The following is a 179,753-nucleotide window of genomic DNA, read 5'->3' as shown; positions in this document are numbered from 1 at the left end:
TATAAGAGACAGGGGGTGGGGCTCAGCGGGGCGGCAGCGAGTCGCGGCCGGGGGATGCCGGCGTCCACCGCGTCATGCCGAGCGGGGCGATCTCGCTCGTCCGCTCCGGCAGGTCGCCGGGGAGCAGGTACGGACGCCGGATGACCTCGTCGAGCACCACCACGCTCACGACCGTTCTGACCTCGGGCAACTGGGCGATGACCCCGGTGGAGAACTCGTGCACACCGCTCACGTCGACCGCGCGGATCAGCAGCATCGCGTCGTGTTCTCCCGTGGTGATCGCGCACCACTCGACGTCCGGCATCTCGAGCACCCGATCGCGGAACGACGCCCAGGCCTGGGGCAGCACCGTGACGAACACGAGCGCTCCGATCGAGAGCCCTGCCTTGGCCTGATCGACCCTGGCGCTGAACCCCGTGATGACGCCGTCGTGCACGAGCGACTCGACGCGCGTGTAGGCATTGGCCCTGGAGATGCCGACCTTGTCGGCGAGGGCGGCGATCGAGACACGACCGTTATCGCGGAGCACTTCGAGGATTCTGTATGCCGTCTCGTCCAAAGGGGTGGCACTTCGTCCAGAATGCTTCGTGTCAGCGGCATCCTTGCTGGACATATTGCTCCTCACATTCGATGATCTGGACAGACCCTCACGCTGATCTGCATCCTTGCTGGACACATCGTCGCATATGATGCGAATCTGATCACCGGTCGTCCACTTCGGACTGACCACTCCCGAATGTACTCCTCGCCTCTGGAGGCTCTCATGTCGTCACGTCGCAGCACGTCAGTCATCGCGATCGGAGCGGTCGCGCTCCTCGCGCTCGCCGGTTGCTCCGGAGGAAACTCCGCCAACAACAGCAACCAGTCGTCGGGCTCGGACTCGCTCGTCATCGACACCGCGTTCTCGATCGAGACGACCGACCCGGGTCACACGTACGACCCGACCGGCAACATGATCGCGAAGGCGCTCTACGAGACCCTCGTCGACTTCAAGGGCTCCGACGTCTCCACCCCGGTCCCCGGCCTCGCGTCGTGGGAGCAGAACGAGGAGGCGACCGAGTTCACCTTCACGCTCGAGGGCGACCGCGTCTTCTCCGACGGCACACCGATCGAGGCGAAGGACGTCGTCTTCACCCTGCAGCGCATCCAGGGCATGGAGGACGCCAAGCCGAACTTCCTGCTCGGCGGCCTCACGATCACCGAGGTCGACGACAAGACGATCACCTTCACGTCCGAGACCCCGCTGCTGCAGCTGCCCGCGATCCTCGCGAACCCGGCACTCGGCATCGTCAACTCCGACGTCGTGATCGAGAACGGCGGCACGACCGACGGCACGGACAGCGCCCAGAAGTTCCTCGACGGCGCGTCCGCCGGCTCCGGTCCCTTCGTGCTCGACACGCTCGACCTCAGCTCGCAGGTCGTCCTGACCCGCAACGACGAGTACAACGGCGACGAGGAGTCGGCGTACAAGCGCGTCGTCGTGCGCAACGTCTCGGAGAGCGCGACCCAGCTCGCCAACCTCAAGGGCGGCGACTCGATGGTCGCGATGGACCTGAACGGCGACCAGGTCGCCGGCCTCGGCGACGGCCTCGAGGTCGAGTCGGTCCCCTCCGGCCAGACCATCTTCCTGCTGCTGAACCAGTCGGAAGCCGTCGCCGGTGACCTCGCGAACGTGAAGATCGCCGAAGCCATCCGCTACTCGCTCGACTACGACTCGCTGCTCGAGCTCGCAGGTGCCGGCGCCGAGCAGGCGACCGGCGTCATCCCGCCCGGATTCGAGGGCGCGCTGGACACCGGTGTGGAGCAGGACGTCGACAAGGCCAAGGCCGCGCTCGCCGAGGCCGGCTACACGGGTCAGACCCTGAAGCTGCAGTTCCCGAACGACTACCCGGTCGGCGGCGTGGAGTTCACCCCGCTCGCCGAGCGCATCCAGGCGCAGCTCGAGGATGCCGGCATCACGGTCGAACTCGCCCCTGCACCGTTCGCCACCGAGCTCGACGCCTACGTCAACGGCACCGAGGGCTTCGGCCTCTGGTTCTGGGGTCCGGACTACGCCGACTCCGCGAACTTCCTGCCGTTCGGCCCCGGCCTGAAGGTCGGCCTCCGTGCCGGCTGGGCGGCTGAGGCCAACCCGTCGATCGCCGCGATCGCAGCGGATGCCGCAGCAGCGACGGATTCCGCCGCACGCACCGACGCCTTCACGGCGTTCGCCGAGGCCATGCAGACCGAGGGTCCCTTCGTTCCGCTGATCGTCCCCGGCCGCAACATCGCGACGGCGGATGCTGTCACCGGCGCCGTGTACAACTCGGTGTGGGAGATGGACATCGCCGAGATCGCTCCGGCCGGCTGAACGGACATCCCATGACGACAGTGGCCGTGCAGAGGCAGGCGCAACGGCGCCGATCGCCTCTCGTCGGATACCTGCTGCGGCGGGCCGGGACCTCTCTGCTCCTGTTGGTGGGCGTGACGATCGTCACGTTCCTGCTCACCAACCTGGTGCCGGGGGACCCGGTCTCGGCCGCGCTCGGTGAGGGCGCATCCCAGAACCCGGCGACGCGTGAGGCGTTCATCCGGGAGCACGGGCTGGACCAGCCGCTGTTCGTGCAGTACTTCATCTATATGGGGAACCTGCTCCGCGGGGACCTCGGCACGTCGCTGGTGACCGGACGCCCGGTCACCAGCGACCTCGCCACCGCGGTGCCGGCGACGATCGAGATCGCGATCGGTGCGATCATCCTCAGCCTCGTCGTCAGCATCGTGCTCGGCACGCTCGCCGCGTACCGTCGCGGGCTGGTCACCGACCAGGTCATCCGCGTCGTGACGTTGGTCGGACTCAGCGTGCCGACCTTCTGGCTCGCGCTGGTCAGCTTCTACGTCTTCTTCCTCGAGCTGCGCATCGCGCCGGGTTCCGGACGCATCTCGCCGTCGATCACGCCGCCCCCGCGCGTGACCGGCCTGTACACGGTCGACTATCTCCTGAACGGCGATGCGGTCGGCTACTTCGACGCCCTCGCCCACCTCGCCCTCCCGGTGATGGTGCTGTCGCTCGTCACGATCGGCCTGCTCACCCGGTTCATCCGCACCTCGGTGCTCGAAGTGCTGGGCAGCGACTACGTGCGCGCCGCCAGGGCCAAGGGCCTGCCGGCGATGCGCGTGATCCTCGACTACGTGCTGCGCGGCGCCTCGCTGCCGATCCTCACGGTCGTCGGTGTCGCCTTCGGGGCGCTGCTCTCCGGCACCGTGCTCGTCGAGTCGGTGTTCGCATGGCCGGGGCTCGGCACCTACGCCTACAACTCCGCCGCGAACCTCGACCTGCCCGGCATCATGGGCGTCGGTCTCGTGGTCGGCATGATCTACCTCCTCATCAACTTCGTCGTCGATCTGCTCTACGGCGTCCTCGACCCGAGAGTGAGGATCGCATGAGCCGCATCGACGCCGTCTCCGGCCGCGGCCGCTTCCGCTTCCGCTGGCCCCGCGCCTGGCGCACCCCGCTCGGCATCATCGGCACCGTGATCGCGGGCGCCTGGATCATCGTGGCCTTCACGGCGCAGTGGTGGGTGCCGTTCGGCCCGAACGCCCAGGTGCTGCCGCGACTGCAGCCGCCGGGGATCGACACACTGCTCGGCACCGACGGCAACGGGCGCGACATCTTCTCCCGCCTGATGACCGGTGCCACCGTGAGCCTGCCGCTCGCCCTGATGCTGGTGATCGCCGCCATGATCATCGGCACCGCGATCGGCGCGCTCGCCGGCTACTTCGGCGGTTGGGTCGATGAGACGCTGATGCGCATCACCGACCTCTTCATGGCGTTCCCGACGGTCATCCTCGCGATGGTGGTCGCAGCATCCCTCGGCCCCTCGCTGTTCAACGCCGTGATCGCGGCGATCGTCGTGTCGTGGCCGCAGTACTCACGTGTGACCCGCAGCATCGTGCTCGGACTGCGCGGTCAGAACTACGTGATCGCCGGACGCCTGCTCGGCCACTCGCCGCTGCGCACCCTGTTCATCGACATCCTCCCGAACATCGCGGGTCCGGTGCTCGTGCTCGCGACGCTCGACATCGGTGCCGCGATCCTGCTGCTCTCCGGACTCTCCTTCCTCGGGCTCGGTGCACAGCCGCCGACCGCCGAGTGGGGATCCATGATCTCGGGTGCCATGCAGAACTTCGACGCCTGGTGGCTCGGCGTCTTCCCCGGACTCGCGATCCTGACCGTGGTGCTCGCGTTCAACTTCCTCGGTGACGCGATGCGCGACGTGCTCGACCCGACCGCCGAGATCGCCCACGAGAAGCAGGCCGACAAGACGGCAGCAGCGACGGGGGTGCCCGCATGACCGCGCAGCGCAGTGCGACGCCAGGCGCCCCGGCGCTCAGCATCCGCGATCTCACGATCGACATCGGGCGCCCGCTCGTGCAGGGCGTCTCGATCGACCTCGAGGCCGGGCGCATCCACGGCCTCGCCGGAGAGTCCGGGTCGGGCAAGACGCTCACCTCGCTCGCCGTGCTCGGGCTGCTTCCGCGGCAGGCCCGCACCGGCGGATCGATCAGCCTCGGCGGCGAGGAGCTCGTCGGCCTGAACCGCCGCGCGCTCAACCGCGTGCGCGGCAAGCGCATCGCGATGGTGTTCCAGGACCCGTCGGCGTCGCTGCACCCGCAGCTGCCGGTCGGGCGCCAGCTCACGGATCACATGCGCGTGCACCTCGGGCTCAAGGGCGCCGCAGCGCGCGCGAGGGCCGTCGAACTGCTCGAGACCGTGCAGGTGCCGAACCCCGAAGAGGCGCTCAAGCGGTACCCGCACCAGTTCTCCGGCGGGCAGCGTCAGCGCATCGCGATCGCATGCGCCCTCGCGTGCGACCCCGAAGTGCTGCTGGCGGACGAGCCGACCACCGCACTCGACGTCACGGTGCAGGCCGGCATCCTGCAGCTGCTCCGCGATCTCGCGATCGAACGGAATCTCGCAGTACTGCTGGTCACCCACGACCTCGGCGTCATGAGCGCGATCGCCGATCAGGTCGCCGTCATGAAGGACGGCCGGATCGTCGAGCTCGCCGATCGCGAGACCCTGTTCAGCGACCCGCAGCACGAATACACGCGAACGCTGCTCGCGGCCCTGCCCGGTTCGCGGATCGAAGGAGCATCGGATGGAGAGGCCGCTCATGAGTGAGGTCGCCGTCCTCGACGCGCAGGACATCGTCGTTCGGTACCCGGGCAACCCGCCGGTCGTCGCAGTGAACGGGGTGTCGCTCAGCGTCGCCCCCGGTGAGACCGTCGCACTGGTCGGCGAATCCGGCAGCGGCAAGTCGAGCCTGGCGCGTGCTGTGGTCGGCATCGAGAAGATCGCCGGCGGCACGGTGCTGTTCCGGGATGCTCCGGTGTCTCCGCTCGGCATCCGGCGCCGGTCGATCGCGCTCACCGGCATCCAGATGGTGTTCCAGGATCCGTCGACCTCGCTCAACCCCCGCCGCCGGGTGGGCGACCAGATCGCCGACGGCATCGCCACCGCGAAAGCTCGCGGTGCCGCCGGCTCCACCGTCGAGGAGTGGCTCGAGCGGGTCGGCCTGCCGACGAACGTGCGCACCCGGTTCCCGCACCAGTTCTCGGGCGGGCAGAAGCAGCGCATCGCGATCGCCAGGGCGCTCGCAGCGCGGCCGTCGCTGCTGGTCGCCGACGAGCCGATCTCGGCGCTCGACGCCTCGACCCAGACGAGCGTCGCCGGCCTCATGCGCGACCTGGTCGCGGAAGCCGGTGCGGGGATGCTGTTCATCTCGCACGACCTCGCGGTGGTCCGTCGCATCGCCGACCGCACCTTCGTGATGTTCGGCGGCCGGGTGCTCGAGTCGGGGCAGACCGACCGCGTGTGGGCCGATCCGCAGCATCCGTACACCCGTGCGCTGCTCGCGGCGATCCCCGAGCCCGACGGCGCAGGCCGTATCCCGCTCGCGCCGACGACCGAGGAGCGCATCGTCTGGTCGGAGATCCCGCCCGTCCTGAACTGACCGGGCGAGCGGCGCACGGCGGCGCGAGGTCGCTGCCGCGTCGACGGGTGGTGGGGTCGAGACCAGGCAGCGCTGTGGCTATCATGTCTCGGTGTCGGACCAGGAAGATCTGAGAACTGTTCCAACGGCGCCCCTGCAGGGGGTGCGCGTGCTCGATGTCTCCACGCTGTTCGCCGGCCCGCTCGCCGCCACGTTCCTGGGGGATTTCGGCGCTGACGTCATCAAAGTCGAGCATCCGACCCGGCCGGACGCCTCGCGCGGTCACGGGCCGGAGAAGAACGGTGTCAACCTCTGGTGGAAGACGCTCGGGCGCAACAAGCGCACCGTGACGGTCGACCTGAGCGACCCGGACGGCGCGGAGGTGCTGCTGCGCCTCGTCGCCGACGCGGATGTCATGATCGAGAACTTCCGCCCTGGCACCCTCGAACGCTGGGGACTCTCGCCCGAGCGCCTGCATGCCGCGAATCCGCGTCTCGTGCTGGCCAGGGTGACGGCATTCGGCCAGTTCGGACCGTATTCGGCGCGCCCAGGCTTCGGCAGCCTCGCCGAGGCGATGAGCGGGTTCGCTGCACTGACCGGTGACCCGGACGGCCCTCCCACGCTTCCGCCGTTCGGCCTCGCTGATGGGGTCGCGGCCCTCGCGACCGCGTACGCCGTGATGGCTGCGCTGCGCAGCGCGGAGCGCGACGGCCGAGGGCAGATCGTCGACATGGCGATCATCGAGCCGATCCTGATGCTGCTGGGAGGCCAGATCACGGCATGGGACCAGCTCGGGGTGGTCCAGCCCCGCACCGGAAACCGGTCGGTCAACAACGCTCCCCGCAACGTGTACCGCTCACGCGACGGCGTGTGGCTGGCGGTGTCGACGAGCTCGCAGTCGATCGCCGAACGCGTGATGACGGTGGTCGGGCGTGCGGAGCTGATCGACGAACCCTGGTTCCGCTCCGGCCATGAGCGGGCGTTGCACGCCGATGAGCTCGATGACGCGGTGCAGTCGTGGATCGGTGCGCATGACGCGGAGGAGGTCGTCTCGGTGTTCGAGTCGGCTTCTGCTGCGATCGCTCCGGTCTACGACGTGCGCGGGGTGGTGGAGGACCCGCAGTACCGGGCGCTGGGAACGGTCGTGCGTGTGGATGACGACGAGCTCGGCGACGTGGCGATGCAGAACGTGCTGTTCCGGCTCTCGCGGACGCCGGGGGAGATCCGGTGGGCAGGGCGCCGACATGGCGCCGACACCGACGAGGTCCTGCGCGAACACGGCTTCTCGGATGCCGACATCACCGACCTGCACGCGAGGGGGGCGGTGTGATGACCGCCCCGTACCGCACCGGACTCTACGTGCCGGGGGACCGCCCCGACCGGTTCCGCTCTGCCGAGGAGAGCGGCGCCGATCTCGTGGTCTTCGACCTCGAAGATGCCGTGGCCCCGCAGCACAAGGCCACCGCGCGGGATGCCGTCGTCGACCGGCTGCGCGATGGACGGAGGGGAACCGCCGCCGTGCAGGTGCGGGTGAACGCCGGCGACGATGCCGACCTGCGGGCTGTCGCCGGGCTCGCTCCTGACATCGGCATCCGACTTCCGAAGGTCGAGAGCGTCGCCGAGCTCGACCGCGTCGCCGCCATCGCTCCCGACCGCCCGGTCATCGCGCTGCTCGAATCGGCTCGCGGAGTCGTGAATGCCGTGACGATCGCCGAGCACCCGGCCGTCGTCGCCCTCGCGCTCGGCGAGAGCGATCTGCGCAGTGAACTCGGCGGCGGCGAGCCAGTGATCACGCATGCCAGACTCTCGATGCTGTTCGCCGCTCGCGCCGCCGGGCTGCCGACACCGATGGCATCGGTGTACCCGGGGATCCGGGACCTGGAGGGTCTGGCCGACGACACCCGCCGCGCGTCCGAGCTGGGACTGTTCGGACGGATGGCGGCGCATCCGATCCAGCTGCCCGTGATCGCCGGGGTCTTCGCCTTCACCGGTCGCGAGGTCGCCTGGGCACGGGAGGTCGTCGCCGTGCTGGGGGGCGGGGGAGTGGCCACGCTCTCCTCAGGCGAGATGGTCGACCAAGCGATGCGCGGCCGTGCGGAGTGGATCCTGCGCGCCGCCGAATCGGGGTCTTGACACCCAGGGGGTGTGCGTCTAGATTCCCTGGAGCCCGATCATCGTCTATTTGGAAACGTTTCCAAATCCGACGATGGAAACGTTTCCGCTCACCGAGGAGAATCATGGGAACGAAGCCGACTCTGCACGAGGTCGCCGCCGCTGCCGGCGTCTCGCTGGCGTCCGCATCGCGCGCACTCACCGGCCGCTCCGCCAGCCCTGAGATGGTTCGCAAGGTGCGCACTGCCGCGAAGCGCATCGGCTATCTGCCGGACGCGACGGCACGGTCGCTGCGCCTCGGCGGGCACCCGCAGGTCGTGTTCGCCGTCGATGACATCGGCAACCCGAACTACGTCCAGATGCTCCGTGCGATCGAGGAGGAGCTCGGCGAGACGACGCGCATCAGCGTCTCAGCGACCGGCCGTCGCCCCGATCAGACCGTCGAGCTCGTGCGCATGCTCAGCATGGGAGCCGGCGACGGGCTGATCATCTCGCCGCTCCGAGTCACGCCGGCCCTCCGACAGGCTCTCGCCGACACGGTCGTGCCCGTCGTGGTCATCGGCACGCTGCACTCCGAGCTCAGCATCGACAGCGTCTTCGTCGATTCGGCGGTGGCCGTCGGCATGGTCGTCGATCACCTCGTCGAGATCGGCCGCACGCGCATCGGCGTGATCAACGGTCCGGGCAACACGAACCCGGGCGCGGCTCGGCGAGCCGGCTTCGCCGCCGCCGTCGAGCGGCATGGCCTCTCCCGCTCCGACGGTCTGCAGGTCACCGCGACCGACTTCACCGTCGGCGCAGGAGTCGAGGCCGCTGAGCGCCTGCTCGCCGCCCGCGAGGAGAGCAGCGAACGCCTCGACGCGATCGTCTGCGCGAACGACCTGATCGCGATCGGCGCCATCAACGCGATCCGGCGGCAGGGTCTCCGTGTTCCGGAGGACATCGCCGTGACCGGCATCGACGACACCGACCTGGCGGCGCTGTACAGCCCACCTCTGACCTCCGTCTCCCTTCAGTCCGAGCGGCGGGGCCGGATAGCCGCACGCATGCTCAGGGAACGCTTCGCCGATCCGTCGCGACCCACGCGACGCGAGACGGTGGAGGCCACGCTGGTCGTGCGTGCGTCGACGATCGGGGAACCCTCGTGAGCACCACCGCAACCACGAGCACCGGCGCGAAGCGCGTCGCACCCAAGACGGGCGGACTCGCCAGATCGCGGCGCAACGAGGCGATCGGTCTCGTCATCCCGACGCTGATCCCGATCCTCGCGCTCAGCGTCGTCCCCCTCTTCATCGGTGTCGCCACCGCGTTCACCGACTCCCGCCTCGCCAGGAACCACGAGACGCAGTTCATCGGCTTCGAGAACTTCATCAAGCTCGGATCCGACACGCAGTTCTGGCAGTCGTTCGGCATCGGCATGATCTGGGCCGTCGTCGTGACTGCGCTCCAGCTGATCGGCGGACTCTGCCTGGCCTTGCTGCTCAACACGGATCTGCGCTTCCGAGGGATCACCCGCGTGCTCGCGCTGATCCCCTGGGCGATGCCGCCGGTGGTCGTCGCCGTGATGTGGCAGATGATCTACTCGCCGACGAACGGCCCGTTGAACTGGCTGATCGAGTCCCTCGGCGGCCCTGAGAACATCAACTGGCTGGGCGACTTCGGTCTCGCCCTCCCCGCGGTCATCCTCGTCGGTGTCTGGGTCGGGATGCCGCAGAACACCGTCGTGCTGCTCGCCGGACTCCAGCAGGTGCCGGGCGAGCTGCTCGAGGCGGCGGCGGTCGACGGGGCGAGCGCGTGGCGTCGGTTCATCAGCGTCACCCTGCCGGCCCTGCGTCCGGTGATCTTCTCGATCGCGAGCCTGAGCTTCATCTGGAACTTCAACTCCTTCGGCATCGTCTACGTCATGACCGAGGGCGGTCCGGGTGGTCGCACGATGCTGCCGATGCTGTTCACCTACCTCGAGGCCTTCAAATCCCGCAACACCGGCGGTGCCGCCGCGATGGGAGACGTCATCGTGATCTTCCTCGTCGCGATCCTGGTGATCGCCCTGTGGCGTCAGCTGCGTCCGGAGAGGAGCGCGCGATGATTCAGAGCACGCAGACCCGCACCATGCTCACACAGCACACGACGAAGCGGCAGCGCGCCAGGATGCACCGGCGCACGACGAAGCCGCTCGTGCGGGCGCTCCAGTACGTGGCGCTCGCAGGATTCCTGGTCTTCCTCGGGTTCCCCCTGCTGTGGCTGATCTCGACCGCGTTCAAGTCGTCCGCCGAGATCAACTCGCTCGCCGTGAACCTGTTCCCGCTGCAGCCGACCATCGACAACTTCGCCGCTGCGCTCGAACGGCAGGGCCTCGTGCGAGCGGCAGGCAACAGCCTGCTCGTGGCGGTCGCGACGACGGTCATCGTGACGCTCCTGTCGATCCCCGGGGCCTATGTGATGGCCAGGTACCAGGGCAAGCTCCGCTCGATCGGTGTGGGCTACATCCTGGTGAGCCAGATCTTCCCGGTGATCCTCATCGTGATCCCCCTGTTCTTCATCCTCCGCTCGGTCGGCCTGGTCGACTCGCTGCTCGGCCTCGTCGCGGTGTACTCGGTCTACACGCTGCCCTTCTCGCTGTGGATGCTGCAGGGCTATGTCGCGGCGATCCCCTACGACATCGAAGAGGCAGCGGCGATCGACGGCGCCAACAAGGCGCGCACCCTGCAGCGGGTCGTCTTCCCGCTGCTGATGCCGGGTCTCGTCGCGACCGCGATGTTCAGCTTCGTCTCGGCGTACAACGAGTTCTTCTTCGCCCTGGTGCTGCTCCAGTCCCCGGAGAACTACACGCTGCCCATCGCGCTCAGCACGTTCGTCGGCGGCGAGGGCAAGGTCGCGGTCGGGCCGTTGGCGGCCGGCGCGCTGCTGTCGAGCATCCCGAGCATCGTCTTCTTCACTCTGCTGCAGAAGCGCCTGGCCACCGGCCTGCTCTCCGGCGCTGTCAAGGGTTGAGCTCGCAGACCTTCCGCAATTCCCATCAATAGAAAGAGGTATGAAGTGAAGAAGCTTCATCGCGCGTCCATCGCGCTCGCCGCAGCCGCGGTGACGGCGCTGACCCTCGCCTCCTGCTCCTCGGGTGGCGACGCACCGGATGACACCGGCAACGGCGAGCCGGTGTCGATCACCTTCCAGTCGTTCTCCGATCAGCCGGCTGCGATCCAGGCCACCAAGGAGATCGTCGACGCCTGGAACGCGGACAACCCCGACATCCAGGTCGAGATCGTGCAGGCACCGACCGACAGCCTCGACGACAAGCTCACGACGCAGTTCGCTGGCGAGGTGGCCCCCGACATCATCCACTACGAGGTGCTCGGCATCGTGCCCTTCGCCCGTGACGGCTACGTCGCCGACCTGACCGATCTGCTCAGCAAGGACACGATCGACGACATCGACCCCGGTGTGCTGGATTCCGTCACCGTCGATGGACAGATCATCGGCGCTCCCACCGAACTGCAGACGTACGTCGTGTTCGCGAACAAGACGCTGCTCGAGGCCGCGGGCATCGAGATCCCGACCGGCGACTCGATGACGTGGGACGAGCTCGCCGAGATCGCCAAGGCGACCACGGCTGGTGACGTGCACGGCATCACCTGGGGACTGAAGAGTCCGACCGCCGCCTTCATGAGCCTGGGGATGGGCTTCGGCTCGGAGTACTTCACCGGTGAGGGCGACGACATGAAGGTCGAGGTCAAGGATGCCGATCTCGAGGTGCCGAACCGCGTGCGCGACATGATCGAGGAGGGCTCGGTCGACCCGATCGGCGTCACTCAGTCGGGCTCCGACGTGCTGGCCACGTTCTACGCCGGGAAGGCGGCCATGACCGTGCAGGGCTCATACCAGGTGGCCAACATCGCCACCGATGCGCCCGCCGACATGGACTGGATCGTGCTGCCGCCGCTCGCGGGCGACGACGGCGCGGTGCAGGCTGCCAACCCGCAGACGTTGTCGATCAACATCGACTCGCCGCACACCGAGCAGGCCGGGAAGTTCCTCGACTACTTCATGCAGACCGACAACCTCGTGAAGATGAACATCGCCGATGGCCTCATCCCGACGACGGTGTCTGCGCGCAAGGCGCTCGCCGCGGAGACCGCGGAACAGAACGGCTGGCCCGAGATCGTGAAGTCCGCCGAGGGCCTCGACGGCCCCGCGTTCCTGCAGGCGAACGGATTCGTCCGTTGGAAGGACACGGTCGCGACGCCCGCCTTCCAGAAGTTCCTGGGCGGCGAGATCGACGACACGGGACTGTCGTCAGAGCTCGACGACGGCTGGGCACAGGTCAACGGTTGACGACGGTGGGGCGGATGCCGTGGCATCCGCCCCACCTCAGAGGAGAGGAATGGCATGAGCTGGATTCGGGAACGCACGGCGGCCGTACTCGCGGGGTCGGCCATCGGCGACGCCCTCGGCGGGGCGGCCGAGGGGTTCAGTCCGGAGAAGATCAAGGAGCGGTACGGGGGTCCCATCACCGGGATCGTGCCGCCGTATCACCTGGACTGGCAGACCGCTCGCCCGGTCAGCCCGTACCACAAGGGCGATGGGCACATCACCGACGACACCCTCATGACGCAGGCGCTGATCCGGGTGTACGCCGAGCGGCGCGATCACATCGACGCCTTCGCGGTCGCCGAGCTGCTCGTGCCGCTGCTGCAGACCGAAGTCCGCTGGATCCCCGAGCTCGAGCGGGAGTCGATCCTGCTGCAGCGCATCTTCCTCGCCGAGAAGTGGCTCGTGACGCGCCTGCAATACGGTCACATCGACCCGCGCGAAGCCGGCGTCGGCAACGTCGTCAACTGCGGCGCCGCGATGTACATGGCGCCGGTCGGCATCGTCAACGCCGGGAACCCGGAGGCGGCGTACGCCGAGGCGATCGATGTCGCAGGCGCGCATCAGTCGAGCTACGGACGAGAGGCGGCCGGCGTCTTCGCGGCGGCGGTCGCGGCATCCGTCGCCATCGATGCCACCGTCGACTCGGTGATCGACGCCGCCCTCAGGGTGGCCCACGACGGCACCGCTGCGGCGATCCGTGCCGTGGTCGACGCCGCCCGCGGGCTGCCGGCGGATGCGGACGCCGATGCGATCGGTACCGCGTTGCGCGATGCGATCCGCCCGTTCGACACGGTGGGCGACGCGTATCGCGAGCCCCTCATGGATGCCAGAGTGCCCTCGCGCACCAAGTCGATCGAGGAACTGCCTGTGGCCCTCGGTTTCTTCGTCGCGCATGACGGCGCCTTCCTGCCCACCGTGCTCGGTGCCGTCAACTACGGCCGGGACTCCGACTCGATCGCGTCGATGGCGGGCAGCCTGGCCGCCGGGGTCGGAGGTCAGGCGGTGATCCCCGCGGACATCCTCGACACGATCGCCACGGCGAGCCGCGTCGACTTCGACGAGTACGCGACGCTGCTGTCGGACATCGCGGCAGACATCATGCAGAAGGATGCCGCCCGCGCCGAAGCCGACCTCCGCCGTGTCTCCGCCCTGCAGGGGGCGTGATGCGGCTGACCTGGGCGCAGCCGGAAGACCTGTTGCCGCACGAGCTCGTGCAGGCTCGCGCAGAGGGGAAGGACGTCGACGCGATCGCCGAACGCTGGCGGGCTGCGGGCGGGTGGCTCGAGCCGGTGCGCGGAGGAGCGACGGCGGATGCCGCATCCGACGAGCTGCGGACGCTGGCCCGCGTGTTGCTGGTCGAACTCGACGAGATCAGGGCCCCGGAGCCTGAGCCGGCCGAATGGGATGCGGTGCGCGCGCAGCTGACCGGTATTCCCGCGCCGCTCGCGGTGCCGGATGACGCAGTGCTCCTCGACCGCATCCATGGAGCCTGGGCAGGAAGGTCCGCCGGATGCCTGTGGGGCAAGCCGGTCGAGAAGATCCCGCGCGCAGGAATCGAGGAGATCCTGCGGGCGACGGGCCGCTGGCCGCTCACCGAGTACTTCACCGCGGTCGGGCTTCCTGACGACGTCGCGCGACGGTGGCCGTGGAACCGGCGCTCCGCGGTCAACTCCCTGGTCGAGAACATCGACGGGATGCCGGAGGACGACGATCTCAACTATCCGCTGCTGAACCTGCGGGTCCTCGAGTCCGCCGACCGGACCTTCACGACCGACGACATCGCGCAGGGATGGCTGGCCGATCTGCCTGCAGGGCGCACCTTCACGGCGGAGCGCATCGCGTACCGCAACCTCCTGGACGGCTACCGACCGGATGAGGCCGCCCACGTGCGCAACCCGTTCCGGGAGTGGATCGGCGCCCTGATCCGCACCGACGTGTACGGGTGGATCAACCCGGGCGATCTCGCCGAGGCTGCCCGCATGGCCTGGACGGACGCACGTCTCAGTCACACCCGCAACGGGCTCTGGGGTGCCATGTGGGCTGCGGCGCTCACCTCGGCATCGCTCGTCGCGGCATCCGTCGACGAGGTGCTCGCCCTCGCCTCGACCGTCGTGCCCACCGACAGCGACCTGGCCGCGGCGATCGCGCATGGTGCTGAGCTCGGGCGCAGTGATCTCGACGACGCCTCGGCGATCGACGCGCTGCACACCGCGTACGGCCACCTGCACTGGGTGCACACGATCAACAACGCGGCGCTCATCGCCTTCGCGCTCGCCCGCAGCGGCGGGGAGTTCGCACGGGGGGTGCCGCTCGCCGTCATCACCGGGTGGGACACCGACTCGGCAGGCGCCACCGTCGGATCGGTCCTCGGCGGCCTCACCGGCGTCGACCGCCTGCCGGCGCGCTTCATCGATCCGCTGCAGAACCGCATCGCGACGAGCCTGCCAGGGCTCGACGGGGTCGAGATCGACGATCTCGCCCGTCGCACCCTCGCACTGCTCCCGACGCGCTGACCATTCACCAGAGACAAGGACGTTCATGACTTCTCCCACGCCGACCCTGCAGGAGCGGGCCCGGGGTTCGCTCGCCGGCCTCGCCATCGGCGACGCGATCGGCCGACCGGTCGAAGGCTTCTCCGCCGCCGAGATCCAGGCCGCCCACGGACGCGTGACCGGGTACCTCGACCCGGAACCCGCCGGGAGCGACGACACCGAGTATGCGCTCCTGACCGCCAAGACCGTGCAGCGTGTCGGCATCGGGGCGACGGCGGAGGACTTCGCGCAGACGTGGATCGAGGACGTGCTGCCGCAGGCCGACGACTTCAAGGGCGGCGGGTTCAGCGAGATGGCCGCGATCGACAACCTGCGCCGCGGCATCCGCCCGCCCCTCAGCGGCGACACCATGCACGGCTGGAGCGACGGCCTCGCGATGCGGGTCAGTCCGCTGGGCATCGTCGCCGACGGCGACGTCGAGGTGGCCCGACGTCTTGCCGAGGCGGACGGGGCTGTGAGCCACACGACCGAGGGCATCTGGGCGGGCGTGGTCGTGGCGGTCGCGGTGACCACCGCCCTCACCGGGGCCGACGCGGCGACCTGCTACGACGCCGGACTCGCCGCGATCCCCGCCGACAGCTGGACCGCCCGCAACCTGCGCGACGCCAGAGACCTCGTCCACTCCGGACTCGGCGACGACGCACTCGCGCTCGCACTGCACGACAGGCTGGCTGTCGTCGACTACTTCTGGGCCGACCTCGCACCCGAGGCGGTCGGACTCGCGATGGCGTCGGTGCTGCACGCCGAGGGGCGCGCGGCCGAGAGCATCCTGTTCGCCGTCAACATGGGCCGGGACGCCGACACCACTGCCGCGATCGCCGGGTGCATCGGCGGCGCGATCTCCGGGATCGGCGACCTGCCCGACGAATGGGTGGCGGGACTTCGGCCGGTGGCCGGCTCCTGCATCCGTTCGATGGCCGGCATCCACCCGCTGGACGCCGCCGACACCCTGACCCGCATCGTCGAGGAGGCGCGCGCATGACCACCCCCCTGATCGACCTGCTCACCCGAGGCATCGTGGCCGGCGAAGCCGCGTCGTCGATGAACGCCGACTTCCGCGTCCACGCCCTGCCGCCGAAACGGGTGAACCGCGTGCGCATCCTCGCGAAGCTCGGCGATGAGGACCGCACCACCACGATCCCGCGTCCGTTCACGCATGCGGCGCCGCCCTCCGTGCTGCACCCGGGAGCCGGAGAGAACATCGAATGGTTCGCGTTCTCCGCCCGACAGCACGAGCGCGGCCTCGGGCTGACCGAATGGCGCGAGCTCGCCGCGCTCGAGGCCGACCCGGCCGCCGGCGTCCGCGCCCGCATCGGCACCAAGCTCGCGCTGCAGAATCTGCGCGGCGGCGCGGAGCCGCCGCAGTCGGGCCACGACAACGCCCACTACTTCGACGACATCGCCACGGTGCGTGCGATCGCGGCGGTCGCGGTGCGGGGAGCCGATGACGCCGTCGACGCAGCCGAGGCGGATGCCGCGATCACGCACTCCCTCGACGGCGTCTGGTGCGCCAGGGCATCGGCGGCCCTCTTCGTCGCCCTCGTCGACGGCGCATCGGCAGCGGAAGCGGTGCAGCTCGCGGTCGAGCAGCTGCCCGAGAACACCTGGAGTCGCCGCATGGCGGAGTCGTCGCTGCGTGTGGCTGCCGAGGCGACGGGGCCGATGGATCGCGCTCGACGGTTGAGCACGCAGGTCGGCGACTGGGTCTACAGCTACCCGATCGCGGCGCCGGAGACCTTCGGATTCCTGCTCGCACACGTGGCGGCCGCCCGAGATGCCGACGACCTGCTGCTCGGGGCGCTCGCGCAGCCGCGGAACGCCGCGTCGCTGCCGTCACTGGCAGGGGCGGCAGCAGCCGTGCTGTTCGGAGACGACTGGATGCCCGAGGGGCTCGAGGCCGACAGCATCCGGCTCACGGGGCTCGGCATCCCGTCGCTGGCTGGGCTCACCGTTCGCGAGGCGACCGGAACTCCGCTAGACTGACAAGGTTGTCTGCCCTGAGCCCCTGCGCTCATCACAGGGAGACACATTCACACACCCTCCTGTTTCCGCGAGATACGCGGGAACCGTTCTAGTCCGAAGGAGGTGGGTAAGTGACGCACCAGTACGAACTCATGGTCATTCTGACCCCCGAGATCGACGAGCGCCAGGTCGCACCTACGCTCGACAAGTTCCTGAAGGTCATCACCAACGATGGTGGCTCGATTGACAAGGTCGACATCTGGGGTAAGCGCCGTCTGGCCTACGAGATCCAGAAGAAGAACGAGGGCATCTACGCCGTCGTCAACTTCACCGCTACCAGCGAGGCCACGCAGGAGCTCGACCGTCAGCTGAAGCTGAACGAGCAGATCATGCGCACCAAGGTCCTCCGCTCGGAAGAGGCTCAGGCGATGGCCGCATTCGAAGCCAAGCGCTCCGAAGAGAAGGCTGCCCGCAAGGCCGCCAAGGCTGCGAAGGCCTAAGCGCCATGGCCGGCGAAACCGTCATCACCGTTGTGGGAAACCTCACGGCCGACCCCGAGCTGCGGTACACGCAGAACGGGCTGCCGGTGGCGAACTTCACCATCGCATCGACGCCTCGGAACTTCGACCGTGCCGCGAACGAGTGGAAGGACGGCGATGCGCTGTTCCTCCGCGCGTCCGTCTGGCGCGAGTTCGCCGAGCACGTGGCCGGTTCGCTGACGAAGGGCATGCGCGTCATGGCGCAGGGCCGTCTGCGTCAGCGCTCCTACCAGGACCGCGAGGGCAACCAGCGCACCGCGATCGAGCTGGAGGTCGACGAGATCGGCCCCTCGCTCCGGTACGCGACCGCGCAGGTCACCCGTGCGGCGTCGACCGGCGGTGCCGGTGGTGCTGGCGGTGCCGGTGGTGGACAGTCCCGTCCCGCGCAGCAGGTGTCGGAGGAGCCGTGGTCAACGCCCGGCTCGTCGACCAGCGCGGATGCCTGGAGCACTCCGGGCAGCTTCGGCGACGACACCCCCTTCTAAACTCATCTCTCGCGGTCTGAGCCAGGGCACCTTCGGTCCCTGAGCTTGTCGAAGGGCCGCTCATCATTAAGGAAACACAATGGCTGGAAAGTCGAGCGGCGACCGCCGCAAGCCGCGGAAGGGTGGCAAGCCCACCGCTCCCGCGAAGTCCATCCGGGTTGGCCTCATCGATTACAAGGATGTCGCCACCCTCCGCAAGTTCGTCTCGGAGCGTGGCAAGATCCGCGCCCGTCGTATCACCGGTGTCTCGGTGCAGGAGCAGCGTCTGATCGCCACGGCGATCAAGAACGCACGCGAAATGGCGCTCCTGCCCTACGCTGGCGCCGGCCGGTAAGGGGTATCGAGATGGCAAAGCTGATTCTCACGAACGAGGTCGCCGGGCTGGGTAGTGCCGGTGACGTGGTCGAGGTCAAGAACGGGTACGCCCGCAACTTCCTCATCCCCCAGGGTTTCGCCACGGCGTGGACCCGCGGTGGCGAAAAGCAGGTCGCTTCGATCCAGGCCGCGCGTCAGGCACGCGCGATCCACGACCGTGACGACGCTGTCGCACTGAAGGACGCGATCGAGGGCACCAAGGTTCGTCTTGCCGTCAAGGCAGGCGCCGCTGGTCGTCTCTTCGGTTCGGTCAAGACCGATCACGTCGCGGATGCAGTCGCAGCCGCGGGCCTCGGCTCGATCGACAAGCGCAAGGTGCACATCACGTCGCCGATCAAGTCGACCGGTGACCACGAGGCCACCGTTCGTCTGCACGACGACGTGACCGCAGTCATCACGCTGCAGGTCGTCGCCGCCAAGTAATTCGCGACACCTCCGAACGCCCTCTGTCCTCCGGGACAGGGGGCGTTCTGCGTGTTCGGGCGCGATCCGGCCGGCGACGTGCAGGAGATTTCGCCACGTGCAGGATGATTCCGGCCGGGTTGGCCCTGCACGTCGCCGTTACTCCTGCATGTGGCGCGACGGATGCCCCGTGGTGCACCACCACAGGGCATCCGGTCGGGATTATGGCTATGCCGTCACGCGACGGCGCAGCAGGCCGGCTCCGATCATGAGCAGCAGTGCAGCTGCCGCGATCAGGGGGAACGCCGACGCTCCACCCGTCATCGCCAGCCCCTGCTGTGCTGCTCCTGCGACTGCCGCGCCGCTCGACGCGACGCTCGAGACCGACTGGGTGCCGGTGCTCGGAGCCGTGCCGGGGTCGGTTCCCGGGTTCGTGCCGGGCTCGGTTCCCGGGTTCGTGCCCGGGTCGGTTCCCGGGTCCGTACCGGGGTTCGTTCCCGGGGTCGTCACCGTGCTGTCGCCCACGACCGAGACGGCGTTTCCGCCGAGCGTGATCGGGAGCGTGATCGGTGCGACGACCTGGGTGCCGCCGAGGATGCCGTCGTCACCCGAAGTTCCTGCCTGGGGAGCAGGTCCGGATGCCGGTGCGGTTCCCGTGGTCCCGTTTCCGGTGACACTGCTGTCGCCGAGGAGCGAGATCCCGTTGCCGCCCACGGTGACCGGTGCGGTCACGGGTGCGACGACCTGGGTGCCGCCGAGGATCCCGTCGTCACCGCTGGTTCCTGCCTGGGGTGCAGGAGCGGATGCCGTCGGCGCAGTTCCCGTGTTTCCGGTGACACTGCTGTCGCCGAGGAGCGAGATCCCGTTGCCGCCGACCGTGACCGGTGCGGTCACGGGTGCGACGACCTGGGTGCCGCCGAGGATGCCGTCGTCACCCGAGGTTCCTGCCTGGGGAGCAGGTCCGGATGCCGTCGGTGCCGTACCCGTGTTTCCGGTGACACTGCTGTCGCCGAGAAGCGAGATCCCGTTGCCGGAGACCGTCACCGGTGCGGTCACCGGGGCGGTCACCTGGGTGCCGCTTCCGATCCCGTCGTCACCGCTGGTTCCTGCCTGGGGAGCAGGAGCGGATGCCGTCGGCGCAGTTCCCGTGTTTCCGGTGACACTGCTGTCGCCGAGGAGCGAGATCCCGTTGCCGGAGACCGTCACCGGTGCGGTCACGGGTGCGACGACCTGGGTGCCGCTTCCGATCCCGTCGTCACCGCTGGTTCCTGCCTGGGGTGCAGGAGCGGATGCCGTCGGTGCCGTACCCGTGTTTCCGGTGACACTGCTGTCGCCGAGAAGCGAGATCCCGTTGCCGGAGACGGTGACGGGCACGTCGACCGCCGCCAGCGCCTGCGTGCCCGAGAGCAGCCCGTCGACGCCGTTGGTGGTCACCGTCGGCGCGGCCGGGGCCGGCGCGGGGGCCGGTGCTGGGGCTGGGGCGCCGCTCGACGTGTCGCCGAGCAGGCTGACCGCGTTGTCCGTCACCGTGATCGGCACGCTGACGGTCACCACGGCTTGCGAGCCGGAGGCGGTGCCATCCGATCCGCCGGTTTCCGCGGCAGGTGCCGGTGCCGGTGCCGGTGCGGGGGCAGGGGCCGGTGCAGCTGCGGGTGCGGCCGATGCGTCGCCGAGCAGCGAGATCGCGTTGCCCACGATCGAGACCGGCGCGGTGACCTCGGCCACCGTCTGGGTGCCTGAGAGCAGTCCGTCGTCTCCTGATGTCTCGGCTGCGTTCGCAGCCGTCGCGCCGAGCAGGGTGACCCCGCCGGCGATGAGCGTGCCCCAGAGGGCCCGCTTGATGAAGGTACGCATGATTTCTTCTCCTGACTGAATGGGTTGTCTGCATGGGGTGCGCACGCCTGTGGAAGGCGCACAGCACTGCATCTGTCGTCCACGGAGGACGACCGGACAACCCGTCAGTCGGGGGAGACGTCGGTGTCGGCGACCGCCGACGACGGCACGTCGTCATCGGTCGCGCCGACGGTGCGCCCCCACGAGGGGAGCGACGGAGCAACGACTTCACCGAGGCGGGAGTATGCGGCTCCTGAGCCTCCGCCGGAGTTGGCGGATGACGTCGGGGAGACCGGGACCGCTGGCGGCGTATCGGACGGCGCCTCGGAGTTCGCCGGATCACCGTCGGCCGCGCGCAGGGCAGAGTTCTCCTCGCCGATCCACGCAGCTGCGTGCGCGTCGGAACGCATGGCAGCGCGGGATTCGCTGTGCGTGGCGACGGCGGTCCCGGTGGAACCGGACGATGTAGGGGCCGTCGAGACGGGTGCGACTGCCGGTGGCGTCGTCACGTCGCCCGGCGTGCCGGGATCGATCGCGTCGACGATCGGAGTGACGGTCTCGTCGGTGACGGTACCCACGACGGCGACGGTGTCGTCGACGACGCCGACGACGGTGCCGACCAGGTCGATCACGCCGAGATCGCCGAGCAGGTCGCCCACCACGGGCACACCGGCCACGGCATCCACCAGCGGCGCCGTGGTCTGCGCGACCGGAGCGTCGGTGAGCGCCTCAGCGACCGGCGTCGTCACCGCATCGACGGTCTGACCCACGGTCTGCACGACCGGTGCGGTGATGGGGCCGACCACCGGTGCCTGCGTCACGGCCTCGACGACCGGTGTGGTGACCGCGGGGGCGATCGGCTGAGCCGGGGCGACGACGGTCTGGATGACCGGAGTCACCACCTGAGTCACGACGGGAGCGAGTGGTTCGGTCACGGTCGAGACCGTGGTGCCGACCAGCGATGTGAGCGGGTCGAGCAGACCGTCATCCGACTCGTCCGCGTGCGCGGAGCCGCCGCCGGTGACGACCGTGAGAGCGGCCCAGGCCATCACACCCAGGGCACCCCAGAGGACGACGGCAGGAACGCCGCGTCGGGTTGCCCGAACGTCCACGTCCACCTCCCCCTCCGAAGGCCAACGATCATCGATCCAGAGTGAATCGATGGCGGCGACAATACTCGCGAGGCCCCCGTCTGTCTAGGGGGTGTTTGCGCGGGATTCCCGTGTGACAGCAGGGGACGCGCCCGGCAAAATCTGAGCTTGACTTTCCCCAAGTTCTACACATCTCCACGCCGCGCGTAGCAACCTTCAATGCAGGATTGAAGCTGTTTCCCATCCACAGGCTGGGGAAAGAGGAAATCCCAGGTCCAAGCCAGAAAGAAACTTTGTTCCCCAAGTCATCCACGGGGTTATCCACACCCGTTCTGCACAGACACTCCCAGTTTCTCCGCACACTCTCCACAGGGTTATCCACAGGCCGTGTTGCATGTGGAAAGCCGCCCTCGTACCGTGGTCGAGCGACCCGATGTCGGGGGCATCTGGTTCGCTGTGTTCGGGACAGACGGGTGCCTGACGCCGACACCGCACCGCCCGCCCGGCGGAGCACCACAGTTTCGGAGTCGCATCGAAGGGAGCAGCGTGTCGATCGCAGACATCTCAGACGAGCGCCTCGGCGGAAAGCGCGGTCCGGAGCGCACGCCGCCTCACGACCTTCTCGCCGAACAGAGCGCCCTCGGTGGCATGCTGCTGTCGAAGGACGCCGTCGCCGATGTGATCGAGACGCTCAAGGGCGCCGACTTCTACATCCCGAAGCACGAGCTCATCTTCGAGGCCGTCCTCTCGCTCTACTCGCACGGTGAGCCGACCGATGTCGTCGCCGTCACCGACGAACTCATCAAGACCGGCGAGCTCGGCAGGGCCGGCGGCGCCGACTACCTGCACACGCTCACCTCGATCGTGCCGACCGCCGCGAACGCGGGCTACTACGCGGGCATCGTCTCAGAGCGCGCGATCCTCCGACGCCTCGTCGACGCCGGGACCCGCATCGTGCAGCTCGGCTACGCGGGTGAGGGCGATGCGACCGACATCGTCAACAACGCTCAGGCCGAGATCTACTCGATCACCGGATCCGAGACCGCTGAGGACTACGTTCCCCTGCAGATCGCGGTCGACGCCGCGCTCGAGGAGATCGAGGCAGCGAGCGGTCGCGACGGTTCCATGACCGGTGTTCCGACCGGGTTCAAGGAGCTCGATGAGCTCACGAACGGCCTGCATGGCGGGCAGATGATCGTCGTCGCAGCGCGACCTGCGATGGGAAAGTCGACGCTCGCTCTCGACTTCGCACGCTCGGCATCCATCGGTCACAACATCCCCTCGGTCTTCTTCTCGCTCGAGATGGGTAAGAGCGAGATCGCGATGCGTCTGCTCAGCGCCGAAGGGCAGATCCCGCTGCAGAACATGCGAAAGGGAAACCTCGACCCTCGTGACTGGACGACGGTCGCCGCAACTCGTGGGCGCATCAACGATGCACCGCTCTACATCGACGACAGCCCCAACATGACGCTCGTCGAGATCCGCGCGAAGTGCCGCCGGCTCAAGCAGCGCGAGGGCCTCCGCATGGTGATCATCGACTACCTGCAGCTGATGACGTCGGGCAAGCGCGTCGAATCGCGTCAGCAGGAGGTCTCGGAGTTCTCGCGAAGCCTGAAGCTCATCGCGAAGGAGCTGCAGGTTCCGGTCATCGCGCTGTCGCAACTGAACCGTGGTCCTGAGCAGCGCACCGACAAGAAGCCTGCGATCAGCGACCTGCGTGAGTCCGGATCGATCGAGCAGGATGCCGACATGGTCATCCTGCTGCACCGCGACTCGGTCTACGACAAAGATGTGCGTCCGGGTGAGGCCGACCTGATCGTCGCCAAGCACCGTAACGGCCCGACCGCGACCATCACCGTCGCGTTCCAGGGTCACTACTCGCGCTTCATGGACATGGCCCCGGGTGGCGACTTCAACTGACCTCTGGGTTCCGCTGAACTTGGCGGAACACTGTGGGACAGTGATCCCATGAACCGGAAACTCGTCGCCACGGTCCTTGTCTGGCTGGAAGCCATCGTTCTCATCGGCGTTGGAATCGGCCTCCTGGTGGCTCGAACGGTTTCCATCCAAGAGCCGGTGGAAGGATCCTCCGATACATTCACCGTCACCGCGGTTCCGGTGGCGGGGATCGGCGTCGTTCTGCTCAGCGTCGGCCTCCTGATCCTCGCCGCGCTGCTCATCATCGAGGCCAATCGTCCGTCTCACCCCACCGAACTCGCGGAGCGCCCGTCTGCGGACGCGGATCGACCCTGAGCGCCTGCCCAGGGTCGATCCGCCGGCAGAGTTCATGCCGGCTCATGGAATCCACCACGCGAGCCGCCGACGCGCCAGGTGTCTCTGGCGATGACTTGGCAAGCATCGGCATCTCGATCGCGCGGTCACAAAGATCCTGGCGTGCGTCTGGATCGCGGAAGCTCTGCTGAGCGTTGCGCTCGTGTTCGACGGCGGTCGAGCCCATGGCCCGCGTGATGAATGTTTGCGGTTCCGCGTCACGTATCGCGCTCTCGTCGGTCTTGACAGGTGGCTCGGCACGAGGAGCACGAGGAGCACGCGGCGAAAGGAACTCCCATGAACTCTGAAACGAAGCTCGACCCCGAACCCTCCGATGGGCTGCCCCGTCGCGCGGTGATCCGAGGTGCAGCCTGGACTGTTCCTGTGATCGCGGTCGCCGTCACCATACCGCTCGTCGCAGCATCCTCTTCGGGGCAGGACGGCTGAACGACACCGGCACCATCGCGCCCGCAGAGCGAGTGACAGACCGATTTTTCCCCACGTCGCTCGTCTGTAACAGAGCACGCTCCGTCGATCGACGCCGCGCTACACGCTGTCGAAGTCGACGAGCGCGCCGCCCACCGTCGTGAGCAGGCGAGGGGTGATCGGTTGGCCGTGCTCGGCAGGGGCGCTGACGCTCTGCCGATACGAGGCCTCGGCGATGTCACGCAACGCCGAGATGCCTTCCTCATCAGCGGACCCGCACACATGAAGCGCCGTCCGGTTGCCCACAGCCATCACCGGTGTTCCCCGGAGCGCATCCTTGTTGAGCCAGGTGTCCGTGACGAGCGCGAATGACGCGGCCATGTCGGGATTCGCAGGGAACGTGAGGCGGTATCGCCCATCGCTGCCGTCGATCCTCAAGCCGGAGCACGCCTGGCGGAGCCTCGCCCATGCTCCGCTCCTGGCCAGAGGCGGCGTCAGACGCATCCGGGCGAGCGCGCTCTCCGTCAGGGTCGAGAATCGATCTCCTTCATCGAGGACCAACGTCGTCGCAACACCCGGCGCAACCTGTTCGATGATGGGCAGGTCGGCTGCCGTCTGCCCGGCGAGGCGCAGCGTGGCGATGATGGCGTCGAGGTCTTCGGTGCTCCGCAGGAGGACTTCGATCGGGGGCAATGGTGACATCGCCCCGGTGGCTCGATCCAGAAGTGAGAACTGCAGACCATCGCCTCCATCGCTGGCGATGAGTTCGCTGAAGGGTGCGAGCGACGCGACCGGGGCCGCTGACGATTCGGGCGATCTGCGACGGAAAAGGCCCATACTGGCGACTCGCTTTCAGGCGTCCGGTCGCGGGGGAGCGTCGTGCTCGTACCCGCCGGTGGCGATGAGCTTCGGGCCCCCGTCGCCGACGGCACCAAAGACTGAATACTCGTTCAATCATAATCTCGCCGAGCGGAGTATGTGCAGCCCTCGGGGAACCGCGCCTCCCGGGCGGCCGCGCTGTATCGTGAGCACACCGACAGCCGACTCGAGTGGAGGGTGTGATGACCGACCTGAATCCGACACCGAACAAGAAGCTCATCATCGCGGGCATCGAAGGCTTCGGAAGTGTCATCGCGGGCGCCGTGGCGATCGTCGTCGGCCTCCTGATGAACGCCGTGCCGTTGATCTGGATCGGCGTCGGCCTCATCGTCGCCGGCGGTATCCTCGCGCTGGTCACCGCGAGACGACGTCGCCGCGACGCTCCAGACTCACGCTGAGCTCGTTGTTGTCGTCTTCGAGGTCCATCGACGATGCCGAGGTTCACGCCGTCGGTCCGAGCCGGAGCGAGTACTTGCATCGAGTCGAACGCTCGGTGTATAACATCTGCATCAACTGATCCACATCTTTCCGGGTCGCGGTGGCCGGCACCACCACGACAGCTGGCGACGACGGGTATGGAGGTGAGACGCCGTGAGTGGACTGGATCTGGCAGAAGACGCGAACGTGGCGTTCGCGGACATCATCTGCAGCGATCCTGAGTGGGTCCAGACCGTGTTCGAGCAGATCGTGGCTGAGGCGATGCCCGCCGCGATGACCGACACCATGCCGGGCGCTCGCGAAGCTGGCCGGCAGTTCGTCCACCGGATGCTGCATGCGCAGGATTCCCGCGGTGTGGCGCAGAAGCGACTCGAGCGGGTGCGGTCTCCTCCGCAGCGACCGGGCCGAATCCGGCCCTCGTCGACCATCATCATCACCAGCACGACGGCACGCATCGCCGTCGATCCTTGAAAGGAGCCTCGTTCACCATGTCGATGTCGTTTGATCCCTTCAGCCAGTTGGATCGGATCGCTCAGAGCGTCTTCGATACCAGCAGGCAGCCACGTCTGATGCCAGTCGACCTGTTCCGAGAGGGCGACCGCTACGTCCTCAACGCCGACCTGCCGGGAGTCGATCCCGGTTCGGTCGACGTCGACGTCGACGGTCACCTCCTCACGATCCGCGCCGAGCGGACCGAGTCGAACCGTGACAACTCGCGGTGGCTGGCGCAGGAGCGCCCGTTCGGGTCGTATGTGCGCCGGTTCACCATCGGTGACGACGTGGACGCGCAGGGCATCAGTGCCACCTACGACAACGGCGTGCTCAGCGTGATGATCCCGATCGCCGAACGCGCCAAGCCGCGCAAGGTGCAGATCGAATCACTCGGCTCGAACACCGCCAAGGCCGTCACCGTCTGAGCCGATCGGCTCACTCGCATCCGGCGACATCCGCTGTGGGGCGGTCGCATCCTCCGCGACCGCCCCACAGCACTGTCAGCGGGGCTCGCTCGCGGCCACGGCCTGGCCGGCGGATGGTGTCCAGCGGAAATGCTCGACGAATCGGGAGAGCCGCGGGCTGCGAGTCAGGAGCCACAGGAGTCCGTATCCGAGGGCGCCGCCGATGACGTTGCTGAGGAAGTCGTTGATGTCTGCGATGTGCCCACCGTCGAACATCCCCTGAGCGGCGAGCTGGGATGCTTCGATTCCGAGGCTCGCGGCCGCGGCGATCGCGATGACCTTCGCCCACGTCGGCCGGCTCAGCAGCAGGGGGATGAGCATGCCCAGCGGCAGGAACACCGCCATGTTCATCAGCGCGTCGCTGACCTCGTAGTCGGCGAACGGGATCAGCGCGATGTGCGGGGTCCAGGGGACGCCGGTGTCGGGCTTGTCGAGGAAGATCGGGAACACCGTGTTCGCGATGACTCCGGCCGCGTAGACCGACAGGGCGGCCGCGACGGCGGCACGGGGTGCGGTGAACCGTCGCGTGGCGCGGAGCCGCCAGAGCAGGACCGTGAAGAGCGCGAGTCCGAGGGGGACCACCACCGGCAGCGCGGGAACCTCACTGAAGCTCACGCTCGTGGCCAGGTTCATCGCGTGCTCACGCATCGTTCTCCTTCAGGCGTTCCGGCACAGGTGTCGACGACCGGAGGTCATGCCCTAGCGTGGTGATGTGGCCACTCCATCCTCGCAGATGACCGTCGCCGTCGTGGGGCCCGGTGCCATCGGCACGGTCGTGGCGGCAGCCCTGCGCGAGCGTGGCCTCGCCCCCAGCCTGCATGGCCGAACCGCCCGCGAGCACCTCGAGCTGATCGTCGATGACGAGCGCATCCAGGTGCCCGGCCCCGTGCGCACCGACCCGCAGCAGGCGCAGGGCCCTGTCGACCTCGTGTTCCTCGCCGTGAAGGCGACGCAGATCGCCGATGCCGCGCCATGGCTCGCCGCGCTGTGCGGCGCCGAGACCGTCGTGTGCGTGCTGCAGAACGGCGTGGAACAGGTCGCGAGCATCGAGCCACTCGCGCAGGGCGCCGACGTGCTTCCGGCCGTCGTGTGGTTCCCCGCCCAACGGCAGGAGGACGGCGCGGTATGGCTGCGTGGTCAGGCGAGGCTGACGGTGCCGGACGGGGATGCAGGGCGCCGGGTGGCCGACGCGCTCCGTGACACACTCTGCTCGGTCGAGCTCTCGGATGCGTTCGCGAGCCTGGCGTGGCGCAAGCTGCTGCAGAACGCGGTGGCCGGGCTCATGGCGCTCACGGGTCGGCGGTCCGGCATGTTCCGACGCCCCGACATCGCCGAGCTCTCCCTCGCGTATCTGCGAGAGTGCCTCGCCGTTGCTCGCGCGGAGGGTGCGGTCCTCGACGACGCAGTGCCCGACGAGATCCTGGCCGCGTTCCAGACGTACCCCGAAGATCTCGGCACCTCGATCCTCGCCGACCGCGACGCCGGGCGCCCGCTGGAGTGGGACATCCGCAACGGCGTCATCTCCCGGCTCGCCCGAACGCACGGCATACCGACCCCGATCAGCGACGCGGTGGCGGCACTGCTCGCGGCGACGAGCGACGGCCCGGGCTGAGGTCCTGCTCGGCGCAGCAGACTGCGCCGGGGTCATCCATCCCCGAGCCGGAAGACGGGCACGAAGTCCGGATCGGTGATCGCCGGCCGCGCGAGGCTGAACGCGGAGATGTCGTGCTCCGTGCGGCCGGCGGTCAACAGGTCGGCAAGGATTCGGCCGACCAGGCTCGCGAACTTCCCGGCGTGGCCGGCTCCGTTGAACACGGCGACGTGAGGATGCCCGGGGAGGGTGTCGAGCACGAAGTCCCGGTCCACAGGCATGTCGTAGACACAGGTCTTGCTCATCAGCAGCGGACCGTCTGCGGCGGGGAGATACCGACGAAGGAAGTCGCGGAGCAGGTGGGGTTCAGTGTCGTCCGGGACGAACGAGCGCTCTGACGGCGAGATGAAGTGGCCGCGCATGTCACGCGCGAGCTTGACGGCAGCCTCACCGTAGACGGGGAATCCGTAGTGCACCTCGTCGCTGTGGTGGATCCAGATCGGGAACCTGTCCGGCGTGAACTCGGAGAGGTTCTTCGACGAGAAGTATCCGACCTGCTCCTGGCTCAGTGTGAGCGTGAACGACAGACCCAGGTCGGGCATGAGATCGCCGAGCCAGGAGCCTGCGGCGACGACGAGGTGTCCGCCGTCGAACGATTCCTCCCCTGTCGTCACGGATACGCCATGCGCGTCGACGCGTACCCCCGTCACGACCGCGCCGGAGCGGAACTCGACCCCGGCGGCCTTGGCCAGCGACACGTGGGCGGATACCGATCGGCGGATGTCGAGGATGCCGCCGTCCGCCTGATGGATCCCGATGGTGTCCTCAGAGACGTTCCACTGGGGGTATTGCGTGCGGATGTCGTCGATCGTCAGCTCGTCGTACCGGATGCCCGCGGCATCCATCGCCCGTCGATACTGGTCGATCTCCGCCGCACCCGAGCTGCCGGCTTCCGCGAGGTCGATCCCGCCGGTCTTCGTGTAGACCTGCAGGCCGGAGCGCTCCTCGACCTCAGCCCAGGCCGCGAACATCGCGTCGGTGAGTGCCGTGTAGTCGTCGCGATGATAGGCGCGACGGATGATCCGGGAGTGATCGCCGGAGGAGCCGAAGGCGTGACCCGGCTCGAACTGTTCGAGCACGAGCACGCGTTCGGCGCCGGCCCGCGCGAGCCAATAGGCGGCCGCAGAGCCGATGGCTCCGGCACCGATGACGATATGGGAGTATCCGCGGGTCATGCTGTTCCGTCCTTTCGTCGATCCAGACGACGCGCTACTGCGCAGCGCCGATTCCGCCTGGCGCGGTCGCGAAGGATGCGATGAAGTCCTCGGCGGCGGCATCGACCTCGTCGGAGGGGGTCAGCAACCGCTGCAGCAGCAGGCCTCGCACGCAGGCGATCGCGATGAGGCTCTGCCGCGCGGCGTCCGCCTCCTGCAGTCCGTCGCGACGGGCTGACACTTCGAGCAGCCGGGTGAGGTCGCCGAGGTCGGCGACGAAGTCGTCGAACGCCCGACGTTCGTACACGGCCAGGCCGATCAGGTGGAAGAAGGCGCGGGTCCGCTCCTCATGCGCCGGCGCGGAGTAGTACCCCCAGATGGCGCGAAGCATGTCGACGAAGCCGAGCGCGTCGCCGGTCGCGGCGATGACGAGGTTGTCGCGTCGGCGCGCCTCGGACAGCACGGCGCTCAGCAGGCCGGGCCGCGAGCCGAAATGGTACGTGAGGAGGGTGTGGTGCACGCCGAGCCGTTCCGCCACCTGGCGCATCGAGAGGTTGGGGCTCGGGCCGTCCTCGCCGAACTCGTCGAACAGTGCCTGCAGGAGCCGTTCCCGTCCTGCGCCGATCGGTGCTCGCATGTTGCCTCCGTTGACATGTTCACCACTGTTGAGTACATTAGCGTACAACCAACTCACCACTGTTGAGGAAGAATTGTTCTCGGAAGAGGCGCAATGAACGAGATCTGGTTCGCCGGCGGCATCGTCGCGGATGGGTCCGGTGCCGCGCCTTCTCCTGCAGATGTGTGCGTGCGCGACGGCGTCATCATCCGCATCGGGACAGCGCCCGCCGACGCGACGACGATCGACCTCGACGGCATGCTGTTGACGCCGGGGCTGATCGACGCCCACGTCCACCTCGGACTCTCGAGCCCGATCCGCGCGCAGTTCGGCTTCCAGCTCTCCGCCGCCGAGATCGCGGCCGACATCTTCACCACGGCGAGCCGCACGCTCGACGCTGGTTTCACCACGGTGCGCGACACCGGCGGGATCGACGGGGGCGTCGTCGACGTGATCGCGAAGGGCAAGGTGCGGGGTCCGCGGGTGCTGTCGTGCGGTCCGGTGCAGTGTCAGACCGGCGGCCACGGATACTACGGCGCCGCGTGGGAGCCGACGGAGCTGTGGGAGACGCATCACATTCCCGGCCTCGCCGCGCTGTCGCTCATGGCTGGCAACGCCGATGAGCTGCGACGCAATGTCCGCGAGTCGTTCCGTCGCGGCGCGACCTTCCTGAAACTCTGCGTGACAGGCGGGGTCGTCGGCGGCCATGACAGCCTCGACGACACCCAGTTCACGTCGGCGGAGATCGCGGTCGCGGTCGAGGAGGCCGCAGCCCGCGGCACCTACGTCACCGTGCACGCGCACAACAACGCCGGCATCCGCAACGCTGTGGAAGCGGGGGTGCGCTGCGTGGAGCACGGCACCGACATCGACGAGCCGACCGCGACACTGATGCGGGAGCACGACGTGGCGCTCGTCCCGACCTTCGCGGTGATCGAACAGATCATGGACCCCGAGGCGCTGGATGTGGATCCATCGACACGCGACCGCCTCGCCGACACGCGACGCCGCATGGTCGAGGCGCTCCGGATCTCGCGTGCAGCGCGCGTGCGGATCGGGCTCGGGTCGGACCTCCTCGGTGCAGGGCAGCATCGCCGAGGCGAGGAGCTTCGACTGCGCGCCGAGCTGGAGTCGCCGATGCAGGCACTCGTCTCGGCGACCAGCGTCAACGCCGACATCCTCGGCATCGGCGACGACGTCGGGATGCTGCGCGTGGGGATGGCGGCCGACATGGTCGCCTGGGCGCGCAATCCGCTCGACGACGCCCGCGTCTTCGCGGATCCAGACATGGCCGCCTTCGTCGTGAAGGGCGGCCGCATCATGAAGGGAGACACCCGATGAGCGAGATGTTGAACGGCTGCCTGGCCGACACGGAGTACCTCGAGGTCACGGCACGGTCGGGGCATCGCTACGGGGTCTGGGTGACGACACCCCCGGGGTACGCCGAGTCCTCGGAGCCGCTGCCCCTGATCTACGTGGTGGACGGCAACTGGGCCGTCGGGCTCACCGCGCCGCTCATCGTCACCCAGGCCGATCCCTACCTCTCCGTCGCCCCGTACATCCAGGTCAGCGTCGGCTATGCCGGCGACGAGGCCGCGCAGTGGGCGCAGCTGCGCAACCGCGACCTCGTGCCGCCGGGGGAGCCCATCAGCGGACAGATGCTGACGACGCTCACGGCAGCCCGCGACTCCGGAGCGATGACCCAGGAGCACATGGACGCCTACCTCGCTCGACTGGCCGACACCCACGCAGACGTCTTCCTCTCGTTCCTGACCGAGGAGCTGCATCCGCTCCTGCAGTCGAAGGTGCGGGTCAGTGACGCAGGGCATGGCCTCTTCGGGTACTCCTATGGCGGCCTCTTCGCGCTGTATGCGTGGCTGCAGGAGGTGTCGCCGTTCGCGTCGTTCGGCGCCGGCAGCCCGGGCGTCGCGGCGCCGGACAGCCAGGTGTTCCCGCTGGTCGCCGCATTGCCGGAGCGCGCGCCCGACACCGCCAGACGGCTGCACGTGACGCTGAACGAAGCCGAGGTGTTCGGGGCGATTCCGATCTACCGCGAGATCGGTCGCAACCTGCTCTCGGTACTGGAAGAGCTGCATGCCAAGGGTCGGGGGGATGACATCTCGAGGGCGATGCTGCACGAGACCCACGTCACGGGGTTGCAGGCATCCTTCCTGAGCTATCTGAAGACCTGTCACACGCGTGGGTGAGGCCGCACTGCTCGCCGAGCTCGCGGCGCTCCTCCCCGACGACCGGTTGACGACGGACCCCGATGTGCTGACGGGGTACGCGCACGATGACGCCGAGTGGGCGGAGTGGTCGCTGCCGGCCTGCCTCGTGCGACCGCGCACCGCCGAAGAAGTGCAGCTCGTGGTGCAGGCATGCCTGCGCCACGACACGGCCGTCGTCGCCAGGGGAGCGGGCACCGGGCTCTCCGGTGGCGCCAACGCCCTTGCCGGCTGCGTCGTCATCTCGCTGGAGCGGATGGACGCCGTGCTCGAGGTCGACGAGCTCGAGCGTCTCGCCGTGGTGCAGCCCGGCGTCGTGAACGACGATCTCCGGTCGCACGTCGCCGCGCACGGTCTCTGGTATCCGCCCGACCCGGCGAGCTCGCCCTGGTCCACGATCGGCGGCAACGTGGCGACGAATGCCGGCGGGATCTGCTGCGTCAAGTACGGCGTCACCAAGGACTACGTGCTCGGGATGCAGATCGTGACCGGCATGGGCGACCTGGTCCGGCTGGGACGCCGAACCGCGAAGGGCGTCGCCGGCTACGACCTCGCGGGTCTGCTCGTCGGATCAGAGGGCACCCTCGGCATCGTCACAGAGGTCACGGTGCGGCTGCGACCGATGCGCCCACCGGAGCAGACGATCGCCGGCTTCTTCGACTCGCTCACCGACGCGGGGAATGCGGTGCGCGAGGTCGCAGCCGCCGGTCTCACACCGTCGGCACTCGAGCTGATCGATCGGAACTGCCTGCGGGCCGTCGACGAGTGGAAGAAGATGGGACTCTCCGCCGATGCCGCCGTGGTTCTGTTGGGACGCGTCGACACCCCCGGTGCCGCGGGGGAGGAGGAGGCGGCGGCACTGCTGTCCGCGTTCCAGCGCGGCGGTGCCACTTGGGCCGACCGCAGCACCGACGAGGCCGAGGGGGAGGCGCTCTTCGCCGCTCGCCGCCTGGCGTATCCGGCGCTCGAGCGCCTCGGCCCTGTGCTGACCGAGGACGTGTGCGTCCCGAAGGCGGCTGTGCCGGAGATGCTCAGCCGCATCGAGCGCATCGGGCTGGCGAACGACGTGCTCATCGCCAACATCGCGCATGCCGGTGACGGCAACCTCCATCCGCTCCTCGTCGTCCCGGCGGGAGACGACGAGGCTCGCGCTCGCGCGGAGAAGGCGTTCAGGGAGATCATCGACGATGCGCTCGCCCTCGGCGGCACCGTCACCGGCGAGCACGGCGTCGGCCTCCTCAAACGCGATGGACTCGTCTCCGAGCTCGCTCCGGCTGTCCTCGACATGCACCGGGCCGTCAAGGCGGCCCTCGACCCGGCCGGGATCCTGAATCCGGGCAAGGTCGTCGGATGATCCGGCCGCTCTAGGCTTGAACCCGTCGGCCTCGGTTTGACCGCTGCGGTGCCGCGCGGCGATCATGAGGTTCACGCGCCGACGGCGGCGCACGGGTGAGGAGCGGAATATGCAGCGTGGGTCGAACCTCCCTGCTGTGGGCGTCTACAACCAGGCGCTGGTCTTCGACCTCATCCGCCGGTCGGAGGAAGGACTCAGCCGCAGCGAGCTCGCCGAACGCACGGGGTTGTCGACGCAGACGCTCAGCAATGTCACTCGGCGGCTGGCCAACGAGGGGCTGATCGAGGAGACCGGCAAGGTCATCTCCGGTCCGGGAAAGCCCCGGACGCTGCTGGCCCTGCGATCGGATTCGCGCTACGCGGTCGGTGTGCATCTCGACCCGGCGGTCGACACCATCGTGGTCGTGGATGCCGCCGGCACCGTCGTCGCCAGGACCGAGCAGACCCCCGGTGGCGCTGATGCCGCGCCGGATGAACTCGTGGGCCGTCTCGGCGACAGCGTCCGATCGCTCATCGTCGAGGCGCGCCTCCCTGCCGAGCGGGTGCTCGGGATCGGTGTGGCGGCGCCGGGGCCGTTCGACCGTGAGGCGGGTCGCCTGCTGAATCCGCCGCTGCTCCCTGCCTGGCACAACGTGCCGGTGCGCACGGAGCTGGAGCGAGTCAGCGGGTTGCCGACGCTGCTCGAGAAGGATGTCGTGGCGACCGTCGTCGGGGAGCAGTGGTTCGACGCCGGGCAGGAGCTCGCCGATGCGATGTTCCTCTACTACGGTGCAGGGCTCGGCCTCGGGCTCTCCGTCTCCGGGGCACCGGTCCACGGCAGAACGGGCAACGCCGGCAACATCGCGCACATCGTCGTCGACGCGGAGGGTCCGGTCTGCACGTGCGGGTCGCGCGGCTGCATCGGAGTGATCATGGAGCCGCGGATGCTCCTGGCGCAGGCGGAGCGGGAAACCCCGCCGAGCGGCACCGGAGATGCGCGGATGCAGCTCGAGCTGCTGTCGTCCTTGGCCGCCGCCGGAGACAGGGGAGTGCTCGACGCCCTGGAGCGCGCGGGCAGGCACCTCGCGACGGCGATCGTCGAGGTGAACAACCTCCTCGATCTCGGCATCGTCGTCTTGGGCGGCCCTGCGTGGTCGAGGCTCGGTGACCGGCTCCTCCCGGTGCTGGACCACTGGGTGCGCACCACAGCCGTCAGCACGTCCACCGAGCCCGTGCAGCTGCGCCCGTCGCAGATCGGAGCGGACTCCGCCGCCGTGGGCGCCGCGTGCCTCGTGCTCGACGACGCGCTCACCGCACGGGCGTCGCGGCTCATGATCAGCCACTGACCCTCCACAGCGATGCGTCGAGGCCGCTCGAGGGCATAGCGTTCCGTGACGGAACTGTTACGCGGCCCTCTCGACCTATTTATCCCATTTGATAGGATTATCCGTCTGAGGGCCTCAACAGCGAGGTCCGCATGCAAAGGAGCAAAGCAGATGCGAACGAAGCCCCTCGCCGCCATCGGCGCGATCTTGGTCGGCGCGGTCGTCCTCTCGGGATGCAGCGCGTCCGGGGACGCGGAGACGTCCGACACCGGAGACCGCACCATCACCGTCGCGTATCAGAAGACGTCCGCGTTCCACCAGCTCGACGATCTCTTCCAGAAGGTCAAACCCGAGTTCGAGGCCGCGAACCCCGGCGTCACCGTGAAGCTCCAGCCGATCGAATCAGAGGACGAGTACTTCACCAAGCTCGCCCTGATGAACGGCTCGCCCGACACGGCGCCCGACGTGATCTACGAGGACACCTTCCAGCTGCGCTCCGACGCCGCCGCCGGCTACCTGCTCCCGATCGACGACTACCTGGCCGACTGGGACGACTGGGGCCAGTTCTACGACGCGGCCAAAGAAGCCGGGCTCGGCGGAGACGGCAGCACCTACGGCATCTCGATGGGCACAGACACCCGCGCGATCTACTACAACAAGGAGATCTTCGCCGCAGCCGGACTCCCCACCGACTGGCAGCCCACGTCGTGGCAGGACATCCTGGATGCCGCCGAAGCCGTGAAGGCGTACGACGCGGACGTGATCCCGCTGAACATCTACGGCAGCAAGAGCGCCGGCGAGCAGACGTCGATGCAGGGCCTCGAGATGCTGCTCTACGGCACCGAATCCACCCTGTACGACGCCGACTCCGACAAGTGGGCGGTGGACTCGAAGGGCCTCACCGACGCGTTCGGCTTCTACGACACCCTCTACAAGAACGACCTGGCGACGCCGCTCGATCTCGCACTCGACTCCACCATCGGCAGCCGCGTCTCCACGGAGCTGCTCCCCGAGGGAAAGCTGGCCATGGCGGTCGACGGGTCGTGGCTCCCCGGCGGCTGGATCAGCGGCGACGGCGCGTGGGACGGCTGGGAGGACACGATCGGTCTCGCCAAGATGCCGACGCAGGACGGCGGCGACCCCGGCTTCACCTCGATGTCCGGCGGCTGGACCCTCGCGGTCGGTGCGCAGACGAAGCACCCGCAGACGTCGTTCGACTTCATCGCGATGGCGCTGAACCAGGAGAACTCGCTCAAGTACGACACCGAGAACAGCCAGATCGCCGTGCGCGAAGACGTCGCGACCGACGACGCGTACCTCTCGTACAACCCGACCTTCGCGTTCTTCTCCGACCTCGTGCAGTACACGCACTTCCGTCCGACCACCCCGGACTACTCGCAGATCACCAGCGCGCTCCAGCAGGCCACCGAATCGGTGATCACGGGAGATGCGACCCCGGCCGACGCGGCCAAGACCTACGACGACGCGCTCACCCAGATCGTCGGCGCGGACAAGGTCGAGTAGGAGTCCCGCAGTGACCTCTGCATCCGCAACGCGCAGCCCGGCCCCGGCACACGCCGAGGCCGGGCGGCGCGCCCCGCTCCGCGACCTGCTGCGCTCGGTGCCGCTGCTGCCGGCCGTGGTGCTGCTGGTCGTGTTCCTGCTCGGGCCGATCATCTACGCCATCTGGGGATCGCTGACCAACCGGGCCCTCACCGGCTACCGGGCGGCGAAGCCGGAGTTCGTCGGACTCGACAACTACGTCTCGCTGTTCACCGACCCGAACTTCTGGACGGCGCTGGTTCTCACAGTCGTCTTCGTGCTGTTCTCCGCGATCATCGGTCAGAACGTGCTGGGCCTCGGCGTCGCCGCGCTCATGCGCATCGGTTCGAAGTCGGTCAACAGCGTGGTCGGCGCACTCGTCGTCGTCGCCTGGGTGATGCCCGAGATCGTCGCCGCCTTCGCCCTCTACGCCTACTTCTCGAAGGACGGCACGCTCAATGCGCTGCTGGAGTCCATCGGTATCCCTGCCGTGAGCTGGCTCATCGAGTATCCGATGTTCGCCGTCATCCTCGCCAACGTCTGGCGGGGCACGGCCTTCTCGATGCTCGTCTACGGAGCCGCACTCAACGAGGTGTCCCCTGAGGTGATGGAAGCCGCGCAGATCGACGGCGCGAACGGCGCCCAGCGCTTCTTCCTGATCACCATCCCGATGATCCGCCGCTCGATCTCGACGAACCTGATGCTCACCACCCTGCAGACCCTCGGGACCTTCGGTCTCATCTGGGTGATGACCAAGGGAGGACCGGGCGTCTCGAGTTCGACGCTCCCGGTGCTCGCCTATCAAGAGGCCTTCCAGTACTCGCAGATCGGCTACGGCACGGCGATCGCCGCGGTGACCCTCGTGCTCGGCGCGATCTTCGCGATCTTCTACATCCGCATCCTCAAGCCGGAGGTCGACTGATGACCGCCACTGAAACACTCGTCCGCCCCGTCAACCGACGTGGCACGCGAATCTCGGTCGCGTCGCCTGCGAAGCGCCGCTCCGCCTGGCTCGCCAACATCGTCCTGATCGTGATCGGCATCGTGTTCCTCGTACCGATCGCGTGGATCGTGTTCTCTGCGGTCTCTCCATCGGCCACGGTGTCTATCTCGGTGCCGGAGCGTCTCACGTTCGACAACTTCGTCTCGGTGTTCGACTGGTCGATGACGTTGCTGCCGTTGTGGAACTCGGCGCTGATCTCGTTCGGCACCGCGCTCATCACGGTCGTCGTCGGGGTGCTCGCCGCGTATCCGCTCTCGCGGCACAACTCGCGCTTCCAGCGCGGCTTCATGTACTCGGTCCTGTTCGGTTCCTGCCTGCCGATCACGGCCATGATGGTTCCGGTCTACGCGCTCTTCGTGCAGTTGAAGATGCTCGATTCGCAGGTCAGCGTGATCCTGTTCATGGCCGCCACCTCGTTGCCGATGGCGATCTGGATGCTGAAGAACTTCATGGACTCCGTGCCGGTCTCCCTCGAGGAGGCCGCATGGGTCGACGGTGCCTCAGCCATGCGGGCGCTGTGGACGATCGTCCTGCCGCTGATGCGTCCCGGTATCAGCGTCGTCTTCATCTTCGTGTTCACACAGGCGTGGGGGAACTTCTTCGTCCCGTTCGTCCTGCTGTTCAGCTCGGAGAAGATGCCGGCCGCCGTCGCGATCTTCACCTTCTTCGGCAACCATGGCGCCGTCGCCTACGGGCAGCTCGCCGCGTTCGCGACGCTGTACTCCGTGCCGATCCTCGTCCTGTACCTGCTCGTGCAGCGTCTCTCCGGCAGCAGCTTCGCGCTGGCCGGCGGCGTCAAGGGCTGATCCCCGCCTCCTCGCACACCCCACGATCCAGAAAGCACCACACATGCACGACCGCACCGCGCTCATCGAGATGCGCATCGACCGATTCATCCGCGAGCGTCTGAGCCCGGCACGCCACCGGGTGAGCCACCCGCTCGAGGTTCGCGCGTGGGAGGTGCCGGGGGAACCGGTGCCGTTCGCCGATGCCGTGCAGGCGGACTACGCGCCCACCGCGGTCGGTGCTCCTTGGGGGCGCCCCTGGGGCACGACCTGGTTCCGGGTGAGCGGGCAGGTCCCGTCCGAGTGGCGAACGGCATCCGGCGATCTGCCCGATGACACCAGGGCCGAACTCCTCGTCGACCTCGGCTTCACGGCCGGACAGAGCGGCTTCCAAGCCGAGGCTCTCGTCTGGAATCTCGACGGGAGTCCGATCAAGGGCATCTCGCCGTTCAACAACGCGGTCGCCGCAGCGGTGCAGCCGGACGGTCGAATCGACGTGCTGCTCGAGGCGGCATCCAACCCCGACGTGGGCAGCATCTTCACGTTCGACCCGACCGACCTCGGCGACCCCGAGACCGCCGGCACCGACCCGATCTACGTGCTCCGCGTCGTCGACGTCGCCCTGCGCGACCTGACCGTCGAGTCGCTGCTCGACGACACCGTGATCCTGCGCGGGCTCATCGCCGAGCTCGATGCATCGTCGCCGCGGCGGGCGGAGATCGTGCAGGCGCTGGACCGGATGATCGACCTCGTCGACCCGCACGATGTCGCGGGAACCGCGGCCGAGGGGCGCGAGGCGCTCAGGGCGGTCCTGGCGAGTCCGGCCCATGCCAGCGCGCACGTGCTGCATGCGGTCGGGCACGCGCACATCGACTCGGCCTGGCTGTGGCCGGTGCGCGAGACGGCTCGCAAGGTGTCGCGCACCTTCTCGAACGTGCTCTCGCTGATGGACGAGAACCCCGATGTCGTGTTCGCCAGTTCGTCGGCGCAGCAGTTCGCGTGGATCAAGGAGCGCTACCCGGAGATCTGGGAGCGTCTGGTCGAGCGCGTGCGAGAAGGTCGATTCGTGCCGGTCGGCGGCATGTGGGTCGAGTCGGACACGAACATGGTCGGCGCCGAAGCACTCGCCCGTCAGCTCGTCGAGGGCAAGGGCTTCTTCCTCCGGGAGTTCGGGATCGACACCCCCGAGGTCTGGCTGCCCGACTCCTTCGGCTACAGCGGCGCTCTCCCGCAGATCATCAAGGCCTCGGGATCGAAGTGGTTCCTCACGCAGAAGATCTCCTGGAACGAGACGAACCGGATGCCGCATCACACGTTCCTCTGGGAGGGCCTCGACGGTTCGCGCGTGTTCACGCACTTCCCCCCGGTGGACAAGTACAACTCGGATGCCTCGCAGGCCGACCTCGCGCACGCGCAGCGGAACTTCCAGGACAAGGGCAGAGCCCGTGTGTCGCTGCTGCCGTACGGATACGGTGACGGCGGAGGCGGACCGACCCGTGAGATGGCCGCGCAGGTCGAGCGCGCGGGGTCGCTGGAGGGGTCGCCGGTCGCCAGGCATTCCACGCCACAGGCGTTCTTCGAGCAGGCCGAGGCCGAGTACCCGTCGCCCGAGGTGTGGAGCGGCGAGCTGTATCTCGAGTTCCACCGCGGCACGTACACGAGCCAGCTGCGCACCAAGCAGGGCAACCGTCGCAGCGAGCACCTGCTCCGCGAAGCCGAGCTCTGGGCGGCCACGGCGACCGTGCGCACCGGACGCGCCTACCCGGCCGAGCAGCTCAAACGGCTCTGGCAGCTCGTCCTGCTGCAGCAGTTCCACGACATCCTGCCCGGAACCTCGATCGCCTGGGTGCATCAGGATGCCGAGCGCAACTACGCGGCGATCGCCGTCGAGCTCGAACAGATCATCACCGACTCGCTGCGTGCGCTGGTCGGTGAGGGCACGCGCAGCCTCGTGGCCAACGCGGCACCGCACGGGCACGCCTCGGTCGGCGCCCTGTCGATCGGCGAGGCGGATGCGGTCGCACCGGTCGCACCGGTCGCGGCCGACGGCGGGTTCGTGCTCGACAACGGGCTCGTGCGGGCGACGATCGACGACCGAGGAGTGCTGACGTCGATCATCGACCTGACCAGCGGGCGCGAGGTCGTGCCGGTAGGGCAGAGCGCCGGGGTCTTCCAGCTGCACCGGGACACCCCGACGCAGTGGGATGCCTGGGACATCGACGAGCATTACCGCCGCAACGTCACCGACCTCCTCGAGGTCGACGCGATCGAGATCGTCGATGGCGCCGTGGTCGTCTCGCGCTCATTCGGCGCATCGACGCTGGTGCACAGCATCCGTCTCGACGCGGGGTCGCGCACCCTGAAGCTGGCGGTCGACGTCGACTGGCGCGAGCAGCAGAAGCTGCTCAAGCTCAGCGTCCCCGTCGACGTGCACACCGACCACGCGGCGTCCGAGATCCAGTTCGGGCACATCGTGCGTCCGACCCACACCAACACGTCGTGGGATGCCGCGCGCTTCGAGACCGTCGCGCATCGGTGGGTCAGAGTGGGGGAGAGCGACTTCGGCGTCGCGGTCACCAACGACTCCACCTACGGTCACGACATCACCCGGCACCCGAGCGAGACGGGCGGCACCTACTCGACTGTGCGGCTCTCGCTCGTCAGGGCGGCGCTGTTCCCCGACCCGCAGCAGGACCAGGGGCGGCACCACCTGGAGGTGGGCATCGTCGTCGGTGGCGAGCTCGTCGACGCGATCGCCGAGGGATACCGCACGAACCTCGCGGAGCGCCGCGTCGAGGGCGCTGACGATGTGCGCCCCCTCGTCGCGATCGACCACCCTGGTGTGGTGGTCGAGGCGGTCAAGCTCGCGGAAGACGGCAGCGGCGACGTCATCGTCCGACTGTATGAGGCACTCGGGCGTCGAGCCGACGCCACGGTCACCGTGGGCTTCCCCAGCGGCGACGCCGGTGAGGTCGACCTGCTCGAGCGAGCGATCGAGCAGTCGTCGCTGACGGGTCAGGATGCCGACGGCATCCGTCTCGCGCTTCGACCGTTCCAGCTCGTGACGCTGCGACTGCCGCGGGGCTGACGTACTGCGGGGCCTCCGCTCGCGCGGAGGCCCCGCAGGCATCCTTCGTGGCTCAGCGTTCGGATCCGTTGCCCTTCGTCTCGCCCCGCTTGTCGGTCTTGTCGGTCTTGTCCGGCTTGTCGGTCTTGTCCGGCTTGTCGGCTTTGTCCGGCTTGTCCGCTTTGTCCGGCTTGTCGCTCGTGCGGTCGTCACGCGGCTCATCATTCGTCGAAGGCTCGTCGTCTGGATCGGTGACGACGGGATCGGTGACGACGGGATCGGTGACCACCGGATCGGTGACCACCGGCTGGGTGCCCTCGGTGTCGACCGGTGCGTCCGTGGTGACGGCGGTGTCCGACGCGGGCGTGGCGGCAGACTCCAGATCGGCCCGCACGAGGTTGATCGACTGCTGGATGATCGCGGCTCGCTCCGCGCTGATGTCGCCGTCCTGGCGAGCGCGTGCTGCCTCCGTCTCGAGCGCGGAGAGCGCTTGCAGGGCCGCCTCGGGGTCCCCCGCCGCAGCCTGCTCGGCGACCTCCACCACACGGGTCTGCCACTGCTGACTCGTCTGCGAATCGAGACCGCCGGTGCCGGCGCAGCCCGTCAGGGTGAGCCCGACGATGACGACCGCCGCAGCGAGGGCGGCGCGGGTGCGGCCGTTCACGGCGACACCGAATCCAGGAGCTGTTGGAGGTGCGCGGCAAGCGGTTCCTCCACGGCGGGCAGTGCCGGGCGGGTGTCGGGACCGTCGCCTCCGCCCCACAGCAGTACCCCGCCGCCGACCAAGACGGCGAGCCCTGCTGCGATGAGCAGCGGGGCCAGCCACCGTCGACCGCGGTTCGCAGGCACCGTCGTCGACGTGCTCGAGTCGACTGCGGCGACCGACTCGGTCGTCGAGTCCGGTGGCAGCGCGACCGTGGGGGCAGGCGCCGACGCGGCGCTCGGTACCGCCACGGTCGCGGTCGACACTGATGCGGATGCGGATGCCGATGCTCGAGGTGCCGCGTCGAGCTGTTCCACACGGGTGATCACGTCGACGGCAGTCGGACGATGCGCGGGGTCTCGGGCCGTCATGGCGGTGAGCAGCGTGCCCCACTGGTGTCCGACGGACGACGGGATCACGGGGTCCTGCGACAACCGTGCGAGCACCGCCTCATGCATGCCCTGCTGCGCGAATGCGCGTGCGCCGGTGAGCGCTTCGAGCAGGACGAGTCCGAGCGAGTAGATGTCGGACGACGGCAGCGGCGTGCCCCCGACGACCTGTTCCGGGCTGAGGTACGCGGCGGAGCCGATGATCGTCCCTGGGGTGGTCAGCCGGGTGGTGTCGACCAGGTACGCGATACCGAAGTCGGCGAGCTTCGCGCGGAACTCCGCGCCGGGGATGCCGGGCGCCCGCAGCAGCACGTTCGCAGGCTTGACGTCACGATGGACGATGCCGGCCTGATGGACGACGTGGAGTGCCTCGCCGAGATCTCTGGCGATGCGTTGCGTGGCCGCGGGCGACAGCGGACCCTGATCCAATCGCGCCTGCAACGTGGGGCCGTCCACGTACTCCATCACCAGATACCGCGTCTCCGCCGCATCGACGTGTGCGTCGTACAGGGTGACGAGCGCCGGATGGTTGAGGGCGGCCAGCAGTTGCGTCTCCGAGGCGGTGCGGGCGATCTCGGTGGCTCCATCGCGGAAGACCTTGACGGCCACGTCGCGACCCAGCATCGAATCCCTGGCGCGATAGACGACGCCCATGCCGCCCTCGCCGAGCCGGTCGACCAGGGCGTACCGATCGTCGAGCAGGTGGCCCGTCAGGTCACCTGCTCGCTGGAAGGCCGCCTCCGGCATCAAGCGAGGGGCTCGTTGTTGCGGATGCTCCTCCGCGTCACGCGCTCGCCGGTGGCAGGGTCGACCGACGTCGCCGAGACGGATTCGGTCCGACGGCTCCGCATGACCAGGACCAGGCTGATCAGGAACACCACGACGCCGGCACCCATGAGGATGTAGCCGATCAGGTCGAGGTTCACATATCCGCCGGTGTCGATGTTGACCGCGAACGCAAGGACGACGCCGATGACGAAGAGCGCGATGCCGCTTCCGATACCCATGTTGTTTCTCCCTCTCTGGGGGTCGCACCTGCGACCCGACCCCCAACATTAGGGTCAATGAACACTGAGTCAACCCTCATGGACACAGTCAGTGAATCGTGGTAATGATGGAGGCGATGACTGACCTCGCACGCCGCGCCGGCATCTTCGCCGCTCTCGCCGACCAGACGCGCCTGCGAATCGTGGATCTGCTCACGCTCGGAGACCTGTCGTCATCCGAGATCGGTTCGCAGCTCGATCTGCAGTCCAACCTGATCGCACACCATCTCGGCGTGCTGGAATCAGCCCACATCATCGCCAGGAGCCGATCGGAGTTCGACCGCCGCCGCAGCTACATCGGACTGCGTCCGGAGGTGTTCGACACGCTCATGCCCGCAAGTGTCCCGCCGCCGAACCGGGTCCTCTTCGTCTGCACCGCGAACTCGGCACGATCGCAGTTGGCGGAAGCCCTGTGGCGGGACGCGAGCGAGATCCCCGTCGCCTCGGCGGGAACGCGGCCGGCCGCGGGCGTGCATCCCGAGGCCACCGCCTCGGCGGCACGCCACGGGCTCGAGATCGACGCCTCCCGTCGTCCGCAGCACATCGACGACGTGCGAGCCGAGGGAGACCTCGTCATCACCGTCTGCGACGACGCTCACGAGAAGCTGCTGCACCGCGACGACCTGCACTGGTCGATCCGCGACCCCGCCAAGATCGGCACAGCAGCGGCATTCGATGCAGCAGTGGAGACGATCAACCGCAGAGTCGTGGGTCTCGTCACGCGACTCGCCGCAGCCTGACCCCCGCATCCGTCGACGGCATCCGCATGCGGTCGGGTGCGGCAGTCCTCAGCGGCGGATGCCGACGTAGACGGTGTTCGACGAGATGCCGCCGGTGAGGCGGTTGTCGAAGTCGACGATGTGCGCTCGGCAGTCGTCAAAGACCGTGGCGAAGGTCGTCATGAACTCGTCGTCTGGCGGGTCGTCCGACCACAGCGCGAAGACCCCGCGATCGGCGAGGTGCCGAGCGAGCGCGGTGAGACCGGCCTCGGTGTAGAGGTCGGCGTGCGTCGGGTCGAGGGTGTGGCGCGGCGAGTGATCCACATCGAGCAGGATCGCGTCATGGCGGCGAGCTGCGGCATCCGGGGCCTGGCGCACCACCGCGAAGAAATCGTCGTGGGTCAGTGTGGTGCGCGAATCGCCGACCAGCTTCGTCGACACCGGCAGCAGCTCGCGCTCATGCCATCCGATCACCGCGGGGAGCGCATCGATCACTTCGAGGCGGGCGACGCGATCATCGTCGAGGGCGGTGACGGCCGTGTAGCCGAGGCCGAGCCCCCCGACGAGCACGCTGAGCCGATCACCGGTGGCGGCGGCGAGTCCGAGCGTGGCGAGCTCTTCTTCCGCGACCGTGAAGAGGCTCGACATCAGGTACTCGTCCTTGAGCTTCACCTCATAGATCATCTCGTCCGTGACGGGATCCGCTCTGCGGCGCAGGATGAGCTCGCCCATCCGCGTCTCCTGCCAGTCGAGCTCTTCGAACCGCGCGATCATTCCGGTACCTCTCGTCGACAGCTCTCCCACTGTACGCACTCGGCGCTTGCGCGCCCGGTGCTGTGCAGCCTCAGACTCACGGACGAACGCGGACCGTTCGCCCCTCGAAGGTGACGAGATCGCCATCGTGCAGCTGGCGTCCGCGACGGCGATCGACCTCGTCGTTCACGGTCACGTAGCCGTCGATCACGACCTCTTTGGCATCCCCGCCGGAGTCGAGCAGCCCGGAGAACTTCAGGAACTGGCCGAGGCGGATCATGTCTCCGCCGATGGAGATGTCGTCGATCGGGTCGGAGTTCGTCATTCCTGAATGCTAACCGGCTTCGGGGCGGATGCCGCCGCCGCGTTCCGCTGGACCTCCCCACGACCGACAGCGGCCCACCTCGGTCGAGGTGGGCCGCTGTGTGAACCGCGGGTCAGTCGTCGATGTCGGTGCCGACGACCGCGAAGTCCGCGCCGAAATCGATGTCGATCGAGCGGTTGTCGTTCGTGAGCACCGAGGCGTCGTAGGGGCTGACGTCGTCGCCGTCCACGTCGAGATCCGTGATCATGCCGTCGGCCTCTGCGAGCGCGGCCGCCACGAGCGAGCGGATCGCCGCGTCGTCGAGGGTGAGCGTGGGGCCGGTGTCGTCGCCGTCGGCCGGGTCGGTCGAGACGACGGTCGTCGCGAGCTTGGCGTCGACGCGGACCTCGGTCTCGTCGCCGTTCGCTGCAGTCACCTGCACCTCCCAGCTGCCGTCGCGCTTCGCATCGATCGAGGTGACGTCTCCGTCGGCAGCTCCGCGGGCGGCATCCGCGATCTCGATGATGTCGTCGGCAGATGCTGCGCCGATGCCGGTCACCGGGCCGCCGCCGTTCGACGGTGCGTCCTGGTCGTCGCCCCTGCCCTCGTCGCGCTGGCCGCCGCGGTCGTCGGCGCCGGGACCGTGCTGGTCACCCGATACGGAGGGCCGGTCGTCGTCATCGCCGAACTCGTCGCCGATCGCGGCACCCACGGCGATACCACCGCCGGCGAGGAGCACGGCTGCGGCGATCCCGCCGCCGATGAGGAGGGCGCGCGTGCGGCCGGGCTTCGCCGGCGGGGTCTGCGGCGCGGGAGCTGACTCCGCTGCCGGTGCGGGAGCAGCGGCAGGGGCAGGTGCCGGAGCGACGGGCACGGTCGGGGCGTCGGGGGAGTGGCCGTCGACGGGCTCGGGGGTCTGGTCGGGGGTGGGTGTCTTGTCGTCCATGTGAAGATCGTTCCGCGACACCGCTGAAGCCATCCTGAAGCGTCCTGAAGCCGTCTTCAGGAACGGATCAGGATGCCGAGAGCGGCAGCGTCACGACGAATCGCGCACCGCCCCACCGCGAGGCGTCGACCACGACCGTGCCGTCGCCGGCCGCTGCGATCCCGCGGACGATCGCGAGGCCGAGACCGCTCCCGCCGGCATCGCGGCTGCGCGCCTCGTCGAGCCGCACGAAGCGCTCGAAGACGCGTTCGCGCTCGTCCACAGGCACGCCTGTACCGTCGTCCTCCACGGTGACGAACACGAATCCCTCGGTCGGGGTCACCCCGATGGCGATGCGACCTGCGCTGTGCCGTGCCGCATTGTCGGCGAGGTTCCGCAGCAGCTGGCCGAGCAGCCGCGGATCGCCGTCGACCCGAGCCGCATGGATGCCGCTGCCGTCGACATCGAGCCCGTTCGCGCGGAGTCGGCGCACCTCACCCAGTGCGACATCGTCGAGATCGATCGACTCATCGCGCGTGGCGACGCCTTCATCGAGCCGGGCGAGCAGCAGCAACGACTCCATGATCCCCTGCAGGCGCAGCCCCTCCTCCGAGACGACCTCGGCGAGCTCGCCGATGCTCGTCGCGCCGGGATGGGCCTGGGCGAGTTCGGCATGTTGCCGGATCGTCGCGAGCGGGGACCGCAGCTCGTGCGAGGCATCCGAGACGAATCGTCGTTGTGCGGTCGCCGCGGCATCGAGCCGATCGAGCATGCCGTTCATGGTCGTGGCGAGGGCTGCGATCTCGTCGGCGGAATCGGGCACCGCGACCCGTCGATCCAGATGCTCGGCGGTGATGCCCTCGACCTCGCCGCGGATGCGGGTCACCGGGCGCAGCGCTCGCCCGGTCACGAGCCAGGTCGTCGCGGCGACCAGCACCAGCAGCAGGGGCAGCGCCACGGCGAGCAGCAGCGCGACGGTCGACAGCGTCTCGGCGTCGTTCTCGGTGGAGACGGCGAGCACGACGGTCTGATCGTCGTCGATGTCGTCCGAGAGCACGAGCATCGGCTCGTCGTCGATGGTCATCGTCTGCGGGTCGTCCGAGATCGGGAGCGGGGTCGATCCCAGTGCCTCCCGCGCATCCTCGCTCGCTCCGCGCACCGATCCGTCGTCGCCGATCACCTGCACGAACTCGTCGTCGAGCGAGTCGATGTCGCGTCCGCCCGGCCCGTGCAGGCGCTCGCTGAGCTCTGAGAGTCGCTGCGCCGCCGCGCGTTCCGTGCTGCCGTGCACGCTCGCGCTCAGCACGCCGTAGAACGAGATCGCGCCGATCAGCAGTGCGACCGCGACCACGACCGTGGCGCCGAGCGTGGTCCGCGCGCGCACCGAGCGCCAGCCTCGGCCACTAGCCACCGTTCGCCGCCAGTCGGTACCCGGCACCACGGATCGTCTCGATCGCCTCGCGGCCGAACGGCTTGTCGAGCTTGCGGCGGAGGTGGCCGACGTAGACCTCGACGATGTTCGGATCGCCGTCGAAATCGTCGTCCCACACGCCATCGATCAGCGCGCGCTTCGAGAGCACCTGTCCGCGATGCCGCATGAGATGCTCGAGCACCGAGAACTCCCTCGCCGTCAGCGTCACAGGAGTGTCTCCCCGCCAGACCCGGTGTGCGGCGGGGTCGAGGCGCAGGTCGCCGGCCTCGAGCACGACCGGTCGCGCCACGGCTCCTCGCCTGATCAGGGCACGGATGCGGGCGACGAGGATCGCGAACGAGAACGGCTTCGTGACGTAATCGTCGGCGCCCGTCTCGAGTGCCTCGACCTGATCCCACTCGCCGTCCTTCGCCGTCAGCATGAGCACCGGCGTCCAGTTCTCCTCGGCGCGGAGCGCTTCGCAGACCTTCCATCCGCTCATGCCGGGCATCATCAGGTCGAGCACGATCGCGTCGTAGCGCGTCTCGCGGGCGCGCCAGAGTCCGTCGGTCCCGGTGTGCGCCACATCGACGGCGAAGCCCTCGGCCTCGAGCCCTCGGCGCACGCCGTCGGCAAGGCGCACCTCGTCGTCAACCACCAGGATCCGCATTCCTCCAGTGTGGCGGCCCGACGCTGAATCGGGGCTGAAGCACGCTCGACGACGGCCTATCGCTCCGACATCGCCCGGAGTACCGTCGCAGGCGGCTGAACAGCGGCGCCGTCGTCGGGCGGGCCCTTCGACAAGCTCAGGGACCCAGGGGGGCGGGACCCTTCGACGGGCTCAGGGACCCAGGTGGGGTGCGGGCCCCTCGACAGGCTCAGGGACCCAGCGGGGTGCGGGGGCCCAGGGGGCTATGCGTCGGTGCGGAAGCCGGCGGCCTTGTGCGTGCCGTCGCAGAACGGCTTGATCGTCGACAGGCCGCACCTGCACAGCGCGACGGTGCGACGTCGCTGCTCGATCGGGGCGCCGTCGTCGTCGCGCAACTCGACGGCGCCCCGCACGAGCAACGGACCGTCCGGGTAGGCCGTGATGGTCGCCGGCTCGTCCTGCGCGCTCATGACGACTCCTGCGGACGGAGCGAGGATTCGCCGCGTGACCAGCAGTCCAGCATGTGCTCGGCGGCCCAGCCGTCGACCGTGAGGCACGCGGATGCTCCGAACATGATGTCGGCGAGCAGCTCGGGGTGCTCTTCGGCCAGGCCACCGGCGAGGTCGCGCGCGGCGATCTGCTCGTGCACGGCATCCGCTTCGACATGCTCGTCGAAGTAGTCAGTCACATCGGCACCGAAGCCGAGTCGCCGCAGCCCGTCGCCGTAGAAGCGGTTCGGGATCGACGACGTCATCTCGAACGCCGCCAGATGCCCGACGATCGCACCGACCAGGCGTCGATTGATGCCGAACATCGACATCATGTTGTGCGAGGCGAGCGTGATCGCCGGCACGTCGTCGACGTACGCGCCGTAGGTGTCGTCGAGGCCTGCGCCACGCATCGCGGCGGCGAAGATCGTCGCATGCACGCGGTCGGGGCGGCCGCCGCCGTATTCGTCGGACTGGATCTCGACGAGCGCAGCCTTGGCCCGGCCGTGCAGCCGGGGGATCGCCCACGAGTGCGGATCGGCCTCGCGGAGGGTGTAGATCGAACGCTGCATGAAGAACTCGTTCGCCTGCTCGGCCGTCGCCTTCTTCGCCATGTATCGGGACAGGCTCGGACCGGTGTCCGCCTCGGCCAGCGCGAACAGCGCCCGCCCCACCGCATCGACCTCTGGCGCAGGAATCTCCGGCATCGGCACCCGCTCACGCAGCGCCCGCTCGAACGCCGCCTCGAGCGCCCGTCGGGTCTCGATCAGCGCCGGGTCCCATTCCAGCGAGGCGTCGAGCTCGGGCAGCGACCCGTAGGCCGACGCGTAGAGCAGGAACAGCGCGAGCTGGATGTCGTCGTCATGCACCACATCGCCACTCGCAGAGACTGCGGTCTCCGCGAGCTGCCGGTGATCGGATGCCTCGCCGCCGGTCACCCGACGCAGTACGGCGCCGCTGAGCGGACCGCGCGCGCTGATGCTGCCGGTGATCGGCGCTGGCAGGAAGGTCGAGGTCACGAGGACTCCCATTCGTTCGGATGGGATCAGTCTCGTGTCCTCGACCGTTCCGGTGAAGGGACTTGACGCGGCGGGAACAGCGACTACGGAGCGACGGGGTAGTGGCTCGAGATCGCGATCCGGTTCCAGCTGTTGATCACGACGGCAAGCCAGGTGACGGCCGCGATCTGCTGCTCGGTGAGGACCCCTTCGACATCGACACCGCGGTCCGCCAGCCGCCCGTGGTCGCCGATCTGCGTCACGCGCTCGGCGATCTGCAACGCCGCCTGCTCCTCCGGTGTGAAGTACTGCGACTCCCACCAGCCGGCGATCACGGCCAGCCGGTCGGCGGTCTCGCCGTGCTTCACGGCATCCGCGCAGTGCATCCGCAGGCAGAATGCGCACCCGTTGAGCTGCGAGGCCCGTACCTTCACCAGCTCGACGAGCAGCGGCGACAGCCCGGCATCCACTCCTGCGGCAGCCGCCTGCGCGCTGAACTCCAGCATCGCCTTGTACGGGCCGGGATACAGCTTTCCGATGTTCACGTGCGACACGTGTCTCCTCGATTCCGGGGCGCCGGATGCGCCCTCTCCTGCACATTGACGACGCAGCCGACCGGAATGTGAGCCGTGGTCCGTGCACGATTCAGCAAGAATTCGACGATCGGGCCAGCCGGAGCCCCGAATCGGGGGTCCGCGTCAGGTTTTGCTGAATCGTGCACGCCGCAGTCGGGTGCCGCAGCACCTCGTAGGCTGGAGACATGACCAAGAACACCTTCTGGACCGTCGCCGGCGTGATCCTCGCGATCGTCATCGCCTGGTGGCTCGTCGGCGTGCTGTTCTCGGTGCTCTGGTTCTTCGCCAAGCTCGCGATCGTCGCAGTGGTCGCGGTCGGCGTCTTCATCGCCCTGCGGATGCTGTTCCGCTCCAGCGGCGAATGACCGCACGCCGTCAGACGGCGTCTGACTCCTCGGGCCGGCGCGGGCTCGGATCAGGAGGCAGGATCACGATCGGATGCTTCGCCCGTGACTGCGCGCGCCACCAGATGACGAACCCGGTCGCCGTGAAGAGTCCGTAGAACACGTACATGAGGCCGGTCGCGTAGAACCCGGAGCTGAACAGCAGGGGGACGCCGACCACGTCGACCGCGATCCAGAGCAGCCAGAACTCGGTCCAGCCCTTCGCCATGCCGTAGGTCGCGAGGAGTGAGCCGACGAAGGTCCAGGCATCCGCCCACACCGGCTCCCACGAACCGAGGGCGCGGAACACGGGCGTGAGCGCGACCGTGCCGACGACCATCACGAGGACGAGACCGATCCGGGCGCTCGTCGGCGCCCACCGCGGGCTGATCCGTCCGCCTTCGGCGTTGCGCCAGCGGACCCAGCCGTAGATCGCGACCGCGATGAACATGATCTGCCGCCCCGCCTGGCCGAGCAGATGCGGCACCTGGGGGTCCGGGCTGAGGATCGAGCCGAGGAAGACGGTGAGCAGCAGCAGGTTCCCGACGATGCCGACGGGCCACGCCCAGATCTTGCGCCGCATCCCGCCGATCGCACTCGCGAGGCCGAAGGCGTTGCCGACCACCTCTCTCACCAGGAGCGTCTGCCCACCGGGCAGCACCCACTGGGAGTTGAACGCATCGACGAGCCACTGCAGCGCATCCATCGTCGGCCCCGCGTTCAGGGGGTCACGTCGGGAGCGGGGCGCTCGTCGAGCACGAGCTGCAGGAACGTGAGATCGAGCCAGCGTCCGAACTTCGCGCCGACCTGCGGCAGGCGTCCGACCTCGCGGAACCCGAGCCGCTCGTGCAGCACGATGGAGCCCACGTTGGTGCTGTCGACTGCGGCGACCATGACGTGCAGGCGCTGGGTGCGAGCTCGGTCGATGAGCTCGACCATGAGGGTGCGCCCGACGCCGCGGCCGCGCTGATCCCCTCGCACGTAGACGGAGTGCTCGACCGTGTTGCGGAACCCGCTGTGCGGTCGCCAGTCGCCATACGATGCGTAGCCGATCACGCCGGTCTCGTCGACGGCGACGATGACCGGGAATCCTCGTCGAGTGCGCTCCGCCAGCCACGCCGCGCGGTCGCTGACGTCGACCGCCTCCTCGTTCCAGATCGCGGTGGTGTGCACCACCGCATCGTTGTGGATCGCGGCGATCGTGTCGAGGTCTGGAGCCTCGGCATCCCTGATCTGCACTGGGGTCATCGGCGGGCATTCTCCTGCGGCTGCGGCGACTGCGCTTCGGGTGCGCATGGCTGACGCTAGCAGGATGCCGGGGCCCTGCACGTCACGTGTCCGCACGCGGCTCGTGCACCGTACCGACTACGGCACCCAGGCCGACAGTTTCCTGGGGTTCATCATGATCCAGACGCGGGTCACCGCGCCGGCCTCGACGCCGAGGTTCACCACCGACACGACCTCGCCGTGCTCGCGGAAGACGAGGGCGAGACCGTCGCCCGTCTGCCGCTCCTCCATCCGCATGTCGGGGCGCTTGGCGGCGATGCCGAGCAGGAAGCGCGCGACATGATCGGAGCCGCGCACCACGTTGAGCGCGGCACGCACGATGCCGCCGCCGTCGCTGTGCAGCTCGACGTCGGGCGCGAGCACCCGCAGCAGCTCGTCGATCCCGCCGGTGCGGCTCGCGAGCTGGAACGCACGCACCACACGATCGTGCTCAGCTCGCGGCACCGCGGTCGCTCGCTGCTCGCGCACATGGCGGCGGGCTGATGTCGCGAGCTGCCGCACCGCAGCGGAGGACCGCCCGACGATCTCGGCGATCTCCGTGAAGGGCACGTCGAAGATGTCGTGCAGCACGAATGCCACCCGCTCGGCCGGCGTCATCGCCTCGAGCACGATGAGCAGGGCCGTCGACACCGAATCATCGAGCGTGATGCGCTCGAGCGGGTCGAGCATCTCGGTCGACGCAGCGATGCGTCCGCGCTCGCCGAAGTGGTCGGCGGGCACCGGCTCCGGCAGCCACTGGCCCACGTACTGCTCGCGGCGTCGCCGAGCCGAGGTCAGCAGGTCGAGCGAGATGCGGCTCGCGACGGTGGTGAGCCACCCGGCAGGGTTGACGATCTCGGCGCGCTCGGCATCCGTCATCCGATACCAGCGGACGTACGCCTCCTGCACGACGTCTTCGGCATCAGCGAGGGTGCCGGTCATCCGGTACGCCAAGGACAGCAGGCGCCGTCGTTCGCCGAACACGTCGTCCTGCTGGTCCACACCGTCTCCTCTTCGCACGTCGATTGGAAGACTACCGACCTCACACCTCGCGCGGCTGCGTCGTCAGAGCAGTGACAGGGTGCCGAGTGGTGCACCGGGAACGAGAGGGAATCGGATGAGGATCGCCGTCGCAGGAGGCACCGGAACCGTCGGTCGGTATGCGGTTGACGCCGCGCACGACGCAGGACACGAGGTCGTCGTGCTGTCGCGTGCGAACGGCTCCGACGTGCTCACGGGGCGGGGGCTCGTCGCGGCGCTCGCCGGGGCGGATGCCGTGATCGACGTCACGAACCTCGCCACCACGCTGTCGGCGAAGACCTCCGTCGGGTTCTTCGAGACCGCGGCCCATCACCTGCTCGACGCCGAGCAGCAGGTCGGGGTCGGTCACCATGTCGCCCTCTCGATCGTGGGCATCGATGGCATCGACGCGTCGTACTATGCGGGCAAGCTCGCGCAGGAGCGGGCGGTCGCCGCCGGACCCGTCCCGTTCACGATCGCGCGCGCCGGGCAGTTCCACGAGTTCGTCGGCCAGATCCTCGGGCTGGTGAACGGCCCGTTCGCACCGATGCCGCGTACGCTCATGCGTCCGGTCTCGGCGCGCGAGGTGGGCGCGCACCTGGTGCGGGTCGCGGAAGCCGGACCCATCGGCCGCGCACACGACCTGGTCGGCCCGCAGGACGAGACGCTCGCCGATCTGGCCCGTCGGCAGCTCGCCTTCGACGGCAGCCATCGCCGCGTGCTCGATGTCCGCCTCCCGGGTGCGTACGGTCGAGGTCTCGCGTCGGGTGCGCTCCGCGGGGGAGCGGATGCCGCGCACGGCAGCGTCACCTTCGACGAGTGGCTGCGCAGCCCCGACCACGCCAGACCCTGAGCGGATCCGCTCAGACGTGCACGTCGGCCGGGGATTCCTCGCCCTCGTGGAAGCTCGGCTTCTTGCCGAAGAGCTTCGCGACGCCGAGCACGATCCCGACGATGATCAGCCCTGCGACGAGACCGGCGACGGCCGAGAACAGGGTGTCGCCGGTCCAGACGATCACGGGCCCGGCCGGCTCGAGCGCGTGCTCGATGCCGTGCAGGATGTCGGCGCCGACGTGCACGCCGACCTCGCCGAGGTTCACGAGCAGCAGGTGCCCGCCGACCCAGAGCATGGCGACGGTGCCGAGGATGCTGATGAAGCGGAACACGGCCGGCATCGACCGGACGATGCGGGTGCCCGTGTGGCGGATGCGCTGCACCGGGTTCTTCGCCATCTTCAGACCGATGTCGTCGATCTTCACGAGCAGCGCGACGGCGCCGTAGACGACGCCGGTCATGATCAGCGCGATGACGGCGAGGACGGCGAGGGTCGTCCAGATGTCGAGGCCGGCTTCGAGGTTCGCGAGCGAGATGAGCATGATCTCGGTCGAGAGGATCAGATCGGTGCGCACCGCGCCCCACACGAGCTTGTTCTCGTTGCGGTCGCCCTCTTCGGCGTGGCCGTGCTGCACGCCGAACCACTCGAGCACCTTCTCGGCGCCCTCGAAGCAGAGGTACGCGCCGCCGAGGATCAGCAGGTACGGGAGCACCCACGGCGCGAACGCGGTGAGCAGCAGGGCGATCGGGATGATGATGACGAACTTGTTCGCGAGCGACCCGACCGCGATCTTCGCGACCACGGGCAGCTCGCGTGCCGGCGTGATGCCCTGCACGTACTGCGGGGTCACGGCCGCGTCGTCGATCACGACACCGGCAGCCTTCGCCGAGGCCTTCATCGCCGCGCTCAGGATGTCATCGACGACGGCGAGCAGTCCTACCGACATGTGGGTCCCCCAGGGTGTGATGTGCAGACGAGCAACTCTATCCACTCCGCCGAAACTCACAGCCCGCTCCCAGGGCGGCGGGACCAAAACCGGGCCGACGTCGGTTGTGCTCTATGACGCCGCAGCCAGCGGCGCCTCACAAAGGAGACCACCGTGTCGAACGACTACCGCAAGACGTCAGAGGCCGTCAGCGACCTCACCCACCTGCAGTACGAGGTGACGCAGGAGGACGGGACCGAACCGCCCTTCCGCAACGCGTACTGGAACACGCACGACGACGGCATCTACGTCGACGTCGTCTCCGGTCAGCCCCTCTTCTCGTCGATCGACAAGTTCGACAGCGGCACCGGCTGGCCGAGCTTCACGAAGCCGATCGACGAGTCGGCGGTGACGACCCGTACCGACCGCAAGCTGTTCATGACCCGCACGGAGGCCCGATCGACCGGTGCCGACAGCCACCTCGGGCACGTCTTCGACGACGGGCCGCGGGATGCCGGAGGGCTGCGCTACTGCATGAACTCCGCCGCACTCCGTTTCGTCCCGGCCGACCGACTCGAGGAAGAGGGGTACGGTCGCTACAGCACCCTCTTCACACCCCACACCACCGACAACGCCGAGGAGCAGTCATGACCGACACCGGAACCATCACCCGCACCCCCGGAACCGAGACCGCAGTGCTCGCCGGCGGATGCTTCTGGGGCATGGAAGACCTGATCCGCCGCCAGCCCGGCGTGCTCGACACCCGAGTCGGCTACACCGGCGGCTCGAACGACCACGCCACGTACCGGAACCACCCTGGCCACGCGGAGGCGGTCGAGATCGTGTTCGACCCTGCGAAGACGACGTACCGCGACATCCTCGCGTTCTTCTTCCAGATCCACGACCCGTCCACCAAGGACCGTCAGGGCAACGACCGCGGTTCGAGCTACCGTTCCGCGATCTTCCCGCTCAGCCCCGAGCAGGAGACCGTGGCGCGCGACACGATCGCCGACGTCGACGCATCGGGTCTGTGGCCGGGCAAGGCCGTCACCACGATCGAGCCCGAGGGCCCGTTCTGGCAGGCCGAGGAAGAGCACCAGGACTACCTGATCAAGTACCCCAACGGGTACACGTGCCACTTCTCGCGTGCGGGTTGGGTGCTGCCGAAGCGCGCGGAGAGCACCGCCGTCTGACACCCGCCGGGTCCCTGGGCTTCGACAGGCTCAGCAACCCACGGTTGGGTCCCTGAGCTTGTCGAAGGGTCGGGTGCTTCGACAGGCTCAGCAACCCACGGGTTGGGTCCCTGAGCTTGTCGAAGGGCGGGGTGCTTCGACGGGCTCAGCAACCCAGTGGGCGCGGCGGGGTGCTTCGACAGGCTCGGCAACCCACGGGTTGGGTCCCGATGCTTCGACGGGCTCAGCAACCCAAGGGCCGCGTCAGCCCTCGGCGAGGAACGCGACCGCGGCTTCCTTGAAGTCGCGCGAGCCCGGCGCATTGAAGTGGTTGCGGTTCGGGATCTCGAAGAAGCGTGCATCCGGAGCCGCGGATGCCAGCGCCCGCGAGCCCTCGATGATCGCGTCCTTCGAGCCGGTCGCGAACAGGATCGCGCGGGTGGGGGCATCCGCGGGGTCGGGGTCGATCGTGCCGGATGCCCGCATGCCCTCAGCGAGCGCGACCAGCGCGCGCAGATCGTTGCCTGGCACGCGCTCGGTCAGGGCGATGTAGTTCTGGGTGGTCTGGTCGCTGACCGGGGTGCCGTCGGCGATGTAGGCCCGCACCTGCTCGAGGTCGAGTCTGGCGAGCGGGATGCCGTCGGGCACGCCTCCCAGCACCGCGCGGCCGATGCGCTGCGGCAGATCGCGCACGACCTCCCAGCCGACCCGGGCGCCGAGGGAGTAGCCGAGGTAGAACGCATCGTCGACGAGGTACGTGTCCATGACGGTCTCGACATCGGTCGCGAGCGTGCGGATGCGGTAGTCCTCCGGCTGATGCGGTTTCTCGCTGTGTCCGTGGCCGCGCTGATCGATCGCGAGCACCCGATAGCCGGCGCGCGTGAGCTCGCGCACCCAGCCGGTGAGCACCCAGTTGTCGCGTGCGTTCGACGCGAAGCCGTGCACGGCGACCACGACGGGAGCATCGAGCTCTCCCCACGTATAGGTCGCGAGTCGGGTGCCGTCGGCCGCGTACACCTGCTGCGGTTCGGGCATGCTGGTCAGGTCTGAGAGGGGAACAGCCACGCATCCATTCTGGCCCTCTCTTTGCGGAGGAGTTCTCTTCGTCGGGAGGATGCTTTCTGCCCCAGGTTGCTCCCGAGAGCGAAAACTCCTCCCGAGACGGGTCCCGGGACGCAGAAGAGCGGATGCCGATCGGCATCCGCTCTTCCGTGTGTGTCTGTCGTGTCAGACGGCGGCCGGCACCGTCCGGCGCAGGGCTTCACCGAGCGCGGCATCCACGTTCGTCCAGTACTGGAAGAAGTTCTCGCGGATGACGTCGACGGTGATCCCGCGGCCCTGGCCGGTCAGCGTCTCGAGGAATCGGGCGCGCTGCTCGTCGTCGAAGACCGTGCGGTAGAGCGTTCCGGCCTGGCCGAAGTCGTCGTCGTCGAGGTGCAGGGTCGCCGCCGAACGCATCAGCTCGCCGTCGGACTCCCAGCTCGCCTCGATGCCGGCCTGCGGATCGGCCTCCGGCCCACCGGCAGCGCCGTAGGAGTTCGGCGTGTAGGTGCGGTGCTCGGCCGGGTTGGACTGGTACCGCATCTGGCCTTCGTGCATGTAGTTGCGCACCTCGGCCCCATGCGGCTGGTTGACCGGCAGCTGGTTGTAGTTCGCGCCGATGCGGTACCGCTGTGCGTCGGAGTACGAGAAGACCCGCGCCATCAGCATCTTGTCCGGCGAGATGCCGGTGCCGGGCACCTGGTTCCCTGGCGAGAACGCCGCCTGCTCGATCTCGGCGAAGAAGTTCTGCGGGTTGCGGTTCAGCGTGAACGTGCCGACCTTTATGCGTGGGTAGTCCTTCTTCGACCAGGTCTTCGTGAGGTCGAACGGGTTGAAGCGGTAGTCCTTCGCCTCCTCGTACGGCATGATCTGCACGTACACGTCCCATGCGGGGTGGTCACCGCGGGCGATCGCGTCGAACAGGTCGCGGCGGTAGTGGTCGGCATCGGATCCGGCCAGCTGCTCGGCCTCGGCCGCGCTCATCGCCTCGACGCCCTGCTGGGAGAGGAAGTGGTACTGCACCCAGAAGCGCTCGCCGGCCGCGTTGACCCACTGGTAGGTGTGCGAGCCGTAGCCGTTCATGTGCCGCCAGCTGCGAGGCAGGCCGCGGTCGCCCATGAGGTAGGTGACCTGGTGGGCGGTCTCGGGCGAGAGCGTCCAGAAGTCCCACTGCATGTCGGCGTCGCGCAGGCCGGAGTCGCCGAGGCGCTTCTGCGAGTGGATGAAGTCGGGGAACTTCATGGCGTCGCGCAGGAAGAAGGTCGGGGTGTTGTTGCCGACGATGTCGAGGTTGCCCTCGCTCGTGTAGAAGCGCAGCGAGAATCCGCGCACATCGCGCCAGGTGTCGGGAGAGCCCTGCTCACCGGCGACCGACGAGAAGCGGATCAGCGTCTCGCTCGTCGCGCCGGGCTGGAACACCGCAGCACGCGTGTACGCCGAGACGTCTTCCGTGACGACGAACTCGCCGAACGCTCCGCCGCCCTTGGCGTGCGGGTTGCGCTCCGGCACGCGCTCGCGGTTGAACGAGGCGAGCTTCTCGACGAGATAGCGATCGTGCAGGACGGTGGGGCCGTCGGCGCCGACCGTGAGCGAGTGGGCGTCGCTCGGTGCCGGCGTGCCGGTCTGGGTTGTCGTGGCAGGTTTGGTCATGATGGTTCTCCTTCTGCGCGCAGGGTCGGCGAACAGCCCTGTCTCACGGCGAGACGGGGTGCGGCGTCGACTAGAGCGCGGCGTTCTGGCAACTGGGGCACAGGCCCCAGAAGGTGACTTCGGCTGTCTGGACGGTGAATCCGCCCGCGTCGGACGGAGTGAGGCACGGCGCCTCGCCGGTGACGCAGTCCACATCGCCGACCGCACCGCAGGAGGTGCAGACGACGTGGTGGTGGTTGTCGCCGGTGCGCCGCTCATAGAGGGCTGCGGAACCTGCCGGTTCGATCCGGCGGATGAGGCCCGCCGTCGTCAGGTCCGCGAGGATGTTGTGCACCGACTGGATCGACGTGGTCGGAAGCACAGCCGACACCTCGCGGAAGACCCGCTCGGCATCGGTGTGGGCCATGGAGTCGAGCGCGTCGAGCACGGCGACACGGCCTGCGGTCGCCCGAAGGCCCGCCTGCCGAAGCGTCATGTCGAGTGCTGTCTCCATGGCTTCGACCCTACACGTTGTTTTGAGTAACTCAAATGAATTCGGGAACTCGGGGGCGTCCCGATACGTAACCGGCGGAGGAGCTGTCTTCGACGAGCTCGTAGTCGAAGATCTCCGACGCAGTGCGCCGTGTTCGCAGGCGCCACCTGCGCTGATGGGCCTCGGTGCCGATGGTGTACTCCATGGCGAGTTCGTCCGGAGCGCCGCCGTGGTGCCGCACTCCGACGAAGAATGCCGGGTTCCCCAGGCCTGGCGAGAAGACCCGCGCGACATACGCGCCATCGGGCGTGCGCCCAGGCATCGCTGTGCGCATGTCGGTCGACCTGACTCTCTGTACCGAGCGCGATTCATGCTCCGGGGCGGCGGGTCGCGCAGTCGGTTCGCGCGTCATGCGTGCTGCCCGTCGGTGTCGGCCGCGACGCGTGCCCGCGCCCAGTCTGCGGTGGTCGAGAGCCCGCGTGCATCCAGGTGTTCCCGGATGACGTCGTGGGCCAGTCTGACCTGGGTCTCGTTGCTCATCGCGGCCTGCATCGAACCGCGGTCAGGAGCAGGTGCGCCGTCGATCCGCGCCAGCGCCGCTCGGATGATGTCCTCCTGGGCGCCTCGGCCGATGGAGTGCTGCATGAGGTCGGGGCTCACGGGGCGCCGGAGGGCGCCGAGAAGCTTCTTCATCTGTGTTGTCTCGTCTCGTCGGAGTGGACCGGCTTGTTTTGAATGACTATAAACAAGCCGAGTCCCCACCGTACCGATTTATTTTGAATAACTCAAAACAACACGCCTGCCCGCCTCAGCCCCGGGTGATCGTGAACCCGCCTCCGCGCACGCGCACCTTCCCGCCCTGCACGGCCTGGCCGCGGTGCGATCCGTCCGCGTCGTAGGACCGACCCGACCCCGGCGCGAGCGCCGCGACCCGCTCGTCCCCGCGGGCACCGTTGGCATACAGCACCGCCGCACCCCTGGTCGTCGAGTACACGGCGTTCACGATCCGCGGCTGGATGACCAGCGCGTCGAGGCGCACATCGCCGCGGCTCGTGCAGCGCACGGTGACGGCCTCGGCCGGCAGGTCGCCGCCGAGCAGCTGCGGCACCAGCATCCCGTCCGCCTCGGTCAGGCCGCGGTCACCCGCACCGCCGGCCGGTGTCTTCGTGCTCCACACCTTCCGTCGCCCCCTGAAGACCTCCCACACCGCGTCACCGGCATCCGCCGCCTGCCGCCAGACGAGACCGTGCAGGATGCCGCCGGCCTCCGTCACGTCGAACTCGACCCACTCGCCGCGGGCGAGCCGCACGTACGACCCGCCGGAGAGGTTGCCCTCGCCGATCCAGGCGCCGTTCGACGGCGTCTCGACGACGGCCCCCGGTGAACGCCGTGCCGCCTCGGCTTCGAGCACGCGCAGTCCGGAGAACGAGGTGAGTCCGGTGATCGAGGTCGCGAGCTCGGCGATGTCGCGGTTCGCGTCCAGCAGCTGCATCGCGAGCAGGCCGTGGATCGTCGACTCCGCACCCGAGTTCCGGTTCACGCGTCCGTCGGTCTCGACGCCGTCGAAGGTCACACCGGTGGCCGGGTCGTACACCGGAATCCCGGCAGTGTTCGCGCCGAAGAACCAGCCGGCGGCGAGGCCTGCGAGCACGCGGTGGCCCTCGCCGCCCGCCGCGACCGCGCCGGCGACGCGCCCGTGCGCGCCGTACGCGATCTGCGCCTCGGCCGGGATCGGCGCCCAGGCGTTGTGCGGTCCACCCGAGGCGAGCACCTGCGGCGTGAAGCGTCCGGCGTCCGCCATGGCAGCGGCCGTCCAGTCGCGCCGACGGAGCACCGCGCCGCCCCGCGCCAATGCTTCGGGTGCGGCGGCCCCCCAGGCATGCCAGAAGCCGAGCGAGCCGGTCCACGGCAGCACGGCCCCGAACGGCCAGCCCTTCGACGGGTCGGTCGCCATCGCCGCGACACCCTCGCCGTAGGTCTGCAGCGCGCTCCGACTGCGGGCGTCGCCGGCTTCGGTCGCGGCGGCGAGCCCGAGCATGGCTTCGGCTGTGGCATCCGCTCCACCGGCGATGAGCCAGGCCGGCAGCCTGCAGCCGTCGCTCCGCACCCACTGCCCGGCGCGCGACAGCGATTCGCGGCCGAGGGCATCGAGGCACAGGTGCAGCCGTGCGAGCAGGAACGCCGCGAACTCGGCATCCTCCTGACGGAACGCGGCGTAGCCCTCGCCGAAGGCCCAGACCGACCGGGCGAGCCAATACGACTCGGCAGAATCCGAAGGATCGGGCAGCTCGACCGGGATCGCGCTCGGGTTCAGTGTGCCGTCCTCCTGCTGCCACAGCACGACGCGGCCGGCATTCGGACCGGACGTCGTCTGCAGGAATGCGAGCGAGCGCAGCACCTCGCGTGCCTCGTCGCGGGTCTGCGCGTCGCCGGTCGCCTTCCACTCGCGCAGGAACACGATCGCTGCCCTCGCGATGTCGTCGGCGTTGTACGCGCCCTGCGTCCAATACCCCGTGACGGCATCGCGGGTGCCGCCGCCGACCGGGCGGTAGCCGCCTGCGCCGTCGGTGTCGGCGTAGGTCCACGGTGCGAGCACGGTCGGCTTCGCGTCGATGCCGAAGGTCGTGTGCGTGTCGGCGGCTGCGACCGGGACCTCAGCCAACAGGAACCGCAGGTGTGCGAGGTTCGTCAGTCGCCGCCGGCGATCGGCCTCGAGGGGGAGTGATCCAGCCGTGCCCTGGGCTGTGGTCGCGCCGACCGCGGCCTCCACCGGGAGCAGCGCGATGGCGGATGCCGTCGCCGCGAGCGTCAGGAAGGTGCGCCGTGAGGTGTCCATGGCGTCACTCCCCGGCATCCGCGAGGGAATCGGTCGTGCGCAACGCACGGCCCCATGGCTCGGCCGGATCGTGGATCGCGACCGCCAGCGTGGTGTCGGACTGCCCGTAGTACGCGAACCACGTGCCGTGGAACTTCACGAGCCCCTCCACGAAGGTGACGTTCGAGACGAGGCCGTGCATGTCCTCGAACGTCTGCGGACGCAGCCACGGTTCCTGCAGGCGGGCGATGACCTTCGTCGGCTCGTCCGGGTCGATCGCGATCTGGCCGCAGCGGTAGTCGACATCGACCGTGCCGTCGTCGTGCACGATCCTGGTCGCTCCGTTGGTCAGGAAGAGCAGCAGCCCGTTGTCGGTCACGACCGGCGAGGTGCCGATCTCGACGAGCGCCTCATCCCAGGTGCCTGGCGTCGGCGAGTACATCGGCTCGGTGTCGGGCGTGCCCGGCGTCCAGTGGATCAGGTCGTCGCTGGTGGCCCAGTAGATGGCGCCCTCACCGAAGTACATCCACCACTTCCCGTGCATCCGCTGCGGCACGATGACGCCGGCCTTCGACCAGTTGAACCCGCGAGGGTCCATGGTCTTGAAGGTGTCGAAGTCGTCGAACAGCGGCCCGTGCTTGGTCCAGGTGCGCAGGTCGGTCGAGGTCGCGAGGCACAGCTGCGCGCTGCGGCGATCCCAGCCCGTGTAGGTGAGGTAGTAGGTGCCGTCGATCAACGCGATGCGGGGGTCTTCGCAGCCGTAGGTCTCGTAGTCCTCGGACGGCGAGAGGATCGGCGCGTCCTCGCGGGTGAAGGTCACGCCGTCCTTCGATCGGGCGAGCCCGATGTGGGAGATGATGTCGTCGGCGTGCGCCCGGTAGAGCAGCACGACCTCGTCGCCGTCGACGATGGCCGCCGGGTTGTAGAGGTTGGCTGACTCCCAGCTGGCGCCGCGAGGACGCAGGATGGGGTTTCCCTCGTACGGGGTGAACGGTCCGAGCGGGAAGGATGCTCCGGTGAACATGGATGCCCTTTCTGGTGAGACGGGTGCGATCAGCCCTTGACGGCTGCGCCGAGGTCGGTGGCCTTGAAGAAGCGCTGGAAGACGACGAACAGGATGACGACCGGGAACGCGAGCGCCGTGGCGCCGGCGAGGATCGCACCGTTCGGGTTGGCCGTGGACTGCGCCACGTTGGAGATGTAGTTCGCCAGCGACACGGCGAGCGGCTGCAGCGAGGCATCCTTCGTGATCAGGAAGGGCCACAGGAACTCGTTCCACGGCCCGATGAACGTCACCAGCACCACCGTCACCAGCACCGGACGGATCAACGGGATCGCGACCGAGGTGAGCAGGCGGATCTCGCCGGCGCCATCGATGCGGGCTGCCTCGAAGATCTCCACCGGCAGCGCCTTGAAGAACTGCACGAAGATGAACACGGCTGTGGTGTTGATGAGGAACGGCAGGATCATTCCGAGGTACGAGTCGCCGAGACCGTAGTTGCGGGTGATCTGCACGTACAGCGGGATCATCAGCAGCTGGAACGGCACCATCTGCACGAGCAGCATCAGCACCCAGATCACGCCGCGGCCGCGGAAGTCGAGCCGTGCGATCGCATAGCCGGCCAGCAGGCCGAACACGATCGTGCCGAGCAGCACGCCGGCCGTGAAGATCAACGAGTTCAGCAGCGAGCCGACCAGGTCGATGCGCGAGTCGATCGCGATGAAGTTGTCGACCGTCCACCCGCTCGTCGGGAACAGCTCGTCCGGGGAGTTGGTCGGGCTCGCCTGGAAGGCGCCGACGATCATGAAGTAGAACGGGAAGGCGAATCCGATCGCCGCGACCGTGAGCAGGATGATGCTCAGGATGCGCGGGGCTCTGCTGGTGCGTTTCATCATCGCTCCCGTGTCGCTCGGTTGGCCGCCAGCGACAGCATCCCGACCAGGACCACGAGGATCATGCCGATCGCCGCAGCCGTGTCGGGGTTCTGCTGCTGGATGCCCAGCTGGTAGATGAGCAGCACCGGTGTGGAGGAGGCACCGTCAGGGCCACCGCCGTTCGTGAGCAGGTACGGCTCGGTGAAGAGGTTCGCTCCGGTGATGATCGACAGGATCAGCACGAGCGTCGTGGCGCTGCGGACGCCCGGGATCGTGACGTGCAGGAAGCGTTTGAACGCGCCGGCGCCGTCGGTCTCCGCCGATTCGTAGAGCTCCTTGGGCACGTTCTGGAGTGCGGCCAGGTACAGCAGGATGTAGAAGCCCAGCTGCTTCCAGGTCACGTAGAGCGCGATCATCGGCATCGCGAGTCCGCTGTTCACGAGCCAGGAGGGGTCAGGGGCGAGTGGTCCGAGGATCGTGTTGATCAGGCCATTGCCCGAGAAGAGCAGCATCCACACGCCGACGAGCGAGACGCTCGCAGTCAGGTAGGGCACATAGAACGCCACGCGGTAGGCGGCGACCCAGCGGATGCCGGTGTTCAAGGCCGCCGCCAGCACGAGCGACAGCACCGCGGTGAGGGGCACGTTGATCACGAGGAACACGAGCGTGTTGCGGAACGAGCCGAGCACGCGCGGGTCGGTCAGCACCGTGACGAAGTTGTCGAACCCGACGAACGGCCGATCGACCTCGACGTTGGGTGCGGTGAAGAAATAGTCGTGGAACGCGATGTAGACCGCGAACCCGAGCGGGAACGCGAAGATCGCGAGGACGAAGACGAAGTACGGCAGCGCGAAGAGGCCGCCGATCGGTTGCGCACCCAGCCATCGGGTGCGCACCCGTCGGGTGTCGGTCATCAGATCACTCGGCGACGAGCGCGTCGATCTTCGAGGTCGCGGTGCTGAGGAAGTCGTCGATCGACTCCTTGTCGAAGATCACCGCTGCGGAGTACTCGTCGCGGAAGGCCTGCCAGGCCTCGACCGAGTTCGGGATGCTGGGCACATCGGCGGTCGCCTCAGCCTGCTCGGCGAAGGCCACGTAGTTCGGGTTCGCCGAGAAGTAGTCGGCGTACGTGCCGGTGAGGTCGGTGCGCATCGGCATCTGCCCCGTGGCCTCGAGCAGCGCGCCGTCGTTGTCGACGCTCGTCGAGAACTGCAGGAAGTCCCAGGCGGTGCCCTGGTTCTTGCACGCGGTGAACATCGAGACGCTCTTCGAGTCGGCGAAGGTGATGGGGTTCTCGCGCCCATCGCTGGTCGGCACCGGCATGAACCCGACATCGACCGTGTCGGCGTACGAGGGGATGGCCCACGGCCCGGCGAGCTGCATCGCAGTGGTGCCTGCCGACATGGCGTCGTCGGTGGATGCCTCGTTCGGCGAGAGCTTCTCGTCGTAGAAGGTCTTCCAGAACTCGGCGACCTCGCGCCCGGCATCCGAGTCGACCGTCGTCTTGCCGTCCTCCACCAGCATCGTGCCGTCGGTCTCCGCGAGGTAGAGCGGGTAGAAGTCGAACCACGGCTGGTAGAACTCGCTGGTCGGTGCCGGCCAGATCGCGCTCTGCACGCCCGACTCGACGATCTTCCTCGACCCGTCGAGGAACGCGTCGTAGGTGTTCATCTGCGGGTTCTCCGGATCGATGCCCGCGGCCTGGAACAGCGCCTTGTTGTACATGACCATGACCGGGTTCGACTTCCACGGCAGCTGGTAGAAGCTGCCGTCGGTCGCATAGCTCTCGACGTCGCCGCTGCGTTCGGTGATGTAGTCGCTGCCGCCGTCCATCGTGCTCAGATCGACGAGCCCGCCCTGCTTGACCCAGCCGGAGACGGCTGCGGGGGCGACGTTGTAGACGAGGCAGGGCGCGGTGCCGGCCGTGATCGCTGCGGTGATGGCCTCTTCCGAGGAGGAGCCGGCCGGGATCTCCTGGGCGTTGACCTTCTGGTCTGGATGGTCGGCGTTCCATGCCTCGACCACTGCGGTGCCCCAGGCGAGCTCCTGCTCGTTGTTCGAGAGCCAGATGTCGATCGGGCCGGTGCCGTCGGCGGAGGCCTCTCCGCCGCCTCCGGCCGAGCATCCGGTCGCGACGAGCGCGACAGCGCCGATCAGTGCGATTGCGCGGACTTTCTTCATGGTGTCCTCCTTGACACTGCAGATGATGCCGTTCGGGTGGTGATTCGGATGCCGACTACGCGGTGCTCTCGCGGAAGTGCACGACGTTGGAGTCGACGACCTCGGTGCGCGGCTGCGCTCCGAGGATGACGTCCCGCAGGATGCGGGCGGCTGCGCGACCTCTGGCCGCTGGATCGGATGAGACGCTGGTGAGCGCCGGAGACAGGTGGGCGGAGAGGTGGTCGTCGTCGAAGCCGGAGATCGCGAGGTCGCGGGGGATCGCGAGGCCCTGCGAGCGGGCGAACGAGAGCCCGGCGATCGCCATGGTGTCGTTCGAGTACAGGATCGCCGTCGGGCGGTCGGGAAGCGCGAGCAGTGCTTCGGTGAGGTCGCGTCCGCTGGCGGCGGTGAAGTCGCCCTCGCGGAGCAGTTCGTCGGTGCCGACCTCTGCGAGGTAGGCGTCAGCGCGGGCTCGCGAGTGCACGTAGGCGAGGGGGCCGGAGATGTGGGCGATGCGCTGGTGCCCTGCCGCACGCAGGTGGGCGATGAGCTCGCGGACCGGTGCGGCGTCGTCGGTGCGGACGCAGGAGAAATCGGTCGGCTGGTCGTAGGCGCCGACGAGCACGGTCGGCAGGCCGAGTTCGTCGAGGAAGGGGACGCGCCAGTCGTCGGTGCGCAGATCGAGCAGCAGTGCCCCGTCGGCACGACCGTGGCTCAGCGTTCGATACGCCCGCTCCTCAGCCGCACGGTCGGTGACCACCTGCAGGAGCAGTCCGGTCTCGGTCTCGGCGAGCACGGACTCGACGCCGGCGATGAAGGCCGGGAAGAAGGAGTCGTTCGCGATGACCGCAGGATCGCGGGCGAGGACGACGGCGACGGTGTTGGCCCGGCTGGTGGCGAGCGCACGCGCGCTCTGGCTCGGCACCCAGTTCAGCTTCTCGGCTGCGGCGAGCACCTTCGCGCGGGTCTCCTCGGAGGTCGGGCGGTTGCCGCTGAGCGCGTGCGAGACCGTGGCCTTCGTGACGCCGGCTTCGCGGGCGACGTCGGCGATCGTCGTGCGGCTCATGCCACCTCCTCGTGGACTCGCCGGCTCATCGAGTTGAACCGGTTTGATGAAGTGTAAACCGGTTTGCGTGCGAGTGTCAACGACGGATGCCGAGCGACGGCGTCAGACGAAGCGGACCGTCTGCTGCAGGCGGGTGCGCACGTCGAACAGCTCGTTGCCGCCGATCTCGCGTGCGCCCGGCACGCCCTGACGCAGCACCATGGCCAGCGCGCTGCGGCGGACCACGACGACCGGCATGCCTCGGCTCGTGCCGAGCGAGGTCACGGCCTGAGCCAGATCATCATCCGGCAGCACCATGATCGCGCCGCCGAACTTCACCTTCGCGGCCTTGGCGACGGTGCGCATCCTGGCGAGCGCGCCCGTGACCGGCGCGCGCGTGCCGAGGCTCGGACCGGTGATCTCGCCACGACGGAACCCGACGACGCCACCGAAGTCCTCGCTCATCACGCCGTAGAGGCCAGACGGGCTGAGCACCACATGATCGAGCTTGTCGTCGGCATCCGCCCCGGCAGCCACGTCATGCCAGACCGTGAACCCCATGCCCAACGCCGAGACGGTGCGGGCGGTGTGCTCCTCGGCGAGGGCGTCGGCGAGCATCCGTCGCAGCTCACGAGGGGCAGCGCGCACGAGCGCAGGGTCGTACGGATCGGGCACCTCGACGCCACGGCCGACCCATTCGCGGATGAGGACGAGGTAGCGCTCGCGCCGCCAGCCGCCCGGCTGGCCGTAGGAGCGGGCCCGCGGACGGGTGTCGGTGCGAGCCGCTGAGGACGGACGCCATCCGCTCCACTCCGAGCCGCTGCCGGCCTCGCTCACGCCGGTCCGTCGGTCGTAGGCGGCGCGTCCCTCGGGGGTGCCGATCAGTTCCCAGGCGCGTTGCACCTGGATGAACACGGCCGCATCACCGCCGGTGTCCGGGTGTGTCTGCCGCATCCGCAGTCGGTATGCGCGTCGCAGCTCGGCGTCGTCGACGGAAGGGTCGACCTCGAGGATCTCGTAGGCCGAGGCAGAGAGCGGGCTGTCGAACATCGCACTCCTTCCGCGACCGCGGCATCCAGCGTATCGGCCGGCTGTTGTGGGTTCGCCGGGTCCGCACCTCCTTGGGTTGCTGAGCTTGTCGAAGCATCTCGCACGCCTGGCCCCTTCGACGGGCTCAGGGACCCATGCGCTGGGTCCCTTCGACAGGCTCAGGGACCCATGCGTCGAAGCGCCGTGTCGGGCACGTCGACGATGCGCTCGCCGCCGATCACCGGCACCACATCGCCCGATGACGCCGCGGCGAGGTCGTCGTGCAGCCGCGGGAGCGCCTCCGCCGGCACCCACAGCTCGAGCTGCGCGAGCGCTCCATAGTGCGGTTCGCCGAGGGTCGCACCATGGTGCCCTGCCCAGTCGCGCAGCAGGTTGTCGTACCGCCCTGCGTCTGCGTGCGGCACGTCGATGCGAGCCTGTGTGAGCGCGGCCCGCCGCACCAGCGACGCGAGGTCGAGGGTCTCGGACACCGCCGAGGAGTAGGCGCGCACGAGTCCGCCGGCGCCGAGTTTCACTCCGCCGAAGTACCGCGTCACGACCGCGACCACGTCGGTCAGCTCGCGTCGCCGCAGGACCTCGAGCATCGGGACGCCCGCCGTGCCGGACGGTTCACCGTCATCCGATGATCGCGCCTGATCGCCGAGCAGGCCGGTGACCATCGCGGTGCAGTTGTGGTTCGCATCCCACGCCCGCTTCCGGATGCCGGCGATCACCGCCTCCGCATCCTCGACCGACCCGACCGGCTCGACGCGTGTGAGGAAGCGCGACTTCCGGATCACGATCTCCTGCTCGACCGGCGCCGCGATCGTCGCGGGGTAGCTGCGGGCGGAGGTCATCCGCCTCAGGATACCGAGCGTGCCGCTCAGCGATCGATGAACGACATCTGCTGCGGGTTGTAGCGATCGCCGCTCACGCCGATCCGGGTCGCGAGCGCCGACAGGTCGGCGAGTTCGTCGGCGGACAGCGCGACAGCGGTGCTGCCGGCGTTCTCGGCGATGCGCGCGGTGCGTCGGGTGCCGGGGATCGGCACGACCCACGGATGCTGTGCGAGCAGCCACGCGAGCGCGACCTGGCCCGGCGTCGCGTCCTTCGATGCCGCGAGGGCGCCGACATGCGCCACGAGCGTCTGGTTCGCCCCGCGGTTGTCGGCGCTGAAGCGCGGGATCGTGGCGCGGATGTCGTTGTCGCTGAACGTGGTGCGCTGGTCGACGGTTCCGGTGAGGAAGCCCTTGCCGAGCGGACTGAACGGGACGAAGCCGATGCGCAGCTCGGCGAGCACCGGCAGCACCTCGGTCTCCGGATCTCTGGTCCACAGCGAGTACTCGCTCTGGAGGGCGGTGACAGGGTGCACGGCATGCGCGCGGCGGATCGTCTCGGCGGATGCTTCGGAGAGGCCGAAGTGGCGGACCTTGCCCTCGGCGATGAGCTCGGCGACGGTGCCGGCGACGTCCTCGATCGGCACATCGGGATCGACTCGGTGCTGGTAGAAGAGGTCGAGCACGTCGGTGCGCAGGCGCCGCAGCGACGCTTCGGCGACGCGGCGGATCTGCTCCGGACGGCTGTCGAGTCCGACGCTCTTCCCGTCCTCGATCCGCCAGCCGAACTTCGTCGCGATGACGACGTCGGCGCGGATCGGCTCGAGCGCCTCGCCGACGAGTTCCTCGTTCACGAACGGCCCGTAGACCTCCGCTGTGTCGAAGAAGGTCACGCCGTGCTCGGGCGCCGACCGCAGCACGTCGATCATGTCGTCGCGGCTGCCGGGGTTCGGCCCGTAGCTCTGCGACATCCCCATCGCGCCGAGTCCGATGGCTGAGACCTGCAGCCCCTGTCCGAGCGTGCGAGTGTGCATGGGATTCCTTTCGCCGAGCGGTGGCTCTCCGCCGCCGTGCACTCGACGGTACGCGCGCTCGCGCCGGCGTGGGAGGGCCTGCCGGAACCTCCCTCGCAGGTTCCCGAAAAAGTCCATGCGAAACGCCGAATCGATTCGATAGGCTGGACGACAGCACTCTCGCAGTGCGTCCCCCCGATCCGCACCCAAGCTTCTGCGAGCTCCCCCTCATGGCCACCTCCCTCACCACGGGTCGCCCGTGGCGTGTCATCCTCGCCTTCTCGATCCCCCTCCTGCTCGGCAACGTCGTGCAGCAGCTGTACCACTTCGCCGACGCGATCGTCGTGGGGCGCCACCTCGGCGTGACCTCGCTCGCCGCGGTCGGTGCGACCGGTCCGCTGCTGTTCCTCCTGCTCGGCTTCGCCTGGGGTCTCACGAGCGGCTTCGCGATCCCGATCGCTCAGGCCTTCGGCGCGCGCGATGACGCGGGAGTCCGCCGCTCGGTCGCGACCGGCGTCATCCTCTCCGGGATCACGAGCGTCGTCCTGACCGTCGCAGCCCCGCTCATCGCCGAGCCGCTGCTCGTCCTGCTGCAGACCCCGCCCGAGCTCCTGGCCGAGGCGACGATCTTCACGCAGATCAGCTTCCTCGGCGCTGGCGCCACGATGTTCTTCAACTACCTCTCGGCGATCATCCGAGCGATCGGAGACTCCCGCACGCCGCTGGTGTTCCTGACGATCTCGTGCGCCGCGAACGTCGGACTCGTGGTGCTCATGGTCGGCCCGCTCGAGTGGGGCGTCGGCGGCGCCGCGCTCGCGACCGTGGTCGCGCAGGCGGTGTCCGTGCTCCTCTGCCTCGAGTTCGTGCGCCGGCGCCTGCCGATGCTGCACCTGCGACGCAGCGACTGGCGCGTGACGCGTGCGGACTTCGCCGAGCACCTCCGCCTCGGCCTGCCGATGGGATTCCAGGCGTCGATCATCGCGATCGGCACGCTCACCGTGCAGGTGGCCCTGAACACGCTGGGTGCCGATGCCGTCGCGGCGTACACGACGGCATCCCGGGTCGACAGCCTCGCTGTCGCGCTGCTGTCCTCGCTCGGGCTCGCGGTCTCGATGTACGCGGCGCAGAATCATGGCGGACGTCGTCCCGACCGCATCCGCCGCGGCGTGGTCGAGGCGACCTGGATGGCGATCGGCGCCGGCATCGTGCTCGGCGGCCTGCTGATCGCATTCGGCGCGCCCATGGTGCGCCTCTTCGTCGGCGAGGGGTCAGACGAGGTCGTCGATCTCGCACATCGCATGCTGATCGTGAACGGCTGCGGCTACTGGGCGCTCGGCATCCTCTTCGTGCTGCGCGGCGCGCTGCAGGGCCTCGGCCACACCCTCGTGCCGACCGTGACCGGCGTGATCGAGCTCGTGATGCGCGTGGTCGCGGCGTTGGCGCTCGGCGCTGTGCTCGGGTTCACCGGGGTCGCGCTCAGCAACCCGCTGGCCTGGCTCGGCGCGATCGTGCTGCTGGTGCCCGCCTACGTCCGTGCGCACAGGGCACTCGGGCGGATGCCGATCGACCCCCTCGAGGCGACCGAGACCTCGGCCATCGCGATCGTCGGTCCGACCGACGGGTCGATGGTCGTCGACGCGGTCTTCACGCAGCCGGTGCGGACGATCCGCTCCTCACGCCTGCGCCGCTTGACGCTCGGTCGCTCGCGGCGCCGCGAGCGCCGCTGACGGCGGGTGCTCGCGGAATATCCCCCTGAAGGATGACGCCGGTGGCACTTGAGACGGATGTCCTTCCCCTGACACTTCCTTAGTGTCGAAGATGCGGAGATTCCGCAGACCGGGGGGTCAGCATGACAACGTTCCGACTGGCGAACGATCTCGCCGCAGTGATGGTGCCGATCGGGATGGTCGGTGCGGGACTCGCGGTGATCTGCGCGATCGTGGCGGGGGTCGCGATCATGCGGGGTGCGGGCGGATTGAGCGGGGGAGCGGTCGGGGTCTGGATCCCGTTCGCGCTCATGAGCTTCACCGCATCGTTCGCGAATCAGTGGCTGCCGCTCATCGTCTCGGGTGCGGCGCTCGTCGCCATGCTGGCGATCGGTGGCGTGGTGCGAGCGATCGTGAACGCCGCCGAGCCCGGCCGTCACACGCGGCCGGCTGTGATCGCGACGTCGAAGGCAGCGCCGGTCACCGGCGCAGTGGCGGTCGTCTCCGCGTCGTGATGCGAGCCCGCCGGTTCACGATTCAGCAAGAACGTGTCCGCGCGTGCGCGGCGCCGGCCTGACTCCGGGGGGACTCGGGTCGGTGCCGGGCGTTCTTGCTGAATTGTGAACGGGCACGCGTGGTGAACGGTGTGCGCGGTCAGCGGTAATCGCGGTCGCGGTGCTGACCGGTCTCGTCACCAGTCGCCACGCGCTCTGCCTCGCGGGCACGCAGCTCCACGCGGCGGATCTTGCCCGAGATCGTCTTCGGCAGCTCCGGCACGAACTCGATGATCCGCACCCACAGGTGCGAGGAGAGCCGTTCGTGCGCGTAGGCGAAGATCGAGCGGGCGGCGGCGGCCTCGTCGTCGCCGGCATCCGCCGTCAGGCACACGTACGCCTTCGGGACCGCGAGCCGCGTCGGGTCGGGGCTCGGGATCACCGCTGCCTCGATCACGAGCTCGTGCTCGAGCAGGACCGACTCGAGCTCGAACGGCGAGATCTTGTAGTCCGAGGCCTTGAACACGTCGTCGGACCGCCCGACGTAGGTGAGGTAGCCGTCGGCGTCGCGCACCGCGATGTCGCCCGTGTGGTGGAAGCCGCCGAGCCGAGATTCGGCGGTCTTCGCCGGGTCGTCGTAGTACCCGGCCATGAGCCCGAGCGGTGACTCGGTCAGGTCGAGCGCGATCTCGCCCTCGGTCTCGGTGACGGCACCGGTGACGGGGTCGAGCAACACCACCGGGTAGCCGGGCAGCGGTCGTCCCATCGAGCCGACCTTGACGGTCTGCCCCGGCGAGTTGCCGATGCAGGCCGTCATCTCGGTCTGGCCGAAACCGTCGCGGATCGTGCCGCCCCAGGCGTCGCGCACCCGATCGATGACCTCGGGGTTGAGCGGTTCTCCGGCACCGACCAGTTCGCGCGGCGGATGCGTCAGACGGCCGAGGTCAGCCTGGATCAGCATGCGCCACACGGTGGGCGGCGCGCAGAACGTCGAGACGTGGTGCGTGTCCATGACCTGCATCAGGGTGTTCGCGTCGAAGCGCTCGTAGTTGTAGACGAAGACCGTGGCCTCCGCGAGGAAGGGCGAGTAGAAGCTCGACCAGGCGTGCTTGGCCCATCCGGGTGACGAGATGTTGAGGTGCACGTCGTCGGGCCGCACCCCGAGCCACCACATGGTCGACAGGTGGCCGACCGGGTACGACACATGCGTGTGCTGCACGAGCTTCGGGCGATTCGTGGTGCCGGAGGTGAAGTACAGCAGTGCGGTGTCGGATGCGGGCGTCGCGCCGTCCGGCGTGAAGCTGTTCGCAGCATCCGCCGAGTCCGAGAACCGCGCCCAATCGGCGGGGATGCCGTCGCCGACGCCGATGCGCAGGATGCCCTGGTCGACATCCGCCACCCGCTCGGCCAGCGTCCCGAGCGTCACGACCGCTCTGGCCCGCCCGTGTTCGATCCGGTATGCGAGATCGGATGCCGAGAGCAGCGTCGAGGTCGGGATCGACACCGCGCCGATCTTGGTGATCGCGAGCATGACCTCCCACAGCTCGATCGTGTTGCCGAGCATCACGATCACATGGTCGCCGCGGCGGATGCCGAGATCGGTCAGCCACGCGGCGACCTGATCGGAGCGCGCCGACAGCTCGCCGTAGGTCCACTGCTGCACGCTGAGATCGGCCGACACGATCTGCACCGCCGGGCGGTCGGGGGTCTTGCCGGCGACGACGTCGAACCACTCGAGGGCGAAGTTGAACTCCTCGACCCGGGGCCAGACGAAGCCGGCGCGAGCGGCCTCGTAGTCGGTGGCGTTCGCGAACAGGAGGTCGCGCATCTCGCGGATCGTGTGCGTGGCGGCGGTGGCACTGCGGCTCATGGAGGCTCCCTTGCTGATGTGCCGTTCCATCTTCGCGCACTCGCTCGTTCCGGTCGCGGTTTCTGCCGCGACGCGGGGTCGAGCGCGGCACGAACTGCGACCGGAACGCCGCGCGAGCGACGTCAGCGCGCGAGCAGACCGCTGCCGTCGCGCAGCTCGAACACCAGCTGGGTCTCGGTGCCGCGCACGACCGGATGCACCGTGATGTGCTCGAGCACGATGTCACGCAGCGCCGTGGCATCCTGCACCGCGACGTGCACGAGGAAGTCGTCGACACCGGCCACGTGGAACACCTGCAGCACCCGCGGGATGCCCGCGAGCGCATCGAAGAGGGCGGTGACCTTCTCGCCGGTGTGGTTCGCGAGCCGCACCTTGATGATCGCCTGCAGCGGGAACCCGAGCGCGGCCCCGTCGACGCGGATGCGGGTGTCGCGGATGACACCGCGGTCGCGCAGCGCACGCACGCGATGCGCGCACGTCGACTCGGCGAGGCCGAGCCGGTGCGCGAGCGCCTTGTTGGTGATCTCGGCGTCGCGCGTCAACGCCGCGAGCAGCTCCAGATCGATCTCATCGAGTTGCGCTTTCGCCAACGGGGGACTCCTTCGGATGCCGGATGCTGCACAGAATAGCGTTCGCGATTGATTCCGTGGCGGATGCTGTCGGATTCCTGCGCAGACGTGGTGATTCCGGCAACGTGGAGGCATGACTGCACCGCTGCATCCCGACACCGTGGCCGTCCACGCCGGTCGCTCCGATCTCGACGATCTCGGCGTGCATGCGCTGCCGATCGACCTGTCGACGACGAACCCGCTGCCGGACATCGAACGCGGCGGAGATTCCTACGAGGCGATGGCCACCGGGGGTCGACCGCCCGCGGACGGGAGCCTGGTCTACGCCCGACTGTGGAACCCGACGGTGGCGCGCTTCGAGGACGCGCTCGCCGAGCTCGAGCACGCGGATGCCGCGGTCGCGTTCTCCTCTGGCATGGCCGCGATGACCGCCGTGATCCTGGCGCACACCGGTGCCACCGGACGCCGTCACGTCGTGGCGGTGCGTCCGCTCTACGGCGGCACCGATCACCTGCTCGGCTCCGGACTGCTCGGCGTCGAGACCACGTACTGTCATCCGCACGAGGTGGCCGGCAGCATCCGTCCTGACACCGCGCTCGTGGTGCTCGAGACGCCGGCCAATCCGACGCTGGAGCTCGCCGACATCGCAGCCGTCGTCCGCCAGGCGGGCGAGGTGCCGGTCGTCGTCGACAACACGTTCGCGACCCCGGTGCTGCAGAACCCGCTCGACCACGGCGCGACGATGTCGCTGCACAGCGCCACCAAGTACCTCGGCGGGCACGGTGACGTGATCGCCGGTGTGGTGGCGTGCGGCGAGGAGACGGCCGAGGCGCTGCGGCGAGTGCGTGCGGTGACCGGCGGGCTGCTGCATCCGCTCGGCGCGTACCTGCTGCACCGCGGCCTGACCACGCTGCCGGTGCGCATGCGCCAGCAGCAGGAGAATGCGCGCCGGATCGTCCAGTGGCTGATCGACCGTCCCGAGGTCGCCGAGGTGTTCTACCCGGGGCTCGACGGCGACCCGCACGGCATCCTGCAGCGGCAGATGCGCGGCACCGGGGCGATGATCGCGATGCGCATGCGGGGCGGGTTCGCCGCGGCATCCGCTGTCACGTGCGCGACGAACCTGTTCACGCACGCGGTGTCGCTCGGCGGGGTGGACTCGTTGATCCAGCATCCGGCAGCGCTCACGCACCGCCCTGTGCCGCCGGAGGCGCGTCCTGCCCCAGACGTGCTGCGCCTGTCGGTCGGCCTCGAGAACGTCGACGATCTGATCGCCGACCTCTCCCAGGCGTTCGAGGCCGCCGCCGCCGCCAACACCGCCGCCGCCGCCACTTCCGCCGAGCCACCCCTTTCTGTGCGAGCCACCCCGTTGAGTGACGCACGTACAGGGGCCGCTCGCGCATAAGGGGGTGGCTCGACCCAGGGGGGGCGAGGCAACAAGGGGGGCGAGGCAGCAGAGAGGGGGGCTAGTTGGGTAGGCGGATCGTGCCGGTGGCGAGTCGCTCGGTCGGCATCCGATCGCGGTTGTACGTGATCTCGCTGTAGCCGTGCGGGGTGGGCACGCCGTCCTCGTCGAGGCTCACGAACACGATCTTCTCGATCGTGAGGATGCGCTTGCGAGTGATCATGTTGCGGGCCACCGCGCGCATGGTCAGCGAGGTGCGTCCGAAGTGCGTGGCCTGCAGGCCGATCTCGATCAGGTCACCCTGCACGGCCGACGCCTCGAAGTCGATCGCCGAGATGTGCTTCGTGACCGCCCGGTAGTTGCCGAGCTGCACGATCGCGTAGATCGCGGCCTCCTCGTCGATCCACTTCAGCAGGCTGCCGCCGAACAGCGATCCGTTCGCGTTCAGGTCTTCCGGTCGCACCCACTTGCGGGTGCGGAAGTTGAGGCCGTCCTCCGACCACTGCCATGCCGGCGCCTGGGCGTCATCCTGGTTCTTCGGTTCCTTCTTCGCCATGCTGCCGAGCGTACGAGCGTCATGATTCGGGGGTGTTACGCCCTCCTTTCGGGCAGCTGCAGTGTCGCTCCGCTCACGGCAGATCGGCCCAGGGCGGAAACGGATGCCGCCACGCGCACCGCGACGGATGCTGGGGGCATGAGCGAAGACAGCCCCATCCCGCAGTTCGGTCCCGAAGCCCGCCGCGCCCTGTTCCACGAGCGCGTGCTGGTGCTCGACGGAGCGCTCGACGACGACAACGGCACGCTGCTGATGACGCAGCTGTTGACGCTGTCCGCCGAGGATCCTCGTGCCGACATCGCCCTCTGGATCCATTCGCCCGGCGGCTCGGTGCCATCGATGCTCGCGATCCGCGACATCATGCGCCTGATCCCGAACGACGTCGCGACCCTGGCGCTCGGGCTCGCCTGCAGTGCGGGGCAGTTCCTGCTCTCGGCGGGGACCGGCGGCAAGCGACGAGCGCTCCCGCACGCCCGGATCCTGATGCATCAGGGGTCGGCAGGCATCGGCGGCTCGGCCGGCGAGATCGAGACCCAGGCGGACGACCTCAGGCACATGCGCGACACCGTGCTCGGCCTGATCGCGGACGATACGGGGCAGCCGGTCGAGCGCATCTTCGAGGACTCCCTGCATGACCGCTGGTACACCGCCACCCAGGCCAGGGACTACGGATTCATCGACGAGGTCGTCGCGTCGATCGCGCAGGTGATGCCGCGCCAGCGCGAGCGCGTCGGATTGGGGACGAGCGCATGAGCGGCTACACGATCCCGAACGTGATCGCGCAGCATCCGCGCGGAGAGCGCATCATGGACGTCTACTCGCACCTGCTCGCGGAGCGCGTCATCTACCTGGGCACCGGGATCGACGCCGGGGTGGCGAACGCGCTGATCGCGCAGCTGCTGCATCTCGACGCCGACAGCCCGGAGAGCCCGGTCCAGTTCTACATCAACAGCGAGGGCGGTGACCCTGGGGCTGCGCTCGCGATCTACGACACGATGCAGCACATCCGTCCGGTGATCGCGACGACCTGCGTCGGCCAGGCGATCGGGCCTGCCGCGCTGCTGGTCGCCGCGGGTGCGCCGGGGGAGCGGGCGGCGCTCGCGCACGCGAGGATCGTGCTGCATCAGCCGGCCGGCCAGTCGCGCGGCGCGATCCCTGATCTCATCCTCGCCGCGGATGAGGTCGTGCGCGTTCGGTCCGACATGGAGGAGATCCTGGCCAGGCACAGCGGCCGCGCGCTCGGCGAGCTGCGCATCGACACCGATCGGGACCGCGTCTTCACGGCGACGGCCGCGCGCGAGTACGGCCTGATCGACACCGTGCTCGGCGCGCGATCGGCCTAGTCACGGCGGTCGCGGCTCGCGGGGCTCAGGCGGCGAGTGCGAAGACGGCGCCGGATGCCGAGACGGTGGCGGATGCCGGGGCCGTGACCGATCGGAGTTCGTCGGCGATCGCGCTGGTGAGCTCGATCAGGCTCGTGTCGAGGGCTCCGGCGATCGCCGCGATCATCTCGCTCGACGGCTCCTTGAGTCCGCGCTCCACCTCGGAGAGGTACTGCGGCGACACCCCTGCGCGATCGGCGGTCGCCGAGAGGATCTCGTCACGCTCGTGTCGTCGCCGGCGCAGCTGTTCGCCGAGCAGGTGGCGCCACAGGGGCTCCGGTGCGCTCTGCGGCGATCGGGCTGGACGGGGTGCGCGGGGGAACGGGGCGATGTCGGCCATGCCTCACGGTAATCCGCGCCACCGGCCCCGTTCGAGCGGTTCTGCTCAGAGCAGAACGGCTCGAGTGCGCGCTGCCCGCAGGCCGTCAGAGCGCGGCGGTCACCCCGGGGAGCAGCTTGCCGAGGATCGAGCGCAGCTGTTCGCGCTCCTCGTCGCTGAGCGGGTCGAGCACGAGCTCGCGCACCTGTTCGACATGGACCGGGGCGGCGGCGCGCAGCATCTCCCGCCCCGCCGGTGTCAGCGTTGCCGACAGCGTGCGCTTGTCGCTGCCGCATGACGTGCGAGCGACCCAGCCGCGCTCCTCGAGCGAGTCGAGGGCGTGGCTCAGGCGCGATCGGCTGAGCCCTGCGATGTGGGCGAGCTCGGTCATCGTGACGGCATCCGCACCCTGGCCTGCGAGCGTGATCAGGATCGCGTAGCGCGCGTGGTTGAGCCCGACCTCGTCTTTCAGGGTGCGGTCGAGCACCTGCGGCAGCAGCTGCACGAATCGGATGACCGGCAGCCAGGTGTCCATCTCGGCGTCGTCGAGTCGACGCGGATGCTGCGGCGTCTGCGTCATTGCGCTCCCTGGTGTCACGCGGCGGACAGGTCGAGCGTGTGCGCGGTGTGGTCGCGCTTCGCCTGCAGGTAGCGGGTGTTGGCCTCCGACAGGTGCACCTCGGTGGGGACCCGGTCGGTGACTCGGATGCCGAGGGCTTCGAGCTGGGTGGCCTTGTCGGGGTTGTTGCTGAGCAGGCGGATGCTGTCGACGCCGACCGCTCGCAGCATCTGGGCGGCGACGGTGTAGTCGCGCTCGTCTTCGCCGCGACCGAGTGCCAGGTTGGCCTCGTAGGTGTCGAGCCCGGCGTCCTGCAGCGCGTACGCGTCGAGCTTGGCGTACAGGCCGATGCCGCGGCCCTCCTGGCGCAGGTAGAGCAGGAAGCCGCCCTCGGCGGCGATCCGCTCGACGGCTTCACGCAGCTGCGGACCGCAGTCGCAGCGCTCCGACCCGAACACGTCGCCGGTCAGGCACTCGCTGTGCGGTCGCACGAGCGGGGCGTCGCCCCCGGCGGCGACGCGTTCGAGGGCTGCGCGCCAGTCGCCGAGCCCCAGCAGCAGGTGCTCGCGCCCGTCGACGAGCCCATCGAAGGTGACGACGTCGGCCGTCGTCGCGTAGCCGTCCGCGAAACGCAGGGGGACGCGCACCCGGGTCCGCTCGGTCGCGATGACGGTTGAAGTTTCAATCATGAGTGGTGAAACGCGCCGCGCGCCCGGGTATTCCCGGGAGTCTCAGTCTGCTCGTCGGCTGGCTGCTCGCGAACGCCGCACCAGCTTCAGCTCGCTGGCCAGGATGCCGAGCACGACGAGCGCCCCGCCGACCAGCGCCGTCGCGGGGAGGCGCTCGCCGGCGATGCGCCCGATCACGCCGGCCCAGACCGGCTCGCCGGCGTAGATGATCGTGGCGCGGGTCGGCGAGACCGACTGCTGCGCCCAGTTCATCGTCAGCTGGATCAGGCAGCTCGCGGCGCCGAGGCCGACAGCGCAGCCGACCCAGATCCAGGAGAACTCCGGGAGGCCCTCGCCGACGGCCGGCATCGTGAGCAGGCCGAGGATGCCGGCGGTGAGCAGCTGCACGATCGTGATGCGCCCGAGGTCGATCCTGCCCGCGAACACGCTGATGAGGATGATCTCGGCCGCGATCGGCAGCGTGCTGAGCATCGTCGCGATCTCACCGGCGCCGAGGGTCAGGGAGAAGGCAGCCGGTCCAGCGATCAGCAGCAGCCCGACGAAGGCGAGCCCCGCGCCCACGAACGCCATCGCCGGCGGTCGCTTGCGGAACACCGCCCACTGCGCGAGCGGCACGAGCGGCACGTACATCGCGGTGATGAACGCAGAGGTGCTGCTGTCGATGGTCTGCAGGCCGACGGTCTGCAGACCGTAGCCGAGGTAGATCATCACGCCGATCGCGACGCCGGCTCCGATGTCGCGCCAGCGGATGTCGCGCAGCACTCTGCGGAAGATCACGACGCTGATGAGGCCGGCGACGAGGAACCGCAGCCCGACGAAGAACCACGGGCCCGAATGCTGCATGGCCCAGTGCACGAGCAGGAACGTGCTGCCCCAGACCGCAGTGATGCCGATCAATGCGAGCTCCTGCGGCTGCAGGCGCATCCAGCGCAGACGTGAGGGCATGATGACCCTTTCTCGTCGGTGCCGGATCGAGCCTAGCGCCGGATGCCACCCGCGATCTCACGTCAGAATCCGACATGCTCGGGGTCGCCCGGTGATCGAGTGGGTAGCCTCGCAGCATGACCAACTTCATCACCGCGGACGAGCTGCACGACCTGCTGACTGCCGAGACGCCGGTGCGCGTGCTCGACGTGCGCTGGCGCCTCGACCGACCGGACGGTCACGCCGACTATCTCGCGGGGCACATCCCGGGAGCCGTGTACGTGCCGCTCCACACCGAGCTCGCCACGCACGGCGAGCCGAGCGAGGGCCGCCATCCGCTGCCGTCGACCGAGACGCTGCAGGCCGCGGCTCGTCGGTGGGGCGTGCACGCCGGTGACACCGTGGTCGCCTACGACGACGCCAAGGGGCTGGCGGCGTCCCGCGCCTGGTGGCTGCTTCGTCAGGGCGGTGTCGACGTGCGGGTGCTCGACGGCGGCATCCGCGGGTGGCAGGCTGCCGGATTCGACGTCACGACCGACGACGTCGAACCCGAGCCCGGTGACGTCGTGCTGGGCGAGATCGGTGCGGAGGCGCTCACGATCGACGAGGCCGCCGCGTTCCCGGCATCCGGTGTCCTGCTCGATGTGCGCGCGCCCGAGCGCTACCGCGGTGAGACCGAGCCGCTCGACCCGGTGGCCGGGCACATCCCCGGAGCGCACAACCTCCCGACCGGCGTGCACCTCGACGCGGAGGGCAAGCTGCTCGATCGAGACACGGTCCGCGCGAACTTCGCCGCGGTCGGCGTGACGGCGGGCACTCCGGTGGCCGCCTACTGCGGATCCGGGATCACGGCGGCGCACTCCGTGCTGATCCTGCAGGAGATCGGGATCGACGCGAAGGTGTTCCCCGGCTCGTGGAGCCAGTGGTCGAACACGCCTGGCCGTCCGGTCGCGACGGGGGATCAGCCCGGCTGATCGGCGGTGCGCTCGCCGTAGCCCCAGCGCAGTTCCAGCACGCCGGGTCCGAAGGCGCGGCGCACCTGATGCACCGAGGTGCCTCCGCCGAGCGACGCCGGGATGATCGTCGAACCCGCCGCCGTCTCGATGCGCTCCTCGCACCAGTCGGGCAGCGCATCGGGGTGGAACCGTGTCCACACGAGCAGCTCGCGGCACTGACGGGCCACCGCGTGTCCGGTCTCGCGCGTCGCCGGATACCCGGGCGGATACTCGACCGACCACTCCACCACCGCAGTGTCCGGCGCCGTCAGCGGCACGTCGAGCTCGAACAGCACGCCGTGCACCTCCCCGTTCGGATGTGAATAGCGCGCCGAGATGTGACCGCCGGCGACCGCCGAGATGATGGGGGCCGGGGTCCGCACGCCCGGAGTCATCTCGAGGAACGGGATCGACACGACCGTCCCGGTCGTCGACTGCACGATGCTGCGCGTGATGCTGAAGGAGATGTCGCCGTTCGCATCCACATCGGTCACCGAGTGGGTGGTCAGTTCCCGTGAGGTGTCCGGATAGTCGGCCCCGAGGGCGGCGAACGCCTCTTTCACGGCCCGCTCGAGATCCTGCTCGTCCAGCGGGAACCGGTTCGGGCCGAGCGGTCCGGTGCGGTGCGAGCGGAGCAGCACGGTGAGCGCGCCGGCCTCGAGGTCGAGCAGCTCCTCGATATCGGCCAGCGCGGCGAGCGACTGCGGACCCTCAGGGCGCCTGGCGCCGGAGCGCCAATAGCTCAGCGTCGCCAGCGAGACTCTGCTCCCACGGGACTTCAGCTGGCGCTCCAGGCGGGTCAACGTCACGCCCTTGGCGTTGATCGCGTCTCGGAATGCGCCGGCGAAGGCGTCATCCCTGACCCCGAACGGGTCTGTCCCCAAAGTCATCACAGGCCCCCTCCGGTATGTGAAGATCACAGCTCTAGAGTGAGCATACGACTGCGCGTGGATGCCTCAAGGGACGGGGTGGATGCGCCGTGGTCGCCAGACTGATCGCCGTACGCCGGGTGCCCGAGTACACGGAGCGTCAGTCAGACGCAGTGACGCCCCCCTCGCTGCGTGCTCCGTGAGGCCCGTCGGTGATCTGGGGATAGCCGCGGGCCTCACGGAGACGGCGCCGCCGTCCGCGGCGGCAACCGCTCCGAACCCCCGCGTAGACTGGGGGGAACATCCCGGAGGACCCTTCTCAGCCATGTCTGCCCCTGCTCGCGCATTCACGATGCGCACCATCCAGCTGCTTCGTGCGCTGTTCGCCGCGGCCGCTGCGCTGATGATCACCTTCTCGTCGGACCACTCGGCGCCGATCGGTCTCTCCGTGTTCAGTGGCTTCGTCTTCGTCTCCGCCCTGGCGCACATCCTCGCCGCCTGGCTCGTGCTCCCGGCCGGTTCGCGCTGGTCCTCCGTGCTCCTCGCCGCGATCGGCGTCGTGGCCGGCATGGTCTCTGGCGTCCCGATGTGGCGCAGCGACGACCTCTTCTTCATCGTGGTCGCCGCCTGGGGCGTGCTCAGCGGTGGCGTCGAACTGCTCGCGGGGCTGCGGGCACGTCGCGCGGCCGACCCGCTCGCTCGCGATGCGATCACGGTCGGTGCCTTCGGCATCCTGCTCGCCGTCCTGCTGCTGCTGATCCCCGCCGGATTCGTCCAGGAGTACTCGATCACCGGCGCAGGCGACTTCGTGCTGTCCGGCATCATCCTCGGCGTCGGGATCTTCGGTGGCTACGCCGCAGTCGTGGCCGTGTTCCTCGCGATCGCCGGCCTCACGCCGCGTCGCTTCGATGCCGCACCGATCGAGGACGCGGCCGCCGCCGCTCCTGACCCCGGACCCGATGCCGCCCCCGCGACGGCCCCGCATGGAGGAGAGCGATGAGCGACGAGAAGCCCAGCCGCCGCGACATCCTGCGCCCGCTGCACCTGCTGCTGATCGCGCTGGGCTGCGGCGTCTTCGCGACGATCGTCACGCTCGTCTCGACCGGTGCCTTCACGGCGCGCGTCAACGCATCGATCGCGAACGGCACCTACGACGGGCTGACCCCGGTCGCGCTCGGCCTCGTGGTCGGCGGCGGCGCATTCATCGCGACGCTGCTCATCCTGGCGATGCTGATGCTCGCGATCGATCCCGCCGACGTCACGAAGACGGTGGATCGCCCGGTGCTGTACGACCCGGAGCCCGCGAGCGATTCGTCGGCGCCGGCGAGCGAGTCGGGCGACCGCAAGGAATAGCCGAGCCTCACATCGGCTTGTGCCTGAGGTGACTGCCTCCGTCGAACGCGCCTCCATCGGACTGCGGTCGAAGCGCGGGCCGGTCCTCGGGGCGCTGATGCTGTCGACCGGGCTCATCGCGATCGACGCGACGATCCTCGCCACCGCGGTCCCGAGCATCGTGCGCGATCTCGGCAGCTACCAGCAGTTCCCGTGGCTGTTCTCCGTATACCTCCTGGCGCAGGCCGTGAGCGTGCCGATCTACTCGCGCTTCGCCGACACCATCGGTCGCAAGCCGATCATCATCCTCGGCATCGCCCTCTTCCTCCTCGGCTCGATCCTCTGCGGATTCGCGTGGAGCATGCCCGCGCTGATCGTCTTCCGGATCATCCAGGGCCTCGGCGCCGGTGCCGTCGCTCCCATGTCGATGACGATCGTCGGCGACATCTACACGGTCGCTGAGCGCGCGAAGGTGCAGGGCTACATCGCGAGCGTGTGGGCGGTCTCCTCGGTGGTCGGTCCGGCGCTCGGCGGCCTCTTCGCTCAGCTCGACGCCTGGCGGTGGATCTTCTGGGTGAACATCCCGCTCTGCCTGATCGCGGGATGGATGCTGCTGCGCAAGTACCACGAGGAGAAGCAGACGGTTCGGCATCGCATCGACTACGGCGGGGCGCTGCTGCTCACGGTCGGGCTCACCGGCATCATCCTGGGGATGCTGGAGGGCGGCAACGCCTGGGCATGGCTCTCGGTGCAGAGCGTGATCTGCTTCGGCATCGGTGTGATCGCGCTCGTGGCCTTCGGGTTCGTGGAGCGGCGGGTGCCTGAGCCGATCGTCGACCTGCGCCTCGCTGCACGGCCACTCATCCTCACGACCACGATCGTGTCGTTGGGCGTCGGTGCGCTGATGCTCGGCGTCACGAGCTTCGCCCCGGCGTACCTCGAGGGGTCGACCGGCATCGCTCCGCTGCTGTCAGGGCTCGCCGTCGCGGCACTGACGCTCGGTTGGCCGCTGTCCGCCGCCAACGCAGGGCGGCTCTATCTGCGCATCGGCTTCCGCCGCACGACGCTCATCGGCATGAGCATCACCACGGTCGCGGCCATCACGCTGGCGGCCGTCGCTTCCTGGCCGAACCCGTTCACGGTCGCGGCCGTCGCATTCCTGTTCGGCTTCGGGCTCGGCTGGAGCGCGGCGCCGACCCTGATCGCAGCTCAGGCCTCGGTCGGCTGGGGCGAACGCGGAGCCGTCACCGGCATGAACGCGTTCGCGCGCTCGGCGGGCAGCGCGGTCGGCGTCGCGGTGTTCGGTGCGATCTCGAACACGGTCATCGCCCAGGGAGCCGGTGCGGATGACCCGGCGACCATCATCCACGCCTCGGTGTGGGTCTTCATCGCGGTCGCGATCACCGCGGTCCTCACGCTGATCGCCGCCGTGTTCATGCCGAAGGACGCCGCCGGAGCGCGCTCCGGCGAGGCGCGCTGACCGCGGCGCCGTGCGTTCGGCCGTTCACAATTCAGCAAGAACGGTCCCGGAGAGCGGTCGGCGCCGCGGGATCGCGCGGACGTCAGCGTGCGTCGGCGCGGTCTTGCTGAATTGTGAACGCGCGACCGGCGCGCCAGGCGGCGCGGGTCAGCGCGCGAGTTGCTCCGCGATGCCCGTGTACGTCGCCGGCGTCAGCGCGAGGAGGCGCTGCTTCGCAGCATCGCCGATCTCGAGCGTCTCCACGAAGGCGGCGAGGTCGGCTGCACCGACGCGGTGTCCGCGCGTGAGTTCCTTGAGCAGCGCATAGGGGTCGGTGATCGTCGAGCGTCCGGCGACGACCTCGGCGCGGATGACGGTCTGAATCGCCTCGGCGAGCACCTCCCAGTTCACGTCGAGGTCGGCCAGCAGCACGTCGCGCGACAGCGAGATCGCGTTGAGGCCGCGGCGCAGGTTGTCGAGTGCGAGCAGCGAGTGGCCGAACGCCACGCCGATGTTGCGCTGCGTGGTCGAGTCGGTGAGGTCGCGCTGCAGGCGGCTGGTGACGAGCGTCTGGCCGAGCGAGGCGAGCAGGGCGCCGGAGATCTCGAGGTTGGCCTCGGCGTTCTCGAAGCGGATCGGGTTGATCTTGTGCGGCATCGTCGATGAGCCGGTCGCTCCGGCCACCGGGATCTGCGCGAAGTAGCCGAGCGAGATGTAGGTCCAGATGTCGGTCGCGAGGTTGTGCAGGATGCCGCCGGCGTGACGGATGCGGTCGTAGAGCTCGACCTGCCAGTCGTGCGACTCGATCTGCGTGGTGAGCAGGTTGAAGCCGAGTCCGAGGCCTTCGATGTACTCGCGGGCGATCGTGGGCCAGTCGGCGTCGGGGTCGGCTGCGAGGTGTGCCGACCAGGTGCCGGTCGCGCCGGAGAACTTGGCCAGGTAGTCGGATGCCGCGATCTGGGCGCGAACGCGCTCGAGACGCCACGCGAACACGGCGATCTCCTTGCCCATGGTCGAGGGCGTCGCGGGCTGTCCGTGCGTGCGGGAGAGCATCGGGGCGTCGGCGTGCTCGACGGCGAGCTCGCGCAGCTTCGCGATGACCGTGTCGAGGCCGGGCAGCCAGACCTCTTCGACCGCGCGCTTCACGGTGAGCGCGTAGGAGGCGGAGTTGATGTCCTCGCTCGTGCACGCGAAGTGGGTGAGCTCGGCGATCGAGTCGAGGCCGAGCGTCGAGAGGCGGTCGCGCACGAGGTACTCGATGGCCTTCACGTCGTGCTGGGTGACGGCTTCCTTCTCGGCGAGCCAGTCGATCTCGGCCTGCCCGAAGTCGCGGTACAGGGCGCGGAGGCGCTCCTTGTCGGCATCCGACAGCGGGGAGGTCTCGAACAGCGAGCGGTCGGTGAGGGCGATCAGCCACTCGACCTCGACCTCGACCCTGGCGCGGTTGAGTCCGGCCTCGGAGAGGAAGTCGGCGAGTCCTGCCACGGAGGCGCGGTAGCGTCCGTCCAGCGGGCTCAGGGGCTGCGGCGGAAGCGAAGGCTGGAAAGTCAGGGGAGTCCTCCTGATCGGGCCCGTCAGATGCGGGGGGTGCGGGGGAGACGCAGTGCGGGTTCGAGCTGTCGGAACAGGCCTCTGGTCGCCGCCTCAATCATACCGAGCACCGAATCGAACATTTCCGTGCCGGCGTAGTAGGGATCGGGCACGTCGTGCGTCGACGCATCCGGGTCGAAGGCCAGCAGCAGCGTGACCTTGCCCTCCTGATCCTCGTCGGACGCCCATTCGCGCAGGATCCGCTCGTGCGTGCGGTCCAGCGCGACGACCAGGTCGTTGTCGGCGAACGAGGCCAGCGTGAACTGCCGCGCGCGATGCTGCGAACCGTCGTAGCCGCGACGCGCGAGCGAGTCGATCGTGCGGTGATCGGCGCGTTCGCCCAGATGCCAGTCGCCGGTGCCGGCGCTGCGTGAGACGATCCGCGAGCCGAGTCCCTGGCGTTCTGCGAGATCGCGGAAGACCACTTCGGCCATCGGTGATCTGCAGATGTTTCCCGTGCACACGAAGATCACGCGAAAGGGATCCGTGGCTGTCACTCACCCATTCTGCCTGGAGTCGGCGATCCTGCACAGTTCCAGTGACTCCTCCTGCACGGAAAATCTTCTCCGCCGTCGGTCCACGGCGCCCGTCGCGGACCCGTCGTCAGGTGCTCCGGGCCGCGGATGCTGGACGCATGCACTCCTTCTTCATGGCCGAGGCCAGCACCTCGGACGACGTCTGGACCTGGTTCTGTGCGGCGCGCGAGCTCCGCACCGCGATCGAGATCGTCGAAGACGCGTCCGCAGTGCTGGCGGGTCTCGTGGTCGACACCGCCTGGGAAGCGGATGGCGTGCGGGCGCTGCAGGACAGGATCGTGGCGCTTCGGGTCGCCGCCGAGCACGAGCTCGGCGAGCTGCAGATCCGATCCGACGAGCTCGACAGGGCTGGCGTGCTGTGAGCGACGACCTCGACATCCGTCATGGCGGGGCGATCGCCGTCGACACGGAAGCGCTGCGCGATGTGGGCCATCGGCTCGCGATGCTGGCCACGGGATTCGATGACGCGTGGGCGGCGGTGCGCAGGGCGCACGGTTTCATCGTCGACGCCGGCGGTTTCGGGGGAGCGGTCGACCTCGCGGCACTCGCAGCCGGCGGGGAGCGGATCGGCGGCGTGTGCGAACAGACCCGCGATGCCGGCGCGGGGACCCTGCTGATGGCCGACGTCTACGAGGTGGTCGAGCTGCGGGCGGAGGCCGATTCCCTCCGCCTGGTCGGCGGTGCGGCCGCGGATGCCGTGCAGGCTCGGCTCGATCGGCTGCTCGCGTCCGATCCGCGCCTCGATGGCATGTCGGAGTGGCTGATCGCCGACTGGAAGGACCGACGCTTCGAGGGGCTCGACAGCCAGTTCGATCCCGGTGGGCTGATGACCCCGTTCCTCATGGGTGGGGCGAGCGCCGCCCTGCTGTCCGGGCTCGGCACGCTGCGCCCGGGTGCGAGGCTGCGGGGAACGGCGGATGCCGTGTCGGTCGCTGCGGTGCGCACCAGCACCCCGGATGGGCCTCCGACGAGTCTGGCCGGCGCGTTCGCCCGGCTGCCGACCGCGCCGGGCGCGCAGGTGAAGGTGGAGCGCTACACCCTGCCGGACGGCAGCCGACAGTTCATCGCATATGTGAAGGGCTCGCAGTCACTGGCGGTCGGCGGCTCGCAGCCGTGGGACATGCGCTCGAACCTGCAGCTGTACACCGGCGAGACCTCGGCGTCGTATCAGGCGACCCTCGACGCGTTGGAGGCCGCCGGCGCAGAGCCGGGGGACCGGGTGGATGCAGTCGCCCACTCGCAGGGCGGGATCATCACCGCGCACCTCGCCATGGAGAGCGGCTACGACGTGCGGGTGCAGCTCACGGCGGGCAGTCCGGTGGAGCCGGCGCTGGGCGACGACCAGCTGCTGATCCAGCTGCGGCACACCGACGATGTCGTCTCGTCGCTCGCCGGGGGCGGTTCGCCGGCGGGCACTGGTTCGCCCGACAGCTTCACGGCCGAGCGGGTCGGCGATCCGAGCCGAGGCCTGCAGGATCTCGCGCTCGCTCCGCATCAGATGGATGCCTACCTCGAGACCGCGGAGCTGGTCGACGACTCGGGCGACCGGCGCTTGGAGGCGCTCGATGAGCAGTGGGCCGAGCTCGACGGTGCGGTCGACATCACCTCGACCGAGTTCCGTGCTGAGCGGACGGGCTGAGCCGTGCGCTCAGTCGCGACGCGGCTTCTTGCTCTGCGGACGCAGGATGAATCCGAAGACACCGTTGATCAGCGAGATGATGATCGCCGCGAGGACGCCCCACCAGAAGTCACCGACGGTCAGTCCCCAACCGAAGCCGCTCGTGATCCATGCGGTCAACCACAACAGGAACCCGTTGATCACGAACCCGATCAGACCGAGGGTGAGGATGTAGAGCGGGAACGCGACGATCTTCACGACCGTGCCGATGATCGTGTTCACGAGTGCGAAGATCGCGGCGACCGCGAGCAGCGTGAGGACCAGCTGCAGCGTCTCCCCAGGGGGGAAGGCGATGATCACGACCTGCAGGGCGGGGATCAGCGTCACGACCCAGAGGGCGAACGCGTTGACGACGACTCGGATGATGAAGCGCATGGTGCGCCCAGTCTTCCACGATCGACTCGATCTGTCAGCGGCTCCGGTGCGGCTCAGCGGATGTGCGCCGCGATGATGTCAGCGATCTCCTGCAGATCGAGGCGGCTCTGAGCCACATCGAGGACCAGATCGAACGCCTCATCATTCGTGAACGTCAGTTCGTAGCCGTTCAGCTCGATGAAGATGAACGTCAGGTAGAGCGCGATCCGCTTGTTGCCGTCGAACAGCGCGCGGTTCTGCGCGACGGAGCTGATGAGCGATGCGGCCTTCTCCTCGAACGTCGGATACGCGTCGGTGCCGAACATCCCGGCGGATGGCCTGGCGAGAGCGGAGAACAGCAGGCCTTCGTCGCGCACGTGCAGTCCCAGCACGGCGATGAGGGAGAGCGCCTGCTCCGGTTCGATGAACTCCGTCGCCACGCGTCAGGCGTCCTCGAGGCGCTTGATCGTGTCGGCGTATCGCTCGGTGATCCCAGCGGCGATCGAGAGCACACGGTCGGTCTTCGTCTCGCTGTTCGCGAACCTCGTCGCCGCTTCGATGAGGATTGCGTGCTTCGACGTGTGTCGCGCACGCGCGATCGCCTCGAGTTGCGCATCGAGCTCTTCGGGAAGTCGTACGGTCATAGCCATACCAGAATGGTACCAACACTCCTCTCCCCGCGCTCAGACAGCGCGAGATTCCGCGTTCGCCGCGGACCCCAGCTCGTAGACTCATCACGTGACCGACGAGATCCTGCCCCGCATCCGCCCCGCCATCGCCGCACTCGCGCCGTACCGCCAGGGCAAGCCGGCGGGTCCGGACGCGTTCAAGCTGTCCAGCAACGAGAACCCCTTCGACCCGCTCCCCTCGGTCGTCGAGGCGCTCACGCACATCACACCGATCAACCGGTACCCGGATGCCACTGCCGGCCGTCTGCGCGAACGACTCGGTGCTCGCTACGGCGTCCGCCCCGACGAGGTGCACGTCGCCTCGGGGAGCGTGTCGATCCTGCACCAGCTGATCCTCGCCACATCGTCCGTCGGCGACGAGGTCATCTACGCCTGGCGCTCGTTCGAGGCATACCCGAGCCTCCCGCTCGTCGCCGGAGCGACCGGCGTGCAGGTGCCCCTTCGACAGGTTGAGGGGCCCAACAGCGGGGGACGCCACGATCTCGATGCGATGGCCGATGCCGTCACCGACCGCACCCGGGCGATCATCGTGTGCACCCCCAACAACCCGACCGGGCCGATCGTCACGAGCGCCGAGTTCGCGGCCTTCGTCGAGCGCGTCCCCGCCGACGTCCTGATCATTCTCGATGAGGCATATGGCGAATTCGTCACTGCCCCCGACGCGGTGAACGGTCTCGAAGAGCGCATCTTCGAGCGGCATCCGAATGTCGTCGTGCTGCGCACGTTCTCGAAGGCCTACGGGCTCGCCGGGCTCCGCGTCGGCTATGCGATCGGGCACGAGAAGGTGCTGGATGCCGCGCGCACCACCGGCATCCCGCTCTCCGTCACCTCGGCAGCCGAGAATGCGGCGATCGCGAGCCTCGACGCCGAGGCCGAGCTGCTCGAACGGGTCGCGGCGATCGTCGAACGTCGCACGGTGCTGGTCGAGGGGCTCCGCGCGCAGGGCTGGGATGTGCCCGATGCGCAGGGCAACTTCGTCTGGCTGCCGACCGGCGACCGCACCGACGAGGCGGCGGCCGCCTTCGTCGAGGGTGACCTCATCGTGCGGCCGTTCTCGGGCGACGGCATCCGCATATCCGTCGGGGAGCATGAATCCGTGGACAAGGTCCTACAGGTTTCGGGATCCATTGTGCGCACCCTCCAGCCCTAGGTGCCCAACCTCGGATAGCGTGGAACGGTGACCTCGCCAGAGACTGAACTCGTCCGCGTCCTGGAAGCGGACGGCCGCTTCGCGCCCAGTCCTGCTGCCGAGAGATATCTGCCGTTGATCGAGGCGATCAGCGATGCGGAGCTCGAGCAGCTCTACCGGGACATGGCCGTCATCCGCGCCATCGATACCCAGGCGACCAATCTGCAGCGTCAGGGGCAGCTCGCCCTGTGGCCGCCGAGCCGCGGGCAGGAAGCCGCTCAGGTCGGCTCGGGTCGCGCCGCCCGCGCGCAGGACACGATCTTCCCCTCGTACCGCGAGCACGCCGTCACGCGCATCCGCGGTGTCGATCCGGTCGACATCATCAAGCTGATGCGCGGAGTCTCGCACGGCGGCTGGGACCCGACGGATCCGAAGAACGGCAACACCAGGCTGTACACGCTCGTGCTCGGGTCGCAGGTGCTGCACGCGACGGGCTTCGCCATGGGCCGCCTGTTCGATGGGCGTTCCGGTACCGGTGACCTCGACCGCGACGAAGCCGTCATCGTCTACTACGGCGACGGCGCCTCCAGCCAGGGCGATGTGCACGAGGCGATGGTGTTCGCGGCGAGCTACCAGGCGCCGACGGTCTTCTTCCTGCAGAACAACCACTGGGCGATCTCGGTGCCGGTCTCGACGCAGTCGCGCGTGCCGCTGGTGCAGCGCAGCGCCGGTTACGGCATCCCCAGTGTCCGCGTCGACGGCAACGACGTGCTCGCCAGCTACGCCGTCTCGCGCATCGCACTCGACGAGGCCCGCTCGGGTCAGGGACCGCGGGCGATCGAAGCGGTCACCTACCGGCTCGGCGCCCACACCACGAGCGACGACCCGACGAAGTACCGCGGCAACGACGAGGAGGAGTCGTGGGCGCTGCGCGACCCGATCACCCGCATGCGTGCATTCCTCGAAGGGCGCGGAGCTTCGGCATCCTTCTTCGACGAGGTCGATGAGGAAGGCGCGGATGCCGCAGAGGACCTGCGTGCGCGCACGGTCGAGCTCGGCCCGCCGCCGGTCTCGAGGATGTTCGACCACGTCTACAGCGATCCGCATCCGCTGATCGAGGAGCAGAAGGCGTGGCAGGCGCGCTACGAGGCATCGTTCGAGGGAGGCCAGGCATGACGCTCGAGACGATGCCGCTGAGCAAGGCGATGAACGCCGGGCTGCGCGCGGCGATGGAGAACGACCCGAAGGTCCTGCTCATGGGCGAGGACATCGGCAAGCTCGGCGGAGTCTTCCGCGTGACCGAGCACCTGCAGCGCGACTTCGGCGAGCGACGAGTGCTCGACACCCCGCTCGCGGAATCCGGCATCGTCGGCACCGCCATCGGACTCGCGATGACCGGCTTCCGGCCCGTCATCGAGATCCAGTTCGACGGCTTCGTGTTCCCGGCGTTCGACCAGATCACCACGCAGCTCGCGAAGCTCACGAACCGACACGAGGGCGGACTGAGTCTGCCGATCGTCATCCGCATCCCGTACGGCGGGCACATCGGTGCCGTCGAGCACCACCAGGAGAGCCCTGAGGCGTACTTCGCGCATACGCCGGGTCTGCGTGTGGTGTCGCCGTCGACGCCGAACGACGCGTACTGGATGATCCAGGAAGCCATCGCCTCGAACGATCCCGTGATCTTCATGGAGCCGAAGAGCCGCTACTGGCAGAAGGGCGAGGTCGACCTCGAGTCGTCGGGGGCGGCGCTGCATGCCTCGCGGGTGGTGCGCCGCGGTACCGACGTCACCCTCGTCGGGCATGGTGCGATGGTCACGACCCTGCTGCAGGCGGCCGCGCTCGCCGAGTCCGAGGGGACCAGCTGCGAGGTCGTCGACGTGCGCTCGCTCTCGCCGATCGACTACGCGCCCATCCTCGACTCGGTGCGCAAGACCGGGCGCATGGTCTACGCGCAGGAGGCCCAGGGCTTCACGAGCATCGGCAGCGAGGTCGCCGCGACCGTCATGGAACGCGCCTTCTACGCACTCGAAGCCCCGGTGCTCCGGGTGTCCGGCTACGACACCCCGTTCCCGCCCGCGAAGCTCGAGGGCATCTACCTCCCGGATGCCGACCGCATCCTCGAGGCCGTCGACCGCTCCCTGGCGTACTGACGCACCTGACACATTCCTCTGGTCGCTGACACCCCCGCTGGGTCCCTGAGCCTGTCGAAGGGCCCCAGATTTCGAAAGGACCGCTCATGAGCACGCAGAACTTCAACCTCCCCGATGTCGGCGAAGGTCTGACCGAGGCCGAGGTCGTGACCTGGAAGGTCGCGCCGGGCGATACGGTGGCGATCAACGACGTGATCTGCGAGATCGAGACGGCGAAGTCGCTCGTCGAGCTGCCATCGCCGCACGCCGGCGTGGTCGGTGAGCTGCTGGTCGGCGAGGGCACGACGGTCGAGGTCGGCACACCGATCATCACCTTCGTGACCGACCCTTCGACGGGCTCGGGGCCCCAGGGCGGTGCCGGTCCTGCGGTCGCCGTCGCGCCCGCGCCGGAAGAGGGCGGCGGATCGGTGCTCGTCGGCTACGGCACGGGCGGTGGCGCGACGTCACGGCGCAAGCGACCAGCCGAGCGGCCGGTGCGTTCCTCGGTGGGGGTGATCGCGAAGCCCCCGATCCGCAAGCTCGCGCGTGACCTCGGCGTCGACCTCACCACGGTCGCCCCGACGGGTGCCGACGGCGAGGTCACCCGTGACGACGTCATGAAGCTGGCCTCTCAGGCGAGCGTGTTCCGCAACATCGAGACCCCCGAGTGGGGTGCGGTTCGCGAAGAGACCGTGCCGGCGCCGCAGAGCGCCCCGGGCGGGCTCGCCCGCGGCCTGGCGCCGACCCCCGCATCGACCGGCGACGACTCGCGCACGGAGTCGATCCCGGTGAAGGGCGTGCGCAAGGCGACCTCGTCGGCCATGGTCCAGAGCGCGTACTCGGCGCCGCACGTGACCGTGTGGAAGGAGATCGACGCGAGCCGCACGATGGAACTCGTCAAGCGCCTCAAGGCTTCGCCCGACTACGCCGACATCCGTGTCTCGCCGCTGCTGATCATGGCTCGCGCCGTGATCTGGGCTGCCCGGCGCACGCCGATGGTGAACGCCGCGTGGATCGAGACCGAGGGTGGCGCCGAGATCGCCGTCCGCCACTACGTGAACCTCGGTATCGCCGCGGCGACACCCCGCGGGCTCCTCGTCCCGAACATCAAGGACGCCCAGGACCTCGGCATGAAGGAGCTCGCCCGCGCGCTCAACCGCCTCACGGTCACGGCGCGCGAGGGCAAGACCTCCCCCGCGGATCAGCAGGGTGGCACGATCACGATCACGAACATCGGCGTGTTCGGGATGGATGCCGGTACCCCGATCATCAACCCGGGCGAGGCCGGCATCGTCGCCATGGGCACGATCAGCCAGAAGCCGTGGGTCGTCGACGGCGAGGTCCGCCCTCGTTGGGTCACGACCGTCGCAGGTTCGTTCGACCACCGCGTGATCGACGGCGACGGCATGAGCCGCTTCATCGCCGACGTGGCATCCGTGCTGGAGGAGCCCGCGCTGCTCGTCGACTGATATTGGACGCCCTTCAAGATGCTCTTTCTTCAATCGAAGTTGATCCGCTCAAACGAAAGTGATCCAGAAAGACGCAATTGATCCAGAAAGACGCAATTGATCCCGGTAAACACTGGGATCCCGGGTTCGGAGGCTGTGGGATGGCACGTAAGGAAGCACGAGCAACGCCGGCCATGCTCTCATCGCAGTGGCCGGACGCGCCGTCGACAGATCCCGTCGGCGAGGCCGCGCGTCGGTTCGCCCTGGGCCTGAAGTCGGCGATAGGCGAGCGCTCGGTTCGAGAGGTAGCGCGAGCCGCGGGCCTCGACGAGGGCACCATTCGCAAGATTCTGCTGGGCGAATCCTGGCCGGATCTACGTACCATTTGGAAGCTGGAGTCATCGCTCGAGACACAGCTCTATTTCCGCTGACCTCGGTTGCGAAGCCGTTCGACACGGCGGCGAGGATGTTTGCCGGCACCTCGCGCTACCGAGATCCGTGGTTCGACCGTCACATCGTTTGCCGGCCACGGATTGCCTGTTTGACGTCTCGGACCTCGTAGGCGACGGACTCGATGTACTTGCCTGCCTGAATGAGCGGGTCGGCTTCGGCGATGGACCGTCGCCACGGCTCGACATCGAGGTGGAAGGTCTCTCGGAAGTTCCGGCCCTCCGCGTCCTCATATGACACCTGAACGGTCCAACGAGGAGCCGGTTCGTCGCCGACCCCAAAGTCTTCGCTAACGCGATGGGCGTTGTCATATGCGGTTCGAGCGGGCTGCAGGGCGAGGAATGCCAAGTCTACTGTTGCGCGTGCTTCGCCTGGGCGTCCGTTGGTGCCCTCGGCTGAAGTCCAGGTCGAGGACGCTTACATTCGCTTACGTGCGGGTGCGCGCGAGCTCCGCGATCTGACGCAGCTGCGTCCACCCGTCAAAATTGGACACGGTAGTTGGATGAGCGCCCGGGGTCGCGACGTGCTCGAGTGGTGACCAGTGCGGCGGCTCCGCCGACACGAGCTTCTGATACAAGTCGCGGTCAGCCTCAATATCTCGGACGCCGGTGTGCGTCAGGTACGACACGCGCGCGCATCGGGCCGCGCTGATCTCACGGCGCAGTGTCCAGTACGCGTCCTCGCTCGAACCTACGGCTTCTCGGATGTGGTCGTCGGTCACTTCGTCAATGTACGGGGTGTGCCACCCTTTACCGCCTGCGACGGCGTCAGGCGTGGACGCTTCCAGTGCCTCGCGCATCCAGGAAGCGACTGCGTGAATTTCCGGCTGCGCGTTCGGGCTGATGCGTTGGGTGAAGAACCCGTCCCAACGGGTGCTGCTGACGATGATGCGGTGCCACATGAACGGTTCCAGCAGGCGGTTCACGATGGACTTGTGCACTCCGAGCGCCACGAGCTTCTCCGCGGAGGCGATGGCAGCGTCACGCGCTACGAGCCACTGAGCGCGAGCCTCCTCCACGAGGTTGGAGTTCAGCTCGTCACCGCCCTGCATGCCCGCCTTCTCCTGCGGGAAAGACAGCGGAATCGCGGGTGCATCGCGAAGGTACTGCAGCTGCTTACGCACCGGGATCGCACGAGACGAGGCGCTGTTGCGGCTGAACACACGGTGCGTGTTGAACTCCGATAGCACGAAACGGTGGCACTGCACCTCGAGGGTTGTCAGGCGCACGCCCTCGGGGGAGATGGAGTCGGCGATGACCTGAGCGTAGACCGTGCTCCTGTCGCCGTGAACGGCGCGCGCGGAAGCGGGGCGAGCAACGGGGATGGGCATATCTGTAGGGTACCGCTCCGGGGTGACGCCCTAGCCGAGCGTCACGTTGAAAACTGCGGCAGACCTGTCACTGGCCGGATCACCACTTTGACCAACGCAGACTCTCGGGCCGTGATGACAGACGGACAGCCCTGAACGAAATAGCGCTCGTGACCGCCGTCGTTTCGCCCGCTGTGCGCCTGCCGCGAAGACGTCAGGCGTGGTCACCGCGGAGGGACGAGAGCGTTCAAACGTCGCGCTCGGCGGATGAGGTATGCGCTGAAGCCCAGCACCCCCTCGCGGGACTCAGTCAGCACGAGCCCCCGTCCTTCGCCTGTGTCCGCGTCGCGGCCCCAATCTGCACCTGACTCCAAGACGTCGACCGGGGTTGCCCACATCGCAACATCGTGGGTGGCGCGCAGGACGCGCGACTGGCGAGCCTCCGGGAACTCTGATGTGCAGTCCACCACGTGCTCGTGAGTAGTTGCAGTGAAATACGGGAAGCTGGCTGTGATGTCTCGATTCACCTGATCCGCGGTTTCGACGAACGGAGTGAAGGTCAGTCGGTCGATGAACGTGTCGCCGCACACGTACACAGTGCCGTCGACGGTGATCTGTGCGCTGATCACTCTGCAGTCACCGTTCGGCACGCGAGCGTTCAGCCACTCCCAGGCGACGGTCTGGTCCGCAGGTTCCTCCGGATGAAGGGGCGGACTCATTCCCGGCTGACTCATCAGCGGGAACCCCGTCCATTCCCCGCGTCGGTCGCGGTGCACGATGTCCGGGTGAAGGCTGGCGAAGAACCGCAGCCCGGCGAGCATGGTCCCCATGACTTCCCGACCCTCGAGGTGCGCTCGATAGTTGTGGCGCAGGTTCTGCGTGCCTTTGTGGAGTTGGTCGTGAACGTCGTCGGGAACTTCGTCCCAATCCATGTACCCGCGGAAACCAAGATCTCCGCCGACGATCCGGAAGGTTTTGGAGGGTCGCACCACGTGGAGTACGTGCTGGCTGACGTTGCGGACGTACTTCACCGCTGAGATCAGCTCGGTCCCCGGCGCGGCCTCCTTGAAGAGGGCTGCGTATGCCGCCTTGTCCGCAGCGGACTTCGTGAGCAGATCGTTCAAGACCTGAGCGGCTGACAAGAAAGAGCGGACCGATGTCGCCTGATCCTCAGCGGACCCCGCGCCAGCTGTATGGGCGTAGTACGCCGATGTGGCGACCTGCAAGTCCCGCATGGACGCCTTCAGCGCGGGCAGTTCCGACTCGGCGAGAGTTATGAGGGGTGGGTGGGTCACGTATCCTCCGTCGGTGGCATGGTGATGCGACTCTATGGGTATCAGGCGAAATTACCGCCGTTACAGGCGCCGCGACGCGACAGGGATAGAGTGACAGTGTGCTCCCTCAGGATCGGCTCACATGAGTCAAGTGGATGGCCCGTACCCTCACGCGCCTGTCGTCGAGGCTGGGCTCACTCTCGCTTTCGAGGACGGGAAGGTCTTCGACGTGCACGAGCTCGAGCGGCGTTTCGACGAGCAGTTCCCCGATTGGAAGACTCAGGGGATCTACAAAGTGTCAGACACTTTCGTGCCTATGTCGGTGCCCCCCGAGGGTGCACTCGGGGACAGGAGCACGCTCGTCGGCTTCCAGCGATCCACCGACCGGGAGCGCGTGCGGTTCATCGAAGACGAGATCCGCTACGTGCGCGTCTACGACCAGGGCAGCGACGACCAGAACTACAAAGACTGGGACGCGTTCATCGGACAGGCGATGGGGCACCTCGTACCCCTCGTCGCCGACGTCGCCGGCGAGACAGTGACCTATGCGCAGGCGCGTTTCGTCAACGAACTGCCCGTTCCGCAGGACAGGGAGTACGAGATCCGCGACTGGGTTCGCCTGGCGGTGGATGTTCCCGGGCGGCTACCTCAGGACATCAACCGGATGTTCACGCAGGTGGACATCCCGTTCAACCGTGAAGACACCGGCATCGTGAACACCCGCAACACTGTTTTCGCCGGGGTCAGAGAAGGTGAAGCGATACTTGTACTGGACATCGAAGTCAGTAAAGAATTCGCTCACAGGAACGTCACTGGCCTGGAAGATATTCTGGGAGTGCTACGTTCCGTTAAGAACGAGCTTTTTGAAGGCGCTATAACAGATGCCTGTCGCATTCGCATGGGGGGAGAACTGAAATGACAATCGCACTTCCGGACCGCTCTGTTCGGTCCCGCCGCGTCGTCAGCTACGTCAGCGACCGCAACCCATACGAACCCGACCGCCCCTACGTCGGCGTGTGGGACTCCTTCGATCTGAAGCGCCATTTCGTTGCCGACGTCGTCCCGACGGCCATGACTGCTGCGGAGATCGAGGCGCTTGTCGCCGAGGTGCACCTCGCTGACATCACTCCCAGCGATAACGACACGACTTACATCGAGTGGGAGACGGCAGAGGGGTTCGCTTCACTGGAAGTCGGCTACACGCGCTTCGCCTTCACCTTCCTCCCGAACAGCACCTCCATCCAGGAGCGCTACGGGCAGTCGGGCGCCCTCACGGATCGCTCGAGGATCACCTCGCTGATCCGCAAGCATTCCTGACAGGCCGTGACTGAGGACTCCGCGGGTGACGCTGACGTCGCCTACCTTGACGTCGATGCGGACGAGTTCATCCTCCGGGCGCTCAATAAGCACGACGTCAATGGGAGCAAGCAGGTCAAGTGGCAGGCGATGGCGCCGGCTCCAACAGAGTCCATGAGTTCCGTGATGCGACTTCGCTTGCTCGGCCCTGACGCCGCGAAGGCTGAGGGTCTTCGGATCAAGGGGCCGAAGTTTGTCGGGTTTGGTCGAGCCCTGGCATCGACCTACCTCCGCGCCGCGAAGAGCATCGACGACTCTCGGGAAGAGTTCCACGGTCATGCCGACCTCGACCATGGGTTCCGGCGTCCCCCAACAGGCGAGCCGCTCCTGCCGGGAGAACCGGCCGACCCATCCGACGAGTATCAGGTTGCCGTGTTCCACTACCGCGGTATCGCGAACGCATTGTGCTACTTCGAAGACGCGACGCCGGCGCCCACCTGGGCAGGTGCAGACCTCGCCGCCGCATGCGCGAACGAGGGCTGCGCAGATCCTTGCCCACACGCCTGACTGGTCATCAGCGCGCCAACCCGCAGTAGATCTGCCGAGATATTTCGGCAGATTTGGTTGGGAGTGCCGTGGGTGGGGTCGTTCTGCCAAGGAAACCAGGCCCCAGCCGAGGTGACCTTGGCTGGAGTGTGCCCAGTGTTTTCAGGGGCTCCGCGCACTTGGTCACCTTGGCAGAGATACTATTTTCAGCGCCTGAACCGGTCTGTTCGCTCTTTCTGGACTTGGCAGAGGGCTTGGTTGGCCTTGTCTGCCTGATCTTCGCGGGGGTGTCGGGGGATGCGCCGCAGGGTAGGAGGCGAGGGCGGAGTGCACCCGCCCCGCCAACTCCGCAGTGAAACTTCGGACGACGTCACCGAACGGGGAAGTGACCCGGGGTTCTGTTAGGTTGCGAGGCATGGAGTGCAGATGAAGTCGTTGAGTGTGCCGCAGAGGCTCGACAAGGTCGGACCCGATGACCTCACCGCACAGCTCGCGGATGGCGCCGGCCCACTGTCGATGGCCAGCACGACCGTCACGACGAACCCGCTAGCAATCCCGCAGGCGCTGCTCGCTGTAATCTCGTGGAGTCACATGAACCGGGAGGTCGTGACCAAGTTCCCGTTCGACAATGAAGAGGAAGCCGCGAAGAAGCTTCAGCGCAACACGGTGCTGCTCACCGCGATCCTCATGGCGGACAAAGTTACCGGCCCCGGTGGCGCGGACGTCACCGTCGATGCCTATCGTGCGGCGCTGGCAGCACTCAAGCAGGCGGACAACATCCCCGCATCGGGGAGTGGTGAGAGTGTAGGGAGCGAGCGCGCCGTGATCGCGGCCGACCACATCCCGCCGTTGCGCGCTCCGCGGGGCTTGTATCTGCATACCTCGGATGGCCCAACCATCGCGCACGAGGCAGTCGAGGTCTACGCGAAGAAGCTCATCGAGATTCCGCGGCCCGTGTGGCCCCTCGGCTGGCGTGTGATGGGGATGAGCCCCGTGGGCCTCCGTCATGACGACCGTTTCGCCTACGACGCGTATGACCTCGGTAAAGCGCTGTTCGAACTCGTCCAGAACACTCACGACCACGCACGGTCGAACGCGCTCGACGCGCGCTACACGCACTCCGTGCGAGGTGTGCATGTGCGCGCCCTCACGCAGAAGCGGGCACGCCTGATGGAGTCGGCTGCGCAACAGCGTGACCTCTCCGAGTACTTCGCGGCGTTCCCGTCGGGGTCGAAGCCTACGACGATGGGCGACCAGCTTCGCTTTGTCGCGGTCACCGTGTTCGACTCGGGGCCCGGGCTCGCGGCACGCACTCTCTGGAAGTCGGGGCTGCGAGGGAACGCGAGGCCTGAACAGGAGCTTCGGGCGATGCTCGACGCGCTCCGCAAGCACGACTCGGGTGATGATGACGGTCTTCGAGGACTCGGGCTCACGAACGTGCAGAAATACCTCACCAAAGTCGGCGGCTACGGCATGATCCGCAGCGGACGGTTCCGGCTCACCCGAGACTTCCGCGCGCACCCGTACACGAAGGGTGAAGACAACAGCAACAAGTGGTGGGGGCAGCTGGCGAAACCAAGCGTACTGACCAAGGTGAGAGGCACCGCGTTCACGATGGTCGTCCCCACGCGGGGAGGCCAGCATGGCTGAGGCCAGCAACGCCAAGGCGTTCTCCGTCACCTTCGAGGACACGTTCGTCTATTCGACCGTCGTCGATGACGGCTCGAGTCTGCCGCGCGCGGTCACCATCGCGTTCTTCGCGACTGCAGCCCCGGTGGGCGAGGACCTGGGCGAGAGGTTGAAGGAACACTTCAAGCACGTGCCCATGTCGGAGGAGCTGTGGCTAGTGGCAGCCGAGACGCTCCGGGACAAGGCGGAGATGCTGCTCGTCGACCCTGAACTCAAGGACAGGCTCCAGCGGTCATCGGCCCTCGCTACCATTCGCGTGGTCACGTTCGATGTTCACGGCACGTGGACAGAGGTCACGGCCCGGGCAGCCACTGACACCTTCGATGTCTCAGCAGCGCAGCAGTGGGCACAGACGGCGGGCCTCCGACGTATCTTCAAGGACACCGGGGCGCTCCTGGACGCGCATGCGGGCCTCCACTATATCAAGCCCGGAGGCACGCACACCCGACGGTTTATCCGTGCGGCGGCAGCAACAGCTCGCTCCGCACATGCGAACTTCGTCGCCGCAGCCCTCCTCGAATGGGCTTCCGCGCAGAGCTTCGAGCGGATCTGGGTGGACACCGCCTCCATCACCGGGGTCGGGTATGCTCTCGGGGAGCTCCTGCACACGCTCGACGAGCGGCCATTGCCCCGAGTAGACAGTTTCGGTGGCCACGAAGGGCTAAGGAACGTCTCGTTCACGACGACGTGCATCGCCCTCATCTCCGCCTCCACGTCTGGCGTCTTGTCGAAAGCGCTGGAAAGCGAATCCGTTGCACTCGGCCAGCAGCGCACCCTCTTCTACATCGGAGAGGGGACGACACAGAATGTCCTCTGCGACATGTCGGACCGTGAGGGTGACACCGACCATGACCTCGTGACGCCTTGGCCGTCGTACGAGCGTGGCGACTGCCCGGACTGTGACAACCAACAGAATGCGATTGTCCTTCGCGGGGACTCGTTCACGCCGGCACCTGGCCTCGCGACACCCGTGACCCTCGTCGCGAAGTACAGCGACGCGAAACACCAGGCGTTCTCGAAGCACTTCTTCCAGAAGGAGGTGCTCAGTCTCAACCGCCATGACAACGTCAGCTCGTCGCTTCGTCGACCCATCTCCGTGCATCTGGCGAACTATGTGGCCACGCCGGAGGGGCGAGCCGAGATCGAACGCCGCCTCAACCGGGACATCCCGTTCCGCACCCGCTACATCATCCACGCGGACAACCCCGATGCGCTGGCTATCGCGGAGATCGCGATGCAACTGTGTACTGATGTCGGCCTGAAAGACGTTGAACTCATCTCGGCCACGACGCTGGCCTCCATGACCACCAAGCTGAACCTCGGCGTATCGCTCGTGGTCGCGGGCGTCGTGAACCGCGGGCAGGATCTTCTCAACATAAGTCGCCGTCTTCGAAAGCTCATCCTGGGTGGCGGCGACATCGCCTACTTCATCGGGGTGCTTCGTCCGCCGAGCCAGAAGCTATGGGACCAGACGAAGTCGAACCTGGAGTGGCGTACCGAAGGGGGGAAGTACGCCCTGACGCACCACTGGTATGTCGAAACCGAGTCGGCGGCGGAGGAGGACTCCCCCTGGACGCAAGAAGCCGACGTCATGCTGACAATGAAAAGCTGGTTGAAGACCCAGACATCCGGCGATCCCGTCGAGGCCGTCATCGACGCCCGGGTTGCAGCATTGTCCGACGAGTTGCCAGGGCGCAGCGCGTTTCTCAACAGCGACCATGGTGCGACGAACGCGACCTTGGACATGCGGCTGAACCCTAACTTCGCCTTCTGGGACAAGGCCATCGGGAGTCGCGCACCGGAGGCGACCCACGCCGAGGTCTACTTCACCGTGTCCACCGTTCTGCACCGCGCGCGCCACAGCCAGGACGGCAAGTACTCGCTCTTCGAGCAGCCAGGCTTCGGGAATGTGCTGTCGGCGGAGAACTTCAACCGATTCAACGATGCAGTCATCCAAGCTGCGCTGCTCCGGGCAGCGCGCGGTCGTGAACTCCGATTCGAGGAGCTCGACAATGAAAGCCGGCAGATGGCCGCCATCATCTGCGCCTCCCTCAGCAACTGGAGCGACATCGAGCAAGGTGGTGCGGCGCTCGAGTTCGTCCTCGCCCTCATCCGCGGCTACCAGCAGCTGCCAGGAGCGCTCCGTCTCGCCGACCGGCACATCGATCTTGTGCTCACCGCCGGAGCTGGCATCCCGAGCACCTCGGCGCCCTTGCTTGAACTCGCGCTGCGCTACTTGCAGGCCCGGGTCGCCGAAGCCAGGGCCTGACACACACACACACGAATCGGGCCTGCACCGTGCGCATCGAGATCGCCGCGCAGTTTTTCGGTTGGTAGCAACTCCGCGCGACTCTACGCTTTGAGTTGTGCGCATCTACGACTTCTTTCGTGAAGAGGTTACGACCGAGGAAGGCTGGACAAGCCGTACCGTCGACCTTGACCTTGGTCTGTTGCGTGGACTCCGTCGCGGGCCGAGTTCCGAGCATCCGGACGAAGAAGTTGGACTCGCGCTCACTCTCCTTGCTAGGCGTGAGTTCACCGCGTACGGGACCGACTCGGTTCTAGCCATTACCGACGAGGGGTCGCGCGACCTGATGCGGACGTTGGCGGCGGTGGCTAGGCGACTCGGGGTAGATGAGTTCATGCCGCCCTTCATTGACTTTCCGGCCTTCCGTACGTACTGGACTCAGCACGACCGCTACGGAAGTTGGCAAGCTCGACGCGACATGATCGTCACGTGGTTCGAGCCGCTACAAGAGCAACTGGAGGCTCGGGAGGATTCCGCCCTCGCGGGTGAACTCGTCGCCCCCGTCACTCCTGCCCAGCGCATGGGCTGGCCAAGCGTGGATACCGAGGTACAAGAACTCCGCCGCCACTTCCACACGGCGCGGACTGTGCAGGACTATCGCAACATTGGTAACGACTGCGTGGCCGTACTCGAAGCCCTCAGCGCTACCGTCTATGACGCGGCGCTGCACCTCCGCGAAGGAGAAATCGAGCCCGCCGTAGCGCAGACGAAGCAACGCCTCGAACGCTACGCTGACGTCGCTTTCCCCGGTCCTGGCAACGAGCAAATGCGCGCTCTAGTGAAGAAGACCATCGAGTTCGCCCAAGCGGTCAAGCACAACCCGAATGGCACCCGAGTGCGCGCTGGCATCGCCGCCGACGCAGTGATCCAGCTGGCCAACATTCTGCGCCGCATTGCTGACAACGCCTAGGCGGACCCCGACAGATCCGTATTGCTCATCGACCGCACGCACGCGTGTTGGATTGGATAGCGCAGACCCCAAACTTCACGGGCGACGGAAGGACAAATGAGCGTTGGGTATACGCCGCGCTCTCCGAGAGCCTGTCGCGAACGCCTACAGGCCGGTCACGACACCGTCGATGGAGGTGGGCTTCGGATCGGGCTCGTTCACGTACACTCGCCGAGGCGTCCAGACAGCGCGGAGCCTGCGCGATCCCTGATGGGAGGGGCCGAGGGTGAACGCATCGACGCGGGCTGCGATCCCATCTAGGAGCATCCGCTCCGCGAAAAGCAGGCGCGCCACGGGGCGAAGGACTGCATCGTCTAGCGCCGCGCCACGGATCTCCGCGAACGGGTCGATGGGCTGAGACCCCCACCCCGCCATGTCTCCGAGCTGATTCGTACCGAACAGGCCGTCGGACAAAGAGCGACGCAGAATCTCGTCCGCGCTCACCCCGTTGACGCTTGACGACATTCGGAAGGAGGAAGTCTCTTGCACGGTCAGGGTGAGGTTCTCCTCATGGCGGGCGGTCGATACTGTCCGGGTCGATAGGGCAGCGACCTGGGCCTGACGAGCTTCGGATGGGGATGTGAACGTGACGCTCGCGCGAGCATCGCGCATCCCTACCAGCTCAGTGTGTACTGCCGAGCTGAGGACATCGGCGCTGATCGAAATGCTTTGCCCGTCGGTGGAGAGCTCCTTCGCGCGAAAGACCGTACGACCTACCCGCACCCACGGAGCAAGTTCCTCGGAGGCAATCTCCCGCAAGCGTCGTTCGACTCGCTGGCCGAGATCGTCGGGGTCCGACCACGGGCTCGTGGTGTACAGGTTCCGGGCGCCGTCAATGAGATCCCGCTGGGCTCGATCCATTTCACCAGAGGTCTCACCGTTGACGAACAAGCACAGACGAAGTCCGTTCGTCTCCGCCTCCCGGAGTTCGGCATGGGTGGCGGAGTCCCCGTCGGGCATTCTGACGCCGTATCGGGGTCCGAACAAACCGATGTAGATCTCAGAGCTCCGAACGCCCCGAAGGTATGCCTGCTCCGCGCTGATGTCCTGCGCGCCGAGGTCGTCCTCGAACATCACCGGCATCGCGCCGAGCCTTTCGATGGCCTCTCGGACGGCCGCGCGTTCCGCCCGCATATCGCCGATGAGGCTCGATACGAAAACGCGTCGCCCACGTCCCCAGACCGGCAGGTCCTGGTCCGAGGCCGTCAACGACGCGGAACGCTGATCGATGAGCAGAGCGCCGTGGCTCATGGTCTGTTCTCCCTCTTTCGAGCTATTCGTCGAGGTTAGCGAGGAAGGAGCGCGTTAGCGCACCCATGTCGGGTTGGCGGGCGCTGAAGCTTGACTGAGCGCTCGGCGCGAATTTCAAGGGCTCGTCGAATCCGTCGACCGTCACCGTCAGTGCAAAGATGCCGGGCCAGGCGCGCCTTGGTTCGCGGTCAACAAGGCCAAACGGTTCCTCAGTGCGCACGTCTCGGACACCCCGGCGGGAAATTGCTCGACAGGTCAGATCGCGGGACTCTCGACGTCCGGTAGTACGCGCTTCAACGATTCGGCGTGTTGTGACGGCATGCACGCTGACCATGTACGTCTCTAGGTCCACGTCCACGAACACCGCGTCGACCGTGTCGCCACCGCAGAGCAGCGTGAGATTCGAGATCAGCTCGGAGTACCACGGGGGGATGCTGCCTCGGAACACATAGTCATCGAGGAGGGTCTCTACTTGCCGGTTGCTAATGAGCCAGTCATGAATATCGACAGCCAGTGCTTGGTCGGCCTCGTCCAGGGACGGGTGTTCTAACCGCATCGCGCCTCCTTAGGTTCTTGCTCGCACGCTAGTGGAGACCGCGGACATCCAGCTTCGGTCATCGGCGCGTTGGGTGTCCTCGTCGCGTGACCGGTGCTACGGCGTCGGGCTCGGGCTGGGCGCGATTTCCGTCGGGACAGCGGCGAGGGTGCCTGCAACGCCCACGGCGATGCTTAGAGCGAGCAGGACGAACCCGATACGCGTGATGTGTCCGCGGTTGTCCAGCCACTTCTGGTCGGCCTCGAGGATCTCCATCTTGGTGTCATCAAGGTGGTATCGCGCGGAAAGCGGATGCATGCGCAGGATATCAGTTCGCGCCGCGCGGACGTTGAGCAGCTGTCCCTTCCGGGGAAACATCACCACGAGGCCCGCGACCGCTGCCGCGAACGTCAGTACGAGCGCCGCGAGCGTCAGGGCGTTGATGTTGTCGCCCAACCGCAGTGCCCCGGCGATTCCCGCGGCCCCGATGAGCACGGCCCCGCGCTGTTCCATGGCCGTCGCGCGTTGAGCGCTCTGCGCTATCTCGCGGTCGAGTTCGTCCGAGAGGATCTGCAGTTGTCGGCCGCGCCCACGAAGGTTTAGCACGGCAATCCCTACTTGGACGGCTTCTTCGGCTTGTCCAGAGGCGGGCGTTTGTTCCCGTAGTTCTCCTGAGCCGGTGATTTGTAGCCGGTCTTCTTCCAGCCCTCGTTGGGCTTCGGCGGAGGGGGCGTCTTAGCCACAAGCGACCTGCCCATCAACTGCGACCACGGAAGCCAACCTCTCTGTTCGTCTGGGGAGACCCAAGCCTAGCGAGGAGCGCCGGCGGTCGGGTCGGGTATCAGCGCTCCAAAAAATGACGTGGGCGATGGTCGCTACGTTGAGAGCATCGGAGCGGTACTGAACAGTGCTCTCAGTCAGTTTCCGACGCGCTCTAAGAATGACCGAAGGTCGAACAGCAACGCCTCCTCAGTCTCGCCACCCGCTTGAGAGAGCCTGTCGAGGACCCACATGAGGATCATGTTGGATGCCGTCAAGATTGGAGTGAAATCAAGGCTGAGCTCGTCGTTGTCGTTTATAGTCGCGATGACAGCATCGACGCCGTTGAGCCGACCCATCGCCGTGTCAAACGCGGCGTGCTCCTCATCGGCGTCCTCGCTAGCGAGATACCCGGAGTACAGATCGACAAGCGCCTGTGCGACATCTCTTGTGTTCTGATTCATGTTGCTACCTTGCGGCGGAGGAGTCCTGATGGCAAGGGTCGTAGAGTTCACGACGCCGTGAAGCGAGGCGCGAGACGGCGGCGAGGGCGTGAGCGACTGATGGTTGCCCTCGCTGCGCTGCTGTTCTTGCCCGGAGCAGGACTATGTCTCGCAGGGTGCAAGCGCTCGGCGCCGCACGCACGCGGATGTCAGGAGCCTAAGCCTTCTCGGCCCACTGCCGGATCTGCAGCATCGCGGCACCGGGGTCAGATGCCGACGCGTACGTGACGAGTTCCAGGTACCCGGAGTCGCCGACGTTCAGTGGAGGCAGTGGGTCCTCTCGAAGCCGAACGACGAGGTACCCGGCGGCCAGGAGATCATGGGTTTTGTCGGTGTCGAGTGCGACCTTATCCCGATGCCAGTAGCTCCCGTCATATTCGATGGCTACGGGGCGGCCGTCGACTTCGATGCCGATGTCTATGGTCCACGTCAGGCGCCGTTGGAAGCGTTGGTCGCGGATCGTTGATCCCGACGACGCAGCTCCAAAAACGGCGATGGCCGCATCGCGGTACGCGAGTTCGACCGCGCTCTTGCCGGTGACTCGACACTCTGGGCACATGGCACCAGAAACTCGAGAGGCGACTGTCGCCTGCCAGATGTGCGTGGCATCGGTCGGACAAATCCAGGTCGGAAGGAAAGTCGTCCTTCCCGTCGGCATCACGTGCCAAGCGGACGCCGAATTCGATGGAGCCCATTCGGCCGCGAGCTCCGGGTAGAACCAGGCCAACGAGCCCAGCCGCGTCTGGCAGGTGGGACAGCGCCATCGCGGCCGCTTGTGCCGCTCCCGCGGTTGCGCCTCCCACTCATGTCCGCACTCAGGGTCACGCCACCACACCCGGCGTTTCGAGTTATCTCCGACTTTCGCGATGTTCACAGTGTTGAACTCGGGGTGCCACTGGCTAGCTAGCTCGGTGTCCAGCATCGGCCCTTCCTGCAGGCGAGCGTCGCGGGTCGCGTTGCCCCGACAGGAGGGGCACCCGTCATCGAGGTACCTCTCGGGGGACAGTCGGGCGCGGTGCCCCCCTGCGCAGACGAACGACCTTGCCGTCCAATCCCCAGCTGCTGGCACATTGCGCGGGTCTACCTCATCGGCCCATGCGGCCAACAGCTCCGGCACGTCGAAGACGGTCCTTGTAGCGAGGACGGAGCGTTCGACCATCCGGACGAAGGCCGCCATTTCTGCGCACTGCGGGCATACCGGGCGCCTTGCCATGTCGAGGATGGCGTCGGTGAATCTGTGGTCACACGCGGGACAGATCCACTGTGCATCACTCTTTGACCGCGGCGTAGCAGTCGCCCAGAGCTTCTCGGGATTGGCGTTATGGTTCCACCACGAGACTGCAGCGGAGTCGGAGTCCTTGAACAGCTCCTTCAGACGCGATGCTGGGCGTGCGGCGGTACTGCGCTTCGAGCTGTTGAAGCATGCGCAGCCGAACCCGATGTCGCCGAGCCGTTGCGCTGAGAGCCGAGCGCAGCTTCGGCACCTCACGTAGTGAGGGTCGCCACCGAGGGATGGCCCCGTCAAAGGCATGATGTAGTCGAATCCGTTGCTGTCGGCGTGCGCTCGGGCGATCTCCTCGGGAACGGGCGAGTAATCAGCGTAAGCCCCCATCATCTGCCGGCTATTCGCAGCCCATGAGCGCCAATAGCATGCGCGGCACGTCTTGATGTCGTGGGCGTTGTTGTCGATGACGTACTCGAAGCGGTAGTGCGCCTCAAGGTCGCATTCCATGCACCGCGTGAGGTGCCATGAGGTGGGCTTATCGAATGTGTCTAAAAGCTCGAGTCCACCACGGCGGAAGCGCTCGTCGATGTGCGGGATGCAGTAGGCGGGCTTCACCCTCGTCCGATACGCCGCAGCAGCGGAACACTGCTCCTCGGAACACTCCTGGGTGATGATGGGCATGAGTTGACGGGTCTCCTTGCTGATCCTGGCCAACTACTAGCGAGGGAAGCAGTCGGGGTAGCGGTTGGAGACGCCGAGTGAGTGAATGAAGTCGCCGATGAGGCGGTCGACTACTTTGAGAGGTTCGTCGCGGATCTCTTGGAAGCTCGCCGCCGTCGCTGCTTGGAAGGTGGCGGCCTCGTACACCGGCAGCGAGCGGGACGAGAGAATATGCATGCCGCGTTCGTCCTGCGGTCCCGCACTTGCGCCCTCGAGTCCGTAGAGGTGAACGCCGAAACCCCATGGGCCCCGGTACTCGAGCTGTTCGCCCAGCGCTCCAGCCCAGGCGACCAGTCGGTGAGACCACGCGATGGGGAGAGACTCGAAGACGCGCTTCGTGCCCTCCGGAACCCGGGGATGTTCCTCCAGATAAGTGAGTCGCGACATCACTCCCCGAATAGCGCCGGTGGTCTGCACTTCGATGTCCGCGGCCACCTCCGCGAGAAAGCCCTCTGTTGGTGTCTTCCTGCCTTCGGCAAGGCTCGTGAGCGCAACACCCTTCGCCCGTCGCACAGATGCAGTCAGCTCCCAAGGAGTGGGGGAGTGGTCGCGTACAGAACCTGGCACGCGATCCTCCTGTTCGTGAACGAGCTCACGAACAGCCGTCGGTGCGCCTCGGACGAACATACGAGCTAGGCCGTCGTCTGCAACGAGCGGTTCGGCGACGAAGTGCATTCGGCTCGCTGGGAGAGGCTGAGGGTCGCGTCGAAGTTCCTCGCTGAGGGCGTCAACTACTCGGCGGTCGCTCCTGGTTCTCGCCGCGTGCAGGCGTGCGACCTCCGCGTCATTCAGCTGACGCTTGGTTCTCTCTGCTCGACCCCAGTAGCGTCCGTCGACCATGTGTGGTGCTGCCGGACTAGGGGGAACTTCGATGACGAGGTAGCCAGCGCCGGGGTCATCGCGTGACGGGATGACGGTCGTCCGCACATACAGTCCGGGGTCCGGCCGGTTTGCCGCGATCTGCTCGGCGCGCTCTGACAGATCGGAGAGTGGCTGAGGTGACAGCGTGTAGGTGCCCGATTCGGGTTCGTCGACCCCGACGATGAGAACTCCGCCGTCGAGAGCGAAGGAGGCGATGTCCTGCGCGGTTTCCTTGCGTGATCCGGGTGTTGAACCGAGCTCCCGCTTGAAGTCCACGAAGTGGCCCTCAGGTACGGTGCCGGCGGATGTCACGGCCTCGATCTCGGCCTCAGTCGTCGGCAACCAGATTCCCATGGACCGATGATGTCAGATTGCCGGCCTGCCGGTATGTGGCCATGGCGGACGAGCAGGCGAAGATGGTGGCGGCGACCTGGAAGACCGTCGAGGCGGTGGGCATCCCTGACGATTGTCCGGCGGATGTTGTTCGAGCTGGCCGAGGAGATATGTGTGCAGGGGAACCATGACGTCGCACTGGTCTCCGCGGCATACCGAGCCCTCACCAACGTTCTTCACGAGCGGGCGCAGGACGACAAGAAGACCCCGCCGCCGATCCAGGCCGATGCACAACGTGCAGTACGCGCCAGGAATACTGGCCAGACATTGCAGGCGCTTGTAGAAGATGGTGCCTGGTTCACCGTCGAACTCGGTGGTCGTTTGGGGCAGCGAAGTGCATCCGGCGGTGAGTGCAGTACGCACCGCCACGCCGCCGGCTGCTGATGCGGGCACTACACAACCCCCGATGAGTGCCGCAGCTAGCGTGACCCAGGCGAGAGCCCTTGTGAGTTTCTTCAATTCAGATCTCCGATCATCTTCGTGGACAGTTCGAGACCTCTACCCCCTGGTCGTAGTGGAGGCTCGATGATGTCGCGTTGCTCCGCGGTAGTGACGGACGTTGACGGCGTCTGCAGTCCATTCGGTGGACAACCCGACGGTGAAAGGGCGTTGCTTGGCCGTTGTGACGACGATGAGATCCCTCATCACGCCGCCAACCGAAACACACGGCCGGCTGTTATCGGCCCGAAGAGTTCAGGTCACTGCAGGCTGCGCGGACTCTTCAACCCTGGGGATCCGATGTTCCGTCCTGCGCCGCGGTCCGACGGAGAATGCGGGACGCCTCTGAATTGAGCCTGGGCGCACTGCCGCACGAGCCTGTCTCAGACTCTGCACTTTTGCGGAAAGACTGCTCCGTCGGTGATCCGTCGAGGGAGCCCACCGGCGCCAGCTCCGGCCGCGTGGGCTGCCGTGAGTTAGCAGCGCATGTCGAGGTGAAATAGCGTCCGGGCGAGGCTCGCGATGCTGCGCTTCGAAGGTGTTATCAGTGCCGACACATGCTGATCCCTGCACGAGGGCCAGAGAATGTGGCGAGGCGCGACGGTTGAAGGTAGGCGAAGTCAACTCATCGACGGATAGCTGACGGAGCACCGCAGTCGAGTGTGGCACCGGCAACTGGCGCACAAGCTTCTCTCGGTCGACAAGGCCGACGTCGGGTTTCAGCAGCTAACTACAGGATCTGCGACGAGATTGAGCGGCGCGACATCATCGTTCCGCCAAACGGTCCGCAGGAAATCAGCTGTCTCCCGAATGGGGGACAGCTGACGGGTTGAGATGTCCGATATGGTTATCGCGAAGCCGAGGTCGGAGAGCACCTGTCAGAATTTGGATAGAAACTGCGGTTCACTCTCAACGGCGACACAACTATTAAATTAATCCTTCGGGGGGGTCGAAGTATGTCAACCAAATTTGCTAGTAACGGAACTTTGCGGAAGAAGATTGCGGGAGTATTTCTTGCACTGGCGCTTTCGGGTGCTGGGATTTTCGGGCTTGCGGGGCCGGCGGCGGCAGCACCCAGCGATTGCGGTCTTGGGTTGCACTGCAGCTACTCGGGGTACGACTACGGAAATGATTATTTCCAAGGTCCCGACACGCACAAATTCCAGAACTGCGTCGATGATATGTACATCGGTTTGAGGTCCTACAAGAACGTGGCCTCGTCTGCTTTCAACAACGGGCGCACGCAGGTTTCGTATCTCTACTCAGGCGTCAACCAGACCGGCAGCCGGATCTCCTTCGTCAAGGGAACCGGAACCCCGAACCTCGGTACGCGTAGCTTCAACGACATGGCGGACTCTGGGTACTACTCGTCCACTCTCGGGAGCACGGGTACGGCTCTATGTCGCTGATGAGGTCCAACGAGCGCGGCCGTTTCTTCGGAACGGCCGCGCTCGCGGTGGTTCTGGCAGTCGGGTTGGTCGGTTGCGCCAGCCTCGACGGCGAGGACTCGGAGTCGGTCAAAAATCAGGCAACCTGGACCATGCCGCTTGATGAGTTCTATGTCTACTCGCCTGAGCTCGACAACTACGCGGAGCAGTTGCTCATCGCGAACTGTCTTGAAGCGCAGGGCTACCAATGGCCCGTGCCTTGGCAAGACACGAACTACGAACAGGCTGAAGATTTCAACGCAATCGGTTTTCGACTTTTCACGGTGGAACTTGCGAAGAAGTGGGGATACCACTTTGCGCCCCCTGCCAATCCAACGAGCACTCAGCTTTGGGGTGAATTCGTAGACGTCACCGACTCATACTTTCCTGATGCTGAACTAGACGAAGCCTTTCTCTCCTGTACAGACGAGGTTCGAGAAGAAGACGAAGATTTCTTGACCAGTGTCGACGGAGTCAACTATCTCGCAGGGCTCGCGCTACAGGCGGAACAGGTCGTGCAGCAGGATGACGCTGTTATCGAAGCGACTGATAAGTGGAGGACGTGCCTGGAGCCCAAAGTGGACTTCACATTGCCCCAGGACCCTCGGACGGAAATGCCGCCTGCCGATGCGCAGCGGAAGTGGGGTCTCGACGATGAAAGCGCATCAGCCGAAGAATTAGCAGTCGCCGTTGCGGACGCTGAATGTCGCGACTCCAGCGGTCTGAGTGAGATTACCTACGAGAAGTCCTGGGCGGAGCAGGAGAAGCTTGTCGAAGAGAACCGAGACAACCTCGAGCGGATCCGATCTGAAGCAGCAGAGAGAAAAGAGTATCTTTTAACTATCGTGGCCGCAAATGCCCCGGCCGCACCCTAGAGAAGTTCTCTAGAAGCAAAAAATAATTGGGCAGTTTCTTAGCGACCCGCGCGATGATGAGAGCTTTATGACCGAAAATAAGATACCACGGGGCAGTCGACGATCACGTTGGATCATCGCACTCACGGCTTTTGCGGTCGTCGTATCAATCGCCACTGGTTTCTGGTTTGCTGCGCAGTTTCAGTCGACGGCTCAGCAAGAGGCTGATGCCAAAGCCCCAGACGCGGCGCCCATTTTCGCTGACGTAATTCAGGGCACGCTGACCGGGGAGGCGAGCTTCACCGGTGACGTGGGTCCCTCGACCCAGTCTCCAATAACGGTGCCGCCGATTGCGGATGCATCGTTTGCGGTGGTGACCGGACACCCGCTGGAGACTGGATCGACAGCATCGTCAGGACAGATGCTGTCCGAAGTCAACGGGCGACCGCTTTTCGGGGTTCAGTCTGCTTTTTCGTTCTATCGAGAAATGGGACTCGGCGACCGCGGCCCGGATGTCAAAGCGCTCCAGGCCGCCCTCGCTGGGCGTGGATACTCGGTAGCGGTGGACGGGCGATTTGGTAACGAGACCGTTCGAGCAGTGAAGCAATGGTACGAGGATAACGGCTACGAAATTGCTACTCGCAACCCTTCCGAAATTAATGATGATAGTGTCGGCGACGAAACGGAGACGGCTACCCCGCCCGAAGCATATGTTCCGATCTCAGAAGTCGTGGCAATCCCGACGAGCTCGGCCGATGTGATCCGGGGCCTTCGCGTCGGACAGCACCTAGCAGTGGAGGGCCAGCCCGATTTTGTTCTGGGCTCATCTGATCTCGTGGTCACCGTGACGGTTCCGGTCACAGATCTCAGCGATATAGCCGCGGGAGACGCGGCAGAGATATCGGTAAACGGTGAGACTGTGAGCGGGATCTTAGGCGACATACTCCCGACCGGTGAGGCGCCGGCTACAAACGAGGCCGAGACGGATGATGCGCAGCTCTCCGAGGCGGATGAAGTCACTTTCACCGTCATTCCACAGGCTGCTCTGCCCGCTTCGAACGGACGTGCACGCATCACTGTGACCACTTCGGTCGTCGCCGAGGACGCTCTGATAGTCCCCGTTCTTGCGGTTTCAGATCGAGGACCGGACAAGAATGTTCTCACCAAACAGCAGGACGACGGTACCTTCCTCGAAGTGCCCGTCACGGTGATAGGAACGCTGCAGGGAGAGGTCGCCGTCGAACCTAACGAGGCGGGCGCTCTCAAAGCCGGCGACCGGGTTCGCGTTGGTTGATGTGGCTCTTATTCAGCTGAGAGGTGTTCGGCGGACATACTCGTCGGCGGGGCGACCGGACGTCGAAGCTCTTCGAGGGATCGATCTTGAGATCGGTCAGGGAGAGTTTGTCGCCGTAGTGGGGCCGTCCGGCGGTGGTAAGACGACGCTGATGAACATTCTCGGCCTACTCGACGACGCAACAGAAGGCGTCTATCTCCTCGAAGGACATGAGACGCGCGCCGGGGATGGGGCCAGGGCGGCGGGCGTTCGTGCCCGAACCATCGGGTTCGTTTTTCAATCCTTTCATCTTCTTGAGGGCCGAGCCGCGCGCGATAGCGTAGAGCTAAACCTGCTCTATCGCGGAGTATCGAGAAGCGCGAGAACTAGCAAGGTGCTTCGTGCGATAGATTCCGTTGGTCTTCGCGGACTTGCGACTCAGAGCACGTCGACGCTTTCCGGAGGGCAACGTCAACGGATCGCGATTGCTCGAGCGATAGCGGGCGACGCGAAGCTGATTCTTGCGGACGAACCAACTGGTAACCTCGATTCAGTCAACGCATCGCGTGTGCTTGACGAACTTGAACGGATCAATTGCGATGGGGCGACCGTCATTGTCGTCACGCATTCTGCTGAGGTTGCGGAACGCGCGGGTCGTGTCATTCGTATCGCAGACGGTGAACTCGTCTCCGACGAGAGAAAGCCTGGTAGCGCCGACACGCCTGTGCCTACGAAACGGGCGGAGTCGCCGTCGTACTCCAGTTTGACACTTTCGAACTCGGGGCCCTCAGGGGGCAACGATGAGAAGGCGGAGCCAGGGAAGAGGCGAATTCGGTTTGCGGACATGCTGCGAGACGCATGGCTGTCGGTTTTGTCGCGAAAGGTCCAATCTTTTGGGCAAGGTCTCGCGGTCGCAATCGCGGTGGGGTTGACGATTACTACCTTGGGACTTTCGGCATCTGCCAGCGCTCAGGTCTCCGCGACCTTCGACGCGCACCTGAATCGCGAGGTTTCGGCGACGTGGTCCACGGCGGTCAAGCACTCGCTCCCACTGGACGTGATACCCGCGAAGGTTGAGGATCTGGTTGGGGTAGATGCGGCCGCTGTGGTTGTCGATCTGAACGTCAGCACTGTCTCTACGTTCGCTGAGGCTCGCCAGATTCGTCCGCACGTCGCGTTTGGCGACATCGCCGGAGCAGCGCGGTTGTCCATCGATGAGGCGCCGTGGCACAGTGGGCCTCTCGCGGCCGGAGAAGCCTTCGTCGGGGATCTTCTGGCGAAGGACCTGAAGCTCAGCAGCATCGACGGAGCCCCAACGATTCTGGTCGACGGGGATACCTACATGGTGGCGGGCCTAATCACGGCATCGTCACGTCTCCCTCTCCTCCGCGGCGAGGTTGTTGTCGGTCCTCGCGACAACGTCACCTCACAAGGATCAGTTGACGTCACCTTGCTGACAGTGACTGCACCCGGGGCGGCGCAACAAGTTGCCCGGCAAGTACCCGCGACCCTGAATCCTTACCAGCCTGAGCGGATGACCGTCGTCGCGCCCACTGACGCCACGCAGCTGCGAGGCCAGGTTGAACAGGGCGTGCAAGCTACGTTGACCGCATTCACGTTGCTCGCGCTGATTGTCGCTATAGCGGCTCTGATGAACGCCACGCTCTTGGCCGTCAACTCACGCCGAGGCGAGATCGGAATGAGAAAGGCGCTAGGCGCACGCAACCGCCAGATTGGGGAGCTCATTACCGTTGAGTCTGCCCTCGTCGGCATCGTTGGTGGCGCGGGTGGCCTCGTGCTCGGTATGGGAGCAATTCTCGTCGTGACCGTGACTCAAAGATGGTCGCCTGTGTTTGATGTTGTCCTGCTTCCTGTGGCGCTACTGGTAGGTCTTGTCGTCGGGGCCGGAGGCGGTGGATTGGCGTCAATACGAGCAGCTCGTCTTCGGCCGGCGGAAAATTTGCGCAACTGACGACCTTCAGCGCTGCGCCGGCCTTGGTGGGGCCTTGTGGGTGTCGTTCATCGTCCCCGTACGGAAGCAAAGCCGAGCGTGCCCGCCAATAGACCTTGCGCGGCCGAGATCGACGTAGGCCTCAACCATCACGTCGCGACTCCCTCCTCCGAAGGAACTCTCGGGAAGATCGCCAACCCTCGTCAGTACGCTCCGCTGGAGGATGTCCTTCGCTGCACAGCCAAAAACCTCCCTCCGGGGAACCTCGGCGAACCTTGGTACCTTCGGTGTTGGAAACACATGATGCCTCGTCGCAGGCGCCTGGTGGTCGCCGTGTGGATTGGTAGGTGGGGCGTCATCGGGGGCTCGCACGGGTCGGAGAACCGCGGGACTACGGGGTTGTGCGGATGCTCCGGGAAAACCGTGAGGGCGGCAAGGGAAATTCGGGAAGGATCGAGCGACAACAGCGTCCCGGGGGCGGTCGCGTCATCCTCGTGAATTCTGGGGACACGGTTTTACGCGAAACGCACCGAACGCGTCAGGTGATGTCGGGGGAACCGGAACGGTGTTGCCCGCGCTTCAAGGTTCAGGGATCGGCTGGTTTACACGCGCGGAACGGTTCCGGGCGCGGACGCGTGACTTCGGAGCGGTTCAGCTCGCCTCGATGCGTGGCTTGGCCGTATCCGCTTCATCGAGTCGCACAGCTTCGTCCGCCCAGCTTTCGCCTCTGAGTGATCTCGCTGTGCGTACGTCGACGTCGACGGCGATCTGAAAGTCGCGACCACCACCCTCAGTGACGACCTCGGGGCTGTCTTGCCGGCCAGCGCGCCTGTCTCGAACAGGATCCATGGTTCCGTCATGTTCCCGACTTTGAGACGCTCTGGCGCGAGGCTCACTCGGCGAGGACTTTGCCTGGCTTCCGTCTTCATGCGACGGACGGCTCCCAGCGGAGGTCATCCCCAGTGTTCTAGGGGGGCTGCACCGGATCACATAGTTTGACGATCCCGGCCGGACGGGCTTTTCAGCGACTCCAGTGTTTGCCTGGTTCAGATATGACAGATCTGGATCAGGATAAAGGCTGACCAATATGAGCACCTCCGGCATCAGCGTTCTGAAATTACCGTCCTACAGGACAGTATCCATGGTACTGTCCTGTGGGACGATAAATAACGATCATCATCCGTCCAACGCATACGGGGAATCCCGTCGGACAGAGAGGATCGGATCATGGGTAAGACACTGGAGAACGCGGAACTGCCGGCAGCCGCGCGCGGGTTCGTCGATGGGTGGCAGGCCCGCGACGCCGACGCGGTGGAGGCACTGTTCACGGACGACGCAGTCGTCTCGGATGAGGGCCGCACGCACCGTGGCCGCGACGAGATCCGCACGTGGATCGATGAGTCGATCAACCTGTTCACCACCACGCTCACCTTCCTCCGCGCACGAGAGGTCGATGGGATGGTCGGGGCTTCCTATCGCCTCGAGGGCGACTTCCCCGGAGGGGTCGTGGAGCTGGAGTACCAGTTCCACCTCGGCGCCGACGGACGCATCGTCCAGCTCGACTTCGCCGCCGCAGCGGATTGAGCGCCGACTGACCGCACGAAGAGGCTGCCTCCCGCGGGAGGCGGCCTCTTCGTCGTCGCGGGTGAGGTGCTCAGATCGTCGGGACGGTTCCGCCGTCGATGACGACTTCGGTGCCCACGATCGCGGATGCCCGGTCGGACGCGAGGAAGCCGACGAGGTCGGCGATCTCCTCCGTCTCCGCGAAGCGTCCGAGGGGAACGCCGCCGAGAGAATCCATGACGCGCTGCGCGGCGGCCTCGCGACTGATGCCGTTGGCCTCCGCGAGCCGGTCGTAGAAGACCTGCGTGGCCTCTGTCCGGATGCCGCCGGGGCTGATCGCGTTGACGCGCACACCCTTCGGTGCCAGTTCGGTCGCCAGGCCCTTGCTGTAGGTGCGGAGCGCCGCCTTCGCTGCGGCATAGGGGAGCGTCGACTCCCACTGCGGCAACTCGCGCTGGATCGAGGTGAAGTGGAGCACGACTCCGGAGCCCCGGGCGATCATGGCGGGGATGAGCGCGTGATCCAGGCGCACGGCTCCGAGGAAGTTGAGCTGCAGCTCGGTGATCCACTGCTCCTCGGGGACGGCCTCGAACCCGCCGGCGGGCGTCGAGGATCCGCCGACGACGTGCACGATGATGTCGGCGCCGCCCGCCTTGCTCATCTCCGAAGCGACGAGCCTCGTGCCCTCCACGGTGGAGGTGTCTGCCGTGATGAATCGCTCGGGGTGCTCGTAATCGGCGGGCATCGTCCGAGCGGACACGTACACGTCCGCGCCGAGTTCCCGAAGCCTCGCCGCGACCGCGGCACCCGCGCCCTTCGTCCCTCCGGTGACCAACGTTCTGCGGCCGTCCAAGCGGTCGCGATCCTGATGTGCCATGTGCGTCTCCTGTCACTCGATGTGTCTTCGCGCGACACAACCGCGCGAAGTACTGTCCTAAAGGACAGTACCAGGAATGCTGTCAATTAGGACAGTAACGCGAGAATCGAGACCTATTCCCGCGAGGGGAGAAGCCCCCGCTCGAGCATCTGCTCGGCGGAGGAGATCGCATCCTTCACGAAACGCGAGGTCAGATCCGTGTACGCGCGGACGTCGCTGTCGGACCAGCCGTCGAGCACCTCGGCGATCATGCGGTCACCGAGCTCGTAGACCCCGCGGGCCGCAGCCTCGCCGGATTCGGTGAGGCTGATGAGCGTGGCCCGGCGATCGGACGGGTCGGTCGTGCGTTGCACCCATCCGTGATCCTCGAGCCGGCGGACGATCTTGCTCACGTGCGACGCGCCGGTCGCGAGCACCTCGGACAGCGCGGTCGGTCGCATCGGCCCCCAGGCGAGCAGGTGCCGCAGTGTGGCGTGCGACTGCTGATCGATGCTCTCGCCGGTCTTCGCCAGGATCTCCCCCTGGAACGAGGGCGAATCCCAGAGCAGGATCAGGGCGCTGAGATTGGCCAGCAGTTCGGAGCGGTAGGGGAAATCGCTCGCACGACGAGGTCTCGCCGTGGTGCCGTCTGCGTCGGTGGTCATGCCCGGATTCTACCGACCGCCGCGGAAATAGTGTCGCATGAGACACTATTGAGTGGCCTTCACAAGGGTGCTGATTCGAACGACGAGGGGGGAGGTCGCGATGGGAGCGATGGATGAGCTGATCGACGCGACGGTCATCGACACACTCCGATCGGCGCTGACCCATGCCGACCCGGCGCTCGGACTCTCGGCCCTCGCAGCGGTACGCGATGCTGTCGACGGCGAGCGGTTGCGCACGCGGGTCGACCTGGTTCGCGAAGCGCTGCTCGTCGATGCCCCGGCAGGATTCGCTCAGACGGAACATCTCGTCGACGCCGCGCTCTCGGTGCCGGAGTTCGGCGGCTGGATGATCTGGCCGGTGACCGAGTTCGTGACCGCGCGAGCCCTCGACGACGGATCGACGGCGGCGTTCGATGCGGGCCTTGCGCTGCTCGCCCGGCTCACGATCGGGCTCAGCAGCGAGTTCGCGATCCGAGCGATGCTCATCGCCCGGCCCGAGCGCGTGTTGGAGACCGCGTACGAGTGGACCGGCCACGAGAACGAACATGTGCGCCGCCTCGCGAGCGAAGGCACGCGTTCGTATCTGCCGTGGGCGAAGCGCGTGCCGTGGCTCATCGAGCACCCGGGGGCGACCCTCGGCATCCTGGATGCGCTGTACCGCGACGAATCCGCATACGTGCGGCGATCCGTGTCGAACCACCTGAACGATCTCAGCAGGATCGACCCCGCCCTGGTCGTCCGGACGGCCGGGAACTGGGCAGCGCGTGCCGACCCCCGCACGCCGGCGGTGATCCGCCATGGCCTGCGCACCCTGATCAAGAATGCCGACCCGGACGCGCTGCGGGCGGTCGGCTACTCGGGAGACCGCATCGAGGTGGATCGGCCGCACCTGGACTCGACCGAGGTGCCGATCCACGAGGGCGCCGTGACCTTCACGGCGCTCGTCACGAACGAGGGTGATGCGGATGCCGTCGTCGCGATCGACTACGTCATCGGATTCCAGCGCTCCAGAGGAACCGTGAGCCCGAAGACGTTCAAGCTGACGTCGCGCACGCTGGCTCCCGGCGAGAGCATCACCGTCGAGAAATCGCACTCCTTCCGCCGGATCACCACACGCGCCTACTATCCGGGCAGCCACTTCGTGGCCGTGCAGGCCAATGGTCGACGTTCACCGGAAGCGGAGTTCACCCTGGTGGCGCGCGACGCTCGCCCGGAACCCGCCGCGTCCTCTAGCCTCGAGCCATGACGGGAACCGACGCGCCGCACGGCCTCATCGACGGACACAACGACCTGCCGTGGGCGGCGCGCAACCTGGCCGCGTATTCGGTCGAGGGTCTCGACGACTCCACGCACCCGTCACGCTTCCAGACCGATCTGCCGCGCATGCGCGAGGGCGGCGTGCTCGGCCAGTTCTGGTCCGTCCACGCCGAGGACCTGCCCGACGTCGATGCCGTGCAGTACACACTCGAGCAGATCGACTGCGTGTACCGGCTGGTGCAACGGTATCCGGATCGACTCGCCCTCGCCCGAACGGCCGCCGACGTCGTCAGGGCAGGGCGCGAGGGCAGGATCGGCAGCCTGCTGGGGGCCGTGGGCACAGCATCGCCGGCTCGCTGGCGACGCTGCGGATGTTCGCGCGGCTGGGCGTGCGCTACATGACGCTCACCCACAACAACAACACGCCCTGGGCGGACTCGGCGACCGATACGCCCCAGCACGGCGGCCTGAGCGAGTTCGGCGAAGCGGTGGTGCGTGAGATGAACGCGCTCGGCATGCTGGTCGACCTGTCGCACGTCGCGGAATCCACCATGCACCACGCGCTGCGTATCACCGACTCCCCGGTCATCTTCAGCCACTCCTCGTGCCGCGCCGTGACGGATCATCCGCGCAACGTGCCCGACGCCGTGCTGCGCGAACTGAAGGGGAACGGGGGAGTGCTGATGGTCTCCTTCGTCCCGCCGTTCGTCTCGCAGGGCTATGCGGCGTGGTGGGCTGCCGGTCGAGAAGGCGCGGCTCCGCCCGTCGAGATCGCCGACGTGGTGCGGCACTTCGACCACGCGCGTGACGTCGCCGGCATCGATCATGTGGGCGTCGGCAGCGACTTCGACGGCTTCGACGACTTCCCCGCCGGGCTGGATGACGTGGCGGGGTTCGCGCGCCTCCGCGAGGCGCTGCAGAACGACGGCTGGTCGGACACCGACCTCGACAAGGTCTGGTCGGGCAACATCCTGCGGGTGCTGCGTGCGACGGACGAGCGCTTCGAGGGGCAGGCCCGGGACGAGCGCGGCGCTCGCGGCGACGGAGATCCTGCGTCCTGACCGCGCTTCGACGGGCTCAGGGCCCCAACGGGGGTGGCGCTTCGACGGGCTCAGGGACCCAACGGGGGGTGGCGCTTCGACGAGCTCAGCGACCCATGGGGACGGATGCCGCTCAGCGACCCCACGGGGTGGCCGGGCTATGCCGACACGCGAAGTCGCTGCTGCGCGAGTTGCGGCACTGCCCGCTCGCGTGCGGCCTTTCGTGCGGTGGCGACCGCGCCGATCGACACGACGTCCGCGCCGAGCGTCGAGGCGAGCAGCTCGGGCGCCGGCAGGTGCAGCTCCTCGGGCAGGATGCGCCGTGCCGCAGCGAGCACCGGCTCGATGCTCTCCGCGACGCCGCCGCACACGATCACGCGTGCCGGGTCGTACATGCTGCCGAGCACGCCGACCACCCGGGCGACCGTGGCGCCGACGCGCGACGTGACGAGCACGGCATCCGGGTCTCCCGACGCCGCGAGCGTGAGCAGCAGTCGGGGGTCGACGCGCTCGCTCGCGACGATCTGCCCGACTGCGCTGTCGGCAGCGATCTCTCCGCTCTCGACCGCGGCCCGTGCCTGGTCCTGTACGGAGTACCGCAGGCCGAAGGCCGATCCGACCCCGATGATGTGATCGAAGACGACGCCTTCGCCGACCCCGCCGTGCGCGCCGTGCAGCACATGCCCGTCGACGACCACGCCGCCGCCGAAGCGTTCGCTGGCCAGCAGGGCGACGTAGTCGCGGCATCCGATCGCGGCCCCGACCGCGCCCTCGGCGATCGCAGCGAGCTGCGCGTCATTCTTGATCTCGACGACCGGAGCCGCGTCGCGCAGTGCTGCAGCCAGACCCGGGTTCGTGCGTTCCCAGAAGCCGCCGGGATGCGGGGGTGAGATGCCGTCGCGGCTCACCGGTGCTGCGACGCCGACGCAGAGCGCCAGGACCTGCTGCGGCTCGACGTCCGCTTCGGCGAGCGCCAGGCGGAGCCGCTCGAGGATCGCCGCCCGTCGCTCCGGGGCCGGCTGGTCCGGGTCGACTGCGACGCGGTGGCTCACGATCGTGCGATCGAGCAGGTCTGCGACGGTGACGGCGAGGTGGCTCGCTCCCGCATCGATGCCGACGACGACGCCGAGGTCGGTCGACAGGGCGAAGCGGCGGGCGGGCCGGCCGGCCCGGTAGCTGCCGGCGGCTCTGGCGTTCGGCAGCTCGCGCAGCATCGATACGTCGACGAGCGTGTCGATCGCATCGATCGCGGTCGAGCGGGTGAGCGAGGTGCTCGCCATCACCTCGGTGGCGGTGAACTCACCGGCGGTCCAGGCGAAGTCGAGTACGGCACCCACACTGGCGCGTCCGGTCCCGAGATCGGAAAGTTCTGCCACAGTGCTTGACCTTTCGTCGTCTCCAGTGAGACAGTACTCCAGGAACGAGTAGATTCGCTTACTAGATTTAGTACGACGATCTACCCATCGAAAGGACGACGATGTCTGACAGACGAACACGCGCGGTGCGACTGGTCGCCGGGGCCCTCGGCCTGACGCTCGTCGGCGCCGCTCTGACCAGCTGCGCCGCAGGCTCCGCGACGGAGACCATCCGCTTCACGTTCAGCAAGCGCGAGGCCATCGAGTTCATGACCGCGCTCGTCGCGGACTACAACTCCTCGCAGGACAAGGTGAAGGTCGAGATCGACACCTCGGGTGTCGACGTGGTCTCGGCGAGCTTCGTGCGGGGCAATCCGCCCGACATCATGCTCGCCAACTACAACTACGAGATCGCGCGCTTCGTGCAGCGCTGCGCGCTCACCGACCTGTCGGAGACGGATGCCGCAGCCGGCATCCGCGACGATCTGCAGCCCCTCATGGAGCAGTACGGCTCATGCGAGGGCCGCACCAGCGCACTGCCCTACTCGGTGATGGCCGCATCGGTCATCTACAACAAGGACATCTTCGAGGCCCAGGGGCTCGAGGTCCCGAGGACCTGGGACGAGCTGATCGCGGTCTGCGATCAGCTCAAGGCCGCAGGGATCGACCCCTTCTACGGCACGTTCAAGGACGACTGGACGGTCGCCCAGGGCTGGTACGACTACACGGCCGGCGGTTCGGTCGACGTGATCGACTTCTTCGACGCACTCGCCACCGAGGGCACCGAGGTCGGCCCGAACTCCGACGTCTCGTTCGAGAAGGACTTCACCGAGCCGATGGATCGCATGATGCAGCTCGCCGAGAACTACACGAACAAGGATGCCGCCAGCCGCGGCTACGGCGACGGCAACCTCGCGTTCAGCAAGGGCGAGGCCGCGATGTACCTGCAGGGCCCGTGGGCGTTCAGCGAGATCGCGAAGACCGCTCCCGACCTGGCTCTCGGCACCTTCCCGCTGCCGATGACCGACGACCCGGCCGACCTCGGCGTCCGGGTCAACATGGACCTCGCTGCGATGATCCCCGAGGGCTCCCGTCACCAGGAGGCCGCGCGCGACTTCCTCGAGTACCTCTACCAGCCCGACCACATCCAGCAGTACAACGCCTCGCAGCTCGGGTTCACCCCGACGAAGGGAGCGCCCGCGCCGGACGACCCGCGCGTCGAGGGAATGATCGAGTACTACGACAACGGGCAGATCTATCAGGGCCCGTCGGTGCTGGTCCCCAAGACGCTGCCGATGTTCAACTACGCGCAGGCCATGGTGCTCGGCGCATCGACGACCAACACGCTGCGCACGATGGACGCGGACTGGGCGCGCATCGCGTTCCGCGCGCCGATCCCCACCACGCAGGATTCAGCAGCAGGCGAGACAGAGGAGTCAGCGCCGTGACCGACACCGCACTGCCCAATCCGGCGGCATCGAACCTCACCAAGCCCAACACCCCGACGACCGACACCACGGCGATCGTCACGGGCGGCGCACGGAAGATCCGACGGCACACCCGCCGGGTCGAGCCGATCTACTACTTCTTCCTCGTCCCGACCCTGATCCTGTTCACGCTGGCGATCACGGTCCCTGGCGTGATGGGGATCTTCTTCAGCTTCACCGACTCGATCGGCATCGGCGAGTGGAACTTCAACGGGCTGACGAATTACGTCGCGATGTTCAGTGATCCGTCGATCCTGCAGAGCTACCTGTTCACCTTCGGATTCTCGATCGCCACGGTCATCGTGGTGAACGTGATCGCGTTCATGCTCGCGGTCGGGCTCACCTCCCGCATCCGCTTCAAGACCGGGCTGCGCACGATCTTCGTGATCCCGATGGTGATCTCGGGCATCATCATCGCCTACGTCTTCAACTTCCTGTTCTCGAACTCGCTGCCGAACGCGGCGGCAGGCTCCGGCATCCCCTGGCTCGAGACCAGCCTGCTCGCGAACCCCGACCTCGCCTGGGTCGCGATCGTGATCGTGACCGCGTGGCAGGCGGTCCCCGGCACGCTCCTCATCTACATCGCAGGGCTCCTCTCGGTGCCCGGCGAGGTCTACGAGGCGGCGAGCATCGACGGCGCGAGCAAGGCGCAGCAGCTCACCCGCATCACGATCCCGCTGGTCGCCGGCTACGTCGTGATCAACATCATCCTCGGCTTCAAGGGCTTCCTGAACGCGTACGACATCATCGTCGGACTCACCAACGGCGGCCCAGGCACCTCCACCCGCAGCGTCGCGATGACGATCATCGCCGGCTTCAACGGCGGCGACTACGCCTACCAGATGGCCAACGCGACGATCTTCTTCATCGTCGCGGTGCTCATCTCCCTGCTGCAGCTCTCGCTGACCCGCGGAAGGAACGCACTCTGATGTCGACCCAGACCATCACCACCCAGACGGCAGGCAAGAAGCCGCGGATGCGCATGGAGCGCGTCAACTGGTCGGGCACGATCATCCTCATCCTGTGCGCCGTCACCGTGCTGCTGCCGCTGTACGTCACGATCTCGATGGCGTTCAAGACGACGAGCCAGGCGGTCGACGGCAACGCGTTCTCGCTGCCGGCCCCGTTCAGCATCGACGGCTTCGTCGAAGCGTGGAACCTCACCAAGTTCCCGGTCGGCGCCGGCATCTCGCTGCTCGTGACGGCAGGCACCGTGGTCGCCACGATCATCCTCGCGGCCTTCGCCTCGTACGCGATCGTGCGCAACTGGGACCGCAAACTGTTCCGCTACTCGTTCTTCTACCTGCTGGCGGCGATGTTCATCCCGTTCCCGGTCGTCGCACTGCCGCAGATCCAGCTCACCGGACGCGTCGGGCTCGACAACCCCTTCGGCGTGATCATCCTCGCGACGATGTTCCAGCTGAGCTTCAGCGTGCTGCTGTTCACGGCGTTCCTCCGCTCGATCCCGATCGAGCTCGAGGAGAGTGCCCGCATCGACGGTGCCACGACCTGGCAGACGTTCTGGCAGCTGATCTTCCCGCTGCTCGCCCCGATGAGCGCCACGGTCGGCATCTTCGCCTTCCTCTACGCCTGGAACGACTTCATGATGCCATCGCTGATCATCTCCGATCCGGCGATGCAGACGCTGCCGGTGCGGCAGAACCTCTTCCAGACCCAGTTCAGCAACAACTACAACGTGTCCTTCGCCTCGTACCTGATGGCGATGGCCCCGGCGATCCTGGCGTACCTGTTCACGCAGCGCTTCGTCATGGAGGGCGTCACGCAGGGTGCCGTGAAGGGCTGACGGATGCTTCGACAGGCTCAGCAACCCAGGAGTAAGTGGGTCCCTGAGCCTGTCGAAGGGCCGACTGAATGGGTTCCTGAGCCTGTCGAAGGGCCGGGACGCGACAGACCGCAACAACCGAAGGAGCAGTTCTCTCTCATGACCGATGCGACTCTCACCGAGACCCGCACCTCCGCCGACGCCGCAGCCTGGTGGCGTCAGGCGGCCGTCTACCAGATCTATCCCCGCAGCTTCGCCGATGCGAACGGCGACGGACTCGGGGATGTCCCCGGCATCCTCTCCCGTGTCGACTACCTCGCGGATCTGGGGATCGATGCGGTCTGGTTGAGTCCGTTCTATCCCTCGGAGCTGGCCGATGGCGGCTACGACGTGGCGGACTACCGCGACGTCGATCCGCGGCTCGGCACGCTCGCCGACTTCGACGCGATGGTGGCGGCGTTGCATGCGCGCGGCATCCACGTGATCGTCGACATCGTGCCCAACCACAGCTCGGATCAGCACGAGTGGTTCCAGGAGGCGCTCGCCGCCGGCCGTGGCTCTGCGGCCCGCGAGCGGTACATCTTCCGCGACGGGTCAGGGCCGGATGGCGCCGAGCCGCCGACGGACTGGATCTCGGTGTTCGGCGGCAGCGCGTGGGAGCGCGTCGAGGACGGCCAGTGGTACCTGCACACCTTCGCGGTCGAGCAGCCGGACTTCAACTGGGATCACCAGGAGGTCCGTGACGACTTCCTGCAGACGCTGCGCTTCTGGTCGGACCGTGGAGTCGACGGATTCCGCGTCGACGTGGCGCACCTGCTCACGAAGGACCTCTCCGAACCGCTGCCCTCGCAGGCCGAACTCGATGCGATGGACCGCACCTCCGGCACGCATCCGACCACCGACCGCGACGACGTGCACGAGATCTACGCCACGTGGCGCGAGGTGTTCGACTCCTACGACCCGCCGCGCACGGCTGTGGCCGAGGCCTGGGTCGCGACGCCCGAGCGCCGTGCCCGCTACGCCTCGGCTGCTGGCCTCGGCCAGGCGTTCAACTTCGACCTGCTGGTCGCCGACTTCGACGCCGAGCAGTTCCGCGGCATCATCGACGACAACCTGCAGCAGGCGCAGCGGTCGGGCTCGTCGACCACGTGGGTGCTGTCGAACCACGACGTCACCCGGCACGCGACCCGGTACGGGCTCGCTCCGCTCGAGGGTCGTGCGGTGAAGCAGGGTACCGAGTGGGTCGCCGCAGGCGGACCGGCCGACATGCTCGACCGCGAGCAGGGGCTGCGCCGTGCGCGCGCCGCGTCGCTGTTCATGTTCGGCCTGCCGGGCAGCGCCTACCTGTATCAGGGCGAGGAGCTCGGGCTGCAGGAGGTCGCCGAGATCACCCCGGAGCAGCGCCAGGATCCAGGATTCTTCCGTGGGGCTGCCTTCGATGGACTCGGCAGGGACGGATGCCGCGTGCCGCTGCCCTGGACGGCCGACGGGGTGTCGTTCGGCTTCGGTCCGGCCGAGGCGCATCTGCCCCAGCCGGCCTGGTTCGCCGACTACGCGGTGGATGCCGAAGCCGCTGACCCGTCGTCGACGCTCGCGCTGTACCGGGAGGCACTGCGCCTGCGGCATCCGCTGCAGACCGGCGAGACCCTCGAGTGGATCGAGACCGGTCGCGCCGATGTGCTGCGCTTCGCGCGTCCGAACGGCTGGCAGGTCGTCGCGAACTTCGGCACCGAGCCGTTCGACCTCGGGGCGGATGCCGCCGACGTCGTGCTCTCGAGCGCAGACCTCGACGGCGCGCTGCTGCCGGGCGAGGCGACCGCGTGGATCGCGCCGGCCGGGCTGCTCGGCTGACCCTCCCGACATGGTGAGGGGTCACGAATCGCCGTCCCATCGCGCCGGAGGGCGGCGTGTTGTGACCCCTCACCATGGAGTAGGCGGCGCAACGCCGCCGAGTTGATAATGGTTCTCATTAGCACGTAGAGTGTGAGCATGAAGAAGCTCGTCGCCCCCCTCGCGCTCACCTCCGCCGCTGTCCTCGCGCTCGCCGGCTGTTCGGCCACGCCGACCTCGGCCACGGATGGCGACGGGGCGATCCAGGTCGTCGCCAGTACCAACGTCTACGGCTCGATCGCCGCGCAGATCGGCGGCGACCGCGTCGACGTGACCTCGATCATCGAGTCCGCGACGCAGGACCCGCACTCGTACGAGGCGACCGCCCGCGACCGACTCACGGTGCAGAAGGCCGACCTCGTGATCGAGAACGGCGGCGGATACGATGCCTTCGTCGACTCGCTCCTGAAGGACGCCGCCGACCCGCACGTGGTGACGGCCGTCGAGTACTCGCACGACTTCCCCGGCAACGAGGGGCACGACGAAGCCGGTCACGACGAGGCAGAGCACGACCACGCGGATGACGCGGAAGGCCACGAGGGGCACGATCACATCGAGGGCTTCAACGAGCACGTCTGGTTCGACCCGCACACGATGATCCATGTCGTGGAGGCCATCTCAGACGAGCTCGCCGAGCTGGATCCCGACGGCAAGGCCGAGTTCACCGCGAACGCTGCGAAGATCACCGCTGACCTCGAGGGCTTCGAGACCGACCTGGAGGGGCTCCAGGCGCAGGCCGAGGGCAAGACCGTCTTCATCACCGAGCCGCTGCCCGGCTACCTCGCGGCCGCGGCCGGACTCACCGACGCGACGCCGGAGGGCTTCGCAGAGTCGGTCGAGGAGGGTAGCGATGTCGCCCCAGCCGTGCTGCTCGAGTCGCTCGACCTGATCGACAGCGGAACCCTGACCGCCCTGCTCACCAACGCGCAGACCGGAGGGGCCGAGACGCAGCGCGTCGAAGCGGCCGCGAAGGATGCCGGCATCCCGGTCGTCGCCTTCACCGAGCTGCTCGAGGACGGATCGTCGTACTCTGAGTGGATGCGTGATGCGATTCAGAGCCTCGCCGCCGCGATCAAGTCGTGAGTCGGGCCCTTCGACAGGCTCAGGGACCCAACGGGGCGCCGGCTCAGGGACCCAAGGGGGCGCAGGCTCAGGGACCCAAGGGAGCGCGGGCTCAGGGACCCAACGGGGCGCCGGTCCTCGAGATCTCGAACGCCTCCCTGCACCGCGACGACCGTGAACTGTGGTCGGGCCTCGACCTGACCGTGAACGCGGGCGAGTTCATCGCCGTGCTCGGACCGTCCGGCTCCGGCAAGACCACGTTGCTGCGCAGCATCCTCGGGCTCCAGCCGCTCTCCTCCGGGACGATCCGCGTCGCCGGCGAGCCCGTGCATCGTGGCAACGCGCGCATCGGATACGTGCCGCAGCAGCGTTCGCTCGCCCCCGACACCAGCATGCGTGCCCGCGACCTGGTCGCGCTGGGTGTGCAGGGCAGCCGCTTCGGCTTCCCGGTCCCGCACCGCGGCGACCGCGCGAAGGTCGACCGCCTGCTCGAGTCCGTCGGTGCAGCGCACTACGCCGACCGACGCGTCGGGATGCTGTCGGGCGGGGAGCAGCAGCGGCTCAGGGTCGGGCAGGCGCTCGCCGACGAGCCGTCGCTGCTGCTGTGCGACGAACCGCTGTCGAACCTCGACCTCGCGAACCAGGTGGCGGTCACCGACATCATCGACCGCCAGCGCCGCGACCGCGACGCCGCCGTGCTGTTCGTGACGCACGACATCAACCCGATCCTCGGTCGCGTCGACCGCATCCTGTACATCGCCGGCGGGCGCTTCCTGCTCGGAACGCCGGACGAGGTGCTGCAGACCCGCGTGCTGACCGAGCTGTACGGCACCCCGGTGTTCGTGCTGCGCGCCGGCGACCGGCTGGTCGTCGTCGGTGTGCCGGATGCCGAGCCGCACCACGATCACGGCGAGCATGAGCACGGAGGCGCAGCATGAGGCCGCTGGTCGACTGGAGCGACGTCTTCTCCTTCCAGGACTACGGCGAGCTCGTCGCCCTGCTCGCGAACTCGATCATCGCCGGCGCGGTGCTCGGCATCGTCGGTGGACTGATCGGCGTCTTCGTGATGCAGCGCGACCTCGCGTTCGCGGTGCACGGCGTCAGCGAGCTGTCGTTCGCGGGCGCAGCTGCTGCGCTGCTGTTCGGCGGCAGCGTGGTGGCCGGGTCGCTCGGTGGCGCCCTCGTGGCTGCGATCCTCATCGGGGTGCTCGGCGCGAAGGCGAGAGATCGAAACTCGATCGTCGGTGTGCTGATGCCGTTCGGCCTCGGCCTCGGCATCCTGTTCCTCTCGCTCTACGACGGTCGCAGCGCGAACCGCTTCAGTCTGCTCACCGGGCAGATCGTGTCGGTGTCGAGCCCCGATCTCGGCTGGCTGATCGGCATCAGCGCCGTCGTGCTGATCGGGCTGCTGGTGATGTGGAACCCGCTGCGGTTCGACTCGCTCGACCCCGAGTCCGCCGCCGCTCGCGGTGTGCCGACGCGTGCAGTGAGCCTGATCTTCATGGTGCTGCTCGGGCTGATCGTCGCGGTCAGCGTGCACATCATCGGCGCGCTGCTGGTGATGGCGCTGCTGGTCACACCGGCCGCCGCCGCGATGCGGGTGACCGCCGGTCCGGTGGCGGTGCCGCTGCTCGCTGCGCTGTTCGGCTTCATCTCGGCCGTCGGCGGCATCCTGCTCGCGCTCGCCGGGACCCTGCCCGTCAGCCCGTACATCACGACGCTGTCGTTCACGATCTACGGCATCTGCTGGATCGTGCAGCGCTCCCGGGCACGGGTGCGGCGCGTGCGCGCGTGACGGCCGCACCGGCCGTCGATCTCTCCCAGCCCTCGGCAATCCCGGCGGATTAGACTCTCGGTATGGCTCAGCGGAACACCTGGCAGCGCGAACGCGTGCGCGAAGCGCTCGCCGACGCGCGCGGATTCGTGAGCGCGCAGAGCCTGCACGCATCCCTCCGTGATGAGAACACGGGTATCGGACTCGCCACGGTGTACCGCGCACTGTCCGGGCTGGCGTCCTCCGGTGACGCGGATTCTCTGCAGAGCCCCGAGGGCGAGGCGCTCTATCGCGCCTGCACGACGCAGGGCCATCACCATCATCTGATCTGCCGGTCGTGCGGACTCACGGTCGAGATCGAAGCCAAGGACGTCGAGCAGTGGGCGCACCGCACCGCCGCACTGCACGGCTTCACGGACGCCGCGCACGTCGTCGACATCTTCGGCCTCTGCACCCCCTGCGCCAAGAAGCGCGAGAGCGCCGGGGCAGCATCCGCGTGAGCCTGCTGACCCCGCCGCGGCACTCGCATCGCCCGACCCGGTCGCCGCGATCGGCGTGGGTCGGCCTCGGCATCGGTGCCGTCGTGATCGTCGCACTGTTCCTGATCGACCAGTTCCTGCCCGCGCTGTTTCCCGCCTCGCTGCCGACCCGCGCACAGGACGGCCTGACGCTCGCGCTCAGCGTGCTCATCGAGGCGCTGCCCTTCGTCGTGCTCGGCGTCGTGCTCTCGATCGTGGTGCAGGTCTGGCTGCCGGCCGACGTCATCCACCGCTGGCTGCCGAGACAGGCATGGGCTCGCCGCGCAGTGCTGTCGCTGCTCGGCATGCTGATCCCGGTCTGCGAATGCGGCAACGTGCCCTTCGCCCGCGGACTCATGATGCGCGGCCTCGCCCCTGCCGAGGCGCTGACGTTCCTCATCGCGGCGCCGATCGTGAACCCGATCGTGATCCTCACCACCCATGCCGCGTTCGGGTGGGACGGCGGCATCCTGGTCGCGCGCCTCGTCGGCGGCTACCTGATCGCGAACCTGATCGGCTGGATCTTCAGCCGACACCCCGACCCGAACTCCCTGCTGACGCAGCGCTTCATCGACACCTGCGACCGCGTCACGCACGAGCACGGCACGCCTGTGAAGCGCAGCCTGACGCAGTTCCTGGTCGAGCTGCGCGCCGTGATGCCGGCCCTCGTGATCGGCTCGGCGCTCGCCGGCGCCGTGCAGGTGCTGATCCCGCGCGACATGCTGCTCGCGATCGGCTCGAACCCGGTGCTGTCGATCGTCACGATGATGGCGCTCGCGATGACGGTCGCGATCTGCTCGAACGTCGACGCCTTCTTCGCCCTGTCGTTCGCGTCGACGTTCTCCTCCGGCGCACTCATCGCGTTCCTGCTGGTCGGGCCGCTCGTCGACATCAAGATGCTCGCCCTCATGCGCACCACGTTCACCGGACGCACGCTCGCCGTGATCGTCGGCGTCGTGGTCGCCTCGGCCTTCGCCATCGGGATCGGGGTGAACGTCCTTGTCTGAGCAGACCAGCGCACGTGCCCGCGCACTCGGCTCCCGGTGGTTGGGTGTCGGCCTCGCCGCACTCATCTCGGTGGTCACGCTGGGCCTCGCCGTGACCGGCCGCCTGACGCTGTACATCAGCCCCGAGTCGGTGTGGTTCGCTGCCGCTGCGGCGGTCGTCACGCTGGCCGGGGCGATTTGGTCGTGCACGCTGCCGCTCGGTGTCGAGGGCGACCACGGCCACGATCACGGGCACGATGAGGCGACGGATGCCGCTGATGGCGCTGCGCCCGCGGCATCCTCTCGGCGCACACTCGCAACCGTCGGTGCCGTGACCGGCGGTGTGCTCGCCTCCGGCGTCGTCATCGCCGCGCTCGTGCTGCCGCCGGCGACGCTCTCGGTCGAACTCGCGATGTCGCGCGCGGGGGAGCAGACCTCGCTGTTCGCGGGAGCGGACACGGTGTCGCTCGGCGTCGCAGACACCTCGACGTTCGGTGTCGGCGACTGGGCGAGCGTCTTCGCGACCGCGACGAACACCGCAGCCTATGACGGCGCCCCGGTGAAACTCACCGGATTCGTCACCCCCGGTACCGACGGCGTGAACCTCACGCGCCTCGTGATCACGCACTGCGTGATCGACGCGCAGACCGCGACACTGCCGGTGGCGGTGGATGCCTCCGACTACCCCACGGGCCAGTGGGTCGAGGTCACCGGCACGATCCGTGCGGATGCCGACGGCGACCTGCACGTCGAGCCGACCGACGTCGTCGCGATCGACGAGCCCGGGGATCCGTATGAGTACTGACGACGAGCGGCCCGACGTCCCGCCGGTGCCGCGGACGCGCGCCGAGATGCGCGCCGCCCGCGAGGCGGAGGCCCGCGCCGCTGAGTCGCGCGACCGGGCCGCTGAGCCGCACGACCGGGTTGCTGAGCCTGTCGAAGCACCCGCGACGGAGCCGGCCGTTCCGCTCGCGCCGCACGACTGGATCGCTGAGCCGCGCGACTGGGTTGCTGAGCCTGTCGAAGCACCCCAACCTGTGGGCGGGGCCCTTCGACAGGCTCAGGGACCCAGTGGCAGCGAGGTTCAAGGGCCCAGTGGCAGCGAGGCTCAGGGACCCAGTGGTAGCGGGGCTCAGGGACCCAGTCCTGACGGGGCTCAGGGACCCAGTGGTAGCGGGGCCAAGGAGCCCAGGGCGGCGAAGCCGCGCCCATCGCGCCGGTTCGTGCTCACGATCGCGGCGGTGCTCGGAGTGCTGGTGCTGATCGGCACCGGGTTCGGCGTCGTGAGTCTGCTCCAGGGTCCGCGGATCACGGATGTGCAGGTCGACCCGCAGCAGGCGATCGAGTCGTCCGGCAGCCGCGTCATCCTCACGGCGAACCAGTCGCTCACCGACATCGACCCTGCGCAGGTCACGGTCGAGCCGGCGGCGCCGTTCACGGTCGATGCGGCGGGCCGCGGCATCGGCATCCGGTTCACGGTGCCGCTCGATGACGACACGAAGTACACGATCAAGGTCGCGGGCGTCGGCGGCGCCGGAGGCGGGCCGACCTCGACCCTGCGCACGAGCTTCACGACACCGGCATCCACGATCTTCCTGCTCACCCGCGACGTCGACGGCGACGACAAGATCTTCCGCACAGACCTCACGGGCGAGAAGGCCGTGCCGGTGTTCGCGGCCCCCGAGATCAACGATTTCCGCGCGACGTCGACGAAGCTCGTCGTCGCGGTCGGCGGCGACGACGGATCGACGCTGCTCGTGATGAACCGCGACGGCTCGGACCAGCGCGAGCTGACGTTGCCCGGCACGGGGTACGTCGGCTCGATCCAGGTGTCGGAGCGCGGCGGACTCGTCGGATACAGCTACTCCGACGTCGAGCTCAGCGACACCGAGGGCCGCGCGAGCGTGCTGGTGACGCAGTCGCTGACCGGCGACGACACGCCGCAGGTGACCGAGGTCGCGGGTGTCGAGGCGAGTGTCTTCACCTGGCAGTTCGTGCCGGACAGCTCGGCCGTGCTGTTCATCGACTTCGACGGCGCCCTCTCGCTCCTCGACCGTTCCACCGACGCCGGCGTGCAGTCGCTCGGGCTGGCGGCGAACATCCAGGGCGTCTCGCGTGGCACGTACACCGCGATCATCGAGCGTCTCGACGGTGCGGTGGTCGAGCTGAACCTCACCGACGGATCCGAGGTGCCGCTCGCGGCATCCGATCCCGACTACGGCGTCGCGAGCACGATCACGCCGTTCCCCGGCGGCACGCTGCGTCACGTCGTCGCGCGCGACGAGAACGGCATCCCCGAGGGGCAGGCGATCGTGCGGGTCGCCGACGACGGCACCGCGGAACCGCTCGTGGAGGTCGGCGCGATGGACTCGATCCTGCAGGCCTGCGCCTCACCGAGCGGGCAGTACGCGGCGGTCGTGATCGCTCCTGACCTCGCGAGCAACCCCTACGACGGGATGCTGCTGCCGCTGCCGCGGAACATGGAGACGCACCTGATCGACCTGCGCACCGGTGACGAGATCGTCGCGCTCACCGGCTTCGACGCGTCGTGGTGCCAGACGGCCCCTCGGTTCTGACGTGAGCGACTCGCGCCTGCACCGTGCGACACGCGCCGAACTCGCCGGGCTCGCGGTCGAGGTCGCACCGTTGCTGCTCGGTGGCGAGCTGCGCACGATCGTGGCCGGCAGCGAGGTGCGGATGCGACTGACCGAGGTCGAGGCGTACCACGGACACGGCACCGGCCCGATGGCCGACCCCGGGTCGCACGCGCGCATGGGTCGTACCGCGCGCAACGCGACGATGTGGGGCGAGCCCGGGCACCTGTACGTCTACCTCAGCCACGGCATCCATTCGTGCGTGAACGTGGTGTGCGGGCCGGAGGGGCAGGCCGGCGGAGTGCTGATGCGGGCGGGATCGGTCCAGGCGGGGGTGGATGCCGTCGCGCTGCGGCGCGGCGCGAGCCTGCCGCTCACCGCCGTTGCGCTGCGCGATCTCGCGAGGGGCCCCGGCCGCTTCGGTCAGGCGGTGGGGCTGCGGCATCCGCTCCACGACGGGATCGACGCGGTGACCGGACTCGAGTTCGAGGGGGCGCGAGCCGAGCTCTGGCTGCCGGATGAGCCGGTGAGCGACATCATGACCGGGCCGCGCGTCGGTGTCGCCGGTATCGCGGGCACCGAGGCGTTCCCGTGGCGGTTCTGGATCGCGGGTGACCCGACGGTCTCACCGTTCCGCTGGGGGAGGGGCGCTCAGGCCGAGTCCCTCCACACCACCGGTGTCGGCAGCATGATGCCTTCTCGCGGCCGCTGATCGTCGCGCAGCTGCGCGAGCACGGATGCCGCTGCCGCAGCGCCGAGACCCTCCGCCGGCTGGTCGACCGTCGAGAGCTGCGGCGTGGTGCGGGTGGCCCAGGTGCTGTTGTCGAAGCCGACGACGCCGACGTCATCCGGCACGCGGCGCCCTGCTTCGCGCAGTGCCCACATGGCGCCGGCCGCGACGGCATCGGATGCGGCGAACACCCCGTCGATGTCGGGAGCGCGCTCGAGCAGCCGGGCCATCGCCGCGGCGCCGTCGGCGTAGGAGTACAGCGGCACCTCTTCGACGAGCTCTGCGTCGAAGGCGTCGCCGAGTGCGTCGGTGAATCCTGCGAGACGGTCGGTGCCCGAGTCGCGGTCGAGCGCGGCGGCGATCATGCCGACCCGCGTGCGTCCGGTCTCGAGCAGGCGTGCGGTGACGGCACGAGCCGCGCCGCGGTTGTCCACGCCGACCCAGGCGGCGTCGACCTCGGGCGGGTGCCCGACATAGGTGACGGGGAGGTCGAGTCGCATGACGGCCTTGGTGATGGGGTCCTGCGCGCGGGCGGAGACGATCACGGCGCCGTCGACGAAGCCGCCGTTGAGGTAGCGGGCGACGCGTTCGGTGTCTCTGACCGAGTCGACCACGAGACACACCATCTGGTAGTCGGCCTCTGACAGCGTCTCGTTCGTGCCGAGCATGATCGCGCCGATGTTCGGGTCTTCGAGGAACAGCGCGTGCGGTTCGTGCACGATGAAGGCGATCGCCTGGGTGCGCTGGCGCACGAGGTTCTGCGCGGCGGTGTTCGGCACGTAGCCGACCTCGCGGATCGCGTCTTCGATGGCGACGCGCGCTGCATCCGACACGTATCCGCCGTTGATCACGCGGCTGACGGTTCCTCGGGAGACCCCCGCCACGCGGGCCACGTCGTGCACGGTGCTGCGACGACGGGCGGAAGTACTCATGATCGACAGCCTAGCGACCCCGACTTGACGGGATTCAGCGCGACATGCGACGATGTGTGCACGTTCACAGAAATTCCGATCGCTGCATTCATGTCGCGAACTGTGCACGTGCACACATGATCCGCAAAGGAGCGCCTCGCATGGCCGCCGCAGTGTCCGACCGCATCGCCACCCTCTCCGCAGGGCGCGGCCTCGTCTTCGGATGCGACTACAACCCGGAGCAGTGGGATCGCAGCGTCTGGCCGGAGGACGTGCGCCTCATGCAGGCGGCCGGCGTCGGACTCGTTGCCATCAACATCTTCGGCTGGTCGTCGATCAACCCGGCCAGGGGAGTGTGGGACTTCAGCGCACTCGACGAGATCATCGGACTGCTGCACGCCGCCGGCATCCGCATCAACCTCGGCACCGGCACCGCCTCACCCGCACCATGGGTCACCGCCGCGCACCCCGAGATCCTGCCGGTCGGCGAAGACGGCACCGTCTTCCAGCAGGGCGGGCGCCAGGGCTACTGCCCGAGCTCGCCGCTGTTCCGCGCCTATGCCGCCGACGTCGTCACCCGCGTGGCCGAGCGCTACGGCAACCACCCGGCCGTCGCTCTCTGGCACGTGTCGAACGAGCTCGGCTGCCACAACGCCCTCTGCTACTGCGACACGAGCGCCGAGGCGTTCCGCGGCTGGCTGCGCGACCGCTACGACGACATCGACGCGCTCAACCGGGCGTGGGGCACCACGTTCTGGAGCCAGCGCTACAGCGACTTCGACGATGTGCGGGTGCCGGCCCAGGCACTCTCGCTGCGCAACCCCGGCCAGATCCTCGACTTCCAGCGGTTCAGCTCGGACGAGCAGCTGTCGCTCTACCGTGCAGAGGCCGCGATCCTGCGCGAGCGCAGCGAGGTGCCGGTGACGACCAACTTCATGGTCACGGCGCACATCCGCAACCTCGACTACTGGACCTGGGCTGGCGAGATGGATCTCATCGCCAACGACCACTACCTCGACCGCCGCCTCGACGACGCTCGCGGCGAGCTCTCGTTCGCCGCCGACCTCACCCGCGGTCTCGCGCAGGGTGCGCCGTGGCTGCTCATGGAGACCTCGACCGGTGCCGTCAACTGGCAGCCGTACAACCTCGCCAAGGACCGCGGCGAGCTGCAGCGCAACGTCGCCGCGCACGTCGCCCGCGGTGCCGACGGCATCTGCTTCTTCCAGTGGCGCGCGTCGACGCAGGGCGCTGAGAAGTACCACACCGCCCTCGTGCCGCACGCAGGCGAGGACTCGGCGCAGTGGCGCGAGGTCGTCGAGCTCGGCGGACTCCTCGATCGGCTCGGCGAAATCGCCGGCACCGAGGTCGTCGCCGATGCCGCACTCCTCTTCTCCTGGGAGAGCTGGTGGGCTGTCGAGAACGAGGGGCGGCCCAGCGAGGCGCTCACCTACCTCGGTCAGGTGCATGCAGCGCACCGGGCACTGGCCGACGCCGGTATCACCACCGATGTCGTGCGCCCCGGCGGCGACCTCGACGGCTATCGGCTGCTGATCGTGCCGGCGCTGCACCTCATCAGCGATGCGGATGCCGCAGCCATCGCGACGGCGGTCGAGCACGGCGCGACGGCGCTGATCACCTTCTTCAGCGGCATCGTCGACGAAGAGGATCGGGTGCGCACCGGCGGCTACCCCGGCGCGTTCCGCGACCTGCTCGGCATCCGCTCCGAGGAGTTCGCCCCGCTGCTGCCCGACGAGAGCGTCTTCCTCACCGACGGGACGACCGGCTCGGTGTGGTCGGAACGGCTGGAGGTCACGGATGCCGAAGTCGTGGCATCGTTCGCCGACGGACCCTCCGCCGGTGGACCCGCGCTGACCCGCCGCTCGGCAGGAGCAGGCGAAGCGTGGTTCGCCGCGACCCAGCCCGACCGCATCGCGTACCGCGACCTCATGGCACGACTGGCAGGCACCGCCGGCGTCGAAGCGCACCCCGGCGCGAATCACGACGTCGAGATCGTGCGTCGCGCCGGTGCTGCCGGCAGCTTCCTCTTCATCATCAACCACGGCGAAACCGGGGTCGAGATCTCCACCACCGGGCACGACCTCGTGACCGACGCTCCAGCCACCGGCTTCGTGCCGGCCGGGGCGGTCCGCATCATCAAGGAGGATGTATGACCACCACGCTCACCGCGGCGGCGGTCGGCTCCGATCGGGTCGAGCCCGCTCGCCGCCGACGCATTCCGCACAAGGGCGCCATCGCGTTCCTGATCGTGCCCTTCGGCGTGCTGTTCGCGCTGTTCTACGTCGTGCCCATCGCCTACGCGTTCTGGCAGTCGCTGCTCGTCGTCAAGCGCGACGGCACCTTCGGCAAGGCCGAGCAGGTGTTCGGCGGCCTCACCCAGTACGCGCTCGTCTTCCAGAACGAGGCGTTCTGGAGCTCGATGGGCCGCATGCTCATGTTCGGCGTCGTGCAGGTGCCGGTCATGCTCGGCCTCGCGCTGGTGTTCGCCCTGCTGCTGGACTCGCCGCTCGTGCGGGGCAAGCGGTTCTTCCGCCTCGCGTTCTTCGTGCCGTACGCGGTGCCGGGCGTGATCGCCGCGATCATGTGGGGCTCGCTGTTCTCGCCCAACCTGTCGCCGTTCACCGCGATCACCAAGCACATCGACTTCCTCGGCGCCGACCTCGTGCTGTGGTCGATCGCGAATGTCGTGACCTGGGTCTACGTCGGCTACAACATGCTGATCATCTACTCGGCGCTGCTGTCGATCCCGCAGGAGCTGTACGAGGCCGCCCGCCTCGACGGTGCCAGCCAGTGGCGCATCGCCTGGTCGATCAAGATCCCGCTCGTGCGTCCGGCCATCGTGATGACCGCGATCTTCTCGATCATCGGAACGCTGCAGCTGCTCGCCGAGCCCCAGGTGTTCCGGTCGTTCAGCTCGGCGGTCACCAGCACGTTCACCCCGAACATGACCGTGTACGCCACGGCATCCATCCCCAACACCAACCTGGCGGCCGCCTTCTCGGTCGTGCTGGCGGTGACGACGTTCGTGTTGTCGTTCGGATTCATGAAGTACATGCAGCGCAAGGAGCAGAACGCATGAGCACCATGTCGATCGTCGCACCGGGGCGCTCTCCCCGCAGTGCAGGGCAGCGGGGCAGGGCAGCCCGCGAATCGGGCATCTCGCGCACCGGCGCCATGCTGATCATGGCCGTGTTCACGGTCTACTTCCTGCTGCCGCTGTGGTGGCTGCTCGTCGCATCGAGCAAGGAGACTGGCGACATCCTGACCACGGCTCCGCTCTGGTTCGCCGACTTCCACCTGTTCGACAACATCGCCGAGCTCTTCACCTACCGCGACGGCATCTACCTGCGCTGGTTGCTGAACTCGGTGCTCTACGCCGCGCTCGGCGGGGCGATCGCCACCCTGCTGGCCGCCATGGCCGGGTACGCACTCGCGAAATACCGGTTCCCCGGCCGCGACCTGCTGTTCGACATCGTGCTGGGCGGCGTGCTCGTGCCCGCGACGGCGCTCGCGCTCCCGCTGTTCCTCATCTTCAGCCAGGCGCAGCTGACCAACACCTTCTGGTCGGTGTTCCTGCCATCCATCGTCAGCCCGTTCGGCGTCTACCTCGCTCGCATCTTCGCCGCATCGTCAGTGCCGGATGAGCTGCTCGAGGCGAGCCGTCTCGACGGTGCCGGCGAGATCCGCACGTTCTTCACGGTCAGCATCCGACTGATGACCCCGGCGCTGGTGACGATGTTCCTCTTCCAGTTCGTCGCCATCTGGAACAACTTCTTCCTGCCGATGATCATGCTGCGCAGCGAAGAGCTCTTCCCGGTCGTCTTCGGTCTCTACAACTGGAACAACCAGCTGAACCAGCTCCCCGAGCTGCGCGGTCTGGTCCTGATCGGCGCCCTGCTGTCGGTCATCCCGCTGATCGTCACCTTCCTCCTGCTCCAGCGCTTCTGGCGCAACGGACTGGGCGCCGGCGCCCTGAAGTGAGCAGGCGCCGCGCGGACCGACCGCGCGGCATCGCACCACCCCATCACGCACCACCCAACACCCGCATCACATCGCATCCATGAAAGGGATCGACATGCAGCATTCGAAGAAGAAGGCAGCGGCCGCAGTCATCGCCATCTCGGCGTTCGCGCTCGCAGGCTGCTCCGCCGGCGGCGGAGACAGCACCGGCAGCGACAGCGCAGCCTCCTGCACCCCGGCGGACGGCGACGTCACGCTCGAGTTCACCTCCTGGATCCCCGGCATCGAAGACGTCGTGAAGATCTGGAACGACGCCAACCCCGAGATCCAGGTCAAGGTGCAGACCGGCCCGAACGGCAACGGTGGCACGTACCAGAACTTCTTCAACCAGATCAAGGCGGGCGACGCACCCGACCTCGGCCAGATCGAGTACGACGCACTGCCGAACTTCCTCGTGCAGGACGGCGTCGAAGACCTGAGCGCGTGCGAAGACGTCGTCGCTGCCGAAGGCGACTTCGTCGACTGGGCATGGGGTCAGGTCACGCTCGGCACCGACAGCGTCTACGGCATCCCGCAGGACACCGGCCCCATGGCCCTGTTCTACCGGACCGACCTGTTCGAGCAGAACGGCATCGCGATCCCCACCACGTGGGACGAGTACCGCGACGCCGCCGTGAAGATCCGTGCACTCGGCGGTTACATCACCAACTTCTCGCAGTCCGACATCAACCAGTTCGCCGGCTTCGCCTGGCAGGACGGCGCGCAGTGGTTCTCGAGCGACGATGCAGGCTGGACCGTCTCGCTCGCGGACGACGCCACCACCACGGTCGCGGACTACTGGCAGAGCATGCTCGACGACGACCTCGTCGCCACGGTCCCCGCGTGGAGCGACGAGTGGAACAACGCCTACAACTCCGGCGAGGTCTGGACCTGGAACTCCGCCGTCTGGGGTGCCAACTCGATCTCGAGCGGCGCGCCGGACACTGCGGGCGACTGGGCTGTCGCACCGCTCCCGCAGTGGGAGAAGGGTGGCTCCGCAGCCGGCAACTGGGGCGGCTCGTCGACCGCAGTCCTCAAGGGCAGCGAGCACGTGTACGAGGCGGCGAAGTTCGCGCTGTGGCTCAACACCTCCGATGAGGCGCTGACCGCGCTCGCCGAGGCCGCGAACCTCTACCCGGCCACCACCGCCGGTCTGAAGCTCCCGGTCTACGCCGAGGGCGTGGACTTCTACGGCGGACAGAAGATCTACGACATCTTCGCCGACGCCGCGACGCAGGTCTCGCCCGACTTCGCGTGGGGCCCGACCATGACCCAGACCTACGCGGACGTGTCAGACGGGTTCAAGGCCGCCGTCAGCGGCAACGGCACGCTGCTCGACGCGATCGAGAAGGGCCAGACGGCCACGATCGACGCGCTCAAGGCCGCGTCGATCCCCGTCAAGGAGTAACCACCATCCGCAGGCCCGCCCGTATGCTCACGGGCGGGCCTGCTTTTTCGTCCCGGATCGTTTGGAGCGGCAATGAGCGAACTCGTCCACCTGACCTCGGGCGGCGTGAGCGTCGTCATCGACCTCACCGGCGCTCGCCTGCTGCATTGGGGGGCCGAGCTCGACTCCGCCGACGTCGATGCGCTCGCCGCGACATCGACCGGGGCGGTGACCTTCAGCTCGTTCGACGACGCCAGGGTCTTCCCGCTGCTCGCGGTCGAGGCCGACGGCTGGTCCGGTGCCCCGGCGATCGCGTGGCATCGCGGCGGCCTGCACAGCGCCCCGCTGCTGCGGCAGGTCGGGTCGACAGCCACTCCGACCTCGCTGCGCGTGGAGTACGAGGATGCCGCTGCCGGCGCATCCGTCGTCCTCGACCTGCGTCTCGACGCCGCGGGTGTGCTGGCGGCGCAGGTGTCGGTCACGAGCACCGCCGCGGTCGATGCACCGCTCGACCTGCTCGCGGCCAGGGTGCTGCTGCCGGTGCCGGCGCACGCGACGGAGGTGCTCGACCACACCGGCCGTTGGACGGGCGAGCGGCACCCGCAGCGCGGTGCGCTGCGCCACGGCACCCACCTGCGCCAGGTGCGGCGCGGCAGGGGAGGGCACGACGCGCCGTTCCTCACCGCGGTCGGCACCGACGGCTTCGGCTTCCGCGCCGGCGAGGTGTGGACAGCGCACGTCGCGTGGAGCGGTGACCTCGAGGTCGGGGTGGAGCGGCTGCCCGAGGGCGCAGGCGTGCACGGTGCCGTGCTGGGCGGGGGCGAGCTGCTGCTGCCGGGCGAGATCCGTCTCGCGACCGGAGAGACCTACGTCTCTCCGGTCGTGTACCTGACGTACGGAGCGCAGGGGCTCGATTCGGTGTCGGCCCGGCTGCACCGGACCGTGCGCTCGTTCGACGCGCATCCCACGACGCCCCGTCCCCTCGTGCTCAACACCTGGGAGGCGGTCTACTTCGACCACGATCCCGCCGCGATCACGGCGCTCGCCGATGCCGCGGCATCCGTCGGCGTCGAACGGTTCGTGCTCGACGACGGATGGTTCCGCGGGCGTCCGGACGACTGGTCGGGCCTCGGTGACTGGCACATCGACCTCGCAAAATGGCCGGATGGCCTGCGGCCGCTCGCCGACCACGTGCACGCCCTCGGGATGCAGTTCGGGCTGTGGTTCGAGCCGGAGATGGTGAACCCCGTGTCCGACCTCGCAGCGGAGCATCCGGACTGGATCCTGCAGGCATCGCCCGATTCCGCGACCTGGCGGCACCAGAAGGTGCTCGACCTCACGAACCCGGATGCCGCGGCCTCCCTGCTCGAGCGCATCGACACCCTGGTTGCCGAGGTCGGCATCGACTTCATCAAGTGGGACCACAACCGAGACCTGCATGCCGCCGTGTCGCCGCGCACCGGTCGCGCGGCCGTCCACGCGCAGACGACCGCGTTCTACGCCCTGCTCGACGCGCTGCGCGAGCGGCATCCGTCGTTGGAGGTCGAGTCGTGCGCGAGCGGAGGCGCCAGAGTCGACCTCGGTGTGCTGCAGCGCACGCAGCGCGTCTGGGCCTCGGACTCGAACGATCCGGTCGAGCGGCAGCGCATCCAGCGCTGGACTGGAACGCTGGTGCCTCCGGAGGTCGTCGGTTCGCACGTGGGGCCGCCGATCGCCGAGACGACGCATCGCGCGGCATCCCTGCCGTTCCGGATGACGACGGCGCTGTTCGGACACGCCGGCATCGAGTGGGACATCACGCGCTGCACGTCGGAGGAGCGTGAGGCGCTGACGCGGTGGACGGCGCTGTACCGCGAGCTGCGTCCGCTGCTGCACTCAGGGGTCACCGTGCGCGCCGATGCGGTCGACGAGGAGACGATGCTGCACGGTGTCGTCGCGGTGGACGGCTCGCGCGGCGTGTTCGCCTGGGTCAGGCTCGGCACCTCGGTCGACGCGTTCACGCCGCGCACGCGCATCCCCGGACTGCTCGCAGGGGAGCGCTACCGCCTGCGGGTGCGGGAGGAGCTCGGCGCTGTCGCTCGGCATCAGGTCGCCGACCCGGCCTGGCTGGATGCCGGGATCGAGGCGACGGGCTCGTTCCTCGAGTCCGTCGGCGTGCCGCTGCCGCTCCTCGCGCCGGGGTCCGCGCTGCTGCTCGAGGCCGTCCGGCTCTGAGCATCCGCCGTGCTAGACTGACTCTTTGTCTGCGCACACTCCTGTGCGCAGTTCGCATGCTGTGCGGCCTCGAGGGGTGGCATCGCATGCAGACAAGGGATCTTGGGTGAGGCCGTCCGGCCTCACGGTAATGAAGGAGTAATCATGGCAGCAGTGTGCCAGGTGACAGGAGCTGTTCCCGGCTTCGGTCACAACGTCTCGCACTCGCACCGCCGGACGAAGCGCCGCTTCGACCCGAACGTGCAGAAGAAGACCTATTTCGTCGCGTCGCTCGGTCGCAAGATCACGCTCAACGTGTCCGCCAAGGGCATCAAGGTGATCGACGTCCGCGGCATCGAGAACGTGGTCAAGGACCTCCAGGCGAAGGGTGTGAAGCTCTAATGGCCAAGAAGGCTCAGGACGTCCGTCCGATCATCAAGCTGCGTTCGACGGCAGGTACGGGTTACACGTACGTGACGAAGAAGAACCGCCGCAACACCCCCGACCGCCTCGTGCTCAAGAAGTACGACCCGGTCATCCGTCAGCACGTCGAATTCCGAGAGGAGCGTTGATCAATGGCTAAGAAGAGCAAGATCGCTCGCAACGAGCAGCGCAAGGTCATCGTCGAGCGGTACGCAGAGCGTCGCGCCGAGCTGAAGAAGACCCTCATCGACCCGAACGCCACCGACGAGGCCCGCGAGGCCGCACGCGTCGGCCTGCAGAAGCTGCCGCGCAACGCGTCGCCGGCTCGCGTGCGTTCGCGCGATGTCATCGACGGCCGCCCCCGCGGTGTCCTCACGAAGTTCGGCATCTCGCGTGTCCGCTTCCGTGACATGGCACACCGTGGCGAGCTGCCGGGTGTCACCAAGTCCAGCTGGTAAGTCTCAGCAGACAGAGGGGCGAGGATCTTCGGATCCTCGCCCCTTTTGCGTGCTGCGGCGGAGTTCTCGGCCTGGGGAGGAGCCTTGAGCCGCAATCCTCCTCCCGAGCAGGAGTTCTCCTCCCGAGCATCCGGGGCCGGGGCGTCCTCCACAGAAGGAGGTCCCGGCGGCGGATCCCCTGATGCCGGAGTGCGGATGCCGGGCGGGTGCGGAGCCCTTGCATGATCGGTGGATGGATGCGGTCAGGGCACTCTCACGACGGCAGGGAGTCGCGCGCGTCGCGGCGCTTCATCGCGACGGGGTGACGGAACACGGCCTGCGGGTGGCGATCGGGAGCGGACGGGTGCTCGTGGTGCGCCGCGGGTGGGTCGCGCTGCCCGGTTCGGATCCGGCGCTGGTCGCCGCCGCCCGCGGGGGAGTGATCCTCAGCTGCATCACGCTCGCGGCGCGGAGAGGCCTGTGGGTGCTCGACTCGTCCGAGACGCACGTCGCCGCACCGGCGAAGTCCGGGCACGCGCAGATCCAGCGCGGAGTGATCCACTGGAGCCGGCCGATCTTCCCGCGCGATCCGGATGCCCGTGAGGATTCGCTCGAGAACGCCCTGGTGCTGGTCGCACGGTGCCAGCCGTATGAGAGTGCTCGTGCGACGTGGGAGTCCGCGCTGCGCAAGCGCCTCATCGATCCGGGGATGCTCGCACGGGCGCCGCTCCCGCCGGCGGCGCGCCAGCTGCTCGCCGATGCTCGTCCCTTCGCGGACTCCGGCACCGAGACCATCTTCCACACCAGGCTCAACTGGCTGAACGTGCCGATCACGCCGCAGGTGTGGATCCTGGGGCACCGCGTCGACTTCCTGCTCGGCGAGCGGCTCGTGGTCCAGATCGATGGCGGGCATCATGTCGGCGCGCAGCGTACGAGCGACATCGCACATGACGCGCTCCTCACGCTCCACGGCTACCACGTGATCCGGATCGGCTACGACCAGCTGATCAATCAGTGGCCAGGGGTGCAGCGTGCGATCCTCGCCGCGATCGGGCAGCGTCTCCACCTGGCCGGCTGAGTCGGGAGGAGAACTCGGGCTCGGGAGGAGGATTCCGGCTCAAGGCTCCTCCCCAACAGGAGTCCTCCTCCCGCACCCCGAGGGCCCCAAACCTGTGAACAGAGTGACAAAAGTGGTGCAACACGCCCTGCAAATCGCCAAAACCCGCGAAATGACGCGGGAATGTCGTCTGGCATTGGTACATTCAAGGCGGTCACTCGACCAGGAGCATCCGCTCCGACACCTACAACGATGCGACGGGATCTCGTCGCTGGAGGATGACATGGCTGACAAGTCCATCACCAAGACCGAGCTCGTCGCGAGCATCGCAAGCGCCACGGGCCAGAGCCAGGCCACCGTCTCCGGTGTCCTCGACTCGCTGTTCGCCACGGTCTCCGACGCCGTTGCCAAGGGCAGCAAGGTCTCGATCCCGGGCTGGATCTCGTTCGAGCAGGTCGACACCGCTGCCCGCACGGGCCGCAACCCGCAGACCGGCGCCGAGATCAAGATCCCGGCAGGCAAGCGCGTCAAGGTGACCGCTGGTTCCAAGCTGAAGGCAGCCGTCAAGTAATTCGACGCTCCTCAGGAAGGCCGTTCCCGTTCGGGGGCGGCCTTCCGGCGTTCCAGGCGCGGTCAGCCAGGGCGGATGCCGCGGCTTAGGCTGGAGGGGTGAGCACCCGCGCCCAGACGACCAGCAGGGGTTCGGCGTATCGTCTCGCCGGCCTCGTCGTGCTGCTCGCGGCGGCACTCGTCGGCGTGGTCGTCGCCCTGGTGATCGGCGGCGGCGCGGCTCCGCTCCTGCTGCAGGACCCGGGCCCCTTCGTCCGCTGGGCGATCCCGGTCGCGAAGCTCGTCATGAACGTGTCGAGTGCGGCGATGCTCGGCTCGCTCGTGCTGGCCCTGTTCGCACTGCGCAGCGAGTCCAAGCCCTTCGATGCGGCGCTGAACGTCGCATCCGTCGGTGCCGCGGTCTTCACGGTCTCGGCCGGCTTCACGGGCTTCCTCACCTTCATGGCGGCGTTCAACCCGAAGCTCAGCATCGAGGCGGAGTTCGGCTCGCAGCTGGGCAGGTACCTGCTGCAGACGCCCCTCGGCCAGTCCTGGCTGATCACGACCATCCTCGGCTCGGTCATCACCGTGCTCGCGTTCGCGTGGCGCACATGGACGCCGACGCTGATCACGGCGATCCTCGCTGCAGCGTCGTTCCTGCCGCTGGCCACGCAGGGCCACTCCGGTGAGCTCTCCGGCCACAACGTCGCGGTCAACTCGATCCTGCTGCATACGATCGGCGCGGCGGTCTGGCTCGGTGGGCTGCTGCTGCTCGTGCTGTTCCGTGGGCGCGACGACGTCGACACTCCGCGCCTCGTCGCCCGGTACTCCTCGCTCGCGATCGCGGCGTTCGTCGTGGTCGCGGTCTCGGGTGTCGCCCGTTCGGTGGTCGCGCTCGGAGCCTGGAGCCAGCTCGCCACCCCCTACGGCGCCATCCTGATCATCAAGGTCGTCCTGCTCGGCGGTATGGGGCTGCTCGGCGCCTGGTACCGCGCACGGCTCATCCCGAAGCTCTCCGGCGAGCGTGCCTCGCGGTGGTTCTGGATCCTCGTGCTGTGCGAGGTCTCGCTCATGGGCCTCGCCTCGGGTGCCGCAGCCGCGCTCGCCCGCACGCCCCCGCCCACCGGCGAGGAGGTCGCGTTCGCACGCACCCCGGCCGAGGTGCTCACCCGTTCCGCCGTGCCGCCGGAGTTCACGATCGACCGCTGGTTCACCGCCTGGGACATCGACATCCTCTGGCTCGTCGCCGCCGGCTTCGGTCTGTTCTTCTATCTCGCCGGTGTCATCCGTCTGCACCGTCGCGGCGACCGCTGGCCGATCCACCGCACCGTCTTCTGGGTGCTCGGTCTGCTGCTGCTCGTGTGGGTCACCGGCGGCCCGATCAACGCGTACCAGGAGTACCTGTTCAGCGTGCACATGCTCGGGCACATGATGCTGTCGATGGCGATCCCGCTGCTGCTGGTGACCGGCTCCCCGGTGACGCTGGCGCTGCGCGCGGTCGACAAGCGAGACGACGGCACCCGCGGCGGTCGGGAGTGGATCCTCTGGGCGGTGCAGTCCCCGTTCTCGCGGGTCGTGACGCATCCGTTCGTCGCCGCCGCGATCTTCATCGTGTCGCTGTGGGCGTTCTACTTCACCGACCTCGTGCGGTGGTCGATGTACGAGCACCTCGGGCACGAGTGGATGGTCGCGCACTTCCTCATCTCCGGCTACCTCTTCGTGCTCACGCTCGTCGGCGCCGACCCCATCCCGTACCGACTGCCGTACCCCGGCCGCCTCATCACGCTCATCGCCATCATGGCGATGCACGCCTTCTTCGGCGTCGCGATCATGATGCAGGAGGGCCTGATGGTCGCCGACTGGTTCGGTTCGATGGGCCGCACCTGGGGTCCGACGCCGATGGAGGACCAGTACATCGGCGGTGGCATCGCCTGGTCGATCGGCGAGATCCCGACGCTCATCCTGGCGATCACGGTCGCGATCCAGTGGAGCCGCAGCGACACCAAGCTGCAGCGTCGCCGCGACCGGCACGCCGACCGCACTGGGGATGCCGAGCTCGAGGAGTACAACGCCAAGCTCGCCGCCATCGCGGAGCGGGATCGCCGCGCCGAAGAGCAGGGACGCGGCTGAGCGTCAGTCCTGCGGCGTCTCGTCGGGGGAGCCGACGCGGATCGATGCGGAGCCGTCCGGCAGGATGACGATCGAGCCGTTCACCGTGAACGGCACGTCTTCCGAGACCTCCTGGATCGAGCCGTCGAAGAGCGACTTGATCTCGACCTCGAGGTGCGCCACGGCATGCGCCGGTGGGATCTGCCAGTGCCCGGTCTCGTCGGGCATGACCGTGACCCGAGGTTGCGTGGCGATCGACCACACCGGCAGCGATGCGATGCGGTTGCGCACCTGCAGGCCGAAGGGGCATGCGGTCGGCTGCAGCACCTCCTGCGTCGCGCACTCCTGCAGGAACTGCTCGACCCGCTGCTGCACGACCCCGATGAACTCGTCGGTCGGGGTCGTCTGCACCTCGAGCGGGGTGACGGCGAGCGGAGTGTCGGCGAGCACGCCGATGCCGCTCGACTCGGCGATCGGTGTGTCGACCGTGACGGCGTACAGGCCGGGGGTGAAGACGAGCAACGGCAGCGGATCGAGGGCGCCCGCTTCTGCTCCGGCACTGGAGACCTGCCGGCGGTCGACCTCGAAGCCGTTCACGGCGAACTGATCGGCACCGCGCAGCGTGAGATCGATGACCGCGAGGGGGCTGGTCTGGAAGCGCCAGTTCGGGCTGACGCCGACCCATCCGTCCTGCTCGATCACGAAGGTGCTCGTGCCATGGTGGCCCGAGGCCTGGTAGCTGACGGTGACCTCGGTGCCCTGCTCGGCAGGATGCTCGGACTCGACGTGCACATCGGTGAGCGGGGCGAGGGCGGAGCGGCGGAGCATCGCCTCGGATGCCGCCGTGTCGATGCCGGCTGCGGAGAGCGTCGCCCGATCGATCGCGACGCCGGGGATCCGGAGCGCGTCAGCCGCACGCCCGGACGAGAGCAGGTCGAGGTAGCGCACGACGAACGCCGACGGGCTGGCGAACTGCTGATAGAGCGTTGCGCCACCGGCACCGATGGCCGCGATCAGCACGACGCCGACGACGGCCAGCAGTGCGAGATCGACGCCGAGACGGGAACGCCGAGGCGCCTTCGTCTCCACGGTGTGCATGGCGCAAGTCTAGGGATGCGGCCTGGGACGACGCCGAGCGTCACGAGGGCGTGGCGGATGCCGGGCCGTAGCATGGGAGGAGCATCCGCGTCCGCCCGCGTCCCTCTGAGAGTTCCGTGTCCCTTCCCGCCCTGTCCGATGAGCAGAACGAGCTCTTCCGACTCATCGAGGACACGAACGAACACGTGTTCATCACGGGGCGTGCCGGCACCGGCAAGTCGACGCTGCTGCAGCACTTCTCGTGGCACACCAAGAAGCAGATCGCGATCTGCGCACCCACCGGTGTCGCCGCCCTCAACGTCGAGGGACAGACGATCCACTCGCTGTTCCGGCTGCCGATCGGTCTGATCGCAGACGGCGACATCGATCAGAACGATGCGACCAGACGCATCCTCAACGCGATCGAGACCCTCGTGATCGACGAGATCTCGATGGTCAACGCCGATCTGATGGATGCGATCGACCGGTCGCTGCGCCAGGCGCGCGGTCGCCGCGGTGAACCCTTCGGTGGAGTGCAGGTCGTGATGTTCGGCGACCCGTACCAGTTGGCGCCGGTGCCCCCGCGCGGCGACGAGGCCCGCTACGTGCAGGACCACTACCGCTCCTTCTGGTTCTTCGACGCCCATGTGTGGGCGGGCCCTTCGACAGGCTCAGGGACCCATGGGGGCGGCTCAGGGACCCATGGGGGCGGCTCAGGGACCCATGGGGGCGGCTCAGGGACCCATGGATATGGGTCTTCGGACCAGCAGGGGCTCTTCGAGGTCGACACCCGCGCCGAGCTGCACGTGCGTGAGCTCGTGCAGATCCACCGGCAGTCGGATGACGGGTTCAAGGCGATGCTGAACGCGGTGCGGTACGGACGCGTCACAGCCGAGATCGCCGGCGTGCTCAATGCGCAGGGTGCTCGAACGCCTCCAGACCCGGAACCCGGCGAGGTCCCGATGATCACGCTCGCCACGCGCAACGACATCGTGAACAGCATCAACAGTCGACACCTCGCGGCCCTGGCCGGCAAGGAGCAGACCGCCAAGGCGGAGGTGAGCGGCGACTTCGGCCGTGGCGAGGCGTCGCTCCCTGCCGAGTCGGAGCTGAAGCTCAAGGTCGGCGCTCAGGTCATGTTCCTGCGCAACGACACCTCGATGTCGGGTGAGCCGCCGCGCTGGGTCAACGGCACGATCGGCACCGTGGTGCGCATCCTCGGCAGTGCGGTGCGCGTCGACATCGACGGCGAGGAGGTCGACGTCGAGCCGGCCGTCTGGGAACGGTTCCGCTACGCCTACGACCAGAACACGAAGAAGCTCAGCCGTGATGTCGTCGCCGAGTTCACGCAGTTCCCGCTGCGACTGGCGTGGGCCGTGACGATCCACAAGTCCCAGGGCAAGACGTACGAGCGGGCGATCATCGACCTCGGTTCCGGCGCGTTCGCGCCCGGCCAGACGTACGTCGCGCTCAGCCGACTGACGTCGCTCGACGGCCTGTACCTCTCGCGAGACCTGCGACCCCGCGACATCAGAGTGGACGAGGACGTCCGCCGGTTCATGCGCGACGCCTGGCTCGCGGCATCCACGCCGGAGCTCCCGAAGGGCTGAGACGCTTCGACAAGCTCAGCGACCCAGACCGAGGGGCGGCCAGCGACCCAGGGGCGGCGGAGGTGGGTTCCTGAGCTTGTCGAAGGGCCCGAAGGGGAGACGCTTCGACAGGCTCAGCGACCCAGACCGAGGCGCGGCCAGCGACCCAGGTGCGGCGGACGTGGGTCCCTGAGCTTGTCGAAGGGCCCGAAGGGGAGACGCTTCGACAGGCTCAGCGACCCAGGTGTGGCGGCCAGCGAGCCAGGGGCGAAGGGGCGCGGTCAGGCCGCGGCGCGAGCCCGGTCGAGGTCTTCGAAGAGCTCGGTGTTGAAGCGGTACGCGAGGAGCACCTCGTCGATCACGCGCTCGCGCTCCGCGGCATCCCACGGAGCGGCGTCGAGCTGCTCGCGGTAGACGTCCTTGAACGCGGAGGGGTCGGCGATGTCGTCGAACAGGTAGAAGCCGATGCCGTTGGTCTCGAACCCGAAGCGGCGTGCCATGACGCGGCCGATGAAGATGCCGCCGGACAGGTCGCCGAGGTAGCGGGTGTAGTGGTGCGCGACGAACCCGCCGGCCCACGTGGCGCCGACCTGACGGATGCGCTCGACGTAGCGCTGGGTGGTGGGCAGCGGCGTGATCTGCTCGCGCCAGTCGGCACCGAGGAGGAATTCGAGGTCGGCTTCCAGCGCGGGCATCCGCGTGAGCTTGTCGCTGATGAAGACGGATGCCACGGCATCCTGCCGCATGCGTTCCCCAGCGGACTCGAGCGCTTCGTAGATGAAGTAGTGCTGCGCGACGAGCGCGATGTAGTCCTCGCGTGATCCCTCGCCCTTGAGGAGGTCGGACATGAAGCCGGCGCCCTCGCTGCGGGAGTGCGAACCGGAAGAGCGCTCGCGCAGCGCGGCGGAGAAGGACAGGATCTCGGACATGACCCCAGTGTAAGGGTTACCTAACTCGTGGCGAAACCCTGCGTTGCCGTGAAGACCGAATGTGTCGGCTGAGTGCCGCTCAGGCGTGCGGTCGAGGCTCGACGCCCAGTCGCTCGCAGGCGACGTCGTAGAGCGCGACGACCTCGCGGCGCACGGCCGGACGGTCGGAGATCGGTCCGCCGGGCCACGGCACCTGCAGCTCGGCGGTGACCCCGCCACGGGTGACGTCCCACCGGCCGCCGTCGCCGTCGAACCCGGTCATCACGGCGTGCGTGACGTCGCCGTCGCCGGCGTCGCCGAAGGCCCGGGCGATCAGGATGTTGTCGTCGGTGTGGTCGCCGTTCATGTGACGCAGCACCGCGGCGATCACGTCGGCATCGAAGGAGTGGGGCACATCCTCACTCTAGGCGGCGGCGTCCGATGCGGACTTTCAGGTTCCGCGTTCTAGACTCGTGACACATCTCTCGGGGGTTTCACCATGCACCTTCTCTCGTCGCGCCGTTGGCGTGCCGCCGCGGCCAGTGCGGCCGTGATCGGTCTCATGCTCACCGGTTGCACCGCGGAGGAGACCTTCACGTACACCCCGCCCGCCCAGGTGGACGCGCCGCTCGCCGACGACACCGTCGCCGCGATGCAGGCCGCAGTCGACAACGCACTCGTCGCCTCCGGTGCCTCCGGTGCTGTGGTCGGTGTCTGGGTGCCCTGGAGCGGCAGCTGGGTGACCGCCGTCGGAACCGAGGGACGCGAGGGCAAGGCGCTCGACACCGACATGTCGTTCCGCATCGCCGACGTCACGCGCCTGATGACCTGCGACGTGCTGTACGCGCTCGCCGATCGAGGAACCGTCAAGCTCGATGCCGCCGTGACCGACTATGTGTCCGGCGTCGCCGACATGGCGGACTCCGGCATCACGCTGCTCGACCTCTGCAACGGCACGAGCGGCGTCGGCTCGTCGGAGCAGCGGGTCACGCCCGCGTGGCTGAACACCCCGGAGCGCATCTGGGCTCCGCTGGAGCTCGCCGGCTACGGGCTCGGCAGTGAGCGGGTCGCACCGCACACCACGTATCGCGACTCGGACGCCGGCTACCTCTTGCTCGGTCTCGCGCTCGAGCGTGCCTCGGGCATGTCGGCATCCGAACTGATCGCCGAGTACGTGACCGATCCCCTCGACCTGCCGAACACCTCGCTCCCCGGCGTCGCGCCGGCGCCGCCGTCGTCCGGGCCGGTCGTGAAGGGCTACTACATGAACCCGGTCGAGGGCGGCTACGACTGCGCTGCTCCGGTGGACATCACCACCCTGTCGTCGAGCAGCGGCTTTACCGACTCGGGAGCGGTGTCGAACATCGGCGACCTCGGACGCTACGTGCAGGCCGAGGCGAAGCAGGTGCTGCGCACCAAGGAGACGCCCGACCGCTTCGGTGCCCCGCTGCCGATGAGCCCGGATGCGCCGTCCTGGTACCAGGCGACCGGTGGCGCGATCATCGTCGGGTCCATGATCGGTCAGGGCGGCTGGACTCCCGGCTATGCGACCGCAGCGTATTCCGACCCGGCCACCGGATTCACCGTGGCGGTCGTGCTCAACGACTCGACGGCCGGCGCAGGGTTCGCGCAGTGGCTCTCGTGGGAGTTGGCGGCGATCGCGTCCAAGGCGCCGGCGGCAGGCGGCCAGACGGCGCCGGAGTTCGGTCTGCCCTTCACGGCAGAGCAGTACCACCAGACGATCGTGGACAACGCGATCACCTGTGCGGCGCCGCCCGCCGAGTGATCACGGCCTGACCCAGGGCCGAGAGGGAGTGCGATGGCCATCGTCGACAACGCGATCTACGTCGATGGCGTGCGCACCGAGAATCCGCAGACCCTCAGCGAGACCTTCGAGCTGATGCGTGCGAGGGGCGGGATGAGCTGGATCGGCCTCTACCGTCCGAGCGAGCAGGAGATCCGCGAGGTCGCCGATGAGTTCGGCATCCACGCGCTCGTCGTCGAGGATGCACTGTCGGGGCATCAGCGATCCAAGCTCGAGCGCTACGGCGACGTGCTGTTCATGGTGCTGCGTCCTGCCCGCTACCTCGATGCGTCCGAGGAGGTGGAGTTCGGCGAGGTGCATGTGCTCGTCGGCCCGGACTTCGTGGTGACCATCCGGCACGCGGAGTCGCCGGATCTGGCGCGGGTGCGCACGCGGTTGGAGTCGGATCCGACTCTGCTGAAGCATGGCCCCGAGGCGGTGCTGTACGCGATCCTCGACGAGGTCGTCGACGAGTACACGCCGGTGCTCGCAGGGCTCGAGAACGACATCGATGAGATCGAGAGCCAGCTGTTCGTCGAGAACGTCGATGCGACGCAGCGGATCTACGAGCTCGGCCGCGAGGTCATCGAATTCCAGCGTGCGACGCAACCGCTGTCGGGGATGCTCGATGCGCTGTTGCGCGGATCGGAGAAGTACCAGGTCGACGAGGAGCTGCAGCGGTATCTGCGCGACGTGCTCGACCACACCCTGCGGGTCGCCGACCGGGCGACCACGTTCCGCACCGTGCTCGACAATGCGCTGACCGTGGAGTCGACGATCGTCGCCAGGCGTCAGAACGACGAGATGCGGCGGATGACGGAAGTCAGCATCAAGCAGAACGACGAGGTCAAGAAGATCTCGGGGTGGGCTGCGATCCTGTTCGCGCCGACGCTGGTCGGCACGATCTACGGCATGAACTTCGACCACATGCCGGAGCTGCACTGGCTGTTCGGCTACCCGATGGCCGTCGGCCTGATGGTGGCCATGGGCTTCGGCCTCTACTGGATCTTCAAGCGCAAGGGCTGGCTCTAGGCTCAGTCGCCCTCGGCGTCACTGCCGTCTGCTTCGGGCATCCCCGGTCCTGGTCCGGGGCGCACCTCGGCGTCCGGCAGGATATCGATGCGGGTGGTGCCGTCGTGCTCGGTGACCTCGATGCGCGGTGCGGCATCCGCCTCGGTCGCATCGGGCGCCGACGTCAGCTGATCGTGGCGCTTCTCCTCGCTGGTCATCTCCGCGGCCGTGCTGTCATCGTGCGTGCTCATGGTCGTTCCCTTCGTCGGTGCGCTGTTCGGTGTCGGTGTCGGTGTGCGTGGTCGTCCGGTCGGAGCGTCGTCTGGCGAACCTCGCCAGGAAGTACAGGACGGCGCCGACCGCGAGCAGGATCCCCCCGAAGAGCCAGACGAGCGGACGCTGCTGGGTGAGGAGCAGGACGCACGAGGCGATCCCGAGGATCGGCACGAAGGTCCACACCCGGAAGTGGTCGTGCTCGACCTGGTCGCGTCGGAGCACGAGCACCGAGATGTTCGCGCTGAGGAACACGAAGAGCAGGAGCAGCACGACGGTCTCGGCGAGCGTCGCCAGGTCTCCGATGAGGGTGAGGCCCATCGCGACCAGCGTGGTCGTGAGGATCGCGACCCACGGCGTCTTCCGCTTCGGGAGCACGCGGGCGAGCGTCGACGGCAGCAGCTGCTGCTCGGCCATGCCGTAGGTGAGCCTGCTCACCATGATCATCGTGAGCAGCGCGCCGTTGGCGACCGCGATCAGAGCGATCAGACTGAAGAGCCAGGAGGGGATGCTGACGCCGGTGGCCTCCACGACGGCGAGCAGCGGCCCTGAGGACTCCTGCAGCTCGGTGGCCGGCAGTGCGACCGAGCTCGCCAGTCCCACCAGCAGGTAGACCGCGCCGGCGGTGAACAGCGCGGCGAAGAGGGCGCGCGGGTAGGTGCGACGCGGATCCTTCACCTCTTCGATCATGTTGGCGGAGGTCTCGAAGCCGACGAAGGAGTAGTAGGCGATCACCGCGCCGGCGAGCACCGACAGCGCCACGCTGGTGCCCTCCGGAGCCTGGGTGACGCGGGAGATGTCTCCGCCACCGCCGCCGACGAAGATCGCGACCACCGCGATCACGATGACGAGACCGCTGAGCTCGATCGCGGTCATCACGAGGTTCGCGCCGAGGGACTCGCGGATGCCGCGGGCGTTGAGTGCCGCGCCCACGGCGAGGAAGACGATCGCGACCGGGATGGTGGGCAGATCGATGAAGGTGCGGAAGTAGTCGCCGGCGAAGGCGATCGCGAGCCCGGCGGCGCTGGTGACTCCGGCGGCGAGCATGCTGAACCCGACGAGGAACGACACGAGCGGACTGCGGAACGCGCGCTCCGCGAAGACCGCTGCACCACCGGCGCGCGGATACTTCGTGACGAGTTCGGCGTAGGAGCCTGCAGTGAGCAGGGCGAGGCCGAGCGCCAGGAGCAGTGGCGCCCACAGCATCCCGCCGACCTTCTCCGACAGCACGCCCATGAGGGCGTAGATGCCAGCGCCGAGGACGTCGCCGAGGATGAACGCGAACAGCAGCGGGCCGGTGATGGCTCGGCGCAGACGGGTGGGTGCTGCGGGCTCGGCGGTGATCTCGGATGGCATGCGCTCACCGTACGCGCGCACCGAATCCAGTGGGACGGGGTTGACACGGCACGTCCGCCCCGGCAAATCACGGATCCGAAGCATCCAGGAATCTCACAGAAATGCCGCGCGCCCCGCGCGTCACTGCTCCTGCCCACCGATAGATTGTGGTCGCGCGAGAGGCCGGGGGGCCGAGTGCGCGGGTGCTCCAGTGGACCACTCACGATTCGAGAAGAAGGCAGCTCATGACCGGTACTGCACGCAAGGCGGTCGCAGAAGCGCTCGCGACATTCCTGTTCGTCCTCGCCATCATCGCGGCGGTCAACAGCGGGAGCCCGCTGACCCCGCTCGCGATCGGCTTCACGCTCGCCGTGCTCGTCTACTCGACCGGCCACATCTCCGGCGCGCACCTCAACCCCGCCGTCTCGGTGGGTGTCTTCCTGCGCGGCGGCCTGAGCGTCACCGACTTCATCGCCTACCTCGTCGCCCAGCTCGTCGGCGGCGCGCTCGCCGCACTGGCGAGCCTCGCCGTGTGGCCCACCGGTGACAAGGCCATGATCATCGAGGTCGGCCCGGCCTTCCTCGTCGAGGCGCTGTTCACGCTGATCCTGGTGTGGGTCGTGCTGAACTCGGCCACCTCGAAGGACACCGCAGGCAACTCGTTCTACGGTCTCGCCATCGGTGGCACGGTGTTCGTCGGTGCCGCGACGGTCGGATCGATCTCGGGTGGCGGCTTCAACCCGGCCGTCGCGCTCGGCCTCGCGGTGAGCGGTCACTTCGCCTGGAGCTCGCTGTGGCTCTACTTCGTGGCTCCCATCGTCGGCGGCATCATCGCCGCGCTCCTCTTCCGTCTGCTCAACACGGACGACGCGAAGAAGATCGCCGTCGCCGAGTAGCACGCCGACTCGATCGACCGAGAGCGCCGCGGACCCTCAGGGTGCGCGGCGCTCTCGCGTGCGCGCGGCATCCGTCCATCGGCATGCGCGCGGCATCCGTCCATCGGTGTCCGCCTCTCGGGGGATGTGGGCCGTGGGGACGCGGTCCTACGGTGGGGTCATGCTGATCGTCGAAGAACTCCACCTGCTGCTGCTGCGTCCCGACGGCCGTGTCGAGGGTGCGGCCGGCGGGTATCGCCGCTACGGCGAGATCGGTGCAGCCATCGTCGACCTCGCAGAGCACGGACGAGTGCGCGTCGGCGAGGACAAGCGTCCGCGGGTCGACGTCGTGTCGGCCGAGCCGACCGGGAACCCGGTGCTGGATGCCGTGCTCGCCGGGCTCGCACCGATGAGCGGCACGCGCCTGCAGTCCATCGTCACCTCATCGAAGCTCGACCCTCTCGACCCGGTCGTCGCCTCCCTCGTCGCGCAGGGTGTGCTCGCGCACGGTGAGCGCGGATTCTTCGGCATGGGAGCCGAACGCACTCCGGAGGCGGACCCCGGCCCCGAGCTGCTGCTGCGCGCGCGCCTCGCGGCGGTGCTCGCGGGTTCGGCGGCGCCGACGCAGGCCGACCTCACGCTGCTCGCGATCCTGCAGGGGCTCAATGTCGCGCACCGGGTGCTGCACCAGGAGGCCGGCGGGCTCTCGGCCGGGCAGTTGCGGAAGCGGATCATCGGCCTCACGTCGGGTTCTGCGGCCGGCGATGCGGTCTCCTCGGCGGTGAACACCGCGATGGCAGGAGCGATGATGGCTGCGATGACGCCGGTGATCGTCGCCGCCACGATCACCTGACGCCGGCGCTGAGCGCTCAGGCCGATGCAGTCGTGAGCACGATCTTGCCCGTCGCGTGCCCCGCGATCGAGCGGGCGTAGGCTTCCCGCACGTTCCCGAGCGGGTGCACCGAGTCGATCGGCAGCTCGATCACTCCGTCGGCGATGAGCTGGGCGATCTGCGCGAGTTCTCCGGCGCCGGCCGCGGCGCCGCCGACTCCCGCGACAGCGGAGTTCTTGCGGGCCTCGTAGTCGGCGATCGTGTTGATCCGCTCCGGCGGCACGCCCAGCGAGAGCGCCAGCTCGACGGTGCCGTGACCGACCGTGTCGAGCACGGCCGTGAAGCCCTGCGGGGCGGCGGCACGCAGCTCGCGTTCGAGTGAAGGGCCGTACGCGATGGGGCGGATGCCGAGTCGGCGCAGCATCGCATGATTGCGCTGGCTGGCGGTGCCGTGCACCTGCGCGCCCTGTCGCACGGCGAGCTGCGCGGTCACGATGCCGACGCCGCCGGCCGCCCCGCCGACGAGCACGACGTCCTCCGGGCCGAGGTGCTGTGACTCGACGCTCGCGACCGCGGTGCGCCCGACCACGTTGAGGGCGCCGGCGGCGAGGAAGGAGAGCCCGTGCGGCATCCGGACGAGCCGTCGGGGGTCGATCACGAGATGGTCGGCCTGCGCGTGGAAACGGAGGCCGCCGAACACCCGGTCGCCGATGCGCCACCCCTCGACCCCGTCGCCTCGCGCTGCGATCGTGCCGGCGAAGTCGTAGCCGTTCCCGGACGGCAGGGTGCGCTCATAGGCGTCGTGCAGCGGGAGCCCGCTGAAGATCTTCCAGTCGACCGGGTTGACACCGGCTGCGGCGACGCGCACCAGCACCTCGCCGGTGCCGGGCACAGGGATCGGGCGGTGCTCGATCTCCAGCACCTCCGGTCCGCCGAACCGCCGGAACACCACGCGTCGCGATACCAGCCGGGGATCATCCGCGATCATGCGCTCAGCATAGGCTAGAGTTGCTACAAATACCCCCTAGGGGTATCCGACGAAGAGGAGAGCATCATGGCGACGAACGAATACCAGGTCACCGGGATGACGTGCGGCCACTGCGAGATGTCGGTCCGCGAAGAGGTCGGCCAGGTCGCCGGCGTCGAGGGCATCCAGGTGAGCGCGCAGTCCGGGACGCTCGTCGTGACCGGCTCAGACGTGATCGACGACGCGCAGATCCTCGCCGCGGTCGAAGAGGCGGGATATTCAGCGGTGCGCTCGTCATGAACGCGGGCGCGCGGCTGGCCCTCTCCGGGGTCGGGCTGGTGGCGGCATTCGGCATCGCGTTCGGCGTCGCCGCTGCGGTGGCGCCGGATGACCTCGCCGCCGACTGGCAGCAGGGGAGCGAGATGGACGACCACGGACAGGGTCACGCACCGGCTGACGGCGCCGCGACCCCGGTCGTGAGTGCGCTGCAGGGGTTGGCGCTCAGCGCCGACGGGTTCGTGCTGTCACCGATCGATGCCCCGGCGGCCGTCGATGACGCAGGCACGCTCAGCTTCCGGATCGAGGATGCAGCAGGCGATGCGGTGACCGAGTACACCACGGCGCACGACCGCGATCTGCACCTGATCATCGCCCGTTCCGACGGAAGCCGGTTCCAGCACGTGCACCCGGTGCTGGACGAGTCGACCGGCATCTGGTCGCTCCCGTGGGAATGGGCGGCCGCGGGGACCTATCGGGTGTTCGCTGATTTCACGCCCGCCGGTGCAGACGCATCCGGGCTGACCCTCAGCCGCACCGTGCAGGTGGCTGGCGAGTTCACCCCCGTCGTCGCCGAGCCGAGCAGGGTCGACGAGGTCGACGGCTTCACGGTCTCGCTCGACGGCGACCTGGCCGCCGGAGCATCCAGCGAGCTCGCGATCACGGTCTCGCGCGACGGGCAGCCGGTCACCGCACTGGAGCCGTACCTCGGCGCCTTCGGTCACCTCGTGGCCCTGCGAGACGGCGACCTCGCCTTCCTGCACGTGCATGCCGAGGGCGACGAGCCGCAGCCGGGCGAGACAGCCGGACCGGAGATCGGCTTCGTCGCCGAGGCGCCGACCGCGGGTCGGTACCTGCTGTACCTGGACTTCCGGGTGGACGGCGAGGTGCGCACGGCCGAGTTCGTGCTCGACGCCGGCGAAGCAAGAGAAGGAACGACACCATGAGCACATCAGCGACAGCGGGAGCCGGCGTCGAGCTGGAGATCGGCGGCATGACCTGCGCCTCCTGCGCGATGCGGATCGAGAAGAAGCTGAACAAGCTCGACGGCGTCACGGCGACCGTGAACTACGCGACCGAGAAGGCGAAGGTCACGGTGCCGGACGGCTACGACCCTGCGCTGCTGATCGCCGAGGTCGAGAAGACCGGCTACACGGCCGCGATGCCCGCACCGAAGGGAACCGGGGCCGCAGACGACGCGGGCGACGATGCCGACCCCGAGCTGCGTTCACTGCGCAACCGCCTGATCGGTGCGGTCGTGCTCACGGTGCCGGTCATCGCGATGGCGATGATCCCGGCCCTGCAGTTCACGTACTGGCAGTGGGCGTCGCTCGCCCTCGCCGCCCCCGTCATCGTGTGGGCCGCCTGGCCGTTCCACCGAGCAGCCTGGATGAATCTGCGGCACGGCGCCGCCACGATGGACACGCTCATCTCGATGGGCACGTCGGCCGCCTTCCTCTGGTCGCTGTACGCGCTGTTCTTCGGGACCGCGGGGACCCCGGGGATGACGCATCCGTTCGAGTTCTCGCTGGCGCCGTCCGACGGTGCGGCGAACATCTACCTCGAGGTCGGGGCAGGGGTGACGATGTTCATCCTCGCCGGGCGGTACTTCGAGAAGCGCTCCAAGAAGCAGGCCGGTGCCGCGCTGCGGGCGCTGCTCGAGCTCGGCGCAAAAGAGGTCTCGGTGCTGCGGGGCGGCGTCGAGGGGAAGATCCCAGTGGAGGAGCTGCGGGTCGGTGACGAGTTCATCGTTCGTCCAGGCGAGAAGATCGCCACGGACGGCGTCGTGGTCTCCGGTACCTCGGCCATCGATGCATCCATGCTCACGGGGGAGGCCGTTCCCGTCGAGGTCGCCGCAGGCGATGCCGTGACGGGCGCCACGACGAACGTCGGGGGACGGCTCGTGGTGCGGGCGACGCGGATCGGCTCCGACACGCAGTTGGCGCAGATGGCCCGGCTCGTCGAGGACGCGCAGACCGGGAAGGCCGAGGTGCAGCGCCTGGCCGACCGCATCTCCGGAGTGTTCGTGCCGATCGTGATCGTGATCGCGGTCGCGACACTCGGCGGCTGGCTGGGCGCCGGGTTCCCGGCGACCGCTGCCTTCACCGCTGCTGTCGCGGTGCTGGTGATCGCGTGCCCCTGCGCGTTGGGACTCGCGACGCCGACGGCGCTGCTGGTGGGCACCGGTCGCGGAGCACAGCTGGGGATCCTCATCAAGGGGCCGGAAGTGCTGGAATCCACCCGCAGCGTCGACACGGTCGTGCTCGACAAGACCGGCACGGTGACGACCGGCAGGATGACGCTCGTCGATGTGATGGTCGAGCCCGGCACCGACCGCGCCGAGCTGCTGCGACTCGCAGGTGCGCTGGAGGATGCCTCCGAGCATCCGATCGCTCAGGCGATCGCCACGGGCGCGACGCAGGAGGTCGGGGCGCTGCCCACCCCTGAGGGCTTCACGAACATCGCGGGTACAGGCGTGCAGGGCGTCGTCGACGGGCACGCGGTGGTCGTGGGTCGGGTGTCGCTGCTCGCCGAGTGGTCGCAGCAGCTGAGCCCGGCGGTCGCATCCGCGAAGGCGCGCGCCGAGGGCGAGGGCAAGACCGTCGTCGCGGTGGGTTGGGACGGCGAGGCCCGCGGCATCCTGATCGTGGCCGACGCGGTCAAGCCGACCAGTGCGGAGGCGATCGCCCGGTTCAGGGCCATCGGGCTGACGCCGGTGCTGCTCACGGGGGACAACGAGGCCGTCGCCCGCCGGATCGCCACCGAGGTGGGGATCGGCGAGGTCATCGCCGAAGTGCTCCCGAAGGACAAGGTCGATGTCGTCATCCGGCTGCAGGGCGAAGGAAAGGTCGTCGCGATGATCGGCGACGGCGTGAACGACGCTCCTGCACTCGCGCAGGCCGACCTCGGACTCGCGATGGGGACCGGTGCCGACGTCGCGATCGAGGCATCCGACATCACCCTGGTCCGTGGCGATCTGCGCAGCGCGGTCGACGCGATCCGGCTGTCGCGCGCAACGCTCGGAACCATCAAGACGAACCTGTTCTGGGCGTTCGCGTACAACGTCGCGGCGATCCCCGTCGCGGCCCTCGGCATGCTCAACCCGATGCTCGCGGGGGCGGCGATGGCGCTGTCCAGCGTCTTCGTCGTCGGCAACAGCCTGCGTCTGCGCGGGTTCAGGAGCGTCGCCAAGGGATGACGCGTCGGGGGCGCGGTGCCTCGGCATCGCGTCCCCGTCGCGTGCTTCCCGCCGGCGTCCGTGTGGCAGATTGGGCAGGTGGACACCTTTCCAGCCCCCGCCCGAACGCTCCTCATCGGATACGGCAAGCTCGCACAGGGGCTGGCGCCGAGGCTGCTCGCGGATGGCGGCGCCGTCGTCGCAGTGCGTCGCAGCGACGGCGCCCTGCCCGAGGGGGTCGTCGGCATCCGCGCCGACCTGGCCGAACCGCTCGACCAGCCGCTGCCGGTGGTCGATGCGATGGTGGTGACGCTGCCGCCGGGTGATCCCGGCTACCGCGTGGTGCTGGGCCATGTGGCGGATGCGCTGCCGGCCACGCCTTCGCGCACGATCTTCGTGTCGTCGACCGGGGTGTTCGAGGCAGGGCCGTTCGACCGGACGATCACCGAGGCCGACGAGCCGGCCCCGACCAGCGATCGTGCGCGCGGCCTGCGCGACGGCGAGCTCGCGGCGAGGGAGCTGTTCGACGCCGTGATCGTGCGTCCCGCCGGGATCTACGGTCCCGGTCGTGAATTCCTGCTGCGCCAGGTGCGCGAGCACGCCGTGGTGAACCACCGCCGACGGACCAACCGCATCCACGAGACCGACCTCGTGCGCGCCCTCGACGTGCTGCTGCGGATGCCGGAGCCACCGGCGCTCGTGCACGGGGTCGACGCGACGCCGGCACCGCTCGGCGAGGTCGTCGCGTTCATCGCCCGCGAGCTCGGCCTGGATGCGCCCCCGCACGACCCGACCGCCGCGCAGAGCGGCACCGTGCTCGACGGCGCACTGCTGCGTTCGGTGCTGGGCGAGCTGCAGTACCCGAGCTACACCGACGGGTACGCCGAGATGATCCGGGGGTCGCGCCCGGCGTGAGCGCAGCACATCACGCTCCGTGGATCATGGGGTCGCGGTCCATACCGGGCCGCGTCGCGCTCGCGCACACTGAGACGCATGCGCGTGCAGAAGCGAGGCGACAACAGTCATGACTGGGAGCTGTACCACGGCGAGGGCCGAGTCGGCATCGAGTGGTACTTCCAGCAGACCACCGGGCTGCCGACGTCGGTGATGCTCTACCGGCTCGAGCCCGGCGCCGAGGAGGGGCAGCATCACCACCTCGAGGGCGATCCGGACAGCTGCTCGACGAACAGCTCCGACGAGATGTACATCGTGACGAGGGGTGAGGTCGTCGTCACCTCGGAGGAGGAGCGACGGGTGCTCCGCGTCGGCGACGCGTTCTACGCCCCGGAGGGCCTGCAGCATGGGGTCCGCAACGAATCGGATGCCGTGGCTGAACTCGTGCTCGTGTTCGGACCGCGAGGGCCGCATCCGTTCTCCCAGACCGGCACCGAGGCGTTCGATGCCGAGGCGGATCGCTGAGTCGTCGGTGCGGCTCGACCGGTCCTTCGGCTCAGCGCTGCTCCTCGGCCCGGGCGACCGTGCGGAGGAGGGCTGCGGCGAGATCGGGCCACAGTTCGTGCGGGATGAGGTGCCCCATGTCAGGGTGCACCTGCAGCTCGGCGCCGGGAATCGCCTCCGCGATGTCGACGGCCGAGGCCCAGTGCAGCACGTCGTCGTCGCGGCCGTGGAACACGAGCGTCGGCACCGTCACGGACTTCAGCGCATCGAGCCGCTCGGGCGCGCGCTTGAGCGCTGACCACTGCCGGGAGAACCCCTCGGGGAAGTACCCGCGGTCGTACGCCTCACCGGTCGCCGCGACATGCCACGCGATCTGCGGGTCGTAGCGTCCGCTCGGAGCCGCCTGCAGCGCTGCCTCGGTGAAGGCGACCGCCTGCTCGCGGGTGATGCGCACGGGCGGCTCGGCGAGTTCGGGGCGCTCGCCGTGGAGCACGTAGCGGGGCGACTGGCCGGGGATCGTCGAGAGCAGACCGAGGCTTCGGACGCGCTCCGGATGCCCGATCGCGAGCATCTGCGCCATCATCCCGCCCATCGAGTGCCCGGCCACGTGCGCCGACTCGACGCCGAGGTCATCGAGCACTCGGAGCACATCCTCGGCCAGGTCGGCGAGCTCGTATCGGCCGTCGACCTCGTCGGGTCCGCCGAAGCGCTGCGAGAACCCGGTGTCACGGTTGTCGAAGCGCACGACGCGCACACCGCCCTCGGTGAGCATCGCGATGAAGCGCTCATCCCAGGCGAGCAGTTGCGCGCCGCCGCCCGACACCAGGACGAGCACGGGGGCATCGGCATCGCCGAACGCCTCGTAGTAGAGGCGCACATCCGCGGCATCCGTGTAGGGCATGGCTGCGAGCCTAGGGCGCGACGCGGCATCCGATCATGTGGCGTCCGCCCACTGCGCGCTCTGCCGGTTGGGCGCAGCGCCCATGCGCTGGTCTCTCCACCCCCCCGCTGAGGGGTCACCACACGCCGCGCCGCGGGACCCGGGAGCGGCGTGTGCTGACCCCTCAGCGGCGGCGGGGGGGGGAGAGGGGGAAGGGGGCTACGCGGCGCCGAGCAGTCGGACGCGGCAGGCCAGCTCGACCGCGAAGCGCGCATCGGGGTCGCTCAGGTCGATGCCGAGCAGCTCGCGGATCCGCCGCATCCGGTAGCCGACGCCGTTCGGATGCAGCATCAGCTCCTTGCCCGCGTGCACGAGCGAACCGTCGTGCGCCAGGTAGGCGAGCAGGGTGCGCACCGACAGCAGGGCGCGCTCCGCGCCGAGCTCGTCGAGCGGGCGCAGCACGTCGTGCAGCAGCTCACGGCTGATCGGCGAGGCGTAGACGTCGAGCAGCACGCGGCGCAGCCCGGTGACGTCCGTGAGCTCGACACCGCCGAAACGACCGGCGGCGATCGCGGACTCGGCGGCGATCCGCGCCTCGGCCGCCGACTGCCGAAGCCCGAGCGCGCCGAGCTGCGGGGTGCCGAGCCCGAGCGTGTAGGTCCAGTCGGAACCTGCCAGCTCCTGCGCCTGCCGCTGGATCAGCATCGCGACCTCGCGCACCCGTCGCTGGTGGTCGCCTGCGCCGTGCTCCTCGGTGCACACGAGCATCAGGTCGTCCTGCAGGAAGGCGACGTGCCAGAGCTCCTCGCGCGCCTCGACCAGCTGCAGCGCGAAGAGCTCGAGCGCCGGTTGCACGCTGCGCGGCGCGCGGGCGTCGGTGTCGCTCGGACGCGTGGGGGCGAGCCAGGCGACCACGTGCGACTGGGGGAGCGGGAGTCCGAGCCGAGCAGCCTGGCCGACGAAGCCCTCGGCGCGGGTGGAGTCGGCGAGCACGAGCTCGACGAGCAGATCGGCGCGTGACTGGGTGGGGGCGTAGCGGTCGCGGCTCTGCCGCTGCGCGACACGAGACAGCAGCGAGGCGATGACCGGCAATGAGACCTCGGTCGCGCCGTCGGTGCTCCCGGCGACGAGGCGCCCGATCGGCACCTCGCCGATGAAGACCGCGTCGGTGTCGGTCCACGAGACCTCCGGATCGGAGATCAGCGACAGTTCGGTGCCCAGCACGCTCCCCGCCGCGGCCAGGATGCTCTCGGTGCTGTTGCCGGTGTCGCCGGCTGCTGCGGTGGCCGCCGTGACGGCTTGGGCGCCGCGCATCATCGCCTCGGATGCACCGCCGGAGATCGCCCGGTCGATGACCTTCGCGAGATCGGCGGATCCGACACCGGCTGCGGAGAACACCGGCACCCCGCCTCGTTCGGCGAGCACGGTCGCGGTCTCGGCGAGGGCGAGCGCGGTCGTGAACACGATGCCGGCGAGACCGCGCGCGCTGGCCTGGCGCAGCGCGACGTCGATACGGAAGGGCGGCGGCTGCTCGTCGCCGGGGACGATGGCGAGGGTGCCGGCGGTGAGCGCGTCGAGCCGGTCGACCGCGACGAGGTCGACGCGGTCGATCGGGCGTTCGTCGATCGGGCCGGCGACGAGTCGAAGTCCCAGCCGGTCGGCGTCATCGCGAAGATCTCGCAGCGAGTACTGTGCCATGCGCACAGTATGAACCGAAACACTGGCGGATCGGAACATTGTCCCGCGGAGGAAGCCTCCGTACCGTGAACACATGGCCCAGATATCCCCTGCCGCACGCACGTCGGCACCGATCACCGAGATCACCGCGGACGACGTCGCAGCCCTCGGCATCGGCACCGCCATCTTCGGCACCGGCGGCGGCGGCGCCGTGTACACGAGTCAGATCATGGTCGAGAAGGCGCTCCGCGAGCACGGACCGGTGCCGCTCGTGACGGTGGCCGATCTCGACGAGGACGACGTCGTGATCCTGATGTCCGGCATCGGCGCTCCGACGGTCGGCATCGAGATGCTCTCGGCGACCGGTCAGATCCACGCGCTGCTCGCCGAGGCCGAGCGACTGCTCGGACGCCGGGTCACGACGCTCATGGCCGCGGAGATCGGCGGCGGCAACGGCGTGCAGCCGATCGGCTGGGCCGCCCGCCTCGGGCTGCAGGTGCTCGACGCCGATGGCATGGGCCGCGCGTTCCCCGACGCCGCGATGGTCGCGATGAACGTCGCCGGCGTCCCCTGCGCGTGGGCCGTGCAGAGCGACGTGGTCGGCAACATCTCGGTCATGAAGACGATCGATCTGCACTGGCTCGAGCGGCACGCCCGTGCACTCACCGTCGCGAGCGGCTCGATCTGCATCGGCGCGCACTATCCGATGACGGCCGATCAGGTGCGCGGCGCCGTGATCGAGGGCACCGTGAGCGCCTCGATCCGCGTCGGCCACGCGCTGATGTCGTCGTCCGATCCGGTCGCGGCCGTCGCCGACGAGCTCGACGCGCGCGTGCTGATGACCGGCAAGATCACCGACCTCGACCGTCGCACCGCCGGCGGATTCGTCCGCGGCTCCGTCACGATCACCGGCACCGGTGCCGACCGCGGGCGGCTGCAACGCCTGGAACTGCAGAACGAGAACCTGCTCGTCCTGGAAGACGGCGAGGTGCTGGTCAGCGTTCCCGACCTCATCACGATCATCGACGCGGAGACCGGACACGCGATCACCACCGAGATGCTCCGCTTCGGCCAGCGCGTGTCGGTGCTCGCCTGGGCCTGCGATCCGATCTGGCGCTCGCCGCGGGGACTCGAACTCGCCGGCCCGGCCGCGTTCGGCTACGACCTCCCGTACGTCCCCTTCGAAGGAGCAGCGCGATGACCGCTCGTGACCTGTCCATCGGCGTCGACGTCGGCGGCACCAACACCGACGCGGTCGTGCTCGACGGCGACGGCCGGGTGCTCGCCTGGACCAAGCGCGCGACGACCGATGACATCACCGGCGGCATCCGTGCCGGCATCCGCGATGTGCTCGCCTCGATCGGCGACGACCGCTCCCGTGTCTCGCGGGTCATGCTCGGCACCACGCACGCGACGAACGCGATCGTGCAGCGTCGGCAGCTCGACAAGGTCGCGATGATCCGCCTCGGCGCTCCCGCTGCGACCGAGTACCCGCCGCTGACCGGCTGGCCGGACGACCTCGTCAGCATGGTGCTCGCCGGGTCCGCGATGCTCGGTGGCGGCCACATGGTCGACGGCACCCCGATCGCGCCGCTCGACCGCGACGGCATCCTGCGCTTCGTCGACGGACTCGACCACTTCGACGCGATCGCCGTCGCAGGGATCTTCAGCCCTTCGTCGCCGGAGCAGGAGCTCGAGGTCGCCGACCTGCTCCGCGGCCATCTGGGTCCGGACGCCAGGGTGTTCCTCAGCCAGGACATCGGCCCGACCGGCCTGCTCGAGCGCGAGAACGCGACGCTGCTGAACGCCGCACTGTACGGCGTCGCCCGCTCGGTGACCGAGGCGCTGGTGACGGTCGTCGACGAGGAGGGGCTGGATGCTGCCACCTTCTTCGCGCAGAACGACGGCACCCTCATGTCGCTCGACTACGCCGCGCAGTATCCGGTGCTGACGATCGGCTCCGGACCGGCGAACTCGATCCGCGGCGCCGCGTACCTCTCCGGTCACGACGACGCGATCGTGATCGACGTCGGCGGCACCACCTCCGACCTCGGCGTCGTGGTCGGCGGGTTCCCGCGCGAGTCCACGCTGCCGCGCGAGATCGGCGGTGTGCGGACGAACTTCCGGATGCCCGACATCCTCAGCCTCGGCATCGGCGGCGGCACGGTGATCGACGTCGCCTCCGGCCGCGTCGGACCCGACTCGGTCGGCTACCGCATCAACCAGGAGGGCCTGCTGTTCGGTGGCTCGACACCGACGCTGACGGATGCCGCCGCGCTCGCCGGGAGTCCGGTCGACGGCCGCTCGCTCCCCGCGCTCGACGGACCGATGACCGCAGCGCTCGAACGCGCGCTCACCGTGGTCGCCGAACGCCTGGAAGAGGCGGTCGAGCGCCTCTCGCTCGGCCGCATGGACATCCCGCTCGTCGTCGTCGGCGGTGGCGGATTCCTCGTCCCTGACCGGCTCGCCAGTGCCGGGCGCATCCTCCGGCCCGATCATGGCGGCGTCGCGAATGCGGTCGGCGCCGCGATCTCGCTGGCCGGCGGCCGTGCCGATCAGATGGCCCCGATGGGCGACCGGGACTCGGCGATCGAGCAGGCATCCGAGGCCGCGATCGCGAAGGCGATCCAAGCCGGCGCCGACCCCCTGCAGGTGTCGATCGTCGACGTCCTCGAGACGCACGTGCCGTACACCGCCCACCCCACCGTGAACGTGACCGTGAAGGCGGCCGGTCCCCTTGCCCGGCTGTCCGCCGACGCCGTGGTCCGCTGACCGCACTGCGTCACCACCAGCTGTATCCCGAACCCGAAACGAGGAGATCGCAATGAAACGCAGTACCGCCCTACCCGTGGCCGCCGTTCTCTCTGCGCTCGCGCTGACACTGACGTCTTGCGCGGGTTCCGCCGACCCGTCCGATCCGTCCACCGGCGACTTCGTGTCCGGCGGCACGTTCGTCGCCGCGGTCGGCGACGACCCCGGTGACCTGAACCCGCTGAAGGCCGTGTCACCCGACACCTTCGCCGTCGTCAACCTCGCCTACGAGTCGCTCATCGCCGTCACCTCCGAGGGTGAGCTGGTGCCCTGGCTCGCCGAGAGCTGGGAGGAGACGGGCACCGAGGTCGTCTTCACCCTGAAGGACGGCATCACCTGCGCCGACGGCTCCGAGTTCACGGGGCAGACGGTCGCCGACAACCTGAACTACAACGCCGATCCGGCCAACGCGACCTTCTCGTACGGCTCGGTCATCGACGAGACGATCTCGGCGACCGCAGACGGCAACGTCGTCACCGTGACCAGTGCGGCGAACAACCCGTTCCTCGCCGTCAACGTCGGCACCATCATGCTGGTGTGCGATGCGGGTCTCGCCGACCCGACCACGTTGTCCGATGCGACCGACGGCACTGGGCTCTTCAGCCTGAGCGACATCAAGCCGGGCGACACCTACACGTTCACCAAGCGCGACGACTACACGTGGGGACCGGACGACGTGACGAGCGAGACCGCCGGTCTGCCCGACACGATCGAGGCTCGCGTCGTCACCGATGAGAGCACCGCGGCGAACCTGCTCGTGTCCGGCGAGATCAACGCCGCGACCATCTCCGGCGCCGACCGCTCGCGACTCGACGGTGCAGGCCTCACCCACACCGGTGTGCGCAACCCGGTCGGCATGATGCTGTTCAACGAGAAGGAGGGGCGCCCGTTCTCCGACCCGCTCGTGCGCGAGGCGCTCTCGACCGCGATCGACCGCGACGAGGTCGGCACGGTCATCGCCGACGGCGAGGGGCTCGAGTCGATCTCGCTCGTGACGAAGAACCCGCTGCTGTGCGTCGCGGACAAGCCGGAGTGGACGCTGCCGGACACCGACCTCGAGCGTGCGGGCGAACTGCTCGACGAGGCCGGTTGGGCGCTCGGCGACGACGGTCTCCGCACCAAGGACGGCAAGCCGCTCACCATCAAGTTCGTCTACAACGCACCCACCTCGACGCACGCGGCCGCGGCCGAGCTCGTCAAGGAGACCTGGGACAAGCTCGGCGTGACCACCGAGCTCTCCGCGAACGATGCGGCGGCCTGGTCCGAGCAGCTGTACTCGACGTTCGACTGGGACACCGGTTGGGTGCAGATCGCCCCTGGCGGCCCCGTGCTGCTCTCGGTGTTCTTCGACGGCGCGACGCCGGACGCCGGTGGCCTGAACTTCATGTTCGTGAAGAACCCCGAGTACTCCACCCTCGTGGCCGAGGCCTCCAGTGCGACGCCGGATGAGGCGTGCGGCATCTGGAACGACGCCGAGAAGGAGCTCATCGAGCGCTTCGACGTCTTCCCGGTGATCGACAACATCCTGCCGACCTACCAGTCCGGTGCGATCTTCGATCAGCCGAACTTCATCCAGCCCACCTCGATCCGGATGCTCGGCTGACGCCATGACGACGACTCCTCCTCTCGCGACCGCCGAAGTGGCCGACACCAGCACGGCCGCCCTGGCGGCGCGGGTGGAGGAGCGCCGTCTGCGGCGGGGGCTCTCCCCGCGGACGGCCTTCCTGTTCCGCCGCCTCGGCCGCCTGGTCATCTCGCTCGCCGTGGTGATCGTGGCCTCCTTCCTCCTGATGTACCTCGTGCCGGGTGATCCGGTGCGAGCGGCGCTCGGCAACAGCGCCACCCCGCAGCTCGTCGAAGCCACCCGTGCACAGCTCGGGCTCGACCGGCCGATGTGGGAGCAGTTCTTCCGCTTCATCGGCGGCCTCCTCACGGGCGACCTCGGCACCTCGGTGCGACTGCAGCGTCCGGTCGGCGATGTGATCGCGCAGCGCTTCCCGACGACGCTGCTGCTCGCGGTGCTGGCGTTCATCATCGCCGTGATCGGCGCACTGCCGGCAGGGATCGGTGCCGCGGTGCTGGCGCGCTCCGGTCGTCGCCGCGGGCTGACGATGGCGGTCTCGGCCGTGCTCGGCATCCTGATCGCGGTGCCCAGCTTCCTGGTCGCGGTCGGACTCATCTCGCTGTTCGCGGTGCGGCTCGGCTGGCTCCCGGCCGCAGGCTGGGGATCACCGGAGGATGCCGTGCTGCCGGTGATCGCACTCGCGATCGGCCCGATGGCGTACCTCGTGCGCATCGTGCAGGTCGAGATGCTCGCGGTGCTCGACACCACGTACATGACCACCGCGCGAGCCAAGCGGCTCCCGCGTCGTCTGATCCACCTTCGGCACGCACTGCCGAACATCGTCACCGCGTCACTCACGGTCGGCGGCCTGATCCTCGCGGGGCTGACCGCTGCCACCGTGTTGATCGAGACCGTGTTCTCGATCCCGGGTCTCGGCACCATCATGGTGTCGTCGGTCGGTGCCAAGGACTATCCGATGGTGCAGGGCGTGGTCATCGTCTACGCGCTGATCGTGCTCGGCGTGAACCTGGTCGTCGATCTGACTCTCGCCACCATCGATCCCCGCTCGTCGATCACGGAGGGCTGAGACATGTCGCTGCGCACGAAGCTGCTGAACCCGACCGCGATCTCGGCCGTCGTCGGCTGCGCCCTGCTGCTCTTCATCGCGGTTGCCGGCCCGACGATCTGGGGACCGGCTGCCGACACCACCGATGTGTCGTCCCGGCTGCTCCCCGCCAGCGCCGCGCATCCGTTCGGCACCGACGAGCTGGGCCGCGATGTGCTCGCCCGCGTGCTGGTCGCGACCCGCCTGACGCTGCTGCTGACCCTCGGTGCGACCGCGATCTCACTCGTCGGCGGGATCGTGTTCGGGCTGGTCGCCAGCATCCTGCCGAAGTATCCGCGTCGTCTGTTCACCGGACTCCTCGACATCCTGCTCGCCTTCCCGTGGCTGCTGATGGTGCTCTTCTTCACCGTGATCTGGGGTGCGACCGCGACCGGCGCGATGCTCGCGATCGGCTTCGCCGGCATCCCGTCGTTCGCCCGTCTGGTCTACAACCTCGCGGCATCCGTCTCCGGACGCGACTACGTGCGCGCGGCCAGGGTCGTCGGCGTCGGCCCGATCGGCATCCTGCTCCGGCACGTGCTGCCGAACATCGCGAACCCGTTCTTCGTGAACGCGGCGGCCACCGCGAGCGTCACGCTGCTGTCGTTCGCCGGGCTCTCCTTCCTCGGGCTCGGTGTGCAGGCGCCGGCCTATGACTGGGGTCGGATGCTGCAGGAGGGCATCCTGCGCATCTACATCAATCCGCTCGCCGCGATCGGCCCCGGGATCGCCGTGGTGCTCGCCGGTCTCGTGCTCACGCTGCTCAGCGAGGCCGTCGCCGGTTCCCGCGGGCAGGGTTTCCGTGCGGTCGCCGCTCGGGCGACGGGCGCGGTCACGCTCACACCTCGGCGGCGGCGGGGCGTTACCGAGAGCACGGCGTCGGCGACCGACGCGATCGCCGAGATCTCCGACCTTCGCATCGCGTTCGCCACGGCAGACGGCGGTGTCATCGAGCGAGTCCGTGGCGTCGATCTGCGCGTCGTGCCTGGTGAGATCGTCGGGATCGTGGGCGAATCCGGTTCGGGCAAGTCGCTCACGGCGATGGCGCTCGCCGGGCTCCTCGGTGACGACGCCCGCATCGCGACCTCGGTGCACCGTTTCGACGACATCGACATGACGCGAACGCTCACCGCGGCCGACCGGTCGAGGCTGGGCGTCGAGCTCGGCATGATCTTCCAGGATCCGCTCACCTCGCTCAACCCGGCGCTCACGATCGGGCGGCAGCTGACCGAGGTCCCGGAGGTGCACATGGGGATGCGTCCGGCGCAGGCCCGCGCCCGTGCCGCCGACGCGCTCGAGTCGGTCGGGATCGCGAACGCCGCCGCTCGCCTGAAGCAGTATCCGCATGAGTTCTCCGGCGGTATGCGGCAACGCGCCATGATCGGGATGGCGCTCACCGGGCGCCCCCGTCTGATCATCGCGGACGAGCCGACGACCGCCCTCGACGTCACGGTGCAGCGGCAGGTCATGGACGTGTTGCATCGCGCGCAGGAGGAGACGGGGGCTGCGATCGTGTTCATCTCGCACGACATCGCGCTGGTCTCGGCCTTCTGCGATCGGGTGATCGTGATGAAGGACGGCCGGATCGTCGAGACGCTCGACGCGCGGCGCATCCGCGAGGACGCTCGGCATCCGTACTCGAAGGCGCTGATCGCCTGTCTGCCCGACATGACGAGCGACCGCACGCAGCCGCTGCCGGTGATCGCGCCCGAGCTGCTGCCGGAGGCCCTCGACGACGCCGGCGTGCACGACGCCTCGCGTGACGACGCTGCGAACGAAGACCGGGAGGTGTCGGTGTGAACGCACTCGAGATCGAAGACCTGAGCGTCCGGTACGGCCGCACCAGAGTGGTGGAGCGGGTGAGTCTCGCGGTGCCGAAGGGCCGCACGGTCGGCCTGGTCGGCGAGTCGGGGTCGGGGAAGAGCACGATCGCGGCCGCTGCCGTCGGACTCGTGCGGCCGGAGTCGGGATCGATCAGGGTCGACGGCGTCGAGGCGGTCGGCGGCGGATCCGCTGCTCGCGGTGCCAGGCGGCGGATGCAGCTGGTGTTCCAGGACCCCTTCTCGGCGCTCGACCCGCTGATGCCGATCGGCGACTCGATCGCCGAGGCGCTGCGGGCCACCGGACGCCGGTGGACCCGCGCGGAGCGGATCGCCCGCGTGCGGGAGCTGCTGGCGCAGGTGCACCTCGACCCCGACCGTGCGGGGGAGCGCCCTGGCGCCTTCTCCGGCGGGCAGCGGCAGCGCATCACGATCGCCCGTGCCCTGGCCGGTGAGCCGTCGGTGCTGATCGCCGACGAGGTCACGAGTGCGCTCGACGTCTCGGTGCAGGGCGCGATCCTCAACCTGCTGCGCGAGCTGCAGGATGAGCTCGGCCTCTCGATGCTCTTCATCTCGCACAACCTCGCGGTGGTGCGCTACATCAGCGACGAGGTGTGCGTGATGCGCAACGGGATGCTCGTCGAGGCCGGGCCGACGGAGACGCTGCTCGCGAACCCCGGCGACCCGTACACGCAGGACCTGCTCGACGCGGTGCCGGTGCTCGGCCAGCGGATGCAGTTCGGTTGACCCTCAGCCCCCTAGCCCCGTTGGGTCCCTGAGCCTGTCGAAGGGCCCCCCACCCCAGTCCGCACCCTGGGTCCCTGAGCCTGTCGAAGGGCCCAGTCCCCACCTCCCCTTTGGGTCCCTGAGCCTGTCGAAGGGCCTCCGCCCCCCAACCGACGCCCTCAGTGCCCCGACCCCACCACCGGCAGCTCCTCGATCAGCGGGTTGCGGTCGAGCGGGTCGACGACGATCCCGGCGATGGCGTCGAGCGCGATCACGGGGAAGTGCGACACGGCGCCGATCTTCTCCTCGCTGCCGAGCACGTAGGTGGCGGCGCTCCTGGCGGCGAGCGCTCGCTTGGTGACGGCGTCGTCGACGGATCCGGTCGTGAGCCCGTGCACCGGGTCGATGCCGGTGACGCCCAGGAAGAAGGCGTCTGCCGAGAGGTGCTGCAGGGCTTCCATGGCGAGGGGGCCGCTCGCGACCATCGAGTGCCGCGAGAGCTCGCCGCCGATCAGGATGATGCGGGCGTCGGAGTGTTCGGCGACTGCGAGAGCGACGGCGGGGCTCGGGGTGATCACGGTGAGCGACGCGTCGCGGGCGAGCAGCTGGGCCATCGCGAGGGTCGTGGTTCCTGCGTCGAGCACGATGGTGGATGCCGGGCGGATGAGGTCGACCGCGCGCCGGGCGACGCGTTCCTTGCTGTCGGTCGCGAGGTCCTGTCGCAGCTGCACCGGTCGGTCGGCCGGCGGGATCGGCAGCGCGCCGCCGTAGACGCGCACGAGCTTGCCGTCGTCGGCGAGTTCGCGGAGGTCGCGGCGGATCGAGTCCTCCGACACTCCGAGGTCGTGGGCGACGGTCTTGGCGACCACGCGTCCGTCGCAGTCGAGGATCTCGAGCAGGTGGGTCTTGCGCTGTGCGCCGAGCATACGATTCCTTCGTGAAGTTGCACGTTGTTGCACGATTCAGGATACAGTCTCCGTCATGACATCACCACTCCTGATCCTCATCGCCGGCCCCTACCGCTCCGGCACCGACGGCGACCCCGCGCTGATCGCCCGCAATCTCGAGCGTCTCGAAGAGGCAGCAGCCCCCATCCATCGCCTCGGACACGTGCCGATGATCGGCGAATGGGTCGCCCTGCCGATCCTCCGCGGCATGACAGAGGCGGATGCTGCCGACGGCGACGTCATGTACGAGACCGCGCGTCGGCTGCTGCAGCACTGCGACGCCGTGCTGCGCCTCCCCGGAGCATCCGCCGGCGCAGACCAGGACGTCGTGATCGCCCGCGAGCGCGGTCTGCCGGTGTACTTCTCGCTCGACGAGATCCCGGTGGCGTAGCGCCCGGCTCCACGGGGGTGCTCAGATCGCGCGATAGCGCATCGTCACGATGTTCGAGAGATCCGAGCGCCTCCAGTTGGAGACCGAGACGAAATGCGAGTGCGAGAACCAGGCATCCTGGTTCTTCCAATGCCCGACCACCGGGAAATGCGGGAGGAGTTCGGGGTCGAACGCCATCCGGTTCTCGCCGTGCCGCAGCGAATCGGCCAGGACGACGTGGTCCATCCGTGTGCGCATCGAGATGACCCCACCGACGTTCGCCCGGATGGCCGCCCACGCCTGTGAGGTCCGATGGATGGCTGGCGTGTGCAGCAGCACGAGCAGCTTGATCCGAGCGCCCTTCGCGAGGGCATCGAGCGCGACGTTGCCTCCGTGGCTGTGGGCGTAGACGGCGTCCAGCCATCCGGCGCCCGAGACGAGGTCGGCCCATCGGTGCAGGTCTTCGCCGCCCTGCGTGCGACCGAGGTCCGAGTACTCGCCACTCCAGACGAAGTAGCCGTCCGCGTCGTACAGGTTCGCTGAGTTCTTCGCGCGCAGGTGGCTGTGCAGGGGAGACCCCGGCCGATGCCACCCGTTCTCCTCCACGAGTGCCCACGTACCGTGGATGGTCGTGCTGACCGGGTTCCCGACCCATGCCGGTCGCTCCGGGACATCCGGCGAGGTGCGAGACACGTCGAGCATGGCTGCAGCGACGGCGTTCGCCTGCGGGTCGGCAGACTCGGCGGCACTGCGGAGGATGTCGTGGCTCCGGTTCAGACGACCGCCCGAGAAGGCGTGGAGGGCGGCCGCGGCGGCGGCGGCCTCCAGAGGATGCTCGCTCTGCTGTCGGATGTTGAGCAGAGCCAGCAGCGGCATCGGGGTGCGGAACCGGACGACGTCGCCCCACAGGGCCCGGGTCCTCTCGTCGAGGGACCCCGCCGACGAGAGGTCATGGAACTCCTGCGCCTGCCGCGTGAGGTCATCGAGTCTGGCGTCGCTGGACCAGCGTTGCATCTCATCTCCAGCACGCTCGACGTGCGGCACCCCGAGCAGATCGGCGTCCTCCCGAAGCGCGGTGTCCGGCTCGAACCGGCCGAATGCGTACGCGGCCATGCCGAGCAGCTGTCCGGCCCGGCTCGCGATGGCAGAGGGAGTCTCCTGCAGGAAGGCATCGAGGCCCGGGACGGGTCGCAACGGTTCCGGCTCGGGCATCATCATCGTCATGCTGTGCTCCAGGGTGCGCTGATCTTCCGCGAAATCTATCGCACGGCGGACCGCCACCGCTGCGCGGTTCGCCCGCCGCCCAGCTCCACGGGACCGGCGACCCTAGCGCAGGCGTTCCGGCTCGCGCCCCGTGTGACTCTGTCTGACGCTCCGTTTCCTTGCGTGTACCCCGCTGCTCTGCGCCGATCCTCCTCTGGATAGCGTCGAAAGCCCGTGCCTACCGAGAGGACCGATCGTGGCATCCGCGAGAAACCCCCGCCGTTTCGGAGCTGCCGTCGCAGCAGCCGTCGTCGCCGCACTCACCCTGACCGCCTGCGCTGCCGGCACGTCGACGGATGCAGCGGAGTCGAACGGCGAACCGGTCTCGGGCGGCGATCTCGTCGTCGCCGCGCGGTCGGAGCCGCCGCAGCTCAACCCGCTGGTCGATCAGACGGGTGGCGCGCACGTGCTGACGCCGGTCGTCGATTCCCTCGTGTGGGACAACGGCGACGGCACCTACGGCACCTGGCTCGCGACGAAGTGGGAGGTGTCGGATGACGCCCGCGTGTACACGTTCACGCTGCGCGACGACGTCACGTTCCATGACGGCACCCCTTTCGACGCCGAGGCCGTGAAGGTCAACTTCGACTACGTCGCCGACCCTGCGAACAAGTCCACCGGCTCGGTCGCGAAGCTCGGTCCGGTCGCCGAGGTGCTCGACGAGTACACCGTGCGCATCACGCTGGAGCAGCCGGAGTCGAGCTTCCTGACGCTGATCGCGGCGCCGTATTTCGGCATCGTCTCGCCGAAGCAGCTGCTCGACGACCCCGATTCGCTCGCGTCGACCGTGGTCGGCACCGGGCCGTTCAAGTTCGACGAGTGGGTCAAGGGGCAGAGCCTCAGCTACGTGCGCAACGACGACTACGACTGGGGGCCGGAGGGCACGCACGAGGGTGCTGCGTACCTCGACACGATCACGTACCGGTTCCTCCCCGAGGACCAGACCAGGTACAACTCGCTCATCACGGGTGAGGCAGACATCGTCGACTACATCGCGCCGGAGTACGCGGAAGAGGTGAAGAGCAACGACGGCTACGGCTCGGAGGAGTTCCTGCTGCCTGGCGTCGGTTTCACGCTGCACCTGAACACCCGGACCGCGCCGTTCGACGACGTGCGGGTGCGCCAGGCGCTGCTGCACGGCATCGACCGTGCTGCGATCGTGAAGAGTGCGACCTTCGGTGCCTATCCGGTGCAGGAGTACCTGGCGACGACCACGCCCGACTACAAGAAAGACCTCGAGAACGTCATCGACTTCGATGCGGATGCCGCCGGCGCACTGCTCGACGAGGCCGGCTGGTCGGAGACGGATGACGAGGGCTACCGCACGAAGGACGGCGAGCGTCTGAGCACGGTCATCCCGTACGCCGACAACGACCAGCTCGCACAGCGCACGCTGGAGCAGGTGCAGATCGACGGCAAGGCCCTCGGCTTCGAGATCGTGCTGCAGCCGGTTCCCGCGGCGGACTTCTCGCAGCGTCTCTACAACGGCGACTACGGCATCATGCCGTCGTTCCAGTCCGAGGCGACCGGCATGCAGCTGTGGCGTCTGTACGGCGGCGACAACATGTCGGACGGTTCGTCGATCGGCTCGAATGCCTCGTTCCTGTCCGACCCGGAGCTCGACGCCCTGTTGGCGCAGGCCAGGGCGAGTGCCGACCCGGTCGCCCGCGCCGACTTCTACGGGCAGGCGCAGGAGCTGCTGCCGGAGCTCGCGCCGTCGATCCCGCTCTACTCGCGGGCTCGGGTCGTGGCTTGGCAGCCGAACATCCACGGCGTCACGTGGGACTACGCGTGGCCGCAGCCGTACCTGTTCGACGCCTGGAAGAGCTGACGCCCCCGCGGGCCCCTGAGCCCGCCGCAGGGCCCACCCC

180 protein-coding genes and 1 pseudogene are annotated in these 179,753 nt (G+C 68.1%); 109 read left to right on the top strand and 72 right to left on the bottom strand.

The features are described 5' to 3' along the window. Nucleotides 1-22: 22 nt before the first annotated feature. Nucleotides 23-613 (bottom strand): Lrp/AsnC family transcriptional regulator, encoded by a 591-nt coding sequence (locus tag RS83_RS05420; protein ID WP_045278487.1) that lies wholly within the window; start codon nucleotides 611-613, stop codon nucleotides 23-25. A 150-nt stretch (nucleotides 614-763) separates the two neighbouring features. Between RS83_RS05420 and RS83_RS05415 the strand changes: the two genes are divergently transcribed. The 19 genes from RS83_RS05415 to rplI all read left to right on the top strand — a co-directional run bounded on the left by RS83_RS05415 (nucleotide 764) and on the right by rplI (nucleotide 18,788). Then, nucleotides 764-2,350: an ABC transporter substrate-binding protein gene (locus RS83_RS05415; protein WP_045278486.1), complete on the top strand. Its 1,587-nt coding sequence runs from the start codon at nucleotides 764-766 to the stop codon at nucleotides 2,348-2,350. A gap of 11 nt (nucleotides 2,351-2,361) precedes the next feature. Continuing rightward, complete coding sequence (locus RS83_RS05410) at nucleotides 2,362-3,423, top strand: ABC transporter permease (RefSeq protein ID WP_045278485.1); 1,062 nt, start codon at nucleotides 2,362-2,364, stop codon at nucleotides 3,421-3,423. After that, on the top strand, nucleotides 3,420-4,331 hold the full coding sequence (locus RS83_RS05405; protein WP_045278484.1) for an ABC transporter permease: 912 nt from the start codon (nucleotides 3,420-3,422) through the stop codon (nucleotides 4,329-4,331). The genes RS83_RS05410 and RS83_RS05405 overlap by 4 nt, the downstream gene beginning before the upstream one ends. Then, nucleotides 4,328-5,161 carry an ABC transporter ATP-binding protein gene (locus tag RS83_RS05400; protein ID WP_045278483.1) on the top strand — a complete coding sequence of 278 codons (834 nt, stop codon included), beginning with the start codon at nucleotides 4,328-4,330 and terminating at the stop codon, nucleotides 5,159-5,161. The genes RS83_RS05405 and RS83_RS05400 overlap by 4 nt, the downstream gene beginning before the upstream one ends. Beyond that, nucleotides 5,139-5,993, top strand: a complete 855-nt coding sequence (locus tag RS83_RS05395; protein ID WP_230114865.1) for an ABC transporter ATP-binding protein — start codon at nucleotides 5,139-5,141, stop codon at nucleotides 5,991-5,993. The genes RS83_RS05400 and RS83_RS05395 overlap by 23 nt, the downstream gene beginning before the upstream one ends. Nucleotides 5,994-6,084: 91 nt before the next feature. Then, complete coding sequence (locus tag RS83_RS05390; RefSeq protein ID WP_269429877.1) at nucleotides 6,085-7,302, top strand: CaiB/BaiF CoA transferase family protein; 1,218 nt, start codon at nucleotides 6,085-6,087, stop codon at nucleotides 7,300-7,302. Beyond that, complete coding sequence (locus RS83_RS05385; RefSeq protein WP_045278482.1) at nucleotides 7,302-8,105, top strand: HpcH/HpaI aldolase/citrate lyase family protein; 804 nt, start codon at nucleotides 7,302-7,304, stop codon at nucleotides 8,103-8,105. The genes RS83_RS05390 and RS83_RS05385 overlap by 1 nt, the downstream gene beginning before the upstream one ends. A gap of 104 nt (nucleotides 8,106-8,209) precedes the next feature. Further along, complete coding sequence (locus tag RS83_RS05380) at nucleotides 8,210-9,232, top strand: LacI family DNA-binding transcriptional regulator (protein WP_045278481.1); 1,023 nt, start codon at nucleotides 8,210-8,212, stop codon at nucleotides 9,230-9,232. Continuing rightward, a complete protein-coding gene (locus RS83_RS05375) occupies nucleotides 9,229-10,170 on the top strand; it encodes a carbohydrate ABC transporter permease (RefSeq protein WP_045278480.1) in 942 nt (313 codons plus the stop codon). Before RS83_RS05380 ends, RS83_RS05375 begins: the two co-directional genes overlap by 4 nt. After that, nucleotides 10,167-11,075 (top strand): carbohydrate ABC transporter permease, encoded by a 909-nt coding sequence (locus RS83_RS05370; RefSeq protein WP_231587723.1) that lies wholly within the window; start codon nucleotides 10,167-10,169, stop codon nucleotides 11,073-11,075. The genes RS83_RS05375 and RS83_RS05370 overlap by 4 nt, the downstream gene beginning before the upstream one ends. 45 nt (nucleotides 11,076-11,120) lie before the next feature. Continuing rightward, nucleotides 11,121-12,413 (top strand): ABC transporter substrate-binding protein, encoded by a 1,293-nt coding sequence (locus RS83_RS05365; RefSeq protein ID WP_045278479.1) that lies wholly within the window; start codon nucleotides 11,121-11,123, stop codon nucleotides 12,411-12,413. A 54-nt stretch (nucleotides 12,414-12,467) separates the two neighbouring features. Next, nucleotides 12,468-13,616 (top strand): ADP-ribosylglycohydrolase family protein, encoded by a 1,149-nt coding sequence (locus RS83_RS05360; protein WP_045278478.1) that lies wholly within the window; start codon nucleotides 12,468-12,470, stop codon nucleotides 13,614-13,616. Then, the gene (locus RS83_RS05355; RefSeq protein WP_045278477.1) at nucleotides 13,616-14,965 is read left to right on the top strand and encodes an ADP-ribosylglycohydrolase family protein; all 1,350 of its coding nucleotides are present in this window, start codon (nucleotides 13,616-13,618) and stop codon (nucleotides 14,963-14,965) included. The genes RS83_RS05360 and RS83_RS05355 overlap by 1 nt, the downstream gene beginning before the upstream one ends. A 25-nt stretch (nucleotides 14,966-14,990) precedes the next feature. After that, complete coding sequence (locus RS83_RS05350) at nucleotides 14,991-15,986, top strand: ADP-ribosylglycohydrolase family protein (protein WP_045278476.1); 996 nt, start codon at nucleotides 14,991-14,993, stop codon at nucleotides 15,984-15,986. Next, a complete protein-coding gene (locus RS83_RS05345) occupies nucleotides 15,983-16,987 on the top strand; it encodes an ADP-ribosylglycohydrolase family protein (RefSeq protein ID WP_045278475.1) in 1,005 nt (334 codons plus the stop codon). Before RS83_RS05350 ends, RS83_RS05345 begins: the two co-directional genes overlap by 4 nt. Nucleotides 16,988-17,097: 110 nt before the next feature. After that, nucleotides 17,098-17,466, top strand: a complete 369-nt coding sequence (rpsF, locus tag RS83_RS05340; RefSeq protein ID WP_028501153.1) for a 30S ribosomal protein S6 — start codon at nucleotides 17,098-17,100, stop codon at nucleotides 17,464-17,466. A gap of 5 nt (nucleotides 17,467-17,471) precedes the next feature. Next, entirely contained in the window at nucleotides 17,472-17,990 is a 519-nt protein-coding gene (locus tag RS83_RS05335; protein ID WP_045278474.1) for a single-stranded DNA-binding protein, read from the top strand. A gap of 79 nt (nucleotides 17,991-18,069) precedes the next feature. Beyond that, nucleotides 18,070-18,324 carry a 30S ribosomal protein S18 gene (gene rpsR / locus RS83_RS05330; protein ID WP_045278473.1) on the top strand — a complete coding sequence of 85 codons (255 nt, stop codon included), beginning with the start codon at nucleotides 18,070-18,072 and terminating at the stop codon, nucleotides 18,322-18,324. A gap of 11 nt (nucleotides 18,325-18,335) precedes the next feature. After that, the gene (gene rplI / locus RS83_RS05325; RefSeq protein ID WP_045278472.1) at nucleotides 18,336-18,788 is read left to right on the top strand and encodes a 50S ribosomal protein L9; all 453 of its coding nucleotides are present in this window, start codon (nucleotides 18,336-18,338) and stop codon (nucleotides 18,786-18,788) included. A 207-nt stretch (nucleotides 18,789-18,995) separates the two neighbouring features. On the opposite strand, the gene RS83_RS05320 is transcribed toward rplI, so the two are convergent. Together RS83_RS05320 and RS83_RS05315 are read right to left on the bottom strand one after the other, a co-directional pair. After that, on the bottom strand, nucleotides 18,996-20,621 hold the full coding sequence (locus RS83_RS05320) for a beta strand repeat-containing protein (protein ID WP_045278471.1): 1,626 nt from the start codon (nucleotides 20,619-20,621) through the stop codon (nucleotides 18,996-18,998). Nucleotides 20,622-20,725: 104 nt separating this feature from the next. Further along, entirely contained in the window at nucleotides 20,726-21,712 is a 987-nt protein-coding gene (locus RS83_RS05315) for a hypothetical protein (RefSeq protein WP_045278512.1), read from the bottom strand. Nucleotides 21,713-22,237: 525 nt separating this feature from the next. On the opposite strand from RS83_RS05315, the gene dnaB reads away from it, so the two are divergent. The 3 genes from dnaB to RS83_RS18705 all read left to right on the top strand — a co-directional run bounded on the left by dnaB (nucleotide 22,238) and on the right by RS83_RS18705 (nucleotide 24,409). Further along, entirely contained in the window at nucleotides 22,238-23,611 is a 1,374-nt protein-coding gene (gene dnaB / locus RS83_RS05310) for a replicative DNA helicase (protein WP_045278470.1), read from the top strand. Between the two features lie 48 nt (nucleotides 23,612-23,659). Beyond that, nucleotides 23,660-23,944: a hypothetical protein gene (locus RS83_RS05305; RefSeq protein ID WP_045278469.1), complete on the top strand. Its 285-nt coding sequence runs from the start codon at nucleotides 23,660-23,662 to the stop codon at nucleotides 23,942-23,944. Between the two features lie 315 nt (nucleotides 23,945-24,259). Then, entirely contained in the window at nucleotides 24,260-24,409 is a 150-nt protein-coding gene (locus RS83_RS18705) for a hypothetical protein (RefSeq protein WP_156153123.1), read from the top strand. A 99-nt stretch (nucleotides 24,410-24,508) separates the two neighbouring features. On the opposite strand, the gene RS83_RS05300 is transcribed toward RS83_RS18705, so the two are convergent. Then, a complete protein-coding gene (locus RS83_RS05300; protein WP_156153122.1) occupies nucleotides 24,509-25,090 on the bottom strand; it encodes a hypothetical protein in 582 nt (193 codons plus the stop codon). A gap of 359 nt (nucleotides 25,091-25,449) precedes the next feature. On the opposite strand from RS83_RS05300, the gene RS83_RS05295 reads away from it, so the two are divergent. The 3 genes from RS83_RS05295 to RS83_RS05285 all read left to right on the top strand — a co-directional run bounded on the left by RS83_RS05295 (nucleotide 25,450) and on the right by RS83_RS05285 (nucleotide 26,622). After that, complete coding sequence (locus tag RS83_RS05295) at nucleotides 25,450-25,665, top strand: hypothetical protein (protein WP_045278467.1); 216 nt, start codon at nucleotides 25,450-25,452, stop codon at nucleotides 25,663-25,665. Nucleotides 25,666-25,858: 193 nt separating this feature from the next. After that, nucleotides 25,859-26,176 carry a hypothetical protein gene (locus RS83_RS05290; protein ID WP_045278466.1) on the top strand — a complete coding sequence of 106 codons (318 nt, stop codon included), beginning with the start codon at nucleotides 25,859-25,861 and terminating at the stop codon, nucleotides 26,174-26,176. 17 nt (nucleotides 26,177-26,193) lie between these two features. Further along, nucleotides 26,194-26,622 carry an Hsp20/alpha crystallin family protein gene (locus RS83_RS05285; RefSeq protein ID WP_045278465.1) on the top strand — a complete coding sequence of 143 codons (429 nt, stop codon included), beginning with the start codon at nucleotides 26,194-26,196 and terminating at the stop codon, nucleotides 26,620-26,622. A gap of 75 nt (nucleotides 26,623-26,697) precedes the next feature. On the opposite strand, the gene RS83_RS05280 is transcribed toward RS83_RS05285, so the two are convergent. Then, on the bottom strand, nucleotides 26,698-27,309 hold the full coding sequence (locus RS83_RS05280; protein ID WP_230114877.1) for a VanZ family protein: 612 nt from the start codon (nucleotides 27,307-27,309) through the stop codon (nucleotides 26,698-26,700). 64 nt (nucleotides 27,310-27,373) lie between these two features. Here RS83_RS05280 and RS83_RS05275 point away from each other — a divergent pair, with 64 nt between their 5' ends. Next, a complete protein-coding gene (locus RS83_RS05275; RefSeq protein WP_231587722.1) occupies nucleotides 27,374-28,273 on the top strand; it encodes an oxidoreductase in 900 nt (299 codons plus the stop codon). A 32-nt stretch (nucleotides 28,274-28,305) separates the two neighbouring features. Here the strand turns inward: RS83_RS05275 and solA are convergent, their stop codons facing one another. Then, a complete protein-coding gene (gene solA, locus RS83_RS05270) occupies nucleotides 28,306-29,487 on the bottom strand; it encodes an N-methyl-L-tryptophan oxidase (RefSeq protein WP_045278463.1) in 1,182 nt (393 codons plus the stop codon). A gap of 34 nt (nucleotides 29,488-29,521) precedes the next feature. Further along, complete coding sequence (locus RS83_RS05265; RefSeq protein WP_045278462.1) at nucleotides 29,522-30,103, bottom strand: TetR/AcrR family transcriptional regulator; 582 nt, start codon at nucleotides 30,101-30,103, stop codon at nucleotides 29,522-29,524. A gap of 93 nt (nucleotides 30,104-30,196) precedes the next feature. Here RS83_RS05265 and RS83_RS05260 point away from each other — a divergent pair, with 93 nt between their 5' ends. From RS83_RS05260 to RS83_RS05225, 8 genes are all read left to right on the top strand, one after another. Next, the gene (locus RS83_RS05260; RefSeq protein ID WP_045278461.1) at nucleotides 30,197-31,423 is read left to right on the top strand and encodes a metal-dependent hydrolase family protein; all 1,227 of its coding nucleotides are present in this window, start codon (nucleotides 30,197-30,199) and stop codon (nucleotides 31,421-31,423) included. Next, on the top strand, nucleotides 31,420-32,289 hold the full coding sequence (locus tag RS83_RS05255) for an alpha/beta hydrolase (RefSeq protein ID WP_045278460.1): 870 nt from the start codon (nucleotides 31,420-31,422) through the stop codon (nucleotides 32,287-32,289). Before RS83_RS05260 ends, RS83_RS05255 begins: the two co-directional genes overlap by 4 nt. Then, a complete protein-coding gene (locus tag RS83_RS05250; RefSeq protein WP_082071534.1) occupies nucleotides 32,282-33,661 on the top strand; it encodes an FAD-binding oxidoreductase in 1,380 nt (459 codons plus the stop codon). Before RS83_RS05255 ends, RS83_RS05250 begins: the two co-directional genes overlap by 8 nt. A gap of 109 nt (nucleotides 33,662-33,770) precedes the next feature. Next, nucleotides 33,771-34,985, top strand: coding sequence for an ROK family transcriptional regulator (locus RS83_RS05245; RefSeq protein ID WP_045278459.1), 1,215 nt, complete (start codon nucleotides 33,771-33,773; stop codon nucleotides 34,983-34,985). A gap of 150 nt (nucleotides 34,986-35,135) precedes the next feature. After that, nucleotides 35,136-36,488 (top strand): extracellular solute-binding protein, encoded by a 1,353-nt coding sequence (locus RS83_RS05240; protein ID WP_045278458.1) that lies wholly within the window; start codon nucleotides 35,136-35,138, stop codon nucleotides 36,486-36,488. Nucleotides 36,489-36,498: 10 nt separating this feature from the next. Continuing rightward, complete coding sequence (locus tag RS83_RS05235; RefSeq protein ID WP_045278457.1) at nucleotides 36,499-37,428, top strand: carbohydrate ABC transporter permease; 930 nt, start codon at nucleotides 36,499-36,501, stop codon at nucleotides 37,426-37,428. Next, the gene (locus RS83_RS05230) at nucleotides 37,428-38,315 is read left to right on the top strand and encodes a carbohydrate ABC transporter permease (protein ID WP_045278456.1); all 888 of its coding nucleotides are present in this window, start codon (nucleotides 37,428-37,430) and stop codon (nucleotides 38,313-38,315) included. Before RS83_RS05235 ends, RS83_RS05230 begins: the two co-directional genes overlap by 1 nt. Before the next feature lie 43 nt (nucleotides 38,316-38,358). Next, nucleotides 38,359-41,382 (top strand): alpha-mannosidase, encoded by a 3,024-nt coding sequence (locus RS83_RS05225; RefSeq protein WP_045278455.1) that lies wholly within the window; start codon nucleotides 38,359-38,361, stop codon nucleotides 41,380-41,382. 52 nt (nucleotides 41,383-41,434) lie between these two features. On the opposite strand, the gene RS83_RS18220 is transcribed toward RS83_RS05225, so the two are convergent. The 3 genes from RS83_RS18220 to RS83_RS05210 are packed head-to-tail and all read right to left on the bottom strand — an operon-like array spanning nucleotide 41,435 to nucleotide 43,460. Then, nucleotides 41,435-42,025, bottom strand: coding sequence for a hypothetical protein (locus RS83_RS18220; protein ID WP_052678875.1), 591 nt, complete (start codon nucleotides 42,023-42,025; stop codon nucleotides 41,435-41,437). After that, a complete protein-coding gene (locus tag RS83_RS05215; protein WP_045278454.1) occupies nucleotides 42,022-43,200 on the bottom strand; it encodes a serine/threonine-protein kinase in 1,179 nt (392 codons plus the stop codon). Before RS83_RS05215 ends, RS83_RS18220 begins: the two co-directional genes overlap by 4 nt. Next, nucleotides 43,200-43,460, bottom strand: coding sequence for a DUF6458 family protein (locus RS83_RS05210; RefSeq protein ID WP_045278453.1), 261 nt, complete (start codon nucleotides 43,458-43,460; stop codon nucleotides 43,200-43,202). Before RS83_RS05210 ends, RS83_RS05215 begins: the two co-directional genes overlap by 1 nt. Nucleotides 43,461-43,576: 116 nt before the next feature. Here RS83_RS05210 and RS83_RS05205 point away from each other — a divergent pair, with 116 nt between their 5' ends. Beyond that, entirely contained in the window at nucleotides 43,577-44,239 is a 663-nt protein-coding gene (locus RS83_RS05205; protein ID WP_156153121.1) for an ArsR family transcriptional regulator, read from the top strand. 48 nt (nucleotides 44,240-44,287) lie between these two features. Here RS83_RS05205 and RS83_RS05200 read toward each other — a convergent pair whose 3' ends face one another. The 8 genes from RS83_RS05200 to RS83_RS05165 all read right to left on the bottom strand — a co-directional run bounded on the left by RS83_RS05200 (nucleotide 44,288) and on the right by RS83_RS05165 (nucleotide 50,300). Further along, nucleotides 44,288-44,992, bottom strand: a complete 705-nt coding sequence (locus RS83_RS05200; protein WP_045278451.1) for a spermidine synthase — start codon at nucleotides 44,990-44,992, stop codon at nucleotides 44,288-44,290. A 76-nt stretch (nucleotides 44,993-45,068) separates the two neighbouring features. Next, nucleotides 45,069-45,296, bottom strand: coding sequence for an RNA-binding S4 domain-containing protein (locus RS83_RS05195; protein WP_045278450.1), 228 nt, complete (start codon nucleotides 45,294-45,296; stop codon nucleotides 45,069-45,071). A gap of 112 nt (nucleotides 45,297-45,408) precedes the next feature. Next, nucleotides 45,409-46,221: a hypothetical protein gene (locus tag RS83_RS05190; protein WP_045278449.1), complete on the bottom strand. Its 813-nt coding sequence runs from the start codon at nucleotides 46,219-46,221 to the stop codon at nucleotides 45,409-45,411. 67 nt (nucleotides 46,222-46,288) lie between these two features. After that, complete coding sequence (locus RS83_RS05185; protein WP_082071531.1) at nucleotides 46,289-47,584, bottom strand: sensor histidine kinase; 1,296 nt, start codon at nucleotides 47,582-47,584, stop codon at nucleotides 46,289-46,291. Nucleotides 47,585-47,603: 19 nt separating this feature from the next. Beyond that, on the bottom strand, nucleotides 47,604-48,281 hold the full coding sequence (locus RS83_RS05180) for a response regulator transcription factor (protein ID WP_045278448.1): 678 nt from the start codon (nucleotides 48,279-48,281) through the stop codon (nucleotides 47,604-47,606). A gap of 242 nt (nucleotides 48,282-48,523) precedes the next feature. Then, nucleotides 48,524-48,730 carry a CDGSH iron-sulfur domain-containing protein gene (locus RS83_RS05175; RefSeq protein WP_045278447.1) on the bottom strand — a complete coding sequence of 69 codons (207 nt, stop codon included), beginning with the start codon at nucleotides 48,728-48,730 and terminating at the stop codon, nucleotides 48,524-48,526. Further along, on the bottom strand, nucleotides 48,727-49,767 hold the full coding sequence (locus tag RS83_RS05170; RefSeq protein WP_419760967.1) for an iron-containing redox enzyme family protein: 1,041 nt from the start codon (nucleotides 49,765-49,767) through the stop codon (nucleotides 48,727-48,729). The genes RS83_RS05175 and RS83_RS05170 overlap by 4 nt, the downstream gene beginning before the upstream one ends. 83 nt (nucleotides 49,768-49,850) lie before the next feature. Continuing rightward, nucleotides 49,851-50,300 carry a carboxymuconolactone decarboxylase family protein gene (locus RS83_RS05165; protein ID WP_045278446.1) on the bottom strand — a complete coding sequence of 150 codons (450 nt, stop codon included), beginning with the start codon at nucleotides 50,298-50,300 and terminating at the stop codon, nucleotides 49,851-49,853. 206 nt (nucleotides 50,301-50,506) lie between these two features. Here RS83_RS05165 and RS83_RS05160 point away from each other — a divergent pair, with 206 nt between their 5' ends. After that, entirely contained in the window at nucleotides 50,507-50,686 is a 180-nt protein-coding gene (locus tag RS83_RS05160; RefSeq protein ID WP_045278445.1) for a hypothetical protein, read from the top strand. 10 nt (nucleotides 50,687-50,696) lie between these two features. Here RS83_RS05160 and pnuC read toward each other — a convergent pair whose 3' ends face one another. From pnuC to sigJ, 3 genes are all read right to left on the bottom strand, one after another. Continuing rightward, entirely contained in the window at nucleotides 50,697-51,410 is a 714-nt protein-coding gene (gene pnuC, locus RS83_RS05155; RefSeq protein ID WP_082071529.1) for a nicotinamide riboside transporter PnuC, read from the bottom strand. Between the two features lie 14 nt (nucleotides 51,411-51,424). Continuing rightward, entirely contained in the window at nucleotides 51,425-51,952 is a 528-nt protein-coding gene (locus RS83_RS05150; RefSeq protein ID WP_156153120.1) for a GNAT family N-acetyltransferase, read from the bottom strand. Nucleotides 51,953-52,069: 117 nt separating this feature from the next. Next, nucleotides 52,070-52,972, bottom strand: coding sequence for an RNA polymerase sigma factor SigJ (gene sigJ / locus RS83_RS05145; protein WP_052678873.1), 903 nt, complete (start codon nucleotides 52,970-52,972; stop codon nucleotides 52,070-52,072). A gap of 115 nt (nucleotides 52,973-53,087) precedes the next feature. On the opposite strand from sigJ, the gene RS83_RS05140 reads away from it, so the two are divergent. Next, a complete protein-coding gene (locus tag RS83_RS05140; protein WP_045278443.1) occupies nucleotides 53,088-53,843 on the top strand; it encodes an SDR family oxidoreductase in 756 nt (251 codons plus the stop codon). A gap of 10 nt (nucleotides 53,844-53,853) precedes the next feature. Here the strand turns inward: RS83_RS05140 and RS83_RS05135 are convergent, their stop codons facing one another. Continuing rightward, on the bottom strand, nucleotides 53,854-54,771 hold the full coding sequence (locus RS83_RS05135) for a DUF808 domain-containing protein (protein WP_045278442.1): 918 nt from the start codon (nucleotides 54,769-54,771) through the stop codon (nucleotides 53,854-53,856). Between the two features lie 153 nt (nucleotides 54,772-54,924). On the opposite strand from RS83_RS05135, the gene msrB reads away from it, so the two are divergent. Both msrB and msrA read left to right on the top strand, forming a co-directional pair. Continuing rightward, entirely contained in the window at nucleotides 54,925-55,401 is a 477-nt protein-coding gene (gene msrB / locus RS83_RS05130) for a peptide-methionine (R)-S-oxide reductase MsrB (protein ID WP_045278441.1), read from the top strand. Beyond that, nucleotides 55,398-55,943 carry a peptide-methionine (S)-S-oxide reductase MsrA gene (msrA, locus tag RS83_RS05125; RefSeq protein ID WP_045278440.1) on the top strand — a complete coding sequence of 182 codons (546 nt, stop codon included), beginning with the start codon at nucleotides 55,398-55,400 and terminating at the stop codon, nucleotides 55,941-55,943. Before msrB ends, msrA begins: the two co-directional genes overlap by 4 nt. Before the next feature lie 243 nt (nucleotides 55,944-56,186). Here the strand turns inward: msrA and RS83_RS05120 are convergent, their stop codons facing one another. From RS83_RS05120 to RS83_RS05055, 14 genes are all read right to left on the bottom strand, one after another. Continuing rightward, nucleotides 56,187-56,987 carry an alpha/beta fold hydrolase gene (locus RS83_RS05120; RefSeq protein WP_156153119.1) on the bottom strand — a complete coding sequence of 267 codons (801 nt, stop codon included), beginning with the start codon at nucleotides 56,985-56,987 and terminating at the stop codon, nucleotides 56,187-56,189. A gap of 162 nt (nucleotides 56,988-57,149) precedes the next feature. Beyond that, on the bottom strand, nucleotides 57,150-58,613 hold the full coding sequence (locus tag RS83_RS05115) for a catalase (RefSeq protein WP_045278438.1): 1,464 nt from the start codon (nucleotides 58,611-58,613) through the stop codon (nucleotides 57,150-57,152). Between the two features lie 70 nt (nucleotides 58,614-58,683). Continuing rightward, nucleotides 58,684-59,106, bottom strand: coding sequence for a Fur family transcriptional regulator (locus RS83_RS05110; protein ID WP_045278437.1), 423 nt, complete (start codon nucleotides 59,104-59,106; stop codon nucleotides 58,684-58,686). Between the two features lie 31 nt (nucleotides 59,107-59,137). Next, nucleotides 59,138-59,419: a hypothetical protein gene (locus tag RS83_RS05105; protein WP_045278436.1), complete on the bottom strand. Its 282-nt coding sequence runs from the start codon at nucleotides 59,417-59,419 to the stop codon at nucleotides 59,138-59,140. A gap of 74 nt (nucleotides 59,420-59,493) precedes the next feature. Beyond that, nucleotides 59,494-59,778: a hypothetical protein gene (locus tag RS83_RS05100; RefSeq protein WP_045278435.1), complete on the bottom strand. Its 285-nt coding sequence runs from the start codon at nucleotides 59,776-59,778 to the stop codon at nucleotides 59,494-59,496. Nucleotides 59,779-59,893: 115 nt separating this feature from the next. Further along, nucleotides 59,894-61,921 carry a hypothetical protein gene (locus RS83_RS05095; protein WP_045278434.1) on the bottom strand — a complete coding sequence of 676 codons (2,028 nt, stop codon included), beginning with the start codon at nucleotides 61,919-61,921 and terminating at the stop codon, nucleotides 59,894-59,896. Nucleotides 61,922-61,925: 4 nt separating this feature from the next. Next, a complete protein-coding gene (locus tag RS83_RS05090; RefSeq protein WP_052678871.1) occupies nucleotides 61,926-62,924 on the bottom strand; it encodes a glycoside hydrolase family 130 protein in 999 nt (332 codons plus the stop codon). A 29-nt stretch (nucleotides 62,925-62,953) separates the two neighbouring features. Then, on the bottom strand, nucleotides 62,954-63,793 hold the full coding sequence (locus RS83_RS05085; RefSeq protein WP_045278433.1) for a carbohydrate ABC transporter permease: 840 nt from the start codon (nucleotides 63,791-63,793) through the stop codon (nucleotides 62,954-62,956). Continuing rightward, entirely contained in the window at nucleotides 63,793-64,689 is an 897-nt protein-coding gene (locus RS83_RS05080; protein ID WP_045278432.1) for a carbohydrate ABC transporter permease, read from the bottom strand. The genes RS83_RS05085 and RS83_RS05080 overlap by 1 nt, the downstream gene beginning before the upstream one ends. Before the next feature lie 4 nt (nucleotides 64,690-64,693). Then, nucleotides 64,694-65,956: an ABC transporter substrate-binding protein gene (locus tag RS83_RS05075; protein WP_045278431.1), complete on the bottom strand. Its 1,263-nt coding sequence runs from the start codon at nucleotides 65,954-65,956 to the stop codon at nucleotides 64,694-64,696. Between the two features lie 55 nt (nucleotides 65,957-66,011). After that, complete coding sequence (locus RS83_RS05070; protein ID WP_045278430.1) at nucleotides 66,012-67,001, bottom strand: LacI family DNA-binding transcriptional regulator; 990 nt, start codon at nucleotides 66,999-67,001, stop codon at nucleotides 66,012-66,014. A 102-nt stretch (nucleotides 67,002-67,103) separates the two neighbouring features. Then, entirely contained in the window at nucleotides 67,104-68,030 is a 927-nt protein-coding gene (locus tag RS83_RS05065; protein WP_045278429.1) for a J domain-containing protein, read from the bottom strand. Nucleotides 68,031-68,188: 158 nt separating this feature from the next. After that, nucleotides 68,189-68,866, bottom strand: coding sequence for an IMPACT family protein (locus RS83_RS05060; protein ID WP_045278428.1), 678 nt, complete (start codon nucleotides 68,864-68,866; stop codon nucleotides 68,189-68,191). A 26-nt stretch (nucleotides 68,867-68,892) separates the two neighbouring features. Further along, nucleotides 68,893-69,879, bottom strand: coding sequence for an aldo/keto reductase (locus RS83_RS05055; RefSeq protein WP_045278427.1), 987 nt, complete (start codon nucleotides 69,877-69,879; stop codon nucleotides 68,893-68,895). A gap of 209 nt (nucleotides 69,880-70,088) precedes the next feature. On the opposite strand from RS83_RS05055, the gene RS83_RS05050 reads away from it, so the two are divergent. Next, complete coding sequence (locus RS83_RS05050; protein ID WP_045278426.1) at nucleotides 70,089-71,585, top strand: MATE family efflux transporter; 1,497 nt, start codon at nucleotides 70,089-70,091, stop codon at nucleotides 71,583-71,585. Between the two features lie 122 nt (nucleotides 71,586-71,707). Continuing rightward, on the top strand, nucleotides 71,708-72,079 hold the full coding sequence (locus tag RS83_RS05045; protein ID WP_045278425.1) for a hypothetical protein: 372 nt from the start codon (nucleotides 71,708-71,710) through the stop codon (nucleotides 72,077-72,079). A 139-nt stretch (nucleotides 72,080-72,218) separates the two neighbouring features. Here the strand turns inward: RS83_RS05045 and RS83_RS05040 are convergent, their stop codons facing one another. Together RS83_RS05040 and RS83_RS05035 are read right to left on the bottom strand one after the other, a co-directional pair. Beyond that, complete coding sequence (locus tag RS83_RS05040; protein ID WP_045278503.1) at nucleotides 72,219-73,928, bottom strand: AMP-binding protein; 1,710 nt, start codon at nucleotides 73,926-73,928, stop codon at nucleotides 72,219-72,221. Nucleotides 73,929-74,050: 122 nt separating this feature from the next. Then, nucleotides 74,051-74,518 carry an Lrp/AsnC family transcriptional regulator gene (locus RS83_RS05035; protein WP_045278424.1) on the bottom strand — a complete coding sequence of 156 codons (468 nt, stop codon included), beginning with the start codon at nucleotides 74,516-74,518 and terminating at the stop codon, nucleotides 74,051-74,053. A 112-nt stretch (nucleotides 74,519-74,630) separates the two neighbouring features. Here RS83_RS05035 and RS83_RS05030 point away from each other — a divergent pair, with 112 nt between their 5' ends. After that, on the top strand, nucleotides 74,631-75,902 hold the full coding sequence (locus RS83_RS05030) for a trans-sulfuration enzyme family protein (RefSeq protein WP_045278423.1): 1,272 nt from the start codon (nucleotides 74,631-74,633) through the stop codon (nucleotides 75,900-75,902). A gap of 61 nt (nucleotides 75,903-75,963) precedes the next feature. Here RS83_RS05030 and RS83_RS05025 read toward each other — a convergent pair whose 3' ends face one another. Then, a complete protein-coding gene (locus RS83_RS05025) occupies nucleotides 75,964-76,458 on the bottom strand; it encodes an acyl-CoA thioesterase (RefSeq protein WP_082071528.1) in 495 nt (164 codons plus the stop codon). Between the two features lie 138 nt (nucleotides 76,459-76,596). Here RS83_RS05025 and RS83_RS05020 point away from each other — a divergent pair, with 138 nt between their 5' ends. After that, nucleotides 76,597-77,211: a ClpP family protease gene (locus RS83_RS05020; protein WP_045278422.1), complete on the top strand. Its 615-nt coding sequence runs from the start codon at nucleotides 76,597-76,599 to the stop codon at nucleotides 77,209-77,211. After that, nucleotides 77,208-77,801 carry a ClpP family protease gene (locus tag RS83_RS05015; protein WP_045278421.1) on the top strand — a complete coding sequence of 198 codons (594 nt, stop codon included), beginning with the start codon at nucleotides 77,208-77,210 and terminating at the stop codon, nucleotides 77,799-77,801. Before RS83_RS05020 ends, RS83_RS05015 begins: the two co-directional genes overlap by 4 nt. A gap of 25 nt (nucleotides 77,802-77,826) precedes the next feature. On the opposite strand, the gene RS83_RS05010 is transcribed toward RS83_RS05015, so the two are convergent. The 4 genes from RS83_RS05010 to RS83_RS04995 all read right to left on the bottom strand — a co-directional run bounded on the left by RS83_RS05010 (nucleotide 77,827) and on the right by RS83_RS04995 (nucleotide 80,352). Then, nucleotides 77,827-78,180, bottom strand: a complete 354-nt coding sequence (locus tag RS83_RS05010; protein WP_045278420.1) for a helix-turn-helix domain-containing protein — start codon at nucleotides 78,178-78,180, stop codon at nucleotides 77,827-77,829. Nucleotides 78,181-78,265: 85 nt separating this feature from the next. Next, a complete protein-coding gene (locus tag RS83_RS05005; RefSeq protein WP_045278419.1) occupies nucleotides 78,266-78,739 on the bottom strand; it encodes a MarR family winged helix-turn-helix transcriptional regulator in 474 nt (157 codons plus the stop codon). Nucleotides 78,740-78,753: 14 nt separating this feature from the next. Further along, the gene (locus RS83_RS05000; RefSeq protein ID WP_045278418.1) at nucleotides 78,754-79,407 is read right to left on the bottom strand and encodes a GTP cyclohydrolase II; all 654 of its coding nucleotides are present in this window, start codon (nucleotides 79,405-79,407) and stop codon (nucleotides 78,754-78,756) included. A 42-nt stretch (nucleotides 79,408-79,449) separates the two neighbouring features. After that, nucleotides 79,450-80,352: a DMT family transporter gene (locus RS83_RS04995; protein WP_045278417.1), complete on the bottom strand. Its 903-nt coding sequence runs from the start codon at nucleotides 80,350-80,352 to the stop codon at nucleotides 79,450-79,452. Between the two features lie 116 nt (nucleotides 80,353-80,468). Here RS83_RS04995 and RS83_RS04990 point away from each other — a divergent pair, with 116 nt between their 5' ends. Continuing rightward, nucleotides 80,469-81,305, top strand: a complete 837-nt coding sequence (locus tag RS83_RS04990; protein ID WP_045278416.1) for a sulfurtransferase — start codon at nucleotides 80,469-80,471, stop codon at nucleotides 81,303-81,305. On the opposite strand, the gene RS83_RS04985 is transcribed toward RS83_RS04990, so the two are convergent. Continuing rightward, nucleotides 81,293-82,216, bottom strand: a complete 924-nt coding sequence (locus tag RS83_RS04985) for a hypothetical protein (protein WP_045278415.1) — start codon at nucleotides 82,214-82,216, stop codon at nucleotides 81,293-81,295. The genes RS83_RS04990 and RS83_RS04985 overlap by 13 nt on opposite strands. Nucleotides 82,217-82,520: 304 nt before the next feature. On the opposite strand from RS83_RS04985, the gene RS83_RS04980 reads away from it, so the two are divergent. The 3 genes from RS83_RS04980 to RS83_RS04970 are packed head-to-tail and all read left to right on the top strand — an operon-like array spanning nucleotide 82,521 to nucleotide 85,007. Next, complete coding sequence (locus RS83_RS04980) at nucleotides 82,521-83,195, top strand: hypothetical protein (protein ID WP_045278414.1); 675 nt, start codon at nucleotides 82,521-82,523, stop codon at nucleotides 83,193-83,195. Continuing rightward, nucleotides 83,192-83,548 carry a hypothetical protein gene (locus RS83_RS04975; RefSeq protein ID WP_045278413.1) on the top strand — a complete coding sequence of 119 codons (357 nt, stop codon included), beginning with the start codon at nucleotides 83,192-83,194 and terminating at the stop codon, nucleotides 83,546-83,548. Before RS83_RS04980 ends, RS83_RS04975 begins: the two co-directional genes overlap by 4 nt. A gap of 28 nt (nucleotides 83,549-83,576) precedes the next feature. Then, a complete protein-coding gene (locus tag RS83_RS04970) occupies nucleotides 83,577-85,007 on the top strand; it encodes an MFS transporter (protein WP_045278501.1) in 1,431 nt (476 codons plus the stop codon). 147 nt (nucleotides 85,008-85,154) lie between these two features. Here the strand turns inward: RS83_RS04970 and purB are convergent, their stop codons facing one another. Both purB and RS83_RS04960 read right to left on the bottom strand, forming a co-directional pair. After that, nucleotides 85,155-86,495 (bottom strand): adenylosuccinate lyase, encoded by a 1,341-nt coding sequence (purB, locus tag RS83_RS04965; RefSeq protein WP_197072066.1) that lies wholly within the window; start codon nucleotides 86,493-86,495, stop codon nucleotides 85,155-85,157. A 65-nt stretch (nucleotides 86,496-86,560) separates the two neighbouring features. Beyond that, on the bottom strand, nucleotides 86,561-87,049 hold the full coding sequence (locus tag RS83_RS04960; RefSeq protein WP_045278411.1) for a low molecular weight protein-tyrosine-phosphatase: 489 nt from the start codon (nucleotides 87,047-87,049) through the stop codon (nucleotides 86,561-86,563). Nucleotides 87,050-87,210: 161 nt separating this feature from the next. Here RS83_RS04960 and RS83_RS04955 point away from each other — a divergent pair, with 161 nt between their 5' ends. Further along, nucleotides 87,211-87,474 carry a hypothetical protein gene (locus tag RS83_RS04955; RefSeq protein ID WP_045278410.1) on the top strand — a complete coding sequence of 88 codons (264 nt, stop codon included), beginning with the start codon at nucleotides 87,211-87,213 and terminating at the stop codon, nucleotides 87,472-87,474. Continuing rightward, nucleotides 87,471-88,751 (top strand): lipase chaperone, encoded by a 1,281-nt coding sequence (locus tag RS83_RS04950; protein ID WP_052678869.1) that lies wholly within the window; start codon nucleotides 87,471-87,473, stop codon nucleotides 88,749-88,751. Before RS83_RS04955 ends, RS83_RS04950 begins: the two co-directional genes overlap by 4 nt. Nucleotides 88,752-88,760: 9 nt before the next feature. On the opposite strand, the gene RS83_RS04945 is transcribed toward RS83_RS04950, so the two are convergent. Genes RS83_RS04945 through RS83_RS04935 form a run of 3 tightly spaced genes read right to left on the bottom strand, consistent with a single transcriptional unit; the run spans nucleotide 88,761 to nucleotide 89,794 of the window. Then, nucleotides 88,761-89,165 carry a phage holin family protein gene (locus RS83_RS04945; protein WP_045278409.1) on the bottom strand — a complete coding sequence of 135 codons (405 nt, stop codon included), beginning with the start codon at nucleotides 89,163-89,165 and terminating at the stop codon, nucleotides 88,761-88,763. Nucleotides 89,166-89,218: 53 nt separating this feature from the next. After that, nucleotides 89,219-89,584: a type II toxin-antitoxin system death-on-curing family toxin gene (locus RS83_RS04940; protein WP_082071527.1), complete on the bottom strand. Its 366-nt coding sequence runs from the start codon at nucleotides 89,582-89,584 to the stop codon at nucleotides 89,219-89,221. Nucleotides 89,585-89,587: 3 nt separating this feature from the next. Continuing rightward, a complete protein-coding gene (locus RS83_RS04935) occupies nucleotides 89,588-89,794 on the bottom strand; it encodes a ribbon-helix-helix protein, CopG family (protein ID WP_045278408.1) in 207 nt (68 codons plus the stop codon). A gap of 88 nt (nucleotides 89,795-89,882) precedes the next feature. Between RS83_RS04935 and RS83_RS04930 the strand changes: the two genes are divergently transcribed. The 5 genes from RS83_RS04930 (at nucleotide 89,883) to RS83_RS04910 (ending at nucleotide 94,973) form a co-directional block, all read left to right on the top strand. Next, nucleotides 89,883-90,983, top strand: coding sequence for a histidinol-phosphate transaminase (locus tag RS83_RS04930; protein WP_045278407.1), 1,101 nt, complete (start codon nucleotides 89,883-89,885; stop codon nucleotides 90,981-90,983). Between the two features lie 27 nt (nucleotides 90,984-91,010). Beyond that, the gene (locus RS83_RS04925; protein WP_045278406.1) at nucleotides 91,011-92,138 is read left to right on the top strand and encodes a thiamine pyrophosphate-dependent dehydrogenase E1 component subunit alpha; all 1,128 of its coding nucleotides are present in this window, start codon (nucleotides 91,011-91,013) and stop codon (nucleotides 92,136-92,138) included. After that, nucleotides 92,135-93,115, top strand: a complete 981-nt coding sequence (locus tag RS83_RS04920; protein WP_045278405.1) for an alpha-ketoacid dehydrogenase subunit beta — start codon at nucleotides 92,135-92,137, stop codon at nucleotides 93,113-93,115. Before RS83_RS04925 ends, RS83_RS04920 begins: the two co-directional genes overlap by 4 nt. 86 nt (nucleotides 93,116-93,201) lie before the next feature. Next, nucleotides 93,202-94,563 (top strand): dihydrolipoamide acetyltransferase family protein, encoded by a 1,362-nt coding sequence (locus tag RS83_RS04915; RefSeq protein WP_045278404.1) that lies wholly within the window; start codon nucleotides 93,202-93,204, stop codon nucleotides 94,561-94,563. Between the two features lie 140 nt (nucleotides 94,564-94,703). Then, a complete protein-coding gene (locus RS83_RS04910) occupies nucleotides 94,704-94,973 on the top strand; it encodes a helix-turn-helix domain-containing protein (protein ID WP_082071526.1) in 270 nt (89 codons plus the stop codon). Nucleotides 94,974-95,419: 446 nt separating this feature from the next. Here RS83_RS04910 and RS83_RS04900 read toward each other — a convergent pair whose 3' ends face one another. Together RS83_RS04900 and RS83_RS04895 are read right to left on the bottom strand one after the other, a co-directional pair. Beyond that, a complete protein-coding gene (locus RS83_RS04900) occupies nucleotides 95,420-96,322 on the bottom strand; it encodes an FAD-dependent thymidylate synthase (protein ID WP_052678866.1) in 903 nt (300 codons plus the stop codon). Between the two features lie 203 nt (nucleotides 96,323-96,525). Then, a complete protein-coding gene (locus RS83_RS04895) occupies nucleotides 96,526-97,596 on the bottom strand; it encodes a hypothetical protein (RefSeq protein WP_045278401.1) in 1,071 nt (356 codons plus the stop codon). A 121-nt stretch (nucleotides 97,597-97,717) separates the two neighbouring features. Between RS83_RS04895 and RS83_RS04890 the strand changes: the two genes are divergently transcribed. The 6 genes from RS83_RS04890 (at nucleotide 97,718) to RS83_RS04865 (ending at nucleotide 104,324) form a co-directional block, all read left to right on the top strand. Beyond that, a complete protein-coding gene (locus RS83_RS04890; protein WP_045278400.1) occupies nucleotides 97,718-98,494 on the top strand; it encodes a TIGR04255 family protein in 777 nt (258 codons plus the stop codon). Next, the gene (locus tag RS83_RS04885) at nucleotides 98,491-98,892 is read left to right on the top strand and encodes a hypothetical protein (RefSeq protein ID WP_045278399.1); all 402 of its coding nucleotides are present in this window, start codon (nucleotides 98,491-98,493) and stop codon (nucleotides 98,890-98,892) included. The genes RS83_RS04890 and RS83_RS04885 overlap by 4 nt, the downstream gene beginning before the upstream one ends. A gap of 6 nt (nucleotides 98,893-98,898) precedes the next feature. Continuing rightward, nucleotides 98,899-99,438, top strand: a complete 540-nt coding sequence (locus RS83_RS04880) for a hypothetical protein (protein WP_045278398.1) — start codon at nucleotides 98,899-98,901, stop codon at nucleotides 99,436-99,438. Between the two features lie 405 nt (nucleotides 99,439-99,843). Beyond that, complete coding sequence (locus RS83_RS04875; RefSeq protein ID WP_045278397.1) at nucleotides 99,844-101,067, top strand: ATP-binding protein; 1,224 nt, start codon at nucleotides 99,844-99,846, stop codon at nucleotides 101,065-101,067. Then, on the top strand, nucleotides 101,060-103,375 hold the full coding sequence (locus RS83_RS04870) for a hypothetical protein (RefSeq protein WP_045278396.1): 2,316 nt from the start codon (nucleotides 101,060-101,062) through the stop codon (nucleotides 103,373-103,375). The genes RS83_RS04875 and RS83_RS04870 overlap by 8 nt, the downstream gene beginning before the upstream one ends. Nucleotides 103,376-103,472: 97 nt before the next feature. Beyond that, entirely contained in the window at nucleotides 103,473-104,324 is an 852-nt protein-coding gene (locus RS83_RS04865; RefSeq protein ID WP_045278395.1) for a hypothetical protein, read from the top strand. Nucleotides 104,325-104,468: 144 nt separating this feature from the next. Here the strand turns inward: RS83_RS04865 and RS83_RS18215 are convergent, their stop codons facing one another. The 7 genes from RS83_RS18215 to RS83_RS19175 all read right to left on the bottom strand — a co-directional run bounded on the left by RS83_RS18215 (nucleotide 104,469) and on the right by RS83_RS19175 (nucleotide 110,674). Beyond that, nucleotides 104,469-105,614: a DUF4062 domain-containing protein gene (locus tag RS83_RS18215; RefSeq protein WP_052678864.1), complete on the bottom strand. Its 1,146-nt coding sequence runs from the start codon at nucleotides 105,612-105,614 to the stop codon at nucleotides 104,469-104,471. A gap of 22 nt (nucleotides 105,615-105,636) precedes the next feature. Beyond that, a complete protein-coding gene (locus tag RS83_RS04855) occupies nucleotides 105,637-106,170 on the bottom strand; it encodes a hypothetical protein (protein WP_045278394.1) in 534 nt (177 codons plus the stop codon). Between the two features lie 96 nt (nucleotides 106,171-106,266). Further along, complete coding sequence (locus tag RS83_RS04850; protein WP_045278393.1) at nucleotides 106,267-106,755, bottom strand: hypothetical protein; 489 nt, start codon at nucleotides 106,753-106,755, stop codon at nucleotides 106,267-106,269. A gap of 311 nt (nucleotides 106,756-107,066) precedes the next feature. Continuing rightward, nucleotides 107,067-107,372, bottom strand: coding sequence for a hypothetical protein (locus tag RS83_RS04845; protein ID WP_045278392.1), 306 nt, complete (start codon nucleotides 107,370-107,372; stop codon nucleotides 107,067-107,069). 196 nt (nucleotides 107,373-107,568) lie between these two features. Beyond that, a complete protein-coding gene (locus RS83_RS04840) occupies nucleotides 107,569-109,317 on the bottom strand; it encodes a zinc-ribbon domain-containing protein (protein WP_045278391.1) in 1,749 nt (582 codons plus the stop codon). Between the two features lie 36 nt (nucleotides 109,318-109,353). Then, a complete protein-coding gene (locus RS83_RS18700; RefSeq protein ID WP_156153118.1) occupies nucleotides 109,354-110,571 on the bottom strand; it encodes a helix-turn-helix domain-containing protein in 1,218 nt (405 codons plus the stop codon). Further along, nucleotides 110,546-110,674: a hypothetical protein gene (locus RS83_RS19175; RefSeq protein ID WP_269429876.1), complete on the bottom strand. Its 129-nt coding sequence runs from the start codon at nucleotides 110,672-110,674 to the stop codon at nucleotides 110,546-110,548. The genes RS83_RS18700 and RS83_RS19175 overlap by 26 nt, the downstream gene beginning before the upstream one ends. A 20-nt stretch (nucleotides 110,675-110,694) precedes the next feature. Here RS83_RS19175 and RS83_RS04825 point away from each other — a divergent pair, with 20 nt between their 5' ends. From RS83_RS04825 to RS83_RS04800, 5 genes are all read left to right on the top strand, one after another. Continuing rightward, complete coding sequence (locus RS83_RS04825) at nucleotides 110,695-110,994, top strand: hypothetical protein (RefSeq protein ID WP_045278388.1); 300 nt, start codon at nucleotides 110,695-110,697, stop codon at nucleotides 110,992-110,994. Between the two features lie 1,462 nt (nucleotides 110,995-112,456). Beyond that, nucleotides 112,457-113,350, top strand: coding sequence for a hypothetical protein (locus RS83_RS04815; protein ID WP_156153116.1), 894 nt, complete (start codon nucleotides 112,457-112,459; stop codon nucleotides 113,348-113,350). A 67-nt stretch (nucleotides 113,351-113,417) separates the two neighbouring features. Beyond that, on the top strand, nucleotides 113,418-114,623 hold the full coding sequence (locus tag RS83_RS04810; protein ID WP_082071525.1) for a peptidoglycan-binding domain-containing protein: 1,206 nt from the start codon (nucleotides 113,418-113,420) through the stop codon (nucleotides 114,621-114,623). 1 nt (nucleotide 114,624) lies between these two features. Next, nucleotides 114,625-116,574, top strand: a complete 1,950-nt coding sequence (locus RS83_RS18505) for an ABC transporter ATP-binding protein/permease (RefSeq protein WP_269429878.1) — start codon at nucleotides 114,625-114,627, stop codon at nucleotides 116,572-116,574. 1,206 nt (nucleotides 116,575-117,780) lie between these two features. Further along, nucleotides 117,781-118,137, top strand: a complete 357-nt coding sequence (locus tag RS83_RS04800; RefSeq protein ID WP_045278383.1) for a nuclear transport factor 2 family protein — start codon at nucleotides 117,781-117,783, stop codon at nucleotides 118,135-118,137. A gap of 70 nt (nucleotides 118,138-118,207) precedes the next feature. Here RS83_RS04800 and RS83_RS04795 read toward each other — a convergent pair whose 3' ends face one another. Beyond that, the gene (locus tag RS83_RS04795; RefSeq protein WP_045278382.1) at nucleotides 118,208-118,993 is read right to left on the bottom strand and encodes an SDR family oxidoreductase; all 786 of its coding nucleotides are present in this window, start codon (nucleotides 118,991-118,993) and stop codon (nucleotides 118,208-118,210) included. Nucleotides 118,994-119,106: 113 nt separating this feature from the next. After that, nucleotides 119,107-119,637: a MarR family winged helix-turn-helix transcriptional regulator gene (locus RS83_RS04790; RefSeq protein WP_052678862.1), complete on the bottom strand. Its 531-nt coding sequence runs from the start codon at nucleotides 119,635-119,637 to the stop codon at nucleotides 119,107-119,109. 100 nt (nucleotides 119,638-119,737) lie between these two features. On the opposite strand from RS83_RS04790, the gene RS83_RS04785 reads away from it, so the two are divergent. Together RS83_RS04785 and RS83_RS19235 are read left to right on the top strand one after the other, a co-directional pair. After that, nucleotides 119,738-120,883: a DNA alkylation repair protein gene (locus RS83_RS04785; protein WP_045278381.1), complete on the top strand. Its 1,146-nt coding sequence runs from the start codon at nucleotides 119,738-119,740 to the stop codon at nucleotides 120,881-120,883. Continuing rightward, nucleotides 120,880-121,955, top strand: a pseudogene (locus RS83_RS19235) (dipeptidase). The gene RS83_RS04785 and the pseudogene RS83_RS19235 overlap by 4 nt, the downstream one beginning before the upstream one ends. A 137-nt stretch (nucleotides 121,956-122,092) precedes the next feature. Here RS83_RS19235 and RS83_RS04775 read toward each other — a convergent pair. Then, nucleotides 122,093-123,310, bottom strand: coding sequence for an ROK family protein (locus RS83_RS04775; protein WP_045278380.1), 1,218 nt, complete (start codon nucleotides 123,308-123,310; stop codon nucleotides 122,093-122,095). Between the two features lie 101 nt (nucleotides 123,311-123,411). On the opposite strand from RS83_RS04775, the gene RS83_RS04770 reads away from it, so the two are divergent. From RS83_RS04770 to RS83_RS04715, 12 genes are all read left to right on the top strand, one after another. Next, complete coding sequence (locus RS83_RS04770) at nucleotides 123,412-124,737, top strand: ABC transporter substrate-binding protein (RefSeq protein ID WP_045278379.1); 1,326 nt, start codon at nucleotides 123,412-123,414, stop codon at nucleotides 124,735-124,737. 74 nt (nucleotides 124,738-124,811) lie between these two features. Continuing rightward, nucleotides 124,812-125,705, top strand: coding sequence for a carbohydrate ABC transporter permease (locus RS83_RS04765; RefSeq protein WP_045278495.1), 894 nt, complete (start codon nucleotides 124,812-124,814; stop codon nucleotides 125,703-125,705). After that, nucleotides 125,705-126,580 (top strand): carbohydrate ABC transporter permease, encoded by an 876-nt coding sequence (locus tag RS83_RS04760; RefSeq protein WP_045278378.1) that lies wholly within the window; start codon nucleotides 125,705-125,707, stop codon nucleotides 126,578-126,580. The genes RS83_RS04765 and RS83_RS04760 overlap by 1 nt, the downstream gene beginning before the upstream one ends. 138 nt (nucleotides 126,581-126,718) lie before the next feature. Further along, complete coding sequence (locus RS83_RS04755) at nucleotides 126,719-128,410, top strand: alpha-amylase family glycosyl hydrolase (RefSeq protein WP_045278377.1); 1,692 nt, start codon at nucleotides 126,719-126,721, stop codon at nucleotides 128,408-128,410. A 138-nt stretch (nucleotides 128,411-128,548) separates the two neighbouring features. Continuing rightward, nucleotides 128,549-129,532 carry a metal ABC transporter solute-binding protein, Zn/Mn family gene (locus RS83_RS04750; protein WP_045278376.1) on the top strand — a complete coding sequence of 328 codons (984 nt, stop codon included), beginning with the start codon at nucleotides 128,549-128,551 and terminating at the stop codon, nucleotides 129,530-129,532. A gap of 122 nt (nucleotides 129,533-129,654) precedes the next feature. Further along, the gene (locus RS83_RS04745; RefSeq protein WP_045278494.1) at nucleotides 129,655-130,449 is read left to right on the top strand and encodes a metal ABC transporter ATP-binding protein; all 795 of its coding nucleotides are present in this window, start codon (nucleotides 129,655-129,657) and stop codon (nucleotides 130,447-130,449) included. Beyond that, nucleotides 130,446-131,306: a metal ABC transporter permease gene (locus RS83_RS04740; protein ID WP_045278375.1), complete on the top strand. Its 861-nt coding sequence runs from the start codon at nucleotides 130,446-130,448 to the stop codon at nucleotides 131,304-131,306. Before RS83_RS04745 ends, RS83_RS04740 begins: the two co-directional genes overlap by 4 nt. Nucleotides 131,307-131,368: 62 nt before the next feature. Then, the gene (locus RS83_RS04735; RefSeq protein ID WP_045278374.1) at nucleotides 131,369-131,785 is read left to right on the top strand and encodes a Fur family transcriptional regulator; all 417 of its coding nucleotides are present in this window, start codon (nucleotides 131,369-131,371) and stop codon (nucleotides 131,783-131,785) included. A gap of 2 nt (nucleotides 131,786-131,787) precedes the next feature. Next, nucleotides 131,788-132,810, top strand: a complete 1,023-nt coding sequence (locus RS83_RS04730; RefSeq protein WP_197072065.1) for a permease — start codon at nucleotides 131,788-131,790, stop codon at nucleotides 132,808-132,810. Continuing rightward, nucleotides 132,803-133,594 (top strand): TIGR03943 family putative permease subunit, encoded by a 792-nt coding sequence (locus tag RS83_RS04725; RefSeq protein ID WP_045278373.1) that lies wholly within the window; start codon nucleotides 132,803-132,805, stop codon nucleotides 133,592-133,594. The genes RS83_RS04730 and RS83_RS04725 overlap by 8 nt, the downstream gene beginning before the upstream one ends. A 418-nt stretch (nucleotides 133,595-134,012) precedes the next feature. Beyond that, on the top strand, nucleotides 134,013-135,365 hold the full coding sequence (locus RS83_RS04720; protein WP_045278372.1) for a hypothetical protein: 1,353 nt from the start codon (nucleotides 134,013-134,015) through the stop codon (nucleotides 135,363-135,365). Nucleotide 135,366: 1 nt separating this feature from the next. Beyond that, entirely contained in the window at nucleotides 135,367-136,095 is a 729-nt protein-coding gene (locus RS83_RS04715; RefSeq protein ID WP_045278371.1) for a DNA-3-methyladenine glycosylase, read from the top strand. On the opposite strand, the gene RS83_RS04710 is transcribed toward RS83_RS04715, so the two are convergent. Continuing rightward, nucleotides 136,035-137,045, bottom strand: a complete 1,011-nt coding sequence (locus RS83_RS04710) for a LacI family DNA-binding transcriptional regulator (protein ID WP_045278370.1) — start codon at nucleotides 137,043-137,045, stop codon at nucleotides 136,035-136,037. The two genes, RS83_RS04715 and RS83_RS04710, sit on opposite strands and share 61 nt — an antisense overlap. A gap of 140 nt (nucleotides 137,046-137,185) precedes the next feature. Here RS83_RS04710 and RS83_RS04705 point away from each other — a divergent pair, with 140 nt between their 5' ends. The 11 genes from RS83_RS04705 (at nucleotide 137,186) to RS83_RS04655 (ending at nucleotide 149,217) form a co-directional block, all read left to right on the top strand. Continuing rightward, nucleotides 137,186-139,195 (top strand): beta-galactosidase, encoded by a 2,010-nt coding sequence (locus RS83_RS04705; RefSeq protein WP_045278369.1) that lies wholly within the window; start codon nucleotides 137,186-137,188, stop codon nucleotides 139,193-139,195. Continuing rightward, complete coding sequence (locus RS83_RS04700; RefSeq protein ID WP_045278368.1) at nucleotides 139,192-140,121, top strand: carbohydrate ABC transporter permease; 930 nt, start codon at nucleotides 139,192-139,194, stop codon at nucleotides 140,119-140,121. The genes RS83_RS04705 and RS83_RS04700 overlap by 4 nt, the downstream gene beginning before the upstream one ends. Next, nucleotides 140,118-141,023: a carbohydrate ABC transporter permease gene (locus RS83_RS04695; protein ID WP_419760966.1), complete on the top strand. Its 906-nt coding sequence runs from the start codon at nucleotides 140,118-140,120 to the stop codon at nucleotides 141,021-141,023. Before RS83_RS04700 ends, RS83_RS04695 begins: the two co-directional genes overlap by 4 nt. A gap of 94 nt (nucleotides 141,024-141,117) precedes the next feature. After that, on the top strand, nucleotides 141,118-142,449 hold the full coding sequence (locus tag RS83_RS04690; RefSeq protein WP_045278367.1) for an ABC transporter substrate-binding protein: 1,332 nt from the start codon (nucleotides 141,118-141,120) through the stop codon (nucleotides 142,447-142,449). A 72-nt stretch (nucleotides 142,450-142,521) separates the two neighbouring features. Beyond that, the gene (locus RS83_RS04685; protein WP_045278366.1) at nucleotides 142,522-144,642 is read left to right on the top strand and encodes an alpha-galactosidase; all 2,121 of its coding nucleotides are present in this window, start codon (nucleotides 142,522-142,524) and stop codon (nucleotides 144,640-144,642) included. Nucleotides 144,643-144,786: 144 nt separating this feature from the next. After that, on the top strand, nucleotides 144,787-145,023 hold the full coding sequence (rpmB, locus tag RS83_RS04680; protein WP_042540533.1) for a 50S ribosomal protein L28: 237 nt from the start codon (nucleotides 144,787-144,789) through the stop codon (nucleotides 145,021-145,023). Then, nucleotides 145,023-145,193 (top strand): 50S ribosomal protein L33, encoded by a 171-nt coding sequence (gene rpmG, locus RS83_RS04675; protein ID WP_017203558.1) that lies wholly within the window; start codon nucleotides 145,023-145,025, stop codon nucleotides 145,191-145,193. The genes rpmB and rpmG overlap by 1 nt, the downstream gene beginning before the upstream one ends. Nucleotides 145,194-145,196: 3 nt before the next feature. Next, nucleotides 145,197-145,502 (top strand): 30S ribosomal protein S14, encoded by a 306-nt coding sequence (gene rpsN / locus RS83_RS04670; protein ID WP_017203557.1) that lies wholly within the window; start codon nucleotides 145,197-145,199, stop codon nucleotides 145,500-145,502. 232 nt (nucleotides 145,503-145,734) lie between these two features. Further along, nucleotides 145,735-146,559, top strand: a complete 825-nt coding sequence (locus RS83_RS04665) for an endonuclease domain-containing protein (RefSeq protein WP_045278365.1) — start codon at nucleotides 145,735-145,737, stop codon at nucleotides 146,557-146,559. Nucleotides 146,560-146,821: 262 nt separating this feature from the next. Then, complete coding sequence (locus tag RS83_RS04660) at nucleotides 146,822-147,109, top strand: HU family DNA-binding protein (RefSeq protein WP_017203554.1); 288 nt, start codon at nucleotides 146,822-146,824, stop codon at nucleotides 147,107-147,109. 98 nt (nucleotides 147,110-147,207) lie between these two features. Continuing rightward, nucleotides 147,208-149,217: a cytochrome c oxidase assembly protein gene (locus RS83_RS04655; RefSeq protein ID WP_082071523.1), complete on the top strand. Its 2,010-nt coding sequence runs from the start codon at nucleotides 147,208-147,210 to the stop codon at nucleotides 149,215-149,217. Between the two features lie 3 nt (nucleotides 149,218-149,220). Here RS83_RS04655 and RS83_RS04650 read toward each other — a convergent pair whose 3' ends face one another. Continuing rightward, complete coding sequence (locus tag RS83_RS04650; RefSeq protein WP_045278364.1) at nucleotides 149,221-150,294, bottom strand: hypothetical protein; 1,074 nt, start codon at nucleotides 150,292-150,294, stop codon at nucleotides 149,221-149,223. A 116-nt stretch (nucleotides 150,295-150,410) separates the two neighbouring features. Between RS83_RS04650 and RS83_RS04645 the strand changes: the two genes are divergently transcribed. Next, nucleotides 150,411-151,883, top strand: coding sequence for an ATP-dependent DNA helicase (locus RS83_RS04645; protein ID WP_045278363.1), 1,473 nt, complete (start codon nucleotides 150,411-150,413; stop codon nucleotides 151,881-151,883). A gap of 260 nt (nucleotides 151,884-152,143) precedes the next feature. On the opposite strand, the gene RS83_RS04640 is transcribed toward RS83_RS04645, so the two are convergent. Next, a complete protein-coding gene (locus RS83_RS04640) occupies nucleotides 152,144-152,791 on the bottom strand; it encodes a heme oxygenase (biliverdin-producing) (protein ID WP_045278362.1) in 648 nt (215 codons plus the stop codon). 79 nt (nucleotides 152,792-152,870) lie between these two features. Next, nucleotides 152,871-153,185 (bottom strand): DUF2470 domain-containing protein, encoded by a 315-nt coding sequence (locus RS83_RS04635; RefSeq protein ID WP_045278361.1) that lies wholly within the window; start codon nucleotides 153,183-153,185, stop codon nucleotides 152,871-152,873. An 84-nt stretch (nucleotides 153,186-153,269) separates the two neighbouring features. Here RS83_RS04635 and RS83_RS04630 point away from each other — a divergent pair, with 84 nt between their 5' ends. Next, complete coding sequence (locus tag RS83_RS04630) at nucleotides 153,270-154,556, top strand: serine hydrolase domain-containing protein (protein ID WP_045278360.1); 1,287 nt, start codon at nucleotides 153,270-153,272, stop codon at nucleotides 154,554-154,556. Between the two features lie 33 nt (nucleotides 154,557-154,589). Next, nucleotides 154,590-155,606 (top strand): magnesium/cobalt transporter CorA, encoded by a 1,017-nt coding sequence (gene corA, locus RS83_RS04625; RefSeq protein ID WP_045278359.1) that lies wholly within the window; start codon nucleotides 154,590-154,592, stop codon nucleotides 155,604-155,606. A 2-nt stretch (nucleotides 155,607-155,608) separates the two neighbouring features. Here the strand turns inward: corA and RS83_RS04620 are convergent, their stop codons facing one another. Both RS83_RS04620 and RS83_RS04615 read right to left on the bottom strand, forming a co-directional pair. Then, nucleotides 155,609-155,836, bottom strand: a complete 228-nt coding sequence (locus RS83_RS04620; protein ID WP_045278358.1) for a hypothetical protein — start codon at nucleotides 155,834-155,836, stop codon at nucleotides 155,609-155,611. Then, on the bottom strand, nucleotides 155,820-157,214 hold the full coding sequence (locus RS83_RS04615) for an APC family permease (RefSeq protein ID WP_045278490.1): 1,395 nt from the start codon (nucleotides 157,212-157,214) through the stop codon (nucleotides 155,820-155,822). Before RS83_RS04615 ends, RS83_RS04620 begins: the two co-directional genes overlap by 17 nt. A 224-nt stretch (nucleotides 157,215-157,438) precedes the next feature. Between RS83_RS04615 and RS83_RS04610 the strand changes: the two genes are divergently transcribed. Together RS83_RS04610 and RS83_RS04605 are read left to right on the top strand one after the other, a co-directional pair. After that, entirely contained in the window at nucleotides 157,439-158,089 is a 651-nt protein-coding gene (locus tag RS83_RS04610; protein ID WP_045278357.1) for an MIP/aquaporin family protein, read from the top strand. A 160-nt stretch (nucleotides 158,090-158,249) separates the two neighbouring features. Beyond that, entirely contained in the window at nucleotides 158,250-158,921 is a 672-nt protein-coding gene (locus RS83_RS04605) for a GOLPH3/VPS74 family protein (RefSeq protein WP_045278356.1), read from the top strand. Between the two features lie 16 nt (nucleotides 158,922-158,937). On the opposite strand, the gene RS83_RS04600 is transcribed toward RS83_RS04605, so the two are convergent. Beyond that, complete coding sequence (locus RS83_RS04600) at nucleotides 158,938-159,888, bottom strand: NADP-dependent oxidoreductase (protein ID WP_045278355.1); 951 nt, start codon at nucleotides 159,886-159,888, stop codon at nucleotides 158,938-158,940. A 66-nt stretch (nucleotides 159,889-159,954) separates the two neighbouring features. Between RS83_RS04600 and RS83_RS04595 the strand changes: the two genes are divergently transcribed. From RS83_RS04595 to RS83_RS18210, 5 genes are all read left to right on the top strand, one after another. Then, complete coding sequence (locus RS83_RS04595; RefSeq protein WP_045278354.1) at nucleotides 159,955-160,167, top strand: heavy-metal-associated domain-containing protein; 213 nt, start codon at nucleotides 159,955-159,957, stop codon at nucleotides 160,165-160,167. After that, nucleotides 160,164-161,090 carry a hypothetical protein gene (locus RS83_RS04590; protein WP_045278353.1) on the top strand — a complete coding sequence of 309 codons (927 nt, stop codon included), beginning with the start codon at nucleotides 160,164-160,166 and terminating at the stop codon, nucleotides 161,088-161,090. The genes RS83_RS04595 and RS83_RS04590 overlap by 4 nt, the downstream gene beginning before the upstream one ends. Continuing rightward, nucleotides 161,087-163,342, top strand: coding sequence for a heavy metal translocating P-type ATPase (locus RS83_RS04585; RefSeq protein WP_045278352.1), 2,256 nt, complete (start codon nucleotides 161,087-161,089; stop codon nucleotides 163,340-163,342). Before RS83_RS04590 ends, RS83_RS04585 begins: the two co-directional genes overlap by 4 nt. A 78-nt stretch (nucleotides 163,343-163,420) precedes the next feature. Further along, entirely contained in the window at nucleotides 163,421-164,236 is an 816-nt protein-coding gene (locus tag RS83_RS04580) for a sugar nucleotide-binding protein (RefSeq protein WP_045278351.1), read from the top strand. A 78-nt stretch (nucleotides 164,237-164,314) separates the two neighbouring features. After that, complete coding sequence (locus RS83_RS18210; protein WP_052678857.1) at nucleotides 164,315-164,740, top strand: cupin domain-containing protein; 426 nt, start codon at nucleotides 164,315-164,317, stop codon at nucleotides 164,738-164,740. 31 nt (nucleotides 164,741-164,771) lie between these two features. On the opposite strand, the gene RS83_RS04570 is transcribed toward RS83_RS18210, so the two are convergent. Then, on the bottom strand, nucleotides 164,772-165,620 hold the full coding sequence (locus tag RS83_RS04570; RefSeq protein ID WP_045278350.1) for an alpha/beta fold hydrolase: 849 nt from the start codon (nucleotides 165,618-165,620) through the stop codon (nucleotides 164,772-164,774). A gap of 198 nt (nucleotides 165,621-165,818) precedes the next feature. Further along, nucleotides 165,819-167,297, bottom strand: coding sequence for a PucR family transcriptional regulator (locus tag RS83_RS19070; protein ID WP_045278349.1), 1,479 nt, complete (start codon nucleotides 167,295-167,297; stop codon nucleotides 165,819-165,821). Nucleotides 167,298-167,370: 73 nt separating this feature from the next. Between RS83_RS19070 and RS83_RS04560 the strand changes: the two genes are divergently transcribed. From RS83_RS04560 to RS83_RS04535, 6 genes are read left to right on the top strand one after another with little or no spacing between them, the layout of a single operon-like run. Next, nucleotides 167,371-168,477: a DUF917 domain-containing protein gene (locus RS83_RS04560; protein ID WP_045278348.1), complete on the top strand. Its 1,107-nt coding sequence runs from the start codon at nucleotides 167,371-167,373 to the stop codon at nucleotides 168,475-168,477. Continuing rightward, complete coding sequence (locus RS83_RS04555) at nucleotides 168,474-170,048, top strand: hydantoinase/oxoprolinase N-terminal domain-containing protein (RefSeq protein ID WP_045278347.1); 1,575 nt, start codon at nucleotides 168,474-168,476, stop codon at nucleotides 170,046-170,048. The genes RS83_RS04560 and RS83_RS04555 overlap by 4 nt, the downstream gene beginning before the upstream one ends. Nucleotides 170,049-170,100: 52 nt before the next feature. Continuing rightward, nucleotides 170,101-171,690 (top strand): ABC transporter substrate-binding protein, encoded by a 1,590-nt coding sequence (locus RS83_RS04550; RefSeq protein WP_045278346.1) that lies wholly within the window; start codon nucleotides 170,101-170,103, stop codon nucleotides 171,688-171,690. A gap of 4 nt (nucleotides 171,691-171,694) precedes the next feature. Further along, on the top strand, nucleotides 171,695-172,738 hold the full coding sequence (locus RS83_RS04545) for an ABC transporter permease (protein WP_082071521.1): 1,044 nt from the start codon (nucleotides 171,695-171,697) through the stop codon (nucleotides 172,736-172,738). A gap of 3 nt (nucleotides 172,739-172,741) precedes the next feature. Continuing rightward, a complete protein-coding gene (locus RS83_RS04540) occupies nucleotides 172,742-174,556 on the top strand; it encodes a dipeptide/oligopeptide/nickel ABC transporter permease/ATP-binding protein (RefSeq protein ID WP_052678854.1) in 1,815 nt (604 codons plus the stop codon). Beyond that, nucleotides 174,553-175,323, top strand: a complete 771-nt coding sequence (locus RS83_RS04535) for an ABC transporter ATP-binding protein (protein WP_045278345.1) — start codon at nucleotides 174,553-174,555, stop codon at nucleotides 175,321-175,323. Before RS83_RS04540 ends, RS83_RS04535 begins: the two co-directional genes overlap by 4 nt. A gap of 158 nt (nucleotides 175,324-175,481) precedes the next feature. Here RS83_RS04535 and RS83_RS04530 read toward each other — a convergent pair whose 3' ends face one another. After that, nucleotides 175,482-176,228 carry a DeoR/GlpR family DNA-binding transcription regulator gene (locus RS83_RS04530; RefSeq protein ID WP_045278344.1) on the bottom strand — a complete coding sequence of 249 codons (747 nt, stop codon included), beginning with the start codon at nucleotides 176,226-176,228 and terminating at the stop codon, nucleotides 175,482-175,484. 55 nt (nucleotides 176,229-176,283) lie between these two features. On the opposite strand from RS83_RS04530, the gene RS83_RS04525 reads away from it, so the two are divergent. Then, on the top strand, nucleotides 176,284-176,640 hold the full coding sequence (locus RS83_RS04525) for an NUDIX hydrolase (protein ID WP_045278343.1): 357 nt from the start codon (nucleotides 176,284-176,286) through the stop codon (nucleotides 176,638-176,640). A gap of 21 nt (nucleotides 176,641-176,661) precedes the next feature. Here the strand turns inward: RS83_RS04525 and RS83_RS04520 are convergent, their stop codons facing one another. Further along, the gene (locus tag RS83_RS04520; protein ID WP_045278342.1) at nucleotides 176,662-177,843 is read right to left on the bottom strand and encodes a hypothetical protein; all 1,182 of its coding nucleotides are present in this window, start codon (nucleotides 177,841-177,843) and stop codon (nucleotides 176,662-176,664) included. A 235-nt stretch (nucleotides 177,844-178,078) separates the two neighbouring features. Here RS83_RS04520 and RS83_RS04515 point away from each other — a divergent pair, with 235 nt between their 5' ends. After that, nucleotides 178,079-179,713 carry an ABC transporter substrate-binding protein gene (locus RS83_RS04515; protein ID WP_045278341.1) on the top strand — a complete coding sequence of 545 codons (1,635 nt, stop codon included), beginning with the start codon at nucleotides 178,079-178,081 and terminating at the stop codon, nucleotides 179,711-179,713. Nucleotides 179,714-179,753 lie beyond the last annotated feature (40 nt).

Source organism: Microbacterium oxydans (genome assembly GCF_000956525.1).
In the GTDB taxonomy this organism is placed as follows: Bacteria; Actinomycetota; Actinomycetes; order Actinomycetales; family Microbacteriaceae; genus Microbacterium; species Microbacterium oxydans_A.
The sequence above is the reverse complement of the archived record's forward strand: the minus strand, read 5'-3'. Positions and strand labels throughout refer to the sequence as shown.

Coding starts and splice junctions, on each gene's coding strand:
- RS83_RS04770 (WP_045278379.1), top strand. CDS start 123,412: ATGTCTGACAGACGAACACGCGCGGTGCGACTGGTCGCCGGGGCCCTC.
- RS83_RS05140 (WP_045278443.1), top strand. CDS start 53,088: ATGAGGATCGCCGTCGCAGGAGGCACCGGAACCGTCGGTCGGTATGCG.
- RS83_RS05135 (WP_045278442.1), bottom strand. CDS start 54,771: ATGTCGGTAGGACTGCTCGCCGTCGTCGATGACATCCTGAGCGCGGCG.
- RS83_RS04560 (WP_045278348.1), top strand. CDS start 167,371: ATGGCCCAGATATCCCCTGCCGCACGCACGTCGGCACCGATCACCGAG.
- RS83_RS04690 (WP_045278367.1), top strand. CDS start 141,118: ATGCAGCATTCGAAGAAGAAGGCAGCGGCCGCAGTCATCGCCATCTCG.
- RS83_RS04605 (WP_045278356.1), top strand. CDS start 158,250: ATGCTGATCGTCGAAGAACTCCACCTGCTGCTGCTGCGTCCCGACGGC.
- RS83_RS05260 (WP_045278461.1), top strand. CDS start 30,197: ATGAACGAGATCTGGTTCGCCGGCGGCATCGTCGCGGATGGGTCCGGT.
- RS83_RS19175 (WP_269429876.1), bottom strand. CDS start 110,674: ATGCCCACCGCCTCGACGGTCTTCCAGGTCGCCGCCACCATCTTCGCC.
- RS83_RS04795 (WP_045278382.1), bottom strand. CDS start 118,993: ATGGCACATCAGGATCGCGACCGCTTGGACGGCCGCAGAACGTTGGTC.
- RS83_RS05045 (WP_045278425.1), top strand. CDS start 71,708: ATGACAACGTTCCGACTGGCGAACGATCTCGCCGCAGTGATGGTGCCG.
- RS83_RS05265 (WP_045278462.1), bottom strand. CDS start 30,103: ATGCGAGCACCGATCGGCGCAGGACGGGAACGGCTCCTGCAGGCACTG.
- RS83_RS04920 (WP_045278405.1), top strand. CDS start 92,135: ATGACGCTCGAGACGATGCCGCTGAGCAAGGCGATGAACGCCGGGCTG.
- RS83_RS04735 (WP_045278374.1), top strand. CDS start 131,369: ATGGCTCAGCGGAACACCTGGCAGCGCGAACGCGTGCGCGAAGCGCTC.
- RS83_RS04700 (WP_045278368.1), top strand. CDS start 139,192: ATGACCACCACGCTCACCGCGGCGGCGGTCGGCTCCGATCGGGTCGAG.
- RS83_RS04545 (WP_082071521.1), top strand. CDS start 171,695: ATGACGACGACTCCTCCTCTCGCGACCGCCGAAGTGGCCGACACCAGC.
- RS83_RS18700 (WP_156153118.1), bottom strand. CDS start 110,571: ATGGGAATCTGGTTGCCGACGACTGAGGCCGAGATCGAGGCCGTGACA.
- RS83_RS05380 (WP_045278481.1), top strand. CDS start 8,210: ATGGGAACGAAGCCGACTCTGCACGAGGTCGCCGCCGCTGCCGGCGTC.
- rplI (WP_045278472.1), top strand. CDS start 18,336: ATGGCAAAGCTGATTCTCACGAACGAGGTCGCCGGGCTGGGTAGTGCC.
- RS83_RS04900 (WP_052678866.1), bottom strand. CDS start 96,322: ATGCCCATCCCCGTTGCTCGCCCCGCTTCCGCGCGCGCCGTTCACGGC.
- RS83_RS05190 (WP_045278449.1), bottom strand. CDS start 46,221: ATGGACGACAAGACACCCACCCCCGACCAGACCCCCGAGCCCGTCGAC.
- RS83_RS05345 (WP_045278475.1), top strand. CDS start 15,983: ATGACCACCCCCCTGATCGACCTGCTCACCCGAGGCATCGTGGCCGGC.
- RS83_RS04755 (WP_045278377.1), top strand. CDS start 126,719: ATGACCGATGCGACTCTCACCGAGACCCGCACCTCCGCCGACGCCGCA.
- RS83_RS05110 (WP_045278437.1), bottom strand. CDS start 59,106: ATGGAGACAGCACTCGACATGACGCTTCGGCAGGCGGGCCTTCGGGCG.
- RS83_RS04915 (WP_045278404.1), top strand. CDS start 93,202: ATGAGCACGCAGAACTTCAACCTCCCCGATGTCGGCGAAGGTCTGACC.
- RS83_RS04945 (WP_045278409.1), bottom strand. CDS start 89,165: ATGCGCTTCATCATCCGAGTCGTCGTCAACGCGTTCGCCCTCTGGGTC.
- RS83_RS05355 (WP_045278477.1), top strand. CDS start 13,616: ATGCGGCTGACCTGGGCGCAGCCGGAAGACCTGTTGCCGCACGAGCTC.
- RS83_RS04840 (WP_045278391.1), bottom strand. CDS start 109,317: ATGCCCATCATCACCCAGGAGTGTTCCGAGGAGCAGTGTTCCGCTGCT.
- RS83_RS05410 (WP_045278485.1), top strand. CDS start 2,362: ATGACGACAGTGGCCGTGCAGAGGCAGGCGCAACGGCGCCGATCGCCT.
- RS83_RS04600 (WP_045278355.1), bottom strand. CDS start 159,888: ATGATCGCGGATGATCCCCGGCTGGTATCGCGACGCGTGGTGTTCCGG.
- RS83_RS05420 (WP_045278487.1), bottom strand. CDS start 613: ATGTCCAGCAAGGATGCCGCTGACACGAAGCATTCTGGACGAAGTGCC.
- RS83_RS04620 (WP_045278358.1), bottom strand. CDS start 155,836: ATGAGCACGCACGATGACAGCACGGCCGCGGAGATGACCAGCGAGGAG.
- RS83_RS04630 (WP_045278360.1), top strand. CDS start 153,270: ATGCACCTTCTCTCGTCGCGCCGTTGGCGTGCCGCCGCGGCCAGTGCG.
- RS83_RS18210 (WP_052678857.1), top strand. CDS start 164,315: ATGCGCGTGCAGAAGCGAGGCGACAACAGTCATGACTGGGAGCTGTAC.
- RS83_RS04520 (WP_045278342.1), bottom strand. CDS start 177,843: ATGACGATGATGATGCCCGAGCCGGAACCGTTGCGACCCGTCCCGGGC.
- RS83_RS05070 (WP_045278430.1), bottom strand. CDS start 67,001: ATGAGCCGCACGACGATCGCCGACGTCGCCCGCGAAGCCGGCGTCACG.
- RS83_RS04610 (WP_045278357.1), top strand. CDS start 157,439: ATGACCGGTACTGCACGCAAGGCGGTCGCAGAAGCGCTCGCGACATTC.
- RS83_RS04980 (WP_045278414.1), top strand. CDS start 82,521: ATGTCTGCCCCTGCTCGCGCATTCACGATGCGCACCATCCAGCTGCTT.
- RS83_RS04710 (WP_045278370.1), bottom strand. CDS start 137,045: ATGAGTACTTCCGCCCGTCGTCGCAGCACCGTGCACGACGTGGCCCGC.
- RS83_RS04800 (WP_045278383.1), top strand. CDS start 117,781: ATGGGTAAGACACTGGAGAACGCGGAACTGCCGGCAGCCGCGCGCGGG.
- RS83_RS05115 (WP_045278438.1), bottom strand. CDS start 58,613: ATGACCAAACCTGCCACGACAACCCAGACCGGCACGCCGGCACCGAGC.
- RS83_RS05195 (WP_045278450.1), bottom strand. CDS start 45,296: ATGACGAACTCCGACCCGATCGACGACATCTCCATCGGCGGAGACATG.
- rpsN (WP_017203557.1), top strand. CDS start 145,197: ATGGCTAAGAAGAGCAAGATCGCTCGCAACGAGCAGCGCAAGGTCATC.
- RS83_RS04875 (WP_045278397.1), top strand. CDS start 99,844: ATGAAGTCGTTGAGTGTGCCGCAGAGGCTCGACAAGGTCGGACCCGAT.
- RS83_RS05065 (WP_045278429.1), bottom strand. CDS start 68,030: ATGTTCGACAGCCCGCTCTCTGCCTCGGCCTACGAGATCCTCGAGGTC.
- RS83_RS04935 (WP_045278408.1), bottom strand. CDS start 89,794: ATGGCTATGACCGTACGACTTCCCGAAGAGCTCGATGCGCAACTCGAG.
- RS83_RS04810 (WP_082071525.1), top strand. CDS start 113,418: ATGACCGAAAATAAGATACCACGGGGCAGTCGACGATCACGTTGGATC.
- RS83_RS05280 (WP_230114877.1), bottom strand. CDS start 27,309: ATGCGTGAGCACGCGATGAACCTGGCCACGAGCGTGAGCTTCAGTGAG.
- RS83_RS05230 (WP_045278456.1), top strand. CDS start 37,428: ATGACCGCCACTGAAACACTCGTCCGCCCCGTCAACCGACGTGGCACG.
- rpsR (WP_045278473.1), top strand. CDS start 18,070: ATGGCTGGAAAGTCGAGCGGCGACCGCCGCAAGCCGCGGAAGGGTGGC.
- rpmB (WP_042540533.1), top strand. CDS start 144,787: ATGGCAGCAGTGTGCCAGGTGACAGGAGCTGTTCCCGGCTTCGGTCAC.
- RS83_RS04825 (WP_045278388.1), top strand. CDS start 110,695: ATGTTGTTCGAGCTGGCCGAGGAGATATGTGTGCAGGGGAACCATGAC.
- RS83_RS04615 (WP_045278490.1), bottom strand. CDS start 157,214: ATGCCATCCGAGATCACCGCCGAGCCCGCAGCACCCACCCGTCTGCGC.
- RS83_RS05240 (WP_045278458.1), top strand. CDS start 35,136: ATGCGAACGAAGCCCCTCGCCGCCATCGGCGCGATCTTGGTCGGCGCG.
- RS83_RS05160 (WP_045278445.1), top strand. CDS start 50,507: ATGACCAAGAACACCTTCTGGACCGTCGCCGGCGTGATCCTCGCGATC.
- RS83_RS04740 (WP_045278375.1), top strand. CDS start 130,446: ATGAGGCCGCTGGTCGACTGGAGCGACGTCTTCTCCTTCCAGGACTAC.
- msrA (WP_045278440.1), top strand. CDS start 55,398: ATGACCGACACCGGAACCATCACCCGCACCCCCGGAACCGAGACCGCA.
- RS83_RS05180 (WP_045278448.1), bottom strand. CDS start 48,281: ATGCGGATCCTGGTGGTTGACGACGAGGTGCGCCTTGCCGACGGCGTG.
- rpmG (WP_017203558.1), top strand. CDS start 145,023: ATGGCCAAGAAGGCTCAGGACGTCCGTCCGATCATCAAGCTGCGTTCG.
- RS83_RS04660 (WP_017203554.1), top strand. CDS start 146,822: ATGGCTGACAAGTCCATCACCAAGACCGAGCTCGTCGCGAGCATCGCA.
- RS83_RS04570 (WP_045278350.1), bottom strand. CDS start 165,620: ATGCCCTACACGGATGCCGCGGATGTGCGCCTCTACTACGAGGCGTTC.
- RS83_RS18705 (WP_156153123.1), top strand. CDS start 24,260: ATGAACTCTGAAACGAAGCTCGACCCCGAACCCTCCGATGGGCTGCCC.
- RS83_RS05210 (WP_045278453.1), bottom strand. CDS start 43,460: ATGGGTATCGGAAGCGGCATCGCGCTCTTCGTCATCGGCGTCGTCCTT.
- RS83_RS04530 (WP_045278344.1), bottom strand. CDS start 176,228: ATGCTCGGCGCACAGCGCAAGACCCACCTGCTCGAGATCCTCGACTGC.
- RS83_RS04955 (WP_045278410.1), top strand. CDS start 87,211: ATGCACTCCTTCTTCATGGCCGAGGCCAGCACCTCGGACGACGTCTGG.
- RS83_RS05015 (WP_045278421.1), top strand. CDS start 77,208: ATGAGCGGCTACACGATCCCGAACGTGATCGCGCAGCATCCGCGCGGA.
- RS83_RS04790 (WP_052678862.1), bottom strand. CDS start 119,637: ATGACCACCGACGCAGACGGCACCACGGCGAGACCTCGTCGTGCGAGC.
- pnuC (WP_082071529.1), bottom strand. CDS start 51,410: ATGGATGCGCTGCAGTGGCTCGTCGATGCGTTCAACTCCCAGTGGGTG.
- RS83_RS05400 (WP_045278483.1), top strand. CDS start 4,328: ATGACCGCGCAGCGCAGTGCGACGCCAGGCGCCCCGGCGCTCAGCATC.
- RS83_RS05215 (WP_045278454.1), bottom strand. CDS start 43,200: ATGCCGGAGGCGGCCTTCCAGCGAGCAGGTGACCTGACGGGCCACCTG.
- RS83_RS04665 (WP_045278365.1), top strand. CDS start 145,735: ATGGATGCGGTCAGGGCACTCTCACGACGGCAGGGAGTCGCGCGCGTC.
- RS83_RS04890 (WP_045278400.1), top strand. CDS start 97,718: ATGAGTCAAGTGGATGGCCCGTACCCTCACGCGCCTGTCGTCGAGGCT.
- corA (WP_045278359.1), top strand. CDS start 154,590: ATGGCCATCGTCGACAACGCGATCTACGTCGATGGCGTGCGCACCGAG.
- RS83_RS04990 (WP_045278416.1), top strand. CDS start 80,469: ATGACCAACTTCATCACCGCGGACGAGCTGCACGACCTGCTGACTGCC.
- RS83_RS04870 (WP_045278396.1), top strand. CDS start 101,060: ATGGCTGAGGCCAGCAACGCCAAGGCGTTCTCCGTCACCTTCGAGGAC.
- RS83_RS05305 (WP_045278469.1), top strand. CDS start 23,660: ATGAACCGGAAACTCGTCGCCACGGTCCTTGTCTGGCTGGAAGCCATC.
- RS83_RS04540 (WP_052678854.1), top strand. CDS start 172,742: ATGTCGCTGCGCACGAAGCTGCTGAACCCGACCGCGATCTCGGCCGTC.
- RS83_RS05370 (WP_231587723.1), top strand. CDS start 10,167: ATGATTCAGAGCACGCAGACCCGCACCATGCTCACACAGCACACGACG.
- RS83_RS05055 (WP_045278427.1), bottom strand. CDS start 69,879: ATGCACACTCGCACGCTCGGACAGGGGCTGCAGGTCTCAGCCATCGGA.
- RS83_RS05050 (WP_045278426.1), top strand. CDS start 70,089: ATGGCCACCTCCCTCACCACGGGTCGCCCGTGGCGTGTCATCCTCGCC.
- RS83_RS05245 (WP_045278459.1), top strand. CDS start 33,771: ATGCAGCGTGGGTCGAACCTCCCTGCTGTGGGCGTCTACAACCAGGCG.
- RS83_RS05025 (WP_082071528.1), bottom strand. CDS start 76,458: ATGGCGAAGAAGGAACCGAAGAACCAGGATGACGCCCAGGCGCCGGCA.
- RS83_RS04695 (WP_419760966.1), top strand. CDS start 140,118: ATGAGCACCATGTCGATCGTCGCACCGGGGCGCTCTCCCCGCAGTGCA.
- RS83_RS04785 (WP_045278381.1), top strand. CDS start 119,738: ATGGGAGCGATGGATGAGCTGATCGACGCGACGGTCATCGACACACTC.
- RS83_RS04845 (WP_045278392.1), bottom strand. CDS start 107,372: ATGAATCAGAACACAAGAGATGTCGCACAGGCGCTTGTCGATCTGTAC.
- solA (WP_045278463.1), bottom strand. CDS start 29,487: ATGACCCGCGGATACTCCCATATCGTCATCGGTGCCGGAGCCATCGGC.
- RS83_RS04885 (WP_045278399.1), top strand. CDS start 98,491: ATGACAATCGCACTTCCGGACCGCTCTGTTCGGTCCCGCCGCGTCGTC.
- RS83_RS05040 (WP_045278503.1), bottom strand. CDS start 73,928: ATGAGCCGCAGTGCCACCGCCGCCACGCACACGATCCGCGAGATGCGC.
- RS83_RS05010 (WP_045278420.1), bottom strand. CDS start 78,180: ATGGCCGACATCGCCCCGTTCCCCCGCGCACCCCGTCCAGCCCGATCG.
- RS83_RS05080 (WP_045278432.1), bottom strand. CDS start 64,689: ATGACCGACACCCGACGGGTGCGCACCCGATGGCTGGGTGCGCAACCG.
- RS83_RS04595 (WP_045278354.1), top strand. CDS start 159,955: ATGGCGACGAACGAATACCAGGTCACCGGGATGACGTGCGGCCACTGC.
- RS83_RS19070 (WP_045278349.1), bottom strand. CDS start 167,297: ATGGCACAGTACTCGCTGCGAGATCTTCGCGATGACGCCGACCGGCTG.
- RS83_RS04995 (WP_045278417.1), bottom strand. CDS start 80,352: ATGCCCTCACGTCTGCGCTGGATGCGCCTGCAGCCGCAGGAGCTCGCA.
- RS83_RS05395 (WP_230114865.1), top strand. CDS start 5,139: ATGGAGAGGCCGCTCATGAGTGAGGTCGCCGTCCTCGACGCGCAGGAC.
- RS83_RS04585 (WP_045278352.1), top strand. CDS start 161,087: ATGAGCACATCAGCGACAGCGGGAGCCGGCGTCGAGCTGGAGATCGGC.
- RS83_RS04590 (WP_045278353.1), top strand. CDS start 160,164: ATGAACGCGGGCGCGCGGCTGGCCCTCTCCGGGGTCGGGCTGGTGGCG.
- RS83_RS05200 (WP_045278451.1), bottom strand. CDS start 44,992: ATGATCGCGCGGTTCGAAGAGCTCGACTGGCAGGAGACGCGGATGGGC.
- RS83_RS04650 (WP_045278364.1), bottom strand. CDS start 150,294: ATGCACACCGTGGAGACGAAGGCGCCTCGGCGTTCCCGTCTCGGCGTC.
- RS83_RS05360 (WP_045278478.1), top strand. CDS start 12,468: ATGAGCTGGATTCGGGAACGCACGGCGGCCGTACTCGCGGGGTCGGCC.
- RS83_RS05350 (WP_045278476.1), top strand. CDS start 14,991: ATGACTTCTCCCACGCCGACCCTGCAGGAGCGGGCCCGGGGTTCGCTC.
- RS83_RS04855 (WP_045278394.1), bottom strand. CDS start 106,170: ATGCGGTTAGAACACCCGTCCCTGGACGAGGCCGACCAAGCACTGGCT.
- RS83_RS05175 (WP_045278447.1), bottom strand. CDS start 48,730: ATGAGCGCGCAGGACGAGCCGGCGACCATCACGGCCTACCCGGACGGT.
- RS83_RS05060 (WP_045278428.1), bottom strand. CDS start 68,866: ATGACCTCCGCCCGCAGCTACCCCGCGACGATCGCGGCGCCGGTCGAG.
- RS83_RS04975 (WP_045278413.1), top strand. CDS start 83,192: ATGAGCGACGAGAAGCCCAGCCGCCGCGACATCCTGCGCCCGCTGCAC.
- RS83_RS04985 (WP_045278415.1), bottom strand. CDS start 82,216: ATGACTTTGGGGACAGACCCGTTCGGGGTCAGGGATGACGCCTTCGCC.
- RS83_RS05005 (WP_045278419.1), bottom strand. CDS start 78,739: ATGACGCAGACGCCGCAGCATCCGCGTCGACTCGACGACGCCGAGATG.
- RS83_RS04555 (WP_045278347.1), top strand. CDS start 168,474: ATGACCGCTCGTGACCTGTCCATCGGCGTCGACGTCGGCGGCACCAAC.
- RS83_RS05095 (WP_045278434.1), bottom strand. CDS start 61,921: ATGGACACCTCACGGCGCACCTTCCTGACGCTCGCGGCGACGGCATCC.
- RS83_RS05255 (WP_045278460.1), top strand. CDS start 31,420: ATGAGCGAGATGTTGAACGGCTGCCTGGCCGACACGGAGTACCTCGAG.
- RS83_RS04525 (WP_045278343.1), top strand. CDS start 176,284: ATGACATCACCACTCCTGATCCTCATCGCCGGCCCCTACCGCTCCGGC.
- RS83_RS05335 (WP_045278474.1), top strand. CDS start 17,472: ATGGCCGGCGAAACCGTCATCACCGTTGTGGGAAACCTCACGGCCGAC.
- RS83_RS05030 (WP_045278423.1), top strand. CDS start 74,631: ATGACTGCACCGCTGCATCCCGACACCGTGGCCGTCCACGCCGGTCGC.
- RS83_RS04640 (WP_045278362.1), bottom strand. CDS start 152,791: ATGTCCGAGATCCTGTCCTTCTCCGCCGCGCTGCGCGAGCGCTCTTCC.
- RS83_RS05020 (WP_045278422.1), top strand. CDS start 76,597: ATGAGCGAAGACAGCCCCATCCCGCAGTTCGGTCCCGAAGCCCGCCGC.
- RS83_RS05405 (WP_045278484.1), top strand. CDS start 3,420: ATGAGCCGCATCGACGCCGTCTCCGGCCGCGGCCGCTTCCGCTTCCGC.
- RS83_RS05000 (WP_045278418.1), bottom strand. CDS start 79,407: ATGATTGAAACTTCAACCGTCATCGCGACCGAGCGGACCCGGGTGCGC.
- RS83_RS05090 (WP_052678871.1), bottom strand. CDS start 62,924: ATGTTCACCGGAGCATCCTTCCCGCTCGGACCGTTCACCCCGTACGAG.
- RS83_RS18215 (WP_052678864.1), bottom strand. CDS start 105,614: ATGAGCCACGGCGCTCTGCTCATCGATCAGCGTTCCGCGTCGTTGACG.
- RS83_RS05150 (WP_156153120.1), bottom strand. CDS start 51,952: ATGACCCCAGTGCAGATCAGGGATGCCGAGGCTCCAGACCTCGACACG.
- RS83_RS05300 (WP_156153122.1), bottom strand. CDS start 25,090: ATGTCACCATTGCCCCCGATCGAAGTCCTCCTGCGGAGCACCGAAGAC.
- RS83_RS05100 (WP_045278435.1), bottom strand. CDS start 59,778: ATGAAGAAGCTTCTCGGCGCCCTCCGGCGCCCCGTGAGCCCCGACCTC.
- RS83_RS05225 (WP_045278455.1), top strand. CDS start 38,359: ATGCACGACCGCACCGCGCTCATCGAGATGCGCATCGACCGATTCATC.
- RS83_RS05075 (WP_045278431.1), bottom strand. CDS start 65,956: ATGAAGAAAGTCCGCGCAATCGCACTGATCGGCGCTGTCGCGCTCGTC.
- RS83_RS05085 (WP_045278433.1), bottom strand. CDS start 63,793: ATGAAACGCACCAGCAGAGCCCCGCGCATCCTGAGCATCATCCTGCTC.
- RS83_RS04550 (WP_045278346.1), top strand. CDS start 170,101: ATGAAACGCAGTACCGCCCTACCCGTGGCCGCCGTTCTCTCTGCGCTC.
- RS83_RS04685 (WP_045278366.1), top strand. CDS start 142,522: ATGAGCGAACTCGTCCACCTGACCTCGGGCGGCGTGAGCGTCGTCATC.
- RS83_RS05295 (WP_045278467.1), top strand. CDS start 25,450: ATGACCGACCTGAATCCGACACCGAACAAGAAGCTCATCATCGCGGGC.
- RS83_RS05415 (WP_045278486.1), top strand. CDS start 764: ATGTCGTCACGTCGCAGCACGTCAGTCATCGCGATCGGAGCGGTCGCG.
- RS83_RS04815 (WP_156153116.1), top strand. CDS start 112,457: ATGAGGTCCAACGAGCGCGGCCGTTTCTTCGGAACGGCCGCGCTCGCG.
- RS83_RS04705 (WP_045278369.1), top strand. CDS start 137,186: ATGGCCGCCGCAGTGTCCGACCGCATCGCCACCCTCTCCGCAGGGCGC.
- RS83_RS05105 (WP_045278436.1), bottom strand. CDS start 59,419: ATGCGCACAGCGATGCCTGGGCGCACGCCCGATGGCGCGTATGTCGCG.
- RS83_RS05320 (WP_045278471.1), bottom strand. CDS start 20,621: ATGCGTACCTTCATCAAGCGGGCCCTCTGGGGCACGCTCATCGCCGGC.
- RS83_RS04760 (WP_045278378.1), top strand. CDS start 125,705: ATGTCGACCCAGACCATCACCACCCAGACGGCAGGCAAGAAGCCGCGG.
- RS83_RS04750 (WP_045278376.1), top strand. CDS start 128,549: ATGAAGAAGCTCGTCGCCCCCCTCGCGCTCACCTCCGCCGCTGTCCTC.
- RS83_RS05285 (WP_045278465.1), top strand. CDS start 26,194: ATGTCGATGTCGTTTGATCCCTTCAGCCAGTTGGATCGGATCGCTCAG.
- RS83_RS05385 (WP_045278482.1), top strand. CDS start 7,302: ATGACCGCCCCGTACCGCACCGGACTCTACGTGCCGGGGGACCGCCCC.
- RS83_RS05205 (WP_156153121.1), top strand. CDS start 43,577: ATGACTGACCTCGCACGCCGCGCCGGCATCTTCGCCGCTCTCGCCGAC.
- RS83_RS04910 (WP_082071526.1), top strand. CDS start 94,704: ATGGCACGTAAGGAAGCACGAGCAACGCCGGCCATGCTCTCATCGCAG.